At 74.8% G+C, this 206,220-nt stretch carries 189 protein-coding genes and 2 pseudogenes (1 of these 191 only partly in view); 100 read left to right on the forward strand and 91 right to left on the reverse strand.

Translation table 11 applies throughout. The annotated features are described in order from the left end of the window. From AB0P35_RS00740 to AB0P35_RS00775, 8 genes are all read left to right on the forward strand, one after another. Positions 1-326, forward strand: partial view of an ABC transporter ATP-binding protein gene (locus AB0P35_RS00740; RefSeq protein ID WP_363504501.1) — the 3' end only. Its footprint begins 463 nt before the window's first position; only the last 326 of its 789 coding nucleotides appear in the window; its start codon lies beyond the left edge, outside the window; the stop codon is at positions 324-326. A gap of 73 nt (positions 327-399) precedes the next feature. Then, entirely contained in the window at positions 400-2,025 is a 1,626-nt protein-coding gene (locus AB0P35_RS00745; RefSeq protein ID WP_363504504.1) for an ABC transporter substrate-binding protein, read from the forward strand. Positions 2,026-2,074: 49 nt separating this feature from the next. Continuing rightward, entirely contained in the window at positions 2,075-3,100 is a 1,026-nt protein-coding gene (locus AB0P35_RS00750) for an LLM class F420-dependent oxidoreductase (RefSeq protein ID WP_363504507.1), read from the forward strand. A 24-nt stretch (positions 3,101-3,124) separates the two neighbouring features. Next, a complete protein-coding gene (locus tag AB0P35_RS00755) occupies positions 3,125-4,219 on the forward strand; it encodes an LLM class flavin-dependent oxidoreductase (RefSeq protein WP_363504510.1) in 1,095 nt (364 codons plus the stop codon). A 97-nt stretch (positions 4,220-4,316) separates the two neighbouring features. Further along, a complete protein-coding gene (locus AB0P35_RS00760) occupies positions 4,317-5,330 on the forward strand; it encodes a carbohydrate kinase family protein (protein ID WP_363504955.1) in 1,014 nt (337 codons plus the stop codon). 84 nt (positions 5,331-5,414) lie between these two features. Next, on the forward strand, positions 5,415-6,242 hold the full coding sequence (locus tag AB0P35_RS00765) for an FAD binding domain-containing protein (RefSeq protein WP_363504513.1): 828 nt from the start codon (positions 5,415-5,417) through the stop codon (positions 6,240-6,242). Next, on the forward strand, positions 6,239-8,965 hold the full coding sequence (locus AB0P35_RS00770) for a molybdopterin cofactor-binding domain-containing protein (protein ID WP_363504516.1): 2,727 nt from the start codon (positions 6,239-6,241) through the stop codon (positions 8,963-8,965). Before AB0P35_RS00765 ends, AB0P35_RS00770 begins: the two co-directional genes overlap by 4 nt. Further along, a complete protein-coding gene (locus AB0P35_RS00775) occupies positions 8,962-9,933 on the forward strand; it encodes an antibiotic biosynthesis monooxygenase (protein WP_363504519.1) in 972 nt (323 codons plus the stop codon). The genes AB0P35_RS00770 and AB0P35_RS00775 overlap by 4 nt, the downstream gene beginning before the upstream one ends. On the opposite strand, the gene AB0P35_RS00780 is transcribed toward AB0P35_RS00775, so the two are convergent. Next, positions 9,905-10,315 carry an HGxxPAAW family protein gene (locus tag AB0P35_RS00780; RefSeq protein WP_363504522.1) on the reverse strand — a complete coding sequence of 137 codons (411 nt, stop codon included), beginning with the start codon at positions 10,313-10,315 and terminating at the stop codon, positions 9,905-9,907. The two genes, AB0P35_RS00775 and AB0P35_RS00780, sit on opposite strands and share 29 nt — an antisense overlap. 111 nt (positions 10,316-10,426) lie before the next feature. Between AB0P35_RS00780 and AB0P35_RS00785 the strand changes: the two genes are divergently transcribed. The 4 genes from AB0P35_RS00785 (at position 10,427) to AB0P35_RS00800 (ending at position 14,172) form a co-directional block, all read left to right on the forward strand. Further along, positions 10,427-10,909 carry a MarR family transcriptional regulator gene (locus tag AB0P35_RS00785; RefSeq protein ID WP_179419327.1) on the forward strand — a complete coding sequence of 161 codons (483 nt, stop codon included), beginning with the start codon at positions 10,427-10,429 and terminating at the stop codon, positions 10,907-10,909. Positions 10,910-11,018: 109 nt separating this feature from the next. Next, a complete protein-coding gene (locus AB0P35_RS00790) occupies positions 11,019-12,533 on the forward strand; it encodes an MFS transporter (RefSeq protein WP_363504526.1) in 1,515 nt (504 codons plus the stop codon). A 65-nt stretch (positions 12,534-12,598) separates the two neighbouring features. Next, on the forward strand, positions 12,599-13,342 hold the full coding sequence (locus tag AB0P35_RS00795) for a TetR/AcrR family transcriptional regulator (RefSeq protein ID WP_363504529.1): 744 nt from the start codon (positions 12,599-12,601) through the stop codon (positions 13,340-13,342). Between the two features lie 71 nt (positions 13,343-13,413). After that, complete coding sequence (locus AB0P35_RS00800) at positions 13,414-14,172, forward strand: hypothetical protein (RefSeq protein WP_363504532.1); 759 nt, start codon at positions 13,414-13,416, stop codon at positions 14,170-14,172. Between the two features lie 75 nt (positions 14,173-14,247). Here AB0P35_RS00800 and AB0P35_RS00805 read toward each other — a convergent pair whose 3' ends face one another. Continuing rightward, positions 14,248-15,258, reverse strand: coding sequence for an ROK family protein (locus tag AB0P35_RS00805; RefSeq protein ID WP_363504535.1), 1,011 nt, complete (start codon positions 15,256-15,258; stop codon positions 14,248-14,250). A 114-nt stretch (positions 15,259-15,372) separates the two neighbouring features. Beyond that, a complete protein-coding gene (locus AB0P35_RS00810) occupies positions 15,373-15,738 on the reverse strand; it encodes a hypothetical protein (protein WP_095872387.1) in 366 nt (121 codons plus the stop codon). 96 nt (positions 15,739-15,834) lie between these two features. On the opposite strand from AB0P35_RS00810, the gene grpE reads away from it, so the two are divergent. After that, positions 15,835-16,281: a nucleotide exchange factor GrpE gene (gene grpE, locus AB0P35_RS00815; RefSeq protein ID WP_363504539.1), complete on the forward strand. Its 447-nt coding sequence runs from the start codon at positions 15,835-15,837 to the stop codon at positions 16,279-16,281. A gap of 10 nt (positions 16,282-16,291) precedes the next feature. Here grpE and AB0P35_RS00820 read toward each other — a convergent pair whose 3' ends face one another. The 4 genes from AB0P35_RS00820 to AB0P35_RS00835 form a co-directional block, all read right to left on the reverse strand. Beyond that, positions 16,292-16,870 carry a hypothetical protein gene (locus AB0P35_RS00820; RefSeq protein ID WP_363504542.1) on the reverse strand — a complete coding sequence of 193 codons (579 nt, stop codon included), beginning with the start codon at positions 16,868-16,870 and terminating at the stop codon, positions 16,292-16,294. A gap of 146 nt (positions 16,871-17,016) precedes the next feature. Continuing rightward, positions 17,017-18,465 (reverse strand): NAD(P)/FAD-dependent oxidoreductase, encoded by a 1,449-nt coding sequence (locus tag AB0P35_RS00825; RefSeq protein WP_363504545.1) that lies wholly within the window; start codon positions 18,463-18,465, stop codon positions 17,017-17,019. A 151-nt stretch (positions 18,466-18,616) separates the two neighbouring features. After that, positions 18,617-19,507 (reverse strand): ABC transporter permease, encoded by an 891-nt coding sequence (locus AB0P35_RS00830; RefSeq protein WP_363504548.1) that lies wholly within the window; start codon positions 19,505-19,507, stop codon positions 18,617-18,619. After that, positions 19,504-20,472: an ABC transporter ATP-binding protein gene (locus AB0P35_RS00835; protein ID WP_363504551.1), complete on the reverse strand. Its 969-nt coding sequence runs from the start codon at positions 20,470-20,472 to the stop codon at positions 19,504-19,506. The genes AB0P35_RS00830 and AB0P35_RS00835 overlap by 4 nt, the downstream gene beginning before the upstream one ends. 265 nt (positions 20,473-20,737) lie before the next feature. On the opposite strand from AB0P35_RS00835, the gene AB0P35_RS00840 reads away from it, so the two are divergent. From AB0P35_RS00840 to AB0P35_RS00875, 8 genes are all read left to right on the forward strand, one after another. Further along, the gene (locus AB0P35_RS00840; protein WP_179419324.1) at positions 20,738-20,902 is read left to right on the forward strand and encodes a hypothetical protein; all 165 of its coding nucleotides are present in this window, start codon (positions 20,738-20,740) and stop codon (positions 20,900-20,902) included. Positions 20,903-21,005: 103 nt separating this feature from the next. After that, positions 21,006-22,256 (forward strand): cytochrome P450, encoded by a 1,251-nt coding sequence (locus tag AB0P35_RS00845; RefSeq protein ID WP_363504554.1) that lies wholly within the window; start codon positions 21,006-21,008, stop codon positions 22,254-22,256. Then, positions 22,253-23,230, forward strand: coding sequence for an acetyl-CoA carboxylase biotin carboxyl carrier protein subunit (locus AB0P35_RS00850; RefSeq protein WP_363504557.1), 978 nt, complete (start codon positions 22,253-22,255; stop codon positions 23,228-23,230). The genes AB0P35_RS00845 and AB0P35_RS00850 overlap by 4 nt, the downstream gene beginning before the upstream one ends. Beyond that, the gene (locus tag AB0P35_RS00855) at positions 23,227-25,506 is read left to right on the forward strand and encodes an ATP-binding cassette domain-containing protein (RefSeq protein ID WP_363504560.1); all 2,280 of its coding nucleotides are present in this window, start codon (positions 23,227-23,229) and stop codon (positions 25,504-25,506) included. Before AB0P35_RS00850 ends, AB0P35_RS00855 begins: the two co-directional genes overlap by 4 nt. Further along, positions 25,503-27,806 (forward strand): ATP-binding cassette domain-containing protein, encoded by a 2,304-nt coding sequence (locus AB0P35_RS00860; RefSeq protein WP_363504563.1) that lies wholly within the window; start codon positions 25,503-25,505, stop codon positions 27,804-27,806. The genes AB0P35_RS00855 and AB0P35_RS00860 overlap by 4 nt, the downstream gene beginning before the upstream one ends. A gap of 1 nt (position 27,807) precedes the next feature. Further along, positions 27,808-31,074, forward strand: coding sequence for a DUF4135 domain-containing protein (locus tag AB0P35_RS00865; protein WP_363504566.1), 3,267 nt, complete (start codon positions 27,808-27,810; stop codon positions 31,072-31,074). 25 nt (positions 31,075-31,099) lie between these two features. Continuing rightward, on the forward strand, positions 31,100-33,385 hold the full coding sequence (locus tag AB0P35_RS00870; RefSeq protein ID WP_363504569.1) for a TOMM precursor leader peptide-binding protein: 2,286 nt from the start codon (positions 31,100-31,102) through the stop codon (positions 33,383-33,385). 59 nt (positions 33,386-33,444) lie between these two features. Continuing rightward, positions 33,445-34,932 (forward strand): SagB family peptide dehydrogenase, encoded by a 1,488-nt coding sequence (locus AB0P35_RS00875; RefSeq protein WP_363504572.1) that lies wholly within the window; start codon positions 33,445-33,447, stop codon positions 34,930-34,932. Between the two features lie 274 nt (positions 34,933-35,206). Here AB0P35_RS00875 and AB0P35_RS00880 read toward each other — a convergent pair whose 3' ends face one another. From AB0P35_RS00880 to AB0P35_RS00890, 3 genes are all read right to left on the reverse strand, one after another. Next, complete coding sequence (locus AB0P35_RS00880; protein WP_363504575.1) at positions 35,207-35,875, reverse strand: response regulator transcription factor; 669 nt, start codon at positions 35,873-35,875, stop codon at positions 35,207-35,209. Between the two features lie 111 nt (positions 35,876-35,986). Further along, positions 35,987-36,181: a hypothetical protein gene (locus tag AB0P35_RS00885; RefSeq protein ID WP_095872374.1), complete on the reverse strand. Its 195-nt coding sequence runs from the start codon at positions 36,179-36,181 to the stop codon at positions 35,987-35,989. A 255-nt stretch (positions 36,182-36,436) separates the two neighbouring features. Continuing rightward, entirely contained in the window at positions 36,437-36,760 is a 324-nt protein-coding gene (locus tag AB0P35_RS00890; protein WP_363504578.1) for a hypothetical protein, read from the reverse strand. 291 nt (positions 36,761-37,051) lie between these two features. On the opposite strand from AB0P35_RS00890, the gene AB0P35_RS00895 reads away from it, so the two are divergent. Further along, complete coding sequence (locus tag AB0P35_RS00895; protein WP_257018964.1) at positions 37,052-38,056, forward strand: LuxR C-terminal-related transcriptional regulator; 1,005 nt, start codon at positions 37,052-37,054, stop codon at positions 38,054-38,056. 33 nt (positions 38,057-38,089) lie between these two features. On the opposite strand, the gene AB0P35_RS00900 is transcribed toward AB0P35_RS00895, so the two are convergent. Next, a complete protein-coding gene (locus AB0P35_RS00900) occupies positions 38,090-39,007 on the reverse strand; it encodes a 1-phosphofructokinase family hexose kinase (protein WP_363504583.1) in 918 nt (305 codons plus the stop codon). 68 nt (positions 39,008-39,075) lie between these two features. Continuing rightward, a complete protein-coding gene (locus tag AB0P35_RS00905) occupies positions 39,076-39,930 on the reverse strand; it encodes a DNA-formamidopyrimidine glycosylase family protein (protein ID WP_363504586.1) in 855 nt (284 codons plus the stop codon). 130 nt (positions 39,931-40,060) lie between these two features. Here AB0P35_RS00905 and AB0P35_RS00910 point away from each other — a divergent pair, with 130 nt between their 5' ends. Continuing rightward, positions 40,061-40,270, forward strand: a complete 210-nt coding sequence (locus tag AB0P35_RS00910; protein ID WP_095872371.1) for an EF-hand domain-containing protein — start codon at positions 40,061-40,063, stop codon at positions 40,268-40,270. Positions 40,271-40,384: 114 nt separating this feature from the next. Here the strand turns inward: AB0P35_RS00910 and AB0P35_RS00915 are convergent, their stop codons facing one another. Further along, positions 40,385-42,274, reverse strand: a complete 1,890-nt coding sequence (locus AB0P35_RS00915) for an NAD-binding protein (RefSeq protein WP_363504590.1) — start codon at positions 42,272-42,274, stop codon at positions 40,385-40,387. Positions 42,275-42,392: 118 nt separating this feature from the next. On the opposite strand from AB0P35_RS00915, the gene AB0P35_RS00920 reads away from it, so the two are divergent. Further along, entirely contained in the window at positions 42,393-43,244 is an 852-nt protein-coding gene (locus tag AB0P35_RS00920; RefSeq protein WP_363504592.1) for an EamA family transporter, read from the forward strand. Between the two features lie 7 nt (positions 43,245-43,251). On the opposite strand, the gene AB0P35_RS00925 is transcribed toward AB0P35_RS00920, so the two are convergent. From AB0P35_RS00925 to AB0P35_RS00945, 5 genes are all read right to left on the reverse strand, one after another. Continuing rightward, entirely contained in the window at positions 43,252-43,830 is a 579-nt protein-coding gene (locus tag AB0P35_RS00925) for an ATP/GTP-binding protein (RefSeq protein WP_363504595.1), read from the reverse strand. 22 nt (positions 43,831-43,852) lie between these two features. Further along, positions 43,853-44,224 carry a DUF742 domain-containing protein gene (locus AB0P35_RS00930; protein ID WP_095872368.1) on the reverse strand — a complete coding sequence of 124 codons (372 nt, stop codon included), beginning with the start codon at positions 44,222-44,224 and terminating at the stop codon, positions 43,853-43,855. Next, entirely contained in the window at positions 44,221-44,655 is a 435-nt protein-coding gene (locus AB0P35_RS00935) for a roadblock/LC7 domain-containing protein (RefSeq protein WP_095872367.1), read from the reverse strand. Before AB0P35_RS00935 ends, AB0P35_RS00930 begins: the two co-directional genes overlap by 4 nt. Beyond that, positions 44,655-46,472 carry an ATP-binding protein gene (locus AB0P35_RS00940; RefSeq protein WP_363504599.1) on the reverse strand — a complete coding sequence of 606 codons (1,818 nt, stop codon included), beginning with the start codon at positions 46,470-46,472 and terminating at the stop codon, positions 44,655-44,657. The genes AB0P35_RS00935 and AB0P35_RS00940 overlap by 1 nt, the downstream gene beginning before the upstream one ends. Positions 46,473-46,713: 241 nt before the next feature. After that, positions 46,714-47,940 (reverse strand): acyl-CoA dehydrogenase family protein, encoded by a 1,227-nt coding sequence (locus tag AB0P35_RS00945; RefSeq protein WP_095872365.1) that lies wholly within the window; start codon positions 47,938-47,940, stop codon positions 46,714-46,716. 319 nt (positions 47,941-48,259) lie between these two features. Between AB0P35_RS00945 and AB0P35_RS00950 the strand changes: the two genes are divergently transcribed. Continuing rightward, positions 48,260-49,333 (forward strand): GAF domain-containing protein, encoded by a 1,074-nt coding sequence (locus tag AB0P35_RS00950; protein WP_363504602.1) that lies wholly within the window; start codon positions 48,260-48,262, stop codon positions 49,331-49,333. 74 nt (positions 49,334-49,407) lie between these two features. Here the strand turns inward: AB0P35_RS00950 and AB0P35_RS00955 are convergent, their stop codons facing one another. Beyond that, the gene (locus tag AB0P35_RS00955) at positions 49,408-50,838 is read right to left on the reverse strand and encodes a PLP-dependent aminotransferase family protein (protein WP_363504605.1); all 1,431 of its coding nucleotides are present in this window, start codon (positions 50,836-50,838) and stop codon (positions 49,408-49,410) included. On the opposite strand from AB0P35_RS00955, the gene AB0P35_RS00960 reads away from it, so the two are divergent. Further along, complete coding sequence (locus AB0P35_RS00960; RefSeq protein WP_363504607.1) at positions 50,837-51,730, forward strand: DMT family transporter; 894 nt, start codon at positions 50,837-50,839, stop codon at positions 51,728-51,730. The genes AB0P35_RS00955 and AB0P35_RS00960 overlap by 2 nt on opposite strands. 28 nt (positions 51,731-51,758) lie before the next feature. Here AB0P35_RS00960 and AB0P35_RS00965 read toward each other — a convergent pair whose 3' ends face one another. Then, on the reverse strand, positions 51,759-52,844 hold the full coding sequence (locus tag AB0P35_RS00965) for a substrate-binding domain-containing protein (RefSeq protein ID WP_095872362.1): 1,086 nt from the start codon (positions 52,842-52,844) through the stop codon (positions 51,759-51,761). A gap of 224 nt (positions 52,845-53,068) precedes the next feature. Continuing rightward, the gene (locus AB0P35_RS00970) at positions 53,069-54,076 is read right to left on the reverse strand and encodes an EamA family transporter (protein ID WP_363504609.1); all 1,008 of its coding nucleotides are present in this window, start codon (positions 54,074-54,076) and stop codon (positions 53,069-53,071) included. A gap of 228 nt (positions 54,077-54,304) precedes the next feature. On the opposite strand from AB0P35_RS00970, the gene AB0P35_RS00975 reads away from it, so the two are divergent. Both AB0P35_RS00975 and AB0P35_RS00980 read left to right on the forward strand, forming a co-directional pair. Further along, complete coding sequence (locus AB0P35_RS00975) at positions 54,305-55,762, forward strand: lipase maturation factor family protein (RefSeq protein ID WP_363504958.1); 1,458 nt, start codon at positions 54,305-54,307, stop codon at positions 55,760-55,762. Between the two features lie 151 nt (positions 55,763-55,913). After that, complete coding sequence (locus AB0P35_RS00980; protein WP_363504612.1) at positions 55,914-57,977, forward strand: hypothetical protein; 2,064 nt, start codon at positions 55,914-55,916, stop codon at positions 57,975-57,977. 92 nt (positions 57,978-58,069) lie between these two features. Here the strand turns inward: AB0P35_RS00980 and AB0P35_RS00985 are convergent, their stop codons facing one another. Continuing rightward, a complete protein-coding gene (locus AB0P35_RS00985) occupies positions 58,070-59,038 on the reverse strand; it encodes a 2-oxoglutarate and iron-dependent oxygenase domain-containing protein (protein ID WP_363504615.1) in 969 nt (322 codons plus the stop codon). Positions 59,039-59,058: 20 nt separating this feature from the next. Then, a complete protein-coding gene (locus AB0P35_RS00990; protein WP_363504961.1) occupies positions 59,059-59,484 on the reverse strand; it encodes a nucleoside deaminase in 426 nt (141 codons plus the stop codon). A 225-nt stretch (positions 59,485-59,709) separates the two neighbouring features. Between AB0P35_RS00990 and AB0P35_RS00995 the strand changes: the two are divergent. Beyond that, a pseudogene (locus AB0P35_RS00995) lies at positions 59,710-60,909 on the forward strand (PucR family transcriptional regulator ligand-binding domain-containing protein); the annotation flags it as partial. Positions 60,910-61,019: 110 nt separating this feature from the next. Here the strand turns inward: AB0P35_RS00995 and AB0P35_RS01000 are convergent. Next, entirely contained in the window at positions 61,020-62,426 is a 1,407-nt protein-coding gene (locus AB0P35_RS01000) for a cytosine permease (protein ID WP_363504618.1), read from the reverse strand. A gap of 192 nt (positions 62,427-62,618) precedes the next feature. On the opposite strand from AB0P35_RS01000, the gene AB0P35_RS01005 reads away from it, so the two are divergent. The 3 genes from AB0P35_RS01005 to AB0P35_RS01015 all read left to right on the forward strand — a co-directional run bounded on the left by AB0P35_RS01005 (position 62,619) and on the right by AB0P35_RS01015 (position 66,233). Further along, on the forward strand, positions 62,619-63,452 hold the full coding sequence (locus tag AB0P35_RS01005; protein WP_363504621.1) for an EI24 domain-containing protein: 834 nt from the start codon (positions 62,619-62,621) through the stop codon (positions 63,450-63,452). A gap of 59 nt (positions 63,453-63,511) precedes the next feature. Then, positions 63,512-64,765, forward strand: coding sequence for a cytochrome P450 (locus tag AB0P35_RS01010; RefSeq protein WP_363504624.1), 1,254 nt, complete (start codon positions 63,512-63,514; stop codon positions 64,763-64,765). 178 nt (positions 64,766-64,943) lie between these two features. Next, on the forward strand, positions 64,944-66,233 hold the full coding sequence (locus AB0P35_RS01015; protein WP_363504627.1) for a bifunctional GNAT family N-acetyltransferase/ATP-binding protein: 1,290 nt from the start codon (positions 64,944-64,946) through the stop codon (positions 66,231-66,233). Positions 66,234-66,315: 82 nt separating this feature from the next. Here AB0P35_RS01015 and AB0P35_RS01020 read toward each other — a convergent pair whose 3' ends face one another. Both AB0P35_RS01020 and AB0P35_RS01025 read right to left on the reverse strand, forming a co-directional pair. Beyond that, a complete protein-coding gene (locus AB0P35_RS01020; protein WP_095875323.1) occupies positions 66,316-66,576 on the reverse strand; it encodes a Prokaryotic metallothionein in 261 nt (86 codons plus the stop codon). A gap of 133 nt (positions 66,577-66,709) precedes the next feature. After that, a complete protein-coding gene (locus AB0P35_RS01025; protein ID WP_363504630.1) occupies positions 66,710-67,186 on the reverse strand; it encodes an Lrp/AsnC family transcriptional regulator in 477 nt (158 codons plus the stop codon). Between the two features lie 122 nt (positions 67,187-67,308). Here AB0P35_RS01025 and AB0P35_RS01030 point away from each other — a divergent pair, with 122 nt between their 5' ends. The 3 genes from AB0P35_RS01030 (at position 67,309) to AB0P35_RS01040 (ending at position 70,115) form a co-directional block, all read left to right on the forward strand. Then, a complete protein-coding gene (locus AB0P35_RS01030) occupies positions 67,309-67,932 on the forward strand; it encodes a LysE family translocator (RefSeq protein ID WP_095872353.1) in 624 nt (207 codons plus the stop codon). Positions 67,933-68,050: 118 nt separating this feature from the next. Then, complete coding sequence (locus tag AB0P35_RS01035) at positions 68,051-68,197, forward strand: hypothetical protein (RefSeq protein WP_363504633.1); 147 nt, start codon at positions 68,051-68,053, stop codon at positions 68,195-68,197. Between the two features lie 61 nt (positions 68,198-68,258). Next, the gene (locus AB0P35_RS01040) at positions 68,259-70,115 is read left to right on the forward strand and encodes an NAD-binding protein (RefSeq protein WP_363504636.1); all 1,857 of its coding nucleotides are present in this window, start codon (positions 68,259-68,261) and stop codon (positions 70,113-70,115) included. On the opposite strand, the gene AB0P35_RS01045 is transcribed toward AB0P35_RS01040, so the two are convergent. The 3 genes from AB0P35_RS01045 to AB0P35_RS01055 all read right to left on the reverse strand — a co-directional run bounded on the left by AB0P35_RS01045 (position 70,105) and on the right by AB0P35_RS01055 (position 72,956). After that, positions 70,105-70,935: a VWA domain-containing protein gene (locus AB0P35_RS01045; RefSeq protein ID WP_363504639.1), complete on the reverse strand. Its 831-nt coding sequence runs from the start codon at positions 70,933-70,935 to the stop codon at positions 70,105-70,107. The genes AB0P35_RS01040 and AB0P35_RS01045 overlap by 11 nt on opposite strands. A gap of 112 nt (positions 70,936-71,047) precedes the next feature. Then, entirely contained in the window at positions 71,048-71,824 is a 777-nt protein-coding gene (locus AB0P35_RS01050; protein WP_363504642.1) for an enoyl-CoA hydratase, read from the reverse strand. Between the two features lie 106 nt (positions 71,825-71,930). Beyond that, positions 71,931-72,956 carry an enoyl-CoA hydratase/isomerase family protein gene (locus AB0P35_RS01055; RefSeq protein ID WP_363504645.1) on the reverse strand — a complete coding sequence of 342 codons (1,026 nt, stop codon included), beginning with the start codon at positions 72,954-72,956 and terminating at the stop codon, positions 71,931-71,933. Positions 72,957-73,037: 81 nt separating this feature from the next. Here AB0P35_RS01055 and AB0P35_RS01060 point away from each other — a divergent pair, with 81 nt between their 5' ends. Further along, a complete protein-coding gene (locus AB0P35_RS01060; RefSeq protein WP_095872349.1) occupies positions 73,038-73,646 on the forward strand; it encodes a hypothetical protein in 609 nt (202 codons plus the stop codon). 54 nt (positions 73,647-73,700) lie between these two features. On the opposite strand, the gene fahA is transcribed toward AB0P35_RS01060, so the two are convergent. From fahA to AB0P35_RS01095, 7 genes are all read right to left on the reverse strand, one after another. Then, on the reverse strand, positions 73,701-74,909 hold the full coding sequence (fahA, locus tag AB0P35_RS01065; RefSeq protein ID WP_363504648.1) for a fumarylacetoacetase: 1,209 nt from the start codon (positions 74,907-74,909) through the stop codon (positions 73,701-73,703). Beyond that, complete coding sequence (locus tag AB0P35_RS01070; RefSeq protein ID WP_363504651.1) at positions 74,906-75,718, reverse strand: hypothetical protein; 813 nt, start codon at positions 75,716-75,718, stop codon at positions 74,906-74,908. The genes fahA and AB0P35_RS01070 overlap by 4 nt, the downstream gene beginning before the upstream one ends. Next, the gene (locus AB0P35_RS01075) at positions 75,715-76,914 is read right to left on the reverse strand and encodes a cupin domain-containing protein (protein WP_363504654.1); all 1,200 of its coding nucleotides are present in this window, start codon (positions 76,912-76,914) and stop codon (positions 75,715-75,717) included. The genes AB0P35_RS01070 and AB0P35_RS01075 overlap by 4 nt, the downstream gene beginning before the upstream one ends. Before the next feature lie 27 nt (positions 76,915-76,941). Beyond that, positions 76,942-78,150, reverse strand: coding sequence for a 4-hydroxyphenylpyruvate dioxygenase (hppD, locus tag AB0P35_RS01080; RefSeq protein ID WP_095872346.1), 1,209 nt, complete (start codon positions 78,148-78,150; stop codon positions 76,942-76,944). A gap of 165 nt (positions 78,151-78,315) precedes the next feature. Further along, positions 78,316-79,605 (reverse strand): phosphoribosyltransferase family protein, encoded by a 1,290-nt coding sequence (locus AB0P35_RS01085; RefSeq protein ID WP_363504657.1) that lies wholly within the window; start codon positions 79,603-79,605, stop codon positions 78,316-78,318. A gap of 65 nt (positions 79,606-79,670) precedes the next feature. Further along, entirely contained in the window at positions 79,671-79,970 is a 300-nt protein-coding gene (locus AB0P35_RS01090) for an antibiotic biosynthesis monooxygenase (RefSeq protein WP_363504660.1), read from the reverse strand. A gap of 36 nt (positions 79,971-80,006) precedes the next feature. Beyond that, the gene (locus AB0P35_RS01095; RefSeq protein WP_363504663.1) at positions 80,007-80,897 is read right to left on the reverse strand and encodes a hypothetical protein; all 891 of its coding nucleotides are present in this window, start codon (positions 80,895-80,897) and stop codon (positions 80,007-80,009) included. 267 nt (positions 80,898-81,164) lie between these two features. Here AB0P35_RS01095 and AB0P35_RS01100 point away from each other — a divergent pair, with 267 nt between their 5' ends. Then, positions 81,165-82,499, forward strand: a complete 1,335-nt coding sequence (locus AB0P35_RS01100; protein ID WP_363504964.1) for a M28 family metallopeptidase — start codon at positions 81,165-81,167, stop codon at positions 82,497-82,499. Between the two features lie 49 nt (positions 82,500-82,548). Here AB0P35_RS01100 and AB0P35_RS01105 read toward each other — a convergent pair whose 3' ends face one another. Both AB0P35_RS01105 and AB0P35_RS01110 read right to left on the reverse strand, forming a co-directional pair. Continuing rightward, positions 82,549-84,270, reverse strand: coding sequence for an acyl-CoA dehydrogenase family protein (locus AB0P35_RS01105; protein ID WP_363504665.1), 1,722 nt, complete (start codon positions 84,268-84,270; stop codon positions 82,549-82,551). Next, on the reverse strand, positions 84,270-84,836 hold the full coding sequence (locus AB0P35_RS01110; RefSeq protein WP_363504668.1) for a PadR family transcriptional regulator: 567 nt from the start codon (positions 84,834-84,836) through the stop codon (positions 84,270-84,272). The genes AB0P35_RS01105 and AB0P35_RS01110 overlap by 1 nt, the downstream gene beginning before the upstream one ends. Before the next feature lie 96 nt (positions 84,837-84,932). Here AB0P35_RS01110 and AB0P35_RS01115 point away from each other — a divergent pair, with 96 nt between their 5' ends. Together AB0P35_RS01115 and AB0P35_RS01120 are read left to right on the forward strand one after the other, a co-directional pair. Further along, positions 84,933-85,973 (forward strand): crosslink repair DNA glycosylase YcaQ family protein, encoded by a 1,041-nt coding sequence (locus tag AB0P35_RS01115; protein WP_363504671.1) that lies wholly within the window; start codon positions 84,933-84,935, stop codon positions 85,971-85,973. Positions 85,974-86,122: 149 nt separating this feature from the next. Then, positions 86,123-86,542, forward strand: coding sequence for an SPW repeat protein (locus tag AB0P35_RS01120; RefSeq protein ID WP_363504674.1), 420 nt, complete (start codon positions 86,123-86,125; stop codon positions 86,540-86,542). Between the two features lie 85 nt (positions 86,543-86,627). Here the strand turns inward: AB0P35_RS01120 and AB0P35_RS01125 are convergent, their stop codons facing one another. Both AB0P35_RS01125 and AB0P35_RS01130 read right to left on the reverse strand, forming a co-directional pair. After that, positions 86,628-88,022: a class II fumarate hydratase gene (locus AB0P35_RS01125; RefSeq protein WP_363504677.1), complete on the reverse strand. Its 1,395-nt coding sequence runs from the start codon at positions 88,020-88,022 to the stop codon at positions 86,628-86,630. A gap of 84 nt (positions 88,023-88,106) precedes the next feature. Further along, entirely contained in the window at positions 88,107-88,964 is an 858-nt protein-coding gene (locus AB0P35_RS01130; protein WP_363504680.1) for a carbon-nitrogen hydrolase family protein, read from the reverse strand. A 108-nt stretch (positions 88,965-89,072) separates the two neighbouring features. Here AB0P35_RS01130 and AB0P35_RS01135 point away from each other — a divergent pair, with 108 nt between their 5' ends. Next, positions 89,073-89,396, forward strand: a complete 324-nt coding sequence (locus tag AB0P35_RS01135; protein WP_363504683.1) for a hypothetical protein — start codon at positions 89,073-89,075, stop codon at positions 89,394-89,396. Between the two features lie 47 nt (positions 89,397-89,443). On the opposite strand, the gene AB0P35_RS01140 is transcribed toward AB0P35_RS01135, so the two are convergent. Further along, on the reverse strand, positions 89,444-90,460 hold the full coding sequence (locus tag AB0P35_RS01140) for a chitinase (RefSeq protein WP_363504685.1): 1,017 nt from the start codon (positions 90,458-90,460) through the stop codon (positions 89,444-89,446). 167 nt (positions 90,461-90,627) lie between these two features. On the opposite strand from AB0P35_RS01140, the gene AB0P35_RS01145 reads away from it, so the two are divergent. After that, the gene (locus tag AB0P35_RS01145; RefSeq protein ID WP_363504688.1) at positions 90,628-90,999 is read left to right on the forward strand and encodes an ADP-ribosylation/crystallin J1; all 372 of its coding nucleotides are present in this window, start codon (positions 90,628-90,630) and stop codon (positions 90,997-90,999) included. A 124-nt stretch (positions 91,000-91,123) separates the two neighbouring features. Further along, complete coding sequence (locus AB0P35_RS01150) at positions 91,124-92,386, forward strand: multidrug effflux MFS transporter (RefSeq protein WP_363504691.1); 1,263 nt, start codon at positions 91,124-91,126, stop codon at positions 92,384-92,386. Between the two features lie 21 nt (positions 92,387-92,407). Here the strand turns inward: AB0P35_RS01150 and AB0P35_RS01155 are convergent, their stop codons facing one another. The 11 genes from AB0P35_RS01155 to AB0P35_RS01205 form a co-directional block, all read right to left on the reverse strand. Then, positions 92,408-93,322 carry a hypothetical protein gene (locus tag AB0P35_RS01155; RefSeq protein WP_363504694.1) on the reverse strand — a complete coding sequence of 305 codons (915 nt, stop codon included), beginning with the start codon at positions 93,320-93,322 and terminating at the stop codon, positions 92,408-92,410. Between the two features lie 201 nt (positions 93,323-93,523). Continuing rightward, a complete protein-coding gene (locus AB0P35_RS01160; RefSeq protein WP_363504697.1) occupies positions 93,524-94,432 on the reverse strand; it encodes an ABC transporter substrate-binding protein in 909 nt (302 codons plus the stop codon). After that, positions 94,429-95,124: an ABC transporter permease subunit gene (locus AB0P35_RS01165; RefSeq protein WP_363504700.1), complete on the reverse strand. Its 696-nt coding sequence runs from the start codon at positions 95,122-95,124 to the stop codon at positions 94,429-94,431. Before AB0P35_RS01165 ends, AB0P35_RS01160 begins: the two co-directional genes overlap by 4 nt. Further along, positions 95,121-95,780 (reverse strand): ABC transporter permease, encoded by a 660-nt coding sequence (locus tag AB0P35_RS01170; RefSeq protein WP_095872329.1) that lies wholly within the window; start codon positions 95,778-95,780, stop codon positions 95,121-95,123. The genes AB0P35_RS01165 and AB0P35_RS01170 overlap by 4 nt, the downstream gene beginning before the upstream one ends. Further along, entirely contained in the window at positions 95,770-96,810 is a 1,041-nt protein-coding gene (locus AB0P35_RS01175) for an ATP-binding cassette domain-containing protein (protein ID WP_363504704.1), read from the reverse strand. The genes AB0P35_RS01170 and AB0P35_RS01175 overlap by 11 nt, the downstream gene beginning before the upstream one ends. Before the next feature lie 100 nt (positions 96,811-96,910). After that, on the reverse strand, positions 96,911-97,309 hold the full coding sequence (locus tag AB0P35_RS01180) for a rhodanese-like domain-containing protein (protein WP_363504707.1): 399 nt from the start codon (positions 97,307-97,309) through the stop codon (positions 96,911-96,913). Continuing rightward, positions 97,303-97,857 (reverse strand): cysteine dioxygenase family protein, encoded by a 555-nt coding sequence (locus AB0P35_RS01185; RefSeq protein WP_363504709.1) that lies wholly within the window; start codon positions 97,855-97,857, stop codon positions 97,303-97,305. The genes AB0P35_RS01180 and AB0P35_RS01185 overlap by 7 nt, the downstream gene beginning before the upstream one ends. A 372-nt stretch (positions 97,858-98,229) precedes the next feature. Then, on the reverse strand, positions 98,230-98,436 hold the full coding sequence (locus AB0P35_RS01190) for a hypothetical protein (RefSeq protein WP_363504712.1): 207 nt from the start codon (positions 98,434-98,436) through the stop codon (positions 98,230-98,232). Next, positions 98,433-98,822, reverse strand: coding sequence for a hypothetical protein (locus tag AB0P35_RS01195; RefSeq protein ID WP_095872324.1), 390 nt, complete (start codon positions 98,820-98,822; stop codon positions 98,433-98,435). Before AB0P35_RS01195 ends, AB0P35_RS01190 begins: the two co-directional genes overlap by 4 nt. Before the next feature lie 144 nt (positions 98,823-98,966). After that, positions 98,967-100,406, reverse strand: coding sequence for a HAMP domain-containing sensor histidine kinase (locus AB0P35_RS01200; RefSeq protein WP_363504715.1), 1,440 nt, complete (start codon positions 100,404-100,406; stop codon positions 98,967-98,969). Beyond that, positions 100,403-101,113, reverse strand: a complete 711-nt coding sequence (locus AB0P35_RS01205) for a response regulator transcription factor (protein WP_363504718.1) — start codon at positions 101,111-101,113, stop codon at positions 100,403-100,405. The genes AB0P35_RS01200 and AB0P35_RS01205 overlap by 4 nt, the downstream gene beginning before the upstream one ends. A 241-nt stretch (positions 101,114-101,354) precedes the next feature. On the opposite strand from AB0P35_RS01205, the gene AB0P35_RS01210 reads away from it, so the two are divergent. After that, positions 101,355-101,621, forward strand: coding sequence for a GlsB/YeaQ/YmgE family stress response membrane protein (locus AB0P35_RS01210; RefSeq protein WP_363504721.1), 267 nt, complete (start codon positions 101,355-101,357; stop codon positions 101,619-101,621). A 250-nt stretch (positions 101,622-101,871) separates the two neighbouring features. Then, positions 101,872-103,341: a glycoside hydrolase family 6 protein gene (locus tag AB0P35_RS01215; protein WP_363504724.1), complete on the forward strand. Its 1,470-nt coding sequence runs from the start codon at positions 101,872-101,874 to the stop codon at positions 103,339-103,341. Between the two features lie 77 nt (positions 103,342-103,418). On the opposite strand, the gene AB0P35_RS01220 is transcribed toward AB0P35_RS01215, so the two are convergent. The 4 genes from AB0P35_RS01220 to AB0P35_RS01235 all read right to left on the reverse strand — a co-directional run bounded on the left by AB0P35_RS01220 (position 103,419) and on the right by AB0P35_RS01235 (position 106,627). Continuing rightward, a complete protein-coding gene (locus tag AB0P35_RS01220; protein ID WP_363504727.1) occupies positions 103,419-103,931 on the reverse strand; it encodes an SMI1/KNR4 family protein in 513 nt (170 codons plus the stop codon). Positions 103,932-104,172: 241 nt separating this feature from the next. Continuing rightward, entirely contained in the window at positions 104,173-104,892 is a 720-nt protein-coding gene (locus AB0P35_RS01225; RefSeq protein WP_363504730.1) for an ADP-ribosylglycohydrolase family protein, read from the reverse strand. 89 nt (positions 104,893-104,981) lie between these two features. After that, positions 104,982-105,569: a TetR family transcriptional regulator gene (locus tag AB0P35_RS01230; RefSeq protein WP_363504733.1), complete on the reverse strand. Its 588-nt coding sequence runs from the start codon at positions 105,567-105,569 to the stop codon at positions 104,982-104,984. A gap of 41 nt (positions 105,570-105,610) precedes the next feature. Then, positions 105,611-106,627, reverse strand: coding sequence for an aldo/keto reductase (locus AB0P35_RS01235; protein ID WP_363504736.1), 1,017 nt, complete (start codon positions 106,625-106,627; stop codon positions 105,611-105,613). Positions 106,628-107,169: 542 nt separating this feature from the next. Here AB0P35_RS01235 and AB0P35_RS01240 point away from each other — a divergent pair. From AB0P35_RS01240 to paaE, 6 genes are all read left to right on the forward strand, one after another. Beyond that, positions 107,170-108,510 (forward strand): M20 family metallopeptidase, encoded by a 1,341-nt coding sequence (locus tag AB0P35_RS01240; protein WP_363504739.1) that lies wholly within the window; start codon positions 107,170-107,172, stop codon positions 108,508-108,510. Between the two features lie 235 nt (positions 108,511-108,745). After that, positions 108,746-109,693, forward strand: coding sequence for a 1,2-phenylacetyl-CoA epoxidase subunit PaaA (gene paaA / locus AB0P35_RS01245; RefSeq protein WP_306454381.1), 948 nt, complete (start codon positions 108,746-108,748; stop codon positions 109,691-109,693). Next, positions 109,690-109,983: a 1,2-phenylacetyl-CoA epoxidase subunit PaaB gene (gene paaB / locus AB0P35_RS01250; RefSeq protein WP_095872314.1), complete on the forward strand. Its 294-nt coding sequence runs from the start codon at positions 109,690-109,692 to the stop codon at positions 109,981-109,983. Before paaA ends, paaB begins: the two co-directional genes overlap by 4 nt. Positions 109,984-110,023: 40 nt before the next feature. Next, entirely contained in the window at positions 110,024-110,905 is an 882-nt protein-coding gene (paaC, locus tag AB0P35_RS01255; protein ID WP_218835716.1) for a 1,2-phenylacetyl-CoA epoxidase subunit PaaC, read from the forward strand. Further along, positions 110,902-111,381, forward strand: coding sequence for a 1,2-phenylacetyl-CoA epoxidase subunit PaaD (gene paaD / locus AB0P35_RS01260; protein WP_218835715.1), 480 nt, complete (start codon positions 110,902-110,904; stop codon positions 111,379-111,381). The genes paaC and paaD overlap by 4 nt, the downstream gene beginning before the upstream one ends. Beyond that, entirely contained in the window at positions 111,382-112,449 is a 1,068-nt protein-coding gene (gene paaE / locus AB0P35_RS01265) for a 1,2-phenylacetyl-CoA epoxidase subunit PaaE (RefSeq protein WP_363504744.1), read from the forward strand. Here the strand turns inward: paaE and AB0P35_RS01270 are convergent. Both AB0P35_RS01270 and AB0P35_RS01275 read right to left on the reverse strand, forming a co-directional pair. Beyond that, a complete protein-coding gene (locus AB0P35_RS01270) occupies positions 112,401-113,543 on the reverse strand; it encodes an FAD-dependent oxidoreductase (protein WP_363504747.1) in 1,143 nt (380 codons plus the stop codon). The genes paaE and AB0P35_RS01270 overlap by 49 nt on opposite strands. Positions 113,544-113,660: 117 nt before the next feature. Beyond that, positions 113,661-114,032 carry a YbjQ family protein gene (locus tag AB0P35_RS01275; protein WP_363504750.1) on the reverse strand — a complete coding sequence of 124 codons (372 nt, stop codon included), beginning with the start codon at positions 114,030-114,032 and terminating at the stop codon, positions 113,661-113,663. A 98-nt stretch (positions 114,033-114,130) separates the two neighbouring features. Between AB0P35_RS01275 and AB0P35_RS01280 the strand changes: the two genes are divergently transcribed. The 3 genes from AB0P35_RS01280 to AB0P35_RS01290 all read left to right on the forward strand — a co-directional run bounded on the left by AB0P35_RS01280 (position 114,131) and on the right by AB0P35_RS01290 (position 116,368). Then, positions 114,131-114,604, forward strand: a complete 474-nt coding sequence (locus AB0P35_RS01280; protein WP_363504753.1) for a hypothetical protein — start codon at positions 114,131-114,133, stop codon at positions 114,602-114,604. A 102-nt stretch (positions 114,605-114,706) separates the two neighbouring features. After that, positions 114,707-115,627, forward strand: a complete 921-nt coding sequence (locus tag AB0P35_RS01285; protein ID WP_363504756.1) for a hypothetical protein — start codon at positions 114,707-114,709, stop codon at positions 115,625-115,627. A gap of 30 nt (positions 115,628-115,657) precedes the next feature. Further along, on the forward strand, positions 115,658-116,368 hold the full coding sequence (locus tag AB0P35_RS01290) for an aminoacyl-tRNA hydrolase (RefSeq protein WP_363504759.1): 711 nt from the start codon (positions 115,658-115,660) through the stop codon (positions 116,366-116,368). A gap of 45 nt (positions 116,369-116,413) precedes the next feature. Here AB0P35_RS01290 and AB0P35_RS01295 read toward each other — a convergent pair whose 3' ends face one another. The 3 genes from AB0P35_RS01295 to AB0P35_RS01305 form a co-directional block, all read right to left on the reverse strand. Beyond that, positions 116,414-117,370, reverse strand: coding sequence for an EamA family transporter (locus tag AB0P35_RS01295; RefSeq protein WP_363504762.1), 957 nt, complete (start codon positions 117,368-117,370; stop codon positions 116,414-116,416). 224 nt (positions 117,371-117,594) lie between these two features. After that, positions 117,595-118,332, reverse strand: coding sequence for a hypothetical protein (locus AB0P35_RS01300; RefSeq protein WP_363504765.1), 738 nt, complete (start codon positions 118,330-118,332; stop codon positions 117,595-117,597). Then, positions 118,329-119,243: an ABC transporter ATP-binding protein gene (locus tag AB0P35_RS01305; RefSeq protein ID WP_363504768.1), complete on the reverse strand. Its 915-nt coding sequence runs from the start codon at positions 119,241-119,243 to the stop codon at positions 118,329-118,331. The genes AB0P35_RS01300 and AB0P35_RS01305 overlap by 4 nt, the downstream gene beginning before the upstream one ends. A gap of 127 nt (positions 119,244-119,370) precedes the next feature. Here AB0P35_RS01305 and AB0P35_RS01310 point away from each other — a divergent pair, with 127 nt between their 5' ends. Continuing rightward, the gene (locus AB0P35_RS01310; RefSeq protein ID WP_363504771.1) at positions 119,371-120,534 is read left to right on the forward strand and encodes a histidine kinase; all 1,164 of its coding nucleotides are present in this window, start codon (positions 119,371-119,373) and stop codon (positions 120,532-120,534) included. Next, positions 120,531-121,178, forward strand: coding sequence for a response regulator transcription factor (locus tag AB0P35_RS01315; protein WP_363504774.1), 648 nt, complete (start codon positions 120,531-120,533; stop codon positions 121,176-121,178). Before AB0P35_RS01310 ends, AB0P35_RS01315 begins: the two co-directional genes overlap by 4 nt. A 24-nt stretch (positions 121,179-121,202) precedes the next feature. Here AB0P35_RS01315 and AB0P35_RS01320 read toward each other — a convergent pair whose 3' ends face one another. Genes AB0P35_RS01320 through modA form a run of 3 tightly spaced genes read right to left on the reverse strand, consistent with a single transcriptional unit; the run spans position 121,203 to position 123,929 of the window. Beyond that, the gene (locus tag AB0P35_RS01320; RefSeq protein WP_363504777.1) at positions 121,203-122,264 is read right to left on the reverse strand and encodes an ABC transporter ATP-binding protein; all 1,062 of its coding nucleotides are present in this window, start codon (positions 122,262-122,264) and stop codon (positions 121,203-121,205) included. A 19-nt stretch (positions 122,265-122,283) separates the two neighbouring features. Further along, positions 122,284-123,054: a molybdate ABC transporter permease subunit gene (modB, locus tag AB0P35_RS01325; protein WP_363504967.1), complete on the reverse strand. Its 771-nt coding sequence runs from the start codon at positions 123,052-123,054 to the stop codon at positions 122,284-122,286. 50 nt (positions 123,055-123,104) lie between these two features. Next, positions 123,105-123,929, reverse strand: coding sequence for a molybdate ABC transporter substrate-binding protein (gene modA, locus AB0P35_RS01330; protein ID WP_363504780.1), 825 nt, complete (start codon positions 123,927-123,929; stop codon positions 123,105-123,107). Positions 123,930-124,154: 225 nt separating this feature from the next. Between modA and AB0P35_RS01335 the strand changes: the two genes are divergently transcribed. Beyond that, positions 124,155-125,222: an RNA ligase (ATP) gene (locus tag AB0P35_RS01335; protein WP_363504783.1), complete on the forward strand. Its 1,068-nt coding sequence runs from the start codon at positions 124,155-124,157 to the stop codon at positions 125,220-125,222. A gap of 119 nt (positions 125,223-125,341) precedes the next feature. After that, positions 125,342-126,688 (forward strand): cytochrome P450, encoded by a 1,347-nt coding sequence (locus AB0P35_RS01340; RefSeq protein ID WP_363504786.1) that lies wholly within the window; start codon positions 125,342-125,344, stop codon positions 126,686-126,688. Positions 126,689-126,775: 87 nt separating this feature from the next. Here the strand turns inward: AB0P35_RS01340 and AB0P35_RS01345 are convergent, their stop codons facing one another. Further along, complete coding sequence (locus AB0P35_RS01345; RefSeq protein WP_363504789.1) at positions 126,776-127,069, reverse strand: hypothetical protein; 294 nt, start codon at positions 127,067-127,069, stop codon at positions 126,776-126,778. 311 nt (positions 127,070-127,380) lie between these two features. Here AB0P35_RS01345 and AB0P35_RS01350 point away from each other — a divergent pair, with 311 nt between their 5' ends. From AB0P35_RS01350 to AB0P35_RS01370, 5 genes are all read left to right on the forward strand, one after another. Beyond that, positions 127,381-128,178 (forward strand): MHYT domain-containing protein, encoded by a 798-nt coding sequence (locus AB0P35_RS01350; protein ID WP_095872296.1) that lies wholly within the window; start codon positions 127,381-127,383, stop codon positions 128,176-128,178. A gap of 70 nt (positions 128,179-128,248) precedes the next feature. Continuing rightward, positions 128,249-130,909: a nitrate- and nitrite sensing domain-containing protein gene (locus AB0P35_RS01355; RefSeq protein ID WP_363504792.1), complete on the forward strand. Its 2,661-nt coding sequence runs from the start codon at positions 128,249-128,251 to the stop codon at positions 130,907-130,909. Then, the gene (locus AB0P35_RS01360; RefSeq protein ID WP_095872294.1) at positions 130,906-131,316 is read left to right on the forward strand and encodes a roadblock/LC7 domain-containing protein; all 411 of its coding nucleotides are present in this window, start codon (positions 130,906-130,908) and stop codon (positions 131,314-131,316) included. The genes AB0P35_RS01355 and AB0P35_RS01360 overlap by 4 nt, the downstream gene beginning before the upstream one ends. Positions 131,317-131,420: 104 nt before the next feature. Continuing rightward, positions 131,421-131,750 (forward strand): DUF742 domain-containing protein, encoded by a 330-nt coding sequence (locus AB0P35_RS01365; RefSeq protein ID WP_363504970.1) that lies wholly within the window; start codon positions 131,421-131,423, stop codon positions 131,748-131,750. Beyond that, positions 131,731-132,324: an ATP/GTP-binding protein gene (locus AB0P35_RS01370; RefSeq protein ID WP_095872292.1), complete on the forward strand. Its 594-nt coding sequence runs from the start codon at positions 131,731-131,733 to the stop codon at positions 132,322-132,324. The genes AB0P35_RS01365 and AB0P35_RS01370 overlap by 20 nt, the downstream gene beginning before the upstream one ends. A 117-nt stretch (positions 132,325-132,441) precedes the next feature. Here the strand turns inward: AB0P35_RS01370 and AB0P35_RS01375 are convergent, their stop codons facing one another. Genes AB0P35_RS01375 through AB0P35_RS01385 form a run of 3 tightly spaced genes read right to left on the reverse strand, consistent with a single transcriptional unit; the run spans position 132,442 to position 134,611 of the window. After that, on the reverse strand, positions 132,442-133,350 hold the full coding sequence (locus AB0P35_RS01375) for a zinc-binding dehydrogenase (RefSeq protein ID WP_363504796.1): 909 nt from the start codon (positions 133,348-133,350) through the stop codon (positions 132,442-132,444). Between the two features lie 59 nt (positions 133,351-133,409). Further along, on the reverse strand, positions 133,410-134,294 hold the full coding sequence (locus AB0P35_RS01380; RefSeq protein WP_363504799.1) for an NAD(P)-dependent oxidoreductase: 885 nt from the start codon (positions 134,292-134,294) through the stop codon (positions 133,410-133,412). Then, positions 134,291-134,611, reverse strand: coding sequence for a putative quinol monooxygenase (locus AB0P35_RS01385; protein ID WP_179419321.1), 321 nt, complete (start codon positions 134,609-134,611; stop codon positions 134,291-134,293). Before AB0P35_RS01385 ends, AB0P35_RS01380 begins: the two co-directional genes overlap by 4 nt. A 278-nt stretch (positions 134,612-134,889) precedes the next feature. On the opposite strand from AB0P35_RS01385, the gene AB0P35_RS01390 reads away from it, so the two are divergent. The 6 genes from AB0P35_RS01390 (at position 134,890) to AB0P35_RS01415 (ending at position 141,137) form a co-directional block, all read left to right on the forward strand. Further along, positions 134,890-135,960, forward strand: coding sequence for an aldo/keto reductase (locus AB0P35_RS01390; protein WP_363504803.1), 1,071 nt, complete (start codon positions 134,890-134,892; stop codon positions 135,958-135,960). A 231-nt stretch (positions 135,961-136,191) separates the two neighbouring features. After that, the gene (locus AB0P35_RS01395; protein WP_363504806.1) at positions 136,192-136,998 is read left to right on the forward strand and encodes an antibiotic biosynthesis monooxygenase; all 807 of its coding nucleotides are present in this window, start codon (positions 136,192-136,194) and stop codon (positions 136,996-136,998) included. 184 nt (positions 136,999-137,182) lie between these two features. Further along, positions 137,183-137,953: a glucose 1-dehydrogenase gene (locus tag AB0P35_RS01400; RefSeq protein ID WP_095872287.1), complete on the forward strand. Its 771-nt coding sequence runs from the start codon at positions 137,183-137,185 to the stop codon at positions 137,951-137,953. A 247-nt stretch (positions 137,954-138,200) separates the two neighbouring features. Then, on the forward strand, positions 138,201-138,824 hold the full coding sequence (locus tag AB0P35_RS01405) for a ScbR family autoregulator-binding transcription factor (RefSeq protein ID WP_179419320.1): 624 nt from the start codon (positions 138,201-138,203) through the stop codon (positions 138,822-138,824). 341 nt (positions 138,825-139,165) lie between these two features. Beyond that, a complete protein-coding gene (locus tag AB0P35_RS01410; protein ID WP_363504810.1) occupies positions 139,166-139,831 on the forward strand; it encodes a TetR/AcrR family transcriptional regulator in 666 nt (221 codons plus the stop codon). Between the two features lie 118 nt (positions 139,832-139,949). Continuing rightward, positions 139,950-141,137, forward strand: a complete 1,188-nt coding sequence (locus AB0P35_RS01415) for a hypothetical protein (RefSeq protein WP_363504813.1) — start codon at positions 139,950-139,952, stop codon at positions 141,135-141,137. 22 nt (positions 141,138-141,159) lie between these two features. Here the strand turns inward: AB0P35_RS01415 and AB0P35_RS01420 are convergent, their stop codons facing one another. From AB0P35_RS01420 to AB0P35_RS01440, 5 genes are read right to left on the reverse strand one after another with little or no spacing between them, the layout of a single operon-like run. Beyond that, a complete protein-coding gene (locus tag AB0P35_RS01420) occupies positions 141,160-141,897 on the reverse strand; it encodes a hypothetical protein (RefSeq protein WP_363504816.1) in 738 nt (245 codons plus the stop codon). Continuing rightward, complete coding sequence (locus AB0P35_RS01425) at positions 141,894-142,775, reverse strand: hypothetical protein (protein WP_363504819.1); 882 nt, start codon at positions 142,773-142,775, stop codon at positions 141,894-141,896. The genes AB0P35_RS01420 and AB0P35_RS01425 overlap by 4 nt, the downstream gene beginning before the upstream one ends. Beyond that, a complete protein-coding gene (locus tag AB0P35_RS01430) occupies positions 142,772-143,605 on the reverse strand; it encodes a hypothetical protein (RefSeq protein ID WP_363504822.1) in 834 nt (277 codons plus the stop codon). Before AB0P35_RS01430 ends, AB0P35_RS01425 begins: the two co-directional genes overlap by 4 nt. Before the next feature lie 11 nt (positions 143,606-143,616). Further along, a complete protein-coding gene (locus tag AB0P35_RS01435; protein ID WP_363504825.1) occupies positions 143,617-144,252 on the reverse strand; it encodes a hypothetical protein in 636 nt (211 codons plus the stop codon). Continuing rightward, complete coding sequence (locus tag AB0P35_RS01440) at positions 144,239-144,565, reverse strand: pentapeptide repeat-containing protein (protein WP_363504828.1); 327 nt, start codon at positions 144,563-144,565, stop codon at positions 144,239-144,241. Before AB0P35_RS01440 ends, AB0P35_RS01435 begins: the two co-directional genes overlap by 14 nt. Positions 144,566-144,724: 159 nt before the next feature. Here AB0P35_RS01440 and AB0P35_RS01445 point away from each other — a divergent pair, with 159 nt between their 5' ends. Beyond that, positions 144,725-145,504 carry a Stf0 family sulfotransferase gene (locus AB0P35_RS01445; RefSeq protein ID WP_363504831.1) on the forward strand — a complete coding sequence of 260 codons (780 nt, stop codon included), beginning with the start codon at positions 144,725-144,727 and terminating at the stop codon, positions 145,502-145,504. Positions 145,505-145,593: 89 nt separating this feature from the next. Here AB0P35_RS01445 and AB0P35_RS01450 read toward each other — a convergent pair whose 3' ends face one another. Continuing rightward, positions 145,594-146,784 (reverse strand): NADP-dependent malic enzyme, encoded by a 1,191-nt coding sequence (locus tag AB0P35_RS01450; RefSeq protein ID WP_363504834.1) that lies wholly within the window; start codon positions 146,782-146,784, stop codon positions 145,594-145,596. Positions 146,785-146,898: 114 nt separating this feature from the next. Next, positions 146,899-148,479, reverse strand: a complete 1,581-nt coding sequence (locus AB0P35_RS01455; protein ID WP_363504837.1) for an FAD-dependent monooxygenase — start codon at positions 148,477-148,479, stop codon at positions 146,899-146,901. A gap of 116 nt (positions 148,480-148,595) precedes the next feature. Between AB0P35_RS01455 and AB0P35_RS01460 the strand changes: the two genes are divergently transcribed. From AB0P35_RS01460 to AB0P35_RS01485, 6 genes are all read left to right on the forward strand, one after another. After that, on the forward strand, positions 148,596-150,131 hold the full coding sequence (locus AB0P35_RS01460; RefSeq protein WP_363504840.1) for an MFS transporter: 1,536 nt from the start codon (positions 148,596-148,598) through the stop codon (positions 150,129-150,131). An 82-nt stretch (positions 150,132-150,213) separates the two neighbouring features. Further along, on the forward strand, positions 150,214-151,164 hold the full coding sequence (locus AB0P35_RS01465) for an aldo/keto reductase (protein WP_363504843.1): 951 nt from the start codon (positions 150,214-150,216) through the stop codon (positions 151,162-151,164). Between the two features lie 226 nt (positions 151,165-151,390). Continuing rightward, positions 151,391-152,500, forward strand: a complete 1,110-nt coding sequence (locus tag AB0P35_RS01470; RefSeq protein ID WP_363504846.1) for a ScbA/BarX family gamma-butyrolactone biosynthesis protein — start codon at positions 151,391-151,393, stop codon at positions 152,498-152,500. A gap of 86 nt (positions 152,501-152,586) precedes the next feature. Further along, positions 152,587-153,264 (forward strand): HAD-IB family hydrolase, encoded by a 678-nt coding sequence (locus AB0P35_RS01475; protein WP_363504849.1) that lies wholly within the window; start codon positions 152,587-152,589, stop codon positions 153,262-153,264. Positions 153,265-153,372: 108 nt separating this feature from the next. After that, positions 153,373-154,470, forward strand: a complete 1,098-nt coding sequence (locus tag AB0P35_RS01480) for a ketoacyl-ACP synthase III (RefSeq protein WP_363504852.1) — start codon at positions 153,373-153,375, stop codon at positions 154,468-154,470. Between the two features lie 266 nt (positions 154,471-154,736). Further along, positions 154,737-155,660 carry a ScbA/BarX family gamma-butyrolactone biosynthesis protein gene (locus AB0P35_RS01485; RefSeq protein ID WP_363504855.1) on the forward strand — a complete coding sequence of 308 codons (924 nt, stop codon included), beginning with the start codon at positions 154,737-154,739 and terminating at the stop codon, positions 155,658-155,660. A gap of 68 nt (positions 155,661-155,728) precedes the next feature. Here the strand turns inward: AB0P35_RS01485 and AB0P35_RS01490 are convergent, their stop codons facing one another. After that, entirely contained in the window at positions 155,729-156,172 is a 444-nt protein-coding gene (locus AB0P35_RS01490) for a MarR family transcriptional regulator (RefSeq protein ID WP_218835713.1), read from the reverse strand. 216 nt (positions 156,173-156,388) lie between these two features. Between AB0P35_RS01490 and AB0P35_RS01495 the strand changes: the two genes are divergently transcribed. After that, positions 156,389-157,318: a hypothetical protein gene (locus AB0P35_RS01495; protein WP_363504858.1), complete on the forward strand. Its 930-nt coding sequence runs from the start codon at positions 156,389-156,391 to the stop codon at positions 157,316-157,318. Between the two features lie 160 nt (positions 157,319-157,478). On the opposite strand, the gene AB0P35_RS01500 is transcribed toward AB0P35_RS01495, so the two are convergent. After that, a complete protein-coding gene (locus tag AB0P35_RS01500) occupies positions 157,479-158,840 on the reverse strand; it encodes a cation:dicarboxylase symporter family transporter (protein ID WP_363504861.1) in 1,362 nt (453 codons plus the stop codon). A gap of 152 nt (positions 158,841-158,992) precedes the next feature. Between AB0P35_RS01500 and AB0P35_RS01505 the strand changes: the two genes are divergently transcribed. Further along, positions 158,993-160,726, forward strand: a complete 1,734-nt coding sequence (locus AB0P35_RS01505) for a sensor histidine kinase (RefSeq protein ID WP_363504864.1) — start codon at positions 158,993-158,995, stop codon at positions 160,724-160,726. Then, positions 160,723-161,421, forward strand: coding sequence for a response regulator (locus tag AB0P35_RS01510; RefSeq protein WP_095872268.1), 699 nt, complete (start codon positions 160,723-160,725; stop codon positions 161,419-161,421). The genes AB0P35_RS01505 and AB0P35_RS01510 overlap by 4 nt, the downstream gene beginning before the upstream one ends. Here AB0P35_RS01510 and AB0P35_RS01515 read toward each other — a convergent pair whose 3' ends face one another. Next, on the reverse strand, positions 161,422-162,024 hold the full coding sequence (locus AB0P35_RS01515; RefSeq protein WP_363504867.1) for a class I SAM-dependent methyltransferase: 603 nt from the start codon (positions 162,022-162,024) through the stop codon (positions 161,422-161,424). It lies immediately after the preceding gene. Between the two features lie 224 nt (positions 162,025-162,248). On the opposite strand from AB0P35_RS01515, the gene AB0P35_RS01520 reads away from it, so the two are divergent. The 4 genes from AB0P35_RS01520 (at position 162,249) to AB0P35_RS01535 (ending at position 167,645) form a co-directional block, all read left to right on the forward strand. Further along, positions 162,249-163,610 carry a diaminobutyrate--2-oxoglutarate transaminase family protein gene (locus AB0P35_RS01520; RefSeq protein WP_363504870.1) on the forward strand — a complete coding sequence of 454 codons (1,362 nt, stop codon included), beginning with the start codon at positions 162,249-162,251 and terminating at the stop codon, positions 163,608-163,610. A gap of 169 nt (positions 163,611-163,779) precedes the next feature. Beyond that, entirely contained in the window at positions 163,780-165,258 is a 1,479-nt protein-coding gene (locus tag AB0P35_RS01525) for a pyridoxal-dependent decarboxylase (protein WP_363504873.1), read from the forward strand. 428 nt (positions 165,259-165,686) lie between these two features. Further along, positions 165,687-166,406, forward strand: coding sequence for a tRNA-dependent cyclodipeptide synthase (locus AB0P35_RS01530; protein ID WP_363504876.1), 720 nt, complete (start codon positions 165,687-165,689; stop codon positions 166,404-166,406). A 36-nt stretch (positions 166,407-166,442) separates the two neighbouring features. Further along, positions 166,443-167,645: a cytochrome P450 gene (locus tag AB0P35_RS01535; protein WP_363504879.1), complete on the forward strand. Its 1,203-nt coding sequence runs from the start codon at positions 166,443-166,445 to the stop codon at positions 167,643-167,645. Positions 167,646-167,708: 63 nt separating this feature from the next. Here the strand turns inward: AB0P35_RS01535 and AB0P35_RS01540 are convergent, their stop codons facing one another. The 5 genes from AB0P35_RS01540 to AB0P35_RS01560 form a co-directional block, all read right to left on the reverse strand. Beyond that, complete coding sequence (locus AB0P35_RS01540; protein WP_363504973.1) at positions 167,709-168,515, reverse strand: inositol monophosphatase family protein; 807 nt, start codon at positions 168,513-168,515, stop codon at positions 167,709-167,711. Positions 168,516-168,599: 84 nt separating this feature from the next. Then, positions 168,600-169,775 carry a type III PLP-dependent enzyme gene (locus tag AB0P35_RS01545; RefSeq protein ID WP_363504882.1) on the reverse strand — a complete coding sequence of 392 codons (1,176 nt, stop codon included), beginning with the start codon at positions 169,773-169,775 and terminating at the stop codon, positions 168,600-168,602. Then, positions 169,772-171,541, reverse strand: a complete 1,770-nt coding sequence (locus AB0P35_RS01550; protein ID WP_363504885.1) for an IucA/IucC family protein — start codon at positions 171,539-171,541, stop codon at positions 169,772-169,774. The genes AB0P35_RS01545 and AB0P35_RS01550 overlap by 4 nt, the downstream gene beginning before the upstream one ends. 47 nt (positions 171,542-171,588) lie before the next feature. Further along, a complete protein-coding gene (locus tag AB0P35_RS01555) occupies positions 171,589-173,298 on the reverse strand; it encodes an IucA/IucC family protein (protein WP_363504888.1) in 1,710 nt (569 codons plus the stop codon). Then, the gene (locus AB0P35_RS01560) at positions 173,295-174,491 is read right to left on the reverse strand and encodes an ATP-grasp domain-containing protein (protein WP_363504891.1); all 1,197 of its coding nucleotides are present in this window, start codon (positions 174,489-174,491) and stop codon (positions 173,295-173,297) included. The genes AB0P35_RS01555 and AB0P35_RS01560 overlap by 4 nt, the downstream gene beginning before the upstream one ends. Positions 174,492-174,834: 343 nt before the next feature. On the opposite strand from AB0P35_RS01560, the gene AB0P35_RS01565 reads away from it, so the two are divergent. Beyond that, on the forward strand, positions 174,835-175,611 hold the full coding sequence (locus AB0P35_RS01565; RefSeq protein ID WP_363504894.1) for a (2Fe-2S)-binding protein: 777 nt from the start codon (positions 174,835-174,837) through the stop codon (positions 175,609-175,611). A 75-nt stretch (positions 175,612-175,686) separates the two neighbouring features. On the opposite strand, the gene AB0P35_RS01570 is transcribed toward AB0P35_RS01565, so the two are convergent. After that, the gene (locus AB0P35_RS01570; RefSeq protein ID WP_363504897.1) at positions 175,687-176,577 is read right to left on the reverse strand and encodes a DMT family transporter; all 891 of its coding nucleotides are present in this window, start codon (positions 176,575-176,577) and stop codon (positions 175,687-175,689) included. Positions 176,578-176,644: 67 nt separating this feature from the next. Further along, a complete protein-coding gene (locus AB0P35_RS01575; protein WP_306454379.1) occupies positions 176,645-177,397 on the reverse strand; it encodes a MerR family transcriptional regulator in 753 nt (250 codons plus the stop codon). A 213-nt stretch (positions 177,398-177,610) separates the two neighbouring features. Between AB0P35_RS01575 and AB0P35_RS01580 the strand changes: the two genes are divergently transcribed. From AB0P35_RS01580 to AB0P35_RS01605, 6 genes are all read left to right on the forward strand, one after another. Next, positions 177,611-179,167 (forward strand): NAD(P)/FAD-dependent oxidoreductase, encoded by a 1,557-nt coding sequence (locus AB0P35_RS01580; protein ID WP_363504900.1) that lies wholly within the window; start codon positions 177,611-177,613, stop codon positions 179,165-179,167. Beyond that, positions 179,164-180,096 (forward strand): alpha/beta fold hydrolase, encoded by a 933-nt coding sequence (locus tag AB0P35_RS01585; protein ID WP_363504903.1) that lies wholly within the window; start codon positions 179,164-179,166, stop codon positions 180,094-180,096. Before AB0P35_RS01580 ends, AB0P35_RS01585 begins: the two co-directional genes overlap by 4 nt. Next, entirely contained in the window at positions 180,093-181,025 is a 933-nt protein-coding gene (locus AB0P35_RS01590) for an SDR family oxidoreductase (protein WP_363504906.1), read from the forward strand. The genes AB0P35_RS01585 and AB0P35_RS01590 overlap by 4 nt, the downstream gene beginning before the upstream one ends. A gap of 253 nt (positions 181,026-181,278) precedes the next feature. Then, positions 181,279-182,283: a zinc metalloprotease gene (locus AB0P35_RS01595; protein ID WP_363504909.1), complete on the forward strand. Its 1,005-nt coding sequence runs from the start codon at positions 181,279-181,281 to the stop codon at positions 182,281-182,283. 94 nt (positions 182,284-182,377) lie between these two features. Further along, positions 182,378-183,151, forward strand: a complete 774-nt coding sequence (locus tag AB0P35_RS01600; RefSeq protein WP_363504912.1) for an SDR family oxidoreductase — start codon at positions 182,378-182,380, stop codon at positions 183,149-183,151. 124 nt (positions 183,152-183,275) lie between these two features. Then, positions 183,276-185,084 (forward strand): ABC transporter ATP-binding protein, encoded by a 1,809-nt coding sequence (locus AB0P35_RS01605; protein WP_363504915.1) that lies wholly within the window; start codon positions 183,276-183,278, stop codon positions 185,082-185,084. Positions 185,085-185,087: 3 nt separating this feature from the next. On the opposite strand, the gene AB0P35_RS01610 is transcribed toward AB0P35_RS01605, so the two are convergent. Next, a complete protein-coding gene (locus tag AB0P35_RS01610) occupies positions 185,088-185,525 on the reverse strand; it encodes a helix-turn-helix domain-containing protein (RefSeq protein WP_363504976.1) in 438 nt (145 codons plus the stop codon). Between the two features lie 504 nt (positions 185,526-186,029). On the opposite strand from AB0P35_RS01610, the gene AB0P35_RS01615 reads away from it, so the two are divergent. After that, complete coding sequence (locus AB0P35_RS01615; protein WP_363504918.1) at positions 186,030-186,902, forward strand: alpha/beta fold hydrolase; 873 nt, start codon at positions 186,030-186,032, stop codon at positions 186,900-186,902. Here the strand turns inward: AB0P35_RS01615 and AB0P35_RS01620 are convergent. After that, a complete protein-coding gene (locus AB0P35_RS01620) occupies positions 186,875-187,546 on the reverse strand; it encodes a lysophospholipid acyltransferase family protein (RefSeq protein ID WP_095872249.1) in 672 nt (223 codons plus the stop codon). The two genes, AB0P35_RS01615 and AB0P35_RS01620, sit on opposite strands and share 28 nt — an antisense overlap. A gap of 173 nt (positions 187,547-187,719) precedes the next feature. Next, a complete protein-coding gene (locus AB0P35_RS01625; RefSeq protein WP_363504922.1) occupies positions 187,720-189,969 on the reverse strand; it encodes a CDP-glycerol glycerophosphotransferase family protein in 2,250 nt (749 codons plus the stop codon). Positions 189,970-190,964: 995 nt separating this feature from the next. Between AB0P35_RS01625 and AB0P35_RS01630 the strand changes: the two genes are divergently transcribed. The 3 genes from AB0P35_RS01630 to AB0P35_RS01640 all read left to right on the forward strand — a co-directional run bounded on the left by AB0P35_RS01630 (position 190,965) and on the right by AB0P35_RS01640 (position 192,180). Beyond that, the gene (locus AB0P35_RS01630) at positions 190,965-191,240 is read left to right on the forward strand and encodes a hypothetical protein (RefSeq protein WP_095872247.1); all 276 of its coding nucleotides are present in this window, start codon (positions 190,965-190,967) and stop codon (positions 191,238-191,240) included. A gap of 158 nt (positions 191,241-191,398) precedes the next feature. Further along, a complete protein-coding gene (locus tag AB0P35_RS01635; protein WP_363504925.1) occupies positions 191,399-191,821 on the forward strand; it encodes a YjbQ family protein in 423 nt (140 codons plus the stop codon). A gap of 119 nt (positions 191,822-191,940) precedes the next feature. Beyond that, the gene (locus tag AB0P35_RS01640; RefSeq protein WP_363504982.1) at positions 191,941-192,180 is read left to right on the forward strand and encodes a hypothetical protein; all 240 of its coding nucleotides are present in this window, start codon (positions 191,941-191,943) and stop codon (positions 192,178-192,180) included. Positions 192,181-192,215: 35 nt separating this feature from the next. Here AB0P35_RS01640 and AB0P35_RS01645 read toward each other — a convergent pair whose 3' ends face one another. Both AB0P35_RS01645 and AB0P35_RS01650 read right to left on the reverse strand, forming a co-directional pair. Continuing rightward, on the reverse strand, positions 192,216-195,347 hold the full coding sequence (locus tag AB0P35_RS01645) for an SMC family ATPase (RefSeq protein WP_363504928.1): 3,132 nt from the start codon (positions 195,345-195,347) through the stop codon (positions 192,216-192,218). Beyond that, complete coding sequence (locus AB0P35_RS01650) at positions 195,344-196,516, reverse strand: exonuclease SbcCD subunit D (RefSeq protein WP_363504931.1); 1,173 nt, start codon at positions 196,514-196,516, stop codon at positions 195,344-195,346. The genes AB0P35_RS01645 and AB0P35_RS01650 overlap by 4 nt, the downstream gene beginning before the upstream one ends. Before the next feature lie 273 nt (positions 196,517-196,789). On the opposite strand from AB0P35_RS01650, the gene AB0P35_RS01655 reads away from it, so the two are divergent. Beyond that, complete coding sequence (locus AB0P35_RS01655; RefSeq protein ID WP_218835711.1) at positions 196,790-197,389, forward strand: hypothetical protein; 600 nt, start codon at positions 196,790-196,792, stop codon at positions 197,387-197,389. A 222-nt stretch (positions 197,390-197,611) separates the two neighbouring features. Then, the gene (locus AB0P35_RS01660; protein WP_363504935.1) at positions 197,612-198,409 is read left to right on the forward strand and encodes an SGNH/GDSL hydrolase family protein; all 798 of its coding nucleotides are present in this window, start codon (positions 197,612-197,614) and stop codon (positions 198,407-198,409) included. 48 nt (positions 198,410-198,457) lie between these two features. On the opposite strand, the gene AB0P35_RS01665 is transcribed toward AB0P35_RS01660, so the two are convergent. Beyond that, positions 198,458-200,278 carry a long-chain fatty acid--CoA ligase gene (locus tag AB0P35_RS01665; protein WP_363504938.1) on the reverse strand — a complete coding sequence of 607 codons (1,821 nt, stop codon included), beginning with the start codon at positions 200,276-200,278 and terminating at the stop codon, positions 198,458-198,460. 365 nt (positions 200,279-200,643) lie between these two features. Between AB0P35_RS01665 and AB0P35_RS01670 the strand changes: the two genes are divergently transcribed. From AB0P35_RS01670 to AB0P35_RS01690, 5 genes and pseudogenes are all read left to right on the forward strand, one after another. Beyond that, the gene (locus tag AB0P35_RS01670; protein ID WP_363504941.1) at positions 200,644-203,301 is read left to right on the forward strand and encodes a nitrate- and nitrite sensing domain-containing protein; all 2,658 of its coding nucleotides are present in this window, start codon (positions 200,644-200,646) and stop codon (positions 203,299-203,301) included. Then, positions 203,298-203,717, forward strand: coding sequence for a roadblock/LC7 domain-containing protein (locus tag AB0P35_RS01675; RefSeq protein WP_095872239.1), 420 nt, complete (start codon positions 203,298-203,300; stop codon positions 203,715-203,717). The genes AB0P35_RS01670 and AB0P35_RS01675 overlap by 4 nt, the downstream gene beginning before the upstream one ends. Next, positions 203,714-204,208: a DUF742 domain-containing protein gene (locus tag AB0P35_RS01680; RefSeq protein WP_306454378.1), complete on the forward strand. Its 495-nt coding sequence runs from the start codon at positions 203,714-203,716 to the stop codon at positions 204,206-204,208. Before AB0P35_RS01675 ends, AB0P35_RS01680 begins: the two co-directional genes overlap by 4 nt. Next, the gene (locus AB0P35_RS01685) at positions 204,189-204,809 is read left to right on the forward strand and encodes an ATP/GTP-binding protein (RefSeq protein ID WP_095872237.1); all 621 of its coding nucleotides are present in this window, start codon (positions 204,189-204,191) and stop codon (positions 204,807-204,809) included. Before AB0P35_RS01680 ends, AB0P35_RS01685 begins: the two co-directional genes overlap by 20 nt. 834 nt (positions 204,810-205,643) lie before the next feature. Further along, positions 205,644-206,123, forward strand: a pseudogene (locus AB0P35_RS01690) (winged helix-turn-helix domain-containing protein); the annotation flags it as partial. Positions 206,124-206,220 lie beyond the last annotated feature (97 nt).

Raw genomic sequence — 206,220 nt, forward strand, 5'->3', positions numbered from 1 at the left:
GGCAGGTGCAGCGGGTGGCGGTGGCACGGGCGTTGGCCACCGGACCCGACCTGGTGGTCTGCGACGAGCCGACGTCCGCCCTGGACCGCAGTGTGCAGGCCCGTCTGCTCGACCTGCTGACCGGGCTCCAGGAGGCCACCGGCCTCGCCTACCTGTTCATCTCGCACGACCTGGCCGTCGTCCGGCACGTGGCCCACCGGGTGCTCGTGCTGCGGAACGGCCGGGTGCTGGAGGAGGGCCCGGCCGCCGAACTGTGGTCCGCGCCGGCCCACCCGTACACCCGGGCCCTGCTGGAAGCCGCCACCGGCCGCCCCGCCACCCCCTGAACCGCCCACCACCCCCTGAACCGCCCGAGGTCCCCCGCACCGTCCGCACCACCGAACCGACCGAGGAAACACCATGACGAACAGTCACACGCACGCTCCCCGCTCCAGATCCGGCGCGCTGGCGGCCGCCGCCGTCCTGTTCGCCGCCGCCGGCTGCGCCTCCGGCACCACCGCGGGCGCGGGTGACGCGGCCGGCTCCGGCGGCCGCGGCGGCACCCTGGTGATCGGCGCCACCGGCAAGCTGCCCAACCCGGACACCGTGATCGGCGGCGCCGGCTTCGAGGGCAAGCGCCTCGTCAGCTTCCAGATCTACGAGGGCCTCACCCGCTACGAGCTGCTGAAGGACACCGACCGGCCGCCCGCGGTCACCGGTGCCCTGGCCGAGTCCTGGCAGGTCGCCGCGGACGCGAAGACCTGGACCTTCACCCTCCGCAAGGGCGTCAGCTTCCAGGACGGCACCCCCTTCGACGCGGACGCCGTCGTCTTCAACCTCGACCGCTACCTGAACAAGCAGAGCCCCGAGTACACCGACGCGCTCGGCGCCGCGGCGAAGGAGTACGCCGGCGACATCGTCTCCTACCGGAAGACCGACGCCGACCACGTCGAACTCGTCACCAAGGAGCCCAACGGCCACTTCCCGGAGGACCTGGCGCACGTGCTGATCGCCAGCCCGACCGCCGTCAAGAAGACCGGCTCGGCGAACTTCTCCCAGCACCCGGTCGGCACCGGCCCGTTCACGTTCGCCTCGCAGAGCGAGGGCAAGGAGATCGAACTCGTCGCCAACAGGTCGTACTGGCGCGGCGCCCCCGAACTCGACCGGCTGATCGTCAAGTCCCTGCCGGACGACGCCGCCCGCACCGCCGCGCTGCGCTCCGGCGGCGTCAACTGGATCGAGTACCCGAACCCGGACGACATCGACAGTCTCAAGGCCGACGGGGTGCGGATCGCCACCAACAGCTACGACCACCTCTGGTACTGGATCCTGGACACCGCCAAGGCGCCGTGGAACGACCCGCGGGTGCGGCGGGCCGCCAACTACGCGATCGACCGCAGGGCGATCGCCGAGAAGCTGCTGCACGGCACCGCCGACCCGGCCTTCCAGGCCGCACCCCGCGCCACCGCCGCCTACGACCCGGCCGGCGACGTGTACTCCTACGACCCCGCCAAGGCCAAGCAGTTGCTCGCCGAGGCCGGTCTCGCCGGCGGCTTCGCCACCTCGGTGACGGTGCCGACCGGCGGCTCCGGCAACCTGCTGCCGGTACCGATCGCCGAGGCGATCCAGCGCGACCTCGCCGCCGTCGGCATCAAGGTGGAGCTGCGCACCACGGACTGGTCCACCCTGATCAGTGCCGAGGCGAAGGGCCAGGTCGCCCTGGGGTCCGACGCGATCGCGCAGTCCACCACGCTGTTCCAGTCCGAGGCGCTGCTGCCGCTCTTCATCGGCTCCAAGAGCCCGTTCTGGACGGGCCACTACGCCAACCCGCAGGTCGACGCGCTGCTGGCGACCGCGTCCGCCTCGCCGGACCAGCCGAAGCGGCAGGCCGACCACCGCAAGGCGCTCTCCCTGGTGACCCAGGACGCGCCCTGGCTGTTCGTGGTCAACGACCGCAACCCGCGGGCGCTCTCGCCCAAGGTCGACGGCCTCGTCCAGCCGCAGTCCTGGTTCCTCGACCTCACCACCGTCCGGGTCCGCCCCTGACCGGGCCCGTCCACAGCACCGAACCGCCCCAGGAAGGACGTCCACCGCCATGACCGCCCCGTACCCACCGCACGGCCACACCCCGGCCGCACCGCCGAAGTGGGGCATCACCCTGCCGCTGCCGGGACTCACCATCGACCGGCACCGCTTCCTCGTCGAACGGCTCCCCGACCTCGGCTACACCGACGTCTGGAGCGCGGAGGGCGGCGGCACCGACGCCTTCACCCCGCTGGCCGCCACCGCCGCGTGGTCCCCGGGTCTGCGCATCGCCACCGGCATCGTCCCGGTGCACACCCGGGGGCCCGCGGTGCTCGCCCAGACCGCCGCCACCCTCGCCCAACTCGCCCCCGGCCGGGTCCTGCTGGGCATCGGCGCGTCCGTCCCGGCGCATGTCACCGACATCAACGGCATCCCCTTCGACGAGCCGTTCAAGCGCACCCGGGACGTGCTCCGCTTCGTCACCCGGGCCCTGCGCGGCGAGCACATCGCCGGGGACTTCGACACCTTCTCCATCACCGGCTACCGGCTGCCGCACCCGCCGGCCGAACCGGTCAAGGTCATCCTGGGCGCGCTCCGCCCCGGCATGCTCCGGCTCGGCTTCACCGAGGGGGACGGCGCCATCACCAACCTGCTGTTCCCCAAGGACCTGCCCACCGTGCTGAACGCCGTCGGCCCGCAGCCGCCCGGCAAGGAGCTCGTCGTCAAGGTCTTCGTCTGCCCCACCGAGGACACCGACTACGCCCACCGGGCCAGCCGCCCGTTCCTCGCGTGGATCCTCAACCGCGAGCCGTACCGCAAGTTCCACGAGTGGCTCGGCAACGGCGAGCTGCTCGCCGAGACCCACGAACGCTGGGCGGCCGGCGACCCCGACGGCGCCCAGAAGGCGCTGCCCGACGAGGCCGTGGACGGTCTGTTCATCAGCGGCTCGCCCGAGGAGTGCCGCGAACGCATCCTGCAGTACCACCTGCCCGGCGTCACCACCATCCAGCTGTACGTCTCGCTGCCGCCCGAGGTCTTCGTCAGCCGGGCCCGCCTGCTCGACACCCTCGCCCGTCTCGGCCCCGCGGCCGGGTAGTCCCGATCCGAGGAGGTCCCACCGATGGAACTGGAGATCCGCGGCGGCGTCCGGTCCGCCCCCGTCACCGGCCGCACCCCGCAGGAGCGGCAGGCGCTGCGCCACGCCCCCGACCCGAGGGACCGCACCGCCGACCCGGCGCACGTCGCCCGCACCGCCCGCGAACTGGAGGAGGACGGACTGGACTCCGCCCTGGTCGTGCAGTCCAGCTCGTGGCCCGACCCGTGGCTGGTGGCGGGCTGGGCGCTCGCCGCGACGGACCGGCTGCGGGTCGCCGTCGCCCACCGCGTCGGCACCACCGCCCCGACCGCCGCCGCCCGCGCCCTCGCCACCCTGGACCGGCTCTCCGGCGGCCGTGCGGCGGCCCACGTCATCGTCGGCTCCAGCGACCTGGACGTCGCCCGCGACGGCGACCTGCTCGGCAAGGCCGACCGCTACCGCCGGGCCGGCGAGTACCTGGAGGTGTTCCGGCGCTACCTCGCGGCCGACCGGGACATCGACTTCGACGGCGAGTTCTACCGGGTGCACGGCGCCCGGCCCGGCCTGCGCCCCGACCCGGGCGGCGAACTGCTCTCCTTCGGCGGCTCCTCCCCGGAGGGCCTCGCCCTCGCCGCCCGGTACGCCGACGTCTACGCGGTGGGACCGCTGCCGCTGCCCGACACCCGCCGCCGGATCGCCGAGGCCCGCGCCGCCGCGGCCGAGCACGGCCGCACCCTGCGGATCTGGCGGCACGTCACCGTCGTCCTCGACGACACCGACGAGGCCGCCCGCGAGCGGGTCCGCCGCCTGCGTCGCGACGCCCTGCGGCTCACCGCCGGCCCCTGCGCCCACCGCTTCGCCGAGGCCGTCCAGCTCGACCGGGACCGCGAACGCGGCCGGTCCGACCCCCGGCACGGCCCCGACCAGGTCGCCGCCTACGTCCGCCGGTCGCTCGCCGCCGCCTACACCGGCTCCCCGGACACCGTCGCCGACCGCATCGGCCTGCTCCGCTCGGCGGGCGTGGACATCGTCCAGCTCGACCTCCCCACCGAGACCGACCACGACCGGGAACTTCGCCGCGCCCTGGTGGCCCGGCTCCGCCGCGGCAGCCGCGTCCCGGCCGCCCGCCGCGGCTGGTAGCCCGCCCTCTCGTCCCCGGAAGGACCCCGTGACAGGCTCCGTGCACCACCCCGCCGGGCGGATCGTCGTCAGCGGGTCGATCGCCACCGACCACCTGATGGTCTTCCCGGGGTCGATCACCGACCAGCTGCTGCCCGACCGCCTCGACCGGGTCTCGCTCTCCTTCCTGGTGGAGGGGCTGGAGGTGCGGCGCGGCGGGGTGGGCGCCAACATCGCCCTCGGCCTCGGCCGGCTGGGGCTCGCCCCGGTGCTGGTCGGCGCCGCCGGCGCGGACCACGGCGAGTACGACGCCTGGCTGCGAGCCAACGGCGTCGACACCACCGGGGTGCTGACCGTGCCGGACCTCCTCACCGCCCGGTTCCTGTGCACCACCGACCGGGACCAGAACCAGATCGCCTCCTTCTACCCGGGGGCGATGGCCCGTGCCACGGACGTCGACCTCGCCGGGGTGCTCGCCCGGACCGGCCCCGCCCGGCTCGTCCTGATCGGCCCGGACGACCCGGCGGCCATGCAGCACCGGACGCAGGAGTGCCGGGACGCGGGCATCCCGTTCGCGGCGGACCCGTCCCAGCAGCTCGCCCGGCTCTCCGCCGAGGAGGCCGTTCACCTCGTCACGGGCGCCGACCTGCTGTTCACCAACGCCTACGAGCGGGAACTGCTGCTGCACCGCACCGGGCTGACCGAGGCCCAGGTCCTCGACCGGGTCGGCAGCTGGATCACCACACTGGGGGCCGACGGCGTCCGCATCGAGCGCCGCGGTAAGCCGCCCGTCGAGACCGTCCCGCCGCCCGAGCGGGCCAAGGCCGATCCCACCGGCGTCGGCGACGCCTTCCGGGCCGGCTTCCTGGCCGCAACGGTGTGGCAGCTGCCCGTGCTCACCGCCGCCCGGGTCGGCTGCCAGCTCGCCACCCTCGTCCTGGAGACCGTAGGCACCCAGGAGTACCCCTTCGACCCGGCCGACTTCCTGCGCCGGCTCGCCGACGCCTACGGGCCTGCGACGGCCGGGGCCGTCCGGCCGCACCTGCCGGCCCGTTCCGCGGTACGCTCGAAAAGTAATCCAGCGCCCACCGGTCCTTCCTCGAACAGCTCGACCGCAGCGGCCGGAACATGACCCTGTCGCTCGAGGTTGTGCCGCTTCCGGCGCAAGTCGCGACCCGTCGGATTCGACGAGTTCAGTGAGCCGAGATCAATTCCCATGGACCTCAACACCATCACCGAAGTCGTGCGACGGCCAGCCGACCGTCCGGGCGCGGACTGGCGCGAGGGCGACGCCTGGCTCGCCGGCGGAACATGGCTGTACTCCGTGGAGCAGCCGCACCTCAGCCGCCTGATCGACCTGACGTCGTTACGCTGGGATCCGCTCGTCCCGAGCGACACGGGTCTCGCCATCGGCGCAACGTGCACCGTCCGTGACCTCCATGCCTTCGAGCCGCCCGGCGACTGGACCGCCGGCCCCCTCCTGGCGACGAGCTGTGAAGCGTTCCTGTCCTCGTTCAAGGTCTGGAACTCGGCGACCGTCGGCGGCAACATCTGCATGTCGCTGCCGGCCGGCCCGATGATCACGCTGACGGTCGCACTCGAGGCGACGTACGAACTGTGGGCTCCCGACGGGTCGGTGCGCACCGTCGACGCCCACGACTTCGTCACCGGCAACAACCGGAACATCCTCGGGCCGGGGGAAATCCTGCGGCGCATCGACATTCCCGCGCGCGCCCTGAGGAAACGGACCGCGCACCGCCGCTTCTCGCTGACCCGCCTCGGCCGTTCGACGGTCTTCCTCATCGGCACCCGGACGCCGGGGACGAGCGACCTGGTGCTCACCGTCACCGCCGGCACCACGCGGCCCGTGCGCCTGGCCTTCGACACCACGCCCGACGCCGACACGCTGCGGCGCAGCGTCGACGCGATCCCCGCCGGCGTCTGGTTCGCGGACCCCAACGGGACCCCCGACCACCGCCGCCACCTGACACAGCATTTCGCCGAAGAGATTCGCCGCGAACTCACAGCCGGGGGCCCGGCATGACCTACATCGTGAACGGCAGGGGCTTCGAGGAGGAACCGGCCCCCGGCCAGTGCCTTCGCACCTTCCTCCGGCAACTCGGCCACCACGGCGTCAAAAAGGGCTGTGACGCGGGTGATTGCGGCGCCTGCACGGTGTGGCTGGACGGCAGTCCGGTGCACAGCTGCATCACCCCAGCCTTCCGTGCGGAGGGCCGTGAGGTGACGACGATCGAGGGTCTCGGATCACCGGGGAACCTGCATCCGATGCAGCGCCGGTTCCGTGATGCCCCGGGTTTCCAGTGCGGTTTCTGCACCGCAGGGATGATCATGACGTCCGCCACCTTCACCGAGGCCCAGAAGGAGGACCTGCCGAGGGCGTTGAAGGGCAATCTCTGCCGCTGCACGGGCTATCGGGCGATCGAGGACGCCGTGCGGGGCGTCGCCGGCGTGGAGACGGCCGTGCCCGGAAAGGCCGTCGGGACGAGCGTCGGTGCGCCGGCGGCCAACGACGTGGTGACCGGTCGCGCCGAGTTCACGATGGACACGCACATCGACGGCATGCTGCACCTCAAGGTCCTGCACTCACCGCATGCGCACGCCCGGATCGTCTCGATCGACAAGACCGCCGCACTCGCCGTCCCCGGAGTGCAGCGGGTCTACACCTGGGAGGACGTGCCGCGCAAGCGCTTCACCACGGCGATCCACACCGACCATCTCGTCGATCCGGACGACACCTTCGTCCTCGACGACACGGTGCGCTTCGTCGGCCAACGCGTCGTCGCCGTCCTGGCCGACACGGTCGCGGCGGCGGAGGAGGGCTGCCGGAGGGTGGTCGTCGACTACGAGCCCCTGCCGGCGGTGTTCGACCCCGAGGAGGCCATGGCCGAGGGGGCGCCGCAGCTGCACGGCACGGCGGATCCCTTCGTCCGCGATCCCGTCCACAACATCCTGCTCGAGCTCCATTCGCACATCGGTGACGTCGACGCGGGGTTCGCCGAGGCCGACGTGATCCACGAGGGCACGTACTTCTCACCGCGGGTGCAGCACGCGCATCTCGAGACCCACGGATCGATCGCCTGGATGGAGGACGGCCGCCTGAACGTCCGTACCAGTTCGCAGTCGCCCTCCATCGCGAAGGTCAAACTCGCCTACCTCTTCGCCTTGCGGCCGGACCAGCTCCGGGTGTTCTGCCGACGCGTGGGCGGTGGCTTCGGCGGCAAACAGGAGGTGATCTCGGAGGATCTGGTCGCGCTCGCCACCCTGGACACCGGCCGGCCGGTCTGCTTCGAGTACACCCGCGAGGAGGAGTTCACCACCGCTTCGCCCAGGCATCCGATGACGTTGACGGTCAGGCTCGGTGCGAAGGCGGACGGAACACTCACGGCTTTCCAGGTCCGCAACGTGTCGAACACCGGCGCCTACGGCAACCACGGCGGCGAGACGCTGTTCGCGGGGGGTGCGGCCGTCATGATCTACCGCTGCCCCAACAAGAAGTACGACGCCTTCTCCGTCTACACGAACACCGTTCCGAGCGGGGCCCTGCGCGGCTACGGAATGACGCAGCCGGCGTTCGCCGTGGAGTCGGCGATGGACGAGCTGGCCCGCGCGTTGCACATCGACCCGCTCGAACTGCGGCGGCGCAACATCGTGCGCCCGGGCGATCCGCTCGTCGCCCTGCACGACGGCCCCGACGACGTGATGTTCACCGAGGACGGACTCGGGAGGTGCATCGATCTGGTGGCCGACGCCCTGGCCCGTACGGCCGACGGGCCGCCGCCCGGTCCGGGGTGGCTCGTCGGGACGGGCGTGGCGAGTTCGCTGCACGAGACCGCGCCCCCGACCGACCACGTCTCGGAGGCCTGGGTCACGCTCGGCGACGACCTCGTCTACCAGCTGGCGGTCGGGACGGTCGAGTTCGGCGAGGGCACCTCGACCGCCCATGTACAGATCGCGGCCGACCAGTTGGGCACGACACCGTCGCGGATCCGCCTGGTCCAGTCCGACACCGACCGCACGGGGTTCGACACCGGCGCCTTCGCGAGCGCCGGCCTCTTCGTGGCGGGCAACGCGGTACTGCGGGCGGCCGGCGCCGTGCGCGACCGCATCCTGGAGTTCGCCGCCGCGTACACGGGCGTCCACCTCGTCCTGTGCTCGATGGACGACGACGGTGTCGTCTGCGGCGACCGGCGGGTGTCGTTGGCCGAGCTCGTCGCACTGGCCAGGGCGCGCGGGATCCGCTTCACCGCCGCCCGCAAGGCCTACGGGTCGCCCCGGAGCGTCACCTCCAACACGCAGGGGTTCCGGATCGCCGTTCACCGGGTGACGGGCGAGATCCGGGTCCTCTACAGCGTCCAGGCGACCGATGCCGCCGTGGTGATCAACCCCGCACAGGTCCGCGGGCAGGTGGAAGGCGGTGTCGCCCAGGGAATCGGCTTCGCGCTGACCGAGAACCACCACGTCGACGCCGACGGAGTCATGGTCAACCCGAACTTCCGCAACTACCGCATCCCCACGTACGCCGACGTCCCCCGCACCGACGTGCTCCTGGTGGAGTCGTCGGACTCCTTCGGGCCCATGAGGTCCAAGGGGATGGCGGAGTGCTGCATCAACCCGGTGGCCCCGGCGCTGGCGAACGCGCTCCACGACGCCACGGGCGTCCGCCACCGCGCGCTGCCGCTGACCCCGGAACGGATCTACGGCCGGCTCGCCGAGAGCAGGTCGGCGCCGACGGGCCGAGCGTCATGAGCATCGAAGAGCGCAACGGCGCCACGGCAACGGCCATCATCGGCCAGAAGGTCCGGCCCGGACGGGACCGGGAGTACGCGACGTGGCAGCTGGACGTCAACAGTGCCGCCGCCGACTACGCCGGGTACCTCGGCGCCGAGATCTCCCCGCCGACACCCCTGCAGCCCGACTGGGTCGTCGTGTACCGGTTCGACTCGATCGCCCACCTGCAGGCGTGGATCAACAGCGCCACCCGGCAGACGATGCTCGACGTCGGCCGCGGCTATTTCGACGGTCCCGCCACCCAGCAGGTGGTCAGTGGCGGCACCAGGCCGCCGGATCCGCTGGTGACCATGGTGGTCACCCACCGCGTCCACCCCAACCACATCGACGACTTCCTCGCCTGGCAGCACCGCATGAGCCAGGAGGAGAGCACCTTCGAGGGCTACCGCGGCACCGAGCTCTTCCGCCCGATCGAGGGGCTGCAGGAGGAATGGACCACGCTCTACCGGTTCGACAACGCCGAGCACCTCGACGCCTGGCTGACGTCGGCCGAACGGCGGGAGATCCTCGCCGAGGGCAGGAAGTTCAACGAGTACAAACTGCACACGATCGACAACTCGTTCGGCAGCTGGTTCGCCTTCGACGAGAACGGCAGGGAAGCGCCGCCGCCCTCGGAGGCCAAGACCGCCCTCGCGGTCTGGGTCGGCCTCTACCCCACTGTGGTGCTGCTGACGCTCGCCCTGTCGCCGCTGCACATGCCGCTCTGGCTCGGGCTGCTCGTGGGCAACCTGCTGTCGAGCTTCATCATGACCTTCCTCACGATGCCGTACTACGTGAACCGGCTGCTCAAACGGTGGCTGCGGCCGAGGCCCGACGAGCCGGTGGCGAGGACCAACCTCGTCGGCCTCGGCGTCGTCGCCGCGGCGACCGTGTTCTGGGTCGTGGTCTTCTTCCTCGTCACGACCCAGTTCTGGACGCTGCCCTGACCTGCTGGGCGGTGGTCCGCGGCGCCTGCGCGCGCACCCGCTCCGGTGTGGGGAAGGCCCGTTCGGGAGCGGGTGTCCGGCGTCCGCGCCCGGCCAGCCGGCAGCCCAGGCAGTCCGGGTGCCCGCGCCCGGCTTCGGGGTCGCGCAGCCGCCAGTCCCGGCGTCCGTGCGGGCGCGGGCCGGTGGCCTTGCCCCAGCCCGCCAGGTGCAGCAGCCAGGTGGTGAGGGCGGCGGCGGGCAGCATCGCGAGGCCCAGCAGGAGCCCGGTCGCCGAGCCGGCCGCGAAGGCGGTGCCGGCCACCGCCGTGCCGGCGACGGCGAGCAGCGAGCCCGTCCAGCCGGCGACGGTGTGCCCCATGTCGTGGTCGCCGTGTGCGCTCATGTCTCCTCGTTTGGTGTGATGGTGCCGTCGCCGCAGGCCCGCGGGGACGACGTCTATCTCGCGACCTTTTATCTCACGAGCTAAGTAACTTAGATGCTAAGGAGACTGTCCTTGGAAGGCAAGCCGCGCCCGGCAGCGACCCCCGAACAGGCCCTGCGGGCGATGGACCGGATGATCGCCCTCGCCCACTTCGGGCAGCAGGACCTCGCGGCCCGGCTCGGCCTCAACACCACCGACCTGACCTGCATCGGCTTCCTCATCGAGGCGGAGCTGGCGGGCGACTCGCTCGCCGCCGGCGACCTCGCCGAACGGGCCAACCTCACCACCGGGGCCGTCACCGGCGTCCTCAACCGCCTGGAGAAGGCGGGCTATGCGCGCCGCGCGCCCGACCCGGACGACCGGCGCAAGGTCAGGATCGCGATGGACCCCTCGGCCCAGCAGCGGATCATGGAGGCCTACGGGCCGTTCTACGCCCGCCTCGGCGCCCTCTTCGCCGACTACGGCCCGGACGAGGTCGCGGTGCTGGCCGACTGGTTCACCCGGGCCCGGTCGCTGATGCAGGAGTCCCTGGAGGAGATCCGCGCCGGCCTGTGACCCGGCGTCCGGGCGCGCGCCGCCTCCGGGGAGAAACCGGTGGCGCTCCGCGCGGGCGCCCCTTCTACGCTGTACAGGCCTTGTACGCCGTAGAAGAGTGGAGCCGGGAATGACCGATCCCCAACGCCGCCCGGACCGATGGGTGATCCTCGCCGTCATCTGTCTGGCACAGCTCGTCGTGATCCTCGACAACACCATCCTCAACGTCGCCGTGCCCTCCCTCACCAAGGAACTCGGCGCCACCACCTCCCAGACCCAGTGGGTCATCGGCGCCTACTCGCTGGCCCAGGCCGGCCTGCTGATCGCCGCCGGCGGCCTCGCCGACCGGTACGGCCGCAAGAGGGTCCAGATGATCGGCCTCGCCCTGTTCGGCGTCGGTTCGCTCGCCGCCGCCCTCGCCTCCGACCCCGGCGAGCTGATCGCGGCCCGCGCCGGCATGGGCGTCGGCGGCAGCCTGCTGCTCGCCACCAGCCTCGCCATCGTCGTCCGCACCTTCGACGCCGACGAGCAGCCCAAGGCCATCGCCGCCTGGACGGCCGTCGCCTCGCTCGGCGTCGCCCTCGGCCCGGTCATCGGCGGCCTGCTGCTGAACCACTTCTGGTGGGGCTCCACCTTCCTGGTCAACCTGCCGGTCGCCGCACTCGGCCTGATCGCCGTCGGCCGGCTCGTGCCGGAGTCCAAGGACCCGCGCGGCGACCGCCCCGACCTGCTCGGCGCCGCACTCTCCACGGCCGGCCTCACCGGCCTGGTCTACGCCGTCATCCAGGGCCCCGGCTACGGCTGGACGGCACCCCGCACCCTGCTCGCCGGCGGCCTCGGCCTGCTCTTCCTGCTGGCCTTCGCCCTGTGGGAGCGGCGGATCGAACACCCGCTGCTCGACCTCGCGTTCTTCCGCAACGCCCGGTTCCGCGGCGCCGTCTCCGGCGGCGTCCTGGTCAGCTTCGGCATGGGCGGCTCGCTCTTCCTGCTCACCCAGCACCTGCAGTTCGTCCTCCACTACGGACCGCTCGCGGCCGGACTGCGCATCGCACCGATGGCGCTCACCGTCGTCGCGCTCAACCTCACCGGAACCGGCATACGGCTCACCGCCAGGCTCTCGCCGCCCGCCGCGATCGCCACGGGCCTCTCGCTGCTCGCCGGTGGCCTCGCCGCGATCGCCCTCCTCGGCCACGACGGCTCCTACCCGGGCATCCTGCTCGGCCTGGTGATGATGAGCGCGGGCGTCGCCTGCGCCCAACCCGCCATGGCCGGCGCGGTGATGACCTCCATCCCGCCGGAGAAGGCCGGCGTCGGCTCCGGCCTGATGGGCACCCTCGGCGAACTCGGCAACTCGCTCGGCGTCGCCGTCCTCGGCGCCGTGCTCGCCGCGAACTTCGCCGCCGCCCTGCCCGCCGGGCTGCCGGACTCCGCCGCCCGCTCACTGCCGGACGCGCTCGCCGCCGGCGGTGCCCGGGCCGCCGAGCGGATCAACGCCGCCTTCGCCGACAGCCTCACCGCCGGCCAGCTCATCGGCGCGGCCGCCGTCCTGGCCGGCGGCCTGGTCGCCGCCTGGCTGATCGGCCGGGCCGCGGCGATGCCGCCCGCCGCCCCTGCCCCGGCCGAGCCGGTGGCCCGGGCGGGCTGATCCGGCCTCTACGATCGCTGCACGGCCGCACCTTCGCGGCCGTGCGGCGAGCACGAAGGACGAGCATGGCGGAGAAGCCCCGCGACCCCGGCGTCAGCATCTGGGTGGCCCCGCCCCGGGAACGCCACCGCGGCAGCGCCCCCGCGGGCCTCAGCCGCGGGCGGATCGTCCGCGCCGCGGTCGACCTGCTCGACGCGGACGGCGTGCGGGCCCTCACCATGCGCAAACTCGCGGCCGCCCTCGACGTCACCCCGATGTCGGTCTACTGGTATGTCGACAACAAGGACGAACTCCTCGAACTCGCCCTCGACGAGGCCTTCGGCGACATGCGGATCCCACCGCTCGGCGACGGCGACGACTGGCGTGCCCACCTGCGCCTGCTCGCCCACGAGTACCGCCGCTGCCTGCACGAGCACCCCTGGGCCGCCCAACTCGCCGGACAGTTCCTGGCGCTCGGCCCCAACGCACTGTTCTTCTCCACCAGCGCGATCGGCGCGATCCGCCGCACCGGCCTCACCGGCGACCGCCTCGGCGGCGCCCTCGGCCTCGTCCTGCAGTTCGTCCACGGCTTCGCGCTCGGCGAGTCGCAGTGGCTGCAGCGGGTCAAGGCCTCCGGCCTGCCCGAGGACGAACTCAACCGGGTCGTCCGCGGCCTCGTGGAGAAGGCGGACGCCCGCTTCGCCGAGAACGCCGACCTGCTGCCGCCCACCGAGGACGGCGGGATCCGCGCCTCCCGCGACATCCAGTTCGAGACCGGCCTCGACATCGCGCTCGCCGGCATCGACGCCGCCATCGCCGCCGACCGCTGAGCGGTGGTCCGTCATCGAACGGAGATCCGGCGGTGGTCGAACCGTGCTGACGTGACGTCAGAATCACAGTCATGGGTACGGGGGGAAAGCGGAACGGGACCGGCTGCGGCTGCGCCCTCGCCGCGGCGGCGCTGATCGCACTGCCGGTGCTGCTGCTCTGGACCTGGCACCGGTCCACGGCGCCACCCGATGTGGCGGCCCTCGCCAGGTCCCGGCCGGTCGCGATGGTCGACGAGGACGTCCGCGCCGACATGGACCGGCGGCTCACCGAACTCACCTCCGCCCTGCCCGGGGCCGTCCTGATCGGTGACGCGGTCGACGACGGCTGCGGCGCCACCGCCCGGACCGGATTCGCGACGGGCTACGAGGAGCCGTCCTGCACCCGGGACGTGATCCGCTACCTCGCTCTCACCGACCCGCCGCCCGCGGCCGTGGCCACCGTGGAGGCCGCGCTCACCGCCCACGGCTGGCGCCCCGACCTGCCGACCGGCGAGACCGCCGCCCGGCCCGACCGGCACCGGTGGCGGACCGGACGGCAGCTGGACCACTTCGATCCACTGCACCTCGCCCTGACCGGCTACACCCCCGGCGCGCCCGCCGCCGAGCCCGAGCCGGCGGCCGGCACCTTCGTCCCGTGGACCGTCAGCGCCGACCGCGAGGCCCACCCGCTCCCGGCGGCCGACGCCCTCACCCGGGCCACCGCGGCCCACCGAACCCTGGTCGCCGTCCGGATCCACCACACCTACTTCCCGGTCCGCCCACCTGCCGGCGTGCCCGTCCCGCCCGATCCCGGCACCACCGCCTGCCACAGCGGCAGCCTCTGCACCTGACCACCGGACCGCCCCGGCGGCCCGCGGAGCGGCACGGCGTTGCGCGGCCCGCGCCCCCGTCAGCCGGTGCTTCCGTCAGCCGGTGGTGAGGTCGGGCGGGAGGGGGCTGGGCTCCTCGGCCAGGCGCATCGCCGCGGCGGCGGCGCCGACCAGGCCGGCGTCGGTGCCCAGCTCGGCGCGGTGCAGCCGGATGCCGTGGGTGAAGGGGAGCGCGGCGTACGAGGCCAGGTGGCGGGCGAGCGGGTCGAACAGCACCGGGCCCGACTGCGCCACCCCGCCGCCGATCACCACCGCCTCCAGCTCGACCAGGGTGGCGGTGGCCGCGATCCCGGCCGCGAGGGCCCGGGCCGCCCGGTCGTAGGCGGCGAGTGCGACCTCGTCCCCGGCCAGGGCGGCCGCGGCGACGGCGGCGGCCGTCGCGTCGCCCTCCGGCAGGCGCAGGCCCTGCTCGCGGGCGTGCCGGGCGATCGCGGTGCCGCTGGCGTACAGCTCCACGCAGCCCCGGCTGCCGCAGGGGCAGAGCGGGCCGGCCAGGTCCACGGTGATGTGGCCGATGTGGCCCGCGTTCCCGGACGGCCCGGGGTACACCGCGCCGTCCAGCACCAGACCGCCGCCGACACCGGTGGAGACCACCATGCACAGGGCGTTCCGGTAGCCGGCCGCCGCGCCCTGCCAGGCCTCGGCCTCCGCGATCGCCACGCCGTCCCCGATCAACGCCACCGGCACCCGCACGGCGGGATGCCCGGCGATTCGCTCCACCAGGGGGAAGCCGCGCCAGGCGGCGATGTTCACCGGGCTGACGGTGCCCGCCGCGGCGTCCACCGGGCCGGCGCTGCCGATGCCGAGCGCCGCCGCCTCGGGCCAGCGCGGGTGCCCGGCCAGCTCCTCCACCGCGTCCAGGACGGCGGCCAGCACCGTCCCGGCGGGCGCCGAGGCCGGGGTGGGCCGCCGGACCTGTGCCACCAGGACGCCGGCGGCGTCCACCAGCGCGGCGGCGATCTTCGTTCCGCCGATGTCGACGGCCGCGACCAGGGCCGTCCGGGCGGCTGCCGGTGCTGCCTTCTCGGTGGGAACGGTCGAGGACACGGGGGCTCCCGGGCGGTTCGGTGGGCCGCCAGACTATCCGGGCACGCCCGCCGGGACTGGCCGCCGCGCGGGACGTCGTCGCAGGTCAGCACCTGGACGGCGGCACCGTCGGGGTCAGCTCGGTGGCGTCGGGTGCGGCTCCGGGCGGACGGTGCCGGACAGCAGCGGTGCCCCGAAGCGGTCCGGCCGGTGGCTCTCGCGGTCCGGGATGCGGTGGCGCGGAGCGTCCCCGGTCGAACCGGCCAGCGGCACCAGCCGCCGGGCGACGAGGTGGCCGACCCAGTGCCGCCCGCACTGCGGACACGGCACGCCGCCGTCCGGTGTGTACGGGGAGGCCGCGCCGATGCCGTCGTGGGAGAACTGCTCCCAGTCGGCGCCGTCGTCGTCCCGGTAGTGCTGGACGTCGTAGTCCACGGACCAGTGGTGCCAGCACTGTCCACAGGTGAATTCGACCCGCTCCACGGCCAGTTCGGTGATCATCGCGCCTACCTCCCTGCCTCGGCCCTTGACAAGCCCTTTATCCAGAATTATCCCGGTTTCAGGGGCCGCGGATACCGTCCGGAGGGAGTCCGGTTCATGGCGCACTCGGCAGGCGACGGCGAGGGCCCGCACTCCGGGCCCGACGAGGACCTGCGCCGACTCAAGGCCGAGTACGACAACTACCGGCGCCGCGTCCACCGCGACCGGCTCGCCGTCCGCGAGATCGCCGTCGCCAACGTGCTCGGCCGGCTGCTCCCCGTGCTCGACGCCCTCGACCAGGCCCGCGTCGCCGGCGAGGTCGTCGACGGCTTCGGCGCCGTCGCCGACCTCCTGGAGACCGAGCTCGGTGCCCTCGGCCTGCAGTCCTTCGGAGAGCCGGGCGACCTCTTCGACCCCGTCCTGCACCTCGCCATCGGCTACACCCGCTCCGCCGTGGTCACCGGCCCCATCTGCATCGAGATCGTCCGCACCGGCTACCGCGTCGGCGACCAGCTGCTCCGCCCCGCCGAAGTGGTCGTCGCGGAACCGCCGAGCCCGGCCTGAACACCGGCGGTCACGGCAGGCCGAGCTCCCTGCGCACCGGCTGCGGGATGCTCCGGAGGACCGACTCCGGTACGTCCCCGTACTCCGGCGCCGCGAGCGTGCGCGCGGACCACGTGCCGCCGGCCCCCTCCGTGACCACACGGAACTCGACCGTCGGGTGGGGCACCCCGTTGGGAGTGAGGACGATCCAGATGCGGTCCCCGGCGTCCTCCCACCGGAAGGTCGGGCTGTCTGCGAATGTGCCGTACTCGGTTGTGTCGCGCCACACCACCACTCCGAGCGCCCCTTCGCCGGTCGACGACGACGGCGGCGTGTAGGACCTGATCACGGCGCGGCGGCGGGTGCCACCGCGATCGCTCCTCGATCCGGTCTCCTCCACCAGGAGGGCGAAGCGGTCCGTCGGGGACCTCACCCAGTACGACGGGCTCGCCTCGCTGCCCGTGTGGATCCGGTTGCTGTGGGCCGGCCCGGCCCCGGACGGCGCGGGAACGGCGGCGTGCTGCGCCCCGGGCACGCAGCCGACGAGGAGCAGCGCTGCGGCCGAGGCCGGTGCGAGGAGGGCCAGTGCGGCCCGGGTCCGTGGCTGCACGGTTCCCTCCCTGAGCGGTGGTCCGGTCGGCGGGAACGGGCCGCCGTGCCCCGGAGCGGTCGGTCCGGTCGGCCTTCTGACGGCCGGTCCGGGACAGCCTCAGGTAGCGGCGGCGGGCTCGTCAACGGCGATTCCGCAGCCCGGGCTCAGCCCCGTGCCAGGCGGTGCAGGGGATCTCCGGTGAGGCCGAAGCGCTGCTTCAGGGCGCGGCGGCCGGCGTGCAGGCCGGCCATGCCGTGGACGCCGGGGCCGGGCGGGGTGGCGGCGGAGCAGAGGTAGACGCCGTCGAGCGGCGTGGCGTACGGGTCGAGGGCGGGGACGGGGCGGAAGGCCGTCTGCCAGAGGGTCATCGCGCCGCCGCCGATGTCGCCGCCCACGTAGTTGGCGTTGTGCAGTTGCTGGTCGGCGGCGGTGGTGACCGTCCTGGCGAGCACGAGGTCGCGGAAGCCGGGGGCGAAGCGCTCGATCTGCCGTTCCACCGCGTCCCCGACGTCCACCGTCGACCCGTGCGGCACGTGGGCGTAGCTGTAGAGGGTGTGCCGGCCGGCCGGGGCCCGGCCGGGGTCGACGATGCCGGGCTGCACGGCGAGCACGTACGGGCGGGCCGGGTGGCGGCCCGCAGCCACCTCGCGTTCGACGGCGACGGTCTCCTCGCGGGTGCCGGACAGGTGCAGGGTGCCTGCCTCGGCACAGGCCGGGTCGGCCCAGGGCACCGGCCCCGCCAGCGCGAAGTCGACCTTGCTGACGGCCGAGCCGTAGCGGTAGGCGCGCAGCCGCCGGGCGTAGCGGTCGGGCAGGGCGGGCCCGGCCAGGTGGAGCAGTCCGGCGGGGGTGAGGTCGAGCAGGACGGCGCGGGCGGGCGGGAGTTCGGCGAGCGATTCGACGCGGTGGCCGGTGGTGATCCGGCCGCCGAGGCGGACCAGTTCGGCGGCCATGGCGTCGGCGATCGCCTGGCTGCCGCCGCGCGGCACCGGCCAGCCGACGGCGTGCCCGAGGGCGGCCAGCAGCACGCCGGCGCCGGCCGGGGCGAAGGCGCGCGGCGGGGCGACGGCGTGCGCGGCGACGCCCGCGAGCATGGCCCGGGCGGCCGGCTCGCGCAGCCGCGCCCCCCAGGCCGGGGTGCCGAACTCGGCGATCCGCAGGCCCAGCCGAAGGGCCGTCAGCGGCTCGGCGGGGAGCCGGCGCTGGTCGGAGAGTGCGGCGTCGACGGTGCCCTGCCAACGGTCGACCAGCGGGCCGAACAGCGCCCGCCAGGCCCGGCCGTCGCGGCCGAGCCGCTCGGCGGTGCGGTCCAGGTCGCGGTAGGCGATCCCGGCCGGGGCGCCGTCCAGCGGCTGTGCGTACGCGGCCGGGGGCTGCAGCAGCTCGACCCGTTCGGCGAGGCCGAAGGCCCGGAAGAACGGCGAGGCCAGGGCCATCGGGTGGGCGACCGAGCAGAGGTCGTGCCGGAAGCCGGGGAGGGTGGTCTCGGCGGTCCGCAGGCCGCCGCCGACGGTCTCCGCAGCCTCGTACACGACGGTCTCCAGGCCGGCGGCGGCGAGCAGCAGGGCGGCGGCGAGTCCGTTCGGCCCGGCGCCGACCACCACGGCGTCCACTCGGCCGGCTCCGCCCGGTGTGCTGCCGGAAGTCCGCCCTGCCACCGTGCCCACGCTCCCCGTTCCGTGCCTGCCGACGATCCGTCCGTCCGCACTCTCGCACATCCGGGCGGCGGCCCCGCGCACCCCTGCCGGGCGGGGTGCGCGCCGGTCAGCCGCGTCGGGGCTCCCAGCGGAACAGCCGCCGGCCGAGCACCGTGGCGGCGGCGACCCAGGCGGCGATCACCAGCAGGGAGGGGGCGGCGTGTGCCCAGCCGTGCAGCAGGTCGAGCCGCTCCAGCGGGGCGCCGCCCCAGGTCTCGTGGCCGAAGCCGCGGCCGAACCAGGCCGTCCGCAGGCCCTCCACCACGGGGGCGAGCGGCAGGACGTGCGCGGCGGGTCGCAGCCACTCGGGCAGCGAGGCGAGCGGGGCGACCACACCGCTGCCGAACATGCAGAGCAGCAGCACCGGGGTGGCCACCATCGGCGCCGCCTCCGCGCTCGGTGTCACACCGGACAGCGCCACGGCCAGCACCGCGAACAGCAGGTAGCCGCCGGCCAGGACGAGCAGCAGGAGCAGCGGATCGGCGGGCAGCGCGGTGCCGAACCAGCCCACCGAGACCGCGCCAAGCACCACGACCTGCAGCAGCACCACCGCGCCGCCCGCGCCGATCTGGCCGGCGAAGATCGCCGTCGCCGGGACCTCGGTGCCGCGCAGCCGCTTGAGGACCAGGTCGTCGCGGCGGGCGACCAGGCCGTTCAGCAGGTTGATGAACGAGGTCACCAGGGCCAGGCCGATGAAGCCGACGGTGGTGTAGCCGGCCGCGCTCACCCCGGCGATCTCCTTGCCGCGCAGGGGCGCGGCGACCACCAGGTTCAGCAGCACCGGCAGCAGGAAGCCGATGAAGGTGGAGCGCCGGTTGCGCCAGAACACCCGCCAGGAGAGCAGGAACTGGCCGCGGGCGTAGCCGAGCCAGCCGCGCGGTGCGGCCGTGCGGGTGCCCGGAGCCGTTGCGGCGGCCCGGCCGGCGGCGAGGGTGCCCGTGGTGTCGGTGGTGGTCATCGTGCAGCCGTCCCTTCGTGTGCCGCGTCCTTGCCGCGGCCGTCGTGCGCCAGTTCCAGGAAGACGTCCTCCAGGGAGGCGGACCGCACCTCGATGCCGTCCAGCTCCACCGACCACTCGGCGGCCCAGGTGTGAAGGGCGGCCAGCGCCGGGGCGGTGCGGGTCGCGGTGTACGTTGCGACGCCGTCCGAGACGGTTGCCGACTCGCCGAGCACCTGCGGGAGTTGGCCCTCGCTGACACCGGACGGCAGCGGGAAGGTGATCCGGGTGCCGTGCCCGGCGAGCACCTCGTCCACCGTGCCGACCGCGGCCAGCCGGCCGCGGTCCATGATGGCCACCCGGTCGGCCAACTGCTGGGCCTCCTCCAGGTAGTGGGTGGTCAGCAGGACGGTGGTACCGGCCGCCTGGAGCTCCCTGACGATCCGCCAGGTGGTGCGGCGGGCCTCCGGGTCCATGCCGGTGGTGGGCTCGTCAAGGAAGAGCAGGTCGGGGCCGTTCAGCACGGCCAGCGCGAGGTCGAGGCGGCGCCGTTCGCCGCCGGACAGCTGGGCGACCCGGATGTCCGCCCGCTCGGTGAGACCGACCTGGCCGAGCACCTCGGCGGTCGGCCGCGGCCCGGTGAGGAAGGACCGCCAGGAGTCGACCGTCTCCCGGACGGTCAACTCCTTGAAGAAGCCGCCCTCCTGGAGCATCACGCCGGTCCGGCGGCGTACCTCGGGCCCCTGCGCGTACGGGTCCAGGCCGAACACCAGCACCGTGCCGGAGCTCGGCGGGCCGTAGCCCTCCAACACCTCCAGGGTGGTCGTCTTGCCGGCGCCGTTGGTGCCGAGCAGGGCGAAGAGCTCGCCGCGGGCCACGGTGAAGGAAACACCGCGCACCGCCTCGTAGTCGCCGTAGCGGCGGTGCAGGTCCCGCACTTCCACGGCTGCTGTCCCGGGAATTCCGGAGCTGATGGTGGATGTCATGGAATACAGCGTGAGGGGTGCCGGGTTCCCAACGCAAGAGCCATTGTTTGCGCAGGTCAGAGGCCATTCAAAATGTCATGTGCGAGAGTGTGTCATTTTCCACGGATGAATTCCTGACATCCCTTACTGTCGTACGCCTGTGCCCCGGGTGCATATTTTTCTCGTCGCCGGGAGCGAGTCGGAGAAAAGGCCGGCGAGCGAACGGCGGAGAACGGCGACCGGGCCCCGGCCGGGGAACGGCGCCGCCCAGCGGAGGGAGACCACCATGGCCGAGAACGAGATCACCGAGAACGAGCAGTTCGACATCGAGGTCGAGGAGCTCGACACCGTCAACGGTGGCATCAGCGTCAGCTCGCTGGCCTGCGCCGCCTGCCCGGTCTCCAGCTTCAGCTCCGTGTCCAACTCGGTCGCCGAGACCGCCGCGGAGTAACGGGTTCCGTGCCGCGGTGGGCCCGCCTGGCGGGTTCCACCGCGGCACCCCTGTTTCCGCCCCAACTCAGAACCACCACCGACCCAGTTGAGGAGAGCCGGGCATGGACAGCCTCCGGCACGAGCTGACGCGGTTCATCCAACAGCCCGCCGCGCAGCAGGACCCACCCGCGCTCTACCGCCGACTGCTCGCCGAGGCCCCGGTGCTCGACCTCGGCCGGGTGCACGTCGTCTCCGGCTACGAGGAGATCGTCACCGTCCTCATGCACCCTGGCACCGCCGTCGACCCCGCCTCCGTCGGCCTGCCCCGGGCCGGCGCCACCGCGCTCTCCCGGGTGGTCGACCGGATGCTGCCGATGCGCGACGGCGCCGACCACACCCGCCTCAAGCGGCTCGCCACCACCGCCTTCAGCGCCCGCCGGCTGGAGCAGATGCGCGGCCGGATCGAGTCCACCGCCGAGCGGCTGCTCGAACCCCTGCTCGCTGCAGGCTCGTTCGACGTCGTCGCCGACCTCGCCGTGCCGCTGCCGGTGGCCGTCTCCTGTGCCATCCTCGACATCCCCGACAGCGAGCAGGACCGCGTCACCGGCTGGGCCCGCCTGGTCGCCCGCTCCCTGCTCGACGACTTCAACGGCACCGAGGGCACCGTCCGCATCGCCGAACTCGACACCGAATTCGACCAGTTCCGCGCCTATGTGGAGGAGCTCCGCGCCGCGCGGGCGGCCGAACCCGGCGACGACCTGATCAGCCGGCTCACCGTCGCCCGCGCCGAGGGCCGACTCGACGACCAGGACCTGCTGGCCTTCGTCGTCATGCTGCTCGCCAACGGCCTGGAGACACTCACCTCCGGCCTGGCCGTCGCCGTCTGGCAGTTGCTCCACACGCCGGGCCTCGCCGAACGCCTGCGCGCCCGACCCGCCGACGCGGTCGCCGTCTTCGACGAGGCCCAGCGCCTCGGCAGCCCCGTCCGCGCCAGCGCCCGCGCCCTCACCCGCGACGTCCAGGTCGGCGGCACCGTCATCCCCGCCGGCCGGGTCGCCCTGCTGCTGTACGCCGCCGCCAACCGCGACCCGCGGCGCTTCGCCGACCCCGACCGCTTCGACCCGGACCGGGCCGAACTGCGCCACCTGGCCTTCGGCCACGGTCCGCACCACTGCCTCGGCGCACCGCTCTCCCTGATGGCCGGCGCCGCCGTCCTGCGCGGCCTCGCCGCGGCCCACGAGAGCCGCGAGCTCGGCACCCCGCTGACGGCGGAAACCGCCCCCTGGAGCACCCAGTTCGTCTTCGGCGGCCTGCGCGCGCTCCCGCTGCACTGCCCGCCCCGGCCGGTCCTGACGGGGGTGGGGCAGGCATGAGCGGAACCGTCACCGGAAAACGCAACCGCCGCGGCCGCGGAACCACCGCACCGACCACGGCACCGGACACCGCGGCCGCGCGCACCCCGGACGCGGACGCAGCCGCAGCCCCGGACACGACCGTGCCGCCGACTGCGGCCCGGACGGGGCCCGCGCCGACCGCGGACGCCGCCGAGGCCGGTTCCGGTGTGCCGCACCGCAGTGCGGCGACCGCTGCCGCCGCCGGCCGGGCCGCGGCCGTGCTCGAACCCGGCCTGGACCAGCCCGTCAGGCTCGTCGGTGCGCGGTTGTCGGCCGCCGCCGGGGCGTTGCTGCTCGCGGTGGGTGCCGGGACGGCCTGGGCCGCCTTCGGCACCCTGCCGCACACCCTGCCGGTGAACGCGGTCGTGGCCCACGGCGCGGCTCCCGCGACTACCCGGGCCGACCAGCCCGGTACCCTCGCCCGGCTGCTGGTGAGCCCCGGTGAGCGGGTGGCGACCGGCCAGGCCGTCGCCGAACTGCGCGGCACCGACGGCCGCCGGAGCGAGCTCCGCGCGACCCGGGCCGGCACGGTCACCGCCCTGCTCGCCGCCCCCGGCGCCGAACTCGCCACAGGTGCGCCCGTCCTCACCCTCGATCCGATTGAACTCCCGCTCACCGTCCGGCTGTTCGCGACCGACCCGGCACAGGCCCGGGAGCTTCGGCCGGGGCGGACCGTGCTGGTCCCGGTTCCCGGGGCCGGAGCCGTCCGGGCGGTGATCACCGCCGTCGACCCGCTGCCCGCCCGGGCCGACTCGCTGGACGGCACGCTGCCCGTCCCGCTCCCGGGCCTGCCCGCCGATTCGGCCCCGGTCTGGACGGCGTACGCCGAACTCCCGGCCGCCGCGCAGCGGTCGGCAGCGGGCCTGCCCGGCCCGCTGCCCGTCACCGCCGAGGTCGACCTCGGTGCCCGCCACCCCTACCAGGCGGTGCTCGGCAAGGGGGGCGCGCGATGAGCCTCGACGTCCGGGAGACCCCGGCCGGCGCCGACAGCACGACCAGGGCCCCGAAGAACTCCGGGGCCGGACCGTCGCGGAGGAAGCCCGGGCAGCGCCGGTATCTCCGCACCCCGGTCGTCCCGCAGATGGAGGAGCAGGACTGCGGCGCGGCCTGCCTGGCCGTGGTGCTCGGAGCCTTCGGGCGGCGGGTCACCCTGCAGGAGGCGTCGCGGGCCTGCGGGGTCAGCCGGGACGGGGTGAGCGCCGCCGCGGTGGCCCGCGCCGCCGGCCGGTACGGGCTCACGGCCCGCGGCCGCCGGGTGGTCCGTGCGGAAGAGCGCCTGCTCGGCCTGGACAAGGTGCCGGTGCCGTCGATGGTGCTGGTCACCGGCCCGCACTTCGCCGTCTTCGAGGGCGTCCGGCGCGGCCGGGTGCACATCAACGACCCCTCCCTGGGCTCCTATTCGGCCTCGCCGGCGGAGTTCTGGGAATCCTTCGCGGGGATCGCCGTCGGCTTCGAGCCGGGCCCGGACTTCGAGCGCGGCGGCCGCCGCTTTCCGCTGCTGCGCGCCCTGGCCGGCCGGATGCGCCCGTTCGCCGGTCCGCTGCTGCTCGCCGTGCTGCTGGCGGTGCTGCTCGCGGTGCCCGGCGTCGCGGCGGCCTTCCTGCTGCGCGCCTACCTCACCTCGGTGACCCTGGCCGGCACCGCCTCCTGGGCACTGCCGCTCACCCTGACGGCGGCTGCCGTCGCCGCGACCGTGCTGCTCGGCACCTGGCTGCAGCAGAGCCTGGTCAACCGGGTGCTGGAGGCGATGGCGGCACGCGGCGCCTCCGGCTTCCTGTGGCGGATGCTGCGGCTGCCAGGCTCGTTCTTCCACCGCCGGCAGCTCGGCGGCCTGGTGACCCGGGTGCAGATGAACGACGGCCTGGCCGCCCTGCTCTCGTACCGGGCCGCGGGCGCCGCCGCCTCCGCCGCGGCGGCCGCCGTCCACCTGGGCGCGCTGGCCTGGCTGGAGCCCCGGCTGGCCGCGGTGCCCGTCGCGGTGGCCGTGCTGGACGTGCTCGCGCTGCGGGTCGCCGACCGGCGGCGCGGCGGCCTGGCGCACCGGCTGCACGCCGAGCAGTACAAGCGCGACGGCGTGGCCTTCGCCGGAGTGTCGGCGATCGAGACGGTGAAGGCCGAGGGCGCGGAGGACTCCTTCTTCCGCTCCTGGGCGGGCTGGCAGGCCCGGGCGATGGAGACCGGCCAGAAGGTCACCGCCGCGGTGATCGTGCCGCTCTCGCTGCCGGGCGCGCTCAACTCGGCGGCCACCGCGACCGTGGTGGTGGCCGGCACCTCGCTGCTGCTCGGCGGCTCGCTCTCCCTCGGCACCCTGGTGGCCTTCCTGCTGCTGCTCAACGGCTTCCTCCTGCCGGTCGGCCAACTGGTCGGAACAGGATCGGAGTTCACCATCGCCCGGGCGCAGAACGCGCTGCTGGAGGACGTGGAGACCACCGAGCCCGACCCCTTCCTCACCCCCGTCCTCGACGCCCCGGCCGAACCCGTCCGACTGACCGGCGAGTTGGAGCTCCAGGACGTGTCCTTCGGCTACGACCCCAACCGCCCGCCCGCGATCTCCGGCATCTCGCTGCGGATCCGACCGGGGGAGTGGGTGGCCGTGGTCGGCACCAGCGGCAGCGGCAAGTCCACCGTGGCCCGGCTCGCCGCCGGGGTGCTGCGCCCCTGGGGCGGCCGGGTGCTGCTCGACGGACGCCCCAGGGATGACTGGCACCGCGCCGTCGTGACCGCCCAGGTGGCCTATGTGGAGCAGCAGTTGCGGCTCTTCGAGGGCACCGTCCGGGAGAACCTCACCCTCTGGGACCCGGCCCTCCCCGAGGACGCCCTGCACCGGGCACTGGAGGACGCCGAGGCCGCCGACCTGGTCCGCAGGCGCGGTGGCCCGGACGGCGCCCGGATCGAGGAGGACGCCCGCAACCTCTCCGGCGGCGAGCGCCAGCGCCTCGAACTCGCCCGCGCGCTGGCCCTGGAGCCGGCCCTGCTGGTGCTGGACGAGGCCACCTCGGCGCTCGACGCGCACACCGAGGCCGCCGTCAACGCGCACCTGCGCCGCCGCGGCACCAGCTGCCTGGTGCTGGCCCACCGGCTGAGCACCGTGCAGGCCGCCGACCGGGTGGTGGTGCTCGCCGGCGGCCGCATCGTCCAGCAGGGCACCCCGGCCGAACTCGCCGCCGTACCGGGCCCGTACCGCACGCTGCTCGCCGACCGGGCGACCGGCACCCAGGAGGGGGCATGACCGTCACCACGACCGCCGCCCGCGCCACCACCCGCACGGCGGCCGACACGCCCGCGACCGGCCCGGCCACCACGCCCGCGACCGGCCCGGCCACCACGCCCGCGACCGGCCCGGCCGCCACCGCCGCCGCCAACCGGGCCGCGCTGACCGCGGCCCTGGGCGAACTGCACGCCGCGGGCTCCTGCGGCGCCTTGGGCCCGCCCGCCGCGGCCGACCCGGCCGGGCAGGCCCGCGCCGTGCTGGCCGCGCTCGGCCTCGACCGCGCCGGTGGAACCCCGGCCCCGGACGGCGGCCTGCCCGCCGCCGTCCGGACGGCCCGTGACCCGCTGGCCGCGCTGCTGCGGTCGGCCGGGGTGCGGTCCCGCCCGATCACCCTGCCGGCCGGCGCGGACGGGCACGGCGACCCCGCCGGGCTGGCCGGGCCGGTGGTCGGCTTCGCCGCGGACGACGGGCGCCCGATCGCCCTGGTGCCGCGCCCGGCCGGCGGCCACCGGCCATACGACCCGGCGGTCGGCCGGCCCGCCGGCCGCAAGGACCGGGTGACGCTGCAGCGGCGGGCCCTGCTGCTCTACCCGCCGCTGCCGCCCGGCGAGTTGGGCCCGGCCGGACTGGCCCGGTTCGTGCTGGCCGTGCCGGGGGCCCGCCGGGACCTCGCCCGGCTCACCGCGGCCGGACTGGCCGCCGCCCTGCTCGGCCTGCTGGTGCCGCTCAGCACCGGTGTGCTGCTGCCGCAGCTGCTGGCGGCCGACCGGCACCCCGTCCGCTGGCTGGCCCTGCTGCTGGGGTCGGCGGTGGCGGCGTCCTGGCTGCTGGTGCTCGTCCGCAACACGGCGGCCGTGCGGCTGACCGGGCGGGTGCAGTCCGCGTTGGAACCGGCCGTCTGGGACCGGCTGCTGGGCCACGACGCCCGGTTCTTCCGCGACTTCACCACCGGAGACCTGGTGCACCGGGCGAACGCGGTCGCCCAGGCCCGCCAGGCGATGTCCGAGGTGCTGGTCGGCGCGGTGCTCGGCGCGGTGTTCGCCACCTCGGGCCTGACCGTGCTGCTGCTGGTCGACCCGTGGCTCGGCGGGCTGCTGCTGCTCGCCGTGCTGGCGGTCACCGGGCTGCTGCTGGCCCTCGGCCGCCGCCGGCAACGGTACGAGAGCGAGGTGTTCGCCCTGCACGGCCGGCTGCAGGGCGTGCTCTACGGGCTACTGCTCGGCATCGACAAGATCCAGACCGCGGGCCGGGAGATCCAGGCCTTCGCCCGCTGGGCGGTGCCCTTCGCCGCCCAGAAGCGGGCCGACGCCGCCGCCCAGCGGACCGACGCCGCGGCCGGCGCGGTCACCGCCGCCCTGCAACCGCTGCTGCTGGCGGTGCTGTTGGCGGGCGCGACGGCCGCCGGGGACACCCCGTCGGGCCACCTGATGGCCGCCGGTGTCGCGGCCGGCCAGGTCGCCATGGCGCTCGGCCAGGTCACCCACGCCGCGGCCGGCGCATACGGCATCGCCCCGGTACTGGACCGGCTCCGGCCGATCCTCGCCGAGAGCGGGCCGCGCGAACGGGCGGAGGCGCTCGCCGACCCCGGCCCGCTGCGCGGCGAAGTCGCCCTGGAGAACGTGGTGTTCCGCTACCCGGGCACCGCCGCCCCCGCCCTGGACGGCGTCTCGCTGCACGCCGCGCCCGGGGAACTGGTCGCCGTGGTCGGCCCGTCCGGCGCCGGCAAGTCCACCCTCGTCCGGCTGCTGCTCGGCTTCGAACGGCCGGAGTCCGGGACGGTCCGCTACGACGGCCGCGACCTCGCGACCCTCGACGCCCGGCTGGTCCGCCGCCGGCTCGGCGCCGTCCTCCAGCACGGCCGGATGCTGCGCGGCTCGCTGCTGGAGAACCTCGCCGGCACCGACAGCGAGGTCACCGAGGACCAGGTCTGGGCCGCCGCCGAACTCGCCGGCATCGCCGACGACCTGCGGCGCCTGCCGCTCGGCCTGGGCACCCGGATCGGCGAGGACGCCCAGGGCTTCTCCGGCGGCCAGGTCCAGCGGCTGCTGCTGGCCCGGGCCCTCGTCCGCCGGCCCGCCGTCCTGCTGCTGGACGAGGCCACCTCCGCCCTCGACAACGCCACCCAGCGCAAGGTCGCCGAGGCCGTCGCCGGCCTCGACACCACCCGCGTGGTCATCGCCCACCGGCTCAGCACCGTCCGCACCGCCGACCGCATCCACGTGCTCTCCGGCGGGCGGGTCACCGCCACCGGCACGTACGACGAACTGCTCGGCACCGACCCGCTGTTCACCCGACTCGCCCGACTCCAGGAGATGTGAGATGTCGCTCGACCTGCAGACCTGGCTCCGCCCCGCCGACACCGCCGGGAAGGACGACACCGGCCCCGCCCGGCTGCTCCCCGGCACCGCCCGGGGCGACGAGCGGCTGCGCGCCGTGGTGACCGCCGCGGCCTCCTTCGGCGACCGGGCGGCCGCCCGCTCCGACGGCACCGCGTACTTCGCCCCCGACCCGGACGAGGACCGGCGCACCCGCGCCGCCGCCGTCGACACCTGGCTGCGGCGGGCGGCCGGCGGCCACGGCGGCGCCGGCGTGCTGCTCGACCACCTCGCCGAGACCGGCCGGCCGCTCGGTGACGGCCTGCGCCCCGTCGTCCTCGCCGACCCGGCCGAACTGCCGCCCTGGGCCCTCGCCCTGGCCGCCTTCCTGCGTACCCTGCCCACCGTGCCCGGCCCCAGGACAGCCGTGCCGGGCGCCCTCACCGCCGCCTTCGGGGCCGCCGCAGCTGCGCTGCTGCCCGACGGCCCCGGCGGCATCCTCGGCGTCCCCGTCACCGACCGGGCCCGCGCCGACCTGGCCGGCACCCTGACCGCCCGGCTCACCGAGGCCTGCAACCTCTCGCTCTGCCACGAACTGCAGGCCGCCACCGGTCGCCCCCGCGCCACCGACTGGGACGCCGCCGGCGGCCTGGACACCTCCGTGGAGGGCTGGCTGGCCCGGCTGGAGCGGCTGCCCGCCCTCGCCCACCTGGTCGGCACGGTCTGCCGGCAGTGGCAGTACGTGCAGACCGAGCTGTTCGCCCGGCTCGCCGCCGACCGCGCCCTGCTGGTCGAGCAGCTCTGGCAGGGCGAGGACCCCGGGCCGCTCGACCAGGTCCGCGGCGACGCCGGCGACCGGCACGCCGGCGGCCGCTCGGTCGCCCTGCTGCACTTCGCGGGCGGCCGGGCCGTCGTCTACAAGCCCAAGGACATGCGGCACGCCGCCGCCTACCTCGACCTGGTGCGCCGACTCAACCGCGAACTCCCGCTCGACCTGCCGGTGCGCACCGTGCTGCTGCGCAGCGACCGCGGCGACGACGGCCACGGCGCCTCGCTGGCCGCCGACTGCGAGAGCGACTACGGCTGGGAGGAGCTCGTCCCGCACCGCCCCTGCGCCGACCGCGGCGGCTTCGCCCGCTTCTACCGGCGGCTGGGCATGACGATCCGGCTCGTCCAACTGCTGGAGGGCCGCGACCTGTGGGCCGACAACCTGATCGCCGACGGCGAGCACCCGGCGCTGATCGACCTGGAGTGCCTGCTCTACCCGCGCGTCCAGGCGCCGCCGGTGCTCAGCCCCGGCCAGCACGGCCTGCTGGACGAGCTGGAGTCCACCGTGGTGCGCACCGCGATGGCCTTCCAGGCCTGGACACCGGCCAAGCACTCCGGAGCCCTCGACATCGGCTGCCTCTCCCGGATCGGCAGCCTGGAGGTCGCCCCGGGCGTGCCCGCGCTGCCGCTGCCCCCGTACCGGCCCGTCCACGACGGCCGGACCGCCGACCCGTGGCAGTACACCGACGACCTCACCGCCGGCTACCGCGAGATGCACGCCGCCCTCCACGCGCTGCGCGGCGAACTCGCGTCCGCGGACGGCCCGCTGGCACCCTTCCGGGGCATCTGGGTGCGCTACATCTGGCGGCACACCTGGGACGGGTACAAGATCGTCCGCGCCTCGACCAGCCCGCTCGCCCTCGACAGCGGCGCCACCCGCGAGACGGTCATCGCCGGCGCCCTGCACGGCGCCGTCACCGCCCGCGCCGGCGACCCCGGCCGCGGCGACCTGCTGGAGGTCGTCCTCGCCGAACTCGACTCCTACCGGGTGCTCGACATCCCGTTCTTCCGCTCCCTCACCACCTCCTCCTCGGTCTTCACCGCCGACGGCCGGGAGATCCCCGGCCACTTCCAGGGCACCGGCTGGCAGCGCCTACAGCACCGGGTCGCCGAACTCGACACCTTCGACCTGGACGCCCACCTCGCCGTCCTCACCGGCTGCATCGACGCCGCCCGGGCCGGCACCGAACTGCCCGCCCCGCCCGCCGGCCGCGCCCGCCGCACCACCACCCCGGGCTCCGGCGAACTCCTCGGCCACGCCGTCCGGATCGGCGACCGGATCCTCGCCGACCGGCGCGGCCAGGGCTGGCTCGGCCAGAGCTGGTACCCCGGCACCGGTCTTCGCCAGGTCGAGGTGCTCGGCCTCGACCTCGTCACCGGCACCCCCGGCCTCGCCGTGCTGCTCGCCGAACTCTGGGCCGCCACCGGCGAACCCCGCTTCCACCGCGCCGCCCTGCAGACCCTCACCACCGCCGCCGGCCTCATCGACCCGGACTCCCCGCGCGGCTTCGCCTTCGCCGCCGACAGCCGGCTCGCCGCCGGCGCCCCCGTCCCCGGCGGACTCGCCGGCCCCGGCTCGCTGATCCACGCCCTCGCCCGGGCCGGCGTCCTGCTCGGTGAACCCGAACTCCTCACCCTCGCCCAGGCCCTGGTGCCCGGCGCGCTCGCCGTCGCCACCCCTGCCCCGGCCCGCCCCGGACGCCCCGTCCGCACCCCGCAGCCCGACACCCCGATGGGCACCGCCGGACTGCTGCTCAACCTGCTCCGGCTGCGCCGCGCCACCGGCCCCGGCCACACGCCGACCGAGGACGGCATCCGCACCCTCGCCACCGCCGCGCTGGCCAGCCTCGGCTCGGAGGAAGCCGAGGAGAGCGCCGACAACGGTTTCCTCGACCTCGTCCCGGCCGGCTCCGACTCGGTCGCCGCCGCCCTCGCCCGCACCCTCGCCGAGGCACCCGCCCTGCTCGCCGCCCCCGAGACCGTCCGCGAACGCCTCCGCGGACACCGGTTCGCCACCGCCACCCGGGCCGGCCGGCTCGCCTGCCTGGACACCGCCGTCTCGCTCGGCGCCGGCACGGTCGACCCGGCCGAACTCGGCGCCCTCACCCCGCCGGTGGGTGCGGCCGGAATCGCCGGCCGCACCACCCGCGACCTGGTCGCCACCGCAGGCGAGGCACTCACCGCCGCCGAGGCCGGCCTGCTGCACACCGTCCCCGAGGGCACCGACACGCTGCTGCCCGGCCCGTTCTACGACGGCAGGGAAGCCGCCGGACTGCTCGTCGGCGAGCTGATCGCCCGGCACGAGGCCACCGGCCGCTGGCACCCCGACCGGGCCGCCGACGACCGGATCAACCTCGGCGCCCTCGACGGCGCCGCCGCCGTCGGCCTGCTGCTGCTGCGTCTCCTCGACCCCGCCACCGCCCCGCTCGCCACCCTGCGCTGACCGCCCGAGACCCCGAGGGACCGCCATGTCCGACACCACCGCGATCGGCTTCAAACGCCACTACACCCCGTACGTCGTCGACGGCGAGGCCGTCTACCTGGTCTCCGAACGCGGCGTCTCCGTGGTCGACGGCGCCCTCGCCCAGCGCCTCGCCCCGCTGCTGGACGGCACCCGCAGCGCCGAGCAGATCGGCGCCGCCCTGGACGGCACCGTGCCCGCCGACAAGGTGCTCGGCGCCGTCGGCACCCTCCGCGACCGCGGCTACCTCGCCCCCGCCGGGCCGGTCGACGACCCGGCCGGCGCCGCCTACCTGGAGATGGCCGGACTGGACGGCGCCGCCGCGTCCGCCGCGCTGCGCACCTCCCGGGCCCGCGTCGAGGTGTACGGCGACCTCGACCCGCAGCCCTTCCTCGACGCGCTCGCCGCAGCGGGCGTCACCGTCGACGAGGACGCCGAGTTCACCGTCGCCCTCACCGAGGACTACCTGCACCCCGGGCTCGCCGACCGCGACCGCGCCGCCCGGGAGAGCGGCCGCCCCTGGCTGCTCGCCCGCCCGGTCGGCTCGATCGTCTGGGTCGGCCCGGTCTTCGTCCCCGGCGCCGGGGCCCCCGGTTCCGGGGCCTCCGGTTCCGGGGAGGACGCCACCGGCTGCTGGGAGTGCCTCGCCCACCGGCTCTCCGCCAACCGCCAGTCGCTCAGCTACCTGCAGCACCGGCTCGGCCAGGACACCCCGATCTCCACCGCCGGCGCCCACCTCGCACCCACCCTCGGCACCGGCGCCCAGCTCGCCGCCCTGGAGGCCGCCAAGTGGCTCGCCGGGGTGCGCCCTTCGGAGCCGGTGGTGCTCACCTTCGACACCGTGCTGCTGGAGGCCGAACGCCACCGGCTGGTGCGCCGCCCGCAGTGCCCGTCCTGCGGCGACCCAGGCCTGATGGCCGAACGCCAGCTCGCCCCGGCCGCGTTCACATCCCGACCCAAGGCGTTCACCGCGGACGGCGGCCACCGCTCCGCCTCGCCGGAGGACATGCTGGACCGCTACCGGCCCCAACTCTCCCCGGTGACGGGCGTGGTGACCTCCCTGGTGCCCGCCGCCCGCACCCCCACCGGCCTGCGGGTGTACGTCTCCGGGCAGAACCTCTCCCGGCAGAGCGGCGACCTGCGCCAACTCCGCACCGGCCTGCGCTCGGTGAGCTGCGGCAAGGGCCGCACCGACGTCCAGGCCCGGGCCAGCGCGCTCGGCGAGGCCATGGAGCGCTACTCCGGCGTCTTCCAGGGCGACGAGGCCCGCCGCACCGCGAGCTTCACCGAACTCGGCGACGCCGCGATCCACCCCGCCCGCACCCTGCTGTACAGCGACCGCCAGTACGAGGAGCGGGCCCGCTGGAACGCCCGCCGCTCGATGTTCAACACCGTGCCCGAGCGGTTCCGCGAGGACGAGCGGATCGAATGGTCGCCCGCCTGGTCGCTCACCGAGCGGCGCACCCGCTGGCTGCCCACCATGTCCCTCTACTACGGCTACCGGCACCGCAACGGCTTCTTCGCCGCCGGCGACTCCAACGGCTGCGCGGCAGGAACCTCCTTCGAGGACGCCGCCCTGCAGGGCTTCCTGGAGCTCGTCGAACGCGACGCCGTCGCCCTCTGGTGGTACAACCGGGTGCAGCGGCCCGCCGTCGACCTGGACGCCTTCGGCGACCCGTACATCGCCGAACTCCGCGACGTCTACCGGGGGCTGCGCCGCGAGATCTGGGCCCTCGACCTCACCTCGGACTTCGGCATCCCGGTGGTCGGCGCCTTCTCCCGGCGCGTGGACAAGCCCGCCGAGGACATCCTGATCGCCTTCGGCGCCCACCTCGACCCGCACATCGCGCTCACCCGGGCACTCACCGAGATGAACCAGTTCCTCGGCCCGGTCGCGGGCGACGCCGAAGGCCGGGTCAGCTACGCCGGCGCCGACCCCGAGCAGAAGGCATGGTGGACCACGGCCACGATCGCCGGCAACCCCCACCTGCTGCCCGCCCAGGCCGCCGCGCCCGCCGGCCCCGGCCGCTGGGCGAAGCTCGCCGGCACCGACCTCGCCGACGACCTCGCGCTCGCCCAACGCCTGGTCGAGGACCGCGGCATGGAGTTCCTGGTGCTGGACCAGACCCGACCCGACGTCGGCCTGCCGGTCGCCAAGGTGATCGTCCCGGGCATGCGGCACTTCTGGGCCCGCTTCGCCCCCGGCCGCCTCTACGACGTGCCGCTCGCCCTCGGCTGGCTCGACCGGCCGACCCGGGAGGAGGACCTCAACCCCGTCCCGATCTTCATCTGACGACGTGCCGGGCCGCCGTGCTGCTCGGCGGCCCGCCCCTCCCGGAGGAGGTACTCCGCATGACCGTGACCGAACAGCTGCCGCCCGACCTCGCGGCCGGCGGCGGCCCCCTGCGCACCCTGCTGCGGCTGCGCCCGGAGGTCGTCGTCACCGCCCAGGGCGACGACCTGGAACTCAGCCACCCCTGGGGCCGCCAGCGGGTGCACGCCCTCGGCGCCGAGACCGTCGACCGGCTCGCCGAACTCACCCGCACCGAGGTCGACCTCGACGAACTCCCCGTCGGCGGCAGGCTGCTGCACCTGCTGCGGCGCTTCCCGTACCTGGTCACCACCACGCTCGCCGACCCGCTCGGCGTACCGCTGGCGACCGCCGTGCCGATCGCCCGCTCGGCCGGACTGCCCGGTCTCACCCGGCCGTCGGACACCGCGGTGCTCTCCCGGTTCGCCTACCTGCGGCGGCTGCCCGAGGAGCACGCCGGGGCATGCGTCCTGGAGTCCCCGACGGCGCCGTTCCGGCTCACCCTGCACCGGCCGGCCGCAGGCGCCTTCGTCGCGGCGGTCACCGCCTCCCGCCCGGTGGCGGAGGCGGCACTGCTGGCCGGCCTCGCCCCCGCGGCCGGACGGTCGCTCGCCGGACTGCTCGCCGGCGCCGGCTTCCTGGACGACACCGCGCAGGGCGAACCGCCGCTGTGGGACTTCCACGACCTGCTCTTCCACGCCCGCAGCCGCCCGGGCCGGCACGACTACCCGAGCGGCGGCGTCTTCGCCCACCCCGACGTCGCCCAGCTGCCGGCGATCCCCGGCACCGGCCCGCGCGAGGAAGGCACCGGCATCGACCTGCCCGTCCCCGACTGGGACGAGGTGCTGGCCCGCGACCCGGCCCTCTCCGAAGTCCTGGAGGGCCGCCGCTCCGTCCGCAGCTACGCCGAGCGGCCGGTCACCCTCGACCAACTCGGCGAACTGCTCTACCGGGTGGCCCGGGTCCGGCGGGTCATCCCGGGCGACCCGGCCGACCCGCACGGCTACGACATCGTCGACCGCCCCTACCCGGCCGGCGGTGCCACCGGCGAACTCGAGGTCTACCTCTCGGTGGTGCGCTGCGAGGGGCTGGTGCCGGGCGTCTACCGGTACGACGCGGCCGCGCACCGGCTGCGGCCCCGGCCCTTCACCGGGCCGGGCGACGAGGCGGCGTTCCGCGAACTGATGACGGCCGCCTGGCGGGCGACCGGCTGCAGCGTCGACCCGCAGGTGCTGCTCACCGTCACCTCGCGCTTCGGCCGGCTCTCCTGGAAGTACAGCCAGATCGCGTACGCGCTGACGCTCAAGCACGTCGGCGTCGTCTACCAGACGCTCTACCTGGTGGCGACGGCGATGGGGCTGGCCCCCTGCGGCCTCGGCTCCGGCGACACCGACGCGGCCGCACGGGCCCTCGGCCTGGACTGGACGGCCGAGTCCTCCGTCGGCGAATTCCTGATCGGCAGCCGCCCCGCCGGCATCCCCCGCACCGCCCACGGCTTCGCCGACATGGTCACCCAGGCGAGGGGGTAATGAGGGCAAGTTGAAACAGGGGCGCTGGGGGCACCTCCCGGCCGAAGGCCGGGGGCGGAACTGCGCAATTCAGGCTTTGGGGCAACCACTTAGGGGCACGGGGAACTGCGCAATTCGGATGTGGTCCACCTGCCAGAATCGCGTCGACCCGAACAGGGGTCGGCCCGTCTCGACAGGTGCACCACATCCGAATTGCGCAGTTCTCCCCCAGCCTTCGGCCGGGAGGTGCCCCCACGCGCCCCTCATCGGTTTACCCCGCGCTGTGTTCGAAGCGTCAGAGCCAGCCGCGTTCGCGGGCGATCCGGATCGCGTCGCAGCGGTTGCGGGCGCGGGTCTTGGCGATCGCCGCCGAGACGTAGTTGCGGACGGTACCGGGGGAGAGCGAGAGCGCGGCGGCGACCTCGTGGATGGTGGAGCCGTCCGCGACGTGGCCGAGCACGGTGACCTCGCGCGGGGTGAGGGGCGAGGCGCCGCCGCGTACCGCGTCGACCACCAGCCGGGGGTCGTAGACCCGTCCGCCGCGGGCGAGTTCCCGGACGGCGGAGATCAGTGCGGCCGGCGGCACGTCCTTGAGCAGGACGCCGGCCACCCCCTCGGCGACCGCCCGCTGGAGGTCGGCGGTGCGGGCCCGGTCGGTGAGCAGCAGGACGGCGGTGGCCGGGGCCCGGTCGCGGATCAGCGCGGCGGTGGCCGGGCCGCCGGGGCCCGGCAGGTCCGGGTCGAGGACGGCGACGGCGGGCCTGGTGCGGGCGGCCTCGGCGGCGGCCTCCTCGGCGGTGGGGGACTCGGCGACCACGGCGAGGTCGCTCTCCCGGTCGAGGAGTGCGCCGAGCCCGGAGCGGAACAGGTGGTGTCCGTCGGCGAGCAGGACGCGGACGGCGGCGGTGCCGCCTTGGGCGGTGGGGGCCGCCGGGTGGAGCGGGCTTTCCAGGACGGTGGTCATCCGGCTACCTCGGGGGCGTCGACGTCTCGGTCTGCGGGTGCGTCCGGCCGGCCGGGTTGCGGGGGCCGGCGCCGGGGGGTGGTGCCGGGGGGTGGTGTCGGCCGGTTCGGCTCAGCCCCAGCCCCAGGTGTCCTGGTGGCCGGTGGGCAGCGGGGGGAGCGGGGTGGACGTGGGCGCGGGGGAGGAGCCGCCGTCGGCCCGGTAGGGGGCGGACCCGCTGCCGCCGGTCTGCGTGGTGGCGGCCACACCGGTGAGCACACCAAGACCCAGGGCGACAATCGTGATGAAACGGACCTTCTGCGTCATGGGGATGCCCGATCCTCTCGCATTCGGCTGGACCCCGGGCTGCTTCCGGGGCGCTGTGGTGTCAGGGGGCGGGGCGGGTGGTCCGTGGCCGGGCCCCGAGGGGGGCTGCTGTCCCGGTTGCGGTCCGCCGTTCCGCCGACACCTCGAGAGTGGCGGCTCGGGCCGGTCCGTGTCAGCAGCCGGAGCTGGCACCAGAGTGCCGTGACACCCTGAGGCCAGCTCGGCCGGCCGCCAGGCGGCGGGTACGGGCCGCGGTCAGGGGTGGCTGGGCAGGGCGTGCAGGCCGAGCGCGATCCACGGGTCGGCCTCGCAGAAGCGCAGTTCCCAGCCGCTCAGTTCGCCTTCCTCGGCGACGAGTTCGCCGCAGGCGTCGCGCAGCCGGTCCTCGGCCTCCAGCAGGGATCCGGCGTCGACGAAGACCACCGCGTCCAACGAGTCGGCGGTCTGCCGGATGCGCGCGTGGCTCAGCCGGGCGGGGCCCCGGAGCCCGCGCTCCAGCCCGGCCCGGACGGCGGGTTCCACCAGTGCGCGGAGCGGCCGGCCGCTCCGCGCCGCCAGGTGGACGCGGATCGCATACACGTCATCCAGCCTGACGGATGCACAACATCTTTGGCGGCAGCGGTCGGTGTCAGATCTCCGCCTGGCAGCAACATGCCACCGGGCGGTGCGGCGGGCGGCGGGCCCCCTACCGTGGAGAATGCGCGACGGGGGTCCGCGTCCGTTCACCGTTCATCCATCGGACCGCCGGGATTGCCCGCAAGAGTGTTCTGTGTTCGAGTCGGTGGCGATATGCTCGCGCCCTGTCGGATCCACCGGTCGACCCCGCTCGCAGGAGGGTGTGATGGTGTTCGCACTTCTGGTGGCGTGCTGTTGAGCGGGGCAGTGCCGATCGGCCTCGATCCGTTCGGCGAAGCGGTCTACCGGACGATGCTCCTGCATCCGGAGCTCGACACCCGCGGCATCGCCGAGCGGCTGGAGTCCGAGGAGTCCGAGGTGCGGGCCGCGCTCGACCGCCTCGCCGACCTCGCCCTCACCAGACCCACCGGCGCCAGCGACCGCTGGCGGGCCGTCAACCCGGAACTCGGCCTGGCGACGTTACTCGCCCGGCAGGAGGCCGAGGCCGCCCGCCGTCAGCAGGAGATCGAACGGAGCCGTGCCGCGATGGCCGGTCTGATCGCCGAGTACGCCAGCGTCCACGCGCCGGCCAACCAGCCCGGCATCGAGCTCATCAGCAGTCTCGACGAGGTCCGCGACCGCCTCGTCCAACTCGCCTCCGACGCCGCCGCCGAGGTGCTCTCCTTCGCCCCGGGCGGCCCGCAGCCGCCGCAGGTCATGGAGGCCAGTCGCGTCCTCGACCAGGAGAGCCTGGAGCGCGGCGTGCGGATGCGCACCCTCTACCAGGACAGCGTCCGCAACGACCCCGCCACGGTGCAGTACGCCCGCTGGCTGCACGGCCTCGGCGGCGCCGTCCGCACCGTGCCCACGCTGCCGCTGCGGATGATCCTGGTCGACAACGCCACCGCGATCGTTCCGATCGACCCGGAGGACGCCCGCAAGGGCGCCGTGCTGCTGCGCAGCCCCGGGGTGATCGCCGCCCTGCGGGCCCTGTTCGAGCAGGTCTGGGAGCAGGCCCGGCCGCTCGGCGAGAGCGTTCAGCGGGATCCGCACGGACTCACCGCCCAGGAGCGCGAACTGCTGCGGCTGCTCGCCGAAGGGCTCACCGACGAGCGGGCCGGCCAGCGGCTCGGGGTCTCACTGCGGACGGTGCGCCGGATGATGGCCGACCTGATGGTCCGGATGGACGCCCGCAGCCGCTTCCAGGCCGGTATCCAGTGCGCCGCCCTCGGCTGGCTGGGCGAGGCCTCGACCCGCTGACGGATCGGACGCGTCACCCGCGCCGACGCCGCGTCAGATGCCCACCGGTACCGCGCCGGCGGCCTTCCGGAAGCGGCGGTGGGCGGTGCGGTCGAAGTCGCCGGCCAGGGGGGCGAGGACGGCGGCGGCGGAGAGTGCCACCGCCTCGGAGAGCAGGTCGGGCCAGTCGGAGCCGGTGAGCAGGCCGGCGGCGAGGGCGGCCACCGCGGCATCGCCGGCGCCGGTGGGGTTCCCGGTGGCGGTCTCGGGTGGTGCGCAGCGCCATGCGCCGGTCGGGGTCAGGGCGTAGAGGCCGCCGGGGCCGAGCGAGGCGACCACCGCGCCCGCGCCGCGGCGGCGGAGTTCGGCCGCGGCGGCCGGTACGTCGGCGATGCCGGTGGCGGCGCGCAGTTCGGCGGCGTTGGGCTTGACCACGCTCGGCCCGGCCGCCAGGGCGGCGGTGAGCGCGGGCCCGTCGGCGTCCAGGACGGTGACCGCGCCGCGGCCGCGGGCGAGTGCGACGAGTTCGGCGTAGGCGTCCTCGGGGCAGCCGGGCGGGAGGCTGCCGGAGAGCACCAGGACTCCGCCGGCGGCGGGCAGGGCCGTCTCGACGGCGCAGGCCAGGGCCCGCCACTCGGCGGGGGAGATCGCCGGGCCGGGTTCGTTGAAGAGGGTGGCGTCGGACGGGTCGGCGACGGCGACCGTGCGGCGGGTGTCGCCGGCGATCGGTACCGCGCGGTGGGGCAGTCCGGCGGCGGCCAGGTCGGCCGCGACGGCGGCACCGGTGGCGCCGCCGAGGGGCAGGACGGAGAGCGCCTCGTGGCCGAGCGCGGTGAGCACCCGGGCCACGTTGACGCCCTTGCCGCCGGCCCGGGCGGCGACCGCGCCGACCCGGTGGGTGGTGTGCGGGCGCAGCACCGGCACGGTGTAGGTGACGTCCAGGGCCGGGTTCGGTGTGACGACCAGCAGCACGGCCGGCATTCCCCCTGATCTGCTCGATTCTGCTTGGAAAACGCATGGATCGAGCAGATTCAAGCATATTACTTGAGCAGGCGGGAGAGTCTGCGGTCGGCGAGCGTCCGCCCGCCGGTCTGGCAGGTCGGGCAGTACTGCAGCGAGGAGTCGGCGAAGTTGACGGACCGGACGGTGTCCCCGCAGACCGGGCAGCGCTCGCCCTCGCGGCCGTGCACCGCGAGCCCGGCCTTCTTCTCCGCCTTCAGCCCGTCCGCGGGCACCGCCCTGGCGTGCTCCAGGGCCTCGCCGAGCACGGCCCGCAGCGCAGCGTGCAGACCGGCCAGCTGTGCGGGCTTCAGCAGGGCGGCCGTCGCGTACGGGGAGAGCCGGGCCCGGTGCGCGATCTCGTCCGAGTAGGCGTTGCCGACGCCGGCCAGCACGGTCTGGTCGGTGAGGAAGGTCTTGAGCCGCTGCCGGGTGCCGGCGGCCAGCGCGGCGAGCTGCTCCTCGGTGACGGCGAGCGCGTCCGGGCCGAGCCTGGCGATGCCGGGCACCTGGGCCGGGTCGGCGACCACGTACGCGGCAAGCCGCTTGGTGGTGCCCTGCTCGGTCACGTCGAAGCCGGAGCCGTCGTCGAGCACCAGCCGCAGCGCGAGCGGCCCGCGCCGGCCCGGCGGCTTCGCGGGGAAGGACGCCCGCCGGTGCACCCAGCCCGCCCGGGCCAGGTGCAGCACCAGGTGCGGGCCGCCGTCGGTGGTCAGGTCGAGGAACTTGCCGTGCCGCCCGACCCCGGCCACCGTGCGGTCGTGCAGCGCCTGCGGCGGCGGGTCGAAGGTCTTCAGCACCTGCACCGAGAGCACCTCGACGCGGGCCAGCGAGCGGTCCGCGCAGGCCTCGGTCATCCGCTCGGCCAGCGCCTGCACTTCCGGTAGTTCGGGCACCTCCCCAGTCTGGCGGGGCCGGGCCGGGGAGGCCATCGGATCGCCCGCAGGGTGGCTGGGCTCCTCCCGGTCGTCCGGCGCCGGTATCGTACGGGCGTCATCGCATCACCCAGAAGGAGCACCTGCCGAGATGGACATCGACAAGGCCAAGGCGACGTTCGCCCGGTTCGACATCAACGGGGACGGCTTCATCTCGCCGGAGGAGTACTCCAAGGTCATGGCCGAGATGGGCGACCCCTACGTTTCCGTGCCGGTGGCCCAGGCGGTCATCGCCAAGGCCGACACCAGCAAGGACGGCCTGCTGAACTGGGCCGAGTTCTGGGCGATCCAGCAGGCCTGACGGCCGACCGGCGGGCCCGGCCGCTGGGGGTCCACCCCCGGCGGCCGGGCCCGCCGCATGCCCGGCCGCGCGTGCCCGTACGCCTCGACCGCAGGCGCTTCGGCCCGGGGCCGCTCAGGCCCGCAGCAGGCGGCCGAGGCCCTCCCGGGTGGCCGCGACCACCACCAGGTCGCCCGCGTCGAGCACGTGCCCCGCGGGCGGGTTCCAGCGCAGTTCCGGGCGGGCCCGGTAGGTCAGCCCGAGGTCGCGGGCGCGGCGGGCGGGCTCGGCGACGTCCAGCGCGAGCACCTGCCAGGCCCCGGGCCGGTGCGCCGCGGCGACCGTCCGCCCGGCCAGCTCCGGGTGGTCGCCGACGTCCACCGCCGCAAGCAGCAGCACCTGCCGGCCGACCGCGATCGCGCCGAGCACCTGCCGGCCCATCATCGCGGAGGCGAAGGCCGGCGCCGACAGGAACGAGACGCTGTGGCTGCGGGTGTCCGCGTCCGGGTAGGAGTCGCGCAGCGCCCGGTACACGTCCGCGGCGAAGTCGTCGTCGAACAGGCCCATCACCACCCGCAGCGCCGGATTGCACTCGCGGGCGGACAGCGCCGCCTCCAGGTTGGTGGAGTCGTTGCTGGTCAGCGCGAGCATCGCGCGGGCCCGGCCGACCCGGGCGGCCTCCAGCACCCCCTCCTGGGTGGCGTCGCCGAGCACCACCGGCACCCCGTAGGCGCGCGCCCGGGCCACCCCGCGGGCGGTCGGGTCGCTCTCCACGCAGACCACCGGCAGGTCCAGCTCGCGCAGCCGGTCCAGCACCCGGCTGCCGACCCGGCCGAGGCCGAGCAGCACCACGTGCCCGGAGATCCCGCGCGGCGGGCGGCGCAGCGCGGAGGCGGCCCGGAAGGTGCCGAGCGCCTCCAGGGCGAGGGCGGTCAGCAGCGGCATCAGCAGCAGGCCGCTCAGTGCGGTGAGGATCTGCAGCACCTTGCGGGCCGGGGTGTCGGCGGTGGCCGGGTCGGCGATCGCGATCACGTCCAGCACCGCGAGGTAGGCGGTGTGCAGCGGGTTCTCGCCGGTGAGGGCGGAGGTGAGGCCGGCGAACAGGGCGAGCAGCGCGGTCAGCGAGCCGAGCGCGATCCGCAGCCGGCGGGAGAACAGCGCGGCGACCGGCAGGCCGGACAGCCCGGGCAGCCGGCGCCGCGGCCGCCGCTCCTCGGGGTGCCCGAGCAGTTCCAGGACGAGCCGCCGGCCGTCCGGCGGCGACGCCTCCTCCGGGCCGGGCAGCAGCACCGGCGGCCGCCCGTGGCCGCCCGGGGCGAGCAGCGCCAGGGTGGCCAGTTCGGTGCCCTCCGGCTGCCCGCCCGGGGGCAGTTCGGCGGCCCGCAGCAGCCGCCCGTCGACGTGCACCACCGCGGGGTGGCCGGAGACGGCGGCGGACACCAGCGCGGGGGCCGCGGTCGCCGAGGTGGAGAGCACCGTGGTGGACGCCTCCGGGGCGGGTCCGCCGTCCGGGGTGCGGGCGGCGACGGCCCGGTCGAGCAGCTGGCCGACCCGCCGGCCGAGCCGCCGGTTGTAGACCCGCAGCACCAGCCGGACACCGGGGTTGAGCCGGCGGGCCCGCAGCGCGGACTGCACGTTGGCCTGGTCGTCGGAGCCGGTGAGGGCGAGCGCGGCGGCCTCCCGGATGCCGGCCTCGGCCAGGACCGCGGTGCTCGGCTCGGCGGCCTCCACCACCCGGACGGGCAGGCGCCGTTCCTCGGCCAGTGCGGCGATCTGCGGGCCGTGCCCCTCGCGGACGGAGCGGACCACCACGGTCACCCGCCGCCCGTAGAGCGTGGTGAGTTCGAGGGCCAGCCGGAAGGCGAGGGTGTCCTGGCCGCACACGATCATGTGTCCGTGCTCGTCCGCCCGTTCGGCCGCGGCGGGCCGTGCGGCGGTCTCGGTCCGTCCGGCGGTCTCGGCGTGTCCGTCCGCCGGGGCGGGCTGGGAGGGCAGGGCGGGGGCGGGCCCGGTGGTGGTGGACATGCCCGCCATCCTGGCAGGGCCGTGACCGTAACGCGATCTTCCCGCAGCGGCGTTGATGATTCGTCACGTTCGCACGGGTTGGTACCCTCGGACGTCTGCGACGGGGACGGGAGCGGGCATGGACGCAACAGTGGTGCCGGTGGTCGTACTGGTGGCGGCGGCGCTGCACGCGGTGTGGAACGCCCTGGCCCACGCCCTCCCCGACAAGGTGGCCGGCTTCGCCCTGATCAACGCGGTCTTCCTCGTCGGCGGCCTCCTGCTGGCCTGCCTCGCCCCGCTCCCGGACGCCCGCGCCTGGCCCTGGCTGGCCGCCTCCGCCGTGCTCCAGGTGCTCTACCAGCTGCTGCTCCTGCAGGCCTACCGGCTGGGCGACTTCGGCCAGGTGTACCCGCTGGCCCGCGGAACGGCGCCCTGGCTGGTCGCCGCCCTCTCGGTGCTGGTGCTCGGCCGCCCGCTCGGCACCGGCCAGTGGGCCGGCGTCCTGGTGATCTCGGCCGGGCTGGCCGGGCTGGCGCTGGCCGACGGCGTCCCGGGCCGGGCCGGACTGCCCGCGGTCGGCGCGGCGCTGGGCACCGGCGCGATGATCGCCGGCTACACCGTGGTCGACGGGACGGGCGTGCGCACCTCCGACACCGTGCTCGGCTACATCGCCTGGCTGTTCGTCCTGCAGGGCGCCGGCATGCTGCTCGCCGCGGTGCTGCTGCGCGGCCCCGCGCTGTTCTGCCAGCCGGGCCCCGGCTGGGCGCGGGGCCTGGCCGGCGGGGTGCTCTCGCTCACCGCGTACGGGCTGGTGGTGTGGGCCCAGGCGCACGGCGACCTGGCGACGATCGCCGCGCTGCGGGAGACCAGCATCGTGATCGCCGCGCTGATCGGCGCCCTGGTCTTCCGGGAGCGGCTCGGCGCCGCCCGGATGGCCGCCGGGGCGGTCGTGGTGGCCGGCATCGCCGTCCTCCAACTCGCCCCCGTGTGAGCCGTGCTCAGGCCGGCTGCCCGGCCGCCGCCAGGGCCCCGCTGCGGACGCGGTCCAGCAGCGCCAGCAGCACCTCCTTGCTGGAGGCCCGGTCGCGGACGTCGCAGAGCACCACCGGCACCGACTCGTCGAGGTCGAGCGCGGCCCGGACGTCCTCCGCGCTCGCCTCGCGGCGGCCGTGGAAGCAGTTCACGCCGACCGCGAACGGCACTCCGCGCTGCTCGAAGTAGTCGACCGCGGCGAAGCTGGACTCCAGCCGCCGGGTGTCCGCCAGGATGATCGCGCCGAGCGCGCCCAGCGCCAGGTCGTCCCACATGAACCAGAAGCGGAACTGCCCCGGGGTGCCGAAGAGGTAGAGCACCAGGTCGTCCCGGAGGGTGATCCGCCCGAAGTCCATCGCGACCGTGGTGGTCGACTTGTCGCGGACGCCGTCCAGGCTGTCCACACCGACGCTGGCCTGGGTGATCCGCTCCTCGGTCGACAGCGGTTCGATCTCGCTGACCGAGCCGACCATGGTGGTCTTGCCCACGCCGAAACCGCCGGCCACCAGGATCTTGACCGCCCCGGGGACCAGGCTCTGGGTCATCGTGCTGTGCTCCTAGCTGTTCTCAGAGGTTGCGCACGCCGTCGATGACGGCCTGGACGAGGGCCAGGTCCGGCACCTCGGCCAGCGGCACCGGTGCCCGCGTGATGATCAGTGAGGTGTCGGCGAGGTCGCCGAGCAGCACCTTGACCACGCTCACCGGAAGGTCGAGCCGGGCCGCGATCTCGGCGACCGCCAGCGGCCGCTCCCGGCACATGCCGAGGATGGCCGCCGGCTCGGGAGCCAGCCGCGTGGTGTCGACGCGAGGGTCGGCGGTGACCACCAGGGTGATCAGCGAGTACTCGGTGCGGCCCGACTCGGTCCGCCCGCCGGTGATCGCATAGGGGCGGACGAGATGCCCCGCCTCCCGGTCGAACCACGCCTCCTCGGGGGTCACGCAAGGTCACCCGTCCGGTCGCGGCCGGCATCGCTGCGCGGCGCGGCGGTGAGGTAGGCGCCGACCTGCTTGACCAGCATGTTGATCTCGTACGCCATCAGTCCGGCGTCGACCGCCTCGGAGGTGAGGACGGCCAGCCGGGCGCCCTGGCCCGCGGTGGTGACGAAGAGGAACAGGTGGTCCATCTCGATCACCGTCTGCCGGACCCGGCCGCCGTCGAAGCGCTGGCCGGCGCCGCGGGCGAGGCTCTGCAGGCCGGAGGCGACCGCGGAGAGGTGCTCGCCGTCCGCGCGGTCCAGGTTCTTGTCCATGCCGACGAGCAGGCCGTCCTCGGACAGCACCACGGCGTGCCTGGTCTCCGGTACCCGGGAGACCAACTCGTCCAGCAGCCAGTTGAGATCGCGCTGGGTTTCGGTGTGCTGGGTCGTCATCAGAGCTGGTCCTCGCGAGCGGGGGCATGGTCGGGTGCGGTGGAGGTCTCGTCGGCGCCGGGCCGGGGCAGCGCGGTGTCGCGGGCCGTCCGGGTGCCGCGCTGGATGGCCGCCATGGTGGCGCGCGAGCGCTGCGGCGAGGCGTCCTCGTCCGGGGCCGGCCGGGCCGGCCGCGGTACGGCGCCGCCCGTCCCGCCGGTGCGCTCGGCGGCCGCGGCCTCCCGGAGCTGGTCGGCCAGGCTGGCGTTGCGGACCCGCTTCGGCAGCACCTTCGGGGTGCGCAGCTCGCCGTCGGCCTCCGGCAGGTCCTGCGGGTCCTGCAGCTCCTGGACGTCCGGCACGGCCGGGGGCGCGGGGACGGCGGGAACGGCCGGCCCGAAGGCCGGGGCGGCGGGCAGTGCCGGCGGCTGCCGGGTGGGCAGCTGCAGTGCCTCCGGGGCGGCCTCGTGGACGGCCCGCTCCCCGGCGGGCGCCTGTGTCGGTGCCGCGAACAGCGCCGGGTCGACGTCCGGCAGGGGTGCGGCGGGCACGGCGGGTGCGGTCGGCACACGGAACGGGACGGCGGAGACGACCGCGCCGGGCAGACCGGGGATCGACGCGCCGGCGGTGAGGCCGCCCGCCGACCGGGCCTGGGCCTGGTCGGCCACCCGGGCGCCGAACGGCAGACCGGGGAAGCCAGCGGGCGCCGGCGCGGCCTCCAGCAGCGCGGTGGGCAGCAGCACGATGGCCCGGGTGCCGCCGTAGGGCGAGGGCCGCAGCGCGACCTGGATCTCGTGCCGGGCGGCGAGCCGGGAGACCACGAACAGGCCGAGCCGCAGGTCGTCGCCGAGCGCGGCGACGTCCAGCTCCGGCGGGTCCGCCAGGTAGGCGTTGAGCCGCTCGTACTCGTCCTCGGTCATGCCGAGGCCGCGGTCCTCGACCTCGACGGCGAGGCCCTTGGGGACCTCCTGCGCCGAGACCTGAACCTGGGTGTACGGCGGCGAGAAGGTGGTGCCGTTCTCGATGAGCTCGGCGATCAGGTGGATGACGTCGGCGACGGCCTGGCCGGCCAGTGCGCTGCGCGGCACGCCCTGGACGACCACCCGGGCGTAGTTCTCGGTCTCGGAGACCGCCGAGCGCAGCACGTTGACCATCGGCACGGCGTTGCGCCAGCGGCGGGCGGGCAGCGCGCCGCCCAGGATCACCAGGTTCTCCGCGTTGCGGCGCATCCGGGTGGCCAGGTGGTCGACCGCGAACAGCTCCTTGAGCAGCTCGGGCTCCTCGTGCCGGCGCTCCAGCTCGTCCAGCATGGTGATCTGGCGGTGGATCAGCACCTGGGTGCGGCGGGCGATGTTGAGGAAGACCTTCTTGGTGCCCTCGCGGCCCTGCGCCTGCTGGACGATGGCCGTCACCGCGGTCCGCCGGACGGCGTCGACCGCCTCGGCGACCTGCTGGATCTCGTCGCCCTCCGAGCGCCGCACGGGGCGGCCGTCGACCGGTGCGGGGACGACCTCGCCGGCATCCAACTGCCGGACGACGGCCGGAAGTTCGGACTCGGCGAGGGTGCGGGTGATCTCCCGCAGGGCGTCCACCCGGGCGGTGAGCACCCGGGCCGTGCTGCGGCCCTGGACGAGGCTCCAGGCCAGCACGGCGGCCACCGCGGCGGTGCCGAGCGCGAAGGCGAGGCCGTGCCCGCTGTGCAGCAGCAGGACGCCGGCGTAGCCCCAGGCGACGGCCAGGCCGGCGCAGGGCACCAGCACCAGGGGGAGGAGGGACGTACGGAGCGAGCCGGCGCGGCCGGCGCGGTGGCCGGGGCGCTCGGCCGGTATGCCTGGCATCTGAGTTCCTCGTGCGGGTGCAGAACGGCGTGACCCCGTGCGAGTCGACGGGTGGCGACGGTGCGGGCCGCGCAAGGATACCCGTATGTTGACTGACCGTCATCAAGCGGATTCACGCAGCTGTGCCGTCGACGCCAGCACGGTACCAGCCCCGACGGGCGGGTGAGCAACATCATCTGACGTCGAGTGAGGCTTGGCGTCCGCCCGGCGCCGGGCGCACCGGGCGGACGCGGGCGGGCGGTCAGACCGCGAGCGCCTGGGGGGTCCACGCCGTGCTGTGCACCTTGACCAGCTCGGCGAGCTTCTCGGACCACTGCACGCCGTAGCTGCCCGCGGCCACTTGGCACAGGCGCAGCCGCTGGACGTCGGAGGTGCCGGCCGGCGGGTAGATGTGGGTGGCGTCCCGAAGGTAGCGTTCGATCCGGAAGTCCGTCTGCAGGCCGCGCGCGGCGTGGATCTCCATCGCGTTGCGTGCCGAGTCCAGCGCGTACTCGGTGTTCACCAGCTTGGAGTTCATCAGTTCGGCGTCGCACGGCCGGCCGAGGTCGAGCAGGTGGGCGGCGTGGTAGGCGGCCAGCCGTGCGGTCATCAGCCGGGACTGCATCTCGCCGATCTTCAGGCCGATGTTGGGGAGTTCGGCCAGCGGTTTGCCGTAGAGCGAGCGGTCCTCGGCGAAGCGCACGGTGTCCTCGACGATCGCCCGGTGGATGCCGAGGGCCACGGCGGCGAGGTTGGGCCGGCCGTACAGGATGCTGGACGAGTAGGCGACGTCCAGGCCGCTGCCGTCCTCGCCGAGCCGGTTCGTGGCCGGGATGCGGCAGTTCTCGAATATCAACTCGCCGAAGCTGAAGCCGTGCAGGCCGCTCTGCCGGCCCGGGTCGCCGAGCCGGAGGCCGGGTGCGTCGCTCGGCACCAGGAAGGCGGACAGGCCGCGGGAGCCCTTACCGGTGCGGAACACCACGCCGTGCACGTCGCCGATGTGCGAGTTGCCGACGAACCACTTGCGGCCGTTCAGCACGTAGTCGCGGCCGCGCTTGCGGGCGGTGCCGGCCATGCCGAGCACATGGCCGCCGGACTCCGGCTCGGTCACCGCGATGGTCGGCAGTGCGCGGCCGTCCGCGAACTGCGGGAGCCACTGCCGGCGCTGCTGCTCGGAGCCGAAGTGGATGACCTTGGCGACGCCGAGCTGGGAGGCCTGCGCGATGGCGCCCATCGCGCCGCTGACCCGGGACAGCTCCTCGATGATGACGGTCTTGGCCACGTGGCCGAGGCCGAGGCCGCCGTACACCCGCGGGATGGTGACGCCGATCCACCCTCTGCGGGCGATCTCCCTGGCGAGGTCGTGCTCGATCGTCCGTTCGGTCTCCATCCTGGAGATCTGGGGACGAACCTCCTTCTCCGCGAACTCCCTTACCTCTGCACGAAGTTGCTCGTGCCGCTCGTCGGTGAAGCAGTCCTGGCCCAGCATGGGCGTCCTCTCGTCGGTCGGGAGCGCCGCCGTCCCGCCTCCTGAGCGCGTAACCGGAGGGGACGGTCGAGACGGCCGCCGCGCCGTTGAGGGCCGCGCGCGGTTGGACGGTGACCCGCCCTCGGCAAGGACTCATTGTCATATGCGTCACTTCACACCTCCATAGCGTGATCATGGATTGGCGTGAACTGTGCGCGACGTTTTTGCGACAGGATTTGACCGTGTTCCAGATGGGAATGGATCTTTCCCCTTCGTCGATGTCCGTCTGACGAGACGTCTCCGATCCCGCCGGTCAAACACTTCTGACACCATGTCCGCCATGACTGATGTGATGAGCGCTCAGAACGGCTATCCGGGAGGTGGCGGCGAGTCCGAGCGGACGCGCCGGCTCCGCGACCTGGGGCTCAACGACCCCAGCCCGGACGAGGCCTTCGACCGTTTCGCGCACCTCGCGGCCAGCATCACCCGCGCCCCGATCGCGATGGTCAACTTCATCAACGACGACCGCCAGATGTTCCGCGGGCTCTACATTCCGCCAAATCCGGCGCAGGCCCAGCCGGTCGAGGACGACTCCTGGGCCGACCGCGGCATCGCGTTCGACCTCCCGGCCCGCGAGATGCCGCTCAGCCACGGGTTCTGCCCGCACGTGGTGGCCCAGCGCTCGCCGCTGGCCCTGGACGACATCCTGGCCTACCCCCGCTTCGCCGGTAACCCGGTGGTGGACGAGCTGGGCGTGCGCGCCTACCTCGGCGCCCCGCTGGTGGACGACACCAACACCATCATCGGCACCGTCTGCGTCCTGGACCGCGAGCCCCGCCAGTGGGGCCGCGAGCGGCTCAAGGACATCCAGCACCTCGCCGAGGCGCTGCTCTCCGAGATCCGGCTGCGCGACAACCTGCTCGCCCAGCAGCAGGAGATGTTCGCCGCCTTCGACGGCTCGCCGTTCCCGATCATGCTCACCGACGGCACCGACAACGCCATCCGCTACGCCAACGCCGAGCACGCCGGCATCTTCGGCGCCCCCGGCCCCTACGCGGACCTGGCGAACGCCTACCCCCAGCTGGCCGCCGCAGGTCTGCCGCTCGCGGTCGGGGAGGCCTACCGGACCGGGCGCGCCACCGTCCTCAAGGACATCCGGGTGCAGTCCTACCTGCCCGGTGCCCGCCGCGCGGAGCAGGTGTACACCTTCACCTGCACCCCGCTGCGCAACGCGCGCACCGGCATGGTCAACGGTGTCCTGACGGTCGGCATGGACATCACCGCCCAGTCGCGCACCGAGGAGGAGCTCGGCACGCTCGCCGCCCTGCTGGTGGACCGGCTGCAGCAGTCCGGCCGCAACCCGGGCGAGATGCTGCCCCCGTACCCGTCGGGCCGCCCCGGACTGACGGGCTGACCCGCGCTCCGGCCGGGGCGCGCACGGCGCCCCGGCCCGGCCTCCCGCCGTGGGCGCACGGCGGGACGGACGGATCAGACCGGCCCCTCCAACGCCCGCGCCAGCCGCTCCGCGCCGGCGGCCAGCCGGTCGACGCCCTCGGCGGCGCCGTAGCCCACCCGCAGGTACGGGGCCGGCGGCTCGGCGGTGAAGTACGGCCGCCCCGGCGTGACGGCCACGCCGGCCCGCAGTGCGGCGGCGGCGAGCCCCTGCGGGTCGGTGCCGTCCGGCAGCCGCAGCCACAGGTGCTGGCCGCCGACGGGCAGCCGGGCCGGGAGCAGCTCCGGTCGCAGCCGCTGCAAGGCCCCGGCGAGCGCCGTCCGGCGTTCCTGCAACCGCCCGGCCAGCGTGCGCAGATGGTGTCCCCAGGCGGGTGCGCCGACCAGTTCCAGGGCCGTCTCCTGCAGCGGCCGCGGCACGAAGAAGCTGTCCACCGCCTGCACGGCGCGCAGCCGTTCAAGGGCGGGCCCGCGCGCGGTGAGCGCCGCCACCCGCAGGTTGGGCGAGGTGGGCTTGGTCAGTGAGCGGACGTGCACCACGACCCCGTCCGGGTCGTCCGCGGCGAGCGGCGGCGGTGGCGGGGGAGCGTCGGCGTGCGCGAGCCGCCGGGCGAAGTCGTCCTCGACCACGAACGCCCCGGCCTGCCGGGCGATCCGCAGCACCTCGGGCCGCCGCTCGGCCGAGAGCACCGCACCGGTCGGGTTCTGGTGGAGCGGCTGGCAGACGAACAGCCGCGCCCCGGTGGCGGCGAAGGCGTCGGCGAGCAGGCCGGTCCGTACCCCGTCGGCGTCCACCGGCACCGGGACCGGGCGCAGCCCCGCCGCGCGTGCCACCGCCAGCAGCCCGGGGTAGGTGGGCGACTCCACCAGCACCGGGGCGCCGGGGGCGGCCAGCGAGCGCAGCGCGGTGGTGAGGGCGCTCTGCCCGCCCGCGGCCACCAGTACCTCGGCGGCGCTCACCGTGCCGCCGATGTCCCGGGCGAACCAGGCGCGCAGCTCGGGCAGTCCCTCCAGCGGCGGCCGGCCCCAGGCGCCCGGTCGCCGGCCGGCGCGGGCGAGCGCCGCGGCCAGGGCCTGCTCGGGCTGGAGCGTGGCGTGCAGGTAGCCGCCGTTGAGGTCGATCACCTCGGCGGGCTGGACGGCGAGCGCGGCGATCACCCCCGAGGCGTCCGCGGACCGGGTCGGCGGCACCCCGGCCTCGGCGCTGAGCGCGACCTCCTGCCAGGAGGTGTCCCCGGCGGCCGGCACCGGCCGCGGCGCCGCCGCCCGGAACACCCCGGCGCCCGGCCGGGAGACCACCAGCCCCTCGGCCGCCAGCAGCGCGATCGCCCGGGCGACCGTCACCGGGCTCACCTGGTGGCGCTCCATCAGCGCCCGGCTGGACGGCAGCCGTCCGCCGACCGGGTAGCGGTCCAAATCGTCCCGGAGAATCGCGGCGAGATCCGCCCCACTGCTACGCTCGTGCATGACAGCACACGATAGCGCTATCGCTCCTCGATCAGTAGCACTCGGCGGCACCACCCTCGCGGCCCTCGGCGTCCTCGCCTTCTCCTTCAGCTTCCCGGCCACCGCCTGGGCGCTCACCGGCTTCGGGCCGTGGACGGCCGCCGGGCTGCGCGGCGTCCTCGCCGCGGCGGTGGCCGGCGCAGGGCTGCTCCTCGCCCGGGTGCCGCTGCCCGGCCGCGCCCACTGGCCGGGCCTGCTCGCGGTGGCGGGCGGCTGCGTCCTCGGCTTCCCGCTGCTCACCACCCTGGCCCTGCAGACCTCGTCCACCGCGCACTCGGCGGTGGTGATCGGCCTGCTGCCGCTGGCGACCGCCGCGGTGGCGGCGCTGCGATCGGGCGGGCGGCCGTCCCGCGGCTTCTGGTGGGCGGCGCTGGCCGGAGCGGCGGTGGTCCTCGCGTTCACGGTGCAGCAGAGCCGGGGCGCGCTGGGCCGGGCGGACGTCCTGCTCGGCGCGGCGCTCGTGGTGTGCGCGGCGGGCTACGCGGAGGGCGGGCGGCTGGCCCGCGCGATGCCCGGCTGGCAGGTGATCGCCTGGGCCGTGGTGGCGGCGCTCCCCATCTCGGCCCTGACGGCCGGTCTGGCGCTGGCCGCGGAGCCGGTGCACGTGGCGCCGCGGGCGCTGGCCGGCCTCGCCTACACGGCGGCGGTCTCGCAGTTCGGCGGGTTCGTGGTCTGGTACCGGGGGATGGCGGAGATCGGCGTGCCGAAGGCCAGCCAGCTGCAGCTCGCCCAGCCGCTGCTCACGCTGGGCTGGGCGGTGCTGGTGCTGGGGGAGCGGCTCTCCCCGGCGGCGCCGCTGGCGGCGCTGGCGGTGCTGGGATGCATCGCGGCCACCCAGCGGGCCCGGGGCTGACGCCCGGCCGCGGGGTGGCCGCATGGCCTCACTTGACCTCGATGCCGGCTTCCTTGCAGGCGTCGGCGACCTGCGGGGTGCAGACCTCGGCGGCCTTGTAGAGGTTGCCGGCAATGACGGTCGAGGCCACCTTCTCCTTGGTGACAACGATCGGGCTGAGCAGCATCGACGGGATCTGCAGGCCGTTGCTCTCGGTCATGGCGCTGGCGACCGAGGTGATGTCCAGGCCCTTCACGAGGTAGACGGCCATGGTGGCGGCGGCGTCGGCCTCGGGCTTGTACGGCTTGTAGATGGTGTAGGTCTGCTCGCCGGTCAGGATGCGCTGGATCGCGTCGAGCGAGGCGTCCTGGCCGCCGACCGGCACGTTGATGCCGGCGCCCTTGAGCGCGCCGATGATCGAGGTGGCCATGCCGTCGTTCGCCGAGTAGACGGCCTGGATGCCGCTCTTGCCGAAGTGGCCGATCGCCTCGTTGACCTTGGTCGCCGCGACTTCGGGCTTCCACTCGCCCGACTGCTCGTAGACGATCTTCTTGACCTTCTCGTCGAGGACCTTGTGCGCACCCTTCTTGAACTGGGCGGCGTTCGGGTCCGACTCGGCGCCGTTGATCATCACGACATTGGCGCTCGACGCCTTGCCGCCCAGCGCGTCGAGCAGGGCCTGGCCCTGCAGTTCGCCGGTGCGCTCGTTGTCGAAGGAGATGTACGCGGAGACCTTGCCCGCGGCGAGGCGGTCGTACGCGATGACCTTGACGCCCTTCTTGGCGGCCGCATCCACCCAGGAGGCCGTGGCGCCCGAGTTCACCGGGTCGAGGAGGATGACCTTGACGCCCTTGGCCAGCAGCGCGTCGAACTGCTGCTTCTGTACGGTCTCGTCGCCGTCCGCGTTGGCGTAGTCGACCTCGCACTTGGTGCACAGCGCGGCGACCGAGGCCTCGATCAGCGGCTTGTCGAAGCTCTCGTACCGGGTCGACGACGACTTCTCCGGGAGGAGCAGACCGATGGTCTTCGTCCCGGAGGAGGAGCCCGCATCGCTGCTCGAGCCGCACGCGGCGAGTGACAGCGCCGCCGACACAGCGGCCGTGCCGGCGAGGATGCGACGCGTCATTGCGTTCATGGTGGGTGGTGCCTCCCTGACAGCGCCGCGGGGTGCGGCGACGAGGAAGTCAATCCGCCGACGCCGCGGGCCGTCAACAAGTAAAACGTTCATTAAGATTTCTCGACCACATTGTTATCTTGTTGAATACATGATCCCCTCCAGGCCTTCCGGACGCCGATCGAGCCGACAACTTCTCAACTCACTTACGCCGCCCCGGCGGCGGATGCTCCGGGGCCGTCCGATCACCTCTCGGTACGGACCACCAGGCACACCGCGGCGACCACCACCGCACCTCCGACCACGATCGGCCAGGTCAGCGCCTCCGCGAGGACCAGCCACCCGAGCAGCACCGCCACCACCGGGTTGACGTAGGCGTACGTGGCCACCAGCGGCAGCGGCGCGCGCTGCAGCAGCCAGGCGTACGCGCTGAACGCGATCAGCGAACCGAACACCACCAGGTACGCCAGGCCCGCCCAGGAGGCCGTCGACACCGTGCCCGGGTGGAACTCCTGCGGCTCGTGCCGGACGGCCGCCAGCACCAGCGCACCGGCGCCGCCCGCGAGCATCTCGTACGCACTGGCCGTCAGTGGATCGGCGGGCATCGGCAGCCGACCGGTCAGCACCGAACCGCACGCCCACAGCAGCGAGCCGGTCAGCAGCGCGACCAGGCCCAGCGGCCGCACCTCGCCGGTCAGCCCCGGCGCGCTCAGCACCACCAGCCCGAGCAGGCCGACCAGCACGCCGCCCAGCGTCGCGAACGGGGTCCGGTGCCCCAGCGCTCGACGCAGCACCACCACCCACAGCGGCACGCTCGCCACCATCAGCGCCGCCATCCCGGACGGCACCGACTGCTCGGCCAGCACCACCATGCCGTTGCCGCCGACCAGCAGCAGCACGCCGACCAGCGCCGCCGAGGCCAGCTCGCGCGGCCGCACCAGCAGCGCGGCCGGGCCCTGCCGCAGGGCGATCAGCGCCACCAGCACCAGCCCGGCCGCGACGAAGCGCATCGCCCCGGAGAGGAACGGCGGCATGGTCTCCACCACCACCCGGATCGCCAGGTAGGTCGAACCCCACACCACGTAGACGATGCCGAGCGCGCCCCAGACCGCGCCGGAGATGCCGCGCTGCCTGCCGGCGGCGGTGCCGGTGCCGGCTGCGGTGACCGCGTCCACCGGGCCGGTCGGCGGGACGGACCGGGACGGATCGGGACAGGACGGGTCGGCGGCGGGCGGCGGCGAAGCCGATGTCATGGGTGTCTCCCTGGTTCGGTGCTGAACACTCGGTATGACATCACAGTCCGACCGGCCCGTGGGAGCCCCTTTCCGTCCTGCGGTCGCGCCGCCCCCGCACCGTCGCCCCGCACGGCGTGCGCCTTCCGGATGAAGTCCGCGGCCCGGACGGACGCCAGCGCGCGCCGGACCGGCGGCGGAGTGGTAGGCATGGACGGTCCGAGCGCGGACGACCGAGGAGCGCACGAGGTGGAGTGGTTCGCGGCCCCCGAGTACTGGCTCGCCCGCCAGGTGTTCCAGCGGCTGCTCGCGCTGCTCTACACCGTCGGATTCGTCGCCGCCGCCCGCCAGTTCCGCGCCCTGATCGGCGAGCACGGCATGCTGCCCGTCCCCCGCTTCACCGCGGCCGTCCCGCTGCGCCGCTCACCCAGCCTCTTCCACCTGCACTACAGCGACCGCGCGTTCGCCGCCACCGCCTGGACCGGCGCCGCCCTGTCCGCCGCCCTGCTCGCCGGCGCCGGCGACCTCGTCCCGCTCTGGGCCGCGATGCTCTGGTGGGCCCTGCTCTGGCTGCTCTACCTCTCCATCGTCAACGTCGGCCAGACCTGGTACGCCTTCGGCTGGGAGTCGCTGCTGCTGGAGGCCGGGGTGCTCGCCGCCTTCCTCGGCAACGACGACACCGCCCCGCCGGTCACCGTGCTCTGGCTGCTGCGCTGGCTGCTCTTCCGGGTCGAGTTCGGCGCCGGGCTGATCAAGTGGCGCGGCGACGCCTGCTGGCGCGACCTGACCTGCCTCTACTACCACCACGAGACCCAGCCGATGCCCGGCCCGCTCAGCTGGTTCTTCCACCACCTGCCGAAACCGCTGCACCGGATCGAGGTCGGCGCCAACCACGCCGTCCAACTCCTCGTCCCGTTCGCACTCTTCCTGCCCCAGCCGGTCGCGAGCACCGCCGCCGTCCTGATGACCGTCACCCAGCTCTGGCTGGTGCTCTCCGGCAACTTCGCTTGGCTGAACTGGCTCACCATCGCCCTGGCGCTCTCCGTCGTGGACGCCGGCACCGCCGGCCGGCTGCTCCCGCTGCCCGCCGCACCCCACTACCCGGCCACCCCCGTCTGGTACGAGGTGCTGGTGCTCGCCCTCACCGCCGGCGTGCTCGTCCTCAGCTACCGGCCCGCCCGCAACCTGCTCTCACCCCACCAGGCGATGAACCGCTCCTACGACCGACTCCATCTGGTGAACAGCTACGGCGCCTTCGGGTCGGTCACCCGGATCCGCCACGAGATCGTACTGGAGGGCACCGACGCCGAACTCCCAGGCCCCGACACCCACTGGCAGGCCTACGGATTCCGGGGCAAACCGGGTGAACTCCGGCGGATGCCGCGACAGATCGCCCCCTACCACCTCCGCCTGGACTGGCTCATGTGGTTCGCCGCCATCTCCCCCTCCTACGCCCGGCCCTGGTTCGCCCCCCTGGTCGCCAGGCTCCTCGTCAACGACCGGGACACCCTCCGGCTGCTCCGGCACAACCCCTTCCCGGACACCCCGCCCACCTTCGTCCGGGCCCGCCTCTACCGCTACCGGTACAGCAGTTGGCGCCGACTCAGATCCACCGGGGAATGGTGGCGGCGCGAACCCCTGCGCGACTTCCTCCCGCCGGTCACGCTCAGCGATGTCCGGCACCTCGCACCCCGGACCGGGCCATGACACGGCACAGCTCCGCAACAACCCCGCCCGGTGCGTGCACACGTCGAACGGGCACCCGTATTCTGGCCCTCCGCCGTACCCGTCGAGCCGCATCTCGGCGCTTTCTCTCCGCAAACCCCCTCCCGTCACCCGCCACGAACCGGACTTCCACATGACAGTGCGCTACCTGAACGACGCCGACGCCTCGGTGCCGGCCCCGGCTGCCACTCCGGACGGCGAAGCCGGGCCGGACACCCGCGAGGAACTCGGCCGCTACGCCGACCAGGGCGGCTTCACCCTGACCCCGGACGCCAACCCCTGGCTGTCCGCCGCATACACCATCACCGAGGGCGAGGACGCGCGCGCCGCCTCCACCACCCTCGCCGAACTCCGCAGCATCGAGATCCGCGCCGTCGGCGGCGCCGTCGGCGGCATCGCCGCCAAGGCCGGACTCGACGTCCCGGACACCCTGCTCGGCCTCAGCACCCTGCTCGACGTCCTGCAGCGCGTGCAGTCCGCCACCGCGGCGCTGAGCGACGACGCCTTCTCGGCGGACCTCGACGCCCTCGCCGCCGCCACCGGCAGCCGCCGCTTCCGCGCCGAGCAGAACGTCAAGCTCTCCCTCGGCCGCCGCTGGGCGCTGCGCTCGCAGGCCAAGTCGCTGGCCGGCAAGAAGCTCGGCCGCGCCGACCTGCACGCCGCGCTCGCCGCGGCCGCAGGTGCCCGCACCGACTGGTCCGCCCTCGCCACCGGCGACAGCGCCCCGGCCGTCCCGGTCGACGGCGCCCTGCTCGCCGAGACCGCCCAGGCCATCGAGTCGCTCGGCACCGCCGTCCGCGCCCTCGGCCGCCTGCTGCCCGAGCAGGAGCCGGAGGCCCTCCAGCTCGGCGAACTCGCCGACCTGGTCGACCGCCTGGCCGCGGACGAGGGCACCCTGTTCCGGCTGCCGGCCCTCGCCGCCCTGCGCACCGCCCTCGCCGAGCAGGGTCTGGAGGACCTGCTCGCCGAACTGACGGAGCGTCAGGCCGACCGCGAGGCCGCTCTCGCCGCCTACGACCGGCACACCGCCGGCGCCGCCGAGGACGGTACGGACGCGGAGGAGGCCGCCCGCCAGGCCCTCGCCGCCGGTCCGCGGGACGGCGGCGAGCGCGCCGCCGAGGACGCCGAGGACGCCGAGGAGGAGACTGCCGAGGCTGCCACCGACGAGGCCGAGGCAGAGGCCGAAGCGGTCACGGAGACCGAGACCGAGACCGAGCCGGTGGCCGAGGCCGCCGTCGAGGAGGCCGTCGAGGAGCCCGTGGTCGAGCCCGAGGCTGTCGTAGAGGAGGCGGTTGCCGAGGCCGTCGTCGAGATCGAGTCGGCCATCGAGGCCGAGCCGGTTGCTGAGGCCGTTGTCGAGCCCGAGCCCGAGGTTGTGGCGGAGGAGGTCGCCGAGGCTGTCGAGCCCGAGGTCGAGGCCGTCGCCGAGCCCGAGGTCGAGCCGGAGGAGGTCGTCGAGCCGGTCGCCGAGGTTGAGCCGGTGGTCGAGGTCGAGCCGGAGGAGGTCGTCGAGCCGGTCGCCGAGGTTGAGCCGGTGGTCGAGGTCGAGCCGGTGGTCGAGGAGGCCGTGGTCGAGCCCGAGGCTGTCGTCGAGGAGCCGGTCGTCGAGGTCGAGGTCGAGCCGGTGGTCGAGGAGGCCGTGGTCGAGCCCGAGGCTGTCGTCGAGGAGCCGGTCGTCGAGGTCGAGGTCGAGCCGGTGGTCGAGGAGGCCGTGGTCGAGCCCGAGGCTGTCGTCGAGGAGCCGGTCGTCGAGGTCGAGTCCGAGCCGGTGGTCGAGGAGCCCGTGGTCGAGCCCGAGGCTGTCGTCGAGGAGCCGGTCGTCGAGGCCGAGTCCGAGGCGGTGGTCGAGGAGGCCGTGGTCGAGGCCCCCGCGGAGGAGCCGGCCGCCGAGGAGGCCGCAGTCGAGGTCGAGCCGGTCGTCGAGGCCGAGCCCGTCGTCGAGGAGCCCGTGGTCGAGCCGGTCGTCGAGGCCGGTGCGGCCGGGCGGCCGGAGAAGCCGGAGATCACCCCGGGCAAGGCCGTCACCGCCTACACGCCGGCCGAGCTGGTCGCGCTGGTGGGCTGGCTGGACGGCGACGGTACCGAGCGTTCCGACGACGAGCTGCTCCGTGCCGCGATGAAGGAGCTGGGCTTCACCCGCCTCGGCCCCCGCATCAAGGAGGCGCTGGGCGCCGCCGTCTCCGAGGTCCGCGCCTGACGGTCCGCCCCTGACGGGCCCGTGCCCGCCACCCCCGACGAACGGGGGCGGCGGGCACGGCCGTTCCCGGACGCGGTGCGGTGCGGTGTGGTTCAGCCGACCGTGATCGCGTCCAGTTTGGCCCGCAGGTACTCCGTGGAGTCGACCGGCGGGTGCGCGACCCGTCCGGTCGGGGCGGGCAGCGGGCTGACCACGGTGTGCGGGTCGCACTCGTAGAAGTAGACCAGGGACATCAGCTCCTCCTCCGGGGCCTCGGGGGAGGGCGGCAGGACCCGGTGGCGTCCGGACCGCCAGCGGTCGCCCGTCCAGCGGGCCATCAGGTCGCCGATGTTGACGGTGAGCGCGGCCGGGTCCCAGGGTGCGTCGGCCCAGCCCTGTTCGGCCGTCCAGACCTGGAGCCCGCCGCGGCCCTGCTGGCGGTCGAGCAGGGTCACGGTGCCGAAGTCGGTGTGCGGGCCGATCCGGTACTGCCCGGGCAGCGGTTCGCCGACGGTGCCGGCCGACGGGTACCAGTTGATGTTGCAGGTGTAGGTGGGGGCGCCGGTGTGCCGGGTGAAGAAGTCCTCGGGCTGTCCGAGGGCCGCCGCGAGCAGCCGCAGCGTCTCGTCGGCGACGGTCCTCATCCGCGCCATGTACGCCTCCACCAGGCCCTGCAGCCGCGGCGCCTCGGCGCTCGGCCAGACGTTCGGACGGAACCAGAAGGCGTCCAGTTCGGCGTCCCCGGTGGCCTGCTCGGCGCCGACCGTCCAGGACTCCTTGAGGTCGGGCGGGGTCTCGGTGCCCTCCGCGTAGCCGTTGGCCTCGGCGTCGGGGCCGAGCCAGCCGCGGCCGCCGACCGCCACCGCGTACGCCCGCTTCGCCTCCTCGGGGAGGGCGAAGAACCCGCGGGCCGCAGCGCGTACCTCGGCCCGCTCCCGTTCGGTCACCCCGTGCCCGGTGAGCAGCAGGAACCCGGCCCGGCCGAGCGCCTCGTCGACGCTGCGGGCGGTCCGGGCGCGTTCCTCCGCCGTGCCGTGCGTCCACGCGCCGAGGTCGACGGTGGGGATGCGTACCTGTGCCATGCCGTCCGTTCCTTCCCGGTTCACTCGCCGATGTCCTCGAACCACAGCTCCGGCCGGGCCGCGACGAAGTCCGTCATCAGCCGGACGCACTCGGGGTCGTCCAGCACCGTGACGTCCACGCCGTGCTCGGCCAGCCAGTCGTGGCCGCCGCTGAAGGTCCGGGCCTCGCCGACGACCACCCGGCCGATCCCGAACTGCCGCACCAGGCCCGAGCAGTACCAGCAGGGGGACAGCGTGGTGACCATCGTGGTCCGCCGGTAGCCGCGCATCCGGCCGGCCGCGCGGAAGGCGGCCGTCTCCGCGTGCATGGACGGATCGCCGTCCTGGACGCGGCGGTTGCGGCCGCGTCCGAGCAGTTCGCCGTGCTCGTCGAAGAGCGCCGCCCCGATCGGGATGCCGCCCTCCGCCAGCCCCGCGCGGGCCTCCTCGACCGCGACCGCGAGCATCCGCTGCACATCCACCGGCTCCACCTCCGATTCCGAAACACCGTGGCAACGAAGGGTGCGTACCCTCCCTGGCGCCCGGTCCGACGTCCTGCCGCGTCGGACTCCCCGCCCGGCGGCATCCCACCCCGCCCCGTCCCGCCCTTCCCAGTCCCACCCGCTGTGAGCCGCGCCCGTACACCCCACCCGCACACCCCACCCGTCCGTCCCACCCGCCGGGAGGCCGCCGTGCCCGCACTCACCGTCCGCGAGATCCTCGCCTTCGACGTCCTCGGGGCGGCCGCCCCGCTGCTGCTGGCCGGCCGGGGCGGGCTGGACCGGCCCGTCCGCTGGGTGCACACCGGCGAGGTCTACGAGGGCTGCGCCGTCCTGTCCGGCGGAGAACTGCTGCTCACCAACGGCTACGGGCTGGCCCGCGCCACCCCGGAGCGGCAGCGCGCGTGCGTCCGTGACATGGCGGAACGCGGTGCGGCCGCGCTCTTCGCCGAGGTCGGCCGGGCGCTGCCGCAGATGCCGGCCGCGGTCACGGCCGAGGCGGAGCGGCTGGGCCTGCCGCTGGTGGCGCTGCGCCGGGTGGTGCCGTTCGCCCGCGTCGCCGAGGCGGTGAACACCGCGATCGTCTCGCTCTCGCTGGCCGAGCGGGCGGCCCGGAGCTTGCGGGACCACCCGCAGGCGCCGCCCGGCGCCGCCGACCACGGCCGGGCGCTGATCGGCGACCTGCTGGACGGGGTGAAGGTGGGCCGGGCCGAGGCCGCCGCCCGCGCCGGACTCGCCGGGTTCCGGGTGCCGGACGGCCACCGGCTGCTGGGTCTGGCCGCCCGCGGTCTGCCCGAGACCGTGCCGACCCGGATGACCGCGCCGCTGCTCGGTCGGCTGCACGGCACGGCCCTGGCGGCCGCGGTGCGCGGCGGCCTGTTCGCGGTCCTGGCGGTGCCGGCCGCGCCGGACCCGGTGCGCGCCGTCCGGGCCGTGCTGCAGGAGGCGGCCCCGCCGGGCGCGGTGGTCGCGCTCGGGCCGGCCGCCCCCGCCGTGGCGGGCTGGGACCGGTACGGGGAGAGCCTGCGCGAGGCCGCCGCCACCCTCGAACTCGCCGTCACCGTGCCGCCCGCCGAGCCGCGCGGCCCCGGCCCGCAGCACCCGTACGTGGCGACCGCCCGAGCCTTCACCCTGGAACGGGAGCTGAGCCGGTCCGGCGGCCGCGAGCGCTGGGCCCGGCTGGCCGAGGACGCGCTCGGCCCGCTGCTGGAGTGGGAGTCCCGGCACGCCAGCGACCTGGTGCGCACCCTGGAGGTGCACCTGCGCCACGGCTGCTCGCCGACCCGCACCGCCGCCCTGCTGCACATCGGCCGGCAGTCCCTCTACCAGCGGCTGGAGCGGATCGAGCGCCTGCTCGGCATCGAGGTCGCCGACCCCGAGCTCCAGGCCGAATTCCTGCTCGCCACCTGCGCGCACCGGCTGCTGCAGGCCGACCCGTCCGCCCGCCCGGCCGGTGCCCGCCGGGCCGCCGGTCAGCGTGCGGCCGGTCAGCGTGCGGCCGGTCAGCGTGCGGCCGCCGGGGGCGCGGACACCCGGCGCAGCGCCGCGTACAGCAGTGCGGTCAGCACGAATCCGGCCACGCAGGTCAGGTCGCCGATCGCCGGCTCCAGCCGCACCAGGTAGCCGCTGAACTGCTCCTGGTTGGAGAAGAGCAGCACCGACACCACCGTGCCCGCGACCATCGCGGCCGGTCCGGCCCACACCTCGTGGGCCGGATCGGCCATCCGCGCGGCGGCCTCGGCGTCGCCGGTGCCGGCCCGGTGCCGCAGCCACTGGTCGGTGAGCACGACGGCCAGCCACGGCGCCACCCAGTACGCGATGACCAGCAGGAACGCCTCGTACGCGTGCCCGGCGTCGGCGAGCCCGGTCCAGGCGACCAGGAAGCCCAGCGCGCCGATCGCGGCGGCCACCGGCCCGCGCGGCAGCCGGCGCAGCCCCAGTGAGACGAAGGACATCCCGGCGGAGTAGACGTTGATCGCGTTCGCGGACACCGCGCCCAGGACGATCGCCAGCAGCGTCAGGTCGCCCAGCAGGCCGGGCAGGTGGCCGGTGAACGCCGCCGTCGGGTTCTTCTCGCCGGTGGCGATGGTGGCCGAGGCCGCGCCGACCACGGCGAGCAGGGCGATCCCGGCGAAGACGCCGAGCGCGGGGAAGAGCGCCGCCCGCCACCGCGGGGTGTCGGCCGGCAGGTAGCGGGTGTAGTCCGAGGCGAACGGGTTCCAGCCGGCCGCGTAGCCGAAGGCGGCGCTGAACGCGAGCAGGAAGCCGCCGGCGCTGCCGGAGGTCCCGGCCGGCCCGCCCAGGTGGGCCTTGGCGAGGGTCACCGCGGAGGCGGCGAGGAAGACCGCCGTCAGCAGCGGCAGCGCGTACCGCTCGAAGGCGTGCACGAAGTTGTGCCCCAGGTACGCCACGGCCACCTGCGCGAGCACCACCGACAGCAGGCAGCCCAGGGTCGGCAGGCCGGTCAGCGTCGCCAGGGCGAACGCGCCCGAGACGCTGTTGACGGCGAACCAGCCGAGCCCGGCGCAGGCCGCGTTCAGCACCGCGGGCAGGGCGTTGCCCCACCTGCCGAACGCCACCCGCCCGGCGACCATCTGCGGCACGCCGAACCGCGGGCCGTACGCGCTGAGCACCCCGTGGGTGACCGCGCCGAGGGCGGTGCCGAGCAGCAGGGCGGCGGTCGCCGTCCAGAAGCCGAGGCCGAAGAAGAGCACGGAGATGACGCCGATGTACACGGTGGCGAACTCCATGTTCGGCGAGAGCCAGGTCCACAGCAGCCCGGAGGGGCGGCCGTGCCGGGCGGAGTCGGGGACGGGTTCGGCACCGGTCGGCTCGACCGCGAGCACCTGCGAACCGTAGGCGGTGGTGTCCTCGGCCGGATCGGCGGAGGCGGCGGGGGCAGTCGTCATCCCCACAATGTCCGCCCGCCGGCCCGTCCCGGGCAACGGACGGACCGTCACCACCGGAGCCCGCGCCCCCGTACACTCCGTACGCCCACGGCCCGCGGAACGCGGCCGGATTGCGACCCCGTTACCCCGTTGTGTCGCGACCGGGACGGCGCGGGTGATCATGCCGTCGGCCCCGGCCCGTAGGCTGGGCGCATGCGAGATTTTGCGGCGGGGATCGGGTACCTCCTGAAGGGCCAGCGCTGGGTGGCCCGGCACGGGCGGTGGTGGGGCTTCGGGATGATCCCGGCGCTGATCACCCTGGTCGGGTACGCCGGTGCGATGACCGCGCTCGTCCTGTGGTCCGGCGACCTCGCCGACTGGGCGACGCCGTTCGCCGACGGCTGGGGCTCCCCGTGGCAGGGCCTGCTGCGCGGCGCCGTCGCGGTGGCCGCGGTGGCGGTCGGCGGGCTGCTGTCGGTGATCACCTTCACCGCGGTGACCCTGCTCGTCGGCCAGCCGTTCTACGAGTCGCTCTGCGAGAAGGTCGACGAGTCCGAGGGCGGCGCCCCGGCCCGCTCCGACGTGCCGCTCTGGCGGGAGCTGTGGATCTCCGCCCGGGACAGTCTGTACGTCCTCGTCCGGGTCGCCGCGATCGGCCTGGTGCTCTTCCTCTGCGGTTTCCTGCCGGTGGTCGGCCAGACGGCCGTCCCGGCGATCGGCATCGCGGTGTCCGGATACTTCCTGGTCGCCGAGCTCTCCGCGGTGGCGCTGCAGCGCCGCGGCATCCCGCAGAAGGAGCGGCTGCGGCTGCTGCGCTCCCGCCTCGGCCTCGCGCTCGGCTTCGGCGTGCCGCTGGTGCTGCTCTTCCTGGTGCCCTTCGTGACGGTGCTGGCGATGCCCGGCGCGGTCGCCGGCGCCACCCTGCTCGGCCGCGAACTCGCCCCGGTGGAGTCGGAGGAGGAGCCGCAGGACGAGGACGGCGACCCGGCGGGCGACGCCCCCGGCGCGGGGCACCGATCGGATCACGCCATCGACCTGGGCAAGTGAAACCACAGCGAGTGACGGCGATTTGACTTTCCGCCACCGAGTGGAAGATAAAGACCGTCATGAGCGCACCGGCAGGCACCCAGGCCACCGCGACCCCGCCCGCCCCCGCGGGCGTCGACCTCGCCGATCCCGGCTTCTGGCGGCTGCCGGAGGCCGACCGGGCCGCGGCCTTCGCCGAACTCCGGCGCCTGGACGGGCCGGTGCGCTTCACCCACCGGGTCACCGGTCGGAGCTTCCTCGCGCTCGTCCGGCACGCCGACGTGGTCGCCGCGAGCCGCACGCCCGAGGTGTTCATCAGCGGCCCGGGGGTGACCACCCCCGAGCCGGCCCGCTGGGTGCGGACGGTGTTCGGCGACTCGATGGTCAACCTGGACGACCCGCACCACGCCGACCTGCGGCGGATCGTCTCCCGCGCGTTCACCCCGCGCCTGATCTCCCGGGTCGAGGAGGACATCCGGCGGGTCGCCGCACGGATCGTCGACGAGGTGCTGGACCGCCGCCCGGAGGACTTCGTCACCGCCGTCGCCGCGGAGCTGCCCTACCAGGTGATCTGCAACATGATGGGCATCCCCGAGCGGCAGCGCCGGCAGATCCTCGCCCAGGTCAACCACGCCTCCGAGCACACCGGGGTGGCCCGCGGCCGGCTGCGGGTGCCCGGGCGCGGCCTGCGGGCACTGGCCCGGATGCAGCTGGTGATCGCCGCGCTCGGCCGGGAGCGCCGCCGCCGCCCGACCGACGACCTGATCTCCGCCCTGGTCACCGCCGACGTCGACGGCCGCCACCTCAACTCCCGCGAGCTGGGCGCCTTCTTCTCGCTGCTGCTGGTCGCCGGCGTGGAGACCACCCGCAACGCGCTCGCCCACGGCCTGGACCTGCTCACCCGGCACGCGGACCAACGCGCGCTGCTGCTGGAGGACTTCGACGCGCGGATCGGCGGAGCGGTGGAGGAGATCGTCCGGCACTCCACCCCGATCATCCAGTTCCGCCGCACCGTCGCCGCCGACCACGAGCTCAACGGCACCCGCCTCGCGCAGGGTGAGAAGGTGGTGCTGTTCTTCGTCTCCGCCAACCGCGACGAGACGGTCTTCGCCGACCCGGACGCCTTCGACATCACCCGCTCGCCCAATCCGCACCTCGGCTTCGGTGGGGGCGGCCCGCACTTCTGCCTCGGCGCCTACCTCGCCCGGCAGGAGATGAAGGTGCTCTTCGGCGAGCTGTTCACCCGGATGCCCGAGCTGCGCTCGGTGGGCGGGTCCGCGTTGATCCCGTCCAGCTTCGACCACCGCGTCCGTTCGCTGCGCTTCACCTTCTGACCTGCCCGTTCCCGCGCGGTTCCGGCCCCGGCCCCGCCGGTTCCCGCCGCCCGCGCCACCCGCAGTCCGTACGGTTCGCACCCGGTCGCTTGTCCGCTCCGGCAGACGCCGCCGCACACCGCCGACCCCTACCGTCCTGGCACCCGACCAGGACGGACGAGAGGCGAGGCACGTGCAGATGTCCACCACCGAGTGGCTGATCCACGACTACCGCGAGGACGACCTGGCGGCGGTCGTCCATCTCATCGACACCACCGCCGGACTCGGCCAGGAGTCGGTGTTCTCCCTCGCCGAGTGCATCACCGCACTGACCTCCCGCCAGCCCGCCGTGGTGGCCGTCCACCGCGGCACCCCGATCGGCGCCGCCCTCGCCCATGTCGCCGGGGACCGCGCCTGGGTGATGCGGATCGCCATCGCCCCCGGCTGGCGCGGCCGCGGACTCGCCAGCGCCCTGCTCCGCGAGCTGGAGCGCCGCCTGGTGGACCGCCGGGTCCGCCGGATCGCCTACGTCCTGCCGGAGGAGGAGCAGCTCGGCGAGGGCCTGCACAACGCCGGGTACAGCCGCCGGCCGGCCGTCGCCTACTTCGAGAAGACCGAGCCCCAGCACGGCCCGTCGGCCGGCCTGCTGGAGGAGCTCGGCGGCCGCGTCCTGCCCGGCGACCTGTGGCAGAAGGTGGCCGGCATGGAGGCCGAGAAGTCGCTGATCGAACGCCGGGTGGTGCTGCCGCTCGCCGAGCCCGAGCGGGCCGCCCGGCACGGTGTCCGGCCGCCGCGGGCGATCGCGCTGTTCGGCCCGCCCGGCACCGGCAAGACCACCTTCGCCCGGGCCGTCGCCTCCCGGCTGGGCTGGCCTTTCGTCGAGCTGCTGCCGTCCCGGCTCGCCGACGAGGGCAACCTGGCCGCCGCGCTGCGCACCGCCTTCGCCCGGATCGCCGAGCTCGAACGAGTGCTGCTCTTCATCGACGAGGTGGAGGAGATCGCACCGGTCCGCGGCGAGGGCGCGGCCGGCGGCATGCACGGTGTCACCAACGAACTGCTCAAGCTGATCCCGGGCTTCCGCGAGGGTGAGGAGCGGCTGCTGGTGTGCGCCACCAACTCGATCCGCTCGCTCGACCCGGCCTTCCTGCGCCACGGCCGGTTCGACTACCTCATCCCGATCGGCACCCCCGACGCCGCCGCCCGCAGCGCGATCTGGTCCCGGTACGCGGCCGGCCGCTCCGGCGTCGACCTCGGCGCTCTCGTCGCGGCGAGTGAGCTCTTCACACCCGCCGACATCGAACACGCCGCCGGGACGGCGGCCCAGGCGGCGTTCGAACGCGATCTCGGCGCGCCGGACGAGGAGCCGACCGGCGCGGCCGGAGCGGGGACGGAGGACTACCTGGCCGCCATCGCCCAGTGCCGGCCCACGGTCACCCCGGCGATGACGAAGGAGTTCACGGCCGACATCGGCTCGCACGCCCGGGTCTGAGCAGCGCGGTGCCGGCGCGGCCGCATCCGTGCGGCGACCGTGCCCGGCCGCCGTCCTGCCGACGGCGGCCGGGCCCCGCGGCTCAGCCGCCCGGGTGCGCGCCGACCGCGTCGCGGATCTGGTCGCCCAGACCGCCGTTGGCCCGCGCGCAGTTGCCGCAGCAGAAGAACATCCCGGCCACCTCCACCCCGTGGCCGACGATCCGCACACTGCAGTGCTCGCAGCGCGGCGCGAGCTTCTCCATCGCGCACTCGAAGCTGTCGAAGGTGTACGTGTCGCCGCTGACCGTCTTGATCTCGAAGGACAGCCAGTAGTCGTTCTTGCACACCACGCAGACCGCCATGGTCTCCACCTCGTTCCGTCGTCCGTGTTCGCGGGCCTTTCCGAGTGTCCGGCCGGTCCGCGGAGGCGGCAATCGCAAGGCTGCCGAACGGCGGCCGGACACCACCCGCACGGGCGGATCCGTACCGGCACCCTCAGCCGCGGCCGGCTCCGGCGGGCAGCACCGGCAGGCCCGCGTCCTCCTTCACCCGCTTCATCGTCATCAGCGAATTGACCTGGGCGATCCCCGGGAGCCCGGACAGCACGTCGGTGATGAAGCGCTCGTACGCGGCGACGTCGGCCACCGCGATCTTCAGCAGGTAGTCCGGGTCCCCGAACAGCCGGTGCGCCTCCACCACCTCCGGCAGCTCGGCCACCCGCTGCTCGAACTCGGCCACCGTCGCCCGGTCCTCGTGCCGCATCACCACCGTCACGAACGGCTGGAAGCCCCGGCCGACCGCCGGGCCGTCCAGCATCGCCCGGTACCCGCGGATCACCCCGGACTGCTCCAGCTGCCGCACCCGGCGCAGGCACGGCGACGGCGTCAGGCCGACCCGGTCGGCCAGCTCGGCGTTGGTCAGCCGGCCGTCCTGCTGGAGCTCGTGGAGGATTCTGCGGTCAGTGCGGTCCATGACGCAATATTCTGCCAAACCATCCCGCTGAACTGCGCAAACAGGTCATCGGCTGCTCCGCCCGTCCGGCTACCTTCGGTTACCGACACCCGACCCACGGCCGCGGAGAACACCGAACACCCATGGACGCACACGCCCTGCTCCTCTTCCTGGGAGTGGACCTCCTGCTGGTCTGCACCCCCGGACCCGACTGGCTGCTCATCGCCGCCCGCGGGCTCGGCCAGGGCCGCCGCGCCGCGCTCCTCGCGGTGGCCGGCGTCTGCGCCGGCTACACCGTCCACACTCTGCTCTCCGCCGCCGGACTCGCCGCCGCCCTGCGCGCCGTCCCCGCCGCCCTGCCCACCCTCCGCTGGGCCGGCGCCGCCTACCTCGCCGTGCTCGCCGTCACCATGCTGCTCTCCCTGCGCCGCGACGGCGGCCGCCTCCCCGAGTCCCGCCCGGAACCCGCCCGGACCGTCCTGCGGCAGAGCGTCCTCACCGCCCTCCTCAACCCCAAGGGCCTGCTGCTCTACCTCTCCCTCGTCCCGCAGTTCGTCGACCCCGCCGCCACCCTCCCCGTCGGCGGCCAGATCCTCGCCCTCGGCGCCGTCAACGTCCTCAGCTGCGCCCTCGTCTACGCCGCCGTCGCCCTCGTCGCCGGCCGCGCCCGCACCACCCTCGGCTCCACCCCCACCGCCGCCCGCCGCATGACCGCCGTCTCCTCCGTCCTCCTGCTCCTCGTCGCCGGCGTCACCGCCACCGCCTGACCCCCGATCGGGAGACTGTGGCCCCGGCCATGGTGACTGGCCGTCAACTGCAGACGGCCCGTGGCGCCGTACCTGCCGCCGGGGGAACGCGCCGGGTGCGATCGGCGTACTTCCGCGCATGGACACCGTGGAGAACGGCCCCCGGCCACACCACTACCGGTCCGCGCACAAGGTGCTCGCGGGCCTCGCCCGGGACCTCGGGCCGCGGATGCTGGACGGCGTCCCGGCCGAGGGCATCGAACCGGGCGGCAGAAACCGGAACTGATCACACGTCAGACACCTGCAAGCCGCCCGGCGGACGGGTTCTGCGCATACGCTTCACCGGTATGACAGGGGACGGGCACCGCGGGCACTACATCGTGTGCGGGGGCAATGCGCTGGCACACCGCCTGGTGGCGGAGCTGACGGAGCAGTACGAGGTACCGGTGGTCGCCGTGGTGCCGGACCGCGAACGCGACCACGGGCCGCGGATCGGGCGGCTGCCCGGCGTCGCGGCCGTGCTGGAGTACGGGGCGGTGACCGAGGAGGCGCTGCGGGCCGCCGGGGTCGCCGGCGCGCTCGGCATCGCCCTGGTCGACGGCGACGACCAGCAGAACATCCATGCCGCGCTGACCGCGCAGGGCGCCAACCCCGGTATCCGGGTCGTCCTGCGGATGTTCAACCAGCGGCTCGGCGAGCACATCGAACGCCTGCTGCCCAACTGCGCGGCGCTCTCCGGCTCCGCCACCGCCGCCCCGGCCTTCGCCAACGGCGTCCTCGGCCGCCCCCACTCCGTTCCCGTCGACGGGCGGTACCTGTACATCGCGTACGACGGGGACATCGGCGAGGGCCGGCTCTGCCTGGTCGCCGACCGGATCGACCGGCAGGACCTCTCCCGGCTGCGGCTGCTGCCGGAGACCGCCGGCCGGGCCGCCGAATTCATCGCACTGGCCCGAAGATTCGGCGACAACGGGCCGCCCGGCGCCGACCCCTCCGTGCCACCCGTCCCGCCCGGCGGCCAGGACGGCCTCGCCGCCCTGCAGGCCCTCGCCTCCGAACCCCCGCTGGGCATCCCGTGGACCTCGCGGCTGCGCTGGTCCCTGCTGGACGCGCTCCGCTACGTCACCGGCGTCCGGATGCGGCTGGTGCTGAGCACCGCCTTCGCCGCCGTGCTGCTCAGCACCGCCGTCCTCTACCTCGCCCACCGCGACCTCGGCTGGACGGTCTACCTCGCGTTGCTCGACCTCGCCGGAGCGGCCCAGCCGGACGATCCCGGGCAGACCGGGCCCGGCGGGATCTGGGCCAGGGCCGCCCAGGTGGTCATCACCTTCTGCGGCATCACCTTCATGCCGGTCGCCACCGCCGTCGTGGTGGAGGCCCTGGCCAGCGGCCGCCGCGGGGTGCCGCGTGCCCCGAGCGCGGGGGTGCGCGGCCACGTCGTCGTGGTCGGCCTCGGTAGCGTCGGCATCCGGGTGGCCACCCTGGTGCAGGAGACCGGCGTGCCGGTGGTCTGTGTCGAGCGCGACCCGCAGGCCCGCGGCATCGCCGCCGTCCGGGCGCGGGGCATCCCGGTGCTGGTCGGCGACGCCCCGTTGGAGAGTCAGCTGCGCCGGGCCCGGATCCACAAGGCCCGCGCGCTGGCGGCCGTCACCAGCGACGACGCGGCGAACCTGGAGGCCGCGCTGGAGGCGAGGGCCGTCCGGCCGGACATGCGGATCGTCGTCCGGCTCTTCGACGACGACTTCGCGCACCACGTCTACGCGACGCTCGGCAACGTCGCCTCCCGCTCGGTCTCCTACCTCTCCGCACCGGCCTTCGCCGCTGCGCTGATGGGTCGTGAGGTGCTCGGCACCCTGTCGGTGTACCGGCACGTGCTGCTGATCGCCGAGGTCGCGGTGGACGCCACCTCCGGCCTGGCCGGCCAGGACGTGCACGGCATCGAGCAGCCCGGTGGCGTCCGGGTGCTCGCCGTCCGGCTCGCCCGCCGCCCGGCCGACCTGCAGTGGAACTTCGCCGACCGGGCCCACCGGCTGCAGGCCGGCGACCGGATCGTGGTCGCCGCCACCCGCAGCGGCCTGGCCCGGCTGGCGACCCCCGTCCCGCCGGGCGCTCCGGCGCCCGCCCCGCCCCCGCCGCGAAGCCCGGAGCCGGGGACCGGCCCGGAACCGCAGAGCAGCCCGGAGCCGCCGGCGGTCAGTCCGTGACGCCGGCCGCCTTCGCCGCCTCCAGCCACCCGGGGTAGGCGGCCAGCAGTCGCCCGTAGAGGGCGTCGTCGGCGAGCGAGCGCGGGTGCTTGCCGGTGGCGCAGAAGCCGGCGTTCGGGGTGGCCCGGCCGTCGAGGCCGGTCAGCGAGCGGAGGAACGTGAAGTGCTTGGCGTCGTGCTCGCCGAAGCCCAGGAACTGCCAGAAGACCGGCAGCTGGGAGGAGGACCGCAGCAGCGCCTGGACGTCCTTCCTGTCGAACGCGGCACCGTCCGTCTGGAAGATGACGAAGGCCGGGTCGGTCGCCCCGCACTCCTTGTAGTGCTTCAGTACGGCCTTCATCGCCGGGGCGTAGCGGGTGCCGCCGAACTTCGCGTCGACCGCCGCCCGCACCTGCTGCACGGCGCCGTCGTGCCGACCGATCCGGACCTCCTGCGGCTCGTACGCCCGGTCGTTGAAGAGCACCACCGGGACGGTGCCGTCGTCGTCCAGGTTGGCGGAGAGCGCCAGCGACTGCTCGGCGAGGCGCTGCACGGAGCCGTCCCGGTAGAGGCCGCTCATCGAGGCGGAGTGGTCGAGCACCAGGTAGACGGCGGCCCGGCGGCCGTCCAGGCCCTGCTTGCGCAGCGAGACACCGGCGGTCTTGTAGAGCGACACCAGGGCGGGTGCGGCGGCCTGGAGCTTGTCGAGGCTGATCGCCGGGCCCGCGCCGGCCCGCGCCGGGGCGGTCGGCCGGGCCGGGGCCTGCGGCGGCTGCGCGGCTGCCGGGCCGGCGGTCGGTGCGGCCGTGCCGCGTCTGCGCCGGCGGAAGAACATCCACATGGTCGGAACCCCCCTGCCTGCGGTACGAGAGGCGATCGTCGCAGGCAGCGGCCCCGGTGCGCAATGGATCGCACGCCGGGGCCGGTTCGGGCCGGGCGGGGCCGACGGGCCGTCAGCGGCCCTGGAACTCGGGCTTGCGCTTCTCGGCGAAGGCGGCCATGCCCTCCTTCTGGTCCGCCGTGGCGAAGGCCGCGTGGAAGAGCCGCCGCTCGAAGCGGACACCCTCGGCGAGGGTGGTCTCGAAGGCGCGGTTGACGCTCTCCTTCATCATCACCGCGGCCGGCGCCGACATCTCCGCGACGGTCTCCGCGACGGCCATCGCCTCGGTGAGCAGGTCGGCGGCGGGGACGATCCGGGAGACCAGGCCGGCCCGCTCGGCCTCCTCGGCGCCCATCATCCGGCCGGTCAGGCACAGCTCCATCGCCTTGGCCTTGCCGACCGCGCGGGTCAGCCGCTGCGAGCCGCCGATGCCGGGGATGACGCCGAGCTTGATCTCCGGCTGGCCGAACTTCGCGGTGTCCGCGGCGATCAGGATGTCGCACAGCATGGCGAGCTCGCAGCCGCCGCCGAGCGCGAAGCCGGCGACCGCGGCGACCACCGGCTTGCGGAGCTGCCCGAGCCGGTCCCAGGGGCCGAGCCAGTCGTCCAGGTAGACGTCGGGGAAGCGGTTGCCCTGCATCTCCTTGATGTCGGCGCCGGCCGCGAAGGCCTTCTCCGAGCCGGTGACGACCAGACAGCCGATCTCCGGGTCGCGGTCGAAGGCGGTGGCGGCGGCCACGACCTCGTTCATCAGCTGCGTGTTCAGCGCGTTGAGCGCCTTCGGCCGGTTGAGCGTGATGATGCCGACCCGGCCCTTGCGGTCCACCAGGATCGTCTCGTACTCGGTCATCGTCGTTGACTCCCTTCGCTGCGCCGCCGCTCGGCGCGCGTCCTGACGGTGGATACGATCTCCGACCGACCGGTCGGTGCGCCAGTCTCGCCAGGCGAGACGGTCGTCACCCCAGACCGAGCGGGTCGCCGGTCGGCGTGAAGAACCGCGCCACGTCCTCGTCCGTGACGTCGGCGAGCGCGGCCGGCTTCCACTGCGGGTTGCGGTCCTTGTCGACCACCTGGGCGCGGATGCCCTCCACCAGGTCGTGCGAGTCCAGCGCGGCGCAGGAGATCACGTACTCCTGCTCCAGGGTCTCGCCGAGGCTGCGGTGGCCGCGGGCGCGGCGCAGCGCGGCCAGGGTGACCTTGAGCGCGGTCGGCGACTTGCCGCGGATCTCGTCGGCGGCGGACGCGGCGGCGGGCTCGCCCGCGGCGTCGAGCCGGTCGAGGATCTCCTCCACGGTGTCGGCCGCGTAGCAGTGGTCGATCCACGCGCGCTGCCCCGCGAGGCCGGCGGCGGGCGGTTCGGCGGCGTACGCGGCGACGGCCTCGGCGGGGTCGGCCTCGGCGAGCGCCGCGGTGAAGGCCTCCAGCGCGGCGGCCGGCACGAAGTGGTCGGCGAAGCCGCAGAGCAGCGCGTCGCCCGGGCCCATCGAGGCGGAGGTGAGGCCGAGGTGGGTGCCGAGCCCGCCAGGGGCGAGGGCGAGCAGCCGGCTGCCGCCGACGTCCGGCATGAGGCCGATCCTGGTCTCCGGCATGGCCACGGTGGACCGCTCGGTGACGACCCGGACGGCGCCGTGCGCGGAGAGCCCGACGCCGCCGCCCATGGTGATGCCGTCCATCACGGCGACGTACGGCTTGGGGTAGCGGGAGATCAGGTGGTTCAGCCGGTACTCGTCGGCGAAGAACACCCGGGCACCGGCCCCGCCCGCCAGCGCGTCGTCGTGCAGCACCCGGATGTCGGCGCCCGCGCACAACCCGCGCTCGCCGGCGCCCGTGAGCACCACCGTGCCGACGGTGTCGTCGTCGGCCCAGGCCAGCAGGGTGTCGCGGACCTCCAGCAGCATGCCGTGGGTGAGCGCGTTCAGCGCCCTCGGCCGGTCCAGGACGATCCGTCCCGCCCTGCCGTCCCGCCGGACCTGCACACTCATTCCGCTGCTCCCGTCTCGAAGGCCGTGCCGAGGGAAACGATACGGGTGACCGGTCGGCGGAACCGGTGGGGAGGGGCGGGCATGGGGACCTTTCTGGACATCGCCCTCGCGGCGGCGCTGGTGCTGCTGCTCGGGCGGACGACGTTCCGGCGCGGCCCGAACGCGGGCAGCATGGCGCTGATCGTGGTGGTCGGCGCGGTCGCGCTGTGGCGGGGGCTCGGACCGGGGGCGGGCTGGCTGGTGCCGTTCACCTTCGTGGTGCTGGCGCTGGCGCTGCTGCAGATCGCCCTCGCGGTGGCGGTGCTGAGCCGGATCCGGCTCGCCGCCCCGGCCGACCTGCACCGGGAGATCCTGGCCGCGGCCGGGCGCCCGGACGGGCCGCGGCTGGTGGTGCTGGCGGTGGCGCCGTTCGGCACGGTCCTGGTGCAGGGGGTGACGGACGACCCTGCGGGCGCCTCGGTGCGGCTGTCCGACGGCTGCCCGATCTGCTTCGTCGAGGGCGTCGCCCTGGCGGTGCTGGACGACGACGCCGCGGTGGCCGCCTACCGGGGCCGGTTGGCCGGCGGCGACAACCAGCTGTTCCGGCTCACCCGCGGGGTGATCGACGACCGCTGGCAGGCCGAGCTGCGCCCGGTGAACGGCCCGCGCAAGCCGTTCCGCCCGGTCGCCTGCCCCGTCCACCCCGGCTGAGCGGGGCGGGCCGGGAAGCGGGCGGCCGGGCGGAACGGTCGGACGGAGCGGCTGTCAGGGCACGATCCGGCCGACGACCTCGCCGAAACCGATCCGGGTGCCGTCCGGGCCGGGGGCGGTGGCGGTGATGGCCACCTCGTCGCCGTCCTCCAGGAAGGTCCGGGCGGAGCCGTCCGGGAGCTTGATCGGGTGCTCGCCGTTCCAGGTGAGTTCGATCAGGGCGCCGCGGGTCTCCGGCTCGGGGCCGCTGACGGTGCCGGAGGCGAACAGGTCGCCGGTGCGCAGCGAGGCGCCGTTGACCGTCATGTGGGCGAGCTGCTGCGCGGCCGTCCAGTACATCGCGGCGAACGGCGGCCGGGAGATCGGGTGGCCGTTCAGCCGGACCTCGATGGCGAGGTCCAGGCCCCAGGGCTCGCCGCCGCGGTCGTCGAGGTACTCCAGCGGCTCGACGTCGCGGGCGGGCGGGGCGACCCGGGCGTGCTCCAGCGCGTCCAGCGGGACGACCCACGGGGAGACCGAGGTGGCGAAGGACTTGCCGAGGAAGGGGCCGAGCGGCACGTACTCCCAGGCCTGGATGTCGCGCGCGGACCAGTCGTTGAGCAGGCAGACGCCGAAGACGTGCTCGCGGAAGGCCGCCATCGGGACGGCGGTGCCGAGTACGCTCGGGGCGCCGACGACGAAGCCGACCTCGGCCTCGATGTCCAGCCGGCGGGACTTGCCGAAGCCCGGCGCCGGGTCGGCCGGGGCCTTGCGCTGCCCGTTCGGACGGACCACGGGGGTGCCGGAGACCACCACGGTGCCGGCCCGGCCGTGGTAACCGATCGGCAGGTGCTTCCAGTTGGGGGTGAGCGGCTCCGAACCGGGGCGGAAGATCCGGCCCAGGTTGGACGCGTGGTGCTCGGAGGCGTAGAAGTCGACGTAGTCCGCGACCTCGAACGGCAGGTGCAGTTCGACCTCGGCGAGCGGCAGCAGGCACGGGCCGACCGCCGGGCGGTGGGCCTCGTCGGTGAGCCACTCGGTGAGCGCGCCGCGGACCTCGCGCCAGGTGCGGTGGCCGGCCGCCATCAGCGGGTTGAGGGTGTCGGCGTCCAGCAGCACGGACGGCGCGCCGACCGCGCGGGCGGCCGCCCCGGCGTCCAGCACGTGTTCGCCGATCCGGACGCCGATCCGGCGCCGGCCGGGCTGGTCGTTCGCGCTGAACACGCCGTACGGCAGGTTGCGGATGCCGTAGGGGGAGTCCTGCGGGATGTCGAGCCAGGTCAACGGTCCTCCAGCGGGGGTGGGCTGAGCAGGCCGAGGCCGGCCAGGTCGTCGAGGGGTTCGGCGATGCTGCAGGTGCCGAAGGAGGTGAACGACCGCCGGGCGGCCGCCACCTGGGTGTCCGTCAGGGCGGTGACGGCGGCGGCGACGACGGTCGCCGATCGCTCGTTCAGCGCCTCCACCGCACCGGCCCGGTCGCCCGCGGCCGCGGCGAGCAGCACGTTGAGGAACCCGTGGTGCTCGAACCCGGTCCGCGGGTCGGTGTGCCGGACGGCGTGGTGCAGGCCCGCGGTGCACTTGTACGGCAGCGCCCGCTCGGCGCAGCCGACCAGGAAGGCGGCCAGCTCGCCGACCGGCGGGAAGGCCTCGGCGGTGAGCCCGCCGGTGCGGTACTTCGCCCGGTACGGGGTGCCCGCCAGGGCGTCCAGCGTGTCCTCCGGCCGTCCGCCGCGCGGTAGTTCGACGGCCGCGTCGACGCCCTCGGGCAGTTCGGCGGCCAGCTGCGCCACGGTGGCGGCGACGTCGGCGGTGGCGATCTCGATGCCCACCACGTCCAGCCCGGCGGCCGCCTTCAGGGCCTCGGCCGGGCCGGGGCCGCCCTGCGGCAGCACCAGCCCGACCGGCAGCGGGCCGGTGCCGGCGGTGGCGAGGAGGTCGGCCAGCCGGCCGGGGCCGCAGAGGAACGGGCCGACCGCCGGCGCGTACCAGGCGGTGCGGTGGCCGCGGTGGGCCGGCACCGCCTCGGCGAGCGGCAGGTCGCCGGGCGGGAAGAGCGCGGCGTCGTCGAAGAGTCCCGCGAAGAGCGCCTTCACCGGCCCGGCCCCCGTCCGCCGGACCACGTCCAGGCGTAGCCCGGGTCCTCGCTCGCGGTGCCGCCCTCGCCGAGCTCCAGCGGCTTGAAGGTGTCCACCATGACGGCGAGTTCGTCGAAGAACTCGACGCCGACGGACCGCTCGTACGCGCCCGGCTGCGGGCCGTGGGTGTGGCCGCCGGGGTGCAGCGAGATCGAGCCCTGGCCGATCCCGGAGCCCTTGCGGGCCTCGTAGTTGCCGCCGCAGTAGAACATGACCTCGTCGCTGTCCACGTTGGAGTGGTAGTACGGCACCGGGATCGACAGCGGGTGGTAGTCCACCTTGCGCGGCACGAAGTTGCAGATGACGAAGTTGTTGCCCTCGAAGACCTGGTGCACCGGCGGCGGCTGGTGGATCCGGCCGGTGATCGGCTCGAAGTCCTCGATGTTGAAGGCGTACGGGTAGAGGCAGCCGTCCCAGCCGACCACGTCGAACGGGTGGTGCGGCACGGTGTAGCGGGTGCCGACCACGCCGGTCGAGCCGCGGTGCTTGACCAGCACGTCGACGTCGGCGCCCTCGACCAGCAGCGGCCCGACCGGCCCGCGCAGGTCCCGCTCGCAGTACGGCGCGTGCTCCAGCAGCTGCCCGAACCGGGACAGGTACCGCTTGGGCGGGGTGATGTGGCTGTTCGCCTCGATGCAGTACGCGCGCAGCGGCCCGTCGCCGGTGGGCACCCAGCGGTGCGTGGTGGCCCGGGGGATGATCACGTAGTCGCCGCGGCCGACCTCCAGCGAGCCGAAGACGGTCTCGACGGTGGCCTCGCCGTCCTCCACGTACACGCACTCGTCGCCGAGCCCGTTGCGGTACAGCTCGCTCGGCGCGCCCGCGACCACGTACGAGATCCGCACGTCGCCGTTGCCGAGGACGAGGCGGCGCCCGGCCACCACGTCGACACCCTTCCAGTCCTCGCCGAAGAGCTGGTGCAGCTTCAGGTGGCGGGGGATCAGCGGAAGGTTGGGCGTGGTGGCCTGGTTCGGCAGCTCCCACGGACGGGCGTCCACGATCGCCGAGGGGATGCCCCGGTGGTAGAGCAGCGAGGAGTCGGAGAAGAATCCCTCCTCGCCCATCAACTCCTCGTAGTACAGCCCGCCCTCGGGTGTGCGGTGCTGGGTGTGCCGCTTGGGCGGGATGTCGCCCAGCTGCCGGTAGTGCGCCATGTCCCGGTCTCCTCGTCAGGGGGTGGGTCAGAGGTTTCCGCGCTTGTCCTGCTCGCGCTCGATGGCCTCGAAGAGCGCCTTGAAGTTGCCCTTGCCGAAGCCCAGCGAACCGTGGCGCTCGATGAACTCGTAGAAGACGGTCGGCCGGTCGCCGATCGGCTTGGTGAAGATCTGCAGCAGGTAGCCGTCCTCGTCGCGGTCGACCAGGATGCCGCGCTTCTTCAGCTCCTCGATCGGGACGCGGACCTTGCCGATCCGCTCGCGCAGCGCCGGGTCGTCGTAGTAGGAGTCCGGGGTGTTGAGGAACTCCACGCCGCGTGCGCGCAGCACGTCGACGGTGGTGAGGATGTCGTTGGTGGCGAGCGCCATGTGCTGGCAGCCGGCACCGGTGTAGAACTCCAGGTACTCGTCGATCTGCGACTTCTTCTTGGCGATCGCCGGCTCGTTCAGCGGGAACTTCACCCGGTGGTTGCCGCTCGCGACGACCTTGGACATCAGCGCGGAGTACTCGGTGGCGATGTCGTCGCCGACGAACTCGGCCATGTTCACGAAGCCCATGACCCGGTTGTAGAACGAGACCCACTCGTCCATCCGGCCGAGCTCCACGTTGCCGACCGCGTGGTCCAGCGCCTGGAACAGCCGCTTCGGCGCGCCCTCGGGCCGCTGCACCCTCGTCTCGGCGACGACGTAGCCGGGCAGGTACGGGCCGGTGTAGCGGGAGCGGTCGATCAGGGTGTGCCGGGTCTCGCCGTAGGTGGCGATCGCGGCGCGGCGGACGGTGCCGTGCTCGTCGGAGACGTCGTTCGGCTCCTCCAGGACCGTGGCGCCCTGGGCGCGGGCGTGCGCGATGCACTTGTCGACGTCCGGCACCACCAGCGCCAGGTCGACCACGCCGTCGCCGTGCCGGCGGTGGTGGTCCAGCAGCGGGCTGTCCGGGGAGACACCGCCCTTGATCACGAAGCGGCAGGAGCCGGAGCGCAGCACGAACGCCTTGCGGTCGCGGCGGCCGGTCTCCGGACCGGAGTAGGCCACCAGCTCCATGCCGAACACGGCCTGGTAGAACTGCGCCGTCTGGGTGGCGTTGCCGACGACGAAGACCACCGCGTCCTGCGCGGTGACCGGGAAGGGGTCGCCCGCGGGGTCGTGCTCGACCAGGCCGACGAGCGTGCGGAGCTGCTCGGCGTCGAGGCCGGCCTCCAGCTCGGCGGGGGTGAGTTCCACGGCGTTGGCGGTCATCGGTAATCCTCCACGTTGAGGTACTCCGCACCGCGAAGGGTCGGGCGGTAGCGGTTGCGCAGAGCTTGCCTCCGGTCAGGGGGTTGGGCAACAGCTGCGGATTCCACTGATCAATGTGTACAAGGTGAGCAGGTGGGGTTCCTCCGGGCTGTACGGATTGCCCACTCATCGGGGCACCGGCGCGAGGTGCTCGGCGAACCACTCCGCGGCCAGCGCGGCCACCGCCTCCAGCGCGCCCGGCTCCTCGAAGAGATGGCCGGCGTCCGGGACGACCGCCAGCGCCGTCCCGGCCCGCAGCCGCGCCTCGGCCTGCCGGTTCAGCTCCAGCACCGTGCGGTCCGCACCGCCGACGATCAGCAGCGTCGGTGCCGTCACCTCGGCCAGCCGGTCCGTGGCCAGGTCGGGCCGGCCGCCGCGGGAGACCACCGCGGCCACCCGCAGGTCCGGCTCGGCGGCCGCCCGCAGTGCGGCCGCCGCGCCGGTGCTCGCGCCGAAGTAGCCGACCGGCAGCCCGGCGCAGTCCGGCCGGGCGGCGATCAGACGGGTCACCGCGGCGAGCCGGCCGCCGAGCAGCTCGGTGTCGAAGACCTTCACCCGGTCGATCTCCTCGGCGGGGGTGAGCAGGTCGAACAGCAGGGTGGCCAGCCCGGCCCGGTTGAGCTCGCCCGCCACGTACCGGTTGCGCGGGCTGAGCCGGCCGCTGCCGCTGCCGTGCGCGAACAGCACCAGGCCCAGCGCGTCCTGCGGCCGGGTCAGCACCCCGAGCAGCTCCACGCCGCCCACCTCCAGGGTGATCTCCGGGTCCTCCGGCTCCCGCTGCCGCTCGGCGGCCTCGTCGAGCAGGGCGATCACCTCGGCGTCCGAGGTCTGCGAGAAGTCGGCGTAAAACTCGCCGATCGCCCAGAACCGGGCCGGGGTGTGCGGGCAGACCAGCTCGTCGACGTCCTTGCCGAGCCGGGCGGCCCAGTCCTGCGGCGCCACCGGCACCGCCAGCACCACCCGGGCGGCGCCCCGGGCGCGGACGATCCGGCATGCGGCCAGTGCGGTCGAGCCGGTGGCCACCCCGTCGTCCACCACGATCACCGTGCGGCCCGTCAGCGCGACGGGCGCGCGGCCCCGGCGGTACTTCTCGGCCCGGCGCTCCAGCTCGGCGCGCTCCTGCCGCTCGACCTCGGCGATCTGCTCGTGGGTGACCCGGGCGCTGCGCACCACCGCGTCGTTGACGACCCGGGCGCCGTCCTCGCCGATCGCGCCCATGCCGAGCTCCGGCTGGAAGGGCACGCCCAGCTTGCGGATCACACAGATGTCCAGCGGCGCGCGGAGCGCCCGGGCCACTGGTGCGGCGACCGGGACGCCGCCGCGCGGCAGGGCCACCACGACCGGGTCGGCCCCGCGCCACCGTTGCAGTTCGGCCGCCAGCCGGCGGCCCGCTTCCTCGCGGTCGGGGTAGTACATGGCTGCGCCTCTCCCTGTCCACCGTACGTCCGCGGAGCGCATCGATCAGGGGATGCCGGGGGCGGCTACGGCAGCGCCGCCGCCAGAAGGTCCACGTAGCGGATGTCGGGCGGGGCGGCGAGCAGGCGGGGCACGGCCTCCATCAGGGCGGCGGCGATCCGGCCCTGCAGGTGGTACTCGCGGCCCTGTGCGTCGTCGAAGGTGTCGAAGATGCCGAACACCGTCTCGCTCTCGCGGAAGGCGAACCAGGTCCGGGTGTCCACCTCCTCCACCGCCATCGGCAGGGCTGCGAGCAGCAGCTCGGCGACCTCCTCGGCGTGCTCCGGCTTGGCCTCGATGCGGGCGAGCAGTCCGACGGGCGGCATGGGACCTCCAGGTCTGGGCGGGTGGGACGGCGGTGATCAGCTGTGCCGCGCGAAGTCCTCCAGCGACACCGTGTACTCACCGCTCTCGGCGGAGTGCCGGACGCAGTAGGCGCGCGGGTACCAGCCGGGCACCTGCCAGGCCTGCGGCTGCTTCACCGGCCGGCAGGCGTCGGCCGGATCGGCGCTCTCGGCGGCCTTCAGCGTGGCCAGCGTGATCATCGGCTCCAGGAAGGTGATCCTGGCGTCGTAGGTGCCGTACACAAAGGTGCGGGTGAATCCCTGCCCGTGCCACTCCTCGCCGGTGAGGTCGGTGAGGTGGTTGCCCATGGCGACCTGGACGATGCCCTTGTCGGTGTAGTCGGCGGGCAGGTACTCGGGCGGCAGCGGCCGGGTCGCGGTGGCGTAGTCGTCGCAGTTGACCAGGGCGCCGCACGGGCCGGGGCGGATCGCCTGCCGCTCCCGGTCGGACTGCAGGTAGAAGTGCACGTCGACGTGCGGGCGGTCGTAGACCTTCGGCGGGCCGTGGCCGGCCGGGTCCCAGTTGAGCATGGCGAAGGTCAGCGGGATGCCGGGCAGGCCGCGCAGGGCCCGGGGCAGGGCCAGCGCGTACTCGTGGCCGCCGGCGCACTCGTGCATCGGGTCGATGGTGCCGTCGCCGTCGCGGTCGAAGCAGTGCTTGCCGTCGGCCGGCTCGGTGGGCAGATCGTCCAGCGAGCCGCGGGTCAGGGCGACTCCGATCTCCACGGGCTTGTCCCCGCGAAGCCGGGCGTAGGCGTGGGCGGCGCCGTCGCCCAACGGGACGGGCCGCCCGTAGACGGTACGCAGGTGCTGGGCGGCGGCGGCCGGGGCCGCCGGCAGCAGGGCGGTGGCCAGCAGGGCGGCGGCGAGCAGACGGCGGATCGGGTGGGGGCGCGGGTTGGGCGGCATGCCGGCGGGCCTTTCGCAACAGGGGGCACTCCTGGCCACTGTGCCGGGCCGGGGCCGGACCGGCGCCCGCTGCTGCTCCGTCCGGGGGCGCGGCGGTGAACGGGCGTCAGGCGAACGGCCTTTACCTGACGGCCTCTTGACGGTGACTTTACCGAAGCCTGATCATCATGAGCGCGTCAAGTTAACGGTCGCCCACCCCCACCCCACCGGGCGGCCGCACCGTCAGGTCCCGTTCTGCCCCACCGGAATCCGGAGTCCTACGTGTCCCTGCATGCCCACCGGCGTGCGCAGCGGCGACCCCGCCTGCGCCGTCCCGCCGCCCTGGCCGCCGTCGCAGCCGCAGCCCTTGCCGCGACGCTGCTCGTCCCCGCCGCGTCCGCGCGGCCCGCCCCGGCCCTCGCGGCCGCCCCCGACATCCCGGTCGCCAACGTCAAGGCGCACCTCGCCCAGCTGCAGTCCATAGCCACCGCCAACGGCGGCAACCGGGCGCACGGCAAGGCCGGCTACAAGGCCTCGATCGACTACGTGAAGGCCAAGCTGGACGCGGCCGGCTACACCACGGCGCTGAAGACCTTCAGCTACAACGGCGCCACCGGCTACAACCTGATCGCCGACTGGCCGGGCGGTGACACCTCCCACGTGGTGATGGCCGGCTCCCACCTGGACTCCGTCACCGGTGGCCCGGGCATCAACGACAACGGCTCCGGCTCGGCCGGCATCCTCGAGGTCGCGCTCGCCGTCTCGCGGGCCGGTCTGCAGCCCACCAAGCACCTGCGGTTCGGCTGGTGGGGCGCCGAGGAGTACGGCATGGTCGGGTCCAAGAACTACGTCAACGGCCTCTCCAGCGGCGAGCGTTCGAGCATCGAGGCGTACCTCAACTTCGACATGATCGGCTCGCCGAACCCCGGCTACTTCGTCTACGACGACGACACCAAGCTGGACACCCTCTTCAAGACGTACTTCTCGGGCATCGGCGTGGCCACCGAGCCGGAGACCGAGGGCGACGGGCGCTCCGACCACGCGCCGTTCAAGAACGCCGGCATCCCCGTCGGCGGCCTGTTCAGCGGCGCCGACTACACCAAGACCAGCGCGCAGGCGAGCAAGTGGGGCGGCACCGCGGGCCAGGCCTTCGACCGCTGCTACCACTCCTCCTGCGACACCAGCGCGAACATCAACGACACCGCGCTGGACCGGATGAGCGACGCCATCGCGCACGCGATCTGGACCCTCGGCACCGAGACCGCCCCGCCGCCCGGCACGGTCTTCGAGAACACCGCCGACGTCGCGATCCCGGACGCCGGCGCCGCGGTGACCTCCTCGATCACCGTCTCCGGCGTGTCCGGCAACGCGCCCGCCGCCCTCCAGGTGGGCGTGGACATCAAGCACACCTGGCGCGGCGACCTGGTGATCGACCTGGTCGCGCCGGACGGCAGCACCTACCGGCTGAAGAACTCCAGCTCCAACGACTCGGCCGACAACGTGATCACCACCTACACCGTCAACGCCTCCGGCGAAGTCGCCAACGGCCCCTGGAAGTTGAAGGTGCAGGACGTGGCCGCGCAGGACATCGGGACGATCGACAGCTGGAAACTGACCTTCTGACGGGCAGGGTGGAGGGGGTGCCGGAGAGGCGGCACCCCCTCCTTCGCCGTTACGGCTGCATCTCGTAGGCGCCGGAGAGCGACTCGACCTTCGCCCAGACCCGGGCGGCGCGCTCCGCGTCGGCCACCGGGCGGCGGACGTGGGCCAGCGCCCAGGCGGCCTGCTCCTCGGTGGTCGAGGACTTGCCGTGAAGCTCGGTGGCGTGCGCGGAGAAGTCCCGCACCAGGGCGTCGAAGATCTGGTCCAGGACGTCCCCGCCCTCGTTGGACGCGGTCAGGCCGGTCAGCTCCGCCTGCTCCAGCACCAGCTGGCCGTAGACGACCAGCGCGAACAGCTGGCCGATCTCCAGCAGGAAGTCCAGGTCCTGCTGCTGCTCGGCGCTCGGCGCGTGGGCCAGCAGCAGCGCGCACAGGCCGTCCGCCTGCTCGCGGAAGCGGGCCACGTTCGGCACGGCGGCGTGCGCGTCGTAGGCGGTGCGCCAGTCGTGGAAGCGGATCGCACCGAGGCCACGGGCCGGGCCCTGCTGGAACAGGAAGGCGTCGTCCGCGGCGTCCAGCCGGCTCGGCACCGGCGCGAACTCGGCCGGGGCGAACAGGTAGTTGCCCATGAACTTGAGGATCAGCGCCAGGTTGACGTGGACGGTGCCCTCCAGCTTCGGCAGGCCGCGGATGTCCTTGGCGGCCTTGTCGAAGTAGGTGTCCGCCTCGAAGCCCTTGGCCGCGATGACGTCCCACATCAGGTCGATGACCTTCTCGCCCTCGGTGGTGACCTTCATCTTGGTCATCGGGTTGAACAGCAGGTAGCGGCGGTCCTCCGGCGAGGCGGTGCGGAAGTAGTCGACCGACCGGGCGCTGAACAGCTTCATCGCGACCAGGCGCGCGTAGGCGTCGGTCAACTCCCGCCTCACGTGCGCGAACTCGGTGACCTTCTTGCCGTACAGCACCCGGTTGTCGGCGTGCGTCACGGCCTCGTACATCGCGTGCTCGCAGATGCCGATCGACGCGGTGCACAGGTTGAACTTGCCGACGTTGACGGTGTTCAGCGCGGCGTCGAAGGCGGCCTTGCCGGTGTGCAGCACGTCCTCGGCGCGCACCGGGTACTCCTCCAGGCGGAACTCGCTGACGTACATCTGCGCGTTCACCACGTTCTTGACCAGGTGGTACGCCTCGTGCCGGCTGTCCGCGGCGAAGAAGACGTAGCCCTCCGGGCCCTCGACGTCGGAGCGGCGGCCGAAGACCGACACCAGGCCGGCCACGTTGCCGTTGCCGATGTAGTACTTGGAGCCCGTCGCGGTGAAGCCGCCCTCGGCGTCCGGGGTGAGCACCATGTCGGTGGAGTAGATGTCCGCGCCGTGGCTGCGCTCGGACAGGCCGAAGGCCATCACGTGGCCCTCGGCGAGCAGCTGCGCGGCGCGGGCGCGGACCGCCTCGTTCTCGCTCTGCCAGACCGGGCCGAGGCCCAGGATGGTGACCTGCCAGGTGTACCAGTAGCCCAGGCCGTAGAAGCCGAGGATCTCGTTGAGCTCGGCGATCCGCGCGGTGTCCCAGCGCTTCGCCGGGTCCGCCGAGGACGGCGTCAGGAACTCCGCGAACAGGCCCTCCTTGGCGGCGAACTCCAGGAAGTCCGCGTACCAGCTGCGGTCGATGTAGGTGTCGATCAGCGCCTTCTTGCCGCGCGACTCGAACCAGTCGACGGTGGCACGCAGCAGCCGGCGGGTGGTGTCGTCGAACTGCGCCGGGTCGTACGAGCGCGGGTTGAACAGCTGCATCATCAGGTCCCAGGGGTCGAGGGTGGCGGGGATTGCAGGCGGTGCAGGGTGGCGAGCACGTCGTCCAGCCAGGCGAGGATCATCCGCTCGTACTCGATGCCGCCGCGCAGCACCACGTGCTGGAGGCGCTGCTGGGCGTCGAGGGCGTCCGGATCGGGGAAGTCCCGCTGCTCACCGGTCAGGTAGCGGGCGAGCAGGGCGGCGTGCTCGGCGCGGTGCCGTTCGACCTCGGGGACGAGCGCGGCCGGGTCGTCGAAGGCGGCGGCCCGGATCTTCACGGCCAGCTCGTGCCGGACGGTCTCCGGCTCGACCGGCTCGCGCAGCCAGCCGACCAGGACGCGCCGGCCCACCGCCGTCGCCGAGTACACCTTCTTGTCCGGCCGCCCGTCCTGGGCGACCTCCTCCACGGCGACCTGGCCGTCCGCCTCCATCCGCCGCAGCACCCGGTAGATCTGCTGGTGGGTGGCGGTCCAGAAGCGCCCGATCGAGCGGTCGAACCGGCGGGCCAGCTCATAACCGGACCCGGGCTGCTCCAGGAGGGAGACGAGGATCGCGTGCTCCAGTGCCATGCCCACAATCCTGCTATGCAACGAGTTGCATAGGCAATGCGGGCGCGTCCGGGTGAGACGCACCTCACGCGGGACCGGCCGCGGAAGAATGGCCGGATGGACGAGGAGGAGCTGCTGCTGCGGCGGATGCACGCACAGTTCGGCCGGCCGAGCGGGCGGGCCGCGATGGCGGCCCGGGCGTCGGCGGGCGTGCAGGCGCAGGACGCGCCGGCGGCCCGGCTGGCACTGCGGGCCCGCGGGGTGGCGGACCCGGCCGAGCCCGGGCGGGCGCTCGCCGCGGGGGAGACGGTGGTGCTGGCGCTGATGCGCGGCACGCTGCACCTGGTGCCGGCCGCCGACGCCCGCTGGATGCTCGGGCTGTTCGCCGACCGCAACCTGGCCGCCGGGGCCCGGCGCCGCCGCGAGCTCGGGCTGACCGAGGAGGTCTGCGCCCGCGCCCTGGACCTGCTGCCCGACCTGCTGGACGTGCCGCGCAGCCGCGCCGAGCTGGTCCGGCTGTTGAACGGGCAGGGGCTGGGCATCGAGCCCAAGGGGCAGGCCCCGGCGCATCTGATGGGCTTCGCCACGGCGCACGGGGTGCTCTGCCGGGGCGCCGACGTGGCACCGCGCGAGCCCGGGTACGTGCCGCTGCCCGCGGGCGGTCCGGCCCCCGCCGACCCGGCGGCCGAGCTGGCCGGCCGCTACCTGGCCGCCTTCGGCCCGGCCGCGGCGGCCGATTTCGCGCTCTGGTCCGGCCTGCCGCTGCGCGAGGCCCGGCGCGCCGTGGCCGCGGCCGGGGCGGTGGAGGCGGCGCCCGGCCTGTTCACGGTGCCCGGCGTCGAGCCGCCGCCGGCCGGTCCGCCGACGGTGCGGCTGCTCGGTGCGTACGACAACTTCGTGATCGGCTACCGGGACCGGGACGCCATGCTGCCGCCGGAGTTCGCCCGGCGGATCAACGCGGGCGGCGGGATCGTCAAGCCGGCGCTGGTGGCGGACGGCCGGGTGCTCGGCGTCTGGCGGCGGGAGAAGGGCGCGCTGGTGGTCGAGCCCTTCGCGCCGCTGTCGGCCGCGGTGCGGGAGGGCCTGGCCGCGGAGACCGCCGCGGTGGGGGCGTTCCTCCAGGTCGACGTGGAGCTCCTGGTCGATCGACCTGCCTGAGAGCGGCAAATGGGTAATAATCGGGCGTAAAGGTTATATAAGGGACACAATGGGTAAAGGGCAATCGCCCGCCTTGTCACGGACCTTGGAGGTGGTTCCCGGTGTCGACCCAGCTTCCGGGTATGGAGCGTCATCCGGACATCCTTGCAATGCGTGAACACTACGAGCGCGTCACCTCGACGATGCTCGCGCAGGGCGTCGAGGCGCTCTGCGTGGTCGCCGGACTCTTCCTGGCGATCTCTCCCTGGGTGGTCGGCTTCGCCCTCTTCCCCGCCGCGGGTGGCATCCAGGGCGTGACCCTGAGCAACCTGATCTGCGGCCTCGCCTTCGCCTTCCTGATGGGCGGGTACGCCACCGCCTTCGAGCGCACCCACGCACGTGCCTGGGCCGCGGCGGCGATCGGCGTCTGGACGATCGTCGCGCCCTGGGCGACCGTCGGGGACCAGGCCTTCTACCGGACGATCTGGACCAACTGCGTGACCGGCGGTGTGATGGCCTGCCTGGCCGGCGCCGCCATCGCCATGACCTTGACCGGCACGTCCTCGAGGATGGGCAGGAGCCGCGGATGACGGAGACCGACACGGACAGCGAAACGACGGGTGCGGACCGAACGGTCCGCACCCGTCGACCGTCCCGCCGCGGTCGAAGGTTCCGTCAGGGCCGGGTCATCCGCAGCACGTCCAGCGCCTCGTCCAGCTGCTCCTCCGTCAGCAGGCCGCGCTCCACGTAGCCGCGCTCCAGCACCACCTGGCGGATCGTCTTGCGCTCGGCCAGGGACTGCTTGGCCACCTTCGCCGCCTCCTCGTAGCCGATGTACCGGTTCAGCGGGGTCACCACCGAGGGCGAGGACTCGGCGTACTCCCGGGCCCGTTCGGCGTTCGCGGTCAGCCCGTCCACCGTGCGGTCGGCCAGCAGCCGGGCCGCGGACGCCAGCAGCCGCACCGACTCCAGGACGTTGCGGGCGATCACCGGCAGCATCACGTTGAGCTCGAAGTTGCCGCTCGCCCCGGCCACCGTGACGGTCGCGTCGTTGCCGATCACCTGGGCGGCCACCATCAGCACCACCTCGGGGATCACCGGGTTCACCTTGCCCGGCATGATCGACGAACCGGGCTGCAGGTCAGGCAGGTTGAGCTCGCCGAGGCCGGTGCGCGGGCCGGAGCCCATCCACCGCAGGTCGTTGGCGATCTTCGTGAAGCCGACCGCCACCGTGCGCAGCTGGCCGCTGAGTTCGACCAGCCCGTCCCGTGCGCCCTGGGCCTCGAAGTGGTCGCGTGCCTCCGTCAGCGGCAGCCCGGTGGCCCGGGCGACCTCGGCGATCACCGCGGCCGAGAACCCCGGCGGGGTGTTGATGCCGGTGCCCACCGCCGTGCCGCCGAGCGGCAGTTCGGCGACCCGGGGGAGCGCGGCGCGCAGCCGCTCCACGCCGTACCGGACCTGCGCCGCGTACCCGCCGAACTCCTGGCCGAGGGTGACGGGCGTGGCGTCCATCAGGTGCGTCCGGCCCGACTTGACCACCTCGGCGAACTCGGCGGACTTGCGCTCCAGGGCGGCCGCCAGGTGCTCCAGCGCGGGGACGAGGTCACCGGTGACGGCCCCCGTCGCCGCGATGTGGATCGACGAGGGGAACACGTCGTTGGACGACTGGCTGGCGTTCACCTGGTCGTTGGGGTGCACCGGCCGGCCGAGCCGCTCCGAGGCCAGGGTGGCGATCACCTCGTTGGTGTTCATGTTGGACGAGGTGCCGGAGCCGGTCTGGAAGACGTCCACCGGGAACTGGTCGTCCCAGCGGCCCTCCGCCACCTCCTCGGCGGCCTGCACGATCGCCTCCGCCGCCTCCGCGTCCAGCACGCCCAGCTCCGCGTTGACCTTCGCCGCGGCGGCCTTGATCCGGGCCAGTGCCGCGATGTGCGCCCGCTCCAGCCGCTGGCCGGACACCGGGAAGTTCTGCACCGCACGCTGTGTCTGCGCCTGCCACTTGGCGGCCGCCGGCACCTGGACCTCGCCCATCGAGTCGTGCTCGATGCGGAACTGCTCCTCGTCGCCCATGGTGGGACACCTCCTGCACAGCACAACGCGCGGCGGGCCCGGGAATTCCGTGGCCCGCCGCGCGCGCCCGTATCGGGCTCCGGTTCAGGCCAGGGTGGCGGTGGTGCGGGCCGGGGCGGCCGTCAGGCCGGGCTGGACGAGGACCGGGTCCTCGGTGCGGGCGCGGGCCAGGACGGCAGGGTCGAGGACGACGGTCAGCAGCTCGGGAGCGTCCTCGGCGGCCTCCGACAGCAGGTACCCGTCCGGGCCCCAGACGGCGCTGCCGCCGCAGCCGGTGTACGGGCCGGAGCGGCCGATGTGGTTGGCCAGCAGCACGTACAGCGTGTTGTCGAGCGCCCGGGCGGGGAAGACGGTGCGACGCTGGTGGGCGCCGGGGCCGGTCCCGAAGAGGGCGCCCACCAGGTAGGCGTGGGCGCCGTCCAGCGCGGCGGCGCGGGCGTGCTCGGGAAAGCCGGAGTCCCAGCAGACACCGAGGCCGAGCCGCCAGCCGTCCAGCTCCAGGGTGCAGCCGCCGCTGCCGGCGGAGAAGCCCGCGGCGCGCTCGTTGGGGGTGGCGAACTGCTTGCGGTAGACGGCGGCGAGCCGGCCGGTGGAGTCCAGGGCGAGGGCGGCGATGTGCAGCGCGCCGGTCTCCTCGTCGCGGACGGGGGCGCCGACCACCACCGCGGTGCCGGTCTCCGCACAGGCCTCGGCCAGCGGGGCGAGCCGCGGGTCGTCCGGGGCGACGGTCAGGGTGTCCGGGTCGGCGGCGATCCCGGTGGTCTCGTAGCCGGTCAGGAAGAGCTCGGAGAGCAGCAGCAGCCGGGCGCCGCGCTCGGCGGCCCGCCGGACGAGGCCGGCCGCGGTGGCGGCGTTCGCGGCGATGTCCAGCGGGACGAGCGGGGCCTGCGCCACGGCGACGCAGAGCGAGGAGGCGGGAAGCGCGTGTACAGGGATGCTCACGGGCCTCAATCCTTACATGGCGGGCCGTCCGCGCTCAAGGGCCCGGCCGGTCCGGGCCGGCCCGCGTGGCGCGCGCCGCGGTAACGGACCCGGTGCCACCATGGCGCCATGACGGACGGACCGGACCCGACCGCGCGGTACGCGGAGATCGCCGAGGAGCTCGCCCCGCGCGGCGCCACCCAGTCGAAGATGTTCGGCATGCCCTGCCTCAAGGACACCGCGGGCAAGGCCTTCGCCGGTCTGCACTCGGACGAGCTGGTCTGCCGGCTGGGCCGGGACACGCCCGCCCTCGCCGAGGCGCTGCGGCTGCCCGGCGCCCACCTGTTCGACCCGATGGGCGGCCGGCCGATGAAGGACTGGGCCTGCATCCCGCTCGGTGCGGCCGCCCACTGGGACAACTTCGCGGAGGCGGCGATGATCGCCCCGCGCTGAGCCCCTGATGCCCCGGAGCCGCGCTCCGGGGCATCAAGGACGCCGGATCAGCCGTGGTAGCCGGCGACGATCTTCGTGAAGGCGTACCCGGACTGGGAGATCCCGCTGCAGGAGTCGCCCGCCGGGGTGCCGGACGGACAGGCCCGGTCCCGGTTGACCGCCCAGAAGGTGAACCGGGCCAGGTGGTGCGCCTTGGCGTAGTTCAGCATGGTGGTGAAGTCGCCGGTGGAGACGGTCTCGTCGGCCTCGTCGGTCTTCCCGTTCATCGAGGATATGCCGATGTGCCGGTACGCGGTCGCGCTGTCGTAGCCGTACGCGCTCGCCACCGCCTTCTGCAGGCCGTCGGCGGCCTTGGTGGAGACGCTGCCCATCGAGCCGCTGTGGCTGCCGAAGTCGAACGGCATGATCGTCCAGCCGTCCAGGGCGAGCCCGGCCGCGGCGCCCCTCTTGATCAGGTCTTGGCCGTTCGCGTCGGGTCCGGTGGGCGTGGTGCCGAAGGTCAGGTAGGTGCGGATGCCCGGGTTCTTGCTCTCGACCGTCTTCAGCGCCGAGATCACACGCTGCCGGACGGCGGCGCTCGCCACCTCGGTGTTCTCGATGTCCACGTCGATCGCCTTGAGCTTGTAGGCGTCGATCACCTTCTGGTAAGCGGCCGCCAGGGCGCTCGCCGACGTGCACTTCTCGCCCAGCTTGTTGCCGCTCCAGCCGCCGAAGGAGATCACCACGTCCCCGCCCGCGGCGCGGATCGCGTTGATCGCGCTCTGGTCGCTGCCGCCGGTCAGCGGCCGGGTGCCGTCCCACTTGGGGTTGCAGCCGCCGTCGCTGAGCATGAAGGCCAGCGTGAACTGCTTGACCCCGGTGGCCGCCATGACATCGGTCGGCTTCTGTGGACTGCCCCAACCCAGGTACTCGTACGGGGCGTTGAGCCCCACCGGGTCGGCTGCGGCGACGGTCGCGGCCTGTCCGGCCGGCGCCAGCGCGAAGGCGCCGGCGGCGAGTGCGGCGGCGGCGGCGAGCGCGAGCAGCGGGCGGGCGGGGCCGCGCTTCAGGGCGTGCGAGGGCATGGTCCTCCGTTCGTTGCGGGGTGACGCAGATCGTCAGGAAAGTTTCCTAACGGCGGACGCCCAGCAAAGCAGCCCCGTGTGTGCACATCAAGAGGCGGTGCCTTAAGGGAAGTTGAAGGCCGAAAAAGCGTCGCCCGGCGTCACCGCCGACCGATACGGTCGGCGGTATGCAGACCACCACCCTCTGGCGCCCGACCGGCCCGCAGGAGCTCGCGCTCGTGGAGGCCTCCGGGTGGCGTGCCTGGCCGCCCCGCCTGCCGGAGCAGCCGATCTTCTACCCCGTGCTCAACGAGGACTACGCGGTCCGGATCGCCCGGGAGTGGAACGTGCCCGCCTCGGGTGCCGGCTACGTCACCCGGTTCGAGGTGGAGAGCGCCTACCTGGAGCGCTTCCCCGTCCGGCAGGCCGGCGGCGAGACCATCCTCGAACTCTGGGTGCCCGCCGAGGAACTGGCGGAGTTCAACCGGCACATCGTCGGCCCCATCGAGGTCGTCCGCACCTTCGGTGCCGCCGATCGGCCGGACGCCGCCCGCGCCTGAGCCGAGCACGCCGGGTTACGGTACGAGTCCCGGCACCCGCGGCCGGCTGCGCCCGAGCAGGCCGGTGCATGTCCACGCAGGCCCGTGCAGGTCCGAGCAGGTACGACCACCCCCGAGGAGCTCCATGGCAGGCCCGACCGTCGACGCCGGCGGCGAGCGGACCGCACCCGCCGCCGGCGCCGCCACCGCCGCGCCGCCCGGCCGCGCCACCGTCGCCGTTCTCGGCGGCCTCGTCGCGCTCGGCCCGTTCACCACCGACCTCTACCTGCCGGCGCTGCCCTCGCTCACCGCGGATCTGCACTCCACCGCACCCGCCGTCCAACTGACCCTCACCGGGCAGCTCTTCGGCATGGCCGCGGGCCAACTCGTCTTCGGTCCGCTGAGCGACCGGCACGGCCGCCGCCGACCGCTGCTCGCCGGCATCGCGGCGTACGCGCTCGCCACTCTGGTCTGCGCGCTCGCCCCCAGCGTTCCCGTGCTGGTCGCCGCCCGCTTCGTGCAGGGCGCCGCCGGCGCGGCCGGGCTGGTGATCGCCCGCGCGGTGGCCCGCGACCGGTACGAGGGCGTGGCGATGATCCGCTTCATGGCCTCACTGGCGATGATCTCCGGTCTGGCCCCGATCGTCGCCCCGGTGCTCGGTGCCCAACTGCTGCACGTCACCGACTGGCGCGGCACCTTCGCGGTGCTCGCCGCGCTCGGCGCCGTCCTCGCCCTGCTCGCCGCGCTCGCCCTGGAGGAGTCGCTGCCCCCGGAGCGCCGCCACCGAGGCGGCCTGGCCACCACCCTGGGCGCCATCGGCGGACTGCTCCGCGAGGGCCGCTTCGTCGGGTACGTGCTCACCAGCACCTTCGCCTTCGGCGCGCTCTTCGCGTACGTCAGCGGCTCCTCCACCGTCCTGCAGGAGGTCTACCGCGTCTCGCCGCAGACCTACAGCCTGCTCTTCGCGGTCAACTCGGTCGCCCTGATGGCCTCCACCCAGCTCAACGGCCGGGTGCTGGTCAGCCGGCTGCGGCCCGCCTCGCTGATGCTGCTCGGCCTGCTGCTCGCGGTGGTGGCCGGATTCGCCCTCACCCTCTTCACCGGCGTCTGGGACCTCGGGCTGGCGGCGGTCTGCCCGGCGATGTGCCTGCTGATGGCCTCGATGGGCATGGTCGGCCCCAACTCGGCGGCCCAGGCGCTGACCATGGCCCCGCACGCGGCCGGCTCCGCCTCGGCCCTGCTCGGCCTCGGGACCTTCCTGTGCGGCGCGGTGGTGGCGCCGCTCAGCAGTGCGGGCGGGGAGCCGTCCGCGGTGCTGCTGGGGGTGGTGGTGCTGGGCAGCGCGGTGCTGTCGCTGGTGGCGTTCCTGGTCTTCTGCCGGCCGTGGCAGGCGTCTCCGACCCCCTGACCGCGCCCTCGTGAGGGTGGATCAGCGGCGGCCACGGGCGAGGAGGGCGCTGCGGGCACGGGCGGCGAAGTCGGCCTGGGCGGCGGTGGCCGCCGCGTCCTGGGCGGTGCCGCCGGGCTTCACGGTGCCGGCGACGGTGTAGTAGCCGTACCGGCCGACCGTCGCATGGGTGTTGGCGCAGCCGGGGCTGACGCAGTACGAGGTGTTCCCGGCCGGGACGAGGCCCTGGACCTGGCCCTTGTGGGCGGCCGCCACCGCGTCCGCCTGGGCCTTGGTGTCGAGGACGGCGATGCCGACGGTGACCGCGCCCGAGCCGGACGTGTAGGTGGCCCGGAGGATGCTGCGGCAGCCGTGGGCGGCGAGGACGTCGCCGAGGCCGCCGGTGGTGGCCTTCCAGCAGGGGTCGGTGGTGGCGGTGGCGAGCCGGGTCCAGGTGCGGCCGCCGACGGTCGCGGTCGCCGGGAAGAGCGCGGCCGGGTCGAGCGGGGCGGTGTCGGTGGCCGCCGAGGAGATCACCGTCAGCGGGTCCGCGGGCGCGGAGGAGCCCGGTCCGGCGGAGGGCCGGGCGGTGGTCGGTGACGCGCTCGGACGGGCCGAGGTGCTGCCCGAGGCGCTCGGCGAGGCCGGCTGGGTCGCGGAGGTGCTGGGCGCCGCGCTCGTCCCGGCCTCGACCGGTTCGGCCGCGGCGGGCCCGCCGGTCGCGGAGGTGCTGCCGCCGGAGGCCGCGGGTGTACCGCCCTTGGTGCCGGAGCCGGCGAGGCCGACGGCGGTGGCGGTGATCCCGCCGACGACCAGGGTGGCGGCGACCACGCCGCCGACGACCCGGATCTGCTTGCGGCGCCTGACCTCGCGTTGGTGCCGCTCGGCCATCGCCGCCCAGTCCGGCTCGCCCGCCGGTCCGCCCCACCCCTGTGCCGTTCCCCGCCCGTCCGTCATGCGCGCGATCCTATGAGCTGACGGTTCTATCGGTGCAACCCGTCAGCTCGGGAGCACCGCCGCGGTCGGCAGACGGCCGCGCTCCTCGCCGCGGTGGTCGTGGTCGAGGATCTCCGGGCGGACGGTCGCGGTGCGGTCGCTCGTACCCGCCGTCGTCTCCGTCCGCCCGGGCCGGGTCCACCGGGTTTCCGGCGGCCCCGGTCAGGACAGGCCGTTGGCCTTCAGCCACGCCCCGGCGACGGCCGACGGGTCCTCCTTGTCCACGGACACCCGCTTCATCAGGGCGGTCAGGCCGGCGGTGTCCAGCTTCGCGGAGACGGCGTTGAGCGCGGCCGAGGCGGTGGCGTCCACCCCGGCCTTGTTCACCAGCGGGATCACGTTCTGCACGCTGAACAGGTTCTTCGGGTCGGCCAGCGCGACGAGCCCGAGCTGGACGATCCGCGGGTCGGTGGTGAAGACGTTGCCGACCTGCACAGTGCCGTCCTTCAGGGCGTTGGCGGTGGTGTCGGCGGTGGGCTTCCACTCCTTGAAGGCCAGTCCGTAGACGTCCTTGAACTGCTGCTCGCGGCGGGACTTGAACTCCGGCGGCCCGCCGACCACCAGGTCGCCGGCCTTGCCGGCGAGGTCGGCGATCGAGGTGAGCTTCAGCCGGTCGGCGGTCTCCTTGCTGACCGTCAGGGAGTCCTTGTCCTCGGCGGACGCCGGGTCCAGGACGGCGAGTTCGGCGGGCAGCTTCCGCTGCAGCTCGGCGTCGACGGCCTCGGTGCCCGCGGCGGTGGTCTTCGGGTCGAGGTAGCCGAGCAGAGCGCCGTTGTACTCGGGCAGCACCGTCAGGCTGCCGGACTTCAGCTGCCCGTAGAGCACTTCGCGGCTGCCGATGTTGAACTTCTCCTCGACCTTGACCCCCTTGGCCTTCAGCGCCTGGGAGTAGATCGAGGCGAGCAGCACGTTCTCCGGGAAGTTGGCGGAGCCGACGACGACGGTCCTGCCGCCGGCGGGCTTCGTGGCGCCGCCGTCCGCGGCGAGCGGGTCGCCGGACGAGGAGGAGCAGGCCGCCGCGCCCAGCGCGAGGGCGGCAGCGGTGAGCGTTCTGACGAGGCGGGCGGTCATCGGGATTCCTTCGGTCGGCGGGTACGGAGGGTCTGTCGTGCCTGCGGGGGCGACGAGCGGCGGATCAGTGGGGCGAAGAGCAGTTGTGCGGCGACGGCCAGCAGCACCACCAGCAGGGCACCGCCGACGGTGGCCGGGTAGTCGCGGGTGGCGAGTCCGTCGACGACGTAGCGGCCGAGCCCGCCGAGGCCGACGTAGGCGGCGACGGTGGCGGTCGCGATCGTCTGGACGGTGGCCGTCCGCAGCCCGGCGAGCAGCATCGGCAGGGCGGCGGGCAGGCAGACCTGCCAGAGCACCTGGCGGTGGGTCAGCCCGATGCCGAGGGCGGCGTCCCGGACGACCGGGTCGGTGCCGCGGACGCCCTCCGCGGCGGCGACCAGCAGCGGCGGCGCGGCCAGCGCCACCAGCGGGACGAGGACGGCGGTGTCGCCGACCCCGGCCAGCAGCACGGCGAGGGTGACCAGGCCGAGGGTCGGCAGCGCGCGGGCGGCGCCGGTGAAGGCCGTCACCGCGAAGGCGCCGCGGCCGGTGTACCCGATCAGCAGGCCGAGCGGGACGGCGAGCACCGCGGCCCACAGCAGGGCCTCCCCGCAGAACACCAGGTGTTCGGCGATCCGGTGGCCGATCGCGTCGGGCCCGCTCTGCCGGGCGGGGGCGGTGAAGAAGGTCTGCAGCCAGCCGAGCCAGTTCACCTGGCACCTCCGGCGGCCCAGGGGGCGAGCAGCCGGCGGGCGAGCACCAGCAGCAGGTCGGTGGCGAGGGCGAGCAGGACGACGAGCACGATCCCGGCGACGATCGGGGTCGGGAAGGTCCGCTGGAAGCCGTCCACGAAGAGGTAGCCGAGGCCGCCGCGGCCGACCAGGGCGCCCACCGCGGCGAGCGAGATGGACGAGACCGCGGCCACCCGCACCCCGGCGACCAGGTAGGGCACCGAAGCCGGGAGTTCGACCGCGGCGAGGCGGTGCCAGGGCCCGTAGCCGAGCGCGGTGGCCGCCTGCCGGACGTCCTCCGGGACGGCCCGCAGGCCGTCCACCGTCGCCGGCAGCAGGACGGCGAGCGCGTAGCAGGTGAGCGGCACCATCACGGTGGCCCGGGTGGCGAGCCCGGTGTACGGGATGAGCACCACGAAGACGGCGAGCGCGGGCAGCGCGTACACCACGTTGAAGACCGCGGAGAGCGGCTGGTAGAGCCGGGGCAGCCGGGCGCAGGCGAGGCCGAGCGGAACGGCGGCGAGCAGCGCGATCAGCACCGGGACGAGCGAGATCACCGCGTGGTCCAGGGTCAGGTCGCGCAGGTAGCCGAGGTGGTCGCCGATCCAGTGCCAGCGGACGAGCGGTTCACCGTCCACCGTCGGGCTCCTCGCTGCCGGGGCCGAGCGCGGCGAGCACGGCGGCCCGGGTGGCCAGGCCGGTGGCCCGTCCGGCGGCGTCCACCGCGACGGCGGCGCCGGCGGGGGAGAGCACCGCGGCGTCCAGCGCGGCGCGCAGGCTGTCGGCGGCGGGGGCGAAGGCGGGCGCGGGCCGGCGCTCGCCGCCGCGCTCCCAGGCCTCGGGGCGGCCGTCGGCGTCCAGGGTGAGCCGCCAGCCGTGCAGGTCGCTGCCGGCGGGCAGCAGGTCGACGGCGGCGGCCGGGCGCAGGCCGAGCCCGCGCAGGCCCCGGTCGCGGCCCAGGAAGGCGGCCACGTTCTCGTCCGCGGGCGCGGTCAACAGGGTGTGCGGGTCGGCGCGCTGGGCGATCCGGCCGTGCTCGCGGAGGACCACGACGTGGTCGCCGAGCCGGACGGCCTCCTCGATGTCGTGCGTCACGAAGAGCACCGTCTTGTTCAACTCGGACTGCAGCCTGAGCAGTTCCTCCTGCAGCCCGGCCCGGACGACCGGGTCGACCGCACTGAAGGGCTCGTCCATCAGCAGCACCGGCGGGTCGGCGGCCAGGGCCCGTGCCACGCCGACGCGCTGCTGCTGGCCGCCGGAGAGCTGGAAGGGGTAGCGGCGGGCCGTCTCCGGCGGCAGGCCGACCAGCTCCAGCAGTTCGGCGGCGCGGGCCCGGGCGGCCTTCCGGTCCTGGCCGAGCAGCCGGGGCACGGTCGCCACGTTGTCCAGCACCCGGCGGTGCGGGAACAGGCCCGCCTGCTGGATGACGTAGCCGATGCCGCGGCGCAGCCGGGCGGCGGGCAGGGTCGCGACGTCCTCGCCGTTCAGCAGCACCCGCCCGGCTGTCGGCTCGACCATGCGGTTGACCATCCGCAGGATGGTGGTCTTGCCGCAGCCGGACGGGCCGACGAGCACGGTTATTCGGCCGGCGGGGACGTCGAGGTCCAGGCCCTCGACGGCCACCGTGCCGTCCGGATGGCGCTTGCCGGCGCCCTCGAAAGTGATCACGTGTGGTTCCAGATTGCCTTGCTGTTCTGATGCGCAGTGAGAGGCGAACGCATGATGCGGATGTGACAAACAAACACCTGATCGAATCCCCGGGGTGGGGTCAGGCCAAACCCGCGTCCGCCGAAAGGGTGGGCAGACCGGCCGCCGCCCAGGCGACGAAACCGCCGTCCAGGTCGGTCGCCCGGTGCAGCCCCAGCTCCCGCAGGCTCGCCGCGGCCAGGCTGGACGCGTAGCCCTCCGAGCAGACCACGATCCAGTGCACCCCGTGGTCCGCCGCCTCCGGAATGCGGTGGCTGCCCGCCGGGTCGAGCCGCCACTCCAGCACGTTCCGCTCGATCACCAGCGCACCCGGGATGCCGCCCTCGCGGGCCCGCTGCGCCACCGGCCGGATGTCCACCAGCAGCGCGCCCTCGGCCACCGCCGCGAACGCCTCCGCCGGGCCCGGCCGGTGCACCCCGGCCCGGCTCCGCTCCACCAACTCGTCGACTGTCGTCACCACTGCTCCGGTCCTTCCTCCGCGGTGCGGACCAGACCGCCGGCCCGCAGGTCGTATCGCGTCATCCCGCCCAGCGGCGGCGAGTACGCGTGGATCGTCACGGCCGGTCCGGCCGAGGTGTTGCGCACATCGTGCAGGTACGAGGCGCCGAACGCCCGCACCCCGCCGGACGGCACCCGCCGCACCAGCAGCCCCTCCTCCGGGCCGCCCAGCGACAGCTCCTCCAACTCGCCCAGCGCCACCGCGAACGCCCCCCGCGAACCGCCGTGGTCGTGGAAGCCGGTGGACTGGCCGGGCAGCCAGCTGATCAGCCACACCTCGTGGTCCTCGGCGCTCACCAGCCGCTCGTACCAGCGGTCGCCGGTGGCCAGCCGGACCCGGTGGATCCACCGGTCGGGCTGTTCGGCGAGATCGCGGACGATCGCCCGCAGGGCGTTCGGCGACAGCGGGCGGGCCGTGCCGCCGGAGTCGCCGGGGACGCCGGAAGGAGCGTCGGGGGTGTCGGCAGGAGCGTCGGGAGCGGAAACGGGTAGCGCGAAGTCCAGGCTCATGGCGTGTCCTCGGATGACCGGAGCGGCGGCGGGCGCACACGGGCACAGCGGTGCGCCGACCGGGGGAGGGGGAGCTTCAGGAGCGGACGGTCCCTGGCGGTGCCGGACGGATCAGGCACCGGTCCCGGACGACGACACGGGACGAGGAGGAACCGTCAGCAGGCACACATGTCGCTCGCCTGGCGTCGCAGATCGACGTGCAGGCGGCAGACCAGAGCGGTGCCGGGCTTCATGCGCCGATCGTTCACGACAGGAGCGGGCCGCGTCAAGCCGCGTCCGGCAGGCGGGAGGCCCGTGACCCCGTTCGGCGGCAGGAACGGCGGAGCGGCCCGCCCCGGATCGTCCGGGACGGGCCGCTCGGCCGGCGGATCGTCAGTTGTTCTGCGTGGCGTCGGTGTCCGCCTGCGCGGCGGCGCTCTCCGCCGCGTCCAGCTTCTGCTGCATCTGCGGCGCCTGGCCGTCGTCCTGCTGGGTCTGCGCGGCCTTGTCCCCACCGCCCTGGTGCGGCCCGCAGCCGGTCAGCAGCAGCGCGGCGGCCGCGGCGAGGGCCGCCACCGCGGCACCGGCCCGGCGGCTCACTTGGAGTCCGCCGAGGGCGAGCCCTGCTTGCCGCACCAGTCGGAGACGGCCTTCAGGTCCTTCTGCCGCAGCTCCAGGGTCGGCAGCAGGCTCTTGCGGAAGTCCAGCCGGTCGTTGAGGTAGGTGTACACCTCGGTGTGGCCCGCCGACTTGGCCTCGGCCACCCGCTTCTCCAGCCGGGCCACCGAGCCGACCACCGTGGCGTCGCCGTTCAGCCGCTTCAGGGCCTTGTCGATGCGGGCCTGGGTGGCCGGCAGGCGCTTGCAGATCGACTTGGCGCCGTCGCCCTTCGGGGTCTCGGCGGCCTGTGCCGGGGCCGCGCCCGCGAGCACGGACCCTGCCAGGGCGAGTGCGCCGATCGCGGCGGCCTTGCGGTACGTGGGCATGGCGGTCTCTCCTCCGGATAGCTGTGGGATCGGACGACGGGGAGCGTAGGACGGCTTCTTGTGGAAACCCTGTGACCGCCGAAGCTCTGTGGCCGCCGGGGTGCTGTGGCCGCCGGGGTTCTGCGAGCTCCCGGCGGCCCCCGCTCAGCGGGTGATCCAGTCCCGGCGGGCCGGCAGCACCAGCGTCGGCTCCTCCGGACGCAGCAGCGGCAGCCGCACCTCCACCCGGCAGCCCGCGCCGTCCGGCCCGTCCGCCACCGCCACCGTGCCCCGGTGCAGCGCCACCTGCTGCGCCACCAGGGTCAGCCCCAGCCCCGAACCGGGGCTGTCCGGCCGCCGGTGGAACCGGGCGAAGACCGCCGCCCGCTCCTGCGGCGGCACCCCGGGCCCCCGGTCGTCCACCGTCAGCACCGCCGAACCGCTGCGTCCGGCCCGCAGCCGGACGGCGATCCGGGCCGGGCCGCCGGTCGTCCGGCCGTGCACCGCGGCGTTCCCGATCAGATTGGCCAGCAGGATCCGCAGGCCCGCCTCCCAGCCGAACACCCGTACCCCCGGCGCGGTTCCGACCTCCAGGACGGCCTGCGGGTGCCGCCGGCCCGCCTCCGCCGCGGCCGCCTCCACCAGCTCGCCCAGATCCAGCGCCGCGAAGGCCGACAGCTCCACCAGATCGCCGCCGGCCAGCGTCCGCAGCGCGTTCAGCAGGTCCTCCAACCGGCCGTGGTCCTCGGCCAGTTCACCCACGATCTCGGCCCGCTCGGCGGCCGGCAGGCCGGGGTGCGCGGCCAGCACGTCCAGATTGGTCCGCATCGCCGTCAGCGGGGTCCGCAGCTCGTGCGCTGCCGCGGAGGAGAACGACCGCGCGGTCTCCAGCGCCTGCGCCGTCCGGCCCGCCTGCTCGTCGTAGCGGGCGAGCAGCAGCGAGAGCGCGGCGGCGAGTTCGTCCACCTCGGTGACCCGGCTGCGCCGGTGGTCGAGCGCGGCGGCACCCGCGCGAGGGTCGAGGGCGGCGGCCCGGCGGCTCAGCGTGCGCAGCGAGGCGGTGGCCCGGTCCGCCAGGCCGAAGGCCAGCGCCCCGGCGGCCGGGGCGGCCAGCAGCGCCACCAGCAGCACCCGCCGGCGGACCGCCTTCACCTGCGGGTCGACCGCGGTGGACGGCTCCACCAGCCAGAGCGTGCCCGGGCTCGCACCGTCCACCGGCACCGCCAGCACCCGCCAGGCCCGCCCGCCGTCCCGGACCGTCGCCGGGCCCGAGCCGGCCGCCGGCAGCACCACCGACTCCGCGGGCTGCGGGCCCACCGCCAGCCGCACGGCGCCGTCCCGGCCCGCCAGCCGGACCCCGGAGTCCAGCGCCCCGTCCAGCACCTTCCGCTGCTGGTTCTGCTCGGCCTTCGGCCGGTTGCCGGCGCTCGCGGCCAGCAGCGTGCGGGCGTTCGGCAGCACCGCCGCCGCCCGGGCCCGCAGCACCTCGTCCTGCTGCCGCAGCAGGTCCCGGTGGACGAGGCCGAGCAGCAGCAGCCCGGCGGCCAGCACCAGCAGCGGCACCAGCACCGTCACCGACAGCGCGATCCGGGTGGAGAGCCTCACCGGGCACCCCCGTCGGCCGGCGCCCGCAGCACGAAGCCGACCCCGCGCACGGTGTGGATCAGCCGCGGCCGGCCGCCCTCCTCCAGCTTGCGGCGCAGATAGCTGACGAAGGTGTCCACCGCGTCGCTGCGCACCTCGAAGTCGTAGCCCCAGACCCGGTCCAGCAGCTGGTCGCGGGTGAGGACCAGGCCGGCGTTCCGGACGAGCTGCGCGAGCAGCTCGAACTCGCGCCGGGTGAGGTGGAGTTCGGTGCCCTCCCAGTGCACCTGGCGGGTGGCCGGGGCGACGGTGAGCGGACCGGCCCGCAGCAGGTCGGCGGGCGGGGCCGGGCGGCGGCGGAGCAGCGCGTGCAGCCGCAGCACCAGCTCCTCCAGGGCGAAGGGCTTCACCAGGTAGTCGTCGGCGCCGGCCTGGAGCCCGGCGACCCGGTCGGCGAGCTCGTCCAACGCGGAGAGCATCAGCACCGGGGTGTCGTCGCCGCGGGCCCGCAGCGCCCGGCAGACCTCGGTGCCGCTGAGGCCCGGCATCGACACGTCCAGCACCAGCACGTCGGGGGAGTCGGCGGCGGCCCGGGCGAGCGCCGCCTCGCCGTCGGCGGCCACGCCCACGCTGAAGCCGCTGAGGCGCAGCCCGCGTTCCAGCGAGCGCCGGATCGCGGCGTCGTCGTCCACCACCAGCACCCGGCCGGCCTGTGTGCCCGCGCTCATCGGCACCTCCTCGCGTCGGGCCCGTCCGGCCCGGGGCCGCCGACTCTCCCACACCGGGGCGCCGACGGTCACGGTGGGGCGTGCCCGGCGGGCGGTCGGACGGGGGGCGGTGCGGGAGGTGTGTGGTGCGGGAGGTCCGCGGTGCGGCCCGGCCGGATGTTCGGGAACCGGCGGCGGGTGGTGCGGCGTCCTTCGGGTCACCGCGGTTCGGCGTCGGACCCCGGCGGGCAAGGAGACAGGTATGGGTTTCATCAGCTGGATCGTCCTCGGCCTGATCGCCGGGGCCATCGCCAAGTTCCTGCTGCCCGGGCGCGACCCGGGCGGCCTCTTCGTCACCACACTCATCGGCATCGCCGGATCCTTCGTCGGCGGCTGGATCGCCTCGACCTGGCTGCACCGCCCGGTGGCCAAGGACTTCTTCGACCTGGCGACCTGGGTCTCGGCGATCGGCGGCGCCCTGGTGCTGCTGATCGCCTACCGCCTGCTCTTCGGCAACTCCCGGGACTGACGGCGCGCCCCGGCGGGCCCGCTCCAGGGCCCGCCGGCGGCGGATTTCCTTGCTCCACTACGGGAGCGCTCCCATCAGCACAGATTCCCGGCCGGGCCGCCGGCCGTCGAACATCGTCGAAACTTCCTTCTGCACAAGGGATTACGCGAGACTCCGCACCCGGCTAGCATCTGCCGCGGCCGTGCGGGAGCGCTCCCATGACTGACGGCCGTCCCATCCTCTCCCACCCGAGAGCACGCGGAGGACCACTGTGAGCACCCCCGACGGCGTCCGACGGGCCGCCCCGGCCCCCGGCCGCCCCACCCAGGACCGCCCCCGGCGCACCGCCCGACGCGGCCGCACCGCAGCCCTGGCGCTCGCCGCCGGCGCGGCGGCCGTCTCGGTGCTGGCCGGCACCCAGACCGGGGCCGGCGCCGCCGTGCAGGGCAGCCTGCCCGCGGACACCCGGTTCTACAAGGACCCGGCCTCGCAGGCCGTCAAGTGGGTCGCCGCCAACCCCAACGACTCCCGGACACCGGTGATCTCCCAGCGGATCGCGAGTCAGCCGCAGGGCATCTGGTTCGCCAACTACAAGCCGGACACCGTCACCTCCGACGTCCGCGCGATCACCTCGGCCGCCGGCGCGGCCGGCCAGGTGCCGGTGCTGGTGGTGTACGAGATCCCCAACCGGGACTGCGGCGGAGCCTCCGCCGGCGGCGCACCCGACCTCGCCTCCTACGACGCCTGGGTCACCAAATTCGCGGCAGGACTGGGCAGCGGGCGCTCGGTCGTCGTCCTGGAACCCGACTCCATCGCCCTCACCACCTGCCTCTCCGCCCAGCAGCAGGCCGACCGCTTCGCCTCGCTCTCCCGGGCCGGCGCCGCCATCCACGCCGCCGCCCCCAACGCCAAGGTCTACCTCGACGGCGGCCACTCCACCTGGAACAGCGCCTCCGAACAGGCCAACCGGCTGCGCAGCGCCGGCATCCTCGCCAACGCGGACGGCTTCTTCACCAACGTCTCCAACTTCAACACCACCACGGGCGAGGTCGGCTACGCCAAGTCCGTGCTCTCCGCCCTGGGCAACCCGGCCAACCTGCACGCCGTGATCGACACCAGCCGCAACGGCAACGGCCCCGCGGGCAGCGCCTGGTGCGACCCGTCCGGCCGGAAGATCGGCAACTACCCGACGGCGGCCACCGGTGACGCCGCGATCGACGCCTTCCTGTGGGTCAAGCCGCCGGGCGAGGCGGACGGCTGCGCGGCCGCCGCCGGCACCTTCGTGCCCGACATCGCCTACCAGCTGGCGCAGAACGCCCCCGACCCGAGCACCCCGCCGACCTCCCAGCCGCCCACCTCGCAGCCCCCGACGTCCCAGCCCCCGACGTCGCAGCCGCCCACCTCGCAGCCGCCGACCGGTGGCGCCTCCTGCGCAGTGGTCTACAAGGCAAACTCCTGGACGGGTGGTTTCACCGCCGACGTGACGGTCAAGAACACCGGCACCACCGCGGTCAACGGCTGGACGCTGACCTGGACCTTCCCCGGCGACCAGAAGACCACCAGCGCCTGGAACGCCAAGGTCGTCCAGTCCGGCGCCTCGGTCACCGCCACCGACCTCGGCTACAACGGAGCCCTCGCCCCCGGCGCCTCCACCGGCTTCGGCTTCCAGGCCACGTACGGCTCCGCCAACCCGGCGCCCACCGCCTTCACCCTGAACGGTGCTGCCTGCACCGTCTCCTGACACCGCAGCACACCACGCCGAACGGCCGCCGACCGCTTCCCCACAGCGGTCGGCGGCTTCGGCCCGTCAGGGCACGCTCAGCGGCAGAGCTCGAAGACCATGTCCTCGAAATCGGGGTACCGCTCGGCGGCCTCCGCCGCCACCTCGGCGGCAGAGCGCCGACCGCCCGGCGCCCAGCGTTCGGCGATCCCGGCCAACTCCGCGTTCGGGCGGGAGCCCCGCGCCGGGTACTCGACGGCCTCCAGCGGACCGGACCCGTCCGCCATCAGCCACAGGAACGAGGCCAGGTCGCAGGCGACCACCCCGGTCTCGCCCTCCGAACCGAGGAACACCACCGGCTGCTCGGCCAGCGGCCGGCCGGGGCGTGCCAGCCAGATCGCGCCGTAGCCCCCGGTGCCGTCCTGCCCGAACACCCGGAAGGCGTCACCGTCCACCTCGGGGTTGCCCGTCCAGGCACGCAGCCAGTCCGTGGTCTCCTCCGCATCCAGGAAGGCGTCGAAGGGCTCGAAGTCCACCCCGTCGCCGTCGTCGAACTCGACCCCGGCCACCTCGGCAAGGGCGGCGGGAAGCACCCGGTCGTCATCAGCCATGCCGGGAGGCTAACCCCCGGCTCAGACAGCCTCCGGCCGGGGCCAGACCCCGGTCTCACATCTCGGCGACCCAGGCCGGGAGGGCCTCGCGGGCGTCGAGCCAGGTGCCCGGGACGTCGGTGAGGCCGGCGCGGGCGGCGGTGACGCCACCGGCGATGGCGCAGGTGGTGTCCATGTCGCCCCAGCCGCCGAGGGTCTCCCACAGGGTGTCGGGGAGGGAGTCTAGGGCGCCGGCGGCCGATCAGAGGGCGAACGGGACGGTGTCCGGGGCGGAGACCAGGATGCCGGAGCCGAGCACCACGGCCGCGTGCCGGACGGACGTGCCGACCGGGAAACGGGCGGCGGTACGGAGGCCGGAGCGCACGTCGCTGTCCGGCAGCCGTCCGGCGATCTCCAGCAGGAAGTCGCTCCGGTCGGGTGCCGCCGAGCCCCGACTGCGGGCCGCGAGGGCGGCGGCGAGGGCCACGGCGACCGCGCCGGCCGCCGCCTCGGGGTGGTGGTGGGTGGTGCGGGCGGCGAGCCCGGCCTGCTCCGCGACGGCATCCAGGTCCGCGGCGAACCAGGCGCCGAGCGGGGCGACCCGCATGGCGGCGCCGTTGCCGTGCGAGCCCTGGCCGCCGAACAGGGCGGAGGTGACGGACCGCCAGTCCGCGCCGCCGTGCACCTCCCTCATCACCTGGTGCATCGACGGGCCGTACTTGCGCAGTGGCTCGGCGGTGTAGGCGGCGGCGAACTCGCGGGCCAGCTCGTCCTGCCGCACCACGCCGAACCGGCCCAGGTGCCGGACGAGGACCAGGGCCTGCGCGGTGTCGTCCGTCCAGTGCCACGGCGCGGGGCGGGCGATCCGGGCGGCGTGCGCGGCGGCCGCCTCGTCGACGCCGGGCGCGAACCAGCGGTCGCCGAAGGCGTCGCCCAGGGCGAGTCCGTGCAGGCTGTCCAGGGCGGCGGTCGGCGCGCGCATGTTGTCCTCCGAGTGAGAATGACCGATGTGTCGGCATCCTCGCAGCGGGTGGACCTTCCGGGCGAGCCGATTTCCCTGCGCTGGGAGCGTCAGTGGCCGCGCAGGCCCTCCAGGAGGAGCGACCAGAGGGCCTCGAAGTCGTCCTGGGCGGTGGGGCGGGACCACTCGGCGGCGTGGGCCGGGTCGTGGAAGTGTGCGGTGGCGAGGAAGACCGAGCGGGCCACCGGGCCGGCCGGGGCGTCGCGGAAGCCGCCCTGGCGGACGCCGTCCTCGACGATCTCCCGGATCTGGCCGATCAGCGTCCCGACGTGTTCCTCGACGGTGTCGCTGACCTCGCCGACCAGCGTCATGTAGGTGGCGAACAGCTCCGGGTCCTCCAGGGCCTTCTGCCGCTTGGCGGCGAACAGCGTCGCCAGCCAGCGGTGCAGCCGCTCGGCGGCCGGGCCGGGCTCGGCGGCGATCGCGGCGAGCTCGTCGTGGGCCCGGTCGAGCCAGCGCTGGGTGACCGCTTCGCGGAGCGCGGCCTTGCTGGGGAAGTGCCGGTAGACGCTGCCGTGGCTGACGCCGAGGGCGCGGGCGATGTCGACCACCGTCGCCTTCGCCGGACCGTAGCGCCGCAGGACGTCCTCCGCCGCGCTCAGGATCTGCTCGGCGGTGAGTGCGTTGTCCGTGGCCACGGGGAGGTCGTCCTTCGGTGTCGGTCCGGCGGGCGGGCCGCTCAGCGCTCGCTGTCCAGCATCGCCATCTGTGCGGCAGCGTACCGGTCGCCCGCGGCCGAGCCCTCGGGCACGGCGGCCTCGATCGCGGCCAGGTCGGCGGCGGTGAGGTGCACGTCCAGCGAGCCGAGTGCCTCGGCGAGCCGGTCGCGGCGGCGGGCGCCGACCAGCGGCACGATGTCCGAGCCGCGCGAGGCGACCCAGGCGATCGCGGTCTGGGCGACGGTCGCCCCCTTCGCCTCGGCGACCGTGCGCAGGGCCTCGACCAGGGCCAGGTTCCGGTCCAGGTTCTCGCCCTGGAAGCGCGGGCTGAATCCGCGGAAGTCGGTGGCGCCGACCTCCCGGCCGGCCGTCCAGTGTCCGCTGAGCAGGCCGCGCGAGAGCACCCCGTAGGCGGTGATGCCGATGCCGAGTTCGCGGGCGGTGGGGAGCACCTCGGTCTCGAGCGAGCGGGAGAGCAGCGAGTACTCGATCTGCAGGTCGCTGATGGGGTGCACCGCGGCCGCCCGGCGCAGGGTCTCCGCGCCGACCTCGGAGAGGCCGATGTGCCGGACGTACCCGGCCTTCACCATCTCGGCGATCGCGCCGACGGTCTCCTCGATCGGGACCTTCGGGTCGAGTCGGGCCGGGCGGTAGACGTCGATGTGGTCGGTGCGCAGCCGGCGCAGCGAGTAGGCGAGGGCGGTCTTGGTGCCGGCCGGGCTCGCGTCGTAGCCGAGCCAGCCGTTGTCCGGGCCGCGCTGGGCGCCGAACTTGACGCTGATCTGCACCGAGGCGCGGTCGCGGCCGCGCAGTGCCTCGTGCAGCAGCAGCTCGTTGTGGCCCATGCCGTAGAAGTCGCCGGTGTCGAGCAGGGTGACGCCGGCGTCCAGGGCGGCATGGACGGTCGCGATCGACTCGGCCTCGTCGGCCGGGCCGTAGAGGTCGGACATGCCCATCAGGCCGAGGCCGAGGGCGGAGGTCTCCGGGCCGGTGGTGCCGAGGGTGGTGCGGGCGGGCGTGGTGGCGTGGGTGGACATCTCGGGCTCCCTGGATCTGTGGGCGGACCGTGCTGACGTTTCGACTATGACATATCGAATGACAGATTTCAATATCTGTCATTCCATGAATGTCGGAGGCTGCCCGACGGGAGGGGGAGGGTGACCGGTACCAAAGGCTGATCGGCCGTCACCCGTCGGACGTGGATCGGCCGTCCGTGGGCGGTTCGGACTGCCGAAGCGACGCCGCAGGTCCATCGTGGGAAGCGGGACGCGCGCACCCGTCGCTGCACGGGCCGCGGAGCACCGGGCCACCTCGCACAGAACCGAACGGGTCTTCTAGGCTCACTTCCTGGGCCTCCCCGGCCGCCGGTGCCCGGCCGCACCGCGCACCGGGGACGCCGTCCACGGGCCCCGGGCGCCGGGGCCGTCGGAGCGAGCGAGGAGGACGACGTGTCACCCAGTCCGAGGTTGCACCATCGGCCAATGCCCAGCCGGACACCGGTCCCGGCCGCCGCCCGCCCGCCACGACCGCCACAACCCCGGCCGGCAGCACCGACCGCCGCGGGTTGTGGAGGTGCGAGGTGAGCCCGCATACCGTCCTCCCGGCCGAGCCGGGAACCGCACCGGACGGAGCCCCGGCCGGACAGCCGGCGGCCGACCGTGCCGCCGACGGCGACCCCGCGAATACCGCGGCGGCGCCCACCCCGACCCGGGCCGCCGACCCGACCGCCCCCGCGACCGCCCCCGGACTGCCCGCCCTGCCGGGACTGCCCCAGGCGCTCACCAGCCGGGCCCGCACCCTCGCCGGCGCCGTTCGCCGCCGCTGCGCCGCCCTCGCCGCCATGGAGTCGCCCAGCGGTGACGCCCCCCGCCTCGACGCCCTCGCCGAAGAGCTCTCGGCCGGCTTCGGCGCCACCGGCGCCCGGGTCCGCCGCGAGCGGGGCCCGGCCGGCGACCACCTGGTCCTGGAGTGGCCCGGCCGCGAGGAGGCCCTCCCGCACCTGCTCGTCGTCGGCCACCACGACACGGTCTGGCCGGCCGGAACCCTCGCCGACTGGCCGGTCGAGGAGAGCGACGGACGGCTCAGCGGCCCCGGCGTCCTCGACATGAAGGCCGGACTCGCCCTGCTGGAGGGCGCCTTCGCCCTCCTCGCCGACCTCGGACAGCGCCCGCACCGCACCGTCCGGCTGGTCGTGGTCGCCGACGAGGAGGTCGGCAGCCCGGACGGGCGGCGCATCGTCGAACGCCAACTCCCCGGAGCCGCGGCCGTCCTGGGCCTGGAACCGCCGCACCCCGACGGCCGGCTCAAGACCGCGAGACGCGGCTCCACCCGGGTGCTGCTCAGCGTCACCGGACGGGAGGCGCACGCCGGCAACGAAGCCGCCGAGGGCGTCTCCGCCGTCGACGAACTGGTCGACCAGCTCGTCGACGTCCGCGGCCTCGGCCGACTGCCCGGCACCGAACTCAACACCGGCCGGATCACCGGCGGCACCCGCGCCAACGTGATCGCCGGCCGGGCGGAGGCCGAACTCGGCCTGCGCTTCGCCACCGCGGAGGCGCAGCGCCGCGCCCTCGACACGCTCGCCCACCTCACCGCGCACCGGCCCGGTGCCGAGGTCTGCACCGAGGTGCTCTCCAGCCGTCCGGCCTGGCCCGAGCGGGACGCCAACCCGCTGCTGCGGCACGTCCGTTCGCTGGCCGCGGCGCTCGGCCAGCAGCTCGACGGCGCGCCGGCCGGCGGCGCCGGCGACACCAACATCGCCGGTGCCCGCGGCCTCCCCACCCTCGACGGCCTCGGCGCCGTCGGCCGCGGCCCGCACGCCCGCCACGAGCACGTGCTGGTCGACCAGTTCGCCCCCCGGATCGCCCTGCTGGCGGCGCTCCTCGCCGTACCGCTGCCCCGCCTCCGCGACCGCGCCTGACCCGGCGGTCCGGGCGGCCACCCCGTCCGGACCCACCCCCGGCTGCCGCCCGGCCCCGACCCCGGGGCCGGGCGGAATGCCGTCCGCTCCGGGAGGCCCGCTCCACCGGCCCCGGCGGGGGAGTGTGTCGCTCGTCTCCCTGCTGCCGCAGGTGTCTCGGTGGACGTGCCTTGTCAGGCCGGGCCCCGGCGTACAGAATGGGACCGACCGAACGGTCAGTCGGGAGGTGGGTGGAGTGACGGCGACGGAGCTGAGCGAGGCGGCCCTGGAGGGACGCTTCGACGCGGTGGTGGCTGCAGAACAGCGGATCGAGCCGCGCGACTGGATGCCGGACGCCTACCGGGCGACCCTGGTGCGCCAGATCGCGCAGCACGCGCACTCGGAGATCATCGGCATGCAGCCCGAGGGCAACTGGCTCACCCGGGCCCCCTCGCTGCGCCGCAAGGCGATCCTGCTGGCCAAGGCCCAGGACGAGGCCGGGCACGGCCTGTACCTGTACGCGGCCGCCGAGACCCTCGGTGTGGACCGGTCCGAGCTGACCGAGAAGCTGATCAGCGGCCGGCAGAAGTACTCCTCGATCTTCAACTACCCGACGCTGACCTTCGCCGACGTCGGCGTGATCGGCTGGCTGGTGGACGGCGCGGCGATCTGCAACCAGGTGCCGCTCTGCCGGTGCTCCTACGGGCCCTACGCCCGGGCGATGGTGCGGATCTGCAAGGAGGAGTCCTTCCACCAGCGGCAGGGCTACGAGCTGCTGATGACGCTGATGCGCGGCACCGACTCCCAGCGCCACATGGTGCAGGACGCGGTGGACCGCTGGTGGTGGCCGTCGCTGATGATGTTCGGCCCGCCGGACGACGACTCCCCGAACAGCGCCCGGTCGATGGCCTGGCGGATCAAGCGGCACTCCAACGACGAGCTGCGCCAGCGCTTCGTCGACATGACCGTGCCGCAGGCCGAGCACCTCGGCGTCACCCTCCCCGACCCGGCCATGCGCTGGAACGAGGAGCGCGGCAGCTGGGACTTCGGCGAGCCCGACTGGTCGGAGCTCAAGAAGGTGATCACCGGGCAGGGCCCGTGCAACACGCAGCGCGTCGAGCGCCGCCGGGCCGCCCACGAGGACGGCGCCTGGGTCCGCGAGGCGGCCCTGGCGTACGCGGAGAAGAAGCGGAGCGCACAGTGAACGCGAACCGGGCCGGCTGGCCGCTCTACGAGGTGTTCGTCCGCCCGCGGCGCGGCCTGAACCACGTCCACGTGGGCTCGCTGCACGCCTCCGACGACCGGATGGCGCTGCTCGCCGCCCGCGACCTCTACACCCGCCGCAACGAGGGCGTCAGCCTCTGGGTGGTGCCGTCCTCGGCGATCACCGCGTCCACCCCGGACGAGCAGGACCCGTTCTTCGAGCCCAGCGGGGACAAGGTCTACCGCCACCCGACCTTCTACGACATCCCCGAGGATGTCCCGCACATCTGACCCGCGACGACCGCGGACCACCGACCCTGGGGATGCCGACATGACCGACGACCACGTCTACCTGACGCTCACCGAGGCCGAGCCCGAGCCGCAGGGCGAGGCCCGCTGGGCGTACGGCACCGGTTTCGCCGACCCGCTGCTGGGCGTCGACACCGCGCTGCCGGACGGCGTGGCCGGCGCCGACCTCGCCGCGTACTGCCAGATGCTCGGCGACGACGCCCTGGTGCTGTCCCAGCGGCTCATCGAGTGGTGCACCCGGGCGCCCGAGCTGGAGGAGGAGGTCGCGCTCGCCAACCTCGGCCTCGACCTGCTCGGCCAGGCCCGCCGGCTGCTCACCCGGGCGGGCCAGGCGGACGGCTCCGGCCGCACCGAGGACGACTACGCCTACTGGCGCGAGGACCACGAGTTCCGCAACGTCCGGCTGGTCGAGGTGCCCAACGGCGACTTCGCGCACACCGTCGCCCGGCTGCTGGTCTTCGCCACCGCCCGGCACGCCCTGTACGAGCGGCTCGCCCGGCACGCAGACCCGGTGCTCGCCGCGGTCGCCGCCGCCGGCGTCAAGGAGCTCAGCTACCACCGCGAGTGGGCCCAGGAGTGGCTGCTGCGCCTCGGCGACGGCACCCCGTACTCGCACCGGCGGATGCAGGCCGGCCTGGACGCCGTCTGGCCGCTGCTCGACGAACTCTTCACCCCGCACCCCGTCGAGCTGCGGCTCGGCACCGACCCGGCCGCCCTGCGCGAACCGGTGCTGGCGCTGCTCGCGGACGACATCGCGGAGGCGACCCTGACCGTGCCGGACGCCGCGCCGCTGGCGTACGTCGGCGGGCGGGCCGGCCGGGACGGCGTGCACACCGAGGACCTCGGCCCGCTGCTCGCCGAGCTGCAGGTGGTCGCCCGCGCCCACCCGGGGGCGACGTGGTGACCACGACCACCCGCGCCTGGGAGGCGGCCGCCGCCGTCGCCGACCCAGAACTGCCCATGCTCACCCTCGCCGACCTCGGCATCCTCGCCGGCGTCGAGGAGAACGGCGGCTCCGTCACCGCCTGGCTCACCCCGACCTACTCGGGCTGCCCGGCGGTCGCCGAGATGGCCGCCGACGTGGACGCCCGGCTGCGCGCCGCCGGCTACACCGACGTCACGGTGCGCCTGCGCCTCGACCCGCCGTGGTCCACCGACCTGATCAGCGACGAGGGCCGCCGCAAGCTCGCCGAGGCGGGGATCGCGCCGCCGGCAGCGGGCGGCCTGCTGCGGCTCGGCCCGACCCGCCGGGCGGTGACCTGCCCGCAGTGCGGCTCCACCGACACCGAGGAGCTCTCCCGCTTCGGCTCGACCGCGTGCAAGGCGCTGTGGCGCTGCCGCAGCTGCCGCGAGCCGTTCGACCGGATCAAGGAGATCTAGATGGCCGTCCGCCGCCCGACCTTCCACGAGCTGCGCATCGCGGCACTGGAACCGCTCTGCGAGGACGCCGTCGCCGTCACCTTCGAGGTGCCGGACGGCCTCGCCGAGGACTTCGCCTTCCGGCCCGGCCAGACCCTCACCCTGCGCCGCATCGTGGACGGCGCCGACGAGCGCCGCTCGTACTCGCTCTGCTCGCCGGTCGGCGGGCCGCTGCGGATCGCGGTGCGGGAGGTGCCCGGCGGCCTGTTCTCCCGCTGGCTGGTCCGCGACGCCCGGGCCGGCGAGCAGGTCGAGGTGCTGCCGCCGACCGGCCTGTTCACCCCCGAACTCGACGAGCCCGCCGAGCACGTGCTGATCGCGGCCGGCTCCGGGATCACCCCGATGCTCTCCATCGCGGGCTCGGTGCTCGACGCCCACCCCGCCTCCCGGGTCACCCTGCTCTACGGCAACCGCCGCAGCGACACGGTGATGTTCTCCGACGAGCTCGCCGACCTGAAGGACCGCCACCTCGGCCGGTTCCAGCTCGTCCACGTGCTCTCCCGGGAGTCCCGGGACGCCGAACTGCTCAGCGGCCGGCTCGACCCCGACCGGATGAAGGCCCTCCTCGGCGCACTCGTCGACAGCTCCGCCGTGGACCACTGGTGGCTCTGCGGCCCGTACGGCATGGTCGTCGGCGCCAAGCACCTGCTCGGCGAACTCGGCGTGCCCGCCGACCGCGTCCACCAGGAACTGTTCCACGCTGAGGACGAGCCCGAGTACGAGCGCGGCGAGGAGCAGCCGGTCTCCGGCGACCTCAGCGAGGTCACCGTCGTCCTCGACGGCCGCTCCAGCGTGCTCGCGCTGCCCCGCGACCGCTCGGTGCTGGACGGCGCCCAGCGCTCCCGGCCCGACCTGCCGTTCGCCTGCAAGGGCGGCGTCTGCGGCACCTGCCGGGCCCTGGTCTGCGAGGGCGAGGTGGAGATGCGGCGCAACTTCGCCCTGGAGGAGAAGGAGGTCGCGGCCGGCTACGTGCTGACCTGTCAGGCCCGCCCGGTCTCCGACAAGGTCACCGTCGACTTCGACCGCTGAGCCGGCACCGGCCCCGCGCCGGTCCTGCCGAGCAACCGGACGATCCCGTCGGCCGCCGCCCGGCCGGCCCGGTTGGCGCCGACGGTGCTCGCCGACGGCCCGTAGCCGACCAGGTGGATCCGCGGGTCGGCGGCGGCCCGGGTGCCCTCCATCCGGATGCCGCCGCCCGGCCCGCGCAGGCCCAGCGGCACCAGGTGCGTCACCTCGGGGCGGAAACCGGTCGCCCAGACGATCGCGTCCACGTGCTCCTCGACGCCGTCCCAGACCGCGCCGTGCTCGGTCAGCCGGTCGAACATCGGGCGGCGCTCCAGCACACCCAGCTCCTCGGCCCGCCGGTACGCCACCGACGGGCCGAGCCCGGTCACGCTCACCACGCTGCGCACCGGCAGCCCCTCCCGGACCCGCTGCTCCACCAGCGCCACCGCCGCGCGGCCCGCCTCCGGGGTGAACGGGCCGTCCCGGTAGACCGGCGGCCGACGGGTCACCCACACCGTCCGAGCCACCGCGCCGACCTCCGACAGCACCTGGATCGCCGAGGCGCCGCCACCCACCACCATCACGCGCTGCCCCGCGAACTCCTCCGGCCCGCGGTAGTCCGCGTAGTGCAGCTGCCGGCCGGCGAAGTGCCCCGGGTAGTGCGGCAGGAACGGCCGCGTCCAGGTGCCGGTCGCGTTGACCAGGGCGCGCGCCGTCCAGTCGCCGCGGTCCGTCTCCACCCGCAGCCGGCCGTCCGGCAGCGACCGCACCGCGCGCACCCGCACGGGCCGCAGCACCGGCAGCGCGTGCTTCGCCTCGTACGCGGCGAAGTAGCCCGGTACCACCGTGTTGGCCGGGGCCTGCGGGTCGACCGCGGGCAGCTCGAAGTCCGGCAGGTCGTGGAAGCCGTGCACGGTCGCCATCCGCAGCGAGGGGGAGCGGTGCGCCCAGGCGCCGCCCGGAGCGTCGTCCGCGTCCAGCACCACGAAGCCGGAGTACGGCTCGAACCCGCGCCGCCGCAGGTGGTAGGCGGTGGACAGGCCGGCCTGCCCCGCGCCGATCACCACCACGTCCACCTCGCCCGGCACACCCCAGGTCGTTTCGCCTTCAACGGTCATGCCCGTGAAACATCGCGACGGCCGCACATGTTCCACCGCCGCCGACGTGGGCACGCCGGGGCCCGGCCGCGTCGGTCGGACGGCGGCCGGGCCCGGCGGCAGGGGCCTGGCGGGGTGTCAGCCGAGCGGGGCGATCCGGGCGGCGGTGCCGTACGCGCACACCTCCGTGCCCACGTCGGCGGCCTCCGTGACATCGAAACGGAACATCAGCACCGCGTTGCCGCCGCGCGCCTTCGTCTGCTCGATCAGCCGGTCCATCGCCTGGTTGCGGCTCTCCACCAGGGTCTTCGTCAGGCCGCGGAGCTCACCGCCGACCAGCGACTTCAGCCCGGCGCCGATCTGCGAGCCGATGTGCCGGCTGCGCACCGTCAGGCCGAACACCTCCCCGATGATGTGCTCGACCCGGTGCCCGGGCACGTCGTTGGTGGTCACCACCAGCACCTCGGCGTCCGGGCGCTGCCCGCCGCCGTACTCGTCGATGTTTCCCATGCCCCCACCATCGGTGACGGGACGTGGGATGCCGCCCCGGCTCGCCGGTGCGCGGCGCGATCCTCGCCCGATAGGGTCCCCGCCATGGGAACCGCACCGTGCTGAAGGCAGTCCTGCAGGGCATCGGCCTCGGGCTGCTCGTGATCGTCCTGGTGGTCGGCGGCACCGTCGCCTGGCTGTCGCGGCCCGGTGCCGACGAACACCCCTCGCGGACCGCCGACACACGGCTCGCCCTGCTCGCCGACGACCCGCTGCTCGACGCCCTCGGCGCGGCCCTCGGCGGGACCGCCGCACCGGAGAGGTGGCCCTGCCGGGACACCCCGCACGGCCGGATGCCGCCGATGCTGACCGCCGCCTTCACCGGCCCGCACCCCGAGTTCACCCCGCAGCGGATCCGCGACCTCGCCGCGGCCGCCGGCTGGCAGCACGAGGGCACCACCGGCGGCGGCCCGCAGACCGACCTGCACCTCGGCAAACCCTTCGACGGCTGGCGCAGCAGCGCCACGATCACCGTCGAGGCGTCCACCGTGCACGTCGAACTGGACGCCTCCGCGGACGACACCTGCCCGTGACGGCCACCCGTGGGGCGGCGCCCCGGCGCACGGCGCCCACCACGCCGAAGAAGGTGGCGGACACCGGTGATTCCGGGGCCGCCCTGGCCGTACTGTAGGCGCATGGGCGAGCGAAGCGATCATCCGCAGGGGCCGGGCGCGGCGGAGGACTCCGGCGCGCAGGAGATCGAGGCGACGGTGGTTCTCGGCATCCGCATCACCGACTGGCCGGCCCTGCGCGCGGCCGCGCTGGCGGCCGTCGACGAGCTGGACTTCGACGGGGTCGACCCGGTCGGGCAGCGCAGCGAGCTGCTCCGCGAGGTCGCCGACGACCCGAACGCCGCGCTCGGCGTGCTGCTGCACCCGGACCGGCTGGTCGCCGCCGTCCCCGGCATCGAGGCGCTCGGCGGCACCCTGGAGATCAGCGTCACCGACGACTTCGCCCCCGACTTCGCCGAGCTGTTCCCGCTCGACGGCGAGGACGGCGACGGCGGCGACTGGACCCTGACCCCGCGCACCGCCTGCCTGGTGCACACCCAGCTGATCGGCCTCGCCGACGCCGCCTACGACGACCTGGACGAGCACGAGGACGAGCCCGTCACCGAGGGCGACGAGCCCGACTGGACGGTCTACGCCCGGCTGCCGCGCCGCACCTGGTCGATGCACCGCACCTGGCGCCGGGCCCTCGCCCGTACCTTCGACGACCTCGCCGAGGACCTCGCGCTCGGCGAGTGGCCGCTGCCCCGCTGCCTCGCCGAGGAGGTCGCGCTGCGGCTGGCCCTCGCCGACGCCCGCAGCCTGCTCGGATCCCAGCCCGAGTCGGTCGCCGACATGATGGGCGACCTGCCCGCCGACCTCTACGACTACGACTGGGACGGCTGCACCGACGAACTGTTCGGCGTGTACGGCCCCGACGAGGGCGACCCGGACCTGGAGACCGTCGACCGGATCGACCAGCTGCTCGCCGCCACCCACCCCGAGGGCTGGTTCCTCGGCTACGAGGACGCCGAGGAGCGCGACCCCCAGCGCGGATACCGGCGCTGACGCCGCGGCGCCTGCTGGCATCCTGGTGGGGTGAGTTCTCCCTTCGCCGCCCCGAGCACCCCCGACGAGCCCGTCGACCGCGACAGCCGGGAGCAGTTCGTGCTGCCCCTGGTCGTCCGGATCGAGCGGGCCGACCCGCCCACCCGCACCGACGCGCTGGAGACCTCCGCCCGCGCCGTCCTCACCCTGCTCGCCGACCCGCGGGTCACCGACGGTGACGGAGAGTGGGCCGAGCGGGTCGCCGCCTGGGAGGACGCCCGGATCCGCAAGGTCGTCCGGCGGGCCCGCGGCGGCGAGTGGCGCAAGGCCGGCGAACTGCCCGGCATCACCGTCACCGGCGGCTCGGCCGAGGTGCGGGTCTTCCCGCCCGTCCCGCTGGACGGCTGGCCGAAGGAACTCGCCAAGCTCCAGGTCTCCGGCACCGACCTGGACGACCCCGCCGGGCCCGCCGCCCCCGCCGAGGGACTGCCGGTGCTCTGGCTCAACCCGGACCTCGAGATGAGCGCCGGCAAGACCATGGCGCAGACCGGCCACGCCGCCCAGCTCGCCTGGTGGCGGCTGGACGGCACCCGCCGCAAGGAGTGGGCCGAGAGCGGATTCGCCCTCGCCGTCCGCACCGCCGCCCCCGAGGCCTGGCCCGCCCTCACCGAGAGCGGCCTGCCGCTCGTCCGGGACGCAGGCTTCACCGAGATCGCCCCCGGCAGCTGCACCGTCGTCGCCGACCACCCGGCGCTGCGCTGACCGCGCTCGACGACGACGGCGCCCCCTCGGCCTGCACTCCGGTGGTCAGGCCGGGCGGGGGCGGGTGGCCGGGCGGGCTTCCGCGACGGCGAGGCCGGTGACGGAGGCCAGCAGGATCGCCGTGCCGGCGGCGGCCGCCGCCGTCAGGTGTTCGCCCAGCAGCAGGACCGCGATCGCGGTGGCGCTCACCGGCTCGATCAGCGCGATCACCGAGGCGGTGGTGGCCCGGACGACCGCGGCGCCCGCGAAGTACAGGCCGTAGGCGAGCGCCGTCGGCACGGAGGCCAGGTAGACCAGGAGCAGCACCGTCCGGCCGAGGCCCTCGGACTGCGGCAGCACGCCCTCGGCGAACGCGAACGGCAGCAGGCAGACCGTGCACACCGCGAACGACCAGAGGGTGGTCGCCGACGCGCTCTGCCGCTCGCCCGCCCGGCCGAGCCACCGGGTGTACAGCGTGATGCAGCCGTACCCGGAGGCCGAGACCAGCGCCCACAGCACCCCGGCGGGCCGGATCGCGCCGCTGCCGCCGTCCCCGAGCACCAGCACCGCGAGTCCGGCCAGCGCACCGCCGACGGCCACCGCGCCGGCCCCGCCGAGGCGTTCGCCCATGGTCAGCCGGGCGCCGACCGCGATCAGCACCGGCGCCGAGCCGAGGGTCACCACGGTGGCCACGGCCAGTCCGGTCTGCTGGACGGCCACGAAGTAGGCGGCCTGGAAGACGGTCAGCCCGAGGCCGTTGACAGCGATCCGCACCGCCCGCCGGCGCCACGGCAGCGACGCCCCGTCGGTCCGCGGGCCCCGGTTGCCGCGGCCGGTGCAGGCCTTGACGGCGAGCAGCAGCACGACGCCGCCGAGCGACCGCCAGAAGGTCAGCGCCAGCGGGCCGAGGCCGCTGCCGCCGTACAGCAGGGCGGCCGCGGCACCGGCGGTGCCCCAGGCGGTCGCGGAGAAGGTGATGTAGAGCAGGCCCCGGCCGACGGGCAGGGCGGAGGGGGTGGACATCGGGTGTTCTCCCACAGAAGAGGTCGGTCGCGTCATCCCGTCCGCGGGCAGCAACGACCACCCCGGGGGCTCACCCCGGAGTCACGGTCTTCCGTGGCCTCGCCGCCCGCTCAGGCGGCGGGCGGTGGCAGAACAGTCAGCTGCATGGGCCACACCCTATAGGGGCCACATAGGGCGTGTGCCGACGGACCCTGGTCGGCCCCGCCGGCACACGCCCGACGACGTCAGGCGTCGTTCCGCCGCAGCGAGAGCAGGCCGCCCCAGGCGGCGGCCGCCGCCCACAGTGCCATCACCAGCAGCCCCGTCCAGTGGCCGTAGGGGACGGCCGGATCGGTGAGGTACCGCGTCGCGTACAGGCCGGCCCGGTCCGGCAGGAAGTACGCCATCTTCCGGACCCCGGGTACCGCGGTGAGGAAGGTCGTCCCGAGGAAGACCGCGGGCGTCAGCAGACCGATCGCCGCGGTCAGGTTGCGCAGCATCGCGGTGAGGCCGAGGCAGAACACCAGCAGCAGCGGGTGGTACAGCACGCCGGCGACGATGCTGCGCACCGCGCCGGGCTGCCCGAGGTCGAGCCCCACGGTGGCGGAGGTCGCCAGGTGCGCGCCCGCCACCGAGAGCACACCGACCACCAGCCCGACCCCGGTGCCCAGCATCAGCTTCCCGGCGTAGAACCGGCCGCGCCGGGGCACCGCCGCCAGCGAGGCCCGCACCGTGCCGGAGGCGTACTCCTGACCGACCAGCAGGATGCCGCTCGCCACCACGGCGACGTGGCCGAAGAGCATGCCGTAGTAGATGCCCTCGGCGGGGTCGTCCGTCAGAGAACGGTCGACCTCGCCGTACGCGGCCTGCACGGCAGCGGTGATGCCGGCGGTGAGCACCACCGCGATCAGCGGGGTGATCCACTGGGAGCGCAGCGTGGTGAACTTGGCCCACTCCGCGCGCAGGGCGAGCGCCGCGCTCATGCCGCCACCGCCCGGTACTCCACCGCGTCCGCGGTCATCCGCATGAAAGCCTCCTCCAACGAGTCCTGCAGCAACGACAGTTCGTACAGGGCGACGCCGTGCCGGGCGGCCAGCGCGCCGATCTCCTCCGGGGCGGCGCCGAAGACCTCCCAGGGCCCGCCGGAGCCCTCCACCGGCTCGGCCGCCGTGCCCGAGGTGTGCAGCAGGCCGGCCAGCTTGACCGGGTCGACCGCACGGACCCGAACCCTGGAGCGGCCGTACCGCGCGAGGAAGTCGTCGGTGGCGAGGTCGGCCAGCAGCCGGCCCCGGCCGACCACCACCAGGTGGTCCGCGGTGAGCGCCATCTCGGCCATCAGGTGGGAGGAGACCAGCACCGCCCGTCCCTCCGCGGCGAGGCCGCGCAGCAGGGTGCGGATCCACCGGATGCCCTCCGGGTCGAGGCCGTTCACCGGCTCGTCCAGCAGCAGCACCGGCGGGTCGCCGAGCAGAGCGGCCGCCACGCCGAGCCGCTGCCGCATGCCGAGCGAGAAGCCCTTGATCCGGCGGCCCGCGGCCGCGCCGAGCCCGACCTGCTCCAGCACGTCCTCGACCCGGTGTCGCGGCAGCCCGTTGCTCGCGGCCAGCCAGCGCAGGTGGCCGCGGGCCGTCCGGCCGCCGTGCACCGCGTGGGCGTCCAGCAGGGCGCCCACCTGCCGCAGTGGCGCGTCGAGTTCGGCGTACGGCCGGCCGTGCACCAGCGCCTCGCCGGCGGTCGGCCGGTCCAGGCCGAGCACCATGCGCAGTGTGGTGGACTTGCCGGCCCCGTTCGGGCCGAGGAAACCGGTCACCCGGCCCGGCTCCACCCGGAAGCTCAGGTCCTCCACCGCCGTGGTGACGCCGTAACGCTTGGTCAGGTTCTTGACCTCGATCACCGATACCTCCCCTGGTCGATGCCTCCAGCCAACCGTGCTCGCGGCCGCCGCACCTCCCGCCGGGGAGTGGACCGTCTCCCTCCCGGGAGGGAGGTGCCGCACCGCGCCCACCTGCGAGGATGGCGCGGTGCCCCGTATCCTCGCCCCGCTGTTCCGGGCCGCCACCTATGCGCGCTGGCTGCACCTGCTGATCGGCACGGTGTTCGTCGCCGTCGTCCTGCTCGTCTACCCGGGCACCGAGTCCGGTCGGCCGCTGCCGGAGGTGGTGGCCGTCAGCGCCGTCCTGGACGCCGCGCTGCTCGGCCTCATCGCGCTGCTGCCGGCCACCCGGCGGGCGGAGGGGGTGCAGGCCCGGCTGCTGCTGGTGCCCGACCGGGAGGAGGCCATCGGCAACGCCCCGTCGGCGGGTTGGGGCGACCGCGGTCGCACGGCGCTGTGGCTGGTCGCCCGGGTCGGGCTGGGCTTCGCGGTCGGCCTCGCGACCGTCCGCGCGTTGGACCTGGGCGCCGACCTGCTGGCCGCCCCGCCGTACGGGCCGCTCCTGGCGCCGGTGGTTGCCTTCGCCCTGCTGTGGCTGGTGGTGCTCGCCGGGCGGCTCCAACTCGCCCTGGCCGTAAGGCTGCTCGGCCCGTCGCTGGCCGACCGCCTGGCCGCCGCCGAACTGCGTGCCGAACGCCTGCTGGAACGCAACCGGCTCGCCCGGGAGCTCCACGACTCGATCGGACACGCCCTCACCGTCACCGTGCTGCAGGCGGGCGCCGCCCGCGAGGTCGCCGATCAGGCCTTCCGGGAGAAGGCGCTGGAGGCGATCGAGACCGCCGGGCGGCGGGCCATGGAGGACCTGGAGCGGATGCTCGTCCTGCTGCGGGAGGCCCCGGACGGGCCGGCCGCCGAGCAGCCCGGCCTCGACCGGGTGCCCGCTCTGTTCGAGGCCGCGCGGGCGGCCGGCAGCCCGGTCGAGGCGTCGATCGACCCGGCGGTGGCCGCCCGGCTGCCCCGGCTGCTCTCCCGCGAGGCCTACCGGATCGTCCAGGAGGGCGTCACCAACGCCCTCAAGCACGCACCCTGCGTGCCGATCCGGGTGCGTGCCGTGATCGACGGCGGCCGGCTCGAACTCCGGTGCGCCACCGCCCTGGTGGCCGGTGCGCCGGCCGCCCGGCCGGCCGGGGGCGGCCGCGGCCTGCGGGGCATCCGCGAACGGGCCGCGCTGCTCGGCGGCGAGGCCGGGGCCGGGCGCGAGGACGGCGACTGGGTGCTGACGGTCCGTCTGCCGCTACGGTTGGGCGAATGATCGACATCCTGCTGGTGGACGACGAGGAACTCGTCCGGACGGGTCTGCGGGCCGTCCTGGAGGTCCAGGACGACCTCCGGGTGGTGGGGGAGGCCGGGGACGGCGCGGCCGCACTCGGCCTGGTCCGCTCGCTGCGCCCCGACGTGGTCCTGATGGACGTGCGGATGCCCGAGGTGGACGGGCTGACCGCGACCCGTGCGATCCTGCGGGACGCGGACCGGCCGCCGCGCATCCTCGTCCTCACCACGTTCGAGAACGACGACTACGTGTACGAGGCGCTGCGGGCCGGCGCCGACGGCTTCCTGCTCAAGCGCTCCCGGCCGGCCGAGATCGTGCACGCCGTCCGGCTGGCCGCCGCCGGGGAGTCCCTGCTCTTCCCGGCGGCCATCCGCCGGCTGGCGGCCGCCCGCGCCGGCCGGCCCGCTGCCGAGGCGGTGGCCCGGGCCCGTCTCACCGAGCGGGAGGCCGAGGTGCTGCGCCTGATGGCCCGCGGGCTGTCGAATGCGGAGATCGCCGCCGACCTGGTGCTCGGCGTCCAGACCGTCAAGACGCACGTGAGCAGTGTCCTGGCCAAGCTCGGTTCCCGTGACCGGACCCAGGCCGTGGTCACCGCCTATGAATCGGGCTTCGTCCGGCCGTCCTGACGGACCGTCGGGGCCGGAGGGCGGTCAGGCCGGGTAGGCGTGGGTCTGGGCGGCCTTGACGGCGGCCCAGACCTCGGCGCCGGGGGCCAGGTCGAGGTCGGCCGCGGCCGTGGGGGTGAGGTCGGCGGCGAGCGGGAGCACGCCGGTGAGGTCGACCCGGATCTGGTCGCCGTGCAGGTCGAGGCCGGCGACGGTGAGCGGCCAGGCGTTGCGGGCGCTGGAGTCGGGCCGGCCGCGGTGCAGGGTGACGGCGGCCGGCGGGAACGCCACGAAGGCCGGGCCGGTCAGGTTCTCGGAGGTGGTGAGGGCGGTGCCGTCCGGCAGGGTGACGGTGTGGCCGTCGGCGGTGCCGCGGTAGAGGTTGAGGCCGACCAGGCGGGCGATGTAGTCGGTGCGCGGATGCCGGGCGATGTCGGAGGGCGCGCCGGACTGCACCTCGCGGCCGTCCTCGATCACCACCAGCCGGTCGGCGAGCACCATGGCGTCCAGCGGGTCGTGCGTGACCAGCACCGCCACCGCCTCGAACTCCGCCAGGTGCCGGCGCAGCTGGGCCCGTACGTCGAGCCGGGTCCGGGCGTCGAGGGCGGCCAACGGCTCGTCGAGCAGCAGCAGTCTGGGCCGGACGGCGAGCGCGCGGGCCAGCGCCACCCGCTGGGCCTGCCCGCCGGAGAGGCTGCGGGGCCGGCTGGCGGCGTGCTCGGCCAGGCCCATCCGCTCCAGCCAGGGCCGGGCGGCCTCCCGGGCGGCGGCCTTGCGCAGGCCCCGGCAGCGCAGCCCGAAGGCGATGTTGTCGAGCGCGCCGAGGTGCGGAAAGAGCAGGTAGTCCTGGAACACCACGCCGACCGGGCGTTCCTCTGCGGGGGTGTGCAGGCCGGCGGCCGGGTCCTCCAGCACGGTGCCGTCGAGGGCGAGCCGGCCGTCGGTGAGCGGCAGCAGCCCGGCCAGGGCGCGCAGCGCGGTGGACTTGCCGGCGCCGTTCGGCCCGAGCAGGGCGAGCACCTCGCCGGGGGCGGCGGTGAGCGTCAGGTCGAGCGAGAACGCGGCGCGCTCGACCCGCAGCCGGGCTTCCAGGGCGGGCGGGGTCATCGGGGGCTCCGGGGGTGGATCACGGGGTCGACATCCAGCGCTCCCGCAGGCCCGCCAGGACGGCGATCGACACCGCGAGCAGCACCAGGCTGAGCGCGATCGCCGCCTCCGGTTCGGACTCCATCGCCAGGTAGACGGCGAGCGGCATGGTCTGGGTACGGCCCGGGAAGTTGCCGGCGAAGGTGATGGTGGCACCGAACTCGCCGAGTGCCCGCGCCCAGGCGAGCACAGCGCCGGCCCCGATGCCGGGGGCGATCAGCGGCAGGGTGACCCGGCGGAAGGCGGTCAGCCGGGAGGCCCCGAGGGTGGCCGCGGCCTCCTCGTAGCGGGGGTCGGCGGCGCGCAGCGCGCCCTCCACGCTGATCACCAGGAAGGGCATGGCGACGAACGCCTCGGCGATGACCACGCCGGGGGTGGTGAAGGGCAGGGTGAGGCCGAAGGCGGAGTCCAGCCAGCGGCCGACGATGCCGTTGCGGCCGAGCACGAGCAGCAGGGCGACGCCGCCGACCACCGGCGGCAGCACCAGCGGCAGCGTGACCAGGGCACGCACCAGCCGCCGGCCCGGCAGCTCGGTTCGGGCGAGCAGCCAGGCCAGCGGTACTCCGAGCACCAGCGACACCCCCGTGGCCGCCGTCGCGCAGATCAGTGAGAGCCTGAGCGCCTGCCAGACCTCGGGGCTGGCGAGCTGCTCGGGCAGCGCGCTCCACGGAGCGCGGACCAGCAGCCCGACCAGCGGCAGGACGAGGAACGCCAGCCCCAGCAGGGCCGGCAGGAGCAGGGCGTACGGCACCTGCCCGCCGCCGCGGCGGGCGCGGCGGCGGGTCTCGGCCGGAACGGGCGTCACGGGGTCTGGAAGCCCGCGGCGGTGAGGGCCCGGGTGGCCTCGGCCGACTGGATGTACGCCACGAACGCGGCGGCGGCCGCGGCGTTGGGGGCCTTGGCGAGCGCGGCGATCGGGTAGTCGTTCACGGCCTTCGCGGCCTCGGGGAACTCCACGCCGTCGATCTTCGCAGCATCGGCCTTCACGTCGGTCGTGTACACGAGCGAGGCGTCGACCTCGCCGAGCTCGACCTTGGTGAGAGCGCCCTTGACGTCCTGCTCCAGGGTGACCGGGGTGACGTTCACCCCGCCCGCCTGAAGGGCCTTCAGGGCGGCGGCGCCGCAGGGCACCTCCTTGGCGCACAGTGCGACCTTGACCCCGGTGAGGTCCTTCAGGCCGGCGATGTGCTTGGGGTTGCCCTTGGGGACGGCGATCTCCAGGGTGTTCTTCACGAACACCTTGGGCTCGCCACCGGCGGCCTTGGCGTCGGTGACGGTCTTCATGGTGGCCGGGCTGGCGGCGGCGAAGACGTCCGCGGGCGCGCCGGAGAGGATGCTCTGGGCGAGCGCCGAGCTGCCGCCGAAGTTGAAGGTGACCTTCACCCCGGGGTTGGCGGCCTCGAACCTCTTGCCCAGGTCGGTGAAGGTCTCCTTCAGCGAGGCGGCGGCGAAGACGGTGAGGTCGCCGGTCACCTTCGCGGCCGAGGACGAGGCCCCGGCCGCGGCGGAGGACGTCGGCGCGGTGTTGCTGCTCGAACCGCCGCTGCTGCCGCAGGCGGTGAGGCCGGCGGCGAGGGCGACCGCGGCGAGGGCGGCGACGGCGGAACGGCGTCTGACGGTGCTCATGGGGGTTCCCCTTCTGCCGCGCCGCAGGGAGGCGCGGAGGTGCGGTAACGACGCGATCATACTGTCGTAGGTGCTGGCCTCACGTCCCCTGTTTCATCGCACAGGCCAGCATGCGGACGCCCAGGGGCTGGCATGTGCGATGCCCCGGGCGGAAAACCCCTGGCTCTGCCGTCGGGCCTCCCGCCAGAGTGGTCCACCTCATCGTCGAACGGGGGAGAGACACCGATGTCCACACTGCGCGTCACCGCGGAACGCCTGACCATCCTGGAGCACCCGAACGCCGACGCCCTGGAACTGGCGCAGGTCGGCCTCTACCGGGCGGTGGTCGCCAAGGGCGCGTACCGCACCGGCGAGAGCGCCGTGTACATCCCCGAGCAGGCCGTGCTGCCCGCCGCGCTGATCGACGAGCTGGGCCTGACCGGCCGCCTCGCCGGCTCCAACGCCGACCGGGTCAAGGCCGTCCGGCTGCGCGGCGAGCTCTCGCAGGGCATCGTCTGCCGCCCGGGCGTGCTGGACGGCGTCGACCTGGCCGCGGCCGCCGACAGCGGCGAGGACTTCGCGGACCTGCTCGGCATCACCAAGTGGCGGCCGCCGATCCCCACCCACATGAACGGCGACGTCGAGCACGCCCCCGACCTGCTGCCCTGGGTGGACATCGAGAACCTCAAGCGGTTCCCGACCGTCTTCGAGCCCGGCGAGCCCGTCGTCGTCACCGAGAAGGTGCACGGCAGCTGCTGCCTGGTCACCTACCACGCCGAGTCCGGCGAGGTGCAGGTCTCCTCCAAGGGCATCGGCGCGCAGGGGCTCGCGCTCAAGGAGGACGGCACCAACCTCTACTGGCGGGCCGTGCGGGCGCACGGCGTCCCCGAGGCGGCCGCGGCCCTCGCCGAGCGGATCGGCGCCAGCCGGGTCGGCGTCTTCGGCGAGGTCTTCGGCGCCGGCGTGCAGGACCTCACCTACGGCGCCTCCGGCCGCACCGAGCTGCCCGGCTACGCCGTCTTCGACGTCTCCGCCGTCGTCGACGGGCAACTGCGCTGGCTGGACGCCGCCGAGGTGCTCGACGGCGAACTGCCCGTGGTGCCCGAGCTGTGGCGCGGCCCGTACGACCAGGCGGTGGTGCTGGAACTCGCCGAGGGCCGGGAGACCGTCTCCGGCCGGGGGCTGCACATCCGCGAGGGCGTCGTCGTCCGGCCGCAGGCCGAGCGGTACAGCCCGGTCACCGGAGGCCGGGCGATCGCCAAGGCGGTCGGCGGCGCCTACCTCACCCGCAAGGGCGGCACCGAGTACGAGTAGCACCCCCGTGGACGGGCGTGTGTGCGGACCGTTCCGGGCGATCCGCACACACGCCCTACTCTCCTGACGGCCACTCAGTCAGTATGTGTACAGGAGAGATTCGCCCAGAGGGGGAGACTGTGCAGGCCACCACCCGGACACCCGGCCCCACCGGTATGCCGCTGATCGGCTCGATGCTCGACCTGACCCGCGACCCGCTGGCCGCCTACCTCGCCGCACACCGCGAGCACGGCGACGTGGTGCGCTTCACCGCCGGTCCGCCCGGCCTGCGCGTCGAGTTCTGGATGGTGTTCTCCCCGGAGGGCGCCCAGCAGGTGCTGGCCACCCGCGCGGCGGACTTCCGCAAGGACAACACCATGTACGAGGAGGTCCGGCTCAGCCTCGGCAACGGCCTGCTCACCGCCCAGGACGCCGACTACCAGCGCCAACGGCGGCTCGTTCAACCCCTGTTCACCAAGCGGAGGGTGGACGGCTACGCCGAGGCGATCGCCCGGGAGTCCGCAGCCCTGACCGAACGCTGGGCCGCCGTCCCGGGCGGGGTGGTCGACGCCGCCGAGGAGATGTCCCGGTTCGCGTTGCGCGCCGTCGCCCGGATCCTCTTCGGTACCGACGTGGAGGAGGCGATCGGCGCCGTCCGCAGCTCCTTCCCGGTGCTCGGCGCGTACGTCCGCGACCGGGGCTTCGCGCCCGTCCGCATCCCCCGGCAGTGGCCAACCCCCGGCAACCGGGAGGCCCGGGCCGCCGAGCGCGAGCTGTACGCCGTCTGCGACGCCATCATCGCCCGGCGCGCCGGACAGCACTCCGACGACCTGCTCGGGCTGCTGGCCGCCGCCCGCGGCGAGGACGGCGAACGACTCGACCCGGCCGAACTCCGCGACCAGGTCCTGATCTTCCTGCTGGCCGGCCACGAGACCACCGCCACGTCCCTGGCCTTCGCCCTGCACCTGCTCGGCAAGCACCCCGCGGAGCAGAAGCGCGCCCGCGAGGAGGCGCTCGCCGTCTTCGGCGACCGCCCGCCGCAGGCCGACGACCTCGCCGCGCTGCCGTACACCACGGCCGTGCTCAAGGAGGCGATGCGGCTCTACCCGGCGGCCGCGGTGATCGGCCGGCGCTCGGTCGCCGACTGCGAGATCGGCGGGGTGCGGATCCCGGCCGGCGCGGACGTGCTCGTCTCCCCGTACGTGACGCACCGTCACCCCGGACATTGGGAGGAGCCGGAGCGCTTCGACCCCGAGCGCTTCACCCCGGAACGGGAGGCCGCCCGGCACCGCTACGCCTGGTTCCCCTTCGGCGGCGGGCCGCGGGCCTGCATAGGCCAGCACTTCTCGATGCTGGAGTCGGTGCTGGCGCTCGCCTCGGTCCTGCGGGAGTTCGAGGTCGAGGCGGTGGACACCGAGGTCCCGCTCGGCCATTCCATCACCCTGGAGGCACGCGGCCCGGTCCGCATCCGCCTCACCCGGCGGTAGGAGGCGATCTGCGCAGGGGCGCGATGGGGTCGTCCCGACGTGGGGGGTGTACCCCAGGTGCCCCACGCGCCCCTGTTCAGCTGGCCCCTACCTGACGGTGCAGGAGGTGCCGTCGAGGGTGAAGGCGGCGGGCTTGGTGTTGCTGCCCCTACCGCCGCCGTCGACCCGGGCGTTGCTCCAGGTGTAGGTGTCGGCGGTGGCCTCGGTCGCGGCCTTGGCGGTGCTGTGCAGGCCGGACAGCCAGGACGCCGCCAGGCCGCAGCTCACCGCCAGCGCCGTGACGACCGCCCGGGGACGGGAGAGGACGGGGGCATGGGGGAACGGACTCCTTCGCCGGCCCGCGAGGGGTGGGGAGAGGGCCACCACGGTCGACGCGGCCATGGGGAGGGATGCCCCCGGGCAGCGGGTGGGGCGCGTCGTGCGGGCCGTCGTGGCGTGACCCCAACCGCGCCCGCGGGCGGGCAGCAGGGAGGCAGACGAGCCTTGTCCACAACGGGACATGACAGGCAGTCAGAGGATCGGACACACGGAGCCTCCCCATTCGAGCACAGGCGCCGGTTCCGGCGGGCAGCTTTTCACATCTTCGGGTGACCAACTGCGGACGCTGGGTAGCGTCCACCGCATCCGAGAAGCCCTTCGCACATGCGAACGGCATATGACCGACTGTCCGGTCACGTCCTTCGGAGGCCCCGTTGGGAACCATGAACCACCTCAGCTTCGGCTGGCTGACCCCGGCCGTGTCCTACCTCATGGCCTGTGTCGGCGCCGCGCTCGGACTGCGGTGCACCCTCCGGGCGCTGTCCGCGAGCGGCCCGGCGCGCCGCAACTGGCTGCTCACCGCCGCCGCCGCGATCGGCTCCGGCATCTGGACCATGCACTTCGTCGCGATGTTCGGCTTCACCGTGGACGGCACCGAACTCCGCTACGACGTCCCGCTGACCGTGCTCAGCCTGCTGGTCGCCGTGGTCGTCGTCGGCATCGGCGTCTTCGCCGTCGGCTACGGCCGGCACCGCGGCCGCAGCCTGCTGCTCGGCGGCCTCACCACCGGCGTCGGCGTCGCGGCCATGCACTACCTCGGCATGGCCGCGCTGCGCCTGCACGGCACGGTCGAGTACACCCCGGCCACCGTCGTGCTCTCCGTCGCCATCGCGGTGGGCGCCGCCACCGCCGCGCTCTGGGCCGCCGTCGCCATCCGTACCCTGGTCGCCGCCGGCGGCGCCGCGCTGATCATGGGCGTCGCGGTCAGCTGCATGCACTACACCGGCATGGCCGCCGTCCACGTCCACCTGGACCCGGCCCGCACCGACCTCGGCGGTGCCACCCCGATGCAGTTCGTCTTCCCGCTGGCGGTCGGCCTCGGCTCCTTCCTCTTCCTCACCTCCGCGTTCGTTGCCCTGTCCCCCACCGCGCAGGAGCGCGCCGCCTACCGCGAGGCCGGCGAGCTCGCCATCGAGGACCTGCACGCGACCGAACTCGACCGCGCGGCCTGACCGATCCTGCCGCCACCGCGCGGCACCTCCGCGACCACGCGGCCCACCCGGCCGAAAGGACCCCGCCCCCATGCGAGTACGCCGCGGCACCCCGCGCAGCGCACCGGCCGCCGGACCGAACCCCGCCGGACGCAGCCCCGGCCGCACCGGCCCCGCCGGCCGGCACCGCGGTGCCCACGCCCGCGAGGAAGCCGACGACCACCCCGAGCACTCCGCACCGGCGGCGCCCTCGGGCGGCCTGCGGCTGCGCCCCCGCACCGTCCGGGCCAGGATCGTCGCCCTGCTGATGGTGCCCGTGGTCTCCGTCCTGGCGCTCTGGTCGTTCGCCACCGTGACCACCGCCCGCTCCGTCTGGGACACCCTGCACCTCAAGGCCGTCGGACGGACCGTGCTCGATCCGGTCGCCGCCACCGTCACCGGCCTGCAGGCCGAACGGACCGCCGCCGGACAGCTGCTGGCCGGCGGCGCACCCGGCCGGGAGACCGCGCTGCGGGAGGCCGCGGCCGCCACCGACCGCGCCGCCGCCCCGCTGCACCTCGCCGACGGCTACAACCGGGCCGACGCCGAGGGGCTCGGCGACGAGACCGCCGGCCGGGTCGACGAACTCACCGCCGCCGTCGCCGCCCTGCCCGCCCTGCGCACCAAGGTGCTCCAGCACCGGGCCGGCTGGCCCGAGACCTACGCCGCCTACACCGCCGCGATCGACCGTGCCCTGGAGGTCACCGGCTCCGTCACCGCCCTGCAGGACCACCGGGTCGCCTCCGACGCCCGGGTGCTCCTCGAGTTCGCCCGCGCCCGCGAACTGCTCGCCCGCGAGGACGCCCTGCTCCGCACCGGCCAGACCGCGGGCCGGCTCGACGAGGCCCAGCACCGCGACTTCGGCGCCGCCGTCTACGCCCGCCGACTCTTCGAGCAGACCGCCTCCCGCGACCTGCGGCCCGCCGACCGCTCCGCCCTGCAGACCGTCACCGGCGGCACCGACTACCGCGAACTCGCCCGCCTGGAGGACGCCGTCCGGGACGCCCCCGACGGCCGGACCGCCGTCCAGGCCGCCCCCGCCGACCACTGGGCCGACCTCGTCGACAGCACCGCCCGCGGCCTCGCCGGCGTCGAACGGGCCGCCGGCAGCGCCGCCGCCGAACGCTCCGACCCGTACGCGCTCGGCCTGTTCACCCCCGCCGGGCTCGCCGTGCTGCTCGGCCTCGCCGCCGTCCTCGCCTCGCTGCTGATCTCGGTGCAGATCGGCCGCGGCCTGGTCACCGAACTCGTCCGGCTGCGCAACTCCGCCCTCGAACTCGCCGGCCGCACCCTGCCCGCCACCATGCGGCGGCTGCGGGCCGGCGAGGAGATCGACATCGCGGCCGAGGCGCCGCTGCTCCCGCACGGCGGCGACGAGATCGGCCAGGTGCACGGCGCCCTCGGCCGGGTGCAACGGGCCGCCGTCACCGCCGCCGTGGAACGCGCCGAGGTGCTCTCCGGCGTCTCCGGCGTCTTCGTCAACCTCGCCCGGCGCAGCCAGGTCCTGGTGCACCGCCAGCTCACCCTGCTGGACGCGATGGAGCGCCGCACCGAGGACCCGGCGGAGCTGGAGGACCTGTTCCGCCTGGACCACCTGACCACCCGGATGCGCCGGCACGCCGAGGGCCTGATCATCCTCTCCGGTGCCGCCCCCGGCCGGGCCTGGCGCAGGCCCGTCCCGCTGATGGACGTGGTGCGGGCCGCCGTCGCCGAGGTCGAGGAGTACGCCCGGGTCGAGGTGCACCGGCTGCCGTACGCGGCGGTCGCCGGACAGGCCGTCGCCGACCTCACCCACCTGGTGGCCGAACTCGTGGAGAACGCCACCGGGTTCTCGCCGCCGCACACCAAGGTGCACATCCGCGGCGAGCAGGTCGGCAACGGCTACGCCGTGGAGATCGAGGACCGCGGCCTCGGCATGGGCGCCGAGGCGCTCGCCGACGCCAACCGCCGGATCGAGGCCTCCGAACAGGTCGACCTCTTCGACAGCGACCGGCTCGGCCTGTTCGTGGTCAGCCGGCTCGCCCGCCGGCGCGGCGTCAAGGTGGCGCTGCGGACCTCCGCGTACGGCGGCACCACGGCCGTGGTCCTGCTGCCGACCGCCCTGCTGGAGGCCGAGGCACCCGCCGAGCCCGCCGCGGACCGGCCGCCCGTCGCCGACCGGTCGCCAGTCGTCGCCGCACCGGCACCCACCGCGGTGTCCGCTCCCCCCACCGAGCCGCAGCAGCCCGCGGCAGCGCCTGCCGTCCGCCCGCTGCCGACCGCGACGCCGTTCGGCGCGTCCGGCCGCGACCCGGGGGTGCTGCGGCCGACCCCGTTCCGGGCCGACGGCGCCCGGCCGTCGCCCGCCGTACCGCCAGCGGCACCCGTACCGGCGCGCCGCCCCTCGCCCGTGCCCGCGGCCATCCCGCGGGCGGCCGCCGTACCCACTGCCCCGGCCGCCGTACCCACTGCCCCGGCCGCGCCGTCCGGCGGCGCCCGGCCCGGCGAGGGCGACGGCGACCTGCCGCGCCGGGTGCGGCAGGCCAGCCTCGTCCCGCAGCTGCGCGAGGCCCCGGCGAGGCCCAAGCCGGCGCCGCGCCCGGTCGACGGGCGGCCCGCCGGGCGGGACCCCGAGGAGGCCCGCGCCGCGATGTCCGCCTTCCAGCGCGGCTGGGCCCGCGGCACCACCGAGCCACCGATCCGACCGAACCCCACCGGAGGAGAGCACCGATGATCGGGACCACGCACCACGCGGGAGAGCTCAACTGGCTGCTCGACGAACTCGTCTCCCGGGTGGCCCAGGTCAGGTTCGCCGTGATGCTCTCCGCGGACGGCCTGGCGATGGGCACCTCCGCGGGGCTCGGCCGGGAGGACGGCGAGCACCTGGCCGCGGTCGCCTCCGGCTTCCACAGCCTGGCCAAGGGCGCGGGCCGGCACTTCGACGCCGGCGAGGTGCGGCAGACCATGGTCGAGCTGCAGCACGGCTTCCTCTTCGTGGCCGCCGCCGGCCAGGGCACCTGCCTGGCGGTGTTCTCCACCGCCGACGCCGACCTCGGCCTGATCGCCTACGAGATGGCCCGCCTGGTCCGCCGGGTCGGCGAGCACCTGTACGCGGCGCCGCGCAGCGCGGTGGGGGGTTGACGACGATGCCGTACCCGCCGCGCCGCTACCTTCCGGGCAGCCCGTTCGGCTTCCCGCCGCCCCCCGAGGCCCCCGTCCAGTGGTTCGACGACGCGGCCGGCCCGATGGTCCGGCCGTACGCGGTGACCAAGGGCCGCACCCGGCCCACCGGGGCGGAGTTCGACCTGATCGCCCTGGTGGTCAGTGACGTGCCCGAGGGCGTGGACCTGCCGGTCGGCCCCGAACAGGCCGTCATCCTCGACCTCTGCCGCGGCAACGCGCTCTCCGTCGCCGAGATCGCCGCCGACGTCGACCTGCCGCTCGGCGTCGTGCGGGTGCTGCTCGGCGACCTGCTGGACGCCGAGTACATCCGGGTCAGCCGGCCCGTCCCGCCCGCCCTGCTCCCCGACGAGCACATCCTCCAAGAGGTCATCAATGGACTCCGCGCTCTCTGACGGCTCCGTGCTCGCCCTGAAGATCCTGGTCGCCGGGGGATTCGGGGTCGGCAAGACGACGCTGGTCGGCTCGGTCAGCGAGATCCGGCCGCTGCGCACCGAGGAGCAGCTGACCGCGGCCGGCAGCGGGGTGGACGACCTCGGCGGGGTGGAGCAGAAGACCACCACCACGGTCGCGATGGACTTCGGCCGGATCACCATCCGGGAGGGCCTGTCGGTCTACCTGTTCGGCACCCCCGGCCAGGACCGGTTCTGGTTCCTCTGGGACGAACTGGCGCAGGGCGCGCTCGGCGCGGTGGTGCTCGCCGACACCCGGCGGCTGACCGACTGCTTCCCCGCGGTCGACTTCTTCGAGCACCGGGGCATCCCGTTCGTGGTCGCGGTGAACCGTTTCGCCGGCACCCGGGACTTCGGCCCGAAAGAAGTGGCCCGCGCGCTCGACCTGGACGACGACACCCCTGTGGTGGCCTGCGACGCCCGGCAGCGGGCGTCCGGCAAGCAGGTGCTGGTGGACCTGGTCGAGCACGCGGGCCGGGTGCACGCCGCCCGGCTGCTCGCCGACACCCGCCGCTGAGCGCGGCGGCGTGCCGGTCCGGGGGCGGCACCGGCGCGGGGCGGGAGGCGGCGCGTCCTCCCACCCCGCGGGTCGGTGCCGTCGGCCGACGGTGCGGAGCCGGCCGACGATCGGGACTCAGCCGACGGTCAGGACGGCCTTGCCGGCCACCCGGCGCTCGCGGACGGCGGCGAGCGCCTCGTTGATCCGCTCCCAGCCCTCGCGGTAGGAGATCTCGACCGAGAGCGCGCCGTCGCCGACCAGCCGGGCCAGCGCGGCGAGGTCCTCGTCCACCGGGGCGCCGGTGACGAACACGAAGTGCCGCAGGGTGGCCTGCTCGTGGCCGCCGAAGAAGCGGAAGAAGGAGACCGGGGTGTCCTCGCCCGAGGAGTTGCCGTAGCTGAACACCGTGCCGCGGGGGCCGACCAGCTCCAGCGCCGCGGTCAGCGAGGCGCCGCCGGCGGCCTCGTACACCACGGCGAACGGGCCCTCGGCGGCGGCCGCGTCGGTGACGACGGTGGTGGCGCCCAGCTCGGTGAGGCCCTTGGCGCGCTCGGCGTTCCGGGCGACCGCCGTCACCTCGGCGCCGGCCGCGGCGGCCAGCTGGACGAGGAGCCGGCCGACGCCGCCCGCCGCGCCGGTGACCAGCACCCGGCGGCCGAGCAGCGTCCCCGACTCGCGGACCAGGCGCAGCGCGGTGAGCGCGGCGACCGGCAGGGTGGCGGCCTCGGCGAAGCCGACGGTGTCCGGCAGCGCGGCGACGAAGCCGGCCGGGACGGCGATCCGCTCGGCCCAGGAGCCGTCGGCGAGCGAGAGCGCCACCACGCGCTGCCCGGCGGTGAAGCCGTTGGCGGTCTCGGCGACCACCCCGGCGACGTCCCAACCGGGGCGCCAGCCCTCGTCGTTGCCGGGCAGGTTGAGGATCTCGCCGCGGTTCACGGAGAACGCCTTGACGTCGATCAGGACGTCTCCGGCGGCGGGGGCGGGGTCGGCGACCTCGCGGAAGGCCACGTCGCCGGTGGCAGGGGTGTTGACGATCGCGCGCATGAGGACTCCCTCGGAACGGGGTTGACGGTGGATCGGCGGTGGGGACGGGCGGGCGGCGCTCAGCCGGCCGCCGGGCCGTCGGTGCTGACCAGGTAGGTGGCGGCCAGGTCCTTGCCGCCGTGGCCCTGCTCGACGGCCCGGGCGAAGCGGGCGGCCACGGCGGCCGCCATGTCGAGCCGCAGCCCGGCGGCCTGCGCCTCGGCGGCGATCAGCCGGGCGTCCTTCGCCGCGGTGGCGAGGCCGAAGGCGGGGGAGAAGTCCCCGGTGGCGACGGCCGCGGCCTTGCCCTGCAGGTAGGGGCTGTCGAGACCGCCGCCGGCGACGGTCTCGGCGAACACGGTGCGGTCCAGGCCGAGGCCCTCGGCCAGGGCGATCGCCTCGGCGGCGCCGGTGGCGGTGGCCAGCACCCAGCTGTTGACGACCAGTTTGAGCCGGGAGGCGGCGGCGCCCGCCGCGTCCCCGGCCAGCCAGACGGTGCGGTCGGCGATCGCCGCGAGGGCGTGGACGCTCGCGGCGCGGGCGCGCTCCGAGCCGGCCGCGAAGACCAGCAGCCGGCCGGCCTCGGCGGGTTGGCGGGTTCCGAGGACGGGCGCGTCCACCAGGTCCAGGCCGTGCGCAGCGGCGAAGGAGGCGAGCGGGGCGAAGGCGGTCGGGCCCACGGTGGAGGTCTGCAGCCAGACCTGGCCGGCGACGAGCCCCTCGGTGGCCGCGCTCATCACCTCCAGTACGGCAGGCCCGTCGGTGAGCATGGTGATCACCACATCGGCGCCGCGCACCGCCCCGGCGGGGTCGGCGGCGACCGCGGCACCCGCGGCGGCCAGCGGTTCCGCGGCGGACCGGGTGCGGTTCCACACCCGGACGTCGAGGCCGGCCCGGCACAGGCTGCGGGCCATGCCGGCCCCCATGATGCCGGTGCCGAGCACGGCGACGGCCGTGCGGTTCACAGCACGCCCTTGGCGGAGTCGCCCTCGTGCAGCTGGTCGAGCACCCGCAGCTCCAGCGGCTCGGCGAGCAGGTCGTCGAGCAGCCCGGCCAGTTCGGTCAGGTGCGGGGTGCCGAGGTGCCGCTCCAGGGCCTCCCGGCCCGGCCAGCGCTCGATGGCGATGAACACGTCGGGGTCGTCCAGGTCCTGGTGCATGGAGTAGTGGATGCTCTCCTCCTCCTCGTGCGTGGGGACGACGACCGCCCGCAGGCGGCGCTCCAGTTCGTCCCGCTTGCCGGGCTTGGCGACGGCCCGACCGACGACGGTCACAGTGCTCACGGTGGTCTCCCGCTTCAGTACGAGCGCGCATGACGATCCGTCATCCGCGATGGCCTCGAAACCGTAGCACCATTCGAAGTCTTATGGGAGTGGAGGATCTCTCTCGCATTCGGCTTGACGATGACTATTCGAGATCTTATGGTCGTGCCGAGTCTTACGGTGGTCGCCCCGCGAGAGGCGGGACCGGCCGGGCGCCGACCCGTGGCAGGCCGCACCGGCACCCGACGCGGCGACATCCGACGCAGTGACATCCAAAGAACTGACAGGGAGAACCCCCGATGCGCTACCGCTACCTGGGCGACACCGGCCTGGCCGTGTCCGAACTCTGCTTCGGCGCCATGACCTTCGGCGGAGGTGCCTCCTTCCTCGGGGCCCCGGACCGCAACTGGTCCGAGTTCGGCACCGTCCAGGACCAGGACGTGCACCGCCTCATGGACGTCGCGCTCGACGCCGGCATCAACTTCTTCGACACCGCGGACGTCTACAAGAACGGCATGGGCGAGGAGTTCTTCGGCCGGACACTCGCCAAGGTCCGCGACCGCGTGGTCATCGGCACCAAGGGCCGCTGGCGGGTGGACGGGGACGGCCCGAACGACTTCGGCTCGACCCGCCACCACCTCAACGCGGCCGTCGACGCGAGCCTGCGGCGGCTGAACACCGACTACATCGACCTCTACCACCTGCACGGCTTCGACCCGCGGACCTCGCTCGACGAGACCCTGCGGGTCCTCGACGACCTGGTCCGCTCCGGCAAGGTCCGCTACATCGGCGTCTCCAACTTCGCCGCGTGGCAGCTGATGAAGGCCCTGTCCGTCTCCGAGCGCCGCAACCTCGCCCGCTTCGTCTGCTACCAGGGCTACTACAACCTGGGTGCCCGCGACCTGGAGTGGGAGGTCATCCCGCTGGCCCACGACCAGAAGGTCGGCATCACCGCGTGGAGCCCGCTGGCCGGCGGCTTCCTCACCGGCAAGTACCGCCGAGGCGAGGGCCGCCCGGCCGGCAGCCGCCTCGCCGAGGCCACCCCGGCCGAGTCCGCGCCGCTCACCGACGAGCAGCAGGCGTACGACATCGTCGACGAGATGGCCCGCATCGCCGAGGCGCGCGGCGCCACCGTCGCCCAGGTCGCCATCAACTGGGTGCTGTCCCGGCCGCAGATCACCTCCGCGGTGATCGGCGCGACCAAGATCCACCAGCTGGAGGACAACCTGAAGGCGATGGAGTGGGAGCTCACCGCCGACGAGGTGGCCGCCCTGGACGAGGTCAGCACCGCCCGCGTCCCGTACCCCTACTGGCACATCGCCACCGTCGGCGCCGACCGCAGGCTGCCCGGCGACGTCTACCCGGCCTGACCCGCACGCCGGTCCGAACCGTCCGCCGCCGCACCCCGTCGCGGCGGCGGCGACCGCGGCGGGGCCCGGCCCCCGTCCGGCCCCGCCGCGCCCCGTCCCCCGAGCCGTCCCCTGAGCCGCACCCCGACCGACCCGCGCCGTGGCCGCGCCCCGCGCGCCGGCCGGGCGCCACCTGCTCCGGCCGCCCGCCTCGGGCGGCCGGCCCACCCTCAGTGAAAGGACGTCCCACCCATGAGACCTGTCAGAGCCCTGCTCCCGGTCGTCCTCGCCGCCGCCCTGCTGGCCGGCACCGCGCCCGGCGCGCTGGCCGCCCGTCCCGGCGCCACCGAGCCCAACCTCGGCGACAGCAGCGTCGCCTACACGGTGATCTCCGCCTACGAGCACATCCCGGCCACCGCCCGCGACACCGTGATCGCCGCCGCGCAGCAGGAGGGCTACGCCTCCCGCCGGCACGAGCCGGGCACCGAGAGCGTCCACGTCGTGCCCGACCCCGAGCACCCGGACCGGATCGTCGTCGCCGAGACCTTCTCCTCCGCGGCCGCCCACCGCGCCCACCGCCGCGGCCCGTACGCCCGGAAGTTCGCCGCCACCCTCGCCCGGTACGGCGTCACCGGCCCGGTCACCACCGTGGCCGACTACTCGCTGGCGACCGACGACGGCACCGGCCGGGTCGCGCCGAGCCGCGGCGACGACGGCCATGTCTTCACCGTGGTCGCCGAGTTCACCAACGTGCAGGCGCAGTACCGGGAGGAGTTCCTCAAGGTCGCCAAGGCCGACGGCTACCTCTCGCTGACCGAGGAGCCCGGCACCATCGGCTTCCACATGGTGCCGGACCCGGCCGACCCCACCCGCTTCGTCTTCCTGGAGACCTTCACCGACGAGGCGGCCTTCACGGCCCACGCCACGGGGGCCGCGGCCAAGGCCTACCTCGACGTGGTCGCGAAGGCGCACATCGTCGGCCCGCACTTCTTCGTGACCCTGGCGACCACCGGGTTCGACAAGCCCGGCGGCTGGTCGGTGCCGAACCGCAAGGCCTGACCGGGGTGGGCACCCCGCCTCGTCCGGGACCGGCTGACTGGGCGTCAGTGACGGTTCGTAGGCTGTGGAGTGCCCTGGGTGCGGCGGCTCGGGTCCCGTGAGGGCGGGACACCGGCCCGCCGCACCCGCCTGCGGGCGAACCGCCCGCACCCCAGTCCGACCACGAGCAACCCGGAGAGAGCCCATGTCCGTCAAGAACGCCCTGCTCAGCGGGAAGGTCGCGCTGATCACCGGCGCCAGCAGCGGAATCGGTGCCGCGGCCGCGCGGGTGTTCGCCGCCGAGGGCGCCGCCGTCGTGCTTGCGGCCCGCCGCGAGCAGCAGCTCGCCGACCTCGTCGACGAGCTCACCGGCAAGGGCTTCGAGGCGGCGTACGCGGTCACCGACGTGACCTCGGACGCCGATGTCGCCCGCGCCGTGGAGACCGCGGTGTCGCGCTACGGCCGGCTGGACGTGGCCTTCAACAACGCGGGCTACGGCGCCGAGCAGACCCCGCTCCACCTGATGGAGCAGGAGGTCTTCGACCGGATCATCGACGTGAACCTGCGCGGCGTCTGGTCCTGCATGCGGCACGAGATACCCGCCATGCTGGCCGCCGGCGGCGGATCGATCGTCAACACCAGCAGCGTCGCAGGGCTGGTGGCGACCCCGGTGGCCGCGCCGTACGTGGTGTCCAAGCACGCGGTGGTCGGCCTGACGAAGGCCGCGGCCAACGAGTACGGCGCACAGGGGATCCGGGTCAACGCGGTCGCCCCCGGCACCACCAGGTCGGAGATGATCGAGGCGTGGCTGGCGATCCGGCCCGACATCGAGGCCCGGCTGCACGAGGCCACCCCGCAGCCGCGGACGGCGGCGCCGGAGGAGATCGCGGAGGCCGCCGCCTGGCTGTGCAGCGACCGGTCCTCCTTCGTCACCGGCGCCGTCCTGCCGGTGGACGGCGGCTACACCGTGCGCTGACCCGCACCGCCGCGTGCGCGACCCGCACCGCCGCCGAACGGCCTGCCCGGAGCTCCGGGCGGGCCGTTTTGACATACCGACCGGTCTGTACTGATGGCAGGGCATCAGGCGTCACCGGCCAGATCCCGCCTGAGCGCCGCCGTTCGATCACCGGAACAAACCTACGGGATCGACTGTTTTACCGTCGGTTGCACCGGGCGGTGCACTACGATGCGCTGCGAACTGCTGCGAGGTCGGGAGGATGGCCATGGTGAGACAGGAGAGGGCGGAGCGGACGCGCCAGCGGATCGTCGAGGCCGCGGCCGAGGTGTTCGACCAGAGCGGCTTCGCCGGGGCCAGCGTGTCGGAGATCCTGGCCCGTGCCGGCGTCACCAAGGGTGCGCTGTACTTCCACTTCCCGTCCAAGGAGGCCATCGCGGAGGAGATCCAGGGCGCCGAGGTCGGCACCCTGGAGAGCGCGGCCACCGCCTCCGGTCCCTTCCTGCAGGCCATCATCGACGTGTCGTACGCGATGGCCTCGGCGCTTCGGGAGAGCCCGACCGTGCGGGCCAGCATCCGGCTCGCCATCGAGAGCTCCTTCTCCGAGCCCTCGCCGGGCCCCTACCTCGCCTCGATCGACCTGGTGCGCACCCTGCTGCTGCGGGCCCAGGGTGAGGGGTCCGTCCGGATGGACCTGGACGTCGACGCCGCCGCCCGATTCGTCATCAGCTCCTTCACCGGTACCCAGATCGTGTCCCAGGTCTTCACCCGCCGCGAGGACCTCGAGGAGCGGCTCGCCGAGCTCTGGGCCTTCATCCTGCCGGGCCTGGCCGCGCCGGAGTGGGTCGGCCGCCTCCGGCTGACCGCCCCCGAGCGGGTCCCGGCCGGCTGACGCCCCCGCGCCGCACCGACCCCCCGCGGACCCCGCGGCGCCCCTTCCCTTCGCGTTTCGCCTGCGCTTCCCCGCGCTTCTCCGTGCTTTCCCCTGCTTTCCGGGCCCATCCGTCGCGTCTCGATGCGGCGGGTCTGTGCTGTCTTGGTGATTTCCCGAATGGGTCGGGCGCAGGGGGAAATACTTGTCGTGATCTGGTCATTTGATACTTATATAACAGCGACTTCGGTCTGTTTCACTCTGTACCGGGAGCCGTCCCGGGGGCGCCTGCGGCCCCGGGCGGGCCGGTCGGGCGGACGCCGGGTCGCCGTTCGACGGACGCAGAGGAGAGGTGGGGTGCCGTGGCCAGTCAGGAGCGCGCCGAACGGACCAGGCGGAGCTTGATCGTCGCCGCTGCGAAGGCGCTGGACGAGTCGGCCGTGGAAGTGCTGGGCGGGGACTCGTTGCCCGGCCTGGATGCGATCAGCCGGGCCGCCGGGGTGTCCAAGGGGGCGCTGTACTACCACTTCCGGTCCAAGGGTGAGCTGGTCGAGGCCGTCCGTGAGGAGGCCCGCCGCGAGCTGCGCCGGCTGACCGCGGAGTGCGTGGCGATGCACGGCCCGGAGGCGGGCCTGGACGCCGTGGTGGACGTCGCGGTGGCGGTGGCCCGCCTGCTGGACCGCGACCCGGTCTGTCGGGCCGGCGTCCGGCTCGACTGCGCCGAGGGCTTCGCGCTGGCCGCCGGTGGCGGCGCCCCCGAGTGGATGGCGCCGATCGGCGCGCTGCTGCTCGCCGCGGCGGAGCGTGGCGAGCTCCGCGAGGGCGTGGTGCCGGGCGAGGCCCTGTTGGCGCTGACCGCCACGGCCGCGGGCGTCCTGCTGCTCTGCGAGCGCAACCCCGCGGTGAGCCGCGCCGAGATGGTGGCCCGGCTGTGGGGTGCGGTGCTGCCCGGGCTGGCCGCGCCCGCCGCGGCGGACTGTCCGTTCCTGGCTGCGGACTGCGGGGTGGTGGGAACGCACAGTCGCTGACCGTCGCTGACCTCGGCAATTGACAAACCGGTCGGTCGGTTCTTGAATCATTCATGCGGGGACGCGGAACGTGCGAATGCGACCCCGGAAACCGTTGATTCGTGAAAGGACGCGGCGCATGTCACTGCAGACGGGGGGATCCGCGGCAGCGGCGGCCGAGCCGACCGCACCGCAGGTCCGGGCGCTCCTGGACCGGGCCGTCGGCTTTCCCGGCCTCGCGGAGAAGTACCGGGGCGCGGCCGCCGGCCGCGCCGCCGACCTCCGCGTCCTCGACCCGCTCTCCGCCGACGAACTCCGCGAGGCCGTCTGGTCCGGCGTCCGCGGCGGACTCGCCAAGGACCGCGGCGCCGTGCTCTACCTGGGCGGCGGGACCACCGCCAAGCCCTCCGCCACCCTCGTGCCGAGCTGCCTGTTCGCCGGGGACATCCTCCGGTCCTGGGCCCCGCTCGGCCCCGGCGACGTCCTGCTCAACCTCTCCCGCGGCACCCGGCTCTGGCCGGTGCACGACCTCTGCAACGCCCTCGCCGCACTCTCCGGCTGCTCCGCCATCCCCTACGGCACCCCGGACGGCGACGACCTCGCCCGGCTCCTCGACTTCGCCACCGAGTGCGGCGCCACCGCCCTCGCCGCGGACACCCCCACCCTGCGCGCCCTGCTCGAACACTGCCGGCACACCGGCCGCCGCCTGGACTGGCTGCGCAGCCTGCTCTGGGTCGGCGTCGGACTCGACGGCGCCACCGCCCGACTGCTCGCCGAGGTCCTCCCGCACACCGCGGTCTGGGGCCTGTACGGCTCGGTCGAGACCTGGGCGGTCGCCTGCAACGGGCCGCGCTGCGCCCGCGACGTCTTCCACCCGCTGCCGCACCAGTACGTGGAGCTGGTGGACGGCGAGATCCTGGTCAGCACCCTGCACGAGCTCGCCGTGACCCCGCTGCTCCGCTACCGCACCGGCGACACCGGCGAGTTCGCGGACTGCCCGTGCGGCGCTCCGGAGCCCGGACTGCGCGTCCTCGGCCGCTCGGCGGACGTGCTGGGCTTCCGCGGCGCCCGCTTCGGCCGCGCCGAACTCGTCGCGCTGGCCGCCTCGGTGGAGGAGGTCGCGGAGGCCGGGGCCGAGGTGCTCGACGCCGGGCTGCCCACCGAGCGGCTGCGGCTCTCCGTCCGGACCGTCCCGGGCGCGCCGGCCGACCGGTACCTGTGCGACTGGGTCCGCGAGTGCGTCCTCGCCCGGCACCTGACCCTCCGCCAGGCCGTCGCCGGGGCGCCGGACGCGCTGGAGGTGGTGGCACTGCCGACCGCCGCCTGAGGCGGGCCCGCGGGGGACCGGATCACCAGTAGAGGATCCACTCGCCCCCGCACCGGATCGCGTGGCCCTGCAGGGTGATCCGCTCGTCCCCCGCAACGATCGGACCGGGGGACGACAGCTGGTGCATCAGCAGCCCGCGGTGCAGGACCATGCTTCCCAGGGTGTAGGGGTGGTAGGCCCGGGTGCGTCGCCTCGCGTAGGACTCCAGGCTGGTCGCCGCGCCACGGGCGACGGCGGCCCGGTACCGGTCGGGCTCGACGTCGTACACGATGAGCCCGGTTCCGTTGGACGGCATCCGCAGGGGGACGGTCACCGTCAGCGGCGGTACCCCGGGGTCGCGCGGTGCGGGCAGTCGGAGACTGCCGTACTGCTGGTCGAAGTGGGCCGAGGCGTGGTCGGCGAGCGCGATGGCCGAGCCCCGGAAGACGTGCAGGCCGGGTAGCGCGAGATCGTCGGGCCGGTAGCCGACCGGTTCCCCGAGCTCGTCCGCGAGCGTCTGCCGGAGGCGGTGGTAGAGGCCCTCGAACGCCTTCCACAGGCCGGCGTTGGTGTCGGCGAGCAGCCGGTAGTAGTTCTGCTCCGGGGCGGCATCCCCGGGGCAGACGTCCAGGTACGCGGAGCGGCCGTACGTCACGAACTCGCCGGGCCTGTCGGGCCGGCGGTCGACGGTGAGATCCGGGTTCCGCTCGGCGGTGCGGACGACGTCCGCGCAGGCGTCCGCGTCCAGGAACGGGAACTGCTCGAGCCGTCCGGCGCTCATCGGTTGTCTCCCTCGGTCAGGAATGCGACGAGGGCCCGGGTGATCTCGCCGTCCACCCGGACGTCGTAGTGGCTGTACCCGGGCATCGGATTCACCTCGAAGACCCATGTCGTGTCGTCGCCCAGGCGTAGGTCCCAGCCCGCGAAGGCGAGACCGGCGGCGGCGGTCCCCGCGACGAGGGCGCGCTCGAGTTCCGTGTTGAGGTCGATCCGCCGGTAGGTCGCCCGCCGGTCGGTGCGGTAGTCCACGCTCTCCGAGCTCACGGCCTGGGCGATGGCGCGGTCGCCGACCACGTGCACCCGCACGTCCGTGCCGGCGACCCAGCGCTGCAGATGGACGGGGCCACTGCGCTCGTCGTACCGGTCGAGATCCGCCGGGCCGATCACCCGGCAGTCCGCCCGCTGACCGCTCAGCGGCTTGGCGACACAGGGGCCTTGCTCGGCGAAGTCCCGCAGCAGCCGCGCCGACGACGTGGTCAGGCTCGGCGGTACGGCGAAGCCCTCCCGGGCGAGCAGTTCCTCGTGCAGCGGCTTGCACGAGTTGTCGCCCGGATGGCCGGGACGGTTCACGACCCGTCCGGGAGCGAGTTCGAGCCAGGCGCTCCAGGCCTCGGTGACGGTGTGCCACTCCACGGCCCGGCCCGGCAGCTGCGCGCCGAGGTCGATCAGCCGGCAGTAGACGGAGGCGTCGGGGTCGAGGGCGAACTCGACGCCCTGGGCCGGCACCCAGGACGAGCGGTCCGGTGGCAGGCCGAGCCGCCACCGCCCTTCCGCCTGGTCGCCGAGGTCGACGAGGGTCACCCGGGCACCGAGCCCGCCCGCGGTCTCCGCGAAGTGGCTCAGCGTGGGATCGGCACCGAGGCCGACGGCGGTGATCACGGGCAGAGCTCCCCGATCAGGGCTTCGCGGACAGCCGCCCAGAGGTGTCCGAGTTCGGCGAGTGAGGGGCAGGGATTGACGCGTCCGAGCTCAAGGTCCGCTGCGTCGCCGCGCCGCCAGGCGAGGGTGCCGAAGGTCAGTCCGAGCGCCCCGGCGACCTGGGCCGACAGCTCCCGGGCGCGGTCGTCGGCCGCGAGATCCGCCACGGTGAGGTCTCCGCCCGCATCGCCCGTCCGGGCGAGGACGAACACGCGCGCGCCGACCACGCAGGTGATGACCGCCGTGCTGCCGGCCGGGATCCGCCCGACCCGGTACGGGCCCCGGTCCGACACCACCCCGGAGGCCGGCACGGTCGCCCAGCTCCGCCGGTGCTGGAACCACCAGTCCCCGTCGCTCCGCGGCACGGCGGCGGACGAGGCATGGCCGGCGAACACCTCCGGTTCCTGCCCCGGCAGGCCGGCGCGGTGACGCAGGACGGCGGTCGAGCCCGAGATCCGCCCGCCGAGGCCGTACCGGCCGGGCCGGTTGACCACGTGTGCGGTGGTCAGTGCGGCGGCCGCCCAGACCAGCCCGCGGATCTCCGCGTGGTGGAAGAGACGCTGGTCGCCCGTCCCCGGCGGCGGTGCGGCCGGTGGCCGGAGGAACAGCGGGCAGGACGGCGTGACCGTGGTCCGCCCACCCAGGCGTTGAATCGTCATCCGCCCGGCGGCCGCTCGGTGATCCAGCCGCTCGACGGTCAGGGCGCGGCCGCGGGCGTAGTCCGCGAGGCCGTCCGCGAGCGTGTCGGTGGGCTCCGCCACGATGAGCAGGGCGGGGTCGGTGGGGGCCATTGCGGGCGCCCTCAGAACAGCGAGCCGCGGGTGACCGCGAGCCGGACGCGGTCCGGATGTGCCCGTGCGATGGCGTCGAAGGAGGTGACGGGCAGCTCTGCCGGCTCGCCGAAGCGGATGAACGGGCCGTCGAAGTCGACTCCGCCGACCTTGTCGGCCTCGACGCCGGACTCGATCACGAGTTCCTTCTCCTCCTTCACCTCCTTGGTCTCCTTGCCCTCCTTCTGCTCCTTCTCCTCCTTTTCCTCCTTCGCTTCCTTGCTTTCCTTGTCCTCTTTGTCCTCCTTGTCCTTGCTCTCCTTTCCCTCCTTCTCCTCCTTCAGGTCCTTGCTCTCCTTGCCTTCCTTCTCTTCCTTCTCCTCCTTGGCGTCCTTGGTCTCCTTGCCGTCCTTCTCCTCCTTGTCGTCCTTATCGTCCTTCTCGAAGGGCTTGAGGATGTGCGGCTGGTGGCTGCCGGGCAGCGCGGCAGGGACGCCGTCCAGAGCGCCCCCCTTGCCGTCGACCTTGACCTGTTCGGGGTCGAGACCGGCGCCGATCCTCGCGAACACCGCCGAGTTCACCCCGCGCGCGTAGGCGGCGGCGAGCCCGCCGAGCACATTGCGGCGCTGCCCCGAGAGGAAGGGCCTGACGTCGTCATCCGCCGACATGAACGGCCCCTTCCGGAGCGAGGAAGGCGCGGAGCAGCGCCCCGACCCGGACGCCGTTGACGATCAGGCCGTCGATGTCGCAGTTGCGGAGCTCGACTCCCCGGAAGGAGCAGCCTTCGAACAGCGAGCCGTCGAGCTCGGAGGACTCGAAGGTGATCCCCTGCAGGTTGCAGCTGTGGAACAGCGAGTTGAAGAAGTTGGACTCGCTGACGAGCGAGTGGGCGGCTTCGGCCCCCGCCAACGTCGAACTGGTGAGATCGGGCCGAAGTGCGAGCAGGTTGGGCCGGAGTGCAGGCGGATCGTTCTCCGTCATCCCGCCACCTCCTATCCGGTCGGCGAAGCTGGGTCGGCCCCGATGGTGTCGCATCCGAACTATCGAGGCGCGGGTCGGCGCGGCCGGAGTCCCGACTTCACCTGATGGAATGAACGACGGTCGTCCACCGGTGCGGTCACGGTGGATCGGTCGTCCGGCATGGAACTCTCACGGCAAAGCCTTCTCGCCGCGGAGGTCGGAGTGGGATACGTGGTGGCGACAAGTCCGCGGAGCGGCAGTTGGCTGCTCTGCGAACTGCTCGGGAGCACCGGAATCGCGGGCCGCCCCGGCGAGTACGGCGCGCGGGAGGATGCGGCGACCTGGCGCGGCCATTACGGGTACTCGAGCCACGCCGAGTACTTCTTCCGGTTTGCGGCTCTCATGACGACGGCCAACGGTGTGTTCGGGGCGAAGCTGATGTGGCCCCAGTGGTCGTCCCTCGGCAGAGACGCCCGGCGCTACCTCGGCCGCGAACCGGAGGCGTTCACGCTGCTCGATTCGCTGGCCGGGCCGCTGCGGATGCTGCGTCTGCGCCGGCTGGACACGGTACGGCAGGCCGTGTCGCTGGCCCGCGCCCAGCAGACCGGCCAGTGGTCGCTGCGGCACGGGGAGATCCCTCGCGGCGAGGCCGGCACCTACGACGCCGAGGCCGTGCGAGCGGCGCATGCCGCCCTCCGGTGGCAGAACGCCGAGTGGGACCGCGAGCTGCGCAGGCTGGCCGTACCGGTGCTGGACCTGGAGTACGAGGCTCTGGCCGTCGATCCCGAAGGCACGCTCCGCGCCGTACTGGAGTTCCTCGAGCTGCCGTACCGCGGGCGATTCCGGCCGCCGACGCTGCGGCGCCAGGCCGACGCCCGGACGGAGGACTGGGTCAGCCGGGCGCGGGCCGATCTGGCGCGAGCGGCCGACGGAAGCAGGATGACCGAAGTCGATTCCTGAACCGCCACGTCGCTCGCGTTCCTGGCGGGCGGTCAGCCGGCGCGGCCGGGTCCGCCGAGGGGCGGGCCCGGCCCCGTACCGTGGCCGTGTCAGCGGCGGGCCACGCCGGCCGCCCGGGCCTCGGCCGCCACCGCGGCGGCCACCGCGGGTGCCACCCGCGGGTCGAACGGGCTCGGCACGATCCGCTCGGCCGACAGCTCGCCCGCGACCACCTCCGCGATGGCGGCGGCCGCCGCCAGCTTCATGCCCTCGGTGACCGTCCGGGCCCGGACGTCCAGCGCGCCGCGGAAGATCCCGGGGAAGGCCAGCACGTTGTTGATCTGGTTGGGGTGGTCGCTGCGGCCGGTCGCCACCACCGCGGCGTACCGCCGGGCCGCCGCGGGCTCGATCTCCGGCGTCGGGTTGGAGAGCGCGAAGACGATCGCGCCCGGGGCCATCGACGCCACCGCCGACTCCGCGACCGTCGCCCCGGACAGCCCGATGAACACGTCCGCGCCGCGCAGCGCCCCCTCGATCGAACCGCGGTGGCCGGCCCGGTTGGTGTCGGCCGCCAGGGCCGCCTTCACCGGGTTGAGGTCCGTCCGCCCCGGGTGCAGCATGCCCTTGCTGTCGCCCACCGCGATGTCCCCGATCCCCGCGGCCAGCAGGATCCGGGTGACCGCCACGCCCGAGGCGCCGGCCCCCGCCACCACGGCCCGCAGCGCGGAGAGCGGACGCCCGGTGACCTCGGCCGCGTTGCGCAGTGCGGCCAGGGTGACCACGGCGGTGCCGTGCTGGTCGTCGTGGAAGACCGGGATGTCCAGCTCGGCGCGGAGCCGCGCCTCGATCTCGAAGCAGCGCGGCGCGGAGATGTCCTCCAGGTTGATGCCGCCGAAGCTCGGCGCGAGGTGCCGCACGGTGGCGATCAGCGCCTCGGTGTCGGTGGTGTCCAGGCAGATCGGCACCGCGTCGACCCCGGCGAACTCCTTGAAGAGCAGCGCCTTGCCCTCCATCACCGGCAGCGCCGCGGCCGGTCCGATGTCGCCCAGGCCCAGCACGGCGGTGCCGTCGCTGACCACCGCGACGGTGTTCGCCGCCCAGGTGAACTCGTGGGCCAGTTCCGGGCGTTCGGCGATCGCGGTGCAGACCCGGGCGACCCCGGGGGTGTAGGCGAGCGACAGGTCGTCGGCGTCGCGCAGCGGCACGGTCGAGCGGGTCTCCAGCTTGCCGCCGCGGTGCAGGTCGAAGACCGGCTCCAGGAACGGCACGATCGGGTCGACGGGCGTGGCGGGGTCGGTCATCACGGTCCTCCGGGAGAGTACGGACGGGGCGGTTCCCCGTCACGGGTGCGGAGCTGACTGGTGGGGCAGGGGAGTTCGGGGTGTGCGGGGCGGGTGCCGTGGGCTCCCGGTGGCTCAGCGGTGGTCGACCGGGCCGAGGTGGGCGGTGAGTTCGGCGGCGAGGCGGTCGAGGTCGCGGGTGTGGCCGTGGGCGGCGATGTGCCCGTCGGGGCGGACGAGGTAGTAGCCGGGCCGGCGGCAGCCGGTGTGCCGGGAGGCGGCCGCGGCGGGGATGCGGAGGGTGCGCAGCCCGCGGCATCCGGTGGTGAGCCGGTCCACCGCGGCCGCCCAGCCGGCCGGGCCGTCGACGGTGGCGAGCGCCCAGCCGGCCGGCTCCGCACCGGGCCCGGCGAGGCCGGCCGCGACGGCCAGCGGGCGGGGCAGGACGGCGCCGGGCCGCAGTCCGCCGGGCAGCCGCCCGCGGACCAGGCAGCCGGTGAGCCCGGACGGTTCCTGGGTCCCGCGCACCGGTGGGTAGGCGAGCCGGCGGCCCGCCATCACCGGGCCGTACAGGCGCGACAGCAGGCCGGTGCGGTCGCCGAGCCGGAACGCGGCGTCCCGGAGCAGGACTTCGGCCGGGCCGTCGACCAGCCAGGCGCGGGTCTGGAGGTCGGTGTCCCGGACGACCCGGCGGGCGACCGCCGAGCGCTCCGGGCCGTAGCTGTCGAGCAGCGTGGCGGGCGCCTCGCCGTGGATCACCGCGGCGAGCTTCCAGGCGAGGTTGTGGGCGTCCTGCAGGCCGGTGTTGAGGCCCTGGCCGCCGGCCGGGCTGTGCACGTGGGCGGCGTCGCCGGCGAGGAAGACCCGGCCGAGCCGGAAGTCGCCGGCGTGCCGGGCGTGCACCCGGAAGACGCTCTGCCAGACCGGTTCGCCGATCCGGACGCCCTGCGGGCCTCGCTCGTTGACGATCTCCTGCATCATCGCCACCCCGACCTCCCGGCCCGGCGGCAGGCTGGAGAAGAAGCGCCAGATGCCGTCGGGCAGTGCGACGACCACCAGGGCGCCCTTCGGGGACTGGTAGTAGAGCGCCTGGTCGGTCGGGAGTTCGCCCTCGATCGGGGCGTCCACCAGGGCGAAGGCCGTCTCGTAGGTGCTGCCGAGGAAGCCGGTGCCGATCTGGCCGCGGACCGCGCTGCCCGCGCCGTCGACGCCGATCACGAACGGCACCCGGGTGCGCTCGATCCGGCCGTCGGCGTGCTCCAGGACGGCGGTGACGCCGTCGGTGGCCTCGATCCGGCCGGAGAAGTCGAGGTTGTCGAAGCAGAGCAGGCGGACGCCGCGCTCGACCTTGCCGCCCAGGTCGTGCAGCCGGTCCTCGATGACGCGCTCGGTCGCGCTCTGCGGCAGGCAGACCGGGGCGAGGTCGTCGGTGAAGGCGAAGGTACCGAGCGGCTGCCGGTCGGAGAAGTAGCGGAAGGCGCTGATCCGGACGGAGGCCGCGCGCACGGCGTCCAGCACGCCGAGGTCGTCCAGCACGTCCAGGGTGCGCGGCCAGAGCAGCAGCGCCTTGGGCAGTCGGGCGGCGGTGGGGGCCCGGTCGACGATCCGTACGCGGACGCCGCGGCGCAGCAGTTCGCACGCGGCGAGCATGCCGGTCGGGCCCCCCCCGACCACGAGGACGTCGACGTCTGATGCGGTGATCCCTGTCTCTGGCACTGAACTGACTCCTCGTCGGCTCGGACGCTGGGTAGCGGATTGACGCTGCCCATAAGATATCTTATGGTCATCTCGGTTTGTGAAGTACGTAGATGACTGATGGATAGGGGGAAGCGATGAGCGTCCTGGCGGAGCAGGGCCTGGCCGCACCGCGCGAGAACCGCGCGCCCGGCGGGCTGCCGATCCTGCTGGCGGTCGCGCTGGCCAGCGTGATGCTGCCGCTCACCGTCACCGGCCCGGCCGTGGCGCTGCCGGCGCTGGCGACCGATCTGGGGGCCGGGGTCGGCGCCGCGCAGTGGGTGCAGAACGCGTACGGCGTCACCTTCGCGGCCTGCCTGCTGGCGGCCGGCGGGCTCGCCGACCGGTTCGGCCGCCGGCGGGTCCTGCTGGTCGGCGTCCAGGTGTTCGTGGCGATGTCACTGGTCTGCGCCCTGGTGCCGAACATCGTGCTGGTCGACGTCGCCCGGGCACTGCAGGGCGTCGGCGCGGCCGGCGTGCTGACCAGCGGCGCGGCGATCCTCGCCGCCACCTTCGACGGGCCCGCGCGGGCCAGGGCCTTCGGCGTGCTCGGCGCCTCCTTCGGCTTCGGGCTGGCGCTCGGCCCGCTGGTCGCCGGCGCGCTGGTCGCCTCGGTCGGCTGGCGGGCGGTGTTCCTGCTGAACGTGGTGCTCGGCCTGGTCGTGCTGACCCTGGTGCCGAGGCTGCCCGAGTCCCGCGACCCGGCCGCCCGGCGGGTCGACTGGGGCGGCCTGGTGACCTTCAGCGGCGGCCTGGCCCTGCTGGCGCTGTACTTCGTCGAAGGGCCGGAGCAGGGCTGGACGGGCGCCGCGGCGATCGGCTCGCTGATCGGCTCGGCACTCTGCATGCTGCTCTTCGTGCTGGTCGAACTCCGGGTCGAGCGACCGATGTTCGATCTGTCGCTGTTCCGCCGGCCGACCTTCGTGGTGGTGGTCTGCCAGCCGTTCACCATCACCTTCGGCTTCGTGGTGCTGCTGGTCTACCTGCCGCAGTACCTGCAGGGCGCCGGCGGCCGCAGCGCCACCGAGGCGGGCGCGCTGCTGCTGCCGCTCACCCTGCCGGTGCTGGCACTGCCGCTGATCGCCGGCCGGATCGCCGCCCGGCTGCCGCTGCGGGTGATGCTCGCCGCCAGCTCCGCACTGATCGCCGCCGGGTCGCTCTGGCTCGTGGTGCTCCGCCCGGACGCCGGATGGGCCCAACTGGCCGCGCCGCTCGCGGTGTTCGGCATCGGCGTGGGCAGCGCCTTCGGCGTGATGGACAACGCCGCGGTCAGCGTCGTGCCGGTCGAGCGCTCCGGCATGGCCTCCGGCATCTTCAACACCATGCGCATCACCGGCGAGTCGGTCGCCATCGCCGGCGCCGGCGCCCTGCTCGCGGGCCTCTCCGCCGCCGGACTGCACGGGCGGGTGCCCGGGCTGGACGCGGCGGGCGAGCGCGCCCTGGCCGGCGGAGCCGTCCAGGGCCGGCTGGACGAACAGCTCGGCGCCCTGCCGTCCGGGGCCCGCGGCGCCGCCGCCGACGCGCTCACCTCGGCGATGCACACCGGCTTCGTCGTCCTCGCCGTGCTGGCGCTGATCGGCGCGGTCACCACCTACGCGGTGGTCCGCGACCGGGAGCTGGCCGGCCCCTCCTGACCGCGCCCGGCGCGGGCCGTCCCCGGGTCCGCGCCGGACGCACCCTCACCGCACCGCCTTCGACAGAGGAGAACACCGCACCATGCGCACACGACAGTTGGGCAGCACCGGATTCACCGTCGGCGCGATCGGCCTCGGCTGCATGGGCATGAGCTTCGCGTACAGCCCGACCCGCCGCGACGACGCCGAGTCGATCCGGGTGATCCACCGGGCGATCGACCTCGGCGTCACCCTGATCGACACCGCGGACGTCTACGGCCCGCACACCAACGAGGAGTTGGTCGGCCGGGCACTGCGCGACCGGCGCGACGAGGTCGTGCTGGCCAGCAAGGCCGGCCTCGTCGTCCGGGACGGCGAGATCCTCCCCGACGGCCGCCCCGAGCACCTGCGCGCCGCCGCCGAGGGCTCGCTGCGCCGGCTCGGCGTCGACCGGATCGACCTCTACCAACTGCACCGGGTCGACCCGGCCGTCCCGGTCGAGGAGTCCTGGGGCGTGCTCGCCGAGCTCGTCCGGGAGGGCAAGGTCGGTGCGATCGGCCTCTCCGAGGCGACCGTCGGGCAGCTCGACGCCGCGCACGCGATCCACCCGGTGGCCACCGTGCAGAGCGAGCTCTCGCTGTGGAGCCAGGACCAGCTCGACGAGGTGGTGCCCTGGGCGGCCCGCCACGGCGCCGGCTTCATCGCCTACTCGCCGCTCGGCCGGGCCTTCCTGACCGGCGCCATCACCTCGGCCGCCCAGCTGGAGGGCGACGACTGGCGGCAGGGCAACCCGCGCTTCCAGCCGGACGCCGTCGACGCCAACCAGAAGCTCGCCGAGGGCGTGGCCGAGGTCGCCGCCCGCCACGGCGCCACGCCCTCCCAGGTCGCCCTGGCCTGGGTGCTGGCGCAGGGCGAGCACGTGGTGCCGATCCCCGGTACCAAGCGGCTCGCCTACCTGGAGGAGAACGCCCGCGGCGGCGACCTCGGGCTCACCGCCGAGGACCTCGCGGAGCTGACCCGGCTCGGCGCCACCGCCGTCGGCACCCGGTACTGACGGACACCCGGCCGGTGCCCGGTCCCGACCGGGCGCCACCGCCGCCGGGCCCGGCCGGCGGCGCCCGTCCCGCTCCACCCCGGTCGTCAGCACCACCCGACCGCAGAAGCACACCGCGGCGCCCCGCCGCCCCGTGTCGCGGCCGCCCCCGCAGGGCGGCGGCCGCGGCACCGGTGCCAGGTCGACCCCTGGACCGCAACCGAGGAGCAACGAGGAGGAACCCCGTATGACCACCGCACCGCTCGCCCCCGTGGAGACCACCAGGCACCCGGCCGAGGCCGTCCCGCTCTCGTACGCCACGACCCTGGACCGCGGGCTGGTCCACCGGGACGCCGTCAGCGAGGTGTTCGTCACCGACCTGCGCGGCGAGGAGGACGGCCACTACAGCGCGGCGGCGCAGCTGCCCCGCTCGCACGCCTACTACGGCGACCACCTGCTCCGCCCGGGCACCCACGACCCGGTGCTGCTGCTGGAGGCGGCCCGGCAGGCCACCCTGGCGGGGGCGCACATGTTCCACGGCGTCCCGGCCGACCACAAGTTCATCCTGACCTTCCTGCGGATCCACCTGATCCGGCCGCAGCTGCTGACCATCGGCGACAGCCCGCTCGACCTGGTGCTCAAGGTGACGGTCACGGACTGCCGGACCCGCGAGGGCCGGGTGACCGGGCTCGACCACCGCGTCGACCTCACCGTGGACGGCACCGTGATCGGCTGGGCCGGGGTCGGCCTGCGCTTCCGCGACCCGGCCGGCTACCGGGAGATGCGCCTGCGCAACCGCGACGGCGCCGAGCTGCCCAGCACCGCGATGCTGCCGCCGCAGACCGGCGGCGCCGGCGAGCCGGCCGTCCCGGCCGCGCCGCACCTGGTCGGCCGGGCCGACCCGCGCAACGTGGTGCTGCTCGACCCGGTGCTCGCCGACGGCGCCGCCACCGCCGTGCTGCGGATACCCGCCGGCAACCCGAGCATGTTCGACCACCCGCAGGACCACCTGCCGGGAATGGTGCTCGCCGAGGCCGCCCGCCAGCTCGCCCTGTTCACCGCCCTGGACACCCGCGGGCTGTCCGCCGCCAAGACCTTCCCGGTCGACCTGTCGGTCACCTTCGCCCGGTTCGGCGAGCTCGAGCCGCAGACCGTGCTCACCGCGACGCTCGGCGAGGAGAAGCCGCTCGGCGCCGAGGCCGGCGAGCACGCCTACTACACCCAGGGCGGCCCGCTCGACCTCGACGAGGCCGAGCCGGGCACCGCGGTGACCCAGCTGCCGGTGGTGGTGGACGCCCGCCAGCAGGGGGAGTCGATCGCCCGGTTCGTCCTCTCGCTCGCCCGCATCCGCGGCTAGCAGGCTGTCCGTGGACGCGGGGGACGGCCCCGAGCACCCCGCGTACCCGGCCGTGTGACCGACCGACAGCCAGCCACGGAGGACCGATGCCCGGCACCGCCGCTTTCTTCGACGTGGACGAGACCCTCGTCCGGGTCAAGAGCATGTTCCACTTCCTGGAGTTCTACCTGCACCGCCGCGGCGAGCCGGAGGGCACCTTCCGGCGGCTCACCGCCGACCTCAGGGCCGCCGCCGCGGCGGGCACGCCCCGACAGGTCGTCAACCGGTCCTACTACCGGCTCTACACCGGGGAGAGCGCCGAGCGGCTCGCCGCGGCCGGCGAGGCCTGGTTCGAGCGGTACGTCGAGCAGGACCTGTTCGTCGCCGAGACGGTCGAGGCGGCGGCCCGCCACCGCGAGGCCGGGGACACCCTCGTCCTGGTGTCCGGCTCGTTCTTCCCCTGCCTCGACCCGATCGCGGCCCAGCTGCGGGCGGACTGGACCTTCGGCACCCGGCCGGTGGTCCGCGGCGGCCGGCTCACCGGCGAGGTGGTCGTCCCGGTGATCGGCGCGGTCAAGGGCCGGGTGGCCTCCGCGGTCGCGGGCGTCCGCGGCCTGGACCTCGCCCACTGCTCGGCCTACGGGGACCACTCCAGCGACATCCCGCTGCTGGCCGCGGTGGGCCGGCCGGTGGCGGTCGGCGACGACCCGGTGCTCACCGCGCACGCCGAACTCGCCGGCTGGCGGCGGCTGGTGCCCGCCGAGCCGGTCCGTGCGGCGCTCTGAGCACAGCCCCGCACCCCTGCCCGGCGGGCCCGGGGGAGCGGCGCGGACGGCACCCGGCCGGGGCCGTACCGAGTGGAGACAGGCCCGCACCGACGACAGGAGGGGACCATGACACCGATCGGCATCGTGGGCACCGGCTCGTACGTGCCCGAGGAGGTCGTCAGCAACGAGGAGGTCGCGGCGAGCGCGGGCGTGACCGCCGACTGGATCGAGGAGCGGACGGGCATCGGCCGGCGGCACCGCGCCGCCGCGCACGAGGCCACCTCCGACCTGGCCGCCGAGGCGGCCCGCAGAGCACTCCGGCAGGCCGGCATCACGGCCGACCGACTCGCCTTCGTGGTGGTGGCCACGTCCACCCCGGACCACCCGCAGCCCGCCACCGCCAGCATCGTGCAGCACCTGATCGGCGCCCGCCGGGCCGCCGCCTTCGACGTCAACGCGGTCTGCAGCGGCTTCGTCTACGGGCTGGCCGTGGGGACCCAGATGCTCCGCGGCGACACCGACCCGGCCGCCCCGTACGGGCTGGTGATCGGCGCCGACATCTACTCCCGGATCCTCGACCGGGAGGACCGGAGGACCGCCGTGCTGTTCGGCGACGGTGCCGGCGCCGTCGTGCTCGGGCCCGTCCCGGCCGGCCTCGGCGTGGTGCAGACGCTGCTGCACGGCCGGGGCGACCAGCACCGGCTGATCGGGGTGGCGGCCGGCGGCAGCCGGCGGCCCGCCTCGGCGCAGACCCTCGCCGAGGGCGGGCACTGGTTCCGGATGGACGGCCGGGCGGTGCGCGGCTTCGTCCACGACGAACTGCCCGGCGCGGTCGGCACCCTGCTCCGGCGGGCCGGGGTGCCCGCCCGCGAGGTCCGCCACTTCGTCCCGCACCAGGCCAACGGGGTGATGCTCAACCAGGTCTGGCCCGAGCTCGACCTGCCCGGCGCGGCGATGCACCTGACGGTCGACCGGCACGCCAACACCGGCGCCGCCTCGGTGGCGATCACCCTGGACACCGTGCACCGCCGCGGCCGACTGGAGCGCGGCGACCTGGTGCTGCTGGCAGGCTTCGGCGGCGGGATGAACATAGGCGCCGCGCTGCTGCGCTGGGCACTGGACCAGCCGGTCGGCCCGCTCGGCGAGCCGGTGTTCCGGGCCGAGGACGAGGCGGCCGACCGGTTGGCCTCCTGGGGCCTGCTCTCCGGGGCCGCCCTGCGCTGAACCGGGCCCTGCATGGAACCGGGCCCTGCATGGAACCGGGCCCGGCGACGGGCCGAGCCGCGGTGCGGCGTCCGGGAGACCGGGCCCGCACCGCGGCTCCGCGGCGTACCGGTGAGCTGTGGGTGTCAGCCGTCTGACGTAGCGTCGGCTTTTGGTAAAGGGATGTCAAAAACCGATCGGGTTCGGCTCGAAACCCCTTAGAAAACAAACCGGTTGGTCTGTAGGATTGGGTGCAACCGGTGAACGCCTGAAGGGGGTTTTGTACGGTGTCCCAGATACTGGATGTGCGTCCGGAGGATGTGCTGTTCGCCCGCACCATCGATCGCGCGCTCGTGCACCGGGCCGCGGTGTCGGAGGTGCTCCTGACGGACTGCCGGCCGGTCGGCGAGCTGGACTTCGTCCTCGGCGCACAGTGGCCCCGCGGCCACGGCTTCTACCTGCCCGTCGGCGACCGCTGGTACGACCCCGTGCTGATGGCGGAGACCGTCCGCCAGGCCGGCCTGGTCATCGCGCACACCGCCTTCGGCGTCCCGCTCGACCGGCACTTCCTGATGTGGGACGTCGCCTTCGAGGCCGACCCGGCCGCGCTCGCCTTCACCGGCACGCCCGCCAACCTCTCGCTCATGGCCACCTGCGAGGACGTCCGCCGGCGCGGCACCGGCCTGGCCGGCATGCGGATCCGGGTGCACGTGCTGCGCGACGGCCGCGCCCTGGGCACCGCCACCGGCGCGCTCAGCTGCACCACCCCGGGCGCCTACCGCAGGCTGCGCGGCGAACGGCTCGCCGCCGCCCTGGAGAAGCCGCTGCCGCCGCTGCCCGTGCCGCCCCCGCTGGTCGGCCGGGACCGCGCCGCCGACGTGGTGCTCGCCCCCACCGGGGCACCGCACGTCTGGGAGGTCCGCTCCGAGCGCGGCCACCCGGTGCTCTTCGACCACGAGGTCGACCACCTGCCCGGCATGGTGCTCGTCGAGGCGATGCGGCAGGCCGTCTGCCTCGCCACCGGCTGGCCCGCCCCGCTGGTCACCGCACTCTCCGCGTCCTTCCTGCGGTACGTCGAGTTCGGCGAACCCTGCCTGGTCCGGGCCGAGGTGGGCGCCGCCTCGGTGCGCGGGACCTCCGTCGAGGTCGTCATGGAGCAGGGCGGCGAGACGGTCGCCCGCGGCAGCCTGCGCGCCTGTCCGACCGGCTGACCCGCCGCCCGGTCCTCCGCCGGGTCCGCGGCCGGTCCCGGTCGTGCGGTCGGTGGCGGTCGGGGGGTTCAGGCGCCGGTCGGCACGTTCGCCAGGGCGGCCGTGCAGCGGCCCAGCAGGGCGAGCAGCTGTGCGCGCTCCTCGGCGTCGAACTCCGCGTCGAGGGCCTGCTCGACCGCCATCGCCGCCTGGTCGGCCCTGGCCAGCAGGGTGCGGCCGCCGCGCGTCAGCCGGGCCTCCAGGATGTGCTGGTGGATCGGGTGCGGCTTGCGCTCGACCAGGCCGCGCCCCTCCAGGGTGCCCAGCACCGAGGACATCGTCTGCGGGGTCACCAGGCAGCGCCGGGCCAGTGCCGCCCCGGACAGCCCGGGCTCCTCCGAGAGCACCAGCAGCACGGTGTACTGCGGGGTGCTGAGCTTGAACTCGCGGAGTGCCGCGTGCTTGGCCGCGATCAGCTCCTGCTCGGCGCGCTTGATGTGGTGGCCGAGGCGCTGGTCGATAGGCATACTCATGCCCCCTGTATATCAGGCATCTTAGGTCTGTATGAAGCCTGCGTGTCGGGGAGGCGGTAGCGTACCGCGCGGTCGGTCCGTTCCCGGCCGGCGGCGCGGCGCTGTGACGCACCCCCGGCCGGCCCGCGGCCCCCGCGCCCCCGGGTGGGTGCGGGCGCCGTCCGACACACCGTCACCCGGCGGCCCGCAGACCGGAGGCCGACGTACATTGGCGGAATGATCACGTACGAGGACCGGCGGGCGGGACAGCTGGCGGCGGCGGGACGCTGGCCGGAGCTGCTCGAACTGTTCCGGCGGCTGCGCGGCACCTCCCCCCGCTCGGCCGGCCCGGTCGGCCACCTCATCGCGTACGCGGCGCCGCCGGAGCACGCCGCCCGGCTTTTCGACCGCGACGGCGGCCCGTTCACGGCTGCCGACGAGCACGACCACGACGCCGGACCGCTCTGGGAGGTCCTCGCCACCCGGCACTCCTGGCGCCGGCTCGCCCCGCTGCTGGAACCCGCACCGGTGCGCCGCCTCGTCGCCCACACCCGCGCCCTGCTCGGCGAGGAGGTCGCCGGCCGCGCCGAGCCCGACCCGGAGGGCGTCCCGCTCACCCTGGCGGCCTGGGAGCAGGCCGGCTGGGAGGAGAGCGTCCGGGTCCGCGACTACCTGCCGGCCGGCGGCGCCCGCCGGGCCCTGTTCGCCCTGCCCGACACCCGCGAGGACCTCGGCCCGCTCGACCTGCCCGCCCCCGGGCCGCGCACCCCCGGGCCCGCCGCCACCCGGTCGCCGGCCGGCCTCGCGCCCTGGCTCACCACCGTCTGCGTCCGAGGCACCGCGCCGGACGCCGCCGCCCAGCTCGCCCCGGGCCGCCGGGTGCTCGCCGGGCACCTGCCGTTCGCCGCCGCCTACCCCGCCCTCGTCCAGGCCGCCTCGGGCGCACGCGGCCTCGGCACCGCCCACGGCCGGCTCGCCGTCTGGCACCTGCTCGCCGGCATGGCCGGCGCCGCCCGGCCCGTCCCGGCCGAGGTCGACGCCCTGGTCGCCCGCCTGCGCTGCCTCGCCTGGTCCGAACCCCGCGACGAACTCTGGTACCTCCACCTCGCCCTCGAGGACCCCGCCACCGGCCTCGCCTGGGCCCTCAGCGGCAGCATGGAGCCGTAGCCGCCGAGGTGCGTCCCTCAGGGGCGGCGCAGGGGACCGTGCAGGCCCGGGGGCGGGCGGCCGTGGTCGTTCCCCCGTCGCCCCCGGCACGCGGTCCGGCCCGGCGCCGCTCCGAAGGAGTGGAGCTGCGGCGCCGGGCCGGGGTCCGGGGTGCGGGGGCTCAGGCGGTGGTCTCCACCGCCGGGGCCTCGGATTGGGCGGGGACGGTGCCGGTGTGCGGGTCGGCGATGGCGGACTCGTCGAAGGGGAGACTGCCGGCCAGGACGAGGTCGAGGCGCTCGCGGTCCAGTTCGCCCGTCCAGTGGCCGATCAGCACGGTGGCGACGGCGTTGCCCGCGAAGTTGGTGAGGGCCCGGGCCTCCGACATGAAGCGGTCGATGCCGACGATCAGGCCGACGCCGTCGACCAGCTCCGGACGGTGCGACTGCAGGCCGCCGGCCAGCGTCGCCAGGCCGGCGCCGGTGACGCCCGCCGCGCCCTTGCTGGCGATCACCATGAAGAGCAGCAGCGACACCTGCTGGCCCAGCGACATCGGCTTGTCGAGCGCCTCAGAGATGAAGATGGAGGCCATGGTGAGGTAGATCGCGGTGCCGTCGAGGTTGAAGCTGTACCCAGTCGGCACGGTGATGCCGACCACCGGCCGGCTGACGCCGAGGTGCTCCATCTTGGCGATCAGCCGGGGCAGCGCGCTCTCCGAGGAGGAGGTGGAGAGGATCAGCAGGAACTCCCGCCCGAGGTAGCGGAGCAGGGAGAAGATGTTGACCCCGGTGGCCAGCCGCAGCAGCAGCCCGAGCACCACCGCGACGAACAGGGCGCAGGTCAGGTAGAAGCCGAACATGATCATGGCGAGGCTCTTCAGGGCGGCGGTGCCGGTCGCGCCGACCACCGCGGCGATCGCGCCGAAGGCGCCGATCGGGGCCACCCACATGATCATCGACATGATCCGGAAGACCAGCTTCTGCAGGTGCTCGACGCCGCGCAGCACCGGCGCCCCGGCCGGCCCCATCGCCTGCAGGGCGAAGCCCGCGAGCAGGGCGACCAGCAGGGTCTGCAGCACCTTGCCCTCGGTGAGGGCGGAGAACAGCGTGGTGGGGATGGTGCCGAGCAGGAAGTCGGCCGTCCCGGCGGCCTCGCCGGCCGCGGCCTGGGCGTGTCCGGACTTGGCGAGGGCGCTGGTGAGGTGGAGCCCGGAGCCGGGCTCGATCAGGTTGCCCACCAGCAGACCGATGCCCAGGGCGACGGTCGACATGGCGAGGAAGTAGCCGAGCGCCAGGCCGCCGACCCGGCCGACCTTGGCGGCCTTGCTGACCGAGCCGATGCCGAGCACGATGGTGCAGAAGATCACCGGGCTGATCATCATCTTGATCAGATTGACGAAGCCGGTTCCGATCGGCTTCAACTCCACGGCCGCGTCCGGCGCCGCCAACCCGACCACGATGCCCGCGGCGACCGCCGCGATCACCGCGAGATAGAGGTAGTGCGTACGGTCGGCTCTGCGGCGGACTGCTCCTGTGCTCGCCATTTCACGGCTCCTTTGCCCTGCGCTCCCTGACGGCCCCGGGGGGAGGGCCGGTGACGACTATGGGCGGCGGAGTGACGGGGGTCACGTTTGCGTTCATAGAGTTCACGCCGGGCGGTCCCGCCACCGGGGGAGGACCGTGCACACTGGCCGGTATGCGCATCCGCCCCGGCCGTCCGGCCCGCTCGGCCCCGCCGGCCCGACCGGCGCCGCCGGAACGTGCCGCGGCCGCTGCGCGGGCCGTTCCCCGGCAGCGTGCCGTGCCGCAGGGCCGCACCGTGCCGCAGGACCGCGCCGGGCGCCGCCTGCCGCGAAGCCTCGCCGGGCAGCTCTTCCTCGTCCAGGTGGTGATCGTGGCCGCCGTCGTCGCCGGGGGCGCCGTCCTCGCCTACCTGTTCACCGAGCACCGCACCCGCGAGGCCGCGGTGCGCCAGGTGACCGCCGCCGCCCGCGCGGTCGCCGACGCGCCCGGCACCGCCGAGGCCGCCACCGGCCCCGACCCGACGGCCGTCCTCCAGCCGTACGCCGAGCGGGTGCGCCGGGACACCGGCGTCGACTTCGTCACCGTCATGGACACCCGCGGCATCCGCTGGGCGCACCGCGACCCGGCACAGATCGGCCGCCCGTTCCTCGGCCACATCGACGGCGCGCTCGCCGGACGCACCACCAGCGAGACCTACACCGGCACGCTCGGCCCGTCGGTGCGGGTGGTCACCCCCATCCTCGACGGCCGCGGCCGGGTGGTCGGCCTGGTCAGCTCCGGCATCACCGTGGAGTCGATCAGCGCGCAGCTGCGCGGCCCGCTGCTCGCCCTGGTCGGGGTCGCCGCGGCCGCCCTCGCGCTCGGCGGGGCCGGCAGCTACCTCGCCAACACCCGGCTGCGGCGGCACACCCACGGCATGGGCGCGGCCGAACTCAGCCACCTGTACGACTACCACCAGGCCACCCTGCACTCGGTGCGCGAGGGCCTGGTGCTGCTCGACCGCGCGCACCGGGTGGTGCTGTGCAACGACGCGGCCCGTGAACTCCTCGGCCTGCAGGGCGAGGTGGAGGGGCTGCCGTTCGACGCGCTGGGCCTGCCCGAGTCGCTGGTGCGGGCGGTGCTCGACCCGGAGCCGGCCCATGACGAGGTGCACCTGACCGCCGAGCGGGTGGTGGTGCTCAACACCTCGCCGATCGGCACCGGCCTCGGCAGCGTGCTCAGCCTCCGCGACCACACCGAACTCCAGTCGCTCAGCGGTGAACTGGACAGCGTCCGGGGCTTCGCCGACGCGCTCGGCGCGCAGGCGCACGAGGCCGCCAACCGGCTGCACGCCGTGGTCTCGCTGGTCGAACTCGGCCGCCACCAGGACGCGGTGGACTTCGCCACCGCCGAACTGGAGCTCGCCCAGCGGCTCACCGACAAGGTGGTCGGCGCGGTCGGCGAACCGGTGCTCGCCGCCCTGCTGCTGGGCAAGGCCTCGCAGGCCGCCGAGCGCGGCGTCGACCTCGTCCTCACCGAGGACAGCCGGATCGACGACGGCGTGCTGCCGCCGGACCTCGCCCCGCGCGACCTGGTCACCGTGCTCGGCAACCTGATCGACAACGCCGTGGACGCGGCGATCGAGAACGCCGCCACCCACCGCGGAACGCCCGAGGTCACCGTCACCGCCAAGGTCGACGACGGCCGACTGCTGCTCCGGGTGGCCGACTCCGGCGCCGGCATCGACGCGGACGCGCTCGGCGAGGTGTTCCGCCGCGGCTGGACGACCAAGCAGCACGGCCGCGGTCTCGGCCTCGCCCTGGTCGCCCAGACCGCACGCCGCAACGGCGGCACCGTCGAGGTCGGCCGCGACCGCGGCGCCGTGCTCACCGTCCGGCTGCCGCTGAGGCGGGAGGCCGACCGGTGACCGCCGAGATCTCCGTGCTGGTGGTCGAGGACGACCCGGTCGCCGCCGACGCGCACGGCCTCTACGTCGGCCGCACCCCCGGCTTCCGGGTCGCCGCCACCGCGCACAGCTGTGCCGAGGCCCTGCGCGCCCTGGAACGCTCGCGGGCCGCCGGCACCCCGATCGACCTCGCCCTGCTCGACCTCTACCTGCCGGACGGCCACGGCCTGCAGCTCTGCCGCACCCTGCGGGCGGCCGGCCACACCACCGACATCATCGCCGTCACCTCCGCGCGCGACCTGACGATGGTCCGCCAGGCCGTCTCGGCGGGCGTCGTCCAGTACCTGCTCAAACCGTTCAGCAGCGCCGCCCTGCGCGAACGCCTCGACCGCTACGCCCGCTACCGGGCCAGCCTCGGCCGCCCGGGCGAGGCCTTCGGCCAGGACGAGGTCGACCAGGCCATCGCGCTGCTCCGCACCCCCGAACGGTCCGCCCTGCCCAAGGGGTTGAGCGCCCCCACGCTGGAGACGGTGGCCGGGGTGCTGCGGGCGGCCGACACCGGACTCTCGGCCGCCGCGGCGGGCGCCGCCGCCGGCGTCTCCCGGATCACCGCCCGCCGCTACCTGGAGCACCTAGTCGACGGCGGCCTCGCCGTGCGCGAGCCGCAGTACGGCCAGGTCGGCCGGCCCGAGCTCTGCTACCGCTGGCGCCGCTGATCAGGCCCGCTCGGCGACCGCGAGGAAGCGCTCGTCGGTGTCGGTGTACGAGGTCAGCCGCCAGCCGTTCGCGGCCAGCAGCGGGCCGAGGTTGGGCTCGGCACGCAGGTCGTCCGGGGTGATCTGCCGCCCGTGCCGGGCGGCCAACGCGGCCCGCCCGATCGGGTGGAAGAGCGCGAGCCGACCCGTCGGCCGGGTCACCCGGGCGAGTTCGCGCAGACCCTCCGCGGGGCCGGGCAGGTGGGAGATCAGGCCGGCGCCGAAGACCAGGTCGACCACCGCGTCGGGCAGCGGCAGCCGGGCGCAGTCGGCCTGCACCAGGGCCGCGGCATCGCGGTGCGCGGCGGCCAGCGCCAGCATCTCCGGGGTCAGGTCCACGCCCAGCACGGTGCCCCGAGCCCCGACCGCGGTCCGCAGCAGGGGCAGCGCCCGGCCGGTGCCGCACCCCGCGTCGATCACGAACGCCCCCTTGCCGGGCGCCAGTTCGGCAATCGCGGCGGCGTAGCGGGGCCCGTCGTCGGGGAACTTCGCGTCCCACCCGGCGGCCCGGGCCGCGAAGAACTCCCGGGCGCGCGCCCGCTCTGCACGATCGTCGTCGGCCATGCGCCGCAGTCTAGGACCAGCCCGGCCGGCCCCGCGGTGCCGCCGCGACCGGCCCCGTGGTGCCCGCACGGGCCCGGCGGAAATCCACCCGTGACCTCCGGGCGCTTCGGTCGTTGGGGCAGGGCGGAGCCGCACCCCGGAGACGGGTGGCCCGACCCGGCGGTGACGGAGAGGCTCCGGCAAGTAAAGTTAGGCTTGCCTAACTTAGTGAGGAGAGCCCGTCTGTGAGCCCCACCGTCGACACCGCCGCCCCGGCCGGTGACGCGATCCTGCGCCGCCAGCGCATCCGCGAGTCCGCCGCCCGCACCTACGCCCGGTCCTTCCCGATCGTGCCGGTCCGGGCCAACGGCATGACCGTGGAGGGGGCCGACGGCCGGCGCTACCTCGACTGCCTCTCCGGCGCCGGCACCCTGGTGCTCGGCCACAACCACCCGGTGGTGCTGGAGGCCATCCGTCGCACCCTCGACGGCGGCGCCCCGCTCCACCTCCTCGACCTCGCCACCGCCGAGAAGGACGACTTCACCACTGCCCTCTTCGAGGCGCTGCCGCCCGCCTTCGCCGCCCGCGCCAAGGTGCACTTCTGCGGCCCGGCCGGCACCGACGCGGTCGAGGCCGCCCTCAAACTGATGCAGACCGCGACCGGGCGGCGCGGCGCCCTCGCCTTCACCGGGGCCTACCACGGCATGACCGCGGGCGCCCTCGCCGTCACCGGCTCGGTCGCCGTCAAGTCCCCGCTGCCGGGCGGCGGCGAGGTCACCCGGCTGCCCTACCCGTACCCGTACCGCTGCCCGTTCGGGGTCGGCGGCGACCGCGGCGCCGAACTCTCCGCCGCCTACACCGAGCGGCTGCTCGACGACCCGGCCGGCGGGGTCACCGCCCCCGCCGCGATGATCCTGGAGGCCGTGCAGGGCGAGGGCGGCGTCGTCCCGGCGCCCGACGAGTGGCTGCGCACCATGCGGAGGATCACCGCCGACCGCGGCATCCCGCTGATCGTGGACGAGGTGCAGACCGGCGTCGGCCGCACCGGCGCCATGTGGGCCGTCGAGCACAGCGGCATCGAACCGGACGCGATCGTGCTCTCCAAGGCCATCGGCGGCAGCCTCCCGCTCGCCGCCGTCGTCTACCGCGAGGAGTACGACGGCTGGCGGCCCGGCGCCCACACCGGCACCTTCCGCGGCAACACCCTCGCCATGGCCGCCGGCGCCGCCACCCTGCGGTACGTCGCCGCGCACGGCCTGGTCGAGCGGTCCCGGCTGGTCGGCGCCCGGATGGCCGCCCGGCTCGCCGGCCTGCAGAGCCGACTGCCGGTGATCGGCGACGTCCGCGGCCGCGGGCTGATGCTCGGCGTTGAACTCGTCGACCCGGCCGGCACCCCCGACAGCTGCGGCGCCCTGCCCGCCGATCCGCGGCTCGCCGTCCGGGTCCGCGAGGCCTGCCTGGAGCGCGGCCTGATCGTCGAACTCGGCGGCCGCCACGACGCCGTGCTCCGCCTGCTGCCCCCGCTCACCATCACCGACGAACAGGCCGAGGCCGTCCTCGGCCGGCTCGCCGACGCCGTCGAGGCCGCCTCCCGGGCACACGGATGAGACCCGCGGCCGGTCGCCGCTGCGAGGCGGGTGCTCGGCCGGTCGCACGTGCCCGCCGTTCCGGTCGGACGGGCGTGGGGCCCGCGGCCGGCTCGCGGGCCCGCCGGGTGCGCCCGCCGCACGTTCCGCCGACTGCCCAGCCCGCACCGGCCGCTTCCCGGGCGCGGGCATGAGACCGCCGGCCGGCCCCGACGCGCTCTCCGGCGGCAGGGCCGGCCCCGAGGCGCTGCGGCCGCTGCTCGACGAGGTGCTGGCCGCGCTCGCCGCCGGCGCCGCCGACCGCGACGGGCCGGTCCCCGCCGGCGAGCCCGCGGAGATCGCCCGGCAGGTCCGGGCCGCCCTCGCCGCGCCGCCCGGCCCGGACGCCCTCGCCCGGCTCGTCCGGCTGCTGGCCCGGTACGCCGCGGACCCGGCCGATCCGGCCTGCGCGGCCCACCTGCACTGCCCGCCGCTCGCCGTCGCGGCCGCCGCCGACCTCGCGGTCAGCGCCCTCAACCCCTCCCAGGACTCCTGGGACCAGGCCCCGGCCGCCACCGCCCTGGAGACCGCCCTGCTCGCCGAGCTCGCCGCCCTGGCCGGCCTCCCGGCCACGGCCGCGGGCGTGCTCACCTCCGGCGGCAGCGAGTCCAACCTGATGGGCCTGATGCTCGCCCGCGACAGGGCCTTCCCCGGCGCCGAACTGCACGGTCTGCCCGCCGGGGCCCGTCCGCGCATCCTCGCCTCCGCCGCCGCGCACTTCTCCGTCCAGCGCGCGGCCGCCGTCCTCGGCCTCGGTGAACGGGCCGTCCTCCCCGTCCCCGTCGACCGCATGCTGCGGATGGACGGCGACGCCCTCGCCGAGGCCCTCGCCGGCACCGCCCGGCGCGGCGAGATCCCGATCGCGGTGGTCGCCACCGCCGGCACCACCGACACCGGCGCGGTCGACCCGCTGCACCGGGCCGCCGACCTCGCCGCGCAGTACGGGACCTGGCTGCACGTCGACGCCGCGTACGGCGGCGGCGCCCTGCTCTCCGAGCGGCTCGCCCCGCTGCTCGACGGCATCGGACGCGCCGACTCCCTCGCCCTCGACTGGCACAAGATCGGCTGGCAGCCCGCGGCCGCCGGCGTCTTCCTGGTCCGACGGGCCGAGAGCTACGCCCCGCTGGCCCGGCGTGCGGTCTACCTCAACCCGGCCGACGACGAGCAGGCCGGCTACCCGAGCCTGCTCGGCCTCTCGCTGCGCACCACCCGCCGCCCGGACGCCTTCAAAATCGCCGTCACCCTCGCCGTGCTCGGCCGGGCCGGGCTGGGTGCTCTGGTCGACGGCTGCCACCGGCTGGCCCACCACGCGGCCGAGGCCGTCGCGGCCCGGCCCGTGCTGGAACTCCACGGCCCGCCGGTGCTCACCACCGTGGTCTTCCGCTACCGGCCGCCGGCGGCCGGACCGGCCCTGCTCGACCGGCTCAACGCCGAACTCCGCCGGGACCTGCTGCGCACCGGCCGCGCCGTCGTCGGGCGCACCGAACTCCCCGGCGAGGGCCCCGGCCGGGTCCGCCTGAAGCTCACGCTGCTGAATCCGTACACCGAGCCCGCGGACCTGGACGCGCTGCTGGCCGAGGTCACCGCGGCCGGCCGCCGGGCGGAGGAATCCTCCAGCCGAACACGATGATTCGTCAATTCTGTTCGGAGGAAAGCACACTGGCCGTTCCGGCCGTGATTTGTTAATCGGGGGCGATTCGTTCCGTGGACATACCGATCTCCGGGTGTCCAGCATTTTTCGGCCGCACCGGGTGGGTATTTCGCCAATCGCCCGGCCGGGCTTGCCGGAGCGGTGAAGATCGGCGGTAGCTTCTCGTGGTCGCCGCCACACCGGGAGCGCACGGCTCCCCGGGACTAGCGGCGCGAGGGGGCTCCGCCGTGCCGTCTTCGGCCTGCTCGCGGGCGATCTGAGCCTGCCCGCCCCCGTTCTCCGGCCCCGTCCGTCGCGCCCCACCCCGGCGCCGGACCCGTGCGGCCGCCCGCACCCGCACACCGCACCACCGGCCCGGTGAATCCGGCGCCGTCCGCACCCGTCCCTGTCCGGCGGAGGAAATCGGCATGAGCGAAACACTGCTGAGCACCACCCTCGACGAATTCCAGGCATTCCCGTACTCCGAACGCTGCCGCCGGGTCTTCGCCCGCGGCGACCACCTGCTGATCGGCGTCAGCCCCGGGAACAGCTATTTCAGCGCCGACCGCATCACCCGACTCGTGCACTGGGGGAGGGAGTTCTTCGACACCGTGGACGTCGTCCACGCCGATCTGCACGTGGACGCCCAGTTCGGCGCCCAGGGCTACCCGCCGGACGCCGCCCGGCGGCGCGCCGCCAAGGAGGTCAAGGCCACCCGCCGGCGGATCGAACGCGGGGTCAGCGAGGCCGGCCGCCCGGGCGTCCGCACGTACCCGCTCTCGGAGTTCACCGGCGGCGAGGCCTACCGCAGACTGCACGCCGCCGTCCTGGACGCCCTGGTGGCCGACCGGCCGCTCCGCGAGGCCGTCGAGCGGATGGCCTGCGACTTCCTGCGCGCCCGGCTCGGCGGGGCCGCCCCGGCGGCCGAGCACCTCGCCGCCGCGATCCGCTACATCGCGGCCGAACTCCCGTTCTTCCTGGACACCCCGGCCCTGCTCGGCGTGCCCAGCTCCGTCGCCTGCTACCACCTCGAACTGCCGCTCACCGGCGTGCTGTTCGGCCGATCGGACGGCCTGCACGCGGCCCCCGGCCAGGGCTACGCGGTCGTCCGGCCCACCGCCGCGGCGGCCGACCGGCCCGCCGCCTGACCGCACCGACCCACCTTCGCACCACCGAGGAGCCCCGTGACCGTCACCGAACAGCCCGAGTTCGCCTTCCCGCTCTCCCGGCGCGGCGACATCGTCCCCGAGGAGGTGGCCACCCTCCGCGAGAAGCACCCGGTGGCCAGGGTCCGCACCATGACCGGCGACGAGGCCTGGCTGGTCAGCAGCCACGCCCTCGCCACCCGGGTGCTGGAGGACGAGCGCTTCAGCCTCAAGGACACCGCCAACCCCGGTGTCCCGCGCCAGTACGCGCTGACCATCCCGCCCGAGGTGGTCAACAACATGGGCAACATCAACAGCGCCGGCCTGCGGCAGGCCGTGATGAAGACCCTGAACCCGCGCGCCGACCGCGAGTTGGCGCCCTGGCTGGCCGCCGAGGCGCACCGCCTGATCGACCGCCTGGTCGAGACGGGCGCCCCGGGCGAACTGCGCGACGGCTTCACCGAGCCCTACTCGGCCGCCCTGCACTGCCGGCTGCTCGGCATACCGACCGACGACTGGCGGCGCCTGATGGCCGGCATCGACGTCGCCTTCCTCACCAGCCCCACGCCCTTCGAGGGCTCAACGGCCAACTGGTACAAGGACCTCGGCTACATGGTCGACCGGCTGAACGCCGACCCCGGGCCCACCGAGGGCCTGCTCGGCCGCTTCGCCGAGCTGCGCCGCTCCCCGGACGCCGCCGACCGGATCCCCGACGAACTGCTCGCCACCGTGGCGCTCTCGCTGTTCGGCGCGGGTGCGGTCTCCACCTCGTCCTTCCTGCTGCACGCGGTCATCATGCTGGTGCAGCGGCCGGAGCTCGCCGAGCGGATCCGCACCGAGCCTGCCGTGATCGACCGCGCGGTGGAGGAACTGCTGCGCTGGAACCTCTCCATCGGGGACGCGCTGCCCCGGCTGGCCCTGGCCGACGTGCAACTCGGCGAGGTGCTGGTCCGCGCGGGCGAGCTGGTGCTCGTCCTCGTCGAGGGCGCCAACCACGATCCGGAGGTGTTCCCGCACCCCGAGCGGATCGACTTCGACCGGCCGGAGAACCCGCACCTGGCGTTCGGCGCCGGCCGGCACTTCTGCCCGGCCTCGGCGCTCGGCCGCACCCACGCCGGGATCGCGCTGACCGCGCTCGTCCAGCGGCTGCCGGAGCTGCGGCTCGCCCTGCCGGTGGAACAGCTCGCCTGGCGGCCCGGCTTCATCAAGCGACTGCCCGAGCGGCTCCCGGTGCTCTGGTAGCCGCCGCGGTGCTCGGCTCGGGGCGGCCGGTGCAGGGTGCAGGGCGGCTCAGAGCGGGTCGGCTCAGTGCAGGGCGGCGGCGAGGAGGATCTCCTGGGTGCGCTCCCAGACCGCCGGGTCGCAGGCGACCAGCAGGCCGTCCTCGCCGCCCGGCGGCTCGGGGCGGTACTCGCTGCCGTCCAGCCGGGCGGAGACCCCGCCGGCCTCGGTCACCAGCAGCGAGCCCGGGGCGTGGTCCCAGGGCAGGGTGCGCCAGTACAGGATGAACTCCTGCCGGCCCTCGGCGAGCTGCGGGTACTCCATGCCGGCCGAGCGCAGGCCGGTCGACATCTCGCCGAACACCCGGGCGTTGCTCTGCAGCCGGTGGTGCAGCACCGGGTCGAGGAAGCGGCTCTTCACCGAGCCGCGCCACTTCTCCGGGTCGGCACCGGCCGGCTGCCGGACGAGGCGCTGCCCGTCCCGCCAGGCGCCCGCGCCGAGTTCGGCGGCGTAGCCGACTCCGGCGACCGGCTGGTAGATCCAGGAGGCGACGGTGCGCCCGGCCCGGACGAGCGAGGCCATCACGGCGAAGTCGGGGCGGCCGGCCACGAAGTTCCCGGTGCCGTCGACCGGGTCGACCAGCCAGCAGGCGGGCTCGGAGACGAGCGCCATCGCCAGCGACGGGTCGGCGGCCACCGCCTCCTCACCGACCACGGGCACCGGCAGCAGCTCGCGCAGCCGCCGGGAGATGATCACCTCGGCCTCGCGGTCGGCGACGGTGACGATCTCGCCGGGCGCCTTCTCCAGCACCTCGCCCGCCGCCAGGGCCCGGAACCGGGGCTCGACCGCCTCCGCCGACGCCTCGGCGAGGATCTCCGCCACCTTCTCCATCAGCACCCGACTGCTCCCTTCGCCGGGTACCACTCTCCCACGCCCGCCCGGTGCCGACCTGCGGCGGCCCTGCCCGGGCGGGCGCTACGGCCCGTCCAGCACGTGGAAGCCCGGGCGGGGGTGCATCAGGAACTCGTGGTGCGAGATGTTCCAGGCGTACGCGCCGGCCATCGCGAACACCACCCGGTCGCCGGCCCGCAGCCCGGCCGCCGGCACCCGGGCGGCCAGCACGTCCTTGGGCGTGCAGAGCTGGCCCGACAGGGTGACCAGCGGCCCGGCCGCGGTGGGCCGCCGCCACGGGTGCGGCCAGTCCTCGCGGGGCAGGACCGCACAGGGCTGGGAGTGGCCCCGGGTGGCCGGGGTGCGCAGGTGGTGGGTGCCGCCGCGGACCACCGCGAAGTCCTCGCCGTGGCTGTGTTTGAGGTCGAGCACCTCGGTGGCGTACCAGCCGCAGTAGGCGGTCAGCGAGCGACCCGGCTCGATCCGCAGCCGCAGCCCGGGGCGCCCGTCCAGCAGTTTCTCCAGGCCGGTGCCGAAGGCCGTCCAGTCGAAGCGGCGGCCGGGGTCGGCGTAGTCCACCGCCATGCCGCCGCCGACGTTCGCCTCGGCCAGACCGAGCCCCGCGGTGTACTCCACGATCCGCTCGGTGAGGGCGAGTTGGCCCGCCGCGTCGAGACCGCTGGCGAGATGGGCGTGGATGCCGCGCAGCCGCAGCCGGGTGAAGCCGGGGGAGTCCAGCAGCCGCAGGCACTCCTCGACACCCGCCGGGTCCATGCCGAACGGGCTGGGCCGGCCGCCCATCGCCAGCGCGACCCCCGCGAGGCCGCCCTCGGCCACCGGCAGGTTGGCCCGCAGCAGGATGTCCACGGTCTCGCCCGCGGCGGCCAGCTGCCGCAGCTCGTGGACGCTCTCCACATGCCAGCGGTGCACCCCGGCGGCCAGCCCGGCGGCGATCTCGGCGGGCGTCTTGCCGGGCCCGCCGAAGGCGGTCGGCGCACCCGGCACCGCCGCCCGGACATGCGCCGACTCGCCGCCGGAGGACACCTCGTAGCCGTCCACGTACGGCCGCAGCGCGGCGAGCAGCGCCGGCTCCGGATTGGCCTTGGCCGCGTAGTACAGCTCCACCCGCGCGGGCAGCGCGGCCCGGACGGCGGCGGCGTGCGTGCGCAGCGCCGGCAGGTCGTACAGGTAGGCGGGCAGCTGCTCGGCGGCCAGCTCCTCGACCCGGCGGGCGACCAGGGCGCCCGGGGCGGCGCTCACCGGGCCGCCCCGCCGCTCAGGGCCGATCCACCGCTCAGCGCGGCCTCGGCGAGCACCTCGGGGGCGAGCGGCGAGGGCAGCCGCACATAGCCGGCCTCCCGGTCGGGACGGCGGTCCCAGCGGGTCAGCAGATTGGCCTTGGCGGGCAGCGGGGCGCCGTCCAGCAGGGCGGTGAGCCGGGCCGGGCGCCCGTGTGCGTCGGCGCACTCGGCGAGGACGGCGCGCAGCTCGGCCCAGAGGGCGGCCTCCAGCCCGCCCGCCCGGGCCGGCGGGGCCTGGTCGGCGAGGGCGGCCAGCAGCTCGGCGAGGTGGTTGACCAGCAGGCAGTAGACCACCCGGTCCCAGCCGCGGTCGGCGTCGTAGCTCATCGGCCCGGCGACCTCCGGCGGCAGTGCGGCGAGCGCCTCCGCATGGTGACCGGGCAGCAGCTTGGTGCCCTCCAGGTCGCGGAAGAGCACCTGGCGGGGCCGGCCCGCCGCGTCCACGCAGACCAGCACGTTCTGCAGGTGCGGCTCCAGCACCACCCCGTGGTCGAAGTAGGCGGCCAGCACCGGTGGGACGACCAGCCGCAGGTAGCGGGCCCACCAGTCGCGGGCGGCGGCCGGGCCCGCGCCGTCGAGCAGCGCGGCGATCTGCGCGGAGCTGGTCGGGTACTCGTCGGCGACGGCGGCGGCCAGCAGCGGGGTGAGCCCCGGGCGGACGGCGCCGGCCAGGCCCTCGCGGACGATCAGGCCGAGGCCCTCGTACAGCGTGGTGTCGGGGCGCCCGTCCGGACCGGACAGCGCCAGGGTGCGGAACGCGGGCTCGCGGAGCACCGACGCGTCGGGGAAGCGCCGGGCGAGGTCGGCCAGCGGCCCGGCCAGCAGCCGGGTGAGCGCGACGGCGCCGCTCAGCTCGTACGCGGCGTTCTTGCGCAGGCAGTTGGTGATCCGCACATTGAGGCTGAACTTGAGGAAGGCACCCGCGCCGTACAGCGTGCGGACCGAGGCGGTGGCGGTGAACGGGGTGCCGCCGGGGCCCAGGTCGAGCACGTCGCCGCGGCCGAGTGCGGCGGTGAGCGCCGGGTGGCCGCGCAGCAGCGAGTACTGCCACGGGTGGGCGGGCAGCAGCCGGTAGCCGGCCGGGAGGTCGCCGCGCAGCCCGTCCAGCAGGGCGGTCGCGACCGGGTCGGCGGTGTCCTCGGCCAACAGCTCGGCGCGCACGGCGAGATGGCGCAGCCGGAAGGCGGCCCGGGCCTCCGGGGCGTACGCGGACCAGGCCGCGGCGTCCGCGGTGCTCCCCGCGGAGCGGGCCTTGGGGGAGGGGTGGAAGCGGTGGCCGAACAGCAGGGCCTGCTCGGACTCCAGGTAGCGGTCCGGCCCGGGCTCCGGGCGGTCGGCCAGGGCGGCGGCCACCCCGGCATGGCTGGAGGCGAGTTGGGCGAGGAACTCGTCGTTGGGCGTGCCGCCGCGGTGGCCGAGCTCGGCCTCGACGTGCTCGGCGAGCTCGCGCCAGCCGAGCTCCCGGGCGCCCTCGGCGGTGTGTGCGACGACCGGGCCGGTGAAGCGGTGCGCGCCGGAGAGCGAGGTGCGGCGCAGCGCGACCCGCAGCAGGGTGCCGCGGCGGGGCAGCCGGACGAGCAGGTGGTCGTCGATGACGGCGGTCTGGTGCTCGGGCGCGGACACCTCCCGCAACAGGCAGTTCAGCAGGGTGTGCGCGACCGCGTGGTCGGCGCTGGGCAGCCCGGTCGGGGCGCAGGTGCGGCGGGCGTCGAGCCGTGGGGTCATACGGTTGCTCCCTCGCGGGTGTGGGCGGCGGGCGCCTGCGGGAGTGCTCACCTGGGCGCCTCCCGCAGGTAGTTGGGCCCGGTGGTGTAGTGCTTGTTGATGTCGGCCGCGCCGGAGCGCTCCTTGCTGAGCAGGGTGCCCGCGGTGACCATGGCCTTCACCGGCAGCTCCTCGGCGTCGAGCAGGGCGGCGCGCAGCACGCGCCCGGCCGGTCCGATCCGGTCGGCGGCCTCGCCGAGCCGGGTGCGCAGCAGGCCGAGGGTCTGCTCCAGCGGCGCGCGGCCGAGCTCGGCCAGGCCGAAGGCGAGCGCGCCGGTGCACAGGTGGCCGGCGATGGTGGCGAACAGGTCGGTGACCGGCCGGTCGTCCGCACCGGCTATCCGCGTGTCGTCGAACTGATCTGCGTACGAGGCGAGTTCGCCGAGCCGGGCGGTGTTGATGCGCGGGCCGTCGTCGTCCTTGAGCAGCAGCCGCAGCCGGGTGCGGCCGCCGGGGCGGTCCAGCACCAGCGAGGTGTTCTGCTGGTGCGCCTCCAGGGCGATGCCGTACGAGAAGAGCGTGGTGTGCCAGTCGAGCAGCAGCCGCAGCAGCTCGTCGTAGAGGCGCAGCACGTCGCCGCCGTGGAAGCGGTCGGCGAGGTGGTCGAGGACGGTGCGGCCTCCGGGGGCGGGGGCGAGCAGGGCGGCCAGCGGAACGGTCACCGCGCCGTCCAGACCAGCGGGTTGGCGGCGCACCAGGACGGCGATCAGCTCGTGGCCGGCGTGCGCGAAGGACTGCTCGTCGGCGTGCAGCACGGTGCCGGCGAAGCGCGGCTCGCGGGCGGTGACGGCGGCCAGCAGGCGCTCGCCCGCGGCGCCGTCGACCAGGCTGCCGGGCTTGATGGTGCGCCGGTTGCGCAGGCCCAGGGTGGCGGTGGCGAGCGGCAGTTTGAGGTGGACGGCAGGGTCCCGGACGACCGCGACGGTCCGCATGGACAGCGTCGGCCGGACGGTCAGGTACGGCCGGTCGGCGAGTCGGGCGCCGGGCACCAGGGCGGCCAACTCCGGGCCCGCGGTGAGCGGGTGGACGGGCAGGGTGCGGCCGGTGCCGGTCTCGCCGAGGTCGGCGGGGGTGGGCCACCAGGCGGGCGGCGGGCCGGCGCCGTGCACGGTGAGCGCGTCCTCGGGCAGGACGAGCCAGCGCAGCTCGAAGGAGGGGTGGAACTCGGGTGCGTAGCGCCGCAGATGGTCGTCGGTGAGGCCGGACCGGCCGCGGCCGGCGGGGTGCACCGGGTGGTCGAGGTAGGCGGCGAGGGTGTCGAAGCCGAGCGAGGCGGCGGGGCCGGTCCAGCCTGCCGGGTCGGGGCCGAGGGCCTCGGCGAGCGCGGCGAGCACACCGGGGCGGGCCCGCTCGTGCAGCCGGACGGTGGCGAGCGCCTGCCGGCACTCCTCGGCGAAGGCGGTGTGGCCGTCCCGGTCGCGCGGGTCCGCGAGGTCGGCCACCGCGGCGAGGATCCGGTCGAGGCCGGTCAGCGGGCGGCCGTCGACCTCGAGCAGCGGGAGGCGGGCCGTCCAGCGGCTCTGGAACCCGTCCGCCGTGACCGGCAGGGCGAGCCGCGGGCCGCGCAGCCAGGTACCGTCCGGCCGCTCCTCGACGACGGCGCCGGTGCGCAGGCCCAGCACGTCCTCGCGGTGCAGGGCGCCGAGGACGCGCCGGGTGAGCAGCCCGGCCGGGTCGTCGGCGTGCGCCCGCTCCCGGGGCGGGGCGGCCGCGGTCACGGGGTGATCTCCCAGCGGTTGGCGGCGAGGAACGCCTCCACCGCGCCGTCGACGGCCCGACGGTCGTCGCCGACCGCCCAGACCACGCCGAGGTAGTCCCGGTTGGTGCGGTGGTGCACGTGGTGCTCGCCGACGGTGCGGAACGGCCGGTAGACCAGCTGGACGCCGTCCTTCTCGTACTCCTGGGCCGCCGGGGCGGCGGTCAGCGTGCCGGCCCGGTCGGCGAGCACCGCCCGGTTGTGGCCGTGCCGTCCGGTACGGGCGCCGAGCTCGGCGGGCAGCGGCTCGCCGAGGTGGACGCGGAGCACGTGCTCGAAGAACGGGATGTCCAGCAGCCGGGCCAGCATCAGGTCGCACTGGTCGCCGATGGCCCGGTAGTTGACCTCGATGATGCGGGCCCGGCCGTCCGGCTGGACGACGAACTCGGTGTGGCAGGCGCCGAGGCCGACGCCGAGCGCGTCGAGCTGGGCGAGCACCTGGTCGACCACCGGTCGGGGGTGCTCGGGGACGAACTCCAGTGCCTCCTCGACGAAGTGCGGCGGCGGGGAGATCCGGGTGCGGAACCCGCCGAGCACGTGGCGGCGCGTGCCGTCGCCGAGGGTCTCCAGAGTGTGCAGCTCGCCGGCCAGGAACTCCTCCACCACCAGGGCGTCCTGGGGCCGGCGCTGCCGCACCGCGGCGCAGTGCGCGGCCAGTTCGGCGGCGTCGGCGACCAGGGCGACGTCCTCGCTGGCGACGCCCTCGCGCGGCTTCACCACGCACGGGAACGGCGGGTCGATCCCGGAGACCGGCTGCCCGGGGGCGAGTTCGACCGCGCGGACGGTGTCCAGGCCGACCGCGGCGAGGTGCCGGCGGAGCTGCGCCTTGTTCTTCGCCCGCAGCGCGGCCCGCCAGTCCTTCGCCGGCAGGCCGAAGTACTCGGCGGCGAGGGCGGTCTGGGTCTGCAGGTGGTCGCTGTTGCTGAACACCGCGTCGGGGGCGTGGTGCCGGGAGACCAGCCCGACCACCTCGCGGAAGTCCCGGACCTCGCAGGGCAGCACCTCGGGCGGCGCGGCGAGGTGCCGGTACGCCGTGCGGTGCGCGTCCGGCTGGTCGGTGAGCACGGTGACCGCGAGGCCGAGCCGGTCGGCGGCCGGCAGGAAGCCCTCGGTGACCGAGTCGGTGGGGTTCAGGGCGAGCAGGTACAGCCGCATGGGCGTCGTCCTCGGGGTGGTGGCAGGGCCCGCGGGCTGCGGGCGCACGGGCGCGTGTCGGCTTCGTCCGGCGGGCGCGGCCGTCGACGGGCGGTCAGGCGGCCGGTCCGGTGCGGTCGATCGTGCCCGACGGAGGCGACCGGAAACCGCGCCCCGTGCGGGGGCAGGTGGCGGTGGTGCGGGCTTCGGCCACAGGTGGCGCTGCGGGGGACACGGACGGAACATTAGGTTAGGCGTACCTAATCGCGTCAAATCGGCCGATCTGTCGGGGTGTCGATGGTTCGACGGACCGTCAGGTCCATGTAAGGTGAGGCATGCCTTAGTTGATCACGGGGGTCCCTCGATGCTCCAGCTGACGGCCGTGCGCGCCTCCGCCGCCGCCGGAACACCTGCGTCGATTCGGCGCCTTGTCGACATCTGCCCGGCGCTGCCGGTCACGCTGCTCGACCGGCCACCCGCGGGCCGCGAACGCTGGTGCCCCGGGGACGCCCTGGCCGCCCGCGCCGAAGCCCTGGTCGCCGCCGAGGCCGCCCGGATCGAGGCCGCCCACGGCGCCGCCCCGCGCCCGCACGTCGCCGCCTCCCGGCTGCTGCACCACTACCTCTGGTCGCTCTGCCTGCTCACCGCCGGGCCCTGGTATCTCGACGGGCGCGCCGCGCGGATCGCCCCCTCCGCCCTCTGGATCGAGGAGTCCACCGGCGACCTCGCCCTGCTCGCCGACCTCCCCGACGACGGCCCGCTCGGCCCGGACGGGCTCCGCGCCGCCGTCGCCGCCCACGTCGGGCCGGTGCTCGGGGCCTTCCAGCCGTACGTACGGCGCGGCCCGCACGCACTCTGGGGGATGGTCACGGACGACCTGGTCTCCGCCCTCTGGTACCTCGGCCGGGTGCTCGGCGAGGAGGACCGCGCGGTCACCGCCGCCTCCGTCCTGCTGCCCGGCGGGACCCCGCCGTTCGCGGGCGCCGCCGCGTTCCGCCGCCTCCCCGGTACCGCGGGCCGCCGCCACTGGACCCGCACCCGGCAGGGCTGCTGCCTCTACTACGCCATCCGCCCCGACGAGGCCTGCACCACCTGCCCCCGCACCCCGGACGACGAACGGGTCCGCCGCCTGGAGCAGTGATCAAGGGGGGCGGGTGCCCGCGGGGGAGCCAGCGGGCATGGGTAACCCGGGGGCGCTGCCCCTTCCTCCCGCTTCTCATCCCCTCCGGGAGACCGCGACGCCGGCGAGGCAGAGGGTGCCGCCGAGGAGGGCGAGGGTGGCGGGGAGTTCGCCGAGGAGCAGCCAGGCCATCAGGACCACGAGGGCGGGGACGGCGTAGCAGGTGGCGCCCATCCGGCCGGCGGTGGTGCGGGAGAGGGCGTAGGCCCAGGTGGTGAAGGCGAGGGCGGTCGGGAAGAGGCCGAGGTAGACCAGGTCGAGGACGGCGGAGGCCGGTGCCCGTCCGAGGTCGTGGAGGAGGCCGGGGGTGAACGGCAGGCAGGCGATCGCACCGATCAGGCAGCCGAAAGCGGTGGCCTGCAAGGGGGTGGCGTGCCGCAGGGCGGGCTTCTGGAGCACCACGCCCGCCGCGTAGGTCGCTGCCGAGAGCAGGCAGAGGGCGATGCCGAGCACCGAGCCGCCGCCCGCCCCGCCGGACATCGACAGCCCGGTGACCACGGCGCCCGCGAAGGAGACGGCGAGGCCGGCAACCAGTCCGCGCGGGAAGCCCTCCTTGAGCAGCCATCCGCCGAGCAGGGCGATGAGCAGCGGCCCGATGTTGACCACCATCGCGGCGGTGCCCGCGTCGACCTGCTGCTCGCCCCAGTTGAGCGCCACCATGTAGAGCCCGAACCAGAGCACCCCGGAGGCGGCGATGCCGGGCCAGGCGGCCCGCGGCGGTACCCCTTCGCGGCGGAGCACCAGCAGGCCGACCAGGGCGATCGCGCCGACGGTGAGCCGGCCGAGGGCGAGCGCGCCGGGCCCGAAGGAGGAGCCGGCGTCCCGGATGACGACGAAGGCGGAGGCCCACAGCAGCACGGTGGTGCCGGCCGCGGCGAGGGCGCGTCCGTCCAGCGGTGCGGCCGAGTCGGTGAGTGTCTGCTCCATGCCGCGCACGGTACCGGCCGGACGGTTCGGTGCCGACCGAATAACCGCGGCCCCCGCGGGTGCCGGCTCAGCCGTCGGCGAGCAGCTTGTCGTAGGCGGCGCGCACCGCGCGGTCCATGGCGAGCATGAACTGGGCGTCGGCGGTGGCGCGGGCGAGCGGGCGGACCCGGCGGATCCGTTCGGTGAGCTCGGCGGCCTCCTCGGGGGTGAGGTCGTCGACGTGGGCGAGGCCGCCGAGCAGGTGGTCGCGGGCGAGTTCGGTGAACGCCTCGGCGACGGCGTCCAGGTGCTCCTGGGTCTTGCGGCTGACGGCGAGCACGGCGGCCAGCGGGGCGCCCTCGCCGACCAGGGCGATGGTGGCGTCCATCAGGCGGCGGCTGACGTGGGTGATGCCGTCGTCCTCGACGGTGATGTAGCCCTGGGCGATGGACTCGGCGGTGTTCTCGGGGGTGAGCTGGTCGCCGAAGGCTTCGAGGAGTTCGTCCCAGTCGAGCCGGACGGGCGTCTCGTCGGACCAGGGGGCGGCGATCTCGTCGCGCAGGCCGATCAGGTCGGCGACGTGGCGGCCGCTCTCGCCGGCGCCGATGAGTTCGGTGATGCCGCCGAGCGTGTGGCCGCGTTCGAGCAGTTCGCCGATCATCCGCAGCCGGGCCAGGTGCTGTTCGCCGTACCAGGCGATCCGGCCCTCCTTGCGCGGCGGCTGGAGGAGCTTGCGCTCCCGGTAGAAGCGCAGGGTCCGGGTGGTGATGCCGGCGGCCGCGGCGAGCTCCTCGACGCGGTACTCGCGGGGCTGCCCGCTGCTGCTGGTGATCTCCGCCACGCCGCTCAGCATAGGGCGGGTGCGCCGGGAGACGTCGTGCCCGCCTTCTTCCCCACCGGCGCGGCAGCGGCTACTCTGCCAATCGTGCCAGTGATTACTGGCATGGTTTCCGTCGATATTCTCCGCAGCCCAACCCAGCGCCCCCAGCTCGACCCAGCCCCACCCGTGTGACCCCCGACCCCCCACCCTCGCCACCTGCCCTGGAGCCGCCGCATGGCATCGCGCAGCAAGCAGCCCTCCGCACCAGCCCCGGACACGACCCCCCACCCGCACGTGCGGGTCGCCGTGATCGGCTCCGGCTTCGGCGGCCTCGGCGCCGGCGTCCGGCTCCGCCGCGCGGGCATCACCGACTTCGTCATCCTCGAACGGGCCGCGGCCGTCGGCGGCACCTGGCGCGACAACAGCTACCCGGGCTGCGCCTGCGACGTCCCCTCGCACCTGTACTCCTTCTCCTTCGCGCCGAACCCGGAGTGGCCGCGCAGCTTCTCCGGGCAGCCCGACATCCGCGCCTACCTGGAGAAGGTCACCGACACCTTCGGGCTCCGCCCGCACCTGCGGTTCAACGCCGAGGTCACCGAGGCGCGCTGGGAGGAGGGCCCGGCCCGCTGGCGGCTCACCACCACCGCCGGGACCTGGACGGCTGACGCCGTGGTCTCCGCCGCAGGCCCGCTCGCCGACCCGCAGATCCCGGACATCCCGGGCCTCGCCGACTTCCCCGGCAAGGTGTTCCACTCCTCCCGCTGGGACCACGACTACGACGTGGCCGGCAAGCGGGTCGCCGTGGTCGGCACCGGCGCCTCCGCCGCGCAGATCATCCCGGCGATCCAGCCGAAGGTCGGCCGGCTCACCGTCTTCCAGCGCACCCCCGCCTGGGTGCTGCCGCGCCGCGACCGGGAGATCAGCGGCCTGGAGAAGTGGCTGCACGGCGCCCTGCCGCCGACCGGCGCGCTGCGCCGCGGCACGCTGTTCGCGCTGCGCGAGCTGCAGGTGGACGCCTTCGTGCGCCGCCCCGGTCTGCTGAGGCTCGTCCAGAAGATCGCCGAGAGGCACATCGCCCGCGGTGTCCAGGACCCGGCGCTGCGGGCCAGGCTCACCCCGGACTACCGGATCGGCTGCAAGCGCATCCTGCTGAGCAACACCTACTACCCGGCGCTGGCCGCGGCCAACACCGACCTCGTCTCCGCGCGGCTCGCCGAGGTCCGCGGCTCCACCCTGGTGGCCGGCGACGGCAGCGAGCACGAGGTGGACGCGATCGTCTTCGGCACCGGCTTCCACGTCACGGACATGCCGATCGCCCAGCGGGTCTTCGGCGTCGACGGGCGCAGCCTCGCCGAGGAGTGGAAGGACGGCATGGAGGCGCTGCGCGGCTCCACCGTCCGCGGCTTCCCCAACCTGTTCTTCGTGATCGGCCCCAACACCGGCCTCGGCAACAACTCGATGATCCTCATGATCGAGTCCCAGCTGAACTACCTGGTCGACGCGCTCACCACCCTGGACTCGGTCGGCGCCACCGCGATGCAGCCCACCGCCCGCGCCCAGAAGCACTGGAACCTCGAACTGCAGCACCGGATGGACCGCACCGTCTGGACGACCGGGGGCTGTGTCAGCTGGTACCTCGACGACAGCGGGAAGAACACCGTGCTGTGGCCGGCCTCGACCACCGCCTTCCGCCGCGCCACCCGCCGGGTCGACCTCGCCGAGTACGAGCTGATCAAGCGCACCGCCGCCGTCCCCGCCCCGGCCGCGCCCGCCGAGGAGGTGCCGGCGTGATCGACCAGGACTGCGTGCTGCCCGACCCGGCCGCGATCAGGCGGGTCCGCTCCGCCGACGGCACCGGGCTCAACGTCGAGCTGTACGGCCCCGGGGACGCCCCGGCGGTGGTGCTCGCCCACGGCTGGACCTGCTCCACCCCGTTCTGGGCACCGGTGGTCAACCGGCTCGCCGTCGACCACCGGGTGATCGCCTACGACCAGCGCGGCCACGGCCGCAGCGACGTCCCCGCCGGCCCGGCCGGGTACGGCACCGCCCGGCTCGCCGACGACCTGGAGGCCGTGCTGGCCGACGTGCTGCCGGCCGGCGGGCGCGCGGTGCTGGCCGGCCACAGCATGGGCGGCATGACGATCATGGCTGCCGCCGACCGCGGCGAGGTCGCCGCGCGCACCGCCGGCGCGGTGCTCATCAGCACCGGCCCGGCCGACCTGGTCGCCGAGCTGCTGGTGGTGCCCGCCGCCGTCCGCGGTGCCGGGCTGCGCCGGGCCCTGCACCGGGCGGTGCTGGAGTCGAAGCTGCCGCTCGGCCCGGTCAACGGCGTCAGCCGCGCCCTGCTCAAGTACGCGACCATGGGCCCCGGCACGCCCGCGGCCCGGGTGGACGCCTGCGCCCGGATCGTGCACGCCTGCCCGACGGCCGTCCGGCACGGCTGGGCCAAGGTGCTCGGCGAGCTGGACGTGACGGCCGGTCTGGCGAAGCTGGCCGCACCGACCGCCGTCGTGGTCGGCAGCCGGGACCGGCTCACCCCGCCGGTGCACGCCCGCCGGATGGCCGCCGCGCTGCCCGACCCGCGAGGCCTGCTGGAGCTGCCCGGCGCCGGGCACATGTCCCCGATGGAGCGGCCGGACGAGGTCGCCGCCGAGATCCGCCGGATCGTCACCCTCACCGCCGACACCCGTGCCGACAACCAGAGGAGCGCCACCGCATGAACCCGCCCCTGTCCTCCCAGGTCGTGGTGGTGACCGGCGCCGCCCGCGGCATCGGCGCCCTGATGGCCCGCCGGCTCTCCGCACAGGGCGCCAAGGTGGCCCTGCTCGGCCTGGAGCCCGCCGAGCTGAAGGCGGTCGCCGCCGAGTGCGGCCCGCACGCCTCCGCCTGGGAGGCCGACGTCACCGACCTGGACGCGCTGACCGCCGTCGCCCGGCAGATCCAGGACCGCTACGGCCGGATCGACACCGTGGTCGCCAACGCCGGCATCGCCATCGGCGGGCCGCTGCTGGACAGCGACCACCGCGCCTTCGCCCGGGTGATCGAGGTGAACCTGCTCGGGAGCGTCGCCACCGCCCGGGCCTTCCTGCCCGCGCTGGCCGAGAGCCGCGGCTACCTGCTGCAGATCGCCTCGCTGGCCGCGCTCACCCCGGCGCCGCTGATGTCCGCGTACTGCGCCAGCAAGGCCGGCGTCGAAGCCTTCGCCCACGCGCTGCGCGCCGAGGTCGCCCACCAGGGTGTCAGGGTGGGCGTCGGCTACCTCAGCTGGACCGACACCGACATGGTGCGCGGCGCCGACCAGGACACCGTGCTGAAGCAGATGCGGGCCAGGCTGCCCTGGCCCGCCAACAAGACCTACCCGCTCGGCCCGGCGGTGGACCGGCTGGTCGCAGGCATCGCCCGGCGCTCGGTGCACGTCTACGCGCAGGCCTGGCTGCGCGGCATGCAGCCGGTCCGCTGGCTGCTGCCCTCGGTGGTGGTGCTCGGCGGCCGCCGCGACATGGCCCGACTGGAGCCGGAGCTGAGGGCCACCGCGGACCAGCGGCTGCGCCCGGTGGGCGCGGGCGGCGAGGCCGACACGGCGGCCCGGTCCACGTCCGCTCGTTCGGGTGAACCGACGGCGCGTCGAGTGGACGGGGCGGCGGACTGACCGTCAGTCTCGGGCCGGGGTGGCGCAATCCGGCACCCCGGCCCTGACGGCTTTCGGCCAGACGAGTGCGGTTACGGTGGCGTAAAAGCTGCCCATGGACAGGCCAAAGGCCGGTAAACCTCCGGCATTTGAGTGATTTGTCCGCACTAATTCGCGGCCGGAACGCATCTGACGCGTCCACGGCGGGAATGCGTAGCCTCTGCTCGGCGGCCCCCACGGCCGCCATTCCCCCACACCCTCCTCGGGAGAGCAGATGCGCCGTTCTGCCCGTGTCATCCGTCCTGCCCTCGCGGCCCTCCGCGGCAACCGGCTGCTCGCCGCGACCGCCCTCGCCGGCGTCCTGTCGGTGGGTCAGCTCGCCCTGCCGGCATCGTCCGCCGTGCTGTCCGCGCCGAACGCCTCGGCCTGCGCCGGAGAGGAGAACGCGGCCGCCCGCAGTGCCGCGGGCTCCTCCGCGCACGAGCCGAACGCCGTCACCGACAGGCAGGCCCAGGCGATGGACGCCGAGCTCAAGGCCCGGGTCGCCACGCTGGCCGAGACCGCCCAGGGCTCCCAGCTGCTCGCCGACTCGGCCCTCGCGGCGACCAGCATCCCGGTCTACGTGCACGTCGTCCACTCCGGGTCGACGGGCAAGCTGTCGGCCGCGACCATCGCGAGCCAGCTCTCGGTGCTGAACGCCGCGTACGGCGGCCAGGGCACCGGCAACACCGCGACGCCCTTCACCTTCACGCTGGCGGGCACCGACTACACGGACAACGCCTCCTGGTACAACGGCATCACGCCGGGCTCCTCGGCCGAGAAGCAGATGAAGAGCACCCTGCGCAAGGGCGGCGCCAACGCGCTCAACCTCTACACCGCGAAACTCGGCCAGAGCCTGCTCGGCTGGGCGACCTTCCCGAGCTCCTACGCCTCCAACCCGACCGACGACGGTGTGGTGATGCTGGACGCCTCCGTCCCCGGCGGCTCGGCCACCAACTACAACGAGGGCGACACCGCCACCCACGAGGTCGGCCACTGGCTCGGGCTCTACCACACCTTCCAGGGCGGCTGTAACGGCAACGGCGACTACGTCGCCGACACCCCGGCCGAGAAGAGCGCCGCGTACGCCTGCCCGACCGGCCGCGACACCTGCACCAGCAAGGCCGGCGTCGACCCGATCCACAACTTCATGGACTACACCTACGACTCCTGCATGTACCAGTTCACCGCCGGGCAGGTCACCCGGATGACCAACTCCTGGGCCGCCTACCGGGCCTGACCCGGCGAGACCCGCAGCCGCCGCCCGTCCCGGGGCAGTCCCGGGGCGGGCGGCGCCGGTGCGCCCCGGCGGTTCGACCCAGTACGGTCGGCCCATGACGACTGCTCTCATCACCGGCGCGACCGCCGGGATCGGCGCCGCCTTCGCCCGGCGCCTCGCCAGGGACGGACGCGACCTGGTGCTCGTCGCCCGCGACACCGCGCGGCTGGAGGATGCCGCCGCCGAGCTCGGCAAGCGCTACGGCGTCCGGGTCGAGACGCTGACCGCGGACCTCTCGACCGACGCCGGGATCACCGCGGTCGAGGAGCGGCTGCGGGCGACCGAGCACCCGGTCGACATCCTGGTCAACAACGCCGGCTTCGGGAACAAGGGCGCCTTCCTCGACGTCCCGCTGCAGGCCGAGCTGGACATGGTCAAGGTGCACGTCGAGGCGATCCTGCGGACCACCACCGCGGCGCTGCCCGGGATGCGCGAGCGCGGCCGCGGCGCGGTGATCAACGTGGCCTCGGTCGCCGCCTTCGTGCCGCGCGGCACCTACGGCGCCAGCAAGGCCTGGGTGGTCAGCTTCACCCAGGGCGTCGCCCGCGATCTCGCCGGCAGCGGCGTCCGGCTGCAGGCGCTGTGCCCGGGTTTCACCCGGACGGAGTTCCACCAGCGGGCCGACATGGGCACCGGCAACATCCCGTCCTGGGGGTGGCTGACCGCCGACCGGGTGGTCGACGAGTCGCTGCGCGACCTGGTGCGCGGCAGGACCCTCTCGGTGCCCGGCAAGCGCTACAAGGCGGCGGTGGCCCTCGCCCGGCTGCTGCCGAGCGGTCGGATGGGGGCGGTCTCCTCGAAGGCCGGCCGCAGCTACGGCCCGAACTGAGCGCCAGACTGGGGGTGGCGCGGTAGGACCGCCAGGAATAGGGCGAGACTCATTATTAGTTAGGCTAACCATGAGTCCTGGTCCCGCCCTGCGGTCCCGCCCGCCCCGTCCCCGGAGGTCGCCCTTGAAACTCGACCGGATCGACTGGACCCCGCCCGAACGGGACCGGGCCGAGCCGGCCCCGCCCGCCCAGCTCCGCCGCATCCTGGCGCTGTTCCGCCCGTACCGCGGCCGGCTCGCCGTGGTCGGCCTGCTGGTCGCGGCCTCCGCCGTGGTCTCCGTGGTCACCCCGTTCCTGCTGCGCGCCGTCCTGGACACCGCCATCCCGCAGGGCCGCACCGGCCTGCTCACCCTGCTGTGCCTCGGCATGATCGCCACCGCCGTGGTCAACAGCATCTTCAACGTGCTGCAGACCCTGATATCCACCCAGGTCGGCCAGCGCGTCATGCACGACCTGCGCACCGCCGTCTACGCCCACCTGCAGCGGATGTCGCTCGCCTTCTTCACCCGGACCCGCACCGGCGAGGTGCAGTCCCGGATCGCCAACGACATCGGCGGCATGCAGTCCACCGTGACCATGACCGCCACCTCCCTGGTCTCCAACCTCACCGGCGTGGTCGCCACGGTGGTCGCGATGGTCGCCCTGGACTGGCGGCTCACCGTCATCTCGTTGCTGCTGCTCCCGGTCTTCGTCTGGATCAGCCGCCGGGTCGGCAACGAGCGCAAGAAGATCACCACCGAGCGGCAGCGCAAGCTCGCCACGATGAGCTCCGCCGTCCAGGAGTCGCTCTCGGTCAGCGGCATCCTGCTGGGTCGCACGATGGGCCGCGCCGACTCGCTCTCCGCGGACTTCACCCGGCAGTCCGACGAGCTCGCCGACCTGGAGGTCCGGGTCAACATGGCCGGGCGCTGGCGGATGTCCACCATCCAGATCGTGATGGCCGCGATGCCCGCGCTGATCTACTGGGCCGCCGGGCTCACCGCCGCCGGCGGCGCGCCGATCGTCTCGGTCGGCACCCTGGTCGCCTTCGTCTCGCTCCAGCAGGGCCTCTTCCGGCCGACCGTCAGCCTGCTCTCCACCGGCGTGCAGGTGCAGGTCTCGCTGGCGCTCTTCCAGCGGATCTTCGAGTACCTCGACCTGCCGGTGGAGATCGCCGAGCCCGCCCGGCCGGTGCACCTGGACCGCGTCCGCGGCGACGTCACCTTCGAGGGCGTCGAATTCCGCTACCAGGGCGAGCAGGACCGCCCCACCCTCACCGGCGTCGACCTCAAGGTCCCGGCCGGCAGCTCGCTCGCCGTCGTCGGCGAGACCGGCTCCGGCAAGACCACCCTCAGCTACCTGGTGCCGCGGCTGTACGACGTCACCGGCGGCCGGGTCTGCATCGACGGCACCGACGTGCGCGAGCTCTCCTTCGACACCCTCGCCCGCGCGGTCGGCGTGGTCTCCCAGGAGACCTACCTCTTCCACGCCTCGGTCGCGGACAACCTGCGCTTCGCCAAGCCCGACGCGACCGACGAGGAACTCGTCGCCGCCGCGGAGGCCGCCCAGATCCACCCGATGATCGCTGCCCTGCCGGACGGCTACGACACCCTGGTCGGCGAACGCGGCTACCGATTCTCCGGCGGCGAGAAGCAGCGCCTGGCGATCGCCCGCACCATCCTGCGCAACCCGCCGGTGCTCATCCTGGACGAGGCCACCAGTGCGCTCGACAACCGGACGGAGGCCGCGGTGCAGCAGGCCATCGACGCGCTCGCGGTCGGCCGCACCACCATCACGATCGCCCACCGGCTCTCCACCGTCCGGCACGCCGACCAGATCGCCGTGCTCGACACCGGCGAGGTCGTGGAGCTCGGCAGCCACGAGGAGCTGCTCGACCGCGGCGGCCGGTACGCCGCGCTGCTCCGCCGCGAGGAGGGCGACGCACCCGTCTGACCGTCAGCCGCTCTCCCGGGCGGCTGCGGCGGCCGCCAGCGCGGCGGTCAGATAGCGGCGGACGGTGGCCAGCTCCGCCTCGTCGAAGGCGTCCGCCGCGCCCACCAGGGCGCCGATCAGCGGGCCGAAGAACGACCAGCCGAGCGCGACCGCCTTCTCGTCCACGGTCAGCAGCACCCTGCGGCGGTCCCGCTCGTCCCGGCTGCGGCTCACCAGGCCGAGCCGTTCCAGCCGGTCGAGCAGACCGGTGGTGCCGGCGGAGTTGAGCCGCAGTGCGGCGCCCAGCCGGCCGGGGGTGACGCTCTCCCCGGCGCGGGCCGCGTCCAGCAGGTGGATCAGCGCCCGCAGGTCCGTCGGGTGCAGCCCCTGCCGGGCCGCGAACTCCGCGCCGATCAGGTCGAACTCGACCGTCACCGCCCGCAGCAGGTGCACCAGCTCCATCGCCGGCCCCTCCGGCCCCTCCGGCCGCTCCTCCGTCACCGCACCCACCGTCCTCTCTCTCGCCCACTCGCCTCCGGGCCCTCCTGACCCGGCACCGACAGTCGTTGCTCCCTCGCTCCTCCGTCGCTCCCTCGCGCCTCCCTTTCGGCACCGGCGGGCCCTTCGGCTCGGGGCGGGTCTCGCCCACTCGCCTCCGGGCCCTCCTGACCCGGCACCGACAGTCGTTGCTCCCTCGCTCCTCCGTCGCTCCCTCGCGCCTCCCTCTTCGGCTTGGGGCGGGTCTCGCCCACTCGCCTCCGGGCCCTCCTGACCCGGCACCGACGGTCTCCCCCAGCCCGGCGGCTGGGAGGTGCCCCCACGCTCCCTCGTTCCTCCGTCGCTCCCTCGCGCCTCCCTTTCGGCGCCGGCGGGCCCTTCGGCTCGGGGCGGGTGTCGCCCACGCGCCTCCGGGGTTATTCTCTCGTTCAGCGAGAGAATTGGTCAACGAGATGTCGGGGGTCAGTCGTGTCCGCAACCGTGTCCCGCCCGCTCCGGGAGTTCGACGCCGCCTACGAGGCCCTGCTGGCCCGCTGGCCGGCCGGCACCGCCGAACTCGACGTCCCCACGCCGTACGGCACCACCCGGGTGCACGCCTGCGGCCCGGCCGACGCGTCACCGCTCCTGCTGCTGCCGGGCGGCGGGGCCACCGGCGCCGTCTGGTACGGCACCGCCGCCGCGCTGGGCGGGCAGCACCGGGTGCTCGCGGTCGACCTGCCCGGCGACCTCGGGCGCAGCGCCGCCGCCCGCCCGCTGCGCACCGCGGACGACCTGACGGCCTGGCTGGACGCGCTGCTGGACGGCCTCGGCGCCGAACGGGCCGACCTGTGCGGCCACTCCTACGGCGGCCTGCTGGCCCTCGCGTACGCGGTCCGCAGACCGCGGCGGGTCGGTCGGCTCGCGCTGCTCGACCCCACCCAATGCTTCGCCGGCTTCCGGGCCGGCTACCTGCTGCACGCGCTGCCGATGCTGCTGCGGCCCACCCTGGGTCGTGCCCTGGCCTTCCTCGCCCGGGAGACCGGGGGCACCGCGGACCCGGGCTGCGCGGAGGTGTTCGTGCTCGGCGCCTGCCTGCCCGGCCGGGCCCGTCCGGTGCGGCTGCGCCGGCCGGACGCGGCGGCGGTGCGCTGCCCGGTGCTGGTGCTGACGGCCGGCCGCAGCGGTGCGCACGACCCGCGGAAGGTGGCCGAGGCCGCCCGCCGGGCACTGCCGCAGGCCGAGGTGGCCGTGCTGGAGGGCGCCACCCACCACGGTCTGCCCGCGGTGGGCGCAGCCGACCTGAACGCGCGGCTGACGGCCTTCCTGGGCCGGGGTCAGGCGGCCTTCGGGGCCTCGTTGTAGGCCTCCGCCAGCTCCTGGCCGGAGAGGGCGTGGATGGCCGCCATCACCTCGTCGGTGACCTGGCGGCGGGCCCGGGCCGAGCGGGCCTGGCCGTGCAGCTCGGGGAAGTGCAGCGGCTTGCCGAAGCGCACCGTCACCCTGCGGATCCGCGGGATGCGCCGGCCGACCGGGAGGATCTCCTGCGGGCCCTCCAGGGCGACCGGGACGACCGGCACGCCGGCGGTCAGCGCCAGCCAGGCCACGCCCGTCTTGCCCTTGTAGAGGCGGCCGTCCAGCGAGCGGGTGCCCTCCGGGTAGATGCCGAAGGCCTTGCCGTCGTTGAGGATCTCCAGCGCCTGCTCCAGGGAGGCGGCGGCGGCGCGGATCTCGCCGCGCTCGACCGGCACGGCGTTGATCACCGAGGTGAAGAACGCGCGGGAGATCGCGCCCTTGAGCCCGGTGCCGGTGAAGTACTCGGCCTTGGCCAGGAAGTACACCTGGCGCGGGGCCGTCAGCGGGATCACCACGCTGTCGATGAAGGACAGGTGGTTGCTGGCCAGGATCACCCCACCCTTGCGAGGCATGTGCTCCAGGCCCTCGACGACCGGCCGGTAGACGGTCTTCGCCAGCGGCTTGAGCACGAGCTTCGTGATGAGGTTGAGCATGGGCCCTCCCTGGCCGGCCGACGTGTCCCGACCGGTCGGCCCGGGATCAGTCCGCACATTACGACATGCACCCCGGCGTGCGTCCACTCCCTCCCGGCGCGGTCAGGCTGCGATTCTCGTCACGCTGCGCACCGGCGCGGTCGCGCAGCCGGACAGGGTAGGCTGACGGACCGTCACCCGGTGCGCAGGGGTGGCGCCGGGCGGTGACCGTCCCGGTGGTCCGCGCGGGCGGCGGCCGGTGCCGTCGCGGGGAAGACCTCGCGGACGACGCGCTCCGCGGCGTGCCCGTCGTCCCAGGGGCAGAACCGCTCGCGGAAGCGGGCCCGCAGCTCCGGCTCCGGGTCGCCGGTCAGCAGGGCGTCGGCCACCCCGGCGGTGGTGGCCGCGACGGCGCCGGGCGGCTCGGCGAGCAGGTCGAAGTAGACGCCGCGGACGGCCCGGTACTCGTCCCAGTCCGGGGCGAAGACGGTGATCGGCCGGTCCAGCACCGCGTAGTCGAACATCATCGAGGAGTAGTCGGTGACCAGCGCGTCCGAGGCGAGGTACAGGTCCTCGACCACCGGGTGGTCGGAGACGTCGACGATCCGCGCGGCGTCCGGGCCGGCGGCCAGGTCGCCCGGGCCACCGGTGTGGAAGTAGTGGGCGCGCACCAGCACGGTGTGGCCGGGGCCGAGCCGGCGGGCCAGCTCGGGCAGGTCGAGCAGCGGCAGGTAGCCGCCGCGGGCCTCGCGGTGGGTCGGCGCGTACAGCACGGTGTGCTGCCCGGCGGGGATGCCGAGCGACTCGCGGACGGCGGCGCACTCCTCGGGGCCGGCCAGCGCAAGCCGGTCGTTGCGCGGGTAGCCGGTCTCCAGCATCCGGTAGCGGCCGGGGAAGGCCCGGGCGAAGTGCTCGCTGGTGTGCGGGTTGGGCGAGACCAGGTAGTCCCAGCGGTCGACGGCCTCCTGGAGCCGGCCGAAGTCCATGCCGTCCGCGGCGACCGGGTACGCCTTCAGGTCCATGCCCATGCTCTTGAGCGGGGTGCCGTGCTGGGTCTGCAGGTGCACGGTGCCCGGCCGCTTGGCCATGGTGTGCGGGAAGTTGACGTTGTTGACGAAGTACGTGGCGGTGGCCATCGCCCGCAGGTAGGCGGGCGTGTTCACCAGGACGTACGGGACCCTCGGCGGCAGCGCGGCGGCCTGGGCACGGGTCTCCACCACCCACACGCCGCGGATCTGCGGTGCGAGCTCGCGGGCCCGCTCGTAGATGGCGGCGGGGTTGCAGGCGTAGCCGCGGTGCCAGTAGGCGGCGTACACGGCGAGGTGCTCGTCCAGCGGCAGCCGCCGGAAGGCGTTGTACACGGTGAACCGGGCGCCGCCGCGCACCGCCCGGCGCACCAGGGGTACGGCGGCGCGGGTGCCGCGGAGTGCGGCGCGCGGCAGCGCACGGGCACGGCGCAGTTCGTCGTATCGGCGCCGGGCGCCGCGCGCCGCCAGCCGGTACGGCAGGCCGCGCGGACCGCGCGGGAAGCGGTGGCCCGGCGGGCGGTGCCGGGCGATGTGGGCGGCGATCCGGCGGAAGAAGTCCGGGCGGAGCGCCGCCGGCACCAGTCCGGGGGTGTCGTAGACGGTGAGCGCCTGCCGGACGGTCCGCTCGAAGACGACCGGGCGCAGCGGGCTCGGCCGACGGTCCAGGAAGGCGAAGATCGCCTCGTACTGGGCGAAGGCGTCGGCGTGCTTGGGGGAGGGGGTGCTGGTGATCGCCCCGGGGCGGCCGCGCCGGTAGGAGTAGCAGGGGCGGTCGAGGAAGCGCAGCCGCCCGGCGGCGAGCAGCGCGGGGTAGGTGACGGAGATGTCCTCGTAGTAGCCGCGGCCGAAGGAGACGTCCAGACCCAGCAGGTAGTCGCGGCGGAGCACCTTGTTCCACACGGCCATCACGGCGCGCAGCAGGTCGGGGTGGTCGGCGGCGGTGCATCCGGCGGCCAGCTCCGGTCCGGTCAGGTACCGGCGCCACGGGTTGGGCTCGGTGCCGCCGTCGCCGTAGACGTGCTCGAAGTCGGTGAGCAGGACGTCGGCGGCGGGCAGCCCGGCCGCGGCGCGCTCCTCCTCGCTCCGCAGCTCGGCGAGGACGGCGTCGAGGGCGCCGTCGAGCAGCCGGTCGTCGCTGTCGACGAACCACACCCAGCGCCCGCGGGCGTCGGCCAGACCGACCTCGCGGGCGCCGCCGAGGCCCTGGTTCTCGGTGAGGTGGTGGACGCGCAGCCGGGGGTCGCGGGCCGCGTACCGGTCGAGGACCGCCCCGCAGCCGTCGGGGGAGAGGTCGTCCACCGCGATGATCTCGACCTCGCCGGGCGCGGCGCTGTCCGCGTGCAGGGAGTCCAGGCAGTCGGGGAGGAAGCGCTCCACTCCGTGGACCGGCAGGACGATGCTGAGGAGGGGGCTCACTCTCGTGTCACTCCGCGCAGGACAGTGGGTCGGCGGCTGCTCGCCCGGTACTGCCCACTGTAGCCAGCACAGGTGGACGGCCGGTTGACAGAAAGTGATCGCCGGGGTGTCGGGGTATGCCCGCTGCCGACCGGTCCAGACCGGGACGGTGCTGGTGGCGGAGCTGCGCAGGGGGTGGGCGAGGCGGAACGCGACGTGGAACACGAGGGGAAAACGGCCGGAAAACGCGACCGCCGGTGCCGCGCCGTGCGAGCGGCGGCACCGGCAGTCCGGTTTGGCGGTCCGGCCGACCCTCAACGACCGACCGCCGGTCCGTCACCGCACCTGAGTCGGGCCGCCGCAGCGTCGAGACGGCCGGACAGTGACTCAGAAGGTGTCGGAAGTTTTCTTCATCTGTCGAACTCATTCGACAGGGAGTCCCGAGGGGTGGCTCGGAATTCCGTGTCTGTAGAGATATTGCTTGTAGGTTTCCGCCGCGTCAATCCCTCGGTCGCGTTCAAGTTGTGAAGGCAGTCTCGTGTCGGCCTCGCCTGGGCCCCGACTCGGCCCGAGCGGGTTCCCGCAGGGCCGCCGACGGACCCCTCCGGATGCTGCCGCCCGGCGCCCGCCCGGCCGGTCCGGCCCCGCGGGGGCCACCTCCACTCTCACCCGCACCGGTGACCCGCCCGCCCGTCGCGTCACCCGCGCGGGCAGCCCGCCGGCAGCACCCCGGGAGCCCGCCCCGCCCCCCGCGCGCCGGGCCCGTGCAGCCGTACGCGGCTCCGGCAGCCGGCGTGCTGCGATCGGCAGGTTTGAAGCGTGCCCGATATGCCCGACCTGCGGTGCTGTGTCGGTCCTGATCGATGCCCAGTCGTGACCGAGGCCACGGTCATCTGGTGAAGTGTCAGATCCGTTCGCACGATACGGTGGCAGAACACCAGGACGCTTGCGCGCGGACAGCCACTCACGGATAGTCTTCGCCTCACGGCCCTGGCGCCTCGTAGGGGTGGGAAACGATGGAACAGATGCAAGTGCGAGCCCGGCCGCGAGTGCCGGCGATCCAGTGCGGTGTCGGCACGACCGGCCGCCGGATCGACCGCCACCTGGCCGTACTCGGCGCGCCCGCGCTCTCGGCGGTCGACACGGCGGAGGCCCTCGGCCTGATAAGGGAGCTGACGCCGCGCGGCACCGGCACGGCCGGCAACCGGACGGCGCCCCGGCGCACCGCCCGTGTGTCGCTGCTCGCTCCGCTGCGCCGCCTGCGCCGCAGCCTGTTCGGCAGCCGGCACTAGCCCGGCAGCGGCCGCCCGCGGCCGGCGCCGATCACCGGCCGGGCACACCCGGCCGACGACCCGACGGACGGTCACAGTCCGCCGGGTCTTCGTCATGTCCGCCGTCCCACTCCGCGGACGTCCGCCGGTCCGCGGCGGCGATGCGTCAGGATGGCACCATGGCGGACACCTTCCACACGCTGACCTTCGAGATCACCACCGGCGCGGGCGAGGTCGCCCTCGACATCACCGAGCGCTGCGCGGCCTTCCTCACCACCGCCGCCGCCGGGCGTGACGGACTGCTCAACGTCTTCGTCCCGCACGCCACCGCGGGCATCGCGGTGATCGAGACCGGCGCCGGCAGCGACGACGACCTGCTCGCCGTCCTGCGCGACCTGCTCCCCGCCGACGGCCGCTGGCGGCACCGGCACGGCACCCCCGGCCACGGCCGGGACCACGTGCTGCCCGGGCTGGTCGCCCCGCACGCCACCCTCCCGGTGATCGGCGGCAAACTCGCCCTCGGCATCTGGCAGTCCGTCGTCCTGGTCGACACCAACGTCGACAACCCGCGGCGGACGGTCCGGCTCAGCTTCCTCGGCTGACCCGAGGCCGCCCCGGCCCGGGCATACCGGGCCCACCCACGGCGTTGCCGACGGTGCCGACGCCCGCATCCCCGCCCCGGGACGGCCCGGGCACCGGACGACCACGACGGAAGGCGACCATGACCGAGCCCGCGACCACCCCCGGCCCCGCGACCACCACCGGCCCCGACGCGGTCTGCGAGCTGGCCCCCGCGGCCGGTGAGGCCGTGCAGGGGCTGACCCCGGCGGCCGGCGACGGCCCGCGCGCGGACTGCGTGCTGTGCGGCGAGCCGACCGAGTACCCGGCGGACCGCGCGGGCTCGACCCTGTGCGCCGTCTGCACCTGGCAGCAGGCCCAGCGGATCGCCTGCGCCGGCTGACCGGCCGTCACCGCAGCCCGGCAGCCGGGGCGGTGTCAGGCGTCCTCGCGGGCGGCGATCGCCAGCGTCGAGCCGTGCCGGTGCTTGCGCACCAGCAGCTGCGAGGGGATCCGGCCGCGCAGGTCGGCGACATGGCTGACGATGCCCACCGCGCGGTCCCGCTCGCGCAGCCCGTCGAGGACGTCCATGACCTCCTCCAGGGTCTGTTCGTCGAGGCTGCCGAAGCCCTCGTCGATGAAGAGGGTGTCCAGGGGCATACCGCCCGCCTCGTCCGTCACCACGTCGGCCAGGCCCAGCGCCAGCGCCAGCGAGGCGAAGAAGCTCTCGCCGCCGGACAGCGTCGCGGTGTCCCGGTCGCGGCCCGTCCAGGCGTCCACCACCCGCAGCGAGAGACCGGAGCGCTTGGTGCCCGCGACCGGGCCGTCGCTGTGCACCAGCGTGTACCGCCCGCCGGACATCCGCACCAGCCGGGCGCTCGCCGCCGCGGCGACCTGCTCCAGCCGGGCCGCAAGTACGTACGACTCCAGCCGCATCCGCAGCGCGTTCTCCGCCGGGGCACCGGCCACCAGGGCGGCGAGCCGGCTGATCCGGCCGAACTCGGCCAGCTCCGGGGCAAGGGCCGTGGCCAGCTCCGCCAGCTCGGCGCCGATCCTGGCCAGCGCGGCGCAGCGCCGCTCCGCGGCACCCGCCTCCGAGGCGGCCCGCTGCAACCGGTCGGCGGCCAGGGCCTGCTCCGCCCCGGCCGCGGCCGGATCGGCCGGCGGCAGGGCGGCCGCCGCCACCAGCTCCGGCCCGGCCAGCTCGGCCTCGACCGCCGCCACCGCCCGGTCGTGCGCGTCCAGCCGGGCCTCCAACGCCGCCCGGTCGGCAGCGGGCAGCACCGCCGCGCCGGCCTCCTCCGGGCTGCCGAACCCGGCCTCGGCGGTGGCCCGCAGCAGCTCCTGCTCGGCCTCGGCCAGCCGGGCGGCCGTCTCCGTGGCCGCGTGCACGGCGGTCAGCGCCGCGGCCACCCCGCGGGCGGCGTCCTCCAGCTGCCGGGCGCGGTCCGCCACCGAGGGGGCGTCGCCGCGGGCGGCGGAGATCTGCGCGGCGAGCCGGTTCCGCTCGGCGGCCAGGTCCTGCAGCCGGGCGTCGGCGGCGGCCGCGTCGGCGCCGCCCGCGCGCAGCTGCTCCTCGCGGCGGCGCCGCTCCGCGGTGAACTGCTCGATCGTCCGGACGGCCGCACCGAGCCCGTCGGCCTGCCGGACGGCGGCCGACCGCTCGCCCTCCACCCCGGCGAGTGCCTCGGCGAGCTCGGCCGATCCCGTCTCCCCGGCGACGGCGAGCGCCGCCGCCTCGGCCGTGCGCAGCTCGCCGACCCGGTGGCGGGCCGCCTCGTGGCGCTGCTCGGCACCGGCCTGCGCGGCGGCGGCGTCACGCTGGTCCTCGGCCGTCACCTGGCCCTCGCCCGGCACGGCCGGGGCGGGGTGCTCGGCGGCGCCGCACACCCGGCAGGGGCTGCCCGCGCGCAGTGCACCGGCGAGCTCGGCCGCCATCCCGGCGAGCCGGCGCTCCTGCAGGTCGAGCACCCGCCCGCGGGCGGCGAGCGCCTGCGCGTGCAGGTCGAGCTCCTGCCGTTCGGCGCCGGCGAGGTCGGCCCGCAGCGCGTCCCGGCGGTCCGCGGCGGCCCGGCGGCCGGCCAGCTCGGCCCGCCGCTCGTCGAGCCGGCGCACCGTCTCGGCGGCGGCCTCGGCGGCCGCCTGCCGGGTCTGCAGTTCCTTCATCCGGTCGTCGGCGTCGGACAGCCACTCCCGGGCGTCCTCGACGAGCTGCTCGGCGGCGTCCCGGCGGCCGGCCAGTTCGGTCTCCTCGCGGCCCGCGGCCCCGTGGCGCCGCTCGGCCTCGCGGCCCGCGGCGAGCTCGCCGACCGCGGTGCGCAGCCGGCGCTCGGCGGCGGCCAGCGCGGCGGCGTCCGCCTCGGCGGGCGGCGGCTCGGCCGGGCCGCCCTGATGCGGCAGCAGCACCCCGCCGGTGCCGCCGGAGCCGGCCGCCCCGCCGCCCGTACGGACCGGCACCGCCGCGCCGAGGAGCGGCCGCAGGGCCGCCCGGCGCTCCCGTTCGGTCTCGGCCGCGGCGGCGTGCGCCCGCTCGGCGGCGGCCCGCAGCCGGAGCGCCGACTCGACGCCCAGTGCGGCCCGGGCGGCGGCCAGCACGCGGCGCTCGGCGCCGAGCGCCGCGCCCTCCTCGGTGAGCCGCAGCGCGGTGCGGACCGCCGCGGCGTGCCGCTGCTGCCGCTCGGCGAGGGTGTCCGCGGCGCGCCGCCGCCCGTCCGCCCCGGCCTGGGCCTCCCGGGCCGCGTCGAGGGCGGCGTCGGCCACCGCCCGCTGCTCGGCGGCCTGGGAGCGCAGGATCGCGGCCCAGCCGAGCACGCCGTCGACCAGCCCGGCGGCGCTCGCCGCGGTGCCGTCCTCGGCCGGCACCAGGCCGTCGGCCGGCTCGGCGCCCGCACCGGCCGCCTCCTCGGCGCGGGCGGCGAGGTCGCGCAGCCGCTGCCGGCCGTCCCGGACGGCCGCCTCCTGGCGGAGCCGGCGTTCGGCGAGCCACCGCTCGACCTGGCCGAACCGCTGGGTGTCGAAGAGCCGGCCGAGCAGCTCGGCCCGCTGCTTGGTGTCGGCCCGCAGGAACCGCGCGAAGTCGCCCTGCGGCAGCAGGACGACCTGGCAGAACTGCTCCCGGCTCATGCCGACCAGCCGCCGGATCTCCTCGCCGGCCTCCTGGTGGGAGCGGCTGACGGCCCGCCAGCCGGGCTCGCCGTCGCCGGTGTCGGCGACCCACTCGCGCAGCAGGGTCTGCGCCTTCTCGGTGGTGGTGCCGGTGCCGCGCAGCTTGGGGCGCTGCTGCTCGGGGCTGCGGGTGATCTCCAGCCGCCGGCTGCCGAGGGTGAGGTCGAGCCGGACCTCGGTGAGCAGGCCCGGTGCGGCGTGGTCGCTGCGCAGCGGGTTGCCCCGGCGGGCGCCGGGCACCTCGCCGTAGACGGCGTAGCAGACCGCGTCGAGCACGCTGGACTTGCCCGCGCCCGTCGCGCCGCGCAGCAGGAAGAGCCCGGACGAGGCGAGCCGGTCGAAGTCCACCTCCTCGGTGCCGGCGAACGGCCCGAAGGCCGTGAGGGTGAGCCGGTGCAGCCTCATCGGGCGGCCTCCCGGGCGAGCTCGGCCTCGCGGCGGACGGCCTCGAAGCCCTCGGCCAGCCAGTCGCGCTCGTGCGCGCCGAGCGTGCTGCCCGGCCGGACGTGCCGGACGAAGCCCTCCGCGATCTCCAGGTCGGATCGCCCGCTGACCCTGGCCGCGTACGAGGGGTGCCGGTCGCCCTCGACCGGCTCGGGCTCGAAGAGCAGCTGGAGGGTGTGCGGGAAGCGCCGCCGCAGCGACTCCATCGGCTCGGCGGGTCGCGCCGGGTCGGTGAGGGTGGCCTGCACCCAGCAGTCCTCGGCCCAGGTGTGCTCCTCGGCCGCCAGCAGCTCGGCGAGCCGGCCGCGCAGCCGGGCCAGCCGGCGGGGCTGCGGGCAGTCGATCCGGCGCTCCTCGGCGATCGAGCCGTCGGCGGCCAGCTCGACCAGCCACATGGTCTTGCGGTGGTCGGCCTCGGAGAAGGAGTAGGCGAGCGGGGAGCCGCTGTAGCGCAGGTGCGGGGCGAGCCGCTGGCTGCCGTGCAGGTGGCCGAGGGCGGCGTAGTGGACGCCGTCGAAGACCGCGGCGGGCACGCTCGCCACGCCGCCGACGGTGATGTCGCGCTCGCTGTCGCTGGGGGCGCCGCCGGTGACGAAGGCGTGCGCGAGGACGACCGCCCGGGTGCCCGCCGGGCGGGCGGCGAGGTCGGCGCGGACGGCGTCCATGGCGGCGCCGAGCACCTGCTCGTGGCCGCCCCCGGCCAGCCCGAAGCGCTCGCGGACGAGGGCCGGCTCCAGGTAGGGCAGGCCGTAGACGGCGACCGGGCCGTGCCCGTCGGCGAGCAGCACGGGCTCCGCGCAGCCGTCCGGATCCGTCCGCAGGTGGATGCCGGCCCGGTCGATCAGCCGGGCGGCGACGCCGAGCCGCCGGGCGGAGTCGTGGTTGCCGCTGATGAAGACCGTCGGCACGCCGAGCCGGGCGAGCCGGACGAGGACGTCGTCGAAGAGCGCGACCGCCTCCAGGCCGGGCAGCGCCCGGTCGTACACGTCGCCTGCGACCAGCACGGCGTCCACCCGCTCGGCCTCGGCCACGGCCACCAGGTGGTCGAGGAAGGCGCGCTGGGCGTCGTGCAGGCTCTCCCGGTGGAAGGAGCGGCCGAGGTGCCAGTCGGAGGTATGCAGCAGTCGCATGGTCACCGACCATAACGGGCGGCACCGACAGCTCGGGGCCCCGACCGCCTCGGCCGATGCCGATCCGTGATGCCGGGCGGACCGTCGGTGACGGGCGGTAGGGTCGCGGCGCGGCCACGGCGGTGTTCCGGGTGTGCCCCGGGCGGCGGTCAGGGCTGTTCATCGACCGGATGTTCGGGGAAGATCAACAGTCGGAGCGGGCGGCGGCCCGCCGCACCCGCTCCCCGGCCGCCGACCGGGCGCGCCGGCGGCCCGGGACCGGAGGGGACACGCGTGAACCGCATCGAGTACAGCGCGGAGATCGCCGACCTGCTCGGGAGGGTCCGGCGCCGGCCGATCGCGGGCTGGCCGTGGCGGCCCGGCGAGGACGTGCCGGCGGGGCTGCCGGTGAAGCAGTCCTGGGGCTGGCTGTTCGCCCCGGACGGGCGGGTGCTCACCCTGGTCAACCCGAAGGACGGGATCGTCAGCCTGCCCGGCGGCTCGCTGGAGCCGGAGGACGCCGGGGACCCGGCCGCCGCCCTCGCCCGGGAGGCCGGCGAGGAGGCGCAGGCCGTGATCGGCCGCCCCTGGTACCTGGGCTACCTGTACGACCGGGTCGGCTCGGCCAACGGCGGGCACGAGTGCGCCCGGGTGCGGATGGCGGCGGCGCTGCGCCGGGTCGGCCCGTCGCTGCCTGACCCGGCCTCGGGCCGGCACTACCGGCGGCTGCTGGTGGCGCCCGGGCTGGCGGTGGAGCTGCTCGGCTGGGGCGCGCAGGGGGTCCGTCAGGCGCGCGCGGCGGTGGCCGCGGCGGTGGCGCACCTCGGCGTGCCGGCGGCGGCGAACGAGACCATCGAGGAGCTCCCGCAGGCCGGCTGCGTGCTCTTCGGGTGACTCCCAGGAATCCTTGACGATCCGTCAATCATTTTCCCAGAAAAGGTATTCAACCGAATTTCCGATGGCACCGCGATGACATGACGGTGCCACATCTGCCGGTCCGTCAACAACTTTGGCATGGGCACTATCCGGCGAGGCTACTGCCTGGTATCACAACAGTGTGATCCGGGTCACCCCCACTTCCGGATCGCATTCACCCCCCCACCCGGAGGTACCCCCATGCCTCGAGCCAGAGTCCTGCCCGTCGCGGCCACGGCACTCGCGCTCTCCCTGTCCACGCTCCTCACCGCCACCGACGCCTCGGCCGCCGGAGCCCGGTACGTCGCCCTCGGCGACTCGTACTCCGCGGGCGTCGGGGCGGGCAGCTACACCAGTGACAGCGGCAGTTGCAAGCGCAGCACCAATGCCTATCCGTACCTCTGGAAGAACGCCAACGCCCCCACCTCGTTCAGCTTCGTGGCCTGTTCCGGCGCGAAGACCGGCGACGTGCTGAACAACCAGCTCTCCGCCCTCAGCTCCGGCACCACACTGGTCAGCATCACCATCGGCGGCAACGACGCCGGATTCGCCAGCACCATGCAGACCTGCGTGCTCAACTCCGAGAGCTCCTGCCTGAGCGCGGTCGCCACCGCGAAGTCCTACGCCACCACCACCCTGCCGGGCCAGCTCGACGCGGTGTACTCGGCGATCCGCAACAAGGCCCCCAACGCCCGCGTCGTGGTGCTCGGCTACCCGCACCTCTACAAGATCGGCGGCAACTGCATCTTCGGCATCGGCGACACCAAGCGCGCCGCGATCAACGGCGCCGCCGACACCCTCGACTCGGTGATCGCCAAGCGCGCCGCCGACGCCGGGTTCACCTTCAAGGACGTCCGCAGCATCTTCACCGAGCACGAGATCTGCGGCTCGGCCACCCAGTGGCTGAACAGCACCACGCTGCCCGTCGACGAGAGCTACCACCCGAACAAGGCCGGACAGTCCGGCGGCTACCTGCCGTCGTTCAGCGCCGCGGCCTGACCCCCCACCGGCCCGCCGCGCCCGCGTACCCCGCGGCGCGGCGGGCCGTCAGGGCGCGTACAGCTCCTCGATGTCCCCGGCGTAGTACGCCAGGATCGCGCCGCGCCGCATCTTCAGCGAGGGCGTCAGCAGGCCGTCCTCGGCGCTGAACTCCTTCGGCAGCAGCCGGAAGGCGCGGATCGACTCGGCCCGCGAGACGGCCGTGTTGGCCGCCGCCACCGCCCGCTGGACCTCCCCGTGCAGCTGGGTGTCGGCCAGTGCGCCCCACACGTCCAGCTGCTCCCGGCCGCGCAGCTTCAGCCAGTGCGCCAGCGCCTGGGCGTCCAGGGTGATCAGCGCCGCCACGTACGGACGGTTGTCGCCGACCACCAGGCACTGGGCCACCAGCGGATGGGCGCGGACCCGCTCCTCCAGGGCGCCGGGCGCGAGGTTCTTGCCGCTGCTGGTGACGATCAGCTCCTTCTTGCGGCCGGTGATGGTGAGGTAGCCGTCCTCGTCCAGCTCGCCGATGTCGCCGGTGGCCAGCCAGCCCTGGACGAGCGCCGCCTCGGTGCACCGCGGGTGGTTCAGGTAGCCGGAGAAGACCGTGCCGCCGCGCACCCACACCTCGCCGTCCTCGGCGATCGCCACCGCCGCCCCGGGCACCGGCCGGCCCACCGTGCCGAACTTCGGCCGGCCCGGCGGGTTCGCCGTCACGGCCGCGGTGGTCTCGGTCAGCCCGTACCCCTCGTAGACCGTCATGCCGGCCCCGGCGAAGAACAGGCCGAGTTCGCGGCCCAGGGTGGAGCCGCCGGACATGATGTTGCGCACCCGGCCGCCGAGCACCGCCCGCAGCCGCTGGTACACCAGCCGGTCGTAGGCGGCGTGCCGCATCCGCAGGGCCGCGCTCGGCCCGGCGCCCCGGCCGAGCGCCTTCCGCTCGCGGGCCGCGGCCCAGGCGACCGCCGTCTCCGCGGCCTGGTCGAACAGCTCGACCTTGCCGGCCTCCTCCGCCCGCTCCCTGGCCCGCTGGTAGATCTTCTCGAAGACGTAGGGCACGGCGTGCAGGAAGGTCGGCCGGAAGGACTCCAGGGCGGGCAGCAGGCTGTCGGTGGAGAGCTGGCCGTGGTGGCCGATCCGGATGCCGCCGCGGACGGCCGCGACCTGCACCATCCGGCCGTAGACGTGCGCCAGCGGCAGGAAGAGCAGGGTGGCCGGCGGCGCACCGCCGGTGTCCCGGAAGATCTCGTCCCAGCCGTCCAGCAGGGCGTCCGCCTCGGCGGCGAAGTTGCCGTGGGTCAGCAGGCAGCCCTTGGGACGGCCGGTGGTGCCCGAGGTGTAGATGACGGTGGCGATGCTCTCCGCGGTCACGCCCAGGCGCTGGCGGTGCACCAGGGAGTCCGGCACGCCCCGGCCGTCCTCGATCAGCGTGCCGACGCAGTCCCGGTCGAGCTGCCAGATGCCGGTCAGCTCGGGCAGCGCGTCGCACACCGCGCCGACCGTCATCGCGTGGTCCTCGTGCTCCACCACGCAGGCCACCGCCTGCGTCTCGGCGAGGATCCAGCGGACCTGCTCCGGCGCCGAGGTCGGGTAGACCGGGACGGGGATGGCGCCGACCGCCCAGAGCGCGTAGTCGAAGAGGGACCACTCGTAACAGGTCCCGGACATCACGGCGACCCGGTCGCCGTAGCGCACGCCCCGGGTGAGCAGCCCCTTGGCGAGGGCGAGCACGTCGTCGCGGAACTGCCGCGCCGTCACCGGCTGCCAGACCCCGTCGACCAGCCGGGAGAGCTGGATCAGCCCCGGGTTCTGCTCGGCCGTGTCGAACACCGAATCGGCCAGCCCGCCCGCGGCCGGCTCGGACAGGGCGGGGCTGCTGACCTCGCGCACACCGCCCCCGATCCCCGTCGTTCCCGCCTGGCCGGCCTGCCCGACCGTGCGGACGGATCGCCAGCGAAGCTACCGGATGCCCCCCGGCGCTGCCCAGAGGCCGAGGCGGCCCCGGCGCGATCGGCACCGCGTGCACCCCCCGGTGACAGCAAAGAGGGTTCGCCCGGGGAGCAATCCCGGAACAATCGGACAGGCACCGTCGGGGATGGGTGCGACCCTTCGAACGGGTGGTCAGCGCGGTGTAGAGTCACGCAGATCCGACCGCCCGGCCCCTTCGCCGGGACACCCATGCCCGATCGGGGAGGCGCGACCACCCGCCGAACCGCACCCTGTCCGCGCCTGGCTCCATCCCGACCGAGGACTCCATGCGTCTGCGCAGCAGCTCGATCCGCGCGAAGATCATCGCGCTGCTCATGGTGCCCATCGTGGCGCTCACCGGGCTGTGGGTCTACGCGACCCTGGTCACCACCGGGGACGTCCGCAGCCAGTTCGACGTGAGCTCAGCTTTTCATGACCTCGTCAAACCTGTCGACCGTTACACACTGGATCTCCAGGAGGAACGGCGCACCGCCGTCCTCCGCCTCGCCGAACCCGGCTCGCAGGCCGACAAGGACGCCTTCGAGCACGCCCAGGCCGCGACCGACCGCAGCCTGCGCGAACTGCGCTACCTCAGCGACACCTCCGCCTTCGACCGGCTCGACGCCCAGCAGCGGACCAAGTACCAGGACATCCTCACCGCCGCCGACCAGCTCCCCGCGATCCGCAGCCAGGCCGGCCGCGACGTCGTCAGCTGGAACCACGAGCTGCTCGCCTACGGCGACCTGGTGGACACGGTCTTCCCGTTCCGCTCCTCCTTCGCCGGCCGCCAGGGCGGCCAGCTGCCCCGCCAGACCATGCTGCTCACCGAGCTCGTCCGCGCCCGCGAGTACCTCGCCGCCGAGACCGCGGCGATGCAGGCGCTGCGGGTGACCGCCAAGCCGGACGAGGACATGATCCAGGTGGCGCTGGACAACATGCACTCCCAGCAGGCGCTGTTCAGCGTCTACGCCGGCGAGCTCGACCTCATCGACCAGCGCGACTACGCGGACCTGCGCAGCTCCGACCCGTGGATGGCGCTCGCCGCCGCCGAGGCCAACTTCGACTCCGCCGTGCAGCGCGCCGCCGCCGTCCACGCCAACCCCAAGGACCCGTGGCGCGAGGCGGCCACCCCGGTGCTCTCCTCCTACGCCGACCTGAACACCCGGCTCGCCGACCGGATCGGCGAACGCGCCAACTCGTACGCGGTCAACCAGATCGTCCGCGGCGCCGTCGCCGGTGTGATCGGCCTGATCGCCGTCGTCCTCTCGGTGCTCATCTCCTACCGGATCGGCCGCGGCCACGTCCGCGAACTCATCGCGCTGCGCAACGCCGCCCAGGAGCTCTCCGGCGCCCGGCTGCCGCACATGATGCTGCGGCTGCGCCGCGGCGAGAGCGTCGACGTCGCCGCCGAGACACCCGAGCTGGAGTTCGGCCCCGCCGAGATCGGCCAGGTCGGCCGGGCCTTCCACGACGTCCAGCGGGTCGCCGTCGAGGCCGTCGTCGAGCAGGCGGAGCTGCGCCGCGGCGTCGCCGCGGTCTTCGTCAACCTCGCCCGCCGCAGCCAGGTGCTGCTGCACCGCCAGCTCACCCTGCTGGACGCGATGGAGCGCCGCACCGAGGACCCGACGGAGCTGGAGGACCTCTTCCGGCTCGACCACCTGACCACCCGCATGCGGCGGCACTCCGAGGGCCTGATCATCCTCTCCGGCGGCTCCCCGGGCCGGGCCTGGCGCAAGCCCGTCCGGATGGTCGACGTGGTGCGGGCCGCGGTCGGCGAGGTCGAGGACTACGCCCGGGTGATCGTCCGGCCGTTCCCCGGCACCGGCCTGCTCGGCAGCGCGGTCGCCGACGTCACCCACCTGGTCGCCGAGCTCATCGAGAACGCCACGGTCTTCTCCCCGCCGCACACCCAGGTCACGGTGCAGGGCGAGGTCGTCGCGCACGGCTTCTGCCTGGAGATCGACGACCGCGGCCTCGGCCTCGGCGAGCACGCGCTGGAGGAGATCAACCAGCGGCTCGCGGTGGAGCAGGAGTTCGACCTCGCCGACACCGACCGGCTCGGCCTGTTCGTGGTCAGCCGGCTGGCCCGCCGGCACGGCATCCGGGTCCACCTGCGGCCCTCGCCGTACGGCGGCTCCACCGCCGTGGTGCTCATCCCGCGCGAGCTGCTCGCCGACGCCAACGAGGTGATGGCGGACCAGTTCTCCGGCCGGCCCGCCGCCGAGCCGGCCCGCCCGGCTCCCGCCGCCGTCCCCGCCGGGGCCGGCGCCGCGGGGTCCGGCGCCGCCGCGGCGGGCCGCGGCGCCCGGGCCCGCAGCGCCCCGCGGATCAACGGCGGACCGAAGCCCTCGGCCGCCGACCCGGCCGCCACGCCGGGCGGCCTGCCCCGCCGCCGCCCCGGCGGCCCGGCGTCCGTCCCGGACCAGGAGGTGGGCACCGGCCGGCACCGCCGCCCGGACGCCCCCGCCGAGCCGGCGCCGGCCGAGGAGGCCGCACGGCCCGCTGCCGCGGCCCCCGCCGCGCCCGCGGGGAGCGCCGCGCCGGTCGCGGGCGGGCTGCTGCCCAAGCGCGTCCGGCAGGCCAGCCTGGCCCCCCAGCTGCGGGAGGCCGGCGACCGGCCGGCCGCCGAGCCCGTCCGCGAGCGCTCGCCGGAGGAGGCCCGGGCCGCCTTCGCCTCCTTCCAGCGCGGCTTCGCACGGGGCCGCGGCGACCGCCTGCAGCCCGCCTCGCTGACCGTCGTGCCGGACCTCCCGGACACGCCGGAGCCGCCGGTTCCCGTGTCTCCGCGGGTCGGGGGTCCCGTACGGCCCCGGGTGGCGCTACCCTCTGCACCCGTCCCACCTGCTCTGCCCGCCGCGCGCCCGCGGCCCCAGCTGTACCCCGTACGTCCGGGAAACCCCGTACCACCCGCACCACCCGCCCCAGCGGAAGGAACCGAGAAATGACCGCAACGACACAGCCGTCCGGAGACCTGAACTGGCTCCTGGACGACCTGGTGGGCCGCGTCGCGACCCTGAGGCATGCGGTGATCCTGTCCAGCGACGGCCTGGCGACGGGCGTCTCCAGCGGCCTGGCCCGCGAGGACGCCGAGCACCTCGCCGCCGTCGCCTCCGGTTTCCACAGCCTGGCCAAGGGCGCCGGCCGGCACTTCCGGGTCGGCGGGGTCCGGCAGACCATGGTCGAGCTGGACGAGGCCTTCCTCTTCATCACCGCGGCGGGCGACGGCAGCTGCCTCGCCGTGCTCAGCGACGCCGAGACCGACGTCGGCCAGATCGCCTACGAGATGGCCCTGCTGGTCAAGCGGGTCGGCGAGCACCTGGCCGCGGAGCCCCGGACCGAGACCGCCCCCCAGGAGAGATGAGCCGAGGGATGGCCGACGAGGACGACGCACCGCGGGCCCCGCACGAGGACCCGTACGACGACCCCTACGACAGCGGGCCCGAGGTCGACCTGTTCGCTCCGCGCACCGCCGCGGAGGAACGCTGGTTCGACGACGACGCGGGGCCCGTGGTGCGGCTGTTCTCGGTGACCAGGGGACGGGCGGCCAGACCGGTCGACGAGGGACTCTTCGACCTCATCTCCCTGGTGCGCGCCACGGACGCCGAAGGACGGGCCGACGACGCACCCGCCCTCGACGCCACCCACCACGCCCTGCTGGCGCTCTGCCGCGACGAGCCCCTGAGCGTCGCCGAGCTCGGCTCCTACTGCGACCTGCCGGTCGGCATCGTCCGTGTGCTGCTCGGCGACCTCAACGACGCCGGGCTGATCACCGTGACCCGGCCCGTGCCGCTCGCCCAGCGCCCCGACGAGCAACTCCTGCGAGACGTGATCAATGGCCTCCGTGCACTCTGACGTCCCGGCGGACGCCCGCGCCGCCCTCTGGTCCTCCGTGGCCCTGAAGATCCTGGTCGCCGGCGGCTTCGGCGCCGGCAAGACCACCCTGGTCGGGGCGGTCAGCGAGATCCGGCCGCTGCGCACCGAGGAGCAGCTGAGCGAGCGCGGCCGCCCGGTCGACGACACCGCCGGCGTCGAGACCAAGCGCAGCACCACGGTCGCCATGGACTTCGGCCGGATCGACCTGCGCCCCGGCCTCGCCCTCTACCTCTTCGGCACGCCCGGGCAGGACCGGTTCTGGTTCGTCTGGGACGAACTGGCCCAGGGCGCGCTCGGCGCCGTGGTACTCGCCGACACCCGGCGGCTCGCCGACTCCTTCCCCTCGGTGGACTTCTTCGAGCAGCGCGGCATCCCCTTCGTGGTCGCCGTCAACTGCTTCGAGGGCACCGAGGTGTACGCCCCCGAGGACGTCCGCGGCGCCCTCGACCTGGACCCGGGCATCCCGGTGCTGCTGTGCGACGCGCGCAGCCGGGACGACGGCAAGGAACTGCTGATCCGGCTGGTCGAACACGCCGCGGGGCTGGCCGGCCTCGACGTCGCCGGGACGGCGCGGGGCTGACGGCCCGTCCGCCACCGGCCCGTCAGCAGGCCGTTTCACCGGGCTGTCCGGATCGTGGGACGAAAGGGTCCCGGATGGCGGACGGCGAGGTCATCGGGGTTGCCTCCGGCCCTCCGGCCGTGGAAGGCTCGTCCCCGTTGCACGCTGCGCCGCCCGGCGCCGTGCCCCGGGGGAGGAGGCAGTCGACGTGACCGCAGACGCGTTCCGCAGCGCGGCACTGCCCGCCCCTGCCGTGCCGGCGCTCACCGCGCGCCGCCACATCGACCAGGCGCTCGTCTGCAGCGCCTGCTGTCGCTGACGGACCCCCACCGGCCCGGGTCGCCCCGGCGCCGCCTCCGTCCCCGAAACCCCTCCGCCGGGCCGCGCATCTGACGGCCGTCCGGCTCCTTCCGCCCTGCGCCCACCCGGAGACCCGACCGTGGACCCGTTCCGCCCCGAACTCGAGCCGTTCTGGCCGTCCCGCCAACCGCACCTCTTCGACCGGACCTGTCGGACCGCGTAGCGCGCGTCCCGCCCTTGCGAGCGGACTGGCCGACCGTCAGTTCCGCTTCCGCGCAAGGCCCGACGCGCAGACGACGACCACCCGAATCCCGTCACGCGCGAAGAGAGCCCACCATGTCCTCCACCTCCACGGCCACCCGTACCGTCACCACCGCCACCCCGCACCTGCGGGCCGTCCGCTCGGTGGCCGCCGTCCCCGGCGGCGGCGAGCGCTGGTACCCGACCACCACCGCGACCCCGCACGCCACCACCGCCGCGCCCGAGCGCGGCCGGCCGGCGGCACCCGAGCGGCAGGCGGCCGTCCGCCCCGCCGTCACGCCGCTGCCCGCGGGCCTGCCCGAGGGCGCCACCGTGGTCGCCCTGCCGCCGTCCGCCCTGCCGCAGGGCCTGCTCGCCCAGTACGGCGCGGAGCTCGGCGGATCGGCCGGCCACCCGCTCGTCGGCTACCTGCTGCTGGTGCCCGCCGACCAGGCCGCACCCGCCGCCGCGGCCGTCCCCGCGCAGCCGGCCGAGGAGCCGCAGCCCGCGGGCCGCCCGGCCGCGCACGGCATCAGCGTGGACACCGACCGGCGCACCGCCCACGTCGATGGCATCCAGCTCGACCTCACCTACCTGGAGTTCGAGCTGCTCGCCCACCTCACCGAGCACCCGCACCGGGTGCACACCCGCGACCACCTGGTCACCGCGGTCTGGGGCTACGGCCACGTCGGCGACGGGCGCACCGTCGACGTCCACGTGGCGCGGCTGCGGCGCAAGCTCGGCGCGGCGCACCGGGACAGCATCGTCACCGTCCGCCGGGTCGGCTACAAGTACGACTCGCCGGCCGAGCACCCGTACGGCTCGGCGCGCTACGGCTCGCGCTACCAGGGCCAGCGCGGCCCGACGCCGTCCCGCTCCTACCTGAACTTCC

The organism is Kitasatospora sp. NPDC085879 (assembly GCF_040686255.1).
Lineage (GTDB): Bacteria > Actinomycetota > Actinomycetes > Streptomycetales > Streptomycetaceae > Kitasatospora.

What these genes read in the sequence shown, in the direction of transcription:
- AB0P35_RS00745 (WP_363504504.1), top strand. Translation starts at nt 400, where the DNA reads ATGACGAACAGTCACACGCACGCTCCCCGCTCCAGATCCGGCGCGCTG.
- AB0P35_RS00750 (WP_363504507.1), top strand. Translation starts at nt 2,075, where the DNA reads ATGACCGCCCCGTACCCACCGCACGGCCACACCCCGGCCGCACCGCCG.
- AB0P35_RS00755 (WP_363504510.1), top strand. Translation starts at nt 3,125, where the DNA reads ATGGAACTGGAGATCCGCGGCGGCGTCCGGTCCGCCCCCGTCACCGGC.
- AB0P35_RS00760 (WP_363504955.1), top strand. Translation starts at nt 4,317, where the DNA reads ATGGTCTTCCCGGGGTCGATCACCGACCAGCTGCTGCCCGACCGCCTC.
- AB0P35_RS00765 (WP_363504513.1), top strand. Translation starts at nt 5,415, where the DNA reads ATGGACCTCAACACCATCACCGAAGTCGTGCGACGGCCAGCCGACCGT.
- AB0P35_RS00770 (WP_363504516.1), top strand. Translation starts at nt 6,239, where the DNA reads ATGACCTACATCGTGAACGGCAGGGGCTTCGAGGAGGAACCGGCCCCC.
- AB0P35_RS00775 (WP_363504519.1), top strand. Translation starts at nt 8,962, where the DNA reads ATGAGCATCGAAGAGCGCAACGGCGCCACGGCAACGGCCATCATCGGC.
- AB0P35_RS00780 (WP_363504522.1), bottom strand. Translation starts at nt 10,315, where the DNA reads ATGAGCGCACACGGCGACCACGACATGGGGCACACCGTCGCCGGCTGG.
- AB0P35_RS00790 (WP_363504526.1), top strand. Translation starts at nt 11,019, where the DNA reads ATGACCGATCCCCAACGCCGCCCGGACCGATGGGTGATCCTCGCCGTC.
- AB0P35_RS00795 (WP_363504529.1), top strand. Translation starts at nt 12,599, where the DNA reads ATGGCGGAGAAGCCCCGCGACCCCGGCGTCAGCATCTGGGTGGCCCCG.
- AB0P35_RS00800 (WP_363504532.1), top strand. Translation starts at nt 13,414, where the DNA reads ATGGGTACGGGGGGAAAGCGGAACGGGACCGGCTGCGGCTGCGCCCTC.
- AB0P35_RS00810 (WP_095872387.1), bottom strand. Translation starts at nt 15,738, where the DNA reads ATGATCACCGAACTGGCCGTGGAGCGGGTCGAATTCACCTGTGGACAG.
- grpE (WP_363504539.1), top strand. Translation starts at nt 15,835, where the DNA reads ATGGCGCACTCGGCAGGCGACGGCGAGGGCCCGCACTCCGGGCCCGAC.
- AB0P35_RS00830 (WP_363504548.1), bottom strand. Translation starts at nt 19,507, where the DNA reads ATGACCACCACCGACACCACGGGCACCCTCGCCGCCGGCCGGGCCGCC.
- AB0P35_RS00835 (WP_363504551.1), bottom strand. Translation starts at nt 20,472, where the DNA reads ATGACATCCACCATCAGCTCCGGAATTCCCGGGACAGCAGCCGTGGAA.
- AB0P35_RS00840 (WP_179419324.1), top strand. Translation starts at nt 20,738, where the DNA reads ATGGCCGAGAACGAGATCACCGAGAACGAGCAGTTCGACATCGAGGTC.
- AB0P35_RS00845 (WP_363504554.1), top strand. Translation starts at nt 21,006, where the DNA reads ATGGACAGCCTCCGGCACGAGCTGACGCGGTTCATCCAACAGCCCGCC.
- AB0P35_RS00850 (WP_363504557.1), top strand. Translation starts at nt 22,253, where the DNA reads ATGAGCGGAACCGTCACCGGAAAACGCAACCGCCGCGGCCGCGGAACC.
- AB0P35_RS00855 (WP_363504560.1), top strand. Translation starts at nt 23,227, where the DNA reads ATGAGCCTCGACGTCCGGGAGACCCCGGCCGGCGCCGACAGCACGACC.
- AB0P35_RS00860 (WP_363504563.1), top strand. Translation starts at nt 25,503, where the DNA reads ATGACCGTCACCACGACCGCCGCCCGCGCCACCACCCGCACGGCGGCC.
- AB0P35_RS00865 (WP_363504566.1), top strand. Translation starts at nt 27,808, where the DNA reads ATGTCGCTCGACCTGCAGACCTGGCTCCGCCCCGCCGACACCGCCGGG.
- AB0P35_RS00870 (WP_363504569.1), top strand. Translation starts at nt 31,100, where the DNA reads ATGTCCGACACCACCGCGATCGGCTTCAAACGCCACTACACCCCGTAC.
- AB0P35_RS00875 (WP_363504572.1), top strand. Translation starts at nt 33,445, where the DNA reads ATGACCGTGACCGAACAGCTGCCGCCCGACCTCGCGGCCGGCGGCGGC.
- AB0P35_RS00880 (WP_363504575.1), bottom strand. Translation starts at nt 35,875, where the DNA reads ATGACCACCGTCCTGGAAAGCCCGCTCCACCCGGCGGCCCCCACCGCC.
- AB0P35_RS00885 (WP_095872374.1), bottom strand. Translation starts at nt 36,181, where the DNA reads ATGACGCAGAAGGTCCGTTTCATCACGATTGTCGCCCTGGGTCTTGGT.
- AB0P35_RS00910 (WP_095872371.1), top strand. Translation starts at nt 40,061, where the DNA reads ATGGACATCGACAAGGCCAAGGCGACGTTCGCCCGGTTCGACATCAAC.
- AB0P35_RS00915 (WP_363504590.1), bottom strand. Translation starts at nt 42,274, where the DNA reads ATGTCCACCACCACCGGGCCCGCCCCCGCCCTGCCCTCCCAGCCCGCC.
- AB0P35_RS00920 (WP_363504592.1), top strand. Translation starts at nt 42,393, where the DNA reads ATGGACGCAACAGTGGTGCCGGTGGTCGTACTGGTGGCGGCGGCGCTG.
- AB0P35_RS00925 (WP_363504595.1), bottom strand. Translation starts at nt 43,830, where the DNA reads ATGACCCAGAGCCTGGTCCCCGGGGCGGTCAAGATCCTGGTGGCCGGC.
- AB0P35_RS00935 (WP_095872367.1), bottom strand. Translation starts at nt 44,655, where the DNA reads ATGACGACCCAGCACACCGAAACCCAGCGCGATCTCAACTGGCTGCTG.
- AB0P35_RS00940 (WP_363504599.1), bottom strand. Translation starts at nt 46,472, where the DNA reads ATGCCAGGCATACCGGCCGAGCGCCCCGGCCACCGCGCCGGCCGCGCC.
- AB0P35_RS00945 (WP_095872365.1), bottom strand. Translation starts at nt 47,940, where the DNA reads ATGCTGGGCCAGGACTGCTTCACCGACGAGCGGCACGAGCAACTTCGT.
- AB0P35_RS00950 (WP_363504602.1), top strand. Translation starts at nt 48,260, where the DNA reads ATGACTGATGTGATGAGCGCTCAGAACGGCTATCCGGGAGGTGGCGGC.
- AB0P35_RS00960 (WP_363504607.1), top strand. Translation starts at nt 50,837, where the DNA reads ATGACAGCACACGATAGCGCTATCGCTCCTCGATCAGTAGCACTCGGC.
- AB0P35_RS00955 (WP_363504605.1), bottom strand. Translation starts at nt 50,838, where the DNA reads ATGCACGAGCGTAGCAGTGGGGCGGATCTCGCCGCGATTCTCCGGGAC.
- AB0P35_RS00965 (WP_095872362.1), bottom strand. Translation starts at nt 52,844, where the DNA reads ATGAACGCAATGACGCGTCGCATCCTCGCCGGCACGGCCGCTGTGTCG.
- AB0P35_RS00970 (WP_363504609.1), bottom strand. Translation starts at nt 54,076, where the DNA reads ATGACATCGGCTTCGCCGCCGCCCGCCGCCGACCCGTCCTGTCCCGAT.
- AB0P35_RS00980 (WP_363504612.1), top strand. Translation starts at nt 55,914, where the DNA reads ATGACAGTGCGCTACCTGAACGACGCCGACGCCTCGGTGCCGGCCCCG.
- AB0P35_RS00985 (WP_363504615.1), bottom strand. Translation starts at nt 59,038, where the DNA reads ATGGCACAGGTACGCATCCCCACCGTCGACCTCGGCGCGTGGACGCAC.
- AB0P35_RS00990 (WP_363504961.1), bottom strand. Translation starts at nt 59,484, where the DNA reads ATGCTCGCGGTCGCGGTCGAGGAGGCCCGCGCGGGGCTGGCGGAGGGC.
- AB0P35_RS01000 (WP_363504618.1), bottom strand. Translation starts at nt 62,426, where the DNA reads ATGACGACTGCCCCCGCCGCCTCCGCCGATCCGGCCGAGGACACCACC.
- AB0P35_RS01005 (WP_363504621.1), top strand. Translation starts at nt 62,619, where the DNA reads ATGCGAGATTTTGCGGCGGGGATCGGGTACCTCCTGAAGGGCCAGCGC.
- AB0P35_RS01010 (WP_363504624.1), top strand. Translation starts at nt 63,512, where the DNA reads ATGAGCGCACCGGCAGGCACCCAGGCCACCGCGACCCCGCCCGCCCCC.
- AB0P35_RS01015 (WP_363504627.1), top strand. Translation starts at nt 64,944, where the DNA reads ATGTCCACCACCGAGTGGCTGATCCACGACTACCGCGAGGACGACCTG.
- AB0P35_RS01020 (WP_095875323.1), bottom strand. Translation starts at nt 66,576, where the DNA reads ATGGCGGTCTGCGTGGTGTGCAAGAACGACTACTGGCTGTCCTTCGAG.
- AB0P35_RS01025 (WP_363504630.1), bottom strand. Translation starts at nt 67,186, where the DNA reads ATGGACCGCACTGACCGCAGAATCCTCCACGAGCTCCAGCAGGACGGC.
- AB0P35_RS01030 (WP_095872353.1), top strand. Translation starts at nt 67,309, where the DNA reads ATGGACGCACACGCCCTGCTCCTCTTCCTGGGAGTGGACCTCCTGCTG.
- AB0P35_RS01035 (WP_363504633.1), top strand. Translation starts at nt 68,051, where the DNA reads ATGGACACCGTGGAGAACGGCCCCCGGCCACACCACTACCGGTCCGCG.
- AB0P35_RS01040 (WP_363504636.1), top strand. Translation starts at nt 68,259, where the DNA reads ATGACAGGGGACGGGCACCGCGGGCACTACATCGTGTGCGGGGGCAAT.
- AB0P35_RS01045 (WP_363504639.1), bottom strand. Translation starts at nt 70,935, where the DNA reads ATGTGGATGTTCTTCCGCCGGCGCAGACGCGGCACGGCCGCACCGACC.
- AB0P35_RS01050 (WP_363504642.1), bottom strand. Translation starts at nt 71,824, where the DNA reads ATGACCGAGTACGAGACGATCCTGGTGGACCGCAAGGGCCGGGTCGGC.
- AB0P35_RS01055 (WP_363504645.1), bottom strand. Translation starts at nt 72,956, where the DNA reads ATGAGTGTGCAGGTCCGGCGGGACGGCAGGGCGGGACGGATCGTCCTG.
- AB0P35_RS01060 (WP_095872349.1), top strand. Translation starts at nt 73,038, where the DNA reads ATGGGGACCTTTCTGGACATCGCCCTCGCGGCGGCGCTGGTGCTGCTG.
- AB0P35_RS01075 (WP_363504654.1), bottom strand. Translation starts at nt 76,914, where the DNA reads ATGGCGCACTACCGGCAGCTGGGCGACATCCCGCCCAAGCGGCACACC.
- hppD (WP_095872346.1), bottom strand. Translation starts at nt 78,150, where the DNA reads ATGACCGCCAACGCCGTGGAACTCACCCCCGCCGAGCTGGAGGCCGGC.
- AB0P35_RS01085 (WP_363504657.1), bottom strand. Translation starts at nt 79,605, where the DNA reads ATGTACTACCCCGACCGCGAGGAAGCGGGCCGCCGGCTGGCGGCCGAA.
- AB0P35_RS01090 (WP_363504660.1), bottom strand. Translation starts at nt 79,970, where the DNA reads ATGCCGCCCGTCGGACTGCTCGCCCGCATCGAGGCCAAGCCGGAGCAC.
- AB0P35_RS01095 (WP_363504663.1), bottom strand. Translation starts at nt 80,897, where the DNA reads ATGCCGCCCAACCCGCGCCCCCACCCGATCCGCCGTCTGCTCGCCGCC.
- AB0P35_RS01105 (WP_363504665.1), bottom strand. Translation starts at nt 84,270, where the DNA reads ATGATGCAGCTGTTCAACCCGCGCTCGTACGACCCGGCGCAGTTCGAC.
- AB0P35_RS01110 (WP_363504668.1), bottom strand. Translation starts at nt 84,836, where the DNA reads ATGGCACTGGAGCACGCGATCCTCGTCTCCCTCCTGGAGCAGCCCGGG.
- AB0P35_RS01115 (WP_363504671.1), top strand. Translation starts at nt 84,933, where the DNA reads ATGGACGAGGAGGAGCTGCTGCTGCGGCGGATGCACGCACAGTTCGGC.
- AB0P35_RS01120 (WP_363504674.1), top strand. Translation starts at nt 86,123, where the DNA reads ATGCGTGAACACTACGAGCGCGTCACCTCGACGATGCTCGCGCAGGGC.
- AB0P35_RS01125 (WP_363504677.1), bottom strand. Translation starts at nt 88,022, where the DNA reads ATGGGCGACGAGGAGCAGTTCCGCATCGAGCACGACTCGATGGGCGAG.
- AB0P35_RS01135 (WP_363504683.1), top strand. Translation starts at nt 89,073, where the DNA reads ATGACGGACGGACCGGACCCGACCGCGCGGTACGCGGAGATCGCCGAG.
- AB0P35_RS01140 (WP_363504685.1), bottom strand. Translation starts at nt 90,460, where the DNA reads ATGCCCTCGCACGCCCTGAAGCGCGGCCCCGCCCGCCCGCTGCTCGCG.
- AB0P35_RS01145 (WP_363504688.1), top strand. Translation starts at nt 90,628, where the DNA reads ATGCAGACCACCACCCTCTGGCGCCCGACCGGCCCGCAGGAGCTCGCG.
- AB0P35_RS01150 (WP_363504691.1), top strand. Translation starts at nt 91,124, where the DNA reads ATGGCAGGCCCGACCGTCGACGCCGGCGGCGAGCGGACCGCACCCGCC.
- AB0P35_RS01155 (WP_363504694.1), bottom strand. Translation starts at nt 93,322, where the DNA reads ATGACGGACGGGCGGGGAACGGCACAGGGGTGGGGCGGACCGGCGGGC.
- AB0P35_RS01160 (WP_363504697.1), bottom strand. Translation starts at nt 94,432, where the DNA reads ATGACCGCCCGCCTCGTCAGAACGCTCACCGCTGCCGCCCTCGCGCTG.
- AB0P35_RS01185 (WP_363504709.1), bottom strand. Translation starts at nt 97,857, where the DNA reads ATGAGCCTGGACTTCGCGCTACCCGTTTCCGCTCCCGACGCTCCTGCC.
- AB0P35_RS01195 (WP_095872324.1), bottom strand. Translation starts at nt 98,822, where the DNA reads ATGCCCACGTACCGCAAGGCCGCCGCGATCGGCGCACTCGCCCTGGCA.
- AB0P35_RS01205 (WP_363504718.1), bottom strand. Translation starts at nt 101,113, where the DNA reads ATGAGCGCGGGCACACAGGCCGGCCGGGTGCTGGTGGTGGACGACGAC.
- AB0P35_RS01210 (WP_363504721.1), top strand. Translation starts at nt 101,355, where the DNA reads ATGGGTTTCATCAGCTGGATCGTCCTCGGCCTGATCGCCGGGGCCATC.
- AB0P35_RS01220 (WP_363504727.1), bottom strand. Translation starts at nt 103,931, where the DNA reads ATGGCTGATGACGACCGGGTGCTTCCCGCCGCCCTTGCCGAGGTGGCC.
- AB0P35_RS01225 (WP_363504730.1), bottom strand. Translation starts at nt 104,892, where the DNA reads ATGCGCGCGCCGACCGCCGCCCTGGACAGCCTGCACGGACTCGCCCTG.
- AB0P35_RS01235 (WP_363504736.1), bottom strand. Translation starts at nt 106,627, where the DNA reads ATGTCCACCCACGCCACCACGCCCGCCCGCACCACCCTCGGCACCACC.
- paaC (WP_218835716.1), top strand. Translation starts at nt 110,024, where the DNA reads ATGACCGACGACCACGTCTACCTGACGCTCACCGAGGCCGAGCCCGAG.
- paaE (WP_363504744.1), top strand. Translation starts at nt 111,382, where the DNA reads ATGGCCGTCCGCCGCCCGACCTTCCACGAGCTGCGCATCGCGGCACTG.
- AB0P35_RS01270 (WP_363504747.1), bottom strand. Translation starts at nt 113,543, where the DNA reads ATGACCGTTGAAGGCGAAACGACCTGGGGTGTGCCGGGCGAGGTGGAC.
- AB0P35_RS01275 (WP_363504750.1), bottom strand. Translation starts at nt 114,032, where the DNA reads ATGGGAAACATCGACGAGTACGGCGGCGGGCAGCGCCCGGACGCCGAG.
- AB0P35_RS01285 (WP_363504756.1), top strand. Translation starts at nt 114,707, where the DNA reads ATGGGCGAGCGAAGCGATCATCCGCAGGGGCCGGGCGCGGCGGAGGAC.
- AB0P35_RS01295 (WP_363504762.1), bottom strand. Translation starts at nt 117,370, where the DNA reads ATGTCCACCCCCTCCGCCCTGCCCGTCGGCCGGGGCCTGCTCTACATC.
- AB0P35_RS01300 (WP_363504765.1), bottom strand. Translation starts at nt 118,332, where the DNA reads ATGAGCGCGGCGCTCGCCCTGCGCGCGGAGTGGGCCAAGTTCACCACG.
- AB0P35_RS01315 (WP_363504774.1), top strand. Translation starts at nt 120,531, where the DNA reads ATGATCGACATCCTGCTGGTGGACGACGAGGAACTCGTCCGGACGGGT.
- AB0P35_RS01320 (WP_363504777.1), bottom strand. Translation starts at nt 122,264, where the DNA reads ATGACCCCGCCCGCCCTGGAAGCCCGGCTGCGGGTCGAGCGCGCCGCG.
- modA (WP_363504780.1), bottom strand. Translation starts at nt 123,929, where the DNA reads ATGAGCACCGTCAGACGCCGTTCCGCCGTCGCCGCCCTCGCCGCGGTC.
- AB0P35_RS01335 (WP_363504783.1), top strand. Translation starts at nt 124,155, where the DNA reads ATGTCCACACTGCGCGTCACCGCGGAACGCCTGACCATCCTGGAGCAC.
- AB0P35_RS01345 (WP_363504789.1), bottom strand. Translation starts at nt 127,069, where the DNA reads ATGGCCGCGTCGACCGTGGTGGCCCTCTCCCCACCCCTCGCGGGCCGG.
- AB0P35_RS01355 (WP_363504792.1), top strand. Translation starts at nt 128,249, where the DNA reads ATGCGAGTACGCCGCGGCACCCCGCGCAGCGCACCGGCCGCCGGACCG.
- AB0P35_RS01360 (WP_095872294.1), top strand. Translation starts at nt 130,906, where the DNA reads ATGATCGGGACCACGCACCACGCGGGAGAGCTCAACTGGCTGCTCGAC.
- AB0P35_RS01365 (WP_363504970.1), top strand. Translation starts at nt 131,421, where the DNA reads ATGGTCCGGCCGTACGCGGTGACCAAGGGCCGCACCCGGCCCACCGGG.
- AB0P35_RS01370 (WP_095872292.1), top strand. Translation starts at nt 131,731, where the DNA reads ATGGACTCCGCGCTCTCTGACGGCTCCGTGCTCGCCCTGAAGATCCTG.
- AB0P35_RS01375 (WP_363504796.1), bottom strand. Translation starts at nt 133,350, where the DNA reads ATGCGCGCGATCGTCAACACCCCTGCCACCGGCGACGTGGCCTTCCGC.
- AB0P35_RS01390 (WP_363504803.1), top strand. Translation starts at nt 134,890, where the DNA reads ATGCGCTACCGCTACCTGGGCGACACCGGCCTGGCCGTGTCCGAACTC.
- AB0P35_RS01395 (WP_363504806.1), top strand. Translation starts at nt 136,192, where the DNA reads ATGAGACCTGTCAGAGCCCTGCTCCCGGTCGTCCTCGCCGCCGCCCTG.
- AB0P35_RS01400 (WP_095872287.1), top strand. Translation starts at nt 137,183, where the DNA reads ATGTCCGTCAAGAACGCCCTGCTCAGCGGGAAGGTCGCGCTGATCACC.
- AB0P35_RS01405 (WP_179419320.1), top strand. Translation starts at nt 138,201, where the DNA reads ATGGTGAGACAGGAGAGGGCGGAGCGGACGCGCCAGCGGATCGTCGAG.
- AB0P35_RS01415 (WP_363504813.1), top strand. Translation starts at nt 139,950, where the DNA reads ATGTCACTGCAGACGGGGGGATCCGCGGCAGCGGCGGCCGAGCCGACC.
- AB0P35_RS01420 (WP_363504816.1), bottom strand. Translation starts at nt 141,897, where the DNA reads ATGAGCGCCGGACGGCTCGAGCAGTTCCCGTTCCTGGACGCGGACGCC.
- AB0P35_RS01430 (WP_363504822.1), bottom strand. Translation starts at nt 143,605, where the DNA reads ATGGCCCCCACCGACCCCGCCCTGCTCATCGTGGCGGAGCCCACCGAC.
- AB0P35_RS01435 (WP_363504825.1), bottom strand. Translation starts at nt 144,252, where the DNA reads ATGTCGGCGGATGACGACGTCAGGCCCTTCCTCTCGGGGCAGCGCCGC.
- AB0P35_RS01440 (WP_363504828.1), bottom strand. Translation starts at nt 144,565, where the DNA reads ATGACGGAGAACGATCCGCCTGCACTCCGGCCCAACCTGCTCGCACTT.
- AB0P35_RS01445 (WP_363504831.1), top strand. Translation starts at nt 144,725, where the DNA reads ATGGAACTCTCACGGCAAAGCCTTCTCGCCGCGGAGGTCGGAGTGGGA.
- AB0P35_RS01450 (WP_363504834.1), bottom strand. Translation starts at nt 146,784, where the DNA reads ATGACCGACCCCGCCACGCCCGTCGACCCGATCGTGCCGTTCCTGGAG.
- AB0P35_RS01460 (WP_363504840.1), top strand. Translation starts at nt 148,596, where the DNA reads ATGAGCGTCCTGGCGGAGCAGGGCCTGGCCGCACCGCGCGAGAACCGC.
- AB0P35_RS01465 (WP_363504843.1), top strand. Translation starts at nt 150,214, where the DNA reads ATGCGCACACGACAGTTGGGCAGCACCGGATTCACCGTCGGCGCGATC.
- AB0P35_RS01470 (WP_363504846.1), top strand. Translation starts at nt 151,391, where the DNA reads ATGACCACCGCACCGCTCGCCCCCGTGGAGACCACCAGGCACCCGGCC.
- AB0P35_RS01475 (WP_363504849.1), top strand. Translation starts at nt 152,587, where the DNA reads ATGCCCGGCACCGCCGCTTTCTTCGACGTGGACGAGACCCTCGTCCGG.
- AB0P35_RS01480 (WP_363504852.1), top strand. Translation starts at nt 153,373, where the DNA reads ATGACACCGATCGGCATCGTGGGCACCGGCTCGTACGTGCCCGAGGAG.
- AB0P35_RS01490 (WP_218835713.1), bottom strand. Translation starts at nt 156,172, where the DNA reads ATGAGTATGCCTATCGACCAGCGCCTCGGCCACCACATCAAGCGCGCC.
- AB0P35_RS01495 (WP_363504858.1), top strand. Translation starts at nt 156,389, where the DNA reads ATGATCACGTACGAGGACCGGCGGGCGGGACAGCTGGCGGCGGCGGGA.
- AB0P35_RS01500 (WP_363504861.1), bottom strand. Translation starts at nt 158,840, where the DNA reads ATGGCGAGCACAGGAGCAGTCCGCCGCAGAGCCGACCGTACGCACTAC.
- AB0P35_RS01505 (WP_363504864.1), top strand. Translation starts at nt 158,993, where the DNA reads ATGCGCATCCGCCCCGGCCGTCCGGCCCGCTCGGCCCCGCCGGCCCGA.
- AB0P35_RS01515 (WP_363504867.1), bottom strand. Translation starts at nt 162,024, where the DNA reads ATGGCCGACGACGATCGTGCAGAGCGGGCGCGCGCCCGGGAGTTCTTC.
- AB0P35_RS01525 (WP_363504873.1), top strand. Translation starts at nt 163,780, where the DNA reads ATGAGACCGCCGGCCGGCCCCGACGCGCTCTCCGGCGGCAGGGCCGGC.
- AB0P35_RS01530 (WP_363504876.1), top strand. Translation starts at nt 165,687, where the DNA reads ATGAGCGAAACACTGCTGAGCACCACCCTCGACGAATTCCAGGCATTC.
- AB0P35_RS01540 (WP_363504973.1), bottom strand. Translation starts at nt 168,515, where the DNA reads ATGGAGAAGGTGGCGGAGATCCTCGCCGAGGCGTCGGCGGAGGCGGTC.
- AB0P35_RS01550 (WP_363504885.1), bottom strand. Translation starts at nt 171,541, where the DNA reads ATGACCCCACGGCTCGACGCCCGCCGCACCTGCGCCCCGACCGGGCTG.
- AB0P35_RS01560 (WP_363504891.1), bottom strand. Translation starts at nt 174,491, where the DNA reads ATGCGGCTGTACCTGCTCGCCCTGAACCCCACCGACTCGGTCACCGAG.
- AB0P35_RS01565 (WP_363504894.1), top strand. Translation starts at nt 174,835, where the DNA reads ATGCTCCAGCTGACGGCCGTGCGCGCCTCCGCCGCCGCCGGAACACCT.
- AB0P35_RS01570 (WP_363504897.1), bottom strand. Translation starts at nt 176,577, where the DNA reads ATGGAGCAGACACTCACCGACTCGGCCGCACCGCTGGACGGACGCGCC.
- AB0P35_RS01580 (WP_363504900.1), top strand. Translation starts at nt 177,611, where the DNA reads ATGGCATCGCGCAGCAAGCAGCCCTCCGCACCAGCCCCGGACACGACC.
- AB0P35_RS01590 (WP_363504906.1), top strand. Translation starts at nt 180,093, where the DNA reads ATGAACCCGCCCCTGTCCTCCCAGGTCGTGGTGGTGACCGGCGCCGCC.
- AB0P35_RS01595 (WP_363504909.1), top strand. Translation starts at nt 181,279, where the DNA reads ATGCGCCGTTCTGCCCGTGTCATCCGTCCTGCCCTCGCGGCCCTCCGC.
- AB0P35_RS01600 (WP_363504912.1), top strand. Translation starts at nt 182,378, where the DNA reads ATGACGACTGCTCTCATCACCGGCGCGACCGCCGGGATCGGCGCCGCC.
- AB0P35_RS01610 (WP_363504976.1), bottom strand. Translation starts at nt 185,525, where the DNA reads ATGGAGCTGGTGCACCTGCTGCGGGCGGTGACGGTCGAGTTCGACCTG.
- AB0P35_RS01620 (WP_095872249.1), bottom strand. Translation starts at nt 187,546, where the DNA reads ATGCTCAACCTCATCACGAAGCTCGTGCTCAAGCCGCTGGCGAAGACC.
- AB0P35_RS01630 (WP_095872247.1), top strand. Translation starts at nt 190,965, where the DNA reads ATGGAACAGATGCAAGTGCGAGCCCGGCCGCGAGTGCCGGCGATCCAG.
- AB0P35_RS01635 (WP_363504925.1), top strand. Translation starts at nt 191,399, where the DNA reads ATGGCGGACACCTTCCACACGCTGACCTTCGAGATCACCACCGGCGCG.
- AB0P35_RS01640 (WP_363504982.1), top strand. Translation starts at nt 191,941, where the DNA reads ATGACCGAGCCCGCGACCACCCCCGGCCCCGCGACCACCACCGGCCCC.
- AB0P35_RS01645 (WP_363504928.1), bottom strand. Translation starts at nt 195,347, where the DNA reads ATGAGGCTGCACCGGCTCACCCTCACGGCCTTCGGGCCGTTCGCCGGC.
- AB0P35_RS01650 (WP_363504931.1), bottom strand. Translation starts at nt 196,516, where the DNA reads ATGCGACTGCTGCATACCTCCGACTGGCACCTCGGCCGCTCCTTCCAC.
- AB0P35_RS01660 (WP_363504935.1), top strand. Translation starts at nt 197,612, where the DNA reads ATGCCTCGAGCCAGAGTCCTGCCCGTCGCGGCCACGGCACTCGCGCTC.
- AB0P35_RS01670 (WP_363504941.1), top strand. Translation starts at nt 200,644, where the DNA reads ATGCGTCTGCGCAGCAGCTCGATCCGCGCGAAGATCATCGCGCTGCTC.
- AB0P35_RS01675 (WP_095872239.1), top strand. Translation starts at nt 203,298, where the DNA reads ATGACCGCAACGACACAGCCGTCCGGAGACCTGAACTGGCTCCTGGAC.
- AB0P35_RS01680 (WP_306454378.1), top strand. Translation starts at nt 203,714, where the DNA reads ATGAGCCGAGGGATGGCCGACGAGGACGACGCACCGCGGGCCCCGCAC.
- AB0P35_RS01685 (WP_095872237.1), top strand. Translation starts at nt 204,189, where the DNA reads ATGGCCTCCGTGCACTCTGACGTCCCGGCGGACGCCCGCGCCGCCCTC.